The organism is Shewanella sp. KX20019 (assembly GCF_016757755.1).
Taxonomy (GTDB): Bacteria; Pseudomonadota; Gammaproteobacteria; order Enterobacterales; family Shewanellaceae; genus Shewanella.
On the sequence record NZ_CP068437.1, the window covers coordinates 980,415 to 1,211,100 of the forward strand.

The following is a 230,686-nucleotide window of genomic DNA, read 5'->3' on the forward strand; positions in this document are numbered from 1 at the left end:
CGGGCAGCATAATAATGAGTTTTCCGAGTTGCCAGCGTGACATTTGATAGCGGTTTGGCAGCTCTCTTAATAACTGTATTTCAACCTCTTTTTGTCGACTTTCCAGCTGGCCTATATCGCTCATGTGGCTAAGCATCCCTTCAGCGCTAATGTCGAGTAACATAAGGCTAGAGAAGTCTTTTTTCGCTTGGCTCAAATTATTAAAGTAGCGTTCTAGATCGCGGCTATCGCTAAATACGGTGCTCCGGTTAGGAGACATATTGCTTAGGTTGTTTGCATGAACCCGCGATTTAGCGCGCTCGAAGGTACAGACTATGTATTCAATATCGTCTGAACTATCTAGATGCCCCTTCAACGTTGCTAGCATACATGCGTTATTAGCTCGATTGTTTGATGAAAATATTTGACCTTGCCAAGTGCCTTTAATTATCAATTGCTGTGCTATTTGCGGCCATTGTTGTTTAAACTCCTCATTAAGCAGTTCGGTAATTTTAAGCTTGCGGCTATCTTCGACCTGCATAAGAACATTAAATGCATTATTAGATTTAATGACTGCGCCTTTAGCATCTGTGAGTACGGTCGCCATCGGATTATCATTGAGCAGCTGATTTAACTTTGCTTCCTCTTGGCTATGCTTTAACTCTCCGACATCCTCAAAAGTGACCAGGGTGTAGCTTTGACCATTATCCATATCGAATTCAAGTCGAAGTCTTACGTGTAGTCGAGTGTACTCAGAAGCGTCACTATCAAGCTCGCCTTGCCACTCTTTGTTAGCAATTAACTGCTCTGACAGCAGATTAAATTGGTCATCGTTCATATGCAATAAACGTTGCAAACTACGGTCGGACAGTTCATCAATTGGCAGAGAGAGCAGCTTAGCCGCCATAGGGTTTGCAGTAAGGACCCGTCCGATATCGTTGACTATGATGTAGCCTGAGTCGGTGTTAAATAGTCGATTGGCGAGATCAATACTGAAATCACGAGAGCGATGAACAATGCGGTAGGCGTGGGTTAGATAAATGACAATACACGCCAATAGGGTTAACAGGGTCGCGCCCCCCATAAGAATATTACGCCACTGTTCAAACTTTGCCGCTATGTCATCGTTCTTAACATAAGAGAGTAGGTAGTATTCTCGGCGAGTCTCATATTGGGTTGTCAACTCTACTTTAAGATAAACAAAGGTAGCATCATCACCATGGAATTGGCCGAAATTACTCATGGCCATCTTTCGCCAAAGTGCAGGGTAAGTTTGCTTAAGGCTGCCACCCATGGTTTCAGGTAGTCGAGGAATGGTTGGCGAGTCAAGCGCTCCAGAGTAGAGCAGGCCTTGGGTATCGAGCATCATCAACGGTGCTTGTTTGCTAGAATAGGCAGGCTTAATATTTTTCAACATACGTGACATTGAATTATAGGCAACCAAATAACCCTTCACGGTTTGGTCTGGATTTTCAAGCCAAGCCAGTTGATATAAGTAGGGCTCTAACTTGCCATTAATCGGGCTAAACTCGAGGGGAGATGTGTAGATCTCATTGCCGCCCATATTACGTGAACTACCCAGTAAAGACGGTGGCAGCGCGTGATGTCCAAACTCGTCATCTGTGGCAAATTTAATCTGCCCTTGGGGATCATAAAGCGCAATACCGATTAGCTCAGGGATATTATCAACAATGACATCCCAATGATCTTGTAGTTTAGCTTGGTTGGGTTCGCTCGGTAGTTCGATGTAACGCTTTAGCAGCTCTGAAGTGGCGAACATCTGCGTTCTAAATTGTTGAAAAGAGACTTTGTCAGCAATAAGTGTTCCGACTGATTGCAGTTCACTGTAGCGTTGTGTCGCCCAATCTGCTTGTAATCGTCTCTCGCCTAAGGTGATGATAATATTTGTAAAAACAATAACCGAAATTAATAATATGCCGATTTGACTCGCTGCAGCCAGAATTCGTTGTTGAGACCATTGGATCCCTTGGGCATTAATAAGGAGAGGTAGTTTTCGGCTTAACATTAATCGCAAATTCTGATGGTTATTATATACGCCATATTAACCCAATTTGACACTATAAGTAATTAATTCAAGGCTGTTGTTTTAGACTTAAATGGCCAGCATAAGCATAACTAAGCCGATAGTTAAAAAATACTATCGGCATAATGAACGGCTAAGTGCGCCACTAGCCGACAACATCTAACTCTCTTTGCTTAAATACAGCGCCAGCGGCTTCGACAAATTCACGGCAGGTATCAATGTTGACGTTGCTTAAACCATTAATGGCTGACACTTGAACATCGCTAATATAACCTGGTGCTTGCTGGATAAACTCGAGTAGCGCGGGATAGGCGCCTTTCAACTTAGGTTGGCAATGTACTTGGTAGCTGTCATCGGTATCGGCATTAAGTGATATTGACAGGCTATCCACGCATTCAGCCAGCTCTGGGAGTATGTTGCGCCGATGAAATAGGTTACCGAGCCCGTCAGTGTTGACCCTAACCTTGCCGCCTCGCGCTTTTATCTCTTTGGCGACGCTTAACAATGTTGGCAAATTAAGTGTTGGTTCTCCGTAACCACAAAAAACATATTCATCGAATGTCGAAGTATCGCCAAGCAGTGCGATAACCTCTTCAGCGCTAGGTTGGCGGTCGAGACCTAGTTGATATTGATGAACTTGCTTACTGCCATTGTGTTTGGGACAGAACTGACAACGTAAAGTACATCGACCTGTAATATTTAAATAGCGACTGTTACGGATATCATAAACAAGAGTGGGGTCAGTGGCGGTCATCTTCAATTGTAATTTAAAGTGTCGTGGCCAAATCTTAACTGATGGAGGCTTCCAATTCTGTCTACTGGATCGGATATTGTTCAGAACAATAGCGTCTATTTTTCAGCGATAATTCTGTTCCATACAGAATTTGGCATTGCCTCTGTCCATGGAGGTCAGATGTTTTCGTTGAGCTCACAGGGACCCCTTCTTATATAAAGAGTTGCGGCGAGCCTCAGCAGTGTCTGCGCATAAGGTCGTTCATTCACATCTGACCCATAGGGATATGGAAAATGTCATGATGATGTTGGGAACATCATCGACCATGTGATCACGACATTCGGACCACCTGTCCAGCACCGCAGGTCCTTGGAACCACAGATGCATAAAAAAGGAGACCGTTGGTCTCCTTTTAATACTTCAACAAGGTGTATCTAGTTTGTTCTCTGTACCGGCTCTACTTCTACTTCTACTTCTACTTCAGGGCTTGGTTGCCACCACCACTGATAGAATCGACGAGAGGTGCGTTTGATATCATCAAGGATGATGTAAAGCAAAGGCACTAAAATGAGCGTTACCACGGTGGAGAACAAAATACCGAATGCCAGAGAAGCTGCCATTGGGATAACGATTTGAGCCTGTAGACTCTTCTCTAACAAAATAGGCACTAAGCCTACAAATGTAGTGAGTGAGGTTAGGATAATGGCTCTGAATCGATAACAACCTGAATCGACAGCCGCTTGCACTATCGAATGGCCTTCAGCGCGCGCACGGTTAACGAAATCGACCAAGATCAATGAATCGTTTACGACGACACCCGCAAGGGCAACAATGCCACACAGGCTCAAAATGCTCATATTGAGACCCAAGACAAGGTGGCCAAATAGCGCACCGATCATACCGAACGGAATAACCGACATAATGATGAGTGGCTGGCTATAGGATTTTAGCGGTATGGCCATTAGTGCGTAGATAGTAAATAGAGCAAAGAAGAACCCTTGCATTAGGCTCACTAGCGCGCTTTGTTCATCAGCGCTGCCTCCATCCAGTGCTGTCGATATATTAGGGTATTTATCTGCCAACATAGGTAAGAAATCTTCTTGAATCTCTGCTACAACCTTTGAGGGTTCAACTTTGTTGGAATCCGCATTGGCAGTAACTGTTATCGCACGCCTGCTATCTACTCGGGTAATCGAAGAGTATGAATCGCCGAGCTCAATTTGTGCCACCGTTGCAAAAGGCACGGCAGCGCCTGTGGGCGTACGGATCAGCATATTCTCCAGATGACCCATTGTGCGGCGATGCTCAAGTGGGTAGCGAACCATCACCTTAACTTCTTCTTTATTACGTAAGATCCGTTGTGCTTCATAACCGTAGAAACCATATCTCACTTGTCGAGCCAGATCTGACAGTGTCAGTCCGAGCGCTTCAGCTTCTGGTTTGATCTTCAGCTTTATCTCTTGACTACCTGAGGAGAAGTTATCGGCAATGTCGTAGACACCTTCGTAGCTTCTGAGCTTTTGCTTAAGCTCGGCGGAAGCGAGTGACAGTTGCTCAAGGTTACTTGAGGTCAGTCTAAAAGAGATATCGCCACCGGTGTCATTAGTACTGGCATTAATATTAAGCTTCTTGACTGCAAGCAGTTCAGGTAGTTGTTCACGCCAAGCGGTAGCGATAGTTTCGCCATCAACAGTACGCTCTTCACCCTTGGTTAACTCGGCAAATATAAATGCAGATGTACGAGAGCTCATATTGATAAAGCTGTGCTTTACCACGGGGTAGCCGAGCTCGCCTTCCATGTCATCATTCATGCGGTAGAGTGCTTCCTCTACCTCTTGAACAACTTGCAGGGTATTTTCTTCTGAACTGCCTTCATCCATTTGCAGCTGAACTTGAATAAAGTCTGATGGAATATCAGGGAAGAATACCCAGCGGACCTGACCACTAATAACCAGTGCGATAGACAGGATTAGCACCCCAATAAAGATGGCAACCGTGTTATATCTATGCACAATGCAGTGCTGTAAAAAAGTGCGGTAATTGTGGTGAATAAAGTACTGCACCTTGTCGTTTAAAGCTGCTTTGAAGCGGCCCAACCTACCTAGTTGTGCGCGTGGCTTGGGTGGTTTCATATGTGCTAAATGGGCAGGCAAAATGAGTTTAGATTCCACCAGAGAGAAGGCTAGGCAAAGAACGACCACCATGCCGATAGACTTCCAAATAATACCCTGAGGACCCGACACCATCAACATCGGCATAAATGCAGCAATCGTCGTCAGTACGCCGAATGTCGCCGGCATGGCGACCTTCTTTGCCCCTCTAACGACATTCTCAAGCGAGTGACCATGCCGCTCTATTTCACTGTAGGCACTTTCGCCAATGACAATGGCATCGTCCACCACAATCCCTAGCACCAGAATAAACGCAAATAGGGTTAGCAAGTTAATCGACATCGAAAAAGGCTCCAATGGCATGACTAACATGGCTCCCAAGAAACAAACTGGTAGACCAACCATGACCCAGAACGCCAGCTTGATCTCTAAAAACAGCGCTAGGATCACAAATACTAACAAGGCACCATAAAACATGTTTGACAACATCATGTTCAAACGGCCTTTAAGGTAGTGAGTTAAGTCACCCCAGGTGTCGAGTTTTGCACCGCTCGGTAAAAATTCACGCTTCTGCTCTATGTACTCTTTGACCTGAGCTGAGATATCTAACGCGTTTTGATCGTCAACACTCAGAATCTCAATGATGGCAGCTGGCTGACCGTTAAAACGAGTATATTCAAGTCGCTCTTCAAAGCCATCATTGATGGTCGCCACTTGTGGCAGCATCACGCGGCTTCCATCTGCGCGGCTACTGACTACAATTTGTGAGAAGTCTTCACCGGTGTACGCTTGGCCTTTTGTACGTAATAGAATATCGCCATCTTTAGCGCGAATTGAACCACCAGGCAGATCGATTGATGAGTTCTGTACCGCTTGTGCGACTTGAGAGAAGGTCAGTCCGTACTCTCTGAGTTTATCTTCCGATAACTCAATGGCTATTTCGTAATCACGTACACCCGTAACTTGCGCACGTGTGACCGCTGGCAGTGCAGCAACTTCATCACGAATGGTCTTGGCAAGTTCTTTCATCTCTTCAAGAGATTGGTCGCCATAGACTGAGATCCAGATGACATTGTTTTCCGGCTTTATGCGGTAGATGTTGGGCTTTTCAATGTTGACGGGGAAGGTCGCAATAGCATCAATTCGTAGCTTGGCTTCATCGAGAATATCTTGTGGATCATAGTTATCCTCCACTTCAATCGTTACCGAGCCAACGCCTTCACTGGCAACCGAGGTCACTTTCTTTATGCCATTAATATCTTGGATCGCTTCCTCGATCTTGATATTAATTCCTTCCTCAATTTCCTGTGGTGCCGCGCCTGGATAAGCGACGGAGATATTGAGGTAGTTAAGCTCGAATGTAGGGAAGATCTCTTTGTTAATAATCACGGTGCTAAAAAGACCGCCAATCAACAAGATCCACATCAATAGATTGGCAGCGACATTGTTTTTAGCGAACCAAGCAATAATACCTTTTTCAGCAGCCATTATTGTTCACCTGTGCTAGCAAGTTTTTCTTGCGCTGCAGACTCATCAGCACTGTCTTTATTCGAGCTGTCCTCTTCGCCTAGTATTTTGACTAATTCACCATTTTCAACATTGCTAAGGTTGGTAACTGAAATGCGCTCACCGCTTGCTAAGCTATCTTTGATGTAGACATTTTCTAGATCCGTGCGCACCACGTTTACGGCTCTGATCTCAACGCTGTTATCTTCAGTTATTAGGATCACTTTGCCGTGGCGTACAAGGTAACGTGGTAGTTTTACAATGCCCTCTACAGTGCGGCCCTTAATGACTGCGGTGACAAAACTGCCGTATTTAAGCGGTAATTGTCCGGCAAGTTTGGTGCTTCGAAGGTAGGGATCTTTGACTTCAGCAACCAAGTAAACCATGCGATTTTCTGCATCGATAACGCCTTCACTGCGAATAATTTTACCGGTCCAGCTGACAACTTTACCGGCGAGATCAGCACTTAAAGTGACTTCTGTATCAGGATTATCAACCGATTCCAAATAGGCTAAATCACTGTTTGACAGTGGTAAGCGGATCTCTGCGACTCGAGTGTCGTAGAGTTCGCCTAAGTTTGTTCCTAAGGTAACATATTGGCCAAGATCTACATTTCGAGCCTTGATGATGCCATCAAAAGGAGCGCGAATAACGGTGCGCTCAAGATTTCGTTCGGCCCTAGCAAGTGCGGCTTGTTGAAACTTAACATTGGCTTGCTCTTGCTTTAACTGTGGTAGCCGCAGCCCTAACTCAGGTGGAATGCCGCCGTCGTATCCTTTCCAATCATTTTTAGCCACCTCGCCTTTAGCTCGCTCCTCTTCAAGTGCGGCTTTGGCCTGCGCTAATGAAGCTTGCGCCTGCATCAGGTCAGCTTCGTAGTCAGAAGGTTCAATCACCGCCAGTTGTTCGCCTTTTTTAACCACGCCACCGGCAACAAATTTACTGGAGATGTTAAGCATTCTCCCTTGAACTTCTGTGACCAATTGGGTTTTATATTTGGGACTAACAATGCCGTAAGAGGGTAGGTTTAGCGATACCGTTTGCTGCTGAACTTCCATCACATCAACAATTGGAATCGGCGCTTCATCCGCTTTTTGTTCCGGTGCTTCTTTGGTGCTGATAAGTACTTTTGCAGCCACAATAAAGAAAATGAGAATAAAGAGTGGGGAGACTCTTCTAAGTATTATTTTTATCATTATGATTTTTGCGCTTCCATGTAATGCGTTACCTAAGGGGTAAATTACCAGACTAAGCGCTCATACGATATTGTTTTTTGTAAATAAAATGTTTCATTTTATAGCGTTAAGGTAAACATGTGTCAATTTCTAAGCTGAGTTTGTTTTGCTGAAATTTTTAACGAGCTGAAATTACCGTTTATAGCAGGGGTTTTATATGGCCAGAAACAGAAAAGGACCACCTGAGGTGATCCTTTTAAAAGAGCAAGTAAGTGAGATTTACTTCTTTTTCTTCTTTTTGTTTTTCTTACTAAACGTTTTACCCGTATCTACGACTTTCTTCTTCCCTGGAGGCTTAGCCTCTTTGTTTTTAGGACGAAGATCTTTCACAAAACGACGTTTCAAAGGTTGATCGATATAGCGTTCAATCTTGCCAACAATACGAACGTCATGGGCTTCAACGAGTGATATTGCGGTGCCTTTTGCGCCAGCACGGCCAGTACGTCCGATACGGTGAACATAGGTGTCTGCTGAACGTGGCATATCAAAGTTGATAACGTGGGTGATGTCATCGACATCAATACCACGAGCTGCTACATCGGTGGCGAGGAGCACGTTAACTTCACCCTTAGTGAAACGCCCTAAGGCTTGGAAACGCGCTTTTTGCTCCATATCACCGCGCATAAAGCTGCAAGTGATACCGTGCTTTTGTAATAGTCCATCAAGGCTTGCTACTGCTTCACGTGTTTTTACAAACACGATAGTGCGCTGCACCTCTTCCTGTTTCAAAATCGCGCACAACATCGCGAATTTATGCTCTTTGTTGTCAGCGATATGAACCCACTGGTGGATTTTTGCTTTTTCGCTACGCGGCGCTTCAGCTTCAAGCTTGGCTGGATCAGTTAGCAACTGATGCGAAAAACGACCTACGTCGCTGCCTTCAAGTGTTGCTGAGAACAACATGGTTTGTTTACGGCCAACTGACTCGATTGCCAATGTTTCAACAGCAGCAGAGAAGCCCATATCAAGCATGCGGTCGGCTTCATCAATGACTAATACTTCGACTTCTTCGGCATTGAATAACCCCTTATCAAGGTATTCCATTAAGCGGCCTGGTGTGGCGACCAAAATGTCAACATTGCTTTTTAAGGCTTCTTCCTGTGCCGCGTAGGGAACGCCGCCAGTAATGATGCTGGTATCGAAATTTAAGCCTGTCCCTAAATGAGATGCATAGCGATGAATTTGACTGGCAAGCTCTCTTGTTGGCGTCAGGATTAATACCCGAGCTTGGCCACCGAATCGACGTGGAAAGTCGAGAAGGTGCTGCATCGCAGGCAGAAGGAAGCTCGCTGTTTTCCCTGTTCCTGTTGGCGCGCGAGCAAGAATATCTCTTTGCTCCATGGCAACTGGAATTGTTTGTTGTTGTATCGTAGTGGGCTTGTTGTGGCCCATTGCTTTTAGTGACTCTAACAAACGAGGGTCAAGCTGGAGATCTTCAAATAGCATGCGTTGGCATCTCAATAAATAATAGCCGAACATTATAAAGGTTTCGCGGGCGACTTGAAACGATTAGATCGCCGATCGCTACAGCTTTAAATAAAAACTTTTGGTTAATTGCACAAACTCATCGGTGTACTGACCGTTTACTTGGCGAATCGCTAAGGTTGGTACTGAATCAAGCTTTTGAAGCAACGGCATATTTGTGTCAGCTGTTTTGTTAAGCAATAACAATTGTCTATTGGGGACTTTTCCTTCAACGCTTGAGACTGCAACGGCGTACTTGCAGGCTAATGAGTGTTGTTTGAGTTGGCTAAGCAATTGAGCCGCTGCAGTGGTTGGCAAGATTAGACTTGCTTGGCCTGCAGGGCTGAGTAAAAAACATATTGCTCCTAACAGCTCATCAAAACTTAACCTGTCAGTATGACGCGCTGTTGCTCTTAATGAACTGCTCGACTGTGGGCCATTATCAAAATAGGGGGGGTTACAGATGATGTGATCAAAGCGCTGTTTTTCAGCTGTGGTGCAATATTGCTGAATTGAGCTGGTTAGCAGGGTAAAACTTGCTGACCAGGGGCTTTGATTGAAGTTGTACTGGCAATCGAGGGCAGCACTTTGATCTAGTTCGATAGCGGTTATCTTTGCTTGACTACGTTGCCTAGCCATTAAACTCAGCAAACCGCTACCGGCACCAATATCGAGTATGGTTTTGGCATCCGTTAATGGGGCCCATGCGCCCAGTAAGACACCGTCGGTGCTAACTGGCATGCCACAGCGGCTGTCGTCGATATGAAATTGTTTAAAGCTAAATGGCATGAAATTTACAGGATGCTGGTCAATGACATAATTGTACGCTAAATCGTCTTCGTCGGTAATAAGCACATTCCAGATAAAGACCTACTGTTTTTACAAATGATGAAGGTAAGTGTTTACTCGCTTTTAAGCGCTTGCTAGGCGGCAGTATAGATGTTTCTTGCTTAGCGGATAAATGGGGTGAATGTAAGTGATGAAGCGTAAGTGTTAATCAGCTGTTGTTATTCGTATCGAGTGTGGCGTTTATTCGGTGTCGATTCTTGTTAAATCGTTGTGAGTCTGATAATAGTATGCCCCTCTGAGCTAGGGTAAAGCCTAGTTTTAGGGACGGTAAACCAGTTTTGTAGCAATTTCAGTGTTCGCTTTATTCGCTGCTGTTCATAAACTCGCCAAGCTTCGGTCGTATTTACCACTGGGTTGTGTAAACCAAATATTACACATTAATAGTTGCCATCCTAAAGTGGTGCCGTAAAGGCGTGATGGCAGGAAATTGTTAACAATAGAAAATCAAGATGGGGCATAAAGTGCAAAATAATCAATTGAGTATTGCAGATACGTTAGGGTTAGGTTTCATGACCTTCGCGTTCTTTTTAGGGGCGGGTAACCTTATTTTCCCTCCGTTAGCTGGTTTTATGGCTGGCGAAAATATGGCATTAGCCATGGTAGGCTTTCTTGTGACTGCAGTAGGACTGCCTCTAATCACGCTGATTGCTGTTGCCAAAGCAAATGGTAAAATCATGGACTTGTTGCCTCCCATCGCAGCAACCATGCTAGCAGTGGCCATTTTTATCATTATTGGTCCTGCTTTTGCGGCACCAAGAACAGGTTTAGTTGCTTTTGAAGTTGGTTTTAAACCATTCTTAGAAAATGCCGAAGCGACCTTTATGATCGCTGGAATTACCCTTAATGTGGCGCAACTTATTTATACCTTAGTATTTTTCAGCATCGCCATGGTATTTGCACTTTACCCCGGCAAGCTGCTTGATAACGTCGGTAAGGTGTTAACCCCTATCCTGTTATTGTTGCTTGTCGGCTTAGCCGTTTCGGTTATCATTCTTCCTGGAAGCCCCGTTGCAGCCGCAGTTGGAGACTACCAAACTCACCCGTTAACTAAGGGCGTTTTGGAGGGGTATAACACTATGGATACCTTAGCGTCGCTGATATTTGGTATTTTAATTATCGATATTTTGCGTAAAAAAGGTGTCTCTGATGCTAAAGCACAGACAGGCTATCTAATTAAGGCTGCACTCATCGCTGCGAGTGGCTTAGCATTCGTCTATATCGCCTTATTCTATTTAGGTGCAACAGCCGGTGACTTAGCGACTGGTGCTGAGAATGGTGGCGTGATTTTAACTAATTATGTGACTCATGAGTTTGGCACAACAGGTTTAGTGTTATTGGCTACCGTTGTGACACTGGCTTGTATAACCACTGCCGTGGGACTCATTAGCGCCTGTAGCGAGTTTTTTAACGAGCTGTTGCCTAAAATCTCTTATCGCCGTTTTGTGGTTCTTTTGAGCGTTATTTGCGCGACGATAGCTAACGTCGGCCTGGCGCAGCTGATTAGCATTAGTATCCCAGTGCTTATGACTGTATACCCTGTCGCGATTGCGTTAGTGGCGGTCACCTTCTTAACAGAGCGTTTCTCTAAGCCTGAAGCCGCTCACCGAATTGTGCTTAGTGTTGCCCTTTTCTTCGGTATCATCGATGGCCTAAAAGCGGCTGGCGTAGATGTTAGTGTGTTTAACTTTATGCCATTGCACGCTGAAGGTATGGCTTGGTTATTACCCACTGCAATAACAATATTTGCTTGCTTGATGATGAAGAAAGAGCAAGCGGCAGTTGCAGTAAGCTAAATCAATAGCAGCTGTATGCATGCGTGAGATGGTATCTACACGCTTGATACCCTAAGATAACGGCGGTGGATCATTGATTCACCGCCGTTTTTATATCTGATTTAAGGAAGTAAGTTTAGGTGCCAGCAGATTACAAGCCCGATCCCGCAATCGATCTTTTTCTAGATCACTTATGGTCAATCAAAGGCTTAAGTGACAATACCTTGAATGCTTACCGTACCGATCTGCGTCACTTTGACCGCTATGTTCAGCTTAAAGCTGGCGATTTAATTAGTCGTGGTCAGCTGGATATTCGTGACTACTTAGCGGTTCGTTTCGATAAAGGCTTCGCCAAGAGCAGCAGTGCGCGGATGATGAGTAGCTTACGACGGTTTTATGGTTATTTACTGGTAAATAAACAGATTAGTAGTGATCCAATGGCGCTGCTCAAATCGCCCAAGCTTGCGCGCAAGCTGCCAGACTCTCTGAGTGAAGATGATATCGACCGCTTATTATCCGAACCTAATGAAGAGGATCCGCTAGAGTGCCGTGACAAAGCGATGCTTGAACTGTTGTACGCCACCGGACTGCGGGTATCTGAGCTCGTAGGTCTCACCATGGAGCAGATCAGTCTGCGCCAAGGGTTGGTGCGCATTGTGGGTAAAGGTGGTAAAGAGCGTTTAGTGCCCTTGGGTGAATTGGCAGTAACCGAAGTGGAAAGCTATCTAAAGTACGCCAGAGCTGAACTGCTTAAAGGTAAGCAAAGTGATGTATTGTTCCCATCTAAGAGGGCGCAACAGATGACGAGGCAAACTTTTTGGCATCGAATAAAACTATATGCATTAAGGGCCAACATCTCCACGGCTCTCTCGCCACATACCTTAAGGCATGCTTTTGCCACACACTTACTCAATCACGGTGCCGATCTTCGAGTTGTACAGTTACTCTTGGGTCATAGTGATCTATCAACTACGCAGATTTATACTCATGTAGCGACGGCTCGTTTAGCTAGCCTTCATAGTGAACATCATCCACGGGGATAGGGGGGAAGTCCTTTATAATGAAGGGTGAGGTTATAATGATGAAACTTTCTGTCTCGGAGATTTACCAATAACTTGATAAGTTTCACGTCTGTATGATTTCGTTACAGCAAAAAGTTTGCTTTCATTTGCTTGAGACTGTAACTTTTCAGCTCCAGACTAGGTCTAATCGTTATACCCTTAAATTGATTGTTACGTAGAATAGGATATCCAATGAAGTTCACCCGAGCATTTTCTTTGATCATTGCAATGGTAATTGCGCCTGCTGCCCTTGCCGGGTCTAACACCCAAAATGATGATACCGCAGCGTTAGAAAAGAAGCTGTCAGAAGCATTAAGTGTTGATGTTATGTCAATAAAAGAATCACCCATTTCTGGGTTATATGAAGCATTAACCAATCGCGGTGTGCTTTACATCAGTAAAGATGGAACCAAGATGTTCCATGGCACGCTTTACGATTTGGATAAAGGCATGAAAAACCTCACCGAAGCTGCAATGGCTGGTCCTCGTATCGACATGATGAAGCCTCTAGAAGAGAACATGCTGGTCTATAAAGCCAAAAATGAAAAGCACGTTGTGACCGTGTTTACTGATGTGAGCTGTGGCTATTGTCGTAAACTGCATAATCAAATGGATGAATATAATGATCTCGGTATCACCATTCGATACTTAGCATTCCCGCGTGCAGGTGTGCCATCAGCTAACGCCGATGAGATGGAAGCCGTTTGGTGTGCAGCTGATCCGCTAAAAGCGATGGGCGATGCTAAATCAGGTAAGCGTGTTAAAAACGCTAAATGTGATGCGAAAATTGCTGAGCAGTATAACCTGGGTCAAACATTCGGTATCAATGGAACTCCTGCGATTGTCCTTGAAGATGGCAGCCTAATTCCAGGTTACCAACCACCTAAAGATCTGTTAAGAACGCTGGAAGCTGTGCAGTAATCTTACGACAGCAGTGCTATGCAGTATCGTAGGGAAAAGGTGAGCTTAAGCTCACCTTTTTTGTGTTCATTTGAAAGCCTTCTTTAGCAGTCTTTGTTATTCTAGCCCAGTCCATTTTATTGAGGTAGTTAGCCCTGTGATCCATAAGATTATTCGCCGCGCAGCAGTAGACGATAGCCACTTGCCCGATACGTTTTCGCCGTTATTAAAGCAGATTTATGCCAGCCGTGGTGTGAGCAGTAATGAGTGTGAACTTAGCTTAGCCAAGCTACTCAGGCCTAATACGATGTTGGGAATAGAGCAAGCAGCACAGCTAGTTGCTGACGCAATAGCGGCACAGAAGTCGATACTCATTATGGGCGACTTTGATGCTGATGGTGCTACTTCTACTAGTGTCTGTATGCTGGCGCTTAAAATGATGGGCGCAAAAAATATCGATTATCTAATCCCGAATCGATTCGATTATGGCTATGGTTTAAGCCCTGAAATAGTTGCGGTCGCAGCACAGAAAAAAGCTGAAATGATCATTACCGTTGATAATGGTATCTCCTCTATTGAGGGCGTTAAAGCCGCGAAAGCCTTGGGAATGACAGTGGTGATCACCGATCACCACCTACCCGGCCACTCCTTGCCTGCAGCCGACGCCATCGTTAACCCAAATCAACATGGGTGCCAGTTCGCCAGTAAATCTATCGCCGGCGTTGGCGTGGCGTTTTACTTGATGTCGGCGCTTAGGGCTGAACTGCGACAGCGAGACTGGTACCAACAGCAAGGCATCAACGAACCCAATTTGGGCCATCTATTGGATATCGTCGCTTTGGGCACTGTGGCCGATGTCGTTTCTCTGGATGTTAATAATCGAATTCTAGTGGAAGCTGGATTGCAACGAGTAAAAGCGGGTCGTTGCCGCGCTGGGATCACCGCGCTGCTCGAGGTGGCTAAACGTACGCCATCACGTATTGTCGCATCTGATTTTGGTTTTGCAGTTGGCCCTAGATTGAATGCAGCTGGTCGCCTGGATGAGATGGCTCTGGGGGTCGAAACACTATTGTGCGAAGACATCATGCAGGCAAGACGAATGGCGTCAGAGCTTGATGGCCTAAATGCTGAGCGACGCGATCTAGAAACCGGTATGCAGCAAGAAGCGCTGAAGAGCCTTGAAAGTGTCGAGCTTAATGAGAGTGAACTGCCTTGGGGGATTGCTCTGTTTCAAGCGGATTGGCATCAGGGCGTTATTGGTATCTTAGCCTCGAGGATTAAAGATAAGTATCATCGCCCGGTTATCGCTTTTGCTGATGCTGGTGAGGGGGAGATAAAAGGCTCGGCCCGCTCCATTAAAGGCCTGCATATGCGTGATCTTTTAGAGTTGATTAATAGCCGTCATCCAGGACTCATCTTAAAGTTTGGTGGTCACGCAATGGCGGCAGGCTTATCGATTAAAGCGGGGCAGTTTGCACTGTTTGCTGATGCTTACGATAAAGCGATACGTGAGGTGTTGGCGCCGGAGTTACTAACCGGAGAGTTAGTGTCCGACGGTGAACTTGTCCCTGAGCAGTTTAAATTGGAGTTGGCAACAGAGTTGCGCAATGCTGGCCCTTGGGGGCAGTCATTCCCCGAGCCTTTGTTCGACGGACACTTTAGAATTATTCAGCAACGTATTGTCGGTGAGAAACATCTTAAGTTAGTTTTGGAGACTGAGTGTGGCCGGGTGATGCTTGATGCTATTGCGTTTAACGTCGATGTAAAGATCTGGCCCGATGCTAGTATTTCTCACGCTGAAATTGTCTATAAATTAGATGTGAACGAATTTAGAGGCAATCAAACGCTACAGCTTATGGTAGAGCAGATAGCGCCAAAGTAGTGTTTACCTTTGAATAAAGGTGAAACTAATCGCCTGCAGCGGGCATATGTGCATACACTGCCGTGACACGCTGCAAGTCCATCTGACCTCCATGGATGGTGGAAATGCCAAATTCTGTATGGAACGGAATTGGCCTTGGAAGCTCGGCCATTACATCTGATGTGAATGGATTCACAAATGCCGCAGTGACATGGACGTCATAGAGCGGCCATATCATGGACGGTCACGGCCGTATCTACACTGGATAATTGGTGTTTTAATTTATACCATCGTGGTAAGGCTCCTAGCACGGAAATGCCCCAAACTGTGCTGGCTGCAATGTCAGTTATTGCTTTTTCAAATCAAAATCAACGTCGTGGCGCTTCGCCCACACCCGAGCCAAAGGGGAAAGCGCTTGTCCCCTTTCGCGAATCCTCAGCGCCCCGGCGAAATTTAAAAAGCAAAATTTCCAACGGGGGAGATTGCTGTCTGCAAATTTGGCTACTTAAATTTAAATTCTGATGTTCACTGATGTGGAGGTTTATCTAATTTATAAGCTTTTATTGGTAACTCTAAAGCTGAGAGATTACGCTTTTCAAATTCAGTGTAGATGCCGCCGAGGCCTTTGATGGCATGGATGCCATCGTAGAGCTTACAGGGAGGTACTTGCAGCGCGCCTCAGTAGCGTCTGCACATACGCCTGCTGCAGGAAATTGGAACCACTATTGTCAAAAGCTAGCTCATTAGTGCCCCATTACGTGTTATCTCCAGTAATTTGCCCTATGCAGCACTGACCTCTTTGTAATACTTTTTCTCATCAGTCGGAAAGATCAGTGTATGTGCTTTTATACAGTATTATTGGTTTTGTGCGGTTAATCTCTAAATTTTGCGTAATCAGTTCACGGTTTGCTATTGAGTGAAAAGAGAAATAGGCGTAAATTCAATAAGATGTAAGTGTGCGTTCATGAAAAGTTCAGATAACCGGAAAGCAAAGTGTGCGACTCACTTTTCTCCCTAGGTGTATTGGATACAATCTTAAGCGTAAAGGTTTAATAAGCTGTTATTAATGATTTTTTTCAGGCTTTTTACTGTGCACGCTTTTTCAACATGGTTTGGCAAAACGCGCACGCCGTATATTAAAATGTTAAAGACGTCTGGGTAGCTTATTTTTGGCATTTGTAAAATCAGTTTTAGACCTATAAACAGATATTTCAAGTCGAAAAGGTGATTGGAAGCGGTCGTGTAAATATGCTAGCTTGACGCAACTCGTTTGCGCCGTTGAACGGGTTCAAAAGGACACAACGAGCACGTCAAGTAAGGATACTCCCTGAAGACAATAAGCTTCCCAGAGGGGCTTCAGTGGAACATCTATTTTTTAGGGATGAAATAAGTTGAACATAGCCTGCAGGCTTGCACTCCAGTCATCCTTAACAACTCGCTTCACGAGACCTGCGGCTCGTGAGCTAGATCGTTATAACTCACTATGAAATTACACATAATTTTATTTATTTTAGCAACATTGGGATGTTCTTTTGGTTCATACTTTTTTGGATATAAAGTTGGTGCCGAAGACGGGGCTAAGTATACAGTTCAGACGTTTGCCAGTGACTCAATATCTCAAATGAACAAACACACACTAATTTTGGAAGCTTTTAAGCAGGATCGGTTGGACTTAGCTAGGGAAGGTGTTGAGTTACTTGTCAAAAATGATAATGAACACAGGAAAAACATTGAGTCAATCGTAGCTAAGGAGTCATTTGACTTTTGCAAGTTATAACAAGCTGCTAAATCCAGATTCACCAAGGCTGTCATGCCATTTGCTGAGCAAATCGCCCGCCAGCACTAGGTTCACTTATTAGCAGGGCGTTAGGCTTCTCATATATAAGGTGACAGATGGAATTAATATGTAAGGTTCTGGCTTGGGATTGGGGTGAAATCATTAAAATTTCAACAGGTGCCGGGACATTAATTGTTGCTTGGGTCGCAATGTCTACTTGGAAAAAGCAACTTAAAGTGCAGAAAGTTACAGATCTACTTGATGACTTAACCGATTCGGTTCATGAATTCGTACAGCACATTAGCTTGCCGATTCAGAACCTTCAATATATTCGGATTGCAATCGATAGTATGGAATATGACATTGATCTAAATAAAAAGTTGGAATATCCACTGCTAGTTCGGTATATCGAAAAATCTGGGAGTGAAACAGCTCTGAAACTGAAAGATTATTTGACAGCGTGCGATCCTTCAGTGAATCGTATTCGTTCATTGATTGTTAAAGCACAGGTATTTCAAATCAAAAACTTTGACACGTGCTACAACGCATGCCAAATGCTGGTATGGCAACATGATCGACTGTGGGCTATTTATTCAATGCTGTGCAGTTCAGGTTTAAATTGGGAGCATCCCGATGTTGTTAAGCAGCTCGGTGAAATTGATAACATTACGCACAAAGAGCTTCAAGAAGCTTTAAATGAAAACCAAGTAGCCTTTTTGGAATTCGTTAAAGCAACTTACAGTGAACAGTACAAAGCCTAACAAGGCGCTAAACCTGACACTCAACGCTTGGCATTTTTGCTTCGCAAAAGTTTATGCCAAGGTCTCGTGCAGGTTAGCTTGGCGTTATACATCAAGGATAGTCCATGTCAGTGTTTGAGATACCTAGGTATAAAGAAAATCCAATTTATCTTTTTTTTGAGTCCTACATCTTAAATACATTAGGTTTTGTTAGCTCAGATAGATATAAACAAATTCAAGAAATGAACATCCAAAAAGTTTTTGATTCATCTCATTCTGATTGGCCTTTGGTTGTTGAAGAAGTATTAGATCTATCCGACACAATTCATATTGCTATTAAGCACTTGTGGCTGAAAAATAGGGAGTACTATTATGAGTCCGAAGAAGGGTATTTAGCTTTTGCTCAAGACTTCACTGACAACTACATGAAAGCTGAGTCTGAAATAGATATTTGGACTAAAGAAAGCTTAGCGTTTGCTATTACATACATAAACAGCAGTGGTGAATTTGATGTATAACAAGCGCCTAAACTCCGACAATGTTATGTTGTCATGGTTTTGGCAAACAACGCAAAAAGCCATGCCAACACATTGCGTGTTAGGCGGGCGTTAGGCAACCATGGAGTCTTCTATGTTACGTGTTTTATCAATCACAATTGCATTGTTTTTTGTTGGTGGTGTATATGCAGAAGCAACTAAAGCTGGAGACTACTATGTATCAGCAAACAGATTAAGTGTTCGGCTGGCACCAAGCACTTCTGGCAGTATTACAAACACTCTAAATAGAAAACAAAAAGTAGAAGTCTTTGAAGTAAAAAACGGCTGGGCGAGAGTGTCGAAATATTATAATGGTTCTGTAGAAGGAAAATCTGGGCAAGTAGCTCGTTGGGTATCTGCTAAATATTTATCTACTACTCGACCAACAGATAATTTTACAAGCAATACTAAATTAGAGAAAGCAATCAAGAACTCTGATAACTACTCATTGTATAGAAATAACTTTATTAAATTATCAGATAAATTAATAAAGCAAGGTAAGTGTAATTTAGCTGATTATACAGAAATGGGGGGCTGGGTTCGTTCAACTACTCACAAACCCAAGCCAATATACTTTACGTATTGCGGGGGCTTTTCAAAAAGCAATAAAGTTTATATTAATGCTAAAACTGGTCGAATCCTGAATTAAGGTGTTGCCTAACAAGTTGCTTAAACGGACTGTGCTCTTCCGCCAGTTTAGCCAACTGTTACACGCCGCTTAGCAAGGCGTTGGTATGACTCCCCACGTCAAGCAGAACATGACGATACCGGCCTAAATACTTAAGCCTTTATCTTTTCTTCTCATCCAAATTGGATTGAGCTAACACAGTCGATGAAGCAAGCAATTTCGTCGGTTGTCATGCTGATATCCGTGGATTACTTATCTTTCAATAAGCAGCGCCTACCTTACATAATCCGTCGTGACACCTGTCTTCAGTCTATGTTCGTGGTTCAATACAGAGTTAACCGTATTGCCATCCTAACGCCCTCGGTGATCGTGTCACATCCGATGCTTGACCCACTGTATTAGCTCAAAATCGTTCATCATGCAGGTACTCTCGACAACCGTAGTTTAGGGTTAACATTTGTCAGTACCACTTCTCGTGAAATAGCCCAAATATAAGCAATAATTTCTCTGGCTATGGCTGTCACGACTACGTTGTTATGTTTACCTTTGTACGTGAGTTTTTGGTATCGACGACAAAGCCTAAGCTGCGCTTGCCATGCAATATCAATGATTTCTTTCGGTAAACCTTCTTGTCTTATTTGCATCTCGGTTGAGATCTTAGCGGGGTAGCGATAGGACTGAGCCCCTTCGACTAATAGCCGCCTTGCTCGACCATTGCCGCATTTCGTTATCGCACCCACATGCCGCTTTCCACCACTTGAGTGTTCCGATGGAACTAGGCCTACATAACTCATTAGTTTTCGGGGATGATCAAAGCGAGTTAAGTCTCCCAACTCAGCAATGACACCTGCAGCAACCAGTAACCTCACTCCACGTAATGCTTGTATGGCTTTGATGACCGGATAGTAACGCCACTTTTTAACGTGATGCTCAAGTTCATTGTCTAGCCGTTTTAGCCTCGCGATCCGCTCTGAAATGGTTTGTAAGTATTCTTGCAAGACAATCTGTTGACTCGGGTGCGGCAATATCAGTTCAGTCAGCCAGCGTAAGTGCTTTAGCGACCAATTAGCAGTGCCTCTGTAGTTAATATTGTTTCTTAGCTGAAGCGCTTTAAGCTGGTATTTGGCGTCTTTTAAATCTTTCATCGCGGTCTCACGAGCACGAGATAAATCGCGGATAGCTTCATCTTCAGGCTCTGGAACATAAATCGCGGTAAGATCTTCCGACTTAAGCAGCTTTGCTAATTTAAGCGCATCACGTTTATCGGTTTTAATTTTCTCACCAGGCTTTTTGGGAATAAGTGAAGGGGCTATAACATAGCAACAGTGACCTAGGCTGGTAAGCAATCGGTAGATCCAGTAACCGCAGGGTCCTGCCTCATACACAAAGTGTAAGGTTGCTTCTGGATACTTAGATTGAAACTGCCTAGCCAGTTTAGTGATAGAGGCTTTCGCACTTGAAACTCGTCCAAAATGAACCGCTTGCGCTCCTCTTTGATCTTCAATATAAGCAACTTCTACAAATTCTTTATGTGTATCAAGGCCAATAAAAAGTATGTTATGTTTATTCATGCTGATCTCCGATTTAGTTTCTTTAACAAAACTATTATGGCTCTGGCTTTCAGCTAACCCACGATTGATTGGAGATCAGCATCTTTAGTGGGGAGTCATTATGTCTATCCGATTGCAATACTTTCCCTAATGCCAAAAGTCATTTTCAGAGCTTTAGCACTAACTCCCTTCTGTCCAGAAATGAGCTAGACGCTACTCTGAACTCGCTGGCAGACCATCTGCTGTGGAACGTGCAAGCTTCTGAAAAAGGGATTTTTCAGCAGAGCCTACATGGAGGTATTCACGGCGGCTTGCAAAGGAACATAGTGGATGAGCTGCTTTCCATTATAAGTAGATGTCTTAGGTAATGGCACTAGATCCCGGCTCAGAAGCCTTGCTGGGATGACTCCCAATTATTCCCAAGTTGTTCTACTAAACTAGCTCGTTTCTGTCCAAAAATGAGTTTCAATCTTTATTACCCAAAAACACAGAGTATTAAAAAAGCCAGTTGAATAAACAACTGGCTTAATAAAAACCGTCAACCTATTTTAGGACGAAACAAGTCCTGCAAGGCTGCTGGCTCATCGCTTAAGCAAATTACTCGCCTTGATCAACGCCTGCGCGGTTAATCAAGAACTGAGTTAGCAAAGGTACTGGACGGCCAGTTGAACCCTTATTCGCGCCACTATTCCAAGCGGTACCGGCAACATCTAAATGTGCCCAGTTATACTTCTTAGCAAAACGAGATAAGAAGCATGCGGCAGTAATTGAACCTGCAGGACGTCCACCCAAGTTTGTCATATCGGCAAATGGGCTCTCTAAGTGCTCTTGGTACTCATCCCATAACGGCATGCGCCACGCTCTGTCACCACTTTGCTCACCAGCATTAAGTAGCTCATGCGCTAATGGGTTATGACCAGAAAACAGACCTGACGCGTGCTTACCAAGTGCGATAACACATGCACCGGTTAAGGTTGCTGTGTCGACGACCAGTTCTGGATCAAATCGCTCGACGTAAGTTAATACATCACATAACACTAAGCGACCTTCAGCATCGGTATTTAATACTTCAACTGTTTGACCTGACATGGTTGTCAAAATATCACCAGGACGATAAGCATTACTTGAAGGCATGTTTTCACAGCCAGCCAGAATACCGATAACGTTGATAGGAAGCTGCATATCACACAAGGCTTTCATTGCACCAATAACACCAGCTGCGCCGCCCATGTCATACTTCATCTCATCCATGCCTTCGCCTGGTTTCAATGAAATACCACCGGAGTCGAAGGTTAACCCTTTACCGACCAGTACAATTGGCTTCTGGGTATTATCGACAGCGCCCTTGTATTCCATGATGGTCATAACGGATTCGTTATCACTACCACGGCCTACAGCTAGGTATGAATTCATTCCTAGCTTTTCCATCTGCTCTTCACCCACTGTTGTCACCGTTAGGTTTTCAGTGGTTTCTGCTATTTGGCGAGCCTGTGATGCAAGGTAAGCTGGGTTACAGATATTGGGTGGCATGTTTGCTACGTCGCGGCAAAGATGCATACCAGCTGAGACCGCCATACCATGTTCAATCGCGCGTTCACCTACGGCTAATTCGCGTCGAGTCGGTACGTTGAATACTAATTTTCGTAAAGGACGACGAGTCTCGCCTTTACGGGTTTTTAATGCGTCAAAGCTATAAAGACTGTTTTGAGTGCTTTCGACAGCTTCACGCACTTTCCAGTACGTATCGCGTCCCTTGACGTGCAGTTCAGTGAGAAAGCAAACAGCTTCCATTGAACCCGTTTCGTTCAAGGTATTGATGGTTTTAGTGATAATTTGCTTGTACTGGCGTTCGTCTAGCTCTCGCTCTTTACCACAACCGACCAAAAGAACACGTTCGCTAAGCACATTGGGCACATGATGTAGTAACAACATCTGGCCAGGCTTACCCTCTAAATCGCCACGACGAAGTAGATTGCTTATGTAGCCTTCACTAATTTTATCTAACTGTTCGGCGATACCGGACAAGCGTCTTGGCTCGTATACCCCTACGACGATACAAGCTGAGCGTTGTTTCTCTGGGCTACCGCTCTTTACGCTAAACTCCATGTGCTCTCCTAGATTCTTAAAGACAAATTTTATTATTTATTAGATAATGTCTGCTTGTGCCCAAAAAGGGCCTTAACATGGCGCACCCTAAATAGTTTTTTTCAGGTGTTTTCTCTAGTCATGTTATGTGATTGTTGGTTACAAAACTACTAAAAGTAGAAAGTTTACATGAAAGTTGTATTGATACCAGCATAATTCAAAGTTTAGAGACTGGATCCTCCCTGTGATTGTATTTAGATATCTGATTCGAGAAGTTTTAAAGGCGCAAATAGCAGTACTTTTGGTGCTGTTAGCTATTTTTATTAGCCAACATTTCGTGCGAGTACTCGCTGACGCCTCTGATGGCGAGTTTCCTGCTTCCCTAGTAATGACATTGCTAGGGCTCAATATGCCGTTCCTCATCGTTTTAGTGCTTCCTCTGAGTCTATTTTTGGGGATTTTGCTGGCTCATGGACGCATGTATTCAGAAAACGAGATGGTTATTTTGCATGGTGTTGGCATTAGTGAGTGGTATATCACACGTGTCACCCTACTGCTTGCAGTGACAAATATGATCTTCACTGGTTTCTTGTCGATATATGTCACTCCTTGGGCTGAAGAGCGGCAAAACCAGGTACTAGAGCACGCCCAGTCTGAAGCGGGTCTTGCAGCATTAACCCAAGGTCGTTTCCAAACCAGCCCTAATGGTCGCGCGGTATTATTTGTCGAGCGCATCGGTCGAGACAATAAGCTCGATAAGGTGTTTGTAGCACAGCTGCCGGACCCCGAGGATGAATCAGGCTTAGCCAACGTGGTGGTTGCACGTTCGGGGAAAGTGGTTGAAGACGCAACAGGTGGACAAAGATTACAGTTAGAAGATGGCGTGCAATACCAAGGAAGTCCTAAACGTGTTGACTACCAAGTGGTTGAGTTTGGTGGTTATCAGATGCAGATTAAAGAGCAGGAGGGCGGCGAGCGCAGACGTAAGTTGTCGGCTATGCCTATTGGTCAATTAATGGATATTGATTCGCCTGAAGCAACGGCTGAATTTCATTGGCGTTTAGCAATACCTTTAGCGATCCCATTGATGACTCTGATTGCAGTACCTATGGCGCGAGTAAATAACCGCCAAGGTAAATTTGCCAAGATGTTTCCCGCCATTTTACTCTATTTGGGCTATTTCGGCCTAATGGTTGCTGGCCGTAAGTCATTAGAAGACGGGGTGATCCCTGAATTCTTAGGGATGTGGTGGATCCATGCCTCGGCGCTGGCCATTGGCATGCTTTTGCTTGGAAAAGAGCGGCCCACAGGGGCTAAATTGTCTGGTGTGTTTAAACGCAAAAAGGTGTCAAACACATGAGGATCCTAGATCTCTATATCGCTAAAGTACTCATTAGTAGCTCTTCATTATCGTTGCTGATTTTGACTGGGCTCTCTGGCATTATTAAGTGGGTTGATCAGCTTCGACTCGTTGGCCGCGGTACCTATAGCATGATAGATGCGGGTATCTATGTACTGTTTTTGATCCCCCGCGACATCGAAATGTTTTTCCCTATGGCCGTGCTGCTAGGGGCATTGATCGGGATGGGGATGCTGGCATCAAACTCTGAATTGGTGGTCATGCAGTCATCTGGTTTGTCACGCTTGCAGATTGCCATGTCTGCCATGAAAACTGCTATTCCGTTGATGATTTTGGTGATGTTGCTGTCAGAATTTGTGGCGCCTGTAGCTGAGCGACGGGCGAAAGAAATTCAACGTACCGAGTTATCTGGCGGTAGTATAATCGAATCTAGCCGAGGCATTTGGGCTAAAGATGGTGACCTATTCGTTAATATTGGCGGTGTTATCGATACCAATCATTTACGTGATATTACCCTTTACGAATTTGCTGATACGACCAACCTGACCAGTACTGTACACGCCGAAACTGCGGAGTATAAAGATGAATATTGGCAGCTCTACCAGGTAAGACGAACATCGTTAAAGAACGATCAAGTGGTACTAACCAACCTTGCTGAAGATAAGTGGATCTCGTCGCTGACTCCGGAAAAGTTAAGCGTGGTGTCTGTTAAACCTGAGTCGTTATCAATTCAAGGTTTGGTGGACTATTTAGATTATCTAAAGAATAACAATCAAGCAGCTGCACGTTATGAACTGGCGTTATGGCGCAAGTTGATGCAGCCAGTAACGATAGCGGTGATGATGTTAGTGGCACTGTCTTTTGTCTTTGGTCCGTTAAGAACGGTGACCATGGGCGCAAGGGTATTACTAGGGGTTGTTGCTGGTTTTAGTTTCTATATTTGCAGCGAGGTATTTGGGCCGTTAAGCATTGTTTATGGCTTGCCTGCATTCATTAGCGCGGGTATGCCTGCGGTGATCTTTAGCGCCGGCGCCCTGTATTATATCCGCAAATAACGAAGTTAAACTTATTATGCTTTACTGATTGAACTGGTAATGAAAAAGCAATAAAAAAAGCCAATATAGCCTCTTTGATAAGCGCTATTATTGGCTTTTTTTGTTACTAGCAATTGGGTTTACTAGCCTTACACGCCTCGCCAGTTACGCATCTGGTTGGCTTCTTTCGATAGTTCAACCACTTCTGAACGTGTCATCATATCTTGTAGCGCGAGTTTATCGCCATTAATCAAGATCCATAAATTGCCAATGCCCAATAATGACCAAACGAGTCTAGCTGCGGCGGTAATCATGCTGAGATTTTGGCCATTAGGGTGTTGGATCTTAAGTCTCCATGCGCGCATACCGAGTGTTTGACCACCATAGCTCCAGAAGCTGATGTAGAACAAACCGACACACAGTGCGATCCAGAATTGATAGAGCCCTTTATACAAGGCATTGCTGTTTAGAAGTTCTGACACATGTTCTTGTCCTGCCATATCAATGAGACCGGTAGACACTAGTGCAGTGAAAACACCAAAACCTAAGGCTCCAGCTACCATGTAGACCGCTACAGCAAGGAGTAAATCGTAAGTTATTGCGCCGCAGCGCTTAACGAATCCCGCTCTTGGAAAGTTGGCGTGATCGCTATTGGGCATAGAAGTCGCTGTCATTTATATCACTTTATAGGTTGCTATCAGAAAAAGTATCCATCAGTTTAACGCGCTTTTGGATCATCTTTAATGTAATAGATATCGCTAAAACCAAATCTGGCAAACTCTTTGTTGCGAAAATCTCTCACCGCAGATGAGCCTTTTGATGTCATCTCAATTTGCTGTTCCATCATAAGGTATCGCGTTAAATCAACCCCTTCTTCAGCCGCTACCGCTTCGTATATGTCGTGAAATTTGTCATAGGCAAAGTTTATCTCTTTCGCTTTACCCTTGAACTTATAGGTGATTCTTGTTGCCATGATTATCTTCTCTATTGAAATTGGCTATATGATAACAAATCTAGGCTACAAGGTATAAATCATATAACAGGCGTCGCTTGGATAGCCGCTGAGATCTTTATCGATAGCGTGTGTGATGAAGCCTTGCTGTTGCCAGTAACTATCAGCCCCCAATACGGCTACGAGACTGATAGTGGCATAACCATGTTGTTGGGCAAACAGTTTTAACTTACTCAATACTAGGCGTCCAGCCCCTTTACCTTGTGCCTTAGCTGACAGCGCTATATCGTGTAGATACAGGGTGTTGGCCGCTTTGACTGCACCCACTTGCTGATCCAACGAAGGTGGGCTGTTGGCTATCCAAGGGTGCGCCAAGCAATAACCCACGACTTGATTGTTAAACTCAAGACCGAAACAAGATTGTGGTGACACTAGCCATTTGCTTTGCAAAACCGCTAACGATTCAGGCTCGATTTGAGGGTAACACTCCAGTTGGATCTCAAGGATGATTGGCCAATCAGCGATTTCTATACTGCGTAATTTCATTCTAGCCTCTTATTTTCACCAAAATAGTGGATTCTGAATACCACTATGCACTGAATCGTTGAATTAAATGTTGCTTAAAGTGCGCTGGATTGAGTGTTTCACCCGTCGCTTGAAGTGCGAGTTCGTCGGTTGTGAGTAAACTGCCCTTTGACCAAATATTGTCATTGAGCCAACCCATGACAGATGAAAGCTCTCCGTTGGCTATTAGAGTTTCAACTGAGCCCAACTGCTGCTCCATTGCCACTCTAAACTGCGCAGCGTACATCGCACCTAGCGTATAACTGGGGAAATACCCCATCTCGCCAACCGCCCAATGAATGTCCTGCATGCAACCATTCTTATAATCACCGTCGGTGTTGATCCCTAACAGCGATTGCATCTGTGCGGACCAAAAATCTGGCAGGTCACTAACGGCAAGCTGGTTACTGACTAAGGCCTTTTCAGCTTCAAATCGCAGTAAGATATGGCAAGGGTAGGTCACTTCATCTGCATCCACTCTGATGTTACCCGGAGTTACCCGAGAATAGATGTTGAGTAGCTGATCGTGACTGAGATTACAATCTAGTCGTTGCTTTAACTTAGGTTGCAGTAGCGCTAAAAATGCACTGCCCCGCCCGAGTTGCATCTCACAGAATAGGCTCTGGCTTTCATGAATCGCCATAGAACGCGCAAGCCCAGCGGGTTGTCCGCGCCAGTCAAGAGGCAGGCCCTGCTCGTATTTTGCATGTCCTGTTTCATGTACTACGCCCATTAATCCACTGGTAAAATCAGCTTCATCGTAACGTGTTGTCAGGCGAACATCGCTGGCAACACCACCGCAAAATGGGTGGCTGCTGGTGTCTAGTCTGCCGTGGTTAAAATCAAACCCAAGCAGTGTCATTACATCTCGACTAAATAGCGCTTGTGCATCACTCGCTGCATGGGGAATAGCATAACGAGCTTGGTGTTTCTGCTTGTCTTGCACCTGTTCAATTAGCCCTGGAAGCCAGCTTTTCAGACCACCAAATATTTGCTCTAGTCTGCCAGAGGTCATACCCGGTTCAAACTTATCTAACAGCGCATCATAGGGGGAGATATTCAGAGCCGCTGCGCGGATATCTGCTTCCTCTTTTGCTAGCGCTAACACACTTTCAAGATTGGGCTTAAAGCCTTGCCAGTCGTTTTGATTACGCTGCTCTCGCCAAGCTTGCTCACAGCGGTAAGCGGCTTTTGTTTTCGCTTCGACTAGGCTGCCCGGGACAATATTGGCTTGCTGGTACTGGTAACGGATCTCTCTTAGGTTGGCTTTTTGCTGCCAATTAAGCTCTTCTAATTCGGCTTCTGCAATGGTAGGCGCTAGCATGGTTGCCGTTTTTAGTGAATGGATATGCTTGGCAAGTTCTGCCATCGCGGCGCCTCTTACTTCCCCGCCACCGACAGGCATCATCGCTGCTTGATCCCAATCACCAAGGGCACCTAAATGCTCGAAATGACTAATGCTTTGGAAGTGTTCACAAAGACGTGCATAGTTCTTATTTGCAGGTTGATTCATAAAAGTCAGCTGATAGTGAGTAATGTCGCTATGCTAGCACGATAAGTATCTAAACCACTTTGAAATAGAGGAGCCATTGTGTGTTGGCATAGAAGGGGTTAGGGGGAGAGTAACTGCAATGAATGGTGTAGCTCAATGAACGGAATGTTTCAGGGCGAGCCAAAGTGAAAACATAGAGACACGATAGCTGTCTAGTAAGGCCATAGTTTGAATTTTTTCTCAGTCATAATTTATTTTGTTTAGCTATCGGCTAAAGTTTGCTATGCTCGAAAATACATAATATATTTAAAATTATGTAGTTAGCTACATTTTGGGCGTTGAAACCCTACACCGCAGAGGATCATGCGGACAAACTGTGTTCATGGAGGATTTAATGGTTTCATTTCTGTTAAACCAAGATAATTTACCTTACACCATTTCGCTGTGTATCGTATTTGTACTCGGAATGGTAGAAAGCTTATCGCTCGTCATTGGTGCCAGCTTTTTGGGCTTACTCGATGATTGGACGCCAAATGACAACAGCGCTGATGTTGCTGGCGTTACCGGACTTGTTGGTTGGCTTTGCATCAGTCGACTGCCACTACTCATTTGGTTTGTCCTAGCGCTATTGAGTTTTGCTATTGCAGGCTTTTCACTCAACTACTTCTCTCTCAGCTGGTTTGATAGCCTGCTGCCTCAAGCTATTTCTCTGCCATTATCGCTGTTGTTAATGGGCTTTAGCTGCCATTTTCTCGGAAGCAAACTAGCTGATATTCTGCCAAAGAATGAATCTTCTGCTGTATCAGTTGAAGATCTCAACGGCTGCGTTGGCATCTTGACGATCGGAAAAGCAGTGCTGGGCAACCCGAGTGAAGCATTGGTTAAGGATGATTATATGCAGAAACACTATGTGTTAGTGGAGCCAGATGAAGTTGGTGTCGAGTTTCTAACGGGTACCCAAGTGGTGTTACTGAAGCGAAAAGGGCGCGTTTGGAGTGCCGCAAAGCTTGATTCTTAATGAATATTTTTAACCTAATTAATGAAGGAATATTATAGATGGAACCAGTGCAAGAGATAGCCGCTAACTTTGGTGGTAGTTTTGTTTTGATTATTGCTGCCTCAGTTTTATTGGGAATGCTAGTGATAGGACTGATATTTGCCAAGTTGTACTGCCGAGCAACAAAAGAGATGGCATTTGTAAGGACTGGCTTCGGCGGAGAAAAAATAATTAAAGATGGCGGCGCGATTGTGTTGCCAGTGCTGCACGAAACCACTGTCGTGAACATGAATACCTTACGTATTGAGGTGGAAAAAACTCAAAAAGACGCTTTAATCACCCGAGATCGCATGCGTGTTGATGTTAAAGCTGACTTTTATTTACGTGTTGCTCCCAATGCTGAAGGGATCTCAATGGCGGCACAGACTCTTGGTACCAGAACGACGCGGGTCGAAGAGCTTAAAAAGTTAATGGAGAGTAAGTTTGTTGATGTACTGCGTGCCGTAGCTGCGGAGATGAGCATGACTGAAATGCACGAGCAGCGTGCAGACTTTGTGCAGCGAGTGCAAAATAATGTTGCTAATGACCTAGAGAAAAACGGTTTGGAACTTGAGTCTGTATCCCTCACCGGCTTTGACCAAACGGATCTACAATTCTTTAATGAAAATAATGCATTTGATGCGGAAGGTCGTGCTCGCTTAGCCAAAATAATTGAAGAGAAACGCAAAGAAACCAACGATATTGAGCAAGAAAACCGTATTAAAATCGAGCAGCGTAACCTCGAAGCAGAAAAGCAATCGCTTGAAATCGAAAAGACGGAAGAGGAAGCAAGGCTGGTTCAGCAGCAAGCACTTGAGTTTAAACGTGCTGAGCAAAAAGCTGAGATTTTAAAGCAGCAAGAGCAAAAAACACGTGAAGAGCGTGAGGCTGAGATTGCTAAAGAGCGTGCTATTGAAACAGCCCAAATTGAAAAAACTAAAGATATCGAAACCCGTGAAATTGAAAAACGTAAAGCCATTGAGCAATCACGTATTCAACAGCAACGCGATATTGAAGTTGCTGAGCAGGATAAGCAAATAGCGGTCGCGGCTAAGTCAGAAGAGGAATCCGCAGCACGTGCAAAAGCCGCTGACGCTGAAAAGCTCAAAGTTGAAAAAGAGGAAGCGGTTATTACGACCCGTCAGGTGGCGGAAGCTAATCGTCGTAAAGAGATTGAAGTCATCGATGCGCGTAAAGAGGCCGAGCGCGAAGCGGTGGGGGTTACTGTTGAAGCTGAAGCTGAAAAACGCGCCGCAGAAGACAGATCAAGTGCGATCCTAATTGAGGCAAAGGCTGCGGCAGACGCGAAAAAGTTAAGTGCTGAAGCTGACGAGAAAGTTTACGCTGTAGATGCAGCGGGTAAGCAAGCTTTGCATGAAGCTGAAAATGTATTGAGTGACGAACAGATTGCCTTGCAGCGCTCATTAGCGATTTTGGCGTCTCTCCCTGAGATAATTAAGGAGTCGGTTAAGCCACTCGAAAATATCGAAGGGATTAAAATTTTACAGGGCTATGGGGCAGGTAGCATGAGTACGTCTGGTACTGTGGATACCGCTGTAACTCAGCAAGGTGGGATCGCTGAGCAAGTTACTACCGCAGCACTAAACTATCGTGCCAATGGTCCAGTTGTCGATGCAATGTTGCAAGAACTCGGCCTAGTTGATGCTAAAACGGGGAGTTTGAGTGAGTTGTTGAAGGGCAATAATAACCTCACGGAACAGGCCTTAAACATCCCTAAAGTAGAAAAAGATGGCTTAGATGGCCATTCTCATAAACCGAGAACGGAAGCTGAACTTAACTAAGCTTTAGTGGTTTGTAAAAAAAGCGCCTATAGGCGCTTTTTTTATATCAGAGTTTGCTTTGTAGTATTGGGTTGTTACCCGATTAACAGTGCGACGAGTAGAGTGTTTCCTGAGGTCTAATTTTAGGAGTGAAGCATGGCTAGAATACTGATAATTGCCGGTGATTTTGTTGAAGATTATGAACTGATGGTGCCATTTCAAGCACTTCAAATGGTTAATCATGAAGTTGTTGTAGTGTGTCCTGGTAAACAGATAGGTGACACTATCAAAACGGCGATACATGACTTTGAAGGCGATCAAACCTACACCGAAAAACCTGGTCACTTGTTTAGTATTAATGGAGACTTTGAAACCACGCTAGCTTATGACTTTGATGCGCTATTGCTGCCAGGGGGGAGGGCACCAGAGTACTTGCGTTTGAATCCCAAAGTGATTGAATTAATACAATTATTTGTCGGTGAGAATAAGCCTGTTGCAGCAGTTTGCCATGGTGCGCAGCTGCTTAGCGCTGCAAAGGTTATTGAAGGTAAGAGAATATCGGCCTATCCAGCTTGTGCACCTGAAGTGACTCAAGCGGGCGCAGAGTATGTTGATATTGAAGTGACCGAAGCACTGACTGATGGGCAGTTTGTGACTGCACCTGCATGGCCTGCTCATCCAGCCTGGTTAGCGCAATTTAATGCACTGTTAAGCTAGTATCCATTTTAAATACGGATACAGCTTTAGACTAAAGTCTAAGATATTTACACTGTGGTTAGCTGCAAAATGTTGCTATTACTCGATTATTTAGCAGCTAACTATGTGTGAACTCTATTCTGGCGCTGAAGCCGAATTGTTTGAGCTGAAAACCCGCTCTATTAGAATCGATGGCGTGGTTACCAGCATTCGTCTTGAAGCTATATTTTGGCAACTTATCGAACAGATAGCCGAAGAGGATCAGCTTACCGTCGCAGTATTTCTTACTCGGATTTATCGAGAGGTTATTTTAAAACAAGCTAAGATCACTAACTTTGCCTCTTTGCTTAGAGTTGCTTGTACAACCTATCTTAATAATGGCAAGCGACTGGTTTTAGCGTCTAAAGCTGAAGTCGATTTTTATAGCGCTGTAGCTGAGTAATTTTCTCACCCCCCTCTTTTATCCCTCTTACTGTTTTACGTTTATTAAGCGGCTAATACTTTGGCAATAGGTGTATATTCAAAAACAATATGTTGAATTTTTAGTCATTAAAAACAGATTTCTGCCGCAGTTAATATAGTTATCTATAAATTAATCTACTGAAAGCTATTAATAAAATCAGAGTTTCGCTAGAACCCCTATTTGATTTCTATTCACAAAAAAACCAACTTGACAAAGTTTACTTTTGTTAATGGTTTGTTGCGGGCGATTGGTTGTGCTAGGTTTTAGTTCTCTGCTTAGTCGTTATTACTGCTAGGTAAGTAGTTTGTAGCTAAATAATCCAATAATTAATTGGGCCATTAAAGAGCCCTATGCAAACCTTTCGGAGCAACACTTTATGAAATTGACAAAAATTGCAGCGACCTTAATAGCACTCTCTGTTGGCATATCAGCGGCAGCAACAGCTGATGAGCGATATGTTATTCAAGTGGATAATAGCAAAAAGGGGGTTGTTAAAGCCTTAGCGAAGAAGATGGGCGGCGAGTTAAACTTAGATGGTAATGGGTTTATTGCGGCAACATTTTCTGGTAAAGATCTTGCTCAAGTGAAAGGTTTGCTCAATAACCCGCATATTAAGTTGGTCGAAGTGGATCAACGTCGATCACTAATGTCATTTAGTGATGATGTCGGTAACCCGATGACAGAGCAAATAACACCCTATGCAGTATACCAATCTAACGTGAATGACATTGCTTTTGATGCCAGCACAGGAGACATGAAGGTCTGTATTATTGATTCAGGCTTAGATGCTTCAAATGCTGATTTTGATTGGAATAGCATTACTGGCGACAACGATGGTGGTACCGGTAACTGGAATGACAATGGTGGTCCACACGGTACGCATGTGGCGGGTACTATTGGTGCGGCAGATAATGGCTTTGGAGTTGTTGGTATGGCGCCAGGTGTTCAGATGCACATTATCAAGGTTTTTAATGCCGACGGTTGGGGCTATTCATCCGATTTAGCCCATGCTGCAGACCTCTGTAGTACTGCCGGAGCCAATATTATTAGCATGAGCTTGGGTGGTGGTGGCTCAAACTCAACCGAATCTAACGCGTTCCAGTCTTTCACCGATGACGGTGGTCTAGTGGTGGCGGCTGCGGGTAATGATGGTAACAGTGTGCGCTCATACCCTGCAGGTTACCCATCGGTGATGATGGTGGGCGCCAATGATGCCAATAATGATATCGCTGATTTCTCACAATTCCCCACCTGTACTACTGGCCGAGGCAAGAAGCAGAAAACGGATACCAGCATCTGTGTCGAAATTGCAGCTGGCGGTGTTGATACCCTATCGACTTATCCAGCAGGCATGGCAACAGCTTCAAATATGAGTGTTGATGGTGTTGCATACTCAAGTTCAGCCATGGAGAACGCAGGTTCAGTATCAGGAAGTGTATTTTACATGGGTACTGCGGAAGCGACCAATGGCGGTGCTAACGGCATGGTGTGTATGATCGATCGCGGTGCTATCTCTTTCCACGATAAAGTACTTAACTGCGAAAACTCAGGTGGTATCGGCGCTATTATCATTAATAATGAAGCGGGCATGCTTTACGGCACATTAGGTGACACTAATGCGACCAACATACCTGCAGTAGGAGCAGCCTATGAAGATCGAGCCGCTCTAGTTGCAGCAAGCAGTGCTGATGTTGCAGTTGGAACCTCAGATTATGGATTTATGAGTGGTACCTCTATGGCTACACCCGCAGTGTCTGGTATTGCAGCGCGAGTATGGTCTAACTATACGCAGTGCACTGGCACGGAGATCCGCGCCGCATTAAATGCATCGGCGATAGACGGTGGTGTAAGTGGACATGATGTTTATTTTGGTCACGGTATTATTGATGCTGCAGCGGCTTATGATTATTTAGCGGATAATGGCTGCGCGGGTGGTGACAATGGTGGCGGAGATGCTCTAACGCTTACAGAGAGCCATTATAAGCGAAGGGGCGTCAAGTATGTCGATCTTAGCTTTAGTGGTGCAGCAGGTGGTACCGTTGATGTATATCGTGATGGAAACTTTGTCATAGCCGTTCCAAGCGGCGAGACTTACACTGATACTATTAACACTAAAGGTGGCGGAACATATGTCTACAAGGCATGTGATGAAGGTACGGATACTTGCAGCGCGGATGTTAGCGTGTCGTTCTAGACGACAATCGTAGTTAGAACACAAAAAGGCCTGCATTCGCAGGCCTTTTAATGGGGAAACGCAACCACTAACTCGTTAATGGCTGCAATATTGTCAGCGCAGGCTGCATATTTTTAGGCCAAATGCGATAAGACTTATGGTGCTTAATTAGAGAGGTCTTCTTGTTGCCAGGGCTTAACAGTAGACCATGTTTGTAGGCGATTTCAGCAAAGGCTTGTTCAGGTGCACGCACATAAAGGGTAATAGGCTTTATCAGCTCATCACCATCAATACGTTGGGTAAATTGCTCATCTGAGATAACAAGACTAGAGCGGCCATCGCTATTAAGCTTGAGCTTTTGTGTCACCTCTTGGTCGGTAATGATGACCCAGTCACTGCTATCTAGCTCTGTTAGCATCGCCTTTAAAGATAACGCTAAGCCTTGTTGTTTATCGGCAATAAAGCTGTACTGCTGGCTAATTTTTTGCAACAGGAGTTTGAGCTCGGCACCTGCTCCCATGCTACGAGCTTGGCGGATCCAAAAAGTAAGATCATCAGCGATCAGTTTTGAAAAGGTACGCTTTTTAAGGGCGCTGACCATCCAGCTGCATAAGAAATGGCTTTCACCTGCTGGGGTCTTTACGCTACTGCTGGTTTCAGCAGATGTTGCTAACGCGGCTAGGCCTGCGTCAGCAAACATGAGAATGGCTTGGTTATAACTGATATCGGACATGAGTTCTCCGCCGTGGAAGTGAGTATAGAGGACGGCGGAGGCATTATACCTAATGCGAATACAGTATTAAACGGCTATGCCATAGCATCGGCTTACTTTAGCGCCAGTTTAGCCGCTGTAACAATCAGTTCCGCTGCTGGACGAACTCTAAAGTTAGGGTTTACGTATTGGAAATGAACCAAGCCCTTAGCATCGCTGATATAAACCGCTGGCACGGGCAGCACTAAACGTTTTTCACCTTGTGGTGTTTGCCATAGGTCATTTTCAAGCTTCATTTTACTCAAATAGCGTTCGGTAACCTTGGCACTAGTAAAATAGGCTAAGCCAAACGCTTTACTGGTCGCTAAACTTGCATCAGACAACAGTGTGTATGTGAGCTCTTGCTTGGTCATTGATGCTTTAAGTTTCTCCGGTGTATCTGGAGAGATGCCAATTAACTGGTAACCCATCTCTAGCAACTGTGGCTCAATAGCCTGCAGTTGTCCCATTTGTGAATTACAAAAAGGGCACCAGCCGCCACGGTAGAAAAAGATAATGCTTGGTTTGCCAGCAGTAAGCTTTGCGATATCGACGTTAGTCCCATTGAGATCTTTAAGCGATGCAGAGGGGATGGTCTGGCCATTCATTAACGGCATCACGTTTAATTCATCAAGCGCGATAGGTTTAGCTAACAGCGGCAAACTCAGCAGCAGTATAGACAGAGCAGCGAAGGTCTTTTTTAACATTATTTTGGCCTTTGAATGTAGGGTTAACTAAGTGACTAACATTAGACCTATGAAAGGCCTAAAAACTTTCATTTATGTTGGTGAACGGCAAGGAATTTGAGCGTCAAACTTATTAAATTACGGCTTCATTTTTATAAAGGCAACGTCGTGGTGCTTGGCTCAGTCTCAGTTGCGTCTGCACATACGCTGACTGCAGGTCATTGGAACCACTTTCGCCAGAGGCTAACTCATTTGATGCCCCAAACCTCGTTAGGTTTATCAAGCTTCGCTTTCATTTTAATAAAAAGAAAAGTCGTGGCGCTTCGCCCACACCAGACCAAAAAGGGGAAAGCGCTTGCCCCCCTTTTGGATATCCCTCAGCGCCCCGGCGAAATTTAAAAAGCAAAATTTCCAACGGGGGAGATTAGACTCTGCACGTTTGGTTAATGTATTTAAGCCATGATGTTTACTAAGAGACAGTTATTTCTTAATGGAAGAATGAAAACTCAAATGCCAAGAGTTTGCGCTTTTATAACCCAGTGTAAGATGCGGCTGAGGCCTTCGGAAACAGGACGTTTTCGTTGAGCCCACAGGGATGTGTTCACGGCGAGTCTCAGTTGCGTCTGCACATATGCCGACAGCAGGTCATTGGAACCACTAGTGCGTCAAGCTTCGTTTGACCAAAGTCATGGCCGAGCTTCCAAGGACGGACTTGCAGCGTGTCACGGCAGTATCTGCACATACGCCGACCGCAGGTCATTGGAACCACAATTGTTGAAAGTTAACTAGATCTGATGCTCTAGCTCACTTTTATTGGTAAAATACAGGCCAAAGCAACAAAACACGATTAGCTACCGGCTACAGATTATTGAAGCAGATTTAAACATCGCGTACAAAAAAGACACCATTAGGTGCCTTTGTTGTTTATAAAATAATTTGATGTCCGTACTGCGATTATTTTATCTTCTTTATTTTTGCTGGTGAGGCATTCTTCACTTTAACACGGCGGCCTTGCATGTTTTTCTCACCAATCATCTGCGCACCTGCATTATCTACACGCTGTTGTTTCTTGGCAAAACTACGGCGAGTTTGCAGCTGCTTAATCAATAGGTCGCGGCTTCCGACTTCGTATCCTGGAATCGTAACGCGGCGAAGTTTTTGTCCAATTAGCTTTTCAATATCCGCTAAAGTACGTTCCTCTTCACGACTCACAAATGAGATAGCCACACCTGATTTACCTGCACGGCCTGTACGGCCAATACGGTGTACGTAATCTTCAGCCAAGAACGGCAGGTCATAGTTAACCACGTATTCTAGACCTTGAATATCCAGTCCGCGAGCGGCAACTTCGGTTGCCACTAATACGCGCATTTTACCCTCTTTAAATTCGCGTAAAGCACGGCGGCGGCTACCTTGGGCTTTTTCACCATGGACAACGGCTGTTGGAATACCATCAAGGTTCAGCTCTTTCTCTAGCTTATCTGCGGCGTCACGAGTCGCAGTAAAAACCAACACCTGTTGCCAATTTTTGGTACCGATTAGCTCTGACAAAAGCTCTCGTTTGCGACGTTGCTCTACCGGGTAAACCACTTGGCTAACAGTATCAGCGGTGGTGTTTTGCTTATCGGCAGTAATGATATTGGGTTTAACCATCATCTCGCTAGCAAGTTTTTTTACTGGCGCAGAAAAGGTCGCAGAGAACATCAAGTTTTGACGTTTGCTATTCACCGCTTGGAGAATTTTTTGGATATCAGCACTAAAGCCCATATCGAGCATACGGTCAGCTTCATCAAGTACTAAGAAATCGACATTCGATAAGCTTAAATTACACGCCGTGAGATGCTCAAGTAAGCGACCTGGGGTTGCGATAATGATGTCTACGCCGCGCTTAAGTTTACTTGCTTGGCTATCCATCTTAACGCCGCCATAGATGGTGGCGACGCTCACCTCTAAGTATTTAGCGTATTCATTGATATTGTCGGCAATCTGCGAAGCTAGTTCGCGGGTTGGCGTTAAGATAAGTGCACGGGTATTTGAGCGTTGAGTGTCACTTGGGTTATCAAGCATTTTTTGCAAGATAGGTAATGCAAACGCGGCAGTTTTGCCTGTGCCTGTTTGTGCACTGGCTAATACATCTTGGCCACGACGCACTGCTGGGATTGCTTGCTGCTGAATTGGTGTCATTTTTTGATAACCACATTCAGAGATGGCGCGCAAAATCTCGGGAGCAAAACTAAAAGATTCAAATCTCATGATGAGGGTCCTGTAATCAACAATTCAACCGCTAGCGTACAGCGCTAACTTCTTTGCCACCATTGAAATGGCGGTGGCGGAGTATAGCAAACTTTAGCTTAAAACCTGCACTTATTTATTAGGGGCTGTTGATCTTTCGAGCTTAGCTTTTGTTCGAGTTCAATGATTTTAGGGCAAGGCTTGAGCGATGATGCTTAGCTAGCTAAGTGAAAAGCTCGTAACGCAGCAATAAAAGCATTGAAACGAACCCGATGGGCCGCGCTTCTTGGCTATTTTTACTGTGTTGTAGGTTATTTGTGGAGAATGACTAAACTGCATAGCCTCCGCCTTGTCAAAATAGCCAATAAACTGCGGCAAAAACAACCATGAAAGATCAACAGCCCCTAGATTTTAAAACGAAAAAGCAGCGCCGAAGCACTGCTCTGTCGATAAGCGGCGAGTTTAAATTGCCGCAGTCACTTTATTCAGCCACATGAGTTCATCACCCTGCATGTGCGGGCTAAGTTTTTCGCGTACTAGCTGATGGTATTGGTTAAACCAATCGACTTCGGCGCTAGTTAGGAAGTTTTTATCAATAAGGCGAGCATCCATTGGGATGAAGGTCAGCGCTTCAAACTCAAGCATTTCACGCTCTGCATTGGTTAAAGATACTGAAGGCCTTACTGCAACCAAGTTTTCTAAACGGATACCGAATTCGTTAGCACGGTAATAACCGGGCTCGTTTGATAGCACCATACCAGCAAGTAAAGGCACAGAGGTTCTGTTTTTACCAATACCTTGCGGCCCTTCGTGCACACTCAAGTAATGGCCCACACCATGACCTGTGCCGTGATCAAAGTCGAAACCGTGTTGCCAAAGGTGTTGGCGTGCGAAAGAGTCCAATTGCTGCCCAGAGGTACCTTGTGGAAACTTGGCCTGGTCGATAGCAATATGCCCCTTAAGTACCAGTGTCACCATCTTTCTTTGCTCATCGGTAACATCTCCAATGGCAACTGTACGAGTGACATCAGTGGTGCCATCGAGATACTGAGCACCAGAATCGACTAGGTAAATACTGTTCATTTCCATCTGTGCTGGCGTGCCGTCGTTGTGGTTGTAATGGCACATTGCCGCGTTGGCACCAGTCGCAGAGATGGTATCGAAACTCGGCTCTTGATAAAGCGGGTCTTCAAGGCGGAAGCTTTCTAGCTTATCGGCTAACTGAGCCTCGTCATATAAGCGCTCTGCAAGCACCTCGGCATCTAGCCAAGCAAGAAAACGGCTGACGGCTACACCATCTCGAATGTGGCACGCTTTCATACCACTTAACTCGGTATCATTCTTTTGTGCTTTAGGTAGTGCAACAGGATCGGCCCCCGCAATAAGTTCTGCCCCCGCGTTTTTGGCCGTTATCTGCAACCACGCGTTGATGGTATCTGGGCTCGCTAGTACTTTAACACCTGACAGTTTAGCCAGTTCAGCTTCAAGAGCGGCTTCAGCTTTAAAGCTCACACCTGCTCCAACATGCTGTTCGATACCCGTTGGCAGTTTGCTGAGATCGGTAAATAGCAGCATATCGCCGTTTGCATGGAGTAACGCGGTACCTAGAACCACAGGCAGACGAGGTACATCTTTACCGCGAATGTTGAGTAACCAGCAGAATGAATCTAAGGCAGCGATGATGGCAACGTCAGCGCCTTCAGCTTTAACCGCCGCGCCAATAGTGGTGCGTTTTTCTATGCTACTGCGACCGGCACTTTTTTCACTAAACGCCATAATAGCTGCGTTTGAAGCGTGTGGTCTGTCACTCCAATTAAGATCAATAGGGTTGTCTTTTACGGCCACTAAGTCAATTTGTGCTTTATTCAGGGTCGCTAGGGTGCTGTTGAACCATGAAAGCGTATGCAGTCTGGCATCGAAACCTACATTGGACTTGGCATCAAGCTTTTCGGTAAGCCATTGTGCTTGGGGGGTATCGTGCAAACTCAGATATTCAAATAACTCGCCATCGACTTGTTGGCGAACCTGCACTGTGTAACGTCCATCAACAAAGATTGCCGCTGTGTCTTTTAAGACAATGATCATGCCTGCTGAGCCGGTAAAACCACTGGTCCACAGCATCCGTTCATTGTGAGCGGGAACATATTCACCCAGATACTCATCTGCACGAGGAATAATAAAAGCGTCTAGATTCGACTTCGCCATTTCGTGGCGAATAGCGCTCAAGCGGGTTGCAATAGTATTTGACATCATGGCTCCATAATTAAGCACTTGAGCGGCAATGGTTATGTGGCTAAAGGCTATTAAATGTGTAGTTATTTAGCGCGGAGGTTATCACAAATGAATAGGCTAAGGGCAGCAGCATTTAGCCATCTTGTTATCATCTTTTTTACCATTGTGTAGCAACCTCTGAGACTATTCATCAATATTCAGTGGTTTACCTAGGTGAGTTAGTGCTCAATTCGTGCCACTATGTTGCAACAAGTTCGTATTAACGCTGTCTCATTTCGATGGTGCTGTAAAAGGATAAATTGGGCTATGCCATTTAATGTATGGGTACTGACGCTTGCACAGGCATTTGCAATGAGTGCGACACCGATGATGATGTTGCTCGGCGGAATTATTGGTGTAGAGATAGCCCCGTCAGCCGAACTGGCGACATTGCCGATAGCGTCGATGGTTGTTGGGGTTGCGCTATCAGTGTTGCCTGTGTCTAAGTTGATGCAACGCTTTGGCCGAAAGCCGGTATTTATTTCTGGGGCATTGGTGGCGGCGACCTCTGGAATGTTGGCGGCTTACGCAACCTCCGAGCAAGATTTTGTGCTGTTTTGTTTAAGCGGCATGTTATTAGGAACCGCTGGCGCTGTGGTGCAGCAATATCGCTTTGCAGCGATGGAGTCTGTGTCTCCAGCATTAGCGGCAAAAGCGGCTTCGAGAGTGCTGCTCGGTGGTCTTGTCGCGGCAATTATAGGACCTGAGTTGGCGGTGCTTGGCGGGGTAATATCAGATCAGGCTTATGTCGGGGCTTTTTCATTTTTAACTATGGTGAGCCTGATAGCTGCCACTATTTTATGTTTCTATCGAGAGCCTAAGATAGATCGCAGTGTAAAGCGTGAGGTAACTAAAACCACTGGGCGTCCCCTTGGGGCTATATTGTCTCAACCTAGGATTTGGGTAGCAATTGCTGGTGCGACACTAGGTTACGCCATGATGAGTTTTGTCATGACGGCTACCCCGCTGCATATGCATCATATCGAACATCATTCATTAGCAGACACTAAGTGGGTCATTCAAAGCCACATTATTGCAATGTATCTTCCCTCATTGATTAGTGGAGTATTGGTAGCACGAATTGGGGTGTCGAAAATGATGTTATTAGGCTTACTCGCTTATGTCATCACCATTATTGCCGCGTTGCTTGGGCGTGATCTACTGAACTACTGGGCCGCTTTAGTATTGCTAGGCATTGGCTGGAACTTTCTGTTTGTAGCCGGTACAGCGCTATTGCCGCGTTGTTACAACCCTGATGAACGTTATAAAGTGCAAGCGTTTAACGACACCTTTATTTTTGGAGCACAGGCAATGGCGTCGCTAAGTGCTGGCTGGGTTATTCATGCTCTTGGCTGGGAGATTTTATTGATTATTTGCTTACCTGTGATCGCCGCGCAACTGCTATTAATTGCGTGGTGGAAGCTGTCTAAAAGCCGCATGTTACAGAAAGAACGGTTATAAGCTGGTATGACTAAAAGAGGTTGTCGCGCCTTTTCTGTCGGTAAGTATTTCTCAATAACTGTTAATTAGCGCTGGTATTTTGTATACTTTATTCTAGATGGTGTGCAGATATATTTAGATAAACGAGTCGGTTTTAAAGCGGCCTTAAATGTCGGTTAAAACGGCTCAGCTGCGTTATTAATGATGAGGTCTGTTTGAGCATGTCTCTGGCATTGCATAGGGCTCAAGTTTAACTTTTAAAAGTAAGGGTACATGAATGACAATAGGTGTAGGCGGTTCTACCGCAGAGCAAGAGTTAGCAAAACTCACAGATATGACCCAAGGCACTGCGCCAATTAGCCATGATGAATTTTCAGCTCGTATTGCTAATGCACAGTCGATAATGGCGGCAGAAGGTATTGCAGCAATCTATATCAATGCGGGTACTAACCTTTATTACTACACAGGTACGCGTTGGTATGCGAGCGAACGTATGGTTGGGGCGATAATTCCAGCAAGTGGCGCAGTTGAGTATATAGCTCCAGCATTCGAAGTTGATACGCTATTGGGCTACATGACCATCGAAGGCAAGGTCAACACTTGGCAAGAAGATGAAAGCCCTTATGCACTGTTTGGCGATGTACTCGCTAACATGGGAATTAACGCAGGTGATGTCGGTATTGATGAGTCTGCCGCTTTCTTTATTTTTGATGGTGTTCGTCAAGCGCATCCACAGTTTAACTACGTCAACGCAAAGCCTGTTACAGCGGGTTGTCGTATGATTAAGTCGGCGACTGAGCTTGGCCTGTTACAACGGGCTAAAGACATGACCTTAGAGGTCCATAAAGCCGTTGCACGTATCTTACATGAAGGCATTAGCACCACAGAAGTTGAAGCCTTTATTAATGCCGCCCACATTAAAGTTGGCATTCCAGCTGGTTCATATTTTTGTATCGTACTGTTCGGTGAAGACAGCGCTTATCCCCATGGGGTTAAATCGCCTAAGGCGTTAGATTTAGGCGATACAGTATTGATTGATACCGGTTGTCAGCTATATGGCTATAACTCTGATATCACTCGTACATATGTGTTTGGTGAGCCGAGTCCGCGTCAACGCGAGTTGTGGCAACATGAGCAAGATGCGCAAATTGCCGCTTTTGATGCCGCGCATATAGGGGCAACCTGTGCCAGTGTTGACCGCGCCGCAAGAGATACACTTGAGCAGGCGGGTTTTGGCCCTGGCTATAACGTGCCGGGTCTACCGCATCGTACAGGTCATGGCATTGGTCTCGATATCCATGAATGGCCTTATCTAGTACTAAACGACCAAACGCCATTAGCCGCTGGTATGTGTTTTAGTAACGAGCCTATGCTGTGTGTTCCAGGTGAGTTTGGTGTACGTCATGAAGACCATTTCTACATGACAGAGCAGGGGGCTGTTTGGTTTACTAAGCCTGCTCACTCAATCGACGACCCATTTGGATATGAAGCTTAATCGCAATGTGTTCTAGGTGAGTTTGGTGTCCGTCATGAAGCTCATTTCTACATGACGGAACAGGGTCAGAACACAGAGCAGCTTGGTTTACTAAGTCTGCTCACTCAATCGATGACCCATTTGGATATGAAGCTTAATCGTAATGTGTTCTAGGTGAGTTTGGTGTCCGTCATGAAGCTCATTTCTACATGACGGAACAGGGTCAGAACACAGAGCAGCTTGGTTTACTAAGCCTGCTCACTCAATTGATGACCCATTTGGATATGAAGCTTAATTGTGAACTTTTTAGCGCTTAATAAAAAAGCCCGAATGTTGGCACATTCGGGCTTTTGATTATCTGCATACAGCTGATAATTCAACTTAGTCGATACTGATTAGCTCGACATCAAAGATTAGTGTTGAGCCGCCACTGATTTTTCCAGCGCTGCGATTGCCATAAGCCAGTTCTGGCGGAATAAAGAAGCGTGTTTTCTCACCAACGACCATCAGCTGTACCCCTTCGGTCCAACCTTTAATTACGCGATTGAGTGGAAAGCCGATAGGCTCACCGCGCTCAACTGAGCTGTCAAATACGCTACCATCGATTAAAGTACCGTGGTAGTGAACCGTAACCGTATCGCTCGCCTTTGGGTGTACAGTGCCGTCGCCTGCTGCTAACACTTGATATTGCAGTCCTGAAGCGGTTGTCGACACGCCCTCTTTGAGCTTGTTTTCAGCAAGAAAGGCGTTACCCAGTGCAATATTTTCTTTTGCTGCTTTTTGGTTATTCATCGAGGTAAAGAAGTAAAAAATCACCCCAGCAATGACCACTACCGCTAATATCATTTTCATTTTAATTCACTTAGATAATTTGAGTTTAGTTTGCATTTGATTGCAATCATAACGAATTGATACTCACAGGTAAATCTATACCCATCCTACCTGAAGATGCAGGATTCTGTGGGAGTTTAATGAGCTTTAATCAAGGTCAGTTATTGCTCCTGCATAACAGACATTCACACCATCCTTGGTGCTTGCATTGATTGCCACTAATGGTCGCTCCCTTAGTAAAATCAACAACACAGAGTAAAGCCCATTAAAACCCATCAACGCCTCTGAAACGAGCACCTTTAAGTAGGATGGGTATATAGTTTAGAGCATGCGCTGGATCTGATGAAAATATTCACCTGCAAGAGGTGTAAATAGAATGATATAGCTAACGCCAATATTGAGTACTATGGTTATCCATAACAGCACTTTAAACGGAGTCTTAGCCGATTTATGTCTAAGAAGTTGCTGAGCAATAAGCGCTCCAGGCCAACCACCAAGCACTGCTAATAGATGTAAGCTAGACTCTTTTACGCGCCAACGTTGCAGCTTTGCTGCTCGTTTATCCAGTGCATAGGCAATAAAGGTTACACAAGAGATACTTAGCAGATAGATAAGAGCGGCGAGTGGCAGCCAATCAAACTGATAGAGCACTATCTCAGCGATAATTACAGCGCTAGCAAATTGACTGAGGGGCGTGAGCTTAGTCGAGCGCTTACGAGGCTTGGTTTTAGTCCGTGCATGCAGCCCTAAGATTTCAGCTTTTCTCGCTTGTGGCTTATCTTTGCTGTTTCCGGCATAACTGAAGCTAATAATATCGCCGTTTTTAGGGCGTTGAGCAGTCGAGTTAAAACTCGATATATGCACAAAGACATCACTATGGCTGCCTGCTTGAGTTATAAAACCAAAGCCTTTTGCATCATTCCACCGGTTAAGTACGCCTTTTTGCATCATTTATCTCGTCGGCCCTAGTTATCTATTTCAAGTTGTAGCGACTCTAAACCTCTAAAATACGCCTAAACTTTGCCCAAAGTCGGTCACCTTATATTCGCCCCGTGCTGGGAGGTCTGGATAGCTTATATTCTCTAAAATGCCAAATTCGATATTGCACTTTAAGCACTGCTTTAACACTTTTGTGGTTTCTATTCAGGTATATATTAATCGTTTTAAGGTTACCATAGAAAAGGAGATGTTCGTGTTTAATGGGTTATAGGTGTCAAATCAAGTAATTGTTCTAAATACTAGTTAGGAAAAATTAGCTTATAGTAATCACACTGATGTGGTTGATATTGCAGGGTGAGAGAATACTCTAATCGCCGTTTAAAACTGATAGCGCAGCTATTATCAGGCCAACCTACGTGGGTTGCTGGCGCTATGGCTGCTCGCAATTAAGCGTTATTTGAATCAAGGTGCAGGAGGAATTGATGTTAAATATGGATTTGAGTCAGAAAGTAGTAATTAAAACTCAAGAGCTACCCTGGTTAGACAGCCCCTCTCCGACGGTATTTCGTAAACCACTTGAACGTGCAGCAGCCGAAAGTGGACACACTACCAGCATCGTTAAATATCAAGCTGGCGCCAGCTTTAAGCGTCACTCTCACCCTTATGGCGAAGAAATTTTAGTGCTGGAGGGGACTTTCTCTGACGAAGAGGGTGATTACCCTGCTGGTACTTATATTCGCAACCCTCCAGGGAGCGCTCATACACCGTTTAGTCAAGATGGCTGCGTGCTTTTAGTTAAGTTAAACCAGTTTGATAAGCATGATTTAAAGGCTGTACGAGTGAACACTCATACTAATAGCTGGCAGCAAGGGATAGGTGGCTTAGAAGTTATGCCACTGCATGAGTTTGAACATGAACATGTGGCGCTAGTTAAATGGCCCGCAGGAGAGCATTTTCAAACACATCGTCATTTTGGCGGCGAGGAGATCTTCGTTATTAGCGGTGAGTTTAACGATGAACATGGCGCTTACCCACAGTACACTTGGCTGCGAAGCCCACACATGAGTGAGCACTTTCCTTTTGTTGAACAGGAAACCATTATCTTTGTAAAGACGGGGCACCTCTATCTTGCGGGTTAGCCTTTACTGACAGCACGGTTAACACTTCTCGTCGCTGCAGCACTCTTCTTGCAGAAATGCTATTAAACCGTCTAAACATTCAAATTGAGGGATGCAATGCAATACTCTTCCCTCTCTTTGCTGCTTCACCAGCCCGGCAGACATTAAGCTTGCAAGGTGGTGAGACAGGGTTGAATTTGGGATCTGCAAAGTCTCTTGAAGTTGCCCGACCGGGAGGCCAGCATGTCCCGCTTTTACAAGGCAACGAAACAGCGTCAGTCTCGTTGGGTGTCCAAGTTCTTTTAGTGCTTTAGCTGCTACATCGATATCCATAAACTCAACTCAGTTGATTAACACGGGGCACTTTTTTGAAATGCCTAACGTTTCGGTAATTGCCGAAATAATAGCAGCAAATGAACGACCAATGAAGAGTTATTTCATTGGCCGACTAATTATGAGGCTTATTTTCTCGCCGGTTTCTCGGAGATCCATAGTTTAATGGTGCCTTGCACCACAGCTACACCGTCAGTGTCGTAAGCATTGACGGCGACTAACATGTCACCTACGACCCATTGTTCAGGTGTTACTTCGGCCACACAGGTGATATCGCTACCGGCTTTAGCCGTGTAGTCAACGCTCATCCCCTTTGGGATCCAGCGTAGATGATCTGGAATTGAGGCTTCGGCCATGGTGCCCATTGCCATCTCGAGGCCATTACAGATCGCGATAACATGCACCGTTTTAATATGATTGTGAACCGCTTTACGTTTTTTTATCAGGCAAACGCATTTATTCACTTTTAATTCACTAATAAAAGGTTTTACTGTACCGAAGTAAGGCGCCATTCGGCAGACCATTAGTGAAAATATTTTGTTGCCGAAGGGTAGGCGAGTCACACGTTTAAACAGTGACATCACTTTTGTAGGCTTGGTATTTGTGGGCTTGTTATTAGCGGTTATAGTGCTCATCTTCTTCCTTGTGAACTTTAACTGGTCGGATGAGGTTAACATTGAATTAACATCAATTACTAGGGTCTACTCATTTCAGGCGAAAGATAAACTTCATTTCGTTTATATAGTATTGAGAAGTATAATTTTGGCAGAAAACTTTACAGAGTCGATTAAGGAATAAAGTGAACTATTTACAGACCTACCTTAAAGGGATGGCAATGGGTGCAGCGGATGTTGTCCCCGGCGTTTCAGGCGGCACTATCGCCTTTATTACAGGTATTTTGGACCAACTGCTCGACAGTATTAAAAAGATTAGACCCTCTTTGTTTAGTGTAATCAAAGAGCAAGGGATTAAAGCGGCCTTTATGCATATCAATGGCCCATTCTTAGTGTGTGTGTTTGGGGGGATTTTAACCAGTATTTTAACCTTGGCAAAGTTAATCACCTACTTATTGCATGCCCACCCAATCCCCGTGTGGTCATTCTTCTTTGGTTTGATCCTCATTTCGGTGATCCATATGCTGAAACAGGTAAAGGGTTTCACTTTAGGCCGCTTAGCGCTGTTTGTGATTGGCGTAGCTATCGCGTGGGGGATCACCATGTTGAATCCTATTGCGCTTGAAATGACCTATCTAAATGTATTTTTAGGCGGCTGCATCGCGATTACTGCGATGATTTTACCCGGGATCTCCGGTAGCTTTATTCTGCTATTACTCGGTTTATATACCTCGGTTATGGGGGCGGTTAAAGGTTTCGATATTGCGATTATGGCGACGTTTGCGGCAGGAGCTGCAACAGGCTTATTGAGCTTTAGCCATGTGTTGTCCCTACTGCTGCGTAAATATCACGATGCAACCTTGGTATTTTTAACTGGGTTAATGCTCGGTACGTTAGGCAAAATATGGCCTTGGAAAGAGGTGCTCAGCTTTAGAGAGAACTCTAAAGGAGAGATGGTACCACTGGATGAACGTATTCTATCACCGATGCAGTACGAACAGCTGACGGGGCAGGCTTCGTTGCTAGCTTACGCTGTTGTTGCCATGCTAGCCGGTATACTAGTGGTATGGGGTTTAGAGAAGTTTGCCAATAGAGGCCGAACCTAACTAGTCACTAGTTTCGCTAAACGCCAGCATTTTGCTGGCGTTTTTTGTTTGAGGGAGATGCAAAAGTCTGCATAAGCTACAGATTTTGAAGATAGCATAAAGGCGATATTTAAATTAAACAAAATGGTCTGGCGTCAATAACTCACAGAACAAGGCTAACTTTCTGTAAAAAACTCCTTTATGCTAAGCCACTAAACTATTTTTTATTAAAAGGGATTTTCATGAAAATTTTAGCTATTTTATCAGTGCTTTTTACCTTATCTGCATGTGGTTCAAGTGCCCGCTACTCTGTATCAGCGAGTTCAGATGAGGATATTATGGGCTCGAGACAGACGCCAATGATAAAGGATAATACGCCGATCATTAATGTTGAAAAGATCAAAAAAGCTGAAGACAAGTAATTGGCTGCTAAAACAAAATAACAGAGCGTAAATAACATTTACGCTCTGTTGTCTGATTAACTGAAGTTAAGAGGTTTTACGGCTATTATCGACCTGCTTTTTGTCATAGTACTCAAACGGGAACATATTTCTGATCCTTTGAGTGATGTCATCGCTGACATTCGCCGATATATGCAGCCTGACCCCACCAAGTTTTTCCGCTCTAACGGTACAGGTGAGTTTGTTGGATTTGGCTATGGCGCGGCACTCTTTTTCAAACTTTTCTGGGATCTTGCCTTTATGTGAATTAAGTCGCCCCTCTTTGAAGTGCATCTCAAATACAGTCAATCCCTTCTTACCGCTGAAAATTAATTTGTAGGCTAGAAAAACACCGATAGCAATAACAGCGATTTTAAGTAGCGTTGGAGTCATATTTATTCCTTTTGCTTTAGTCCGATAGTTAAATCGTGAGCCCTAGCCCTAAGATACTCTGGCTAGCGTTGTTTTTAAAGTGACTAGAGCACAGTTTGCCAAGATTTGTAACTTTCAATCAACAGGATATATTCTAGAGCGCCAAGGAGTTATGAGTAGCAAATATTTTTCAGTAAAGGGCGACAATATGAGCATTTCCAACGGATAAAGGTAGCTCGACCGATTACCGTTGGCGAAGTTATTTTAATGCCAAAGCTAGGGTAGCTGAAGCTCCTAAGCTGACCTCGCGAGTTAAGTGCGAAAACGTCAACTGCAGTTGACTTGCTGTCCCACAAAAAAAACCGCCAATTGGCGGTTTTTTTTGTGGCGGGAAACCAGGTCTGCAATAAACGGCTTAGAAAGCGTAACTTGCTGATGCTAGAACAGTACCGTCATTTCTCCAAGGCTCTGAAGAGTCGATAATATTGTCGCTACTCAAGTTAGTGTCTAACCATGCTAGAGATAAGCCAACACCGCCCAACTCTGTCGAGATGCCAATCGAGTAATCAGCATAGTCTTCGCCCCAATCATAGTCAGCACCGTCGCCATAGCTATAGCCTACGTGGGCATCAATGCTCCAGTTTTCAGCAATTTCATAAGAGTAGTTAAGCTCGGTGTAGTTAAGTGACACATCGGCATTAGCGTAGTCGTTGGTGTACCACTGTGCTAGATGAAAATCAGCAAAGTAAAGACCAACAGAAGCCTCTAAATACTGGCTACTTTCATCTTGTCCTGGGTAGGTGTAATAAGTCAAAGTAACATCGTACTCTACTGCTTCATCTTCGCCAAAAGCGCCTGCGTAACCAGCATAGATATCGATTTCGACATCTGCATCGTAGCTGTCATCATCTACGTTACTTGCCCATGCACCTAGAAAAAAGCCACTTTCCATGCTGAAATCGACACCGCCTTGCACTGCAAACTCACCGGCTGTTTGTGATACACCGCGAAAGCGGTAATCATTGGTGACGCTGATTTCGCCTGACACTTCAGCTTGAACCAAAGGTGCAATTAGCGCTGTTGATAAGGTAAGACCGACAACTAGGGCAATCCGTTTTTTATTGAATTTTTTATACACGGTAGTATCTCCATTTTACTATGTTGACTTAGATGCTGTGTTTTTATGTTTTAAGCATCTTTCGGTTTGCCAAACAGCAGCGTTCGCTACGACCTCATGGCTAAATAATGACTTTAAATTCCGTTACGGCTGATTGGAGTCAAAAATCACGTATACTTTGCGGCAGTTCTCAAGTACCTCCCAGGTACCTGTAAATCCTGCCGGGATGACAAATCTATCTCCAGTTTTTACGGTAGTTTGATTACCATCACTGTCAGTGATGACACTGGCTCCCGATAGAATTTCGCAATATTCATGTTCGCTATAGTTGACCTTCCAACTGCCAATATCACCTTGCCAAACACCGCTGTGGAATTGGTCGCAGTCACTAGAATAGTGATTCTGTAACTGCTGCTCAGGATCACCTTGCAATACTTTGTTAGCATCGAGTTTGTAGCGCTCAACAGCAGTATTGATTGCAGCAAAATCAATGATTGAATCGATTCCTATCGTCATTGGGCTATCCATTTTATCTTTATATTTAAACGGCAAAATGCGCAGTGTTAACTGCGCATCTAGCGGCTATTTCATTGTTGGCATGACAAACTCAGCTTTTGATTGCTTACTTGCCTGAGGCCAGCGGGCGGTGATTGCTTTGCGTTTGGTGTAAAAGCGCACTCCATCTGGACCATGCATATGCAATGGCCCAAATAGTGAGCGTTTCCAGCCGCCAAAACTGTGGAATGCCATCGGCACGGGAATGGGCACGTTTACGCCAACCATACCCACTTGGACGTGGTGGCAGAAATGGCGCGCAGCTTCACCGCTTTGGGTAAAGATGGCGGTGCCGTTACCAAACTCATGGTCGTTGATGAGTTGTAATGCTTCGGCGTAATCTTTAACGCGTACAATGGCAAGTACCGGCCCAAAAATCTCCTCTTTGTAGATCGTCATCTCAGGCGTGACATGGTCAAACAAGCAGCCACCTAAGAAGTAACCTTGTTCATGATCGGTAACGGTTAATTGGCGACCGTCGGCAAGTAGCTTGGCGCCTTCGTTGACGCCGGTTTCAACATAATGAGTGACTTTTTCTAAATGCTGCGCCGAGATCAGTGGCCCCATGTCCATCTCTGGGGTCACGCCGTTACCGACTTTTAGCGACTTGATTTGCGGTAGTAGCTTTTCAACTAAAGCATCACCAGAATCACCCACGGCAAGTACTACCGATATCGCCATGCAGCGCTCACCAGCACTGCCGTATGCAGCGCCCATTAGCGCACCAACAGCTTGATCTAAGTCAGCATCTGGCATCAGCACCATATGGTTTTTAGCGCCGCCTAGCGCCTGCACGCGTTTGCCATGTGCCGACGCAGTTGCGTAAATATATTCTGCAATCGGGGTTGAACCTACAAAGCTCACCGCATGGACATCTTTGTGGGTAAGTAGGGTATCTACCGCTTCCTTATCACCGTTAACAACGTTAAATACGCCATCAGGTAAGCCCGCTTCAGTGAGCAGTTCAGCCATACGCATAACCGAGCTTGGATCTTTTTCTGATGGCTTCATGATAAAGCTATTACCGCAGGCAATCGCGATAGGGAACATCCACATGGGCACCATCACTGGGAAGTTAAATGGAGCAATACCCGCCACGACGCCCAATGACTGGTTAAGGGTCCATGCATCTACGCCGCCGCCGACTTGCTCGGTGTGCTCGCCTTTTAGTAGATGTGGAATGCCACAAGCAAACTCGACCACTTCGAGGCCGCGGATAATTTCGCCTTTGGCATCATCAAGAACTTTGCCATGTTCGCGGGTGATTAGTTCCGCCATCTCGTCCATATTGGCTTCGACTAGTGCTTTGAATCTAAACAGTACCCGCGAGCGGTTTAGCGGCGTGACTTTAGACCAAGATTCATGGGCCTTTTTGGCGATTTCAATCGCGCTTGCAACATCAACAGCACTGGCTAAAGAAACGGCTGCGCGTTGCTCACCTGTAGCGGGTTCGAATATCGCTTGTGTACGTTGGCTAGGCGATGTGTGGCCGCCATTGATGTAATGGTTAATCGTGTGCATAACGCAAAATCCTAATTCAATTTCCCTGCTGGGAGCCAATGGTGTTAATGGGTATCAATGGATCTGCCTATCACATCTGTCGCTTAAACTTAACTGACAAAACGCAGTAGGCAGAAGGATTAACCAACAGCGGTAATCGCATCCGATAAGGTGTTAATAATGGTATCTATCTGTTGTTTATCGATAATTAAAGGCGGAGATATCGCAATAATATCGCCCGTTGCGCGCACTAATGTGCCGTTGGCAAAGCATTGCTCAAATATACCAAAGCCACGCTTGCCAGCCCCTTTGTCACTGGGAGAAAATTGAATACCGCCGACCAAGCCTGTGTTACGAATATCAATCACATTCGGTAAACCTTTTAAGCTATGCACAGCCTCTTCAAAGTAGCCTTCAAGTTCGCGGCTACGCTCAAACAGCTTTTCATTTTGGTAGATATTGAGGGTGGCTAAGGCTGCAGCTGCCGCGACAGGGTGACCGGAGTAGGTGTAACCATGAAACAGTTCAATAGCATTTTCAGGCCCCTGCATGCAGGTGTCGTAAATCTTGTCGTCAACCAATACCGCGCCCATAGGGATGGCACCATTATTAAGTGCCTTAGCGGTAGTGATCATATCGGGAGTCACTCCCCAACGTTGGCTGGCAAATGCGTCCCCCACACGGCCAAAACCGGTAATCACTTCATCGAAAATCAATAATATGCCGTACTTGTTAGTGATTTCACGTAGCTTTTGTAGATAGCCTTCTGGTGGCAAGATAACGCCAGCAGAGCCAGACATAGGTTCAACAATAACCGCCGCTATATTCTCGCTACCATGCAGGGCAACAAGCTGCTCAAGTGCTTCGGCCTTTTCTGCACCGGTTTTAGGCATGCCGCGACAAAACGCGTTCTGCTGCATATCTAATGTATGGGGAAGGTGATCAACACCTTGCAGTAGCTGTTGATTAAATGTCTTACGGTTATTACCAATACCGCCCACCGAAATACCACCAAAGCCGACGCCATGGTAGCCTAGCTCACGGCCGATAAAACGGGTTCGAGTCGCTTGACCATTGGCACGATGATAGGTGAGTGCGATTTTAAGTGCGCTATCGACAGACTCAGAACCTGAATTAGTAAAGAAAACTTTATTAAGACCTTCGGGGCTTATCTGCGCTAGGCGTTCAGCGAGTTCAAAGGCAAGTGGGTGACCCATCTGAAAAGAGGGAGCGAAGTCCATCTCGTGGATCTGTTTAGAAACAGCTTCAGAGATCTCTTTGCGTCCATGACCGGCATTGCAGCACCATAATCCTGCAGTACCATCTAATATGGGGCGACCAGCGGTGTCTCTATAGTACATGCCTTCGGCATGAGCCAACATTCTAGGATTAGACTTAAATTGTCTATTGGCCGTAAAAGGCATCCAGTAATTTGATAAAGACGGTGTTTCGCTGTGGTGGGGCGTCTGAGAATCTGCCATATCATCTACCTTGATTCAGTTTAATTATTGTTGTTTTTTTAGTAAGTGTTTCTTTTTTAATCGAGCGATTGATATTTGCTATGCTATGTCAGAAATAATGAACATGAAAGCTTTTTGTGCATTTATTTATAGCAAAAATGAACTTTTTGTAAAATATATTGAAATTTAGGGGCGGATAAGCGTAATCTTGCTCAACACCTTATTGCGGTCACTTGTTATTTATAGGCAAAAAGGCCGCATTTAAAGCGATTCTAATAATTAAATACAGCGTTAAGAGGTCATCATGAGCACACCAGAAAGTCGCAGTCAGTGGCAAGCACTCGCAGATACAATGTCTATTAATGGCGCAGCCTTTATTGCAGGCGAATATGTTGAGTCACAATCTAAAGCCACCTTTGACTGCATCAGCCCTATCGACGGAAAAGTACTCGTTAAAGTGGCAAGCTGCGATGAGGCTGACGCCAATATTGCCGTCAGCAATGCCAGAGAAACATTTGAAAGTGGTGTGTGGGCACATCTGCCTCCTGTCAAACGCAAGCAAGTCATGATTCGCTTCGCTGACCTGCTGGAAGAAAATGTTGATGAGTTAGCGCTGCTTGAAACCTTGGATATGGGTAAACCTATTCAATATTCCCGAGCGGTCGATGTTGCCGGTGCGGCTCGCGCGATTCGCTGGTCAGGTGAAGCGATAGATAAAATTTATGATGAGATAGCACCTACTGCACACAACGAGATTGGCATGATCACCCGTGAGCCAGTGGGTGTTGTTGCGGCTATTGTGCCGTGGAACTTTCCGTTATTAATGGCCTGTTGGAAACTTGGGCCGGCATTGGCAACGGGTAACAGCGTGGTACTAAAGCCATCAGAGAAGTCACCTTTAACCGCAATTCGTATGGCGCAATTGGCCATCGAAGCGGGCATCCCAAAGGGCGTGCTAAACGTACTGCCAGGTTTTGGTCACACTGTGGGTAAGGCGCTGGCACTGCATATGGATGTCGATACCTTGGTGTTTACCGGTTCAACCAAGATTGCCAAGCAGCTAATGGTCTACGCTGGCGAATCAAACATGAAGCGTGTTTGGTTAGAAGCGGGCGGTAAGAGCCCCAATATTGTCTTTAACGACGCGCCCGATCTAAAGAAGGCGGCCCAAGCAGCAGCTTGTGCGATAGCCTTTAACCAAGGCGAAGTGTGCACCGCGGGTTCTCGTTTGTTAGTGGAAGCGGGCGTAAAAGATGAGTTGATAGGTCTAATTGCAGAAGAGTTACAAAACTGGCAGCCTGGCCACCCACTGGATCCTAACACCACCTCTGGCGCCGTGGTTGATAAGCAGCAACTGGATAACGTATTAGGTTACATTCAATCAGGTAAAGATGAAGGGGCTGCGCTCAACTTTGGTGGACGCCAAGTGATGCAAGATTCTGGTGGCGTCTATATTGAGCCGACTATCTTCTCTGACGTTGATAACAAGATGACTATCGCTAAAGAGGAGATCTTTGGCCCGGTATTATCGGTGATCACCTTTGATGGTATGCAGCAAGCCATTGAGATTGCTAACGACAGCATCTACGGTTTAGCGGCAGGTGTTTGGACTGCCGATATCAGCAAGGCGCACAAAACAGCAAAAGCACTGCGTAGCGGTATGGTGTGGATTAACCATTATGATGGTGGCGATATGACCGCACCTTTCGGTGGCTATAAACAGTCGGGTAATGGCCGTGATAAATCACTGCATGCTTTTGACAAATACACTGAAATTAAAGCCACTTGGATTTCGCTGGATTAAATGGTTATTAGTTTTGCGATAGCTTTGAGATAGTTTTGCCACTTTTCCGCAAGCCAGCCATCATAATGGCTGGCTTTTCAATTGTTGGTGCTCATCACTGAGTATGCTGCAACATCAATGGAAAATATCTCGGTATACTTCAATATTTGTGTCTCTACCCAAGCTCGACGGTGGTCGTAATTTTTGCCTGTGTACTTGTCATCAGCGCACAGGAAGGCACGCCGAACTACGCGGCTACAGCAATGGTAATAAGGGTTCGTCTTGGCCTTGGCATACAACCTCCTTGTTAAATGCTCTTTCAAAGTTTGTCGGAGGTTGCTCTTGATGCCATTAACTATGGCTGGCACTATTTAGCTTATTTACTGTGCTAATTTGAACTATTAATGGCTGGCTATTGTTTTAGTGACACAGCCCACTATTCAAAAGATAAAACTAATGTAACATCTGTTCCATAAGAAAAATCTTATTTAACAGGACGTTCAAGGGGGACGTAACAGATGTTTATGATTGAGTTAAATGGTACCGGCTGGAGATATTGGCTGGTAACCGCTGCACTGCTTACCTACGGAGTTGTCGTTGATCCCATAGGTTTTGTGCTTGCCATAGCCCTTACCTTGGTTCATCTGCTTCACTTTGTCATTATGAAACGAAGTGTTACCGCATTTCCCATACAGGTTCGATTTTGGTATTTGTCGCTGCTGTTACTGGCGCAGGTCGAGGGGCTTGGGTGGATATATTGGATCCCGGCAATAGGCACCTGGGCTCAGGTACTCTTTGGCTACTGCGCCATGGCGCGCTTCGTTTCACTGCTCCCCTGGAACAGCTGTGAGCGTTTTTCGTTTTCCCTGGTCAGTCGAACAATTCTTGCCCGACCCGTAAAAGGAAGCATCAAACAAAATATTGTCGCTCAAAAATAATAGATGCTTAGAATAAATATGGACAGGCATAGTGAATGATGAAGCGGCTAGCCCATAGCATCTAAGCTATGGGCTAGCCGCTTAACGTGAAACCTGCAACTCTATGGCGTGACGATATTAAACACCCCTTTAGGCTTATCCAGTTTCGAGAAGAAACTGGCCAAATCAATTTTACTACCCTCGATCTCTAGATCGTCTGAGAACAGCAGATCGGATACCCCAGCGCTGCCGATAATCAGGTCGATAAACAACTCATGGCTGATGTTGAGAGTGGCGTTAGCCGAGGCTGACTTTGGGGCCAATTTGTGGTGTAACACGGCATTTTTAAGTGTGAGCACGTAATTTTTATCAAGGTCGGTGAAGTTGATATTAAGCTCAAAATTCTCGCCGAATGCCTCTGGGCCAATCACCCTAGATGCCATCGATTGCAGGAAGTTCTCGATTGGTGAACGCAGTAAGATCTGTTTCATTGACGCTAGGTCAATCCCCTTTTCTGGGCTGCCGTGGCGTAGCTCATAGGCGGCGCTAAGGTACACATCACGCCAAGGGGCTGATTCGGCTTGATAGCCGAGCTGATCATAGCTGCTCGCCAGCAACTCTTTGGCGCGGCTGTTGCCGTTATCAGTCACCACAAGGTGATTGATGAGTTCTGCCGCCCAGCGGTACTCTCCATTCGCTATGGCTATTTCAGTTTGCTTTATGACCTTGTCTGCACCGCCCATCAACTCGACATATTTCTGTGCAGAATCTACAGCTGGTAGTGGATCTAAATGAACCGGGTTGGCGTCATACCAGCCCAAATAGGCTTGATAAACGGCTTTAGCATTGTGTTTAGCGGTACCGTAATAACCGCGACTGGCAAAGGTGTTGGCCAATGTTGGGGGCATCTCAATGGCTTCTGCAATTTCTGCTGGCGTGAGTCCGGCATTCAGCATTCGCACCGATTGATCGTGGATGTATTTATAAGTATCACGTTGAGTTTCTAAAAAATGATTGATGGGCTCTTGCCCCCAAATTGGCCAGTGGTGGCTACCAAAATACACTTTGGTACCGCGCTGTGCGTTGAGGGCTTTATCAATCGAGCGACTCCATGTGAGTGCATCACGCACCTTGGCACCGCGCAGTGTATAGAGGTTATGCATATTCTTCGACACTAATTCTGCGCCGCAGTACGCCTGCTGCTCTGGCAAGTAAAAGGTAAACTCGGCAGGCGCTTCGGAGCCTGAGACGATTTGAAACTCAAAAGCAACACCATCAATCAGCTGAGTTTTATCTTGAGCAATAATCGTGGTCGGGCTTAAGATCCCGAACTGACCAAAAGCGGGCTCCTTACCTAAGCCTGAATCTATGTGTCCTCGTGGCGAGCGTGGTAACTGCTTGCCATACATGTACATGGCGCGTCGACTCATGGCGGTTCCAGCCATCACGTTTTCGCTGGTGGCCTCATGCATAAAACCAGCGGGGGCAATAATGTCTATGTTTTCTACAGAGTTGTTATCCAGCGGACTGTTATCTAGCGAAAAGTTTTCAAGTAAGCCCAACGCGCCGCCAAAATGATCCATATGACTGTGGGTAAATAGAATTGCGCTTATAGGCCGCTCTCCTAACTGCTGCTTGAGAAACTCAAATGCTGTTTTGGCGGTTTCTGCAGTGGTAAGCGGATCGACAACTATCCAGCCGGTTTTACCGGAAATCACCGTCATATTAGCGAGATCAAATCCACGCAGCTGGTAAACTCCAGTGGTGACTTCGAACAAACCATCGATATTATTCAGTGTTGCTTGTCGCCAAAGGCTGGGGTTAACGCTATCGGGTGCATCTCCCTTAATGAAGTCATAGCTGCTTCTGTCCCAGATTTTTTTACCTTGTTTATCAACAACAATTAACTCAGCCATTTTGGCGATAAAACCACGTTTGGCATCTTTAAAGTCTTGTTTGTCAGCAAACGGCAGCTCGGTTAACAGGGCATTATTGGCGTCGATAGTGTGCGTGCTTGCAGGGGTAAATCCATAGTCATCTGTAGCTTGATCTTGAGTCCCCGTCTGACTTGGTTGACAACCGAGTAGCAATATCGCGGCTAAGCTGCCAAAAAGTAACTGTTGCCCAGTCGATCTGAGCTTATAGGAGAGCGTGGCTAAGGTGTTCGTTGGCATCGGTGGCACTCACTGGTTAACTGTTAACAATTACCGATAAGTTATTACAAGTTGGTAACTGGTTAGTTATCATTTTTCGCCAATGATATTACTGGCTTCAAATTAGTGCTGCAACGCTGGCGGTAATCTGATGGACTGATCCCCTGCCAAGTATGGAAAAAACGACTGAAATTGCTCACGCTGCTATAACCGAGCGTATCTGATAAGATGCTGATTGGCATTTGCGTATTAGCGAGGTAATGGTGTGCTAGTTCTTGCCGTTTTAGCTTCAATAGTGCCCTAAATCCAGTACCTTCAAGCTGCAGGTAACGGCTTAAACTGCGCTCGCTGATATTGTACATTTGCGCAATTTTTAGTGCAGTGGGCTCTTCGTTCACCAATAATGCATGGATCCCTTGACTGGTTTTCTCCTGCCAATTTAGTGCCTGCATCTTATCCAAATATTGTCTTACAGCCTTTTCATTGTGTTGAGCTAATAACGGATCTTTACTGATCACTGTTTGCTCAAGCATGGTGCGATCCATCCACATGCAATTATCTGTTGCGGCGAGTACTACAGGGCAATCAAAGCAATCATTCCAAGGCTGTTGTGATTTTGGTGCGGGCCTAATCAACTCTACTTTTCGCACAAAATCGCTATGACCAATCATCTGTTTACCGTGCAACATCAAGCTTGAGAAAAAGGCATCGATGGCTAAATCACTAATCTCTACGCCATTGAGCGGGATAATCGTAAAGCCGAGCAACTGCGGCGTCCGCTGCAGGCTAATAACGGCAGAGTTACTGACCAGTGCAGAATAATCGGGAAGGGTTTCGAAGGCTTGCGCTAGGGTATCGCAGCTCATCATCAGTGCCCCTAAGGCGCGAAAATTGATTGGGTAAGCATATTGGCCGACCGTTAACCCAAAGGCCAATGAGCCAGATGCACGCTCTGCCGCTTGCCAAAGCTGGGTCATTTTATCAATGGCGACCCGGGAGTCGGGCTCTGCCTCCAATTGAGGCAGGCTCAATCCAACCTCACTAAATACGCTGCAGGCGTCAATATTATTCGCACTGAGTGCACGGGCGATAGCTAAAGACCAAGCGGCAATGGTACTGTATTTTGGAGTCGTCAAAGATACCTACTCAAATATGCTCAGTGAATGTGGCTTGCATGATACTACTTACTTGATGTTGTGGTCATTGTAGCGCCAAATTATAGGCAATGGATATGGCTGTTAATCGGCCTGTTATGTAGGCTGTTGTAACGACAGTTAATTGTAAGTGGGAGTATTAAATAGCTGTGGCAAATATAGAAATACAGGTGCTGAGGCCGCAAGATTGGCATAAATATAAAGGGTTACGACTGGCATCGTTACAAGACGCTCCAGATGCGTTCGGCTCAACCTATCAAAAAGAGGTTAATTTTGCTGAAGCTCAATGGCGTGTTCGCCTGGATGTAGAGCCGCAATCAAAATCCATATTGCCGCTAGTCGCAACAAGCGATGGTGTGGCTGTGGGGTTGGCCTTTGGAATGCGCCATAATCCGAATGATCAAACAATTCATGTGTATCAGATGTGGGTTGCTAAAAGTGCACGTGGTTATGGCATAGGTCAATTACTGCTGCAAAAAATAATTGATTGGGCTGTATCATTGGATGCCGACTTTGTGTCACTTGAAGTTACAGTGACCAATTTTGCCGCAGTGAAGCTATATCAGGCTATGGGTTTCAAAGCCGAACTAGCACTTGCGCCTTTGCGTGAGGGCTCCACAATAATGGTTCAGACCATGAGCTACAAAATATAATTCAAGTCTTAGTTATCAATTTACCCCATCAGATTTAAATGGCTATTGTGTGTGTTTTAAGTTCAGAGCCATTATTAATGCCCTGCATTGTTATTTCCAGCTTAGAGGGGAATTAGTACATTAGTTTTTTTCGTTGAAGCAAAATTGATTATGTTGCTAATATGCGGCCTGTAGATTTAAGTAACATAAAATCAACATTGCATAATGGATTATGAACATATGGATAAGTGGATAAAAATACTGGCATTGCTTCTTACTTTGCCCTTGCCCTGTATGGCTGCAACAAGCACTATACCCGTCGAAAGCTTTTCGAATCTCAGAATGATTGAATCGCCACAAGTCTCGCCAAATGGTAAATCCATTGTCGCCATTTACAATACTGAAAATGGTCCACTAGTGGTTCTGTCTGCATTTGGCTCAAAAGAAATAACTGGGTTAGCACAGCTCAAAAAAGCCAAAGATAGGGTCGACTTCGTAAGTTGGTCGGGCAATGAACATGTCATTATTGGCACCAGTTATCCCGATTATTACAACGGAATGTATTTTCGTGTATCAAGGCTTTATGGTATTAACGTTAAGAATAAAAAGGTAAGGGAACTGATTCATAAACGCATGAGCAAAGAAAGTTTTCATGTTGTGCAATCCTACCAGCTAACGTCAACGCTAAAACATGATGCCGAGCATATTCTTGTCAGTACTTATGATAAAAGAGACAAGGCATATAGCGTATTTAAAGTTGACCTTACTGACGGCAGCTTTGAAAAAGAGTTTGCGAATCGATATGAAGTAGGTGCTTGGTATCCCGATGCTGATGGCGTTATTCGCTTGGGTATTGGCGGTGAGAAAGAGAAAGGACTATTTCAAGAGAAAGGTCACTTTATTAGTACCTGGTATCGAACCAATGAAGATGAAATATTTACTTTATTGCACAAGAAAAAGATGGGTGAGGGAGCGACCTTTAGTGTTAAAGGGCTGACAGATGATGGTAGTAAGGCCTATGTCATGAGTGATAGAGAAACTGGCCGTCAAAGTTTGTGGCTTTACGATATCGCGAGTGGCAAATTTGAATCAAAGCTATTTGGTCACGAAAAATTCGATCTAAATGGAACGGTTAAAAATTCTGCAGGGAACATTGTTGGCGTTGCCTGGGATGATGATTTTGAAAGGCGTCATTATTTTGATGAGCAAGACAGCCAACATTTTGAAAGTATAAAATCGGCACTTAAGGGTTATGAGGTTTACATTGCCAGTGAAAGCAAGGATAAAACCAAGGTACTGGCTCATGCGATTAAAGATAACTCGCCAGGTAAGTACTTTTGGATAGATTTAAGCGCTAACAAGGGAGGCATGTGGTTTTCACAGTATCCTCATTTAGAAAAACAGCAGTTAGCGACCGTGCAAGCAATACAATATCCTGCAAGTGATGGTGTGATTATTCCTGCGTATTTGACACTGCCGCTTGGGTTGAAAGAGGGTGAGCGACCTGCATTAGTGGTACTGCCACATGGTGGCCCACATAGTAGAAGTACACGTTATTTCAACCCGTTAGTACAGTTGATAGTGAGTCGCGGTTATGCTGTGCTGCAGATGAATTTTAGGGGCTCAAAAGGGTTCGGTACTCAGTTTGAAACTGCTGGTTACTATCAGTGGGGCAAGCTAATGCAGCAAGATGTGATGGATGGGGTTGCTTGGCTCGACACACAAAACATAGTGTCAAAGGATGCCTGTATCGTTGGCGCAAGCTATGGTGGCTATGTGGCGCTAACGGCAGCGTTTCAAGACAGTAAGCGCTTTAAATGCGTGGCCAGTATTGCCGGGATTAGCGATCTAAAAGAGCTAGTTGAAGATGAAGAGCGTCAATCTACATATGTGGATAATATTGTAGAATTTGATGATGATGCTGCGGTCGATGCACTTGATGAAGTTTCTGCAATCGCCAATATCAGTAAAATCAAAGCACCAATACTGCTGATCCATGGCACCCGCGATACGCGTGTCGGTTATAGCCAATCGAAAGATTTCTATAATAAAGCGAAAAGTAAGCTGGATATTAATTATATAGAGTTTGAAAATGGGACACACTTTTTAGATAACCCAGATAATCGCAAGGTTGCCTATGATGAATTAAGCAAATTCTTGAACAAGCACCTTTAAGGAAGAGCAATTATGTTGGTAGATGTGTTTAGGGTATTGGTGATAAGAGTCTATTGGTAGTTGATCGTCAGGGAATTAGCCTATTCCTCTAGTAGTATGGCTGTGTGATGAACTCTCTCGTCAAGCCTAAGGAGATATCCTTGGGCTTTTTTGTACCTTGGCTGAACTCATCGATAATCATCTGCATATTGGCAATCGTTATTTACAATAGTTGTTTAGCGGGGGAGCTTTGCTGCAAGATAAATTTTAATCAATATTTCCGATAGTCGTTAATTTTTTATGAGTTGATTGGGCAATAGTATCGAGAATGAAAATTAATATAGAGGTTATTCATAGCGAAGATAAGGCCGTGTTTGATGCTTTGGTGACAGGCGTTCGTCAGCATAGATATGACAACATGGGCGATGAGGAAACCATACCATTGTCAGTTGTGGCGCGTGGTGAGGCGGGTGAGCTGATTGGGGGAGTATCCGGGCGCACTATCTACAATAACTTCTTAATTGAAGTGGTGTGGGTCGAAAAATCTGCTCGAGGTACAGGGCTTGGTCGTCGACTCATGTTGCGGGCGGAAGAGGAAGCTAAGAAAAGAGGCTGCCTAGCAGCTCAACTTGATACTTTGTCTTTTCAAGCACCGATGTTCTATCGGAAGCTGGGCTTTGAAAGTGTCGGGGTTGTACCAGGATTCCCTGGTAGCCCTGAGCGCTACTTTATGCTGAAGAAGTATTAGGCTACGAGTCACTAATTTAGGCTGTCTTCCTTGTCTATTAACGTCCTGCTCAGTCATCCTACTTTGGCCTAACAGCTAGAACAGCTTTTATTTCTCGCTTGAAAGTCTATAACGTTGCCATATTTATCGATGGAAAATTCGCAACATTCGTCAAATAAACTGTGGAGCTGTGTTCGGCTCTTTTGTACTCTCGACTTGAGCGTAGAGTACTTGATGTCATGGATTGCAGCGTACTCTTTTTGAGACATGCCATCGATTTCTATGGCGGTTAGCATGGCTGCATCATCTTCAGGTAAACGGCTAATAAAGGGGACGATGCAGGAGGAAAGCTGCTGTTGGACCTCCTCTTCAGGCTTGTTATACCAAAGGTCATTCTCGGTTAAATCCCTACCCTTAGCGCGTTGACGGTAGAAATCAATGATGCTGTTATTGGCAATTTGAAACAACCACGATTTTATTTTTTTACTGTCGTGAACGCTGCTCAAGCTATTGTAGGTCTTGATTAAAACCTCTTGTAGCAGGTCGTCAACGTCATCGGGGTTCGACACGTTACGGTGTAAAAAGGCCTTCAGGCTCGCTTGATATTCAGACCATATTTTTTCTACATCCATCGCTTTCAACTCTTACCTTTGTTTACGGACTTAATCAATAATAGCACTGTGTTATTTAGACTTATGCTTAAGCATAAATTTGATTAACGATGAGTAAGACGAATAGGGGCCAAAAAAGACGAAATTTATCTTAGTAATTTTATACAGAGGGCTGGAGGAGGCTTTAGAGAGTGCAACTAAATACGCAAAATATAAAAAGCGGACCATGTCCGCTTCTTATAGCAAAACTTATAATGGTTAAAAGATGTCTCTAAATCGATGGTAAAGCATCCCCATGGCGAGTAGTGGCGAGCGAAGGTACGGTCCACCGGGGAATGTCATATGTGGGATTTGGGCAAAAATATCAAAACGCTCTGCTTGGGTGCTGATGGCTTCGGCAATTAGTTTGGCTGCCATATGGGTTGCATTAACCCCGTGTCCAGCATAAGCCTGGGCATAGAAGACATTCTTCGCATCTGGCAAACGGCCGATTTGCGGTAGACGATTGGCACCAATGCCTATCATGCCGCCCCATTCGTAATCGATGCGCACCCCCTTTAGCTGCGGGAATACCTTTTCAAGGTTAGGTCTGAGCGCCGCTTCAATATCTTTAGGATCTTTACCTGAATATGTACACAAACCTCCAAACAGTAAACGGTTATCTTCCGATAAGTGGTAGTAGTCAAGATCGACTCTGAGATCGGCAAATGCCATATTCTTTGGAATAATGCTGTCACACTGCTCTTGGGTGAGTGGCTCGGTAGCAAGAATATAAGTGCCTGCAGGTAGCACTTTTCCGCCGATATCACTTTCAAGCTTGTGACCAAGATAGGCGTTGCCAGCAAGGACTAGATATCGGCAGTTTACTTCGCCATGAGCGGTGATCACTTTGGGTTTATCACCCTTAACTATTTTTTCTGCGGCGCTATATTCATACATTTTCACCCCTAAGCTGCGGGCGACTTTGGCTTCGCCCAAGGCTAAGTTAAGCGGGTGTAGGTGACCACTTGCCATGTCGACCAACGCGCCTTGATAAAAGTCGGAACCGACGACTTCGCCAACTTGAGATCTGTCGAGCAGGGTCATATTGTGGCCATAGCCAATCTTATTGAGGTGCTCTAAATCCTCTTCAAGCTCTTGCATATGCTTTGGCCTTATTGCCAAGTCGCAATAGCCCATCTGTAGGTTGCAGTCGATGTTATGCTCTTTTACCCGCTGCCTAACGATATCAACGGCTTCAAATCCCATCTGCTCGATGGCATTAACGCCTTCGCGGCCAATAATATTTTCAAACTGTTCTATATTATGACCAATTCCTCTAATGAGTTCCCCGCCGTTACGCCCTGAAGCGCCCCAGCCGATCCTTTTAGCTTCTAACAAGGCAACCGAGAAGCCTTTTTGAGCCAATTCTATTGCGGTATTGAGGCCACTAAAGCCGCCACCCACCACACATACGTCCACATCTAACACCTCCTCTAATCGAGGTGATTGGTGTAACTCTTTTGCTGTTGCAAAGTAGTATGAAGCTGGATATTGCTCGCTGTGCACCGGGCTTTTAGTTGACATCTTTACTCCAAATTGGTGTTTTTATTGTAAATTGGACTTGTGACCGTATACTCAAGATGATTATGGATAAATTATTTACAGATGTTCGTTATTTTTAACACGCTTTCCTGTAGAATACAAACTCGCACGACTGTATGAACAATGTTTGCTTTAATTTGCCAGTGTTGTTTTGGAGCCGAATCGGTGCGTTTTATTGTTCTGCATGTTGTTGGAGGCATAGAACGACAACTTCAATGAGGGGAAAGAGTTTGGATATTGGAGCAAACCTTAAAACGATTAGAAAATTAAAGGGCTTATCGCAGCGTGAGCTTGCTAAGCGTGCTGGCGTGACAAACAGTACCATCTCAATGATTGAGAAAAATAGTGTCAGCCCGTCTGTCAGCTCATTGAAAAAGGTCCTATCAGGCTTACCATTGTCATTGGTGGAATTTTTTTCAATAGAAGATGAGACTGTAAGTGAGCAAAAGGTGGTTTATCGTAGCGATGAACTGCTGGACATCGGCGATGGTGTTTTAGACTTTAAATTGATTGGACGAGATTTTCCTAACCGCGCAATGTCTGTCATGAGCGAGACCTATCCACCTGGTGCTGACACCGGTATAGAGATGCTCAAACATGAAGGTGAAGAAGCGGCCATGGTGATTGAGGGCAAGCTTGAATTGACTGTCGGCGAAGAGGTATTCGAGCTTTGCGAAGGTGACAGCTATTATTTTAACAGCGAGTTACCGCATCGTTTTCGCAATCCTTTTGACGCACCTTGCCGCATTGTGAGTGCTACGACTCCAGCAAACTTCTAATACTTCGTTCTATGTGATACAGCCTTAGTCGCCAGATAAGTTATCTAGTGACTAAGGCTTTTTTGTGGCCACTCTCCTCAGTTCGCGTACTTCTCGTCGTCAAGCTTGATTGTCTTGCTACCATTTGTGTAAATAATATAAAGCATTGATTCGACTTTAGTGTGAGCTCTGTCAACAACATCAAACATGCCTAAAGTGCTCAAGTAATGTTGCAATAACTTATTGATGAGTACTGTAAATATCGACAAGTAACCATAAGTCATTGTTTCTAATTGGCTTGGCTTTTTGTTTTTTGATTATTTACAATCCTTTCAGTTAACCTCTTGCCTAGTTTCAAAATTAAGTGTAGTGTGTGAAAAAACGAACATTCGGGTAGTATCTGTTCATTATTAGATATTTCGTAAATCAAGATAAAAACTATTATAAAAACCATTGAAAAAACTCTTAATACGAAGGATTGAAGGTGTTATATGTCGGAAGTTGGGCTCGCAGTAGTCGGTGTGACGGCATGCAATCAACAGTTGGGATTGCATCCATTTAACATAGTTGGTGAAAAATACTTATTAGCCATTGCTGATGCCACTCAATCATGGCCATTGATTATTCCTGCACTAGGGCATTGCCCTGCAGAAATCGTGTTATCGCGATTAGATGGCATTCTATTTACTGGTTCCCCCTCTAATATTGAACCTCATCATTTCGATGGTCCTGCAAGTGAAGCGGGAAGCCATCATGATCCCAAACGGGATGCTACCACTCTGCCGTTAATTCATGCGGCAATTCAAGCAGGGGTTCCGGTGCTAGGTATATGTCGTGGTTTTCAAGAGATGAATGTCGCATTTGGTGGCAGCTTGCATCAAAAACTGCATGAAGTTGGTGGTTTTATTGAACATCGCGAAGATAAAACTGCGCCTGTAGAGGAGCAATACGGTATCTCCCATGAGGTCAAGATAGAACCTGGGGGATTGCTTCACGATGCATGGGGCCGCAGCTCCGCAGAGGTGAACTCTGTGCACACTCAAGGTGTTGATCGCCTGGGTGTTGGGTTGTGGCCAGAAGCATATGCAGAGGATGGATTAATAGAAGCGTTTTCAGTTAAAGGCGCGAAAAATTTTGCATTAGGCGTTCAATGGCATCCGGAGTGGAAAGCGTTAGATAGTGCTTTTTATACCGCAATATTTAAAGCCTTTAGTCAGGCATGTCAGCGCCGTGCAGTCAGCAGAGTAAAATAATAATGAAAAAATTAATTAGCTATTTAAAAGACGAAAAAATCACTGAAGTAGAATGTGTTGTAGGTGATATGACCGGTATTGCCAGAGGCAAGATTGCGCCTGTCGGCAAGTTTATTGATGAAAAGGGTATGCGATTGCCTGAGAGCGTACTTTTGCAGACTGTGACCGGTGATTATGTTGAAGATACGGCGTATGACGCTTTATTGGATGCTGCCGATATCGATTTTGTTTGTGTCCCTGACGAAAATGCGGTGTTCAAACTGCCCTGGACTATCGAAGCCACTGCACAGGTTATTCATGATACGTACGACAAAATGGGTAATCCTATTGAACTGTCTCCACGTAACCTGCTGAAAAAAGTGCTTAAGCTATATGAAGATAAGGGCTGGAAGCCGGTTGTAGCACCTGAGATGGAGTTCTATCTTACCCGAATTAATGAAGATCCAGATCAAGCTCTGATCCCACCTATTGGTCGTTCTGGTCGCCAAGAATCTGGACGCCAGTCTTTCTCAATTGATGCCGCGAATGAGTATGACCCACTATTTGAAGATATGTATGACTGGTGCGAGATCCAAGGGTTAGATATCGACACCTTGATCCACGAGGAGGGCACCGCTCAAATGGAGATTAACTTCTCTCATGGTGATGCGCTGTCTCTAGCTGATCAAGTATTTGTCTTTAAGCGTACCTTGCGCGAAGCCGCACTGAAGCACAAGGTCTGCGCCACCTTTATGGCAAAACCGATCACTAACGAGCCTGGTAGCGCGATGCATCTGCATCAGAGCATAGTTGATATTAAATCAGGCAAGAACATCTTCACTAATGAAGATGGCACTAAAGGGCCGCTTTTCTATAGCTATATAGGTGGACTGCAAAAGTTTATCCCTGAGCTACTGCCGCTATTTGCACCTAATGTGAACTCATTCCGCCGTTTTCTACCGGGGACTTCTGCACCAGTTAACTTGGAATGGGGCGAGGAGAATCGTACTTGTGGTCTGCGTATTCCAGAATCTTCACCGCAAAATTTACGTGTTGAAAACCGGATCGCCGGTGCTGATGCCAACAGTTATTTGTCGATAGCAGCCAGTCTGTTATGTGGCTATATGGGCATGGTTGAAGACGTTAAACCTTTGACTCCCGTTCAAGGACGAGCCAATGAAACCCGTAGTGGAATTTCGTTGCCGTTAACGCTTGAAGAAGCCTTGGCTGTGATGGCTGAAAGTTCCGCTTGTCGTGAGTATTTAGGTGAAACCTTTACCAATGGTTATATCGCGGTGAAGCAAGCTGATTTAGAAAACTATCGGCAAGTGATTAGTTCTTGGGAGCGTAAATTCCTACTACTTACAGTCTAGATTGATTGTTACCTGTTGTTGATTTTGGGGATTGGCAACAGGTTACCTTTGAAGTGTTCTACATCGAAGGACTAAATGGATTCATATAGGTAACGTTTATTGTTATTTATTTGAAAACAGTAATGCAGTACCACACTGCTGATGCGGTTTTGAAGATGTAGCATTGGTTAATAAAGAATGACAAATTTTGTGACCAACAGATAGATATCCTTCTATTTGACACTCGCTACAATGGAGAAGTAAATGAGCGCTTTAAAAATGCTGAAAACAACTTCGATAATACTCAGTTTGAGTCTTGCTTCAAATATCGCACAGTCAGAAGAGATCTTGAAAGTTTATAATTGGAACGATTATATCGCCAAGGATACTTTGCAGAACTTTTATGAAGAGACTGGTATTCGCGTTATTTATGACGTCTTTGACAATATGGAAGTGGTAGAAGCTAAGTTACTTTCAGGGCATTCTGGATACGATATTATTGTGCCATCTAATGATTTTTTGACTAAGCATATTAAAATAAATGCTTTTATGCCATTAGATAAAACTCAATTGCCAAATATTAAAAATTTAAATCCAGCGTTAATGAAACAGCTTGAGAAAGCCGATCCCGGTAATAAGTATGCAGTGCCATATTTATGGGGCACGACAGGGATGGGTTATAACATTGATAAGGTCAAGAAAGTGTTAGGTGAAGAACCTCCTTTTGACTCACTGGAACTGATGTTTAATCCAAAATATGCTGAAAAAATATCTAGCTGTGGTTTTTCAATGATGGATTCGGCAGACGAAATGATGTCGCAAGCTTTGACTTATTTAAAGCTTGATCCAAATAGTCAGAATCCAGCTGATTATACCGCAGCTGCAGAGGCTATTGCTAAGGTTCGCCCTTATATTACTTACTTCCACTCGTCTCGTTATATTTCCGACCTTGCTAATGGAGACACTTGTGTAGCATTTGGTTTCTCTGGTGATGTGTTTCAAGCAGCGGCTAGAGCGGAAGAAGCTGGTAATGGCCAAAATATTGGATACTCAATTGCTAAAGAGGGGGCCAACCTTTGGTTTGATATGTTAGCAATTCCATCAGATGCTAAAAATGTAGCGAATGCTCATAAATTTATTAATTATCTGATGCGCCCAGAGGTTATTGCTGAAATCACTAATTATGTGGCTTACGCGAACCCTAATGATAAAGCACAGACGATGGTTGATGCCGTCATTATGAATAACCCTGGGATTTATCCGAGCCAAGAAGTAATCGATAATTTATATATACGTAAAACACGTCCAATGAAGGTTCAGCGCAAAATGACTAGAGCTTGGACTAAAGCTAAGTCAGGGATCTGATTGAAATAAACTGCATAGGCTATTTAAAGCCTATGTAGTTTTTACTTTCAGAACATTACCGATGCAGTTTATAGAAGTAGTATTGGTTAATAATAAAAACTACAGCCGATATAACGGCAATACCAAACGAACAGCAGAAGCTTAACTTATGCTGTTACGCTAAAGGAGAACATATGAAACTTTTTAAGAAAGTAACCACTCTAGCCCTCGTCACTGCAAGTGTTTTGGCCAGCAGTACCATTTATGCAGAGGAGGTCGTTCGCGTTTATAATTGGTCAGATTATATTGCCGAAGATACGTTAGAGAATTTCCATAAAGAAACTGGCATTCGAGTCGTCTACGATGTGTTTGACAGTAATGAAGTGGTTGAAGCAAAGTTGCTATCAGGGCGCTCGGGTTACGATATCGTTGTGCCATCAAATAGTTTTTTAGCTAAGCAGATTAAAGCTGGCGCATTTCAAAAGCTTGATTCGAACCAACTCACTAATCATAAAAATTTAAGCCCGGAGTTAATGACCCAGCTTGAGTCTGCCGACCCCGGCAATCAATACTCTGTACCTTATCTTTGGGGCACCAACGGCATCGGCTACAATGCCGATAAAGTGAAGGCGGCGTTAGGTGAAGATGCACCGGTTGATTCATTAGAGCTTATCTTTAATCCCAAGTACGCTGAGAAGTTGTCGAAGTGTGGTATCTCTCTATTAGATAGCGCAGATGAGATGATCCCTATGGCGCTTATCTATTTAGGACTCGACCCGAACAGCACTAAAGCGGATGATTTTAAGAAGGCCGGTGAAGTTTTAGGTAAAGTGCGTCCCTATATTACGTACTTCCACTCTTCACGCTATATCACTGACTTAGCGAATGGTGACATCTGTGTCGCGTTTGGTTATTCAGGCGATATTTTCCAAGCGGCAGCACGCGCCGAAGAAGCGGAAAATGGCCATGTTATTGAGTACTCAATTCCGCAAGAGGGCTCAAACTTATGGTTTGATATGTTAGCCATTCCTTCGGATGCCGCTAACGTGAAAAATGCCCACACCTTTATTAACTACCTGCTTCGTCCAGAAGTGATTGCGCCTATTAGTAACTACGTTGCTTATGCTAATCCTAACGTTCCTGCATTGCCGTTGGTTGATGAAGAGGTGCGTACTAATACCTCTATCTACCCAACAAAAGAGGTGTTAGATCGCCTTTATGTCGGTGATGTTCGTCCAATGAAATCACAACGTGCATTGACACGTGTGTGGACAAAAGTGAAATCGGGTTATTAGTCAAAATTTGGGCAAGGTATTTACCTTGCCTTTTTGATCAACAGCAAAAATAGACACAATTTTAAAAGATAAGCCTTGGACCTTAAGGCTTATCTGTTGGAGAAGTAATATGACTAGTACCTTGGGCGTCACCAATAAACCGATTACAAAGACGCAAGGCGAAGTGCTACTTCAGATCGACCGAGTCAGCAAACTATTTGATGAAGTGCGCGCAGTAGATGATGTGTCACTGAGTATTAAAAAAGGCGAGATTTTTGCACTGCTGGGTGGTTCGGGGTCGGGTAAATCAACCTTGCTGCGCATGCTCGCAGGTTTTGAAAAACCGTCTGAAGGACGTATTTTCCTTGATGGCGAAGACATTACCGATATGCCGCCACATGAACGACCAATCAATATGATGTTTCAGTCTTACGCACTCTTTCCACATATGTCAGTGGCACAAAATATTGCCTTTGGACTGAAGCAAGACAAGTTGCCAAAAGCAGAGATAGAAGCGCGAGTGCAGGAGATGCTGAAGCTGGTACATATGGAAGATTATGCCAAGCGCAAGCCTAACCAACTGTCGGGCGGACAACGTCAGCGCGTAGCGTTGGCGCGCTCACTCGCTAAACGGCCTAAGTTGCTGCTGCTCGATGAGCCTATGGGCGCACTCGACAAGAAGTTGCGTACTCAGATGCAACTCGAGGTGGTGGATATTCTTGAATCAGTGGGGGTGACGTGCGTAATGGTGACCCACGATCAAGAGGAAGCGATGACAATGGCGGCGCGAATTTCGATCATGAATGATGGTTGGATCGCACAAACCGGATCACCAACCGATATCTATGAAAGCCCTAGTAGCCGTATGGTTGCAGAGTTTATTGGTAGCGTTAACCTGTTTGAAGGCCAGATCGTTGAAGATCAAGCCGATCACCTGATGATTGAAAGCCAGGGTTTGGCACAAAAAATATATATTGCTCATGGTGTTTCGACCAGCGTCGATGATAAAACAGTTTGGGTTGCAGTACGTCCTGAAAAGACGCGTATTACTCGCGAGCAACCTCAAGGTGAGCATAACTGGTCCAGTGGTGTAGTTGAAGATATTGCCTATTTAGGCGGTATTTCGGTGTATTACATCCGCCTGCCGAACAAGCAGTTAATTCAAACCATCATGACTAACCGTGAACGTCGTTCAGATCCTCCTACGTGGGAAGAAGCGGTTTTCATTAGTTGGGAGGCCACCAGCGGAGTGGTCCTTAGATCATAAGGAATCGATCATGAAAAAGCCGTTAAAATTTCGATTACCCAAAGGCCAATGCTGGACCATAGGTGTCCCCTATTTTTGGCTGTTATTGTTTTTTGCACTGCCTTTCGCCATTGTACTTAAGATTAGTTTCTCAACTCCAATGATTGCGATCCCCCCCTACGAGCCGCTATTTGAATACGCTGAAGAGTCACTCAATATTATGCTTAATTTGGGCAACTATTTGCTCATTCTCGACGACTCACTGTATTACAACGCCTATTTAGGTTCCCTGAAGATGGCAACCATCTCCACCATTGGTTGTTTGCTTATCGGTTACCCGATGGCCTACGCCATTGCTAGGGCACCCAAAAGTAGCCAAATGCTGTTAGTACTATTGGTGATGCTGCCGACGTGGACTTCGTTTCTTATCCGGGTTTACGCGTGGATGGGGATCTTGAGCAACAATGGTGTTATCAATAATATATTGATGTGGACCGGACTTATCTCTGAGCCGCTGCAGATATTAAACACCAATACTGCGGTGTATATCGGCATTATCTATACCTATCTGCCATTTATGATCTTGCCGCTGTATGCGACCTTGTCTCAACTTGATATGAGCTTATTGGAAGCGGCATCGGATCTTGGTTCTCGCAGCTTAAACACCTTTTGGAAAGTTACACTGCCTTTATCTAAGGGCGGCGTTATCGCTGGCTCTATGTTGGTGTTTATTCCTGTTGTTGGGGAGTTTGTTATTCCTGAACTACTGGGTGGGCCCGATTCCTTAATGATAGGTAAAGTGTTGTGGCAGGAGTTCTTTAATAACCGCGATTGGCCAGTAGCCTCAGCGCTAGCGATTGTGATGTTAGGGTTATTGATTATACCAATCACACTATTTCATCGTTATCAGGCACGCGAGATGGAGAAAGAAGCATGAAGAAGTTAAGTTTCTCTACCGTAATGCTGTGGGCTGGGATGTTTTTTCTCTATGCCCCGATGTTTATTCTGGTTTTCTACTCGTTTAACGAATCCAAATTGGTCACAGTTTGGGGCGGTTTTTCAACTAAATGGTATGGCGAGCTGTTTCGCGATCAACAGATCCTTGATGCGGTAGGCACCAGTTTACAGGTGGCCTTTTATGCCTCCACGATGGCGGTGATCCTTGGCACTATGGCGGCATTTGTGATGACACGTTTTGCCCGTGGTTGGGGCAAGTTGACTCTGTCGAATATGATCACTGCACCACTGGTGATGCCAGAAGTTATCACTGGTTTGTCACTGCTATTGCTGTTTGTGCATATGGCCGACTTTTTAGGCTGGCCAGCGGAGCGCGGTATGCTCACTATTTGGATCGCACATTCGACATTCTGCGCGGCATATGTCGCTGTGGTGGTGTCTTCTAGGCTGCGTGAAATTGACCGTTCAATTGAAGAAGCGGCTCAGGATTTGGGAGCAACGCCATTTAAGACGTTTTTCCAGATAACGGTACCTATGATCTCCCCGGCGATAATTGCAGGCTGGTTGTTATCGTTCAGCTTATCGCTTGATGATTTGGTTATCGCCAGCTTTGCCTCTGGCCCTGGCGCCACAACATTACCTATGGTGGTGTTCTCATCGGTAAGAATGGGGGTATCACCAAAGATAAATGCCTTAGCGACCCTGATTATCTTGTTGGTATCGTTAATTGCATTTGTCTCTTGGTACTTTGCTCGAAGAGCCGAAGCCAAGCAGCGTGCAAGCTCAGCTTAGCTTTTCAGGTATGGCAATGTGGGGCTGAGCTCTGCATTGTCGACCATAAACAATCAGCAAGAAAAGTTGAAGGCGATGAGCTGTTAAGCAGCTCGTTTATCGAGATTGTAAGATTCGCTTTTTTAAAGCGTAAAGGACAGAAGTTATGTCAATAATAAATAACCAAAGGCAGGCGGAAACCATGAGCAGTACTCCACACGCAGATTCATATTACGCGGCATCAGCCAACGACAAAACTGAGCGCGGTCAACTACAAGACAACATCGACACTGATATTTGTATTATCGGTGCCGGTTATACTGGCCTGTCGACCGCATTGCACCTTTTAGAGATGGGTTACAGCGTTACCGTACTCGAAGCTGCGCGCATTGGTTGGGGCGCATCGGGCCGCAATGGTGGTCAGATCGTCAATAGCTTTAGTCGCGATATCGACTCTATTGAAAAGACAGTTGGCACAGATGCTGGCAAGCTATTTGGTGAGATGGCATTTGAAGGTGCGCGGATAATTAAAGAGCGTATTAGCCAATATAACATTCAGTGTGACCTGCAAGATGGCGGTGTGTTTGCCGCGCTTAACGACAAGCAGATGGGGCACCTGCAAGCGCAAAAAGTGCTGTGGGAAAAGCATGGTCATATGAACCATCTCGAGCTTTTGGATAAAAATGATATTCGCAAAGTCGTCGGTACTGAAGCTTATGTCGGTGGGCTGCTGGATAATAGTGGTGGTCACATTCATCCACTAAATTTGGCGCTTGGCGAAGCTAAAGCAGTAGAGTCTTTAGGCGGTAAGATCTATGAAGATTCGGCGGTGATTAAGGTCGATGAAGGCGAAAGCCCTGTGGTGCATACGGCGCATGGTAGCGTTAAGTCTAAATTCGTGGTGGTAGCAGGTAATGCCTATCTCGGCGGTTTAATACCAAAACTGCAAGCCAAGGCGATGCCGTGTGGCACACAGGTGATCACCACTGAACCGCTAAGTGATGAACTAGCAAAGAGCTTACTGCCGCAGAATTACTGTGTTGAAGACTGTAACTATCTATTGGATTACTTCCGTTTGTCGGGTGACAATCGCCTTATCTACGGTGGTGGTGTGGTTTATGGAGCTCGCGATCCGGCTGATATAAAGTCGATTATCACCCCGAAAATGCTGAAAACCTTTCCGCAACTGAAAGATGTTAGAATCGACTATGCATGGACAGGTAACTTCTTGCTGACGCTGTCTCGTTTACCGCAAGTTGGCCGTATTGGTAGCAATATCTATTACTCCCAAGGTTGCAGTGGTCATGGGGTAACCTACACCCATTTGGCGGGTAAGATCTTAGCCGAAGCGATTAACGGCCAAGCGACTCGATTTGACGCATTTGCAGATTTGCCTCACTATCCATTCCCGGGTGGCCATAAGCTTCAAGTTCCCTTTAGTGCAATTGGTGCCTGGTATTACACCATGCGCGATAAGTTAGGTGTTTAAACCTAGGTATTTCGGCTAAGGCGATACATACGGAAAGGCGCTTCGTGGTTGATGTCTCGCCTTTAGCCTAAAGCACGAAAGCATCGTGAATAGTCTATATCTTGAAGTAAAAAAGCCTGCATTGCAGGCTTTCTTATTATCTCAGAGAGGTTACAATATTTCTTCTATAGCTCAATGGTCTCTTTGAGTGACTCCATAGTCAGTGCGTAATGGCGCATATCTAATTGAGGGTCTTTGCTCACCATCGGGGATAGAGTTTCGAGCATTTTTTCATAGCAAAGTGAAGGGCACATTGTTTGCCATTTTAGTCCCTGCATAATCCAGCATAGTGCATCAAACGTAGGTCTTAAGTCACAATCATAGCCAAACTGTCTTAAAAACCTGTTTTGTCCCATCGCAACAGCCCCTCTTTCCACCTCATTTAGTAAGAATATGCACTTAAGAATATCTTCCTTGCTTGACAGTAGTTCGCCTTCAGCAATAGCTTGCTTCCACACACTCTGTGCTTGCTCTTTTACTTCAATGAAAAGTACCTGTAAATTGCCGACGAATTCAGGACTTGCAAGCTTGTAGATATGAGGGTTTACGCCTACAAAATTGACACAAAGATCATCTTTACCCGCCGCCCAACACTTCATTGGGTCAAATGCTATTGAGTATATTATTTTCTCTTGGTTAGACAGTGAATCTGAATTAATTATGTGATTAACATTGTCTGAAACATCATTGATGTGCTGGATATAAAGTGAGACAACAATATCCTCTTTGCACTTAAAGTAATTATACAAAGTTTTCTTTGAACAGCCTGCTCGGCTGGCAATTGTCGCCATTTTAAAAGAGCACATACCCTGCTCTTTTATTACCTCTGAAGATACTTTTAAAATATCAATTATAACCTGTGGTGGATTCAGCAAATAGTTGTTCATACGAGGTATCTTCTTTAATCACTCTCCTTTTATAGTGTCACTATCATCATTATTTAGCGCTCTGATTTTAGGTATAAAATCAGAATCTGTGACAAGTATTAAAATAATTTAATGTTTGGGATTGGCCTAACAAATTGCTGCCAATTTGTGAAATTGTGCCTTTAAAACGTAAACCTTTAGTTTCCTATAAGATGATTTTTGCTCACGGAACACAACTCAGCACCTCGTTAACATAATCATCAGAAACCAACCTGATAATTATTGAGGCAACATGAAAGCATCTCTTACTACATTGGCAGCAGCATTGTTCATGACATTCACTGCATCTGCAGCAAACGTAATTGATATCGATACCCCGGCGCTGGATAACACGGTTCAAAAAGTTTACTCAGTCTATTGCCCATTCTGCTACAAGTACGAAAAAGCAGTTACCCCTAACCTAATCAAGAACCTACCTAGCGGCACTGAGTTTCAAGGGGTCTGCCTAGAAAACAAGGGAGAGCTTGGCACTGAATCTTGCGAAGTTCTCGCCGCCGCAGACACCATCAGCCACGAAAAGTACCAAGCGGCAAAGTTAGCTATGTACGCTGCTGTACACGACAAAAAACTAAAAAATGTTAAAGGAGCTGGTGCGGTCAAGGGAGAGTTAGCGGCAATTGGTCTTGCGGCAGCGGGCATGTCACAGGCGGATTTTGATAAGGCACTTAGCTCCAAAGCCGCGCAAGAAAAGCTGGCATACGATCGCACTATCGCGCTAACGATCGCCAAGGTAAAAGGTATTCCGGCCATTGTCATCGGCGGCAATAAGTTAGTCGATACGTCCACCGTATCTTCTCTGCCAGATCTTGATCAAACCATCAAGAATAACCTTTAGGAGCTGAGCATGATTACCAACTTTAAACAGTGGCTAGGTCAGTTGCGACAGCAGCCTTTACTAACGTTAGAGGCGACACAAGAGCAAAGAACCGTTTGGGCAGTTATGGCATTCGCCTGTGTGTTTTTACTAGGCTCGGCCATGGGCTATTTCCAGTGGTTTTTAGAGATGGCGCCATGCGAAAACTGTGTCTATATCCGTTTTAGCCAGTTCTGCATATTGATCGCTGGCGTCATTATGCTGATTAACCCAAAGAACATGGTGCTTAAGATTATCGGCTTAGTGTTGGCCTGGTACGGCATCATTTATGGGCTGGACAAGGCCATTATTCTTTCGGGTCAACACGTGGCATCACATGCTGCCGACACTGGTTTAGATCTCTTCCAATCTGGTCAAGGTGCAAATGCTTGCTCCTTAGAGCCCAAGTTCCCATTAGGTTTACCGCTACACGAGTGGCTTCCCTATGAGTTCGCACCAAGTGGGATCTGTGGTGAGGATGACTGGTCGCTGTTTGGCCTGAATATGGCTCAGTACTGCATTATCAGCTACTGCGTGTTCATTGCTTGCGCACTGCCACTGACCATTGCATTTATCAGCAAAACGTTGAAAAGGGGTAAGTAATGAAACTGTTCATTGCGGTTGCAATCTTTACAGCACTACTTGTCGGCTGTACCTCAGCTCCAAGAGCGGTAGAGGTCATCACCTATCAGGACGGCAGCATTGTTTGCAAAACCATTACTGATGAAGCAACAGAGTATATCGATATTAAAACTGCTTCAGAGTGTTCTATCAAAGACTTATAGCCAAAAAAATGACAAGTAATAGATCAGGGTGATAAAGATGAAGATGAAGAAAACCGCACTAATGATGGGCTTGCTGGGGGGGATGATTGTGCCTGCTGCCAGTGCCAGTATGCTCGCCATCGAGACCGGCATTATGGACTGGAGCGATAGCACCGAGGCCTATTTTGGTGAGGGCAAAAGTGAGAATGAATTTGTCACCATCAAGGGCGCAACAGGCAGTGCTTTTGGCGATGTTTATGCGCACATTAAGTTAGAAGACTTTACTGATTCGGACATGATTGGTTCGGAAATAAATATCATCGGCCAAATCAATATTGGCGACAGTGATTTCAATTGGTACGGACAAGTGTTTAGCAAGCAGAAGCCAGTTTGGTCTGAGACTAACAGCTTACTTGGCTTTAGCCATGACAAGACATGGGATAACGGTTGGTACACCCAAGTTGCAGTGGCTGGTCATATTGTTACCTCTGACTACAACCATTTCAGCAAGCCTGATGGCGATAAGTTTGACGCTAACGGCTTTAACGGCGGCTATGCCTATTTGGCGCTAAATAAGAGCTTTAGCGCGTTAAGTCAGGACTTTACATTTGGTTGGTGGCAAGAGCATTACTTTGGCCGCGGCGATGACTACCTAGTGGTGTCTGGTGATGTGGAAGATCACGGATTTAATGGTCAAGCCACTCTTCGCTGGCATGTAGCAGGCGGTTTATCGGCCGCAATTCAATACCGTTACGCGCAAAATAATCTTGGTAAAGAGGGTTGGCAAAACGCCATTTTCTACTCAATGCAATACAACTTCTAATCAAAATATTTAAAGAAATCAAAACAATTATATTCTGGAGTTTTAGATGAAAAAGACAATTTTAGCGACATCATTAGCCATTGGCTTAATCGGTTTAAGTGGCGCAGCAGTTGCTGGTGGTGACTGGGCTGATAAATACCTAACCACGGTAAAGACTCAAGGTCAGATAGGTATCGTTAAAGTAAACCCTTACGATTTTGCGCCATTAACGGCGATTATTGACCTCAACGGTTTTGACATCTCTAATGTAGAAGTCCGTGTCGAGCCAAAAGCTGGCGGTGTGCCTATCGAATACCCAGTAGATGATGTTGCGGTGACGACTCATAATGGTATCCCTGTATTTGGTCTTTATGCTGACTATCAAAATACGGTAAGTGTTAAATATGTTAAGAACGGGGAAAAGGTTTCCGAGAAATATAAAATCAATACTGGACCGGTGAAAAAACTATTGTTTGATGGTCAGACCCGTACTTTCCCAGAGGTTAAGCCTGTTAAAGTTGACCATGAATTTAAAGATAGACTTTACATGGTCAACCACTTAGGTGCTGATGACAAAACCGAAGGCTGGGATAACTACCCTGTGGTGTTTGTTGCCGATACCACCGGTGAAGTTCGCTGGTTTATGGATTGGGATAAGGTCTACGATCAGGAGACAACAAAAGGCATCGCGATGGGTTTCCATTTAGCCGATAACGGCGAGCTTTATTGGGGACAAGATCATTACTATGCTCGATATGACATGCTTGGTCGTAAGGTATTTAAGCGTGAGATGCCACGGGGCTTTACCGGCTTTTCACATGCGATGCTAGAGATGCCAAACGGCCATTATCTATTGCGAGTGGCCAAAGAGAAGTATCTGCGTGAAGACGGTAAGCGTATTGATACCGTCCGCGACCATGTTATTGAAGTTGATCAAACAGGTAACGTTGTACACGTGTGGGACTTCAACAAAATATTTAATAATATGCGTGACGATCTACTCGTTGGCCTTGATAGCGGCGCGGTATGCCTCAATGTTGATGAAAATCATGCTGGCGAGACCATGGATATTGAACCTGATGCTCCGTATGGCGATCTGCCAGGCGTTGCAGCCGGACGTAACTGGGCCCACATCAACTCGATTGAATACGATGCAAAAGATGACACTGTTATTGTCTCTATGCGTCATCAAGGAACAGCTAAAGTTGGTCGTGATGGTGATGTTAAATGGATCCTTGCCGCGAACAAAGGCTGGGGAGATCTTAGTGATAAAGTGTTAACCCCTGTCGACGCTAAAGGTAAGAAGTTAGATTGTGATGAAAATGGCCGTTGTAGTGACTCTGATTTTGATTTCCCTTGGACTCAGCACACCTCCTGGTTAACTTCGCGTGGCACATTAGTTTCATTCGATAATGGTGATGGCCGTTACTTTGAACAACCTGCTATCCCAACAATGAAGTACTCTCGTGGTGTCGAGTATAAGATCAACGAAGACAATATGACGGTTGAGCAGACTTTTGAATATGGCAAAGAGCGTGGCTATGAGTGGTATTCAGCCATCACTTCAAATATTGAATGGCGTGAAAAGAGTGAAACCTTCTTTATGTATTCTGCAGCAGCTGGATTGTTCAGCGGTGAGCCAGGTAAACACTTTATTAATGAAGTGACTGAAGATGGCAAGGTAAAAGTAGAGCTAACAATTAACTCTATGGCGAAGACTGAGCCCTCTTATCGAGCGCTAATCGTTGAGCCTAAGAAGTTATTTAACCAGTAGGATTGCTGATACAAGGCCGCTAAAGTAGCGGCCTAAGCAGTATGTCGACTAGTAAAACGGGTGCACTGTGAGGCAGTTCATCTTAAAGTTAATATTTGCTATGGGCACGCTTAGTTAAGGTTTGCTATTTGAAAAGCGCTTTTGGAGCCTATTAATGCTAACACCTAAACCTATCACCAGCAGTTCAACCACGCCGATGCCGATTAAGATATAAAATAACGCGGGAACATGCTTAATAAAATCCATCATCAACTCTCTTTTTGTTGGTGAGATACATCCTGTTACTTATAACCACTATCCCATAGTTGTCATACTCGCTTTTTGATGCTGATCACAAGTTATATTGCTTTTGTGAGTGAGCAGGGCTTTTCTTTGCGTGGTAAGCTGAAATTCGGCTAAGAGGCTTTGCATCAGCCACAACAAGCAGCATGAGTGTAAAACGCTTTGAAATAATCTAACTTGATAATGCCACGCGGCGCTGCTAGCTTTTAAGGCAGTATTTTATGCTGAATGAAGATTTGCTGTTTGGGTCTATAAGCCTAATTAATCTTGCCAATATAATTGAGGTTAGAGGATTAATATGAGTTGTCTAAAAACAGTAGTATTACTTTGTGGCATTATTTTTTCTGCTATGTCAGTTGCAGGTGACGGACATGATGCAGGTCCTTCAAGTGGTGCTAAAGATATGCCTGGTGCTAAAGGGGTATTTGCATTCAAGCCAAGTGATTGGACGGAAGGGGAAAAGACCTGGTGGAAAGACAGTGATGGCGTTGCTCCCGGTGTCGCTGGTTGCCATATCGGAACCGATGAAGAAGGCACTCCCAACGGTAGAATGTTTGGCGAAGCTTGTATGGACAATGGCTTACTTGTCGAGTCAAATCCAGGTAAAGGCGTAGTCCACTCCCATACTAATGACACGGGTCATCCAGATAAATTTGACTGTAATGTCTGGTGTGTCGCTACAGGTAATAGTAGCGGTATGTGTACCATTGCTGCTGCAGCCCCTTGTGAACAATCGGCGAAGTGCGTTTGTAAATAGCGTTTTATTATTCCATTTAAAAAGCGAACCCTTCAGTAGCAATATGAACGGGTTCGCTTTGTTATTAAGCCACTAAAGAGGTAGCTTTAGCCGACTTCCTATCCTGCCAACCTCGGCTTATAAGTTGAACTCTCCACGCAGTGTTAGTGCAAATTGTCTCGCTGCGCCTAGACTTGGCGTACGAGTAAAGTTAGTGGTGATGTACTCCTCATCAAACAAATTTTTACCTTGTAAGTAGATGCCAATATCTTGCCATTCATAACCCAGTTGCATATTGACCAAGGTTCGGCTGTCATTTTGCAAGTCAAACTCAGCATCCCCCTCTTTTAGACCTTCTCTGTAAGGATTGACACGGTTTGGAGAACCGCTGGCATAATTGGCATTTAAGTTGGCAAAAATACCATTGTCAGCGGTGTAGGTCGCCCCGATATTTCCGCTCCATTCAGGTGCAGTAAACTGCCTACCTGATAGATCGTTTACAATCGGTGTTGTTTCGGTTGGAATACTGATAACAAAATCGGTAAATTCACTCTTAGCTTGACCAAGTGAGGCATAGAGCGCCAATTCGTCTGAGGCTTGATAACTCAATTCAAGTTCGAAGCCTTTCACGTTTGACTGACCGGCATTGACGGTTTCAGTGTCGTAACGGTTTGGCGATAGTTGTACTGTCACTTGCTGATCTTGCCAGTCAACATAGAACAGGTTGGCGTTGGCAACAAGATCGCCATCTAACCATGTCGAACGAAATGAGAACTCATAGTTATAGGTAAACTCTGGATCATACTCGTATACATTTGCTCGGGCGGTGTTGATACCAACACCGCCTGAACGGTAGCCTTTCTGGAACGATAAGCTGGTGATCAAATCTTCTGACCAGTTATAACTTACGCCAATTTTAGGCAATATGGTGTTGAAGTCAGTCTCAATTTGAGGTGTTGTTTGTGAAGCATTACTGGCGAGATCGGTAAACATCTTATTGATGCCTGCAATAAGCGGTGATATCGCTTCGTAAGGGGTGCCAATATAACTGGCAGGATCTGGCATCTTGTCTTTATTTAAGATGACATATTGCGCGCTATTCTGTGTTTCTTGGTTTTCTCGGTCAAAACGAATACCGGCAAAAATATCCCATTTATCGGTTACATTCCACACACCGTCAGCGAACAATGCATAACTTGAAATCGTTTGCTGTGATGATGAAAGGGCACTGGTGTGGGCTGGATCAAGCTCAGCATATTGTCCAACAACTAAATCGGCGATAGGTTCGCTTAAGCCATATCTTGCCTGCAATATATCACTGGTTAGTCCGAGGCGGTTTAGCTTTAAGTTATTTAAGCCATTGGTATGATCATCGACTTCGGTTTTAAAGAAGTAGCCCCCGATAACACCGCTTAAGCTATCGTATTCAAAAGTAAGCCTTAGCTCTTGGCTAAGAGAATCTGTGGCATTTTTGTAGTAACTTACGCTACCGGTATCTTCTGGAAATGCAGCTCCTGATATCGCAAGGAAGTCGGAATCCCATTGGTAGTCAGTATCGATACCAGACCATGTAGTGTAAGAGGAGAGATTCCAAATATCACTGAGGTCATACTGCAGCTCTAGCACGACCATATCCGCGCGAGTGGCTTCGTTGCGCTCGTCATTGTTAAAGGTGTGGCGATTGCTAAAGGGATCTTCACCCTCGGCTATCTCAACGGCTGTGTTGCCGAAGGTACTATCGGCATACGTATAACCTAGCTGAGCAGAAAACTCAGGTAAAGCCGATGGTTGATAGAGTAACTTGAGTCTGTAAGTTGCGTCATCGTGAAAATCAGAGCTTTCATTGCGAGTAAGGTTTTCATTGTAGCCATCGATCTCTTTTTTTTCGCCGCTAAAACGAAATGCCAATTCATCTTCAATTAGTCCGCCGCCAATGGCTACGCCAATCTCCTTTTGGCCATTTTCACCCACCGTTAATTGGTATTTTCCCTCCCACTCTTGAGTGGGCGTTTGGGTGGTCATGATCACTGCACCTGCTAGCGCATTACGACCTTGCAGCGTGGACTGCGGGCCTCTTAACACTTCAACTTGCTTAGCATCCCAAGTTGAGAATGCACCACCATAGATCATGCGTTCTGGTAGCGGCGCGCCATCAACATATACGCTCGCTAAAAAACTGTTACCACCACCAGAGACATTGAACCCGTCGATACCACGAATACTAAAACTGCGATTTTCTGAAGTATGTGTATTGGCTGTGTTGATCATTACTTCACGGAAACTATTAATGTTTTCCTGCTCAAGCTGTTTCTCAGTCAATACCGCAACACTGGTGGTGGTTTCTTGAACACTGCGGGCTATTTTCTGCCCGGTTACCATGATCCTTTCAATGTTACTGGTATCGGCTTTATCAGCTTCTTCGGCGGAAACCGACAAGCAAGCAAACGCAGTTGGAACGATTACGCCTAAGCGTATTGCACTAGTAATAAAGTTTAATTTAGCTGAAAACATGTCATACGACCCAAATGATAATAGTTGCTATTTGTATTGGACGGCATGCTATCACAACCTACTTGTAATTCGATAACGTATTTACGATAATAAATACAAATCGTTATCATTTGTATTTAATTGCGGGTTGTTTACATGGTATTTCTCGGGGTATTTTTTTTATGGGTAGGGTGCTTGATTAGCTATTTATCATCTAATAAACAGAAGCTTAAAAATAATAGCTTAGGCAAGATCCCTGCTTGGTTATTGTTTTCTGTTTGTCTAATGTTGGCCACATATTGCTTTACATACAGCTATGGATTGGTGGTCTCAATGTTAAATACGGTAATGCTAGTGATGACAATGTGGTTGTTATTGGTGATTTTTTCATCTCATATTAATCGGCGGCTAGTACTAGTTGCAACATTAGGTATGAGTTTATTTACCAGTGTTGTTTTAATAGGAATTAAATAATCATGTGGCCTAAATCAATAACGGCATTTTTCGGCGGCTTAGCACTTTCTGTCAGCATTATGTTGAGTCTCTATCTGTTACTCCCCCTCGCAATCGACATCAAGTTGCTCATTGGCTTGATTGCTGGGTTCCTTATTTGGGTCGGTGCTATGGTTTATTACTATAGCTATAACAGTGCTAAAGCCAGCAGCATTGCTTGCATTAAGTTACTGCTGCTCAGTGCCGCGGTTAACACCTTTCTTTTTTTGACGAAGTAATCAAATGAATACTCAAACGCTAAATAGCCAAACTGCAAATACGCAGCCGAAAAAGGTGATTAAAAATTTAACTGAATCACATAGTTGGATTGGGGTCATAATCTCGCCACTGTTGTTTCTTATCTTTTGGGCGGGTGCGGTGACGCTTTTTTATGAAGAGGTGAAGCAATGGGCTGTAGCGCCGCAATTTCCAGTATCGATACAGCAGCAAAAAATGCCGTTGCAACAAATAGTCGAGGCGAAACTAAAGCTGTATCCCTTTGATTATCAAGAGCATATGATGGTGCAGATGCCATCGCATTATGATCCCTATTATAAAGTTTATCTCGACCTTATTCGGGAAGAGGGCAAAGAGGATGAACATGGCGAAGTGGCTTCGCTGCTGGTTGATAGTCAATCTGGTGAAACCATCGCCAATAAAGAGGATTTTTTCTTAGGTGACTTCCTCTATCAACTGCACTACAACCTCAACTTACCAGCGGGTACCTATATCGTTGGTATCATCAGTTTGTTTTTCTTCTTCGCCCTCATTTCGGGTATTTTTATCCATGCAAAAAAACTGTTTCGTCACTTTTTTCAGTATCGAACAGATAAGAATCGCAGAGACAAACTACTTGATTTGCACAATGTTGTTGGCGTAATGACTCTGCCATTCACACTGATGTATGCCTTAAGTGGGTTAGTGTTTAACTTGGCCATTGTGTATCAAATTGCTTTTGTGGTTTTTATCTATCAAGGCGACCAGAACACCTTGTTTAAAGATGCTGGTTTTACTCTGTTTGATGAGCCTCGCATTGAGCAGCCATTGGATATGACAGCTGCTTATAAAATTATTGAAGAGACGAGAAAGAGAGATGACTTTGCAGTGAGTAATGTCATTTTTTATAACTACGGTGATGAGGCGGCTATTATTCAAATACGCGGCGATAATCTATCTCATTTTTCACAAAATGATGAGTTCTTCTATCGCGTTAAAACTGGCGAGTTACTGAATAAAACCGACATTACTAACTACAACGTATTTCGCAAAGGGCGGGAGATTATTGCGACGTTGCATTTTGGCGATTTTGCTGGTGTTGATGTGCGGATTCTCTACTTCATACTGTCGTTAGCTATCTGCGCGATGATTGTTGCAGGAAACATGTTGTGGCTTGATAAACGCAGCCTGCAGCAGAATGTATCGGCTCGTAGTATCAGCTTTATAAGAGGCTTGTCGGTGGGGGGCTGTGCTGGCTTAGTCTTGGCTACAGCGGTGGCATTTTTGGCGGAAAGGATCATTCCTGCATCAATAGCCATCCGTGCAGATCTCATGGTTTATGCCTTTGTCATTAGTTTGCTGGCAACGATGCTATTAGCTTATAGAGTCGACAATAAAAAGCGTTATATTCGGCAAGTCATTTTTGCCACCGTTGCGGTACTCATCATTACCTTAGTTGCGGATTGGTTGATGTTTAGTGAGCAAATAATACAGCTATGGCAAACCGGTTTTAGAAGTGTTGTTGGCGTTGAAGTGGGCATCTTATTGTTTATTGCCGTCGGTGTTTTTTGCATTAAAAAACTATCAGTTCACAGCGAGGCCAACGTAGAGGAAGTAACAGTCGACCCCATTCTAGAGTAACCTAAGGGAGCCGCTGGTTACAGCTACTGTAACCAGCAACAGCTAAAGCCCTCAGGTTAAGCGTCTATGGCTATAATTACGCGGCTTACAAAAGCCGCTCTGTAGCTAGCTGGTTCTAAGATGCTTTTTATCGGTTTTTTGAAATGCTTTATAGCAATTAAAGTAAATTTTATTCCACGGAATATTTTTATTTGTGTTTTTCAAAAAGTGGTGTAAATTACGCCGCCTTATCTAGTTCAACTTGTATTGATAGATAGATGTCATAGTCTGATTCTGGTGATTTAAGCCGAATTATTGTGTTGTTTATTTTGAGTACTCTACACCTCCCCAAGCCAGTCCTGGCCCAAGATCTTTAGAGCATTCCGTTTTATTAAGAGATCCATTTGAAAATTTTATTTTTGATGTACCCATGGGAAAACATCGAGCCTGAAACCGATACTACTATTCGGTTGATCCATGAGTGCGTTGCGCGCGGCCATACTGTTGCGCTAGCGACTACCAGCAATTTAACCATGCGCGACAGTGAAGCGAGTGCGTTTTGCCGTGTGTTTAGCAAGGAACAGCCGGTACCTAACAATATCGTTTCATTTTATAAAAAAGCGCAGTTTAACACCCTGCGTTTACCGTTAGCGGGTTTTGACAGCATTATTATGCGTGCCAATCCACCGCTTGACACTATCGCACTCAATTTCCTTGATTCAGTGCGTGATGATGTTTTTATCATGAACGATATTGATGGTCTGCGAATTGCTAACAACAAGCTGTATACCGCATCGTTTGACGATCCAACCAACCAGTTCATTCCGGTGACTCATGTGTCAAAAACACCTGAGTATTTAGAGGAGGTGCTGCGAGAGTCAAAGACCGACAAGATGATTATGAAGCCACTCGATGGCTATGGCGGCCAAGGCGTTATCTTGGTGGAGAAGGCGGCGCAAAAGAGTTTTCACTCGTTGCTCGAGTTCTACATTAACAGCGGTAAGGGCGGAAATTACGTTATTTTGCAAGAGTATGTCGAAGGTGCTGAGCAAGGTGATGTGCGTATTCTAATGCTAAATGGCGAACCCATTGGTGCCATGAAACGTATTCCGGCTTCCGGTGAAGTGCGTTCAAACATTCATGCTGGTGGCAGTGTGGTCAAGCATACGCTGACCAAGAAAGAGAAAGCCCTTTGTAAGCATATTGGCCCTAAGCTGGTGCGTGATGGCTTGTTCTTTGTCGGCATTGATGTGATTAACGAAAAGTTGATTGAAGTTAACGTGCAAAGCCCTGGTGGCATCATGCGGATTAACAAGTTGAACAACGTTAAGTTGCAAAAGAAGGTTATTGATTTTGTTGAGAGTGTGGTTAATGCCAAAGAGGCGTTAAACATCAGAAAAACGGCGTTTAGAAAGGCTATTGACGATGCTCATATTAACTGAAAAAGAGTGTATTGCTTTAATCAACAAAGGCGAGTGCTTTCAAGCTGAGGTCGATGGTGGCTCATTCATCGTGAAGATTGATGAGTACTCACCCGTGGTGTGCACGGCTATCCACAATGGCCACCGCCTGCGAGAGGATCTGAAAAAGAGCTTCTTACTCACTAAGCCTGAACGCTTTTATGAGGAGGACCCATACACAGATGAGCTACTGTCATCTTTTCCCATCGTAATGATTGGCAACGACTCACGCTTTGAATATGACTTAAATCGCCCCAAAGCATTGTCGACCTATTTTAAAACGGCGTGGGACAAGCAAGTTTGGCAAAAGCCGCTAACGCCAAAGCAGCGCAGCGAAAGCCATGCTAAACATCAGTCTTTTTATAATGTACTTGAGGCACTAATAACGAGGTTAGAGCAGCAGTTTAAAAACAGTATTGTGTTTGATATGCACTCCTATAACCATCAACGCATAGAGGCTGATACACCTACGTTCAATATTGGCACTAGTCAGATTGATATTGAGCGCTGGGGGGCGACTTGTCATCACTTCGAAAAGCAGCTTAATAAGATTGAACTGCCGAACTTAGTGGTACGCGCTGCCACTGATGAGGTGTTCCAAGGCCGTGGTTACTTGATTGCGCATATTAATGCTCACTTTGACAACACCTTGGTATTGCCTGTCGAAGTCAAAAAAGTGTTTATGGATGAAACCACGGGTGAGCTGTATCCACTGGTTTTAGAGGAGCTTAAAGCTGGGGTTAAGCAAGCTATATCGGAAACCGCAGCGTATTTTATGCGCCGCTTTGGTAAGCGGAAATCGGTGCGAAATGTTGATCTGTTGTCGTCGACGTTAGCGCCGGAGATCTTGTCGCTTGATAAGAGCTTATTTAAGTTGGCCAATAACGTCGCGACACTGAAATATATTAATCCGATTAATATCGCTAGCGAGCGCAAAAAGTTTTTGGCTCGTAAAGGTGCTGTTGCACCTGAGTTTAACTACAAACAGCTGAATTTGAATCCGTACCAGTTTAGGGAGCAGCTGTATAGGTTACCGGTCGAAAACGTTATGGATGCCGATATTCAGCAGCTATATCGCCATGTGATTGATAACTTAGCGACTAAGATTGACCTACTTTGCTCTATTGGCACTGACGATTTTGTTTATAACTCGCTGAAATATTATGGCCAGCCAGATAGAGACGATATTGCCAATGCAGAGTTCTTATTACGCGCGCCAGCGATTGTGGGCGATGATGAGCAGCCGATATTTGATGCTGACCATGCGGTTAAGTCATTTCAAAAGCAGGCTGATGAGTGGGGGCTTAAGTGCAAAGTAGAGAAAACATCGCGCATCGTCGCCAAAGCGATGGTGAACAATGAAAAGGGCACTCTGTTAATTAATAAAGATGCCATGTTCAGCGCTAAAGAGTTAATCGCATTTGCATACCATGAGCTTGGCGTGCATATGTTGACCACGATTAACGCTAGGCGTCAGCCGCTACGGGTACTGTCTCTTGGTTTAGTGGGTAATACCCACACCCAAGAAGGCGTGGCGATTTACAGCGAGTATTGCTCTGGAAACTTAACCTTGAATCGGTTGAAGACCCTAGCGATGCGAGTGATAGCGGTAAATTTAATGCTGTCGCAACGTGATTTTTCAATGACGTTTCAGACACTCATGCGTGAATATGGCCAAACCACAGAGCAGGCATTTACCTTAACCACCCGCGTCTATCGTGGTGGTGGCTTTACTAAAGACTTCCTCTATTTAAAAGGCTTTAGAGATATAGTTAATTTGAGTAAAACCATGCCATTGGATAACTTACTGGTGGGTAAAGCGGGTTTACTCGACCTAGCCATTATCAGTGAAATGGTAGAGCGCAACATGCTTGAAAAACCAGTAGCGCTATTTGGGCTGCAACATACAGTGACGCCCGATACTGCAGTGATCGATTACCTAGTATCAGCGATTCGATAATTGCCATTTTTGTATCGCTAGCCATTAGCATGGCTAGCTTGGAAATGGACAGAAATGAGATAGCTTAGCAGAACAACTTGGGAATCATCCCGGCAAGGCTTCTGAGCCGGGATCTAGTGCCATTACCTAAAACATCTACTTATAATGGAAAGCAGCCCATCCACTATGTTCCTTTGCAAGCCGCCGTGAATACCTCCATGTAGGCTCTGCTGAAAAATCCCTTTTTCAGAAGCTTGCACGTTCCACTGCAGATGGTCTGCCAGCGAGTTCAGAGTAGCGTCTAGCTCATTTCTGGACAGAAATGAGATAGCTTAGTAGAACAACTTGGGAATAATTGGGAGTAATCCCGGCAAGGCTTCTGAGCCGGGATCTAGTGCCATTACCTAAAACATCTACTTATAATGGAAAGCAGCTCATCCACTATGTTCCTTTGCAAGCCGCCGTGAATACCTCCATGTAGGCTCTGCTGAAAAATCCCTTTTTCAGAAGCTTGCACGTTCCACAGCAGATGGTCTGCCAGCGAGTTCAGAGTAGCTTCTAGCTCATTTCTGGGCAGAAGGGAGTTAGTGCAAAAGCTCTGAAAATGACTTTTGGCATTAGGGAAAGTATTGCAATCGGATAACGCCCAATTAATGGGCTAAAAATAGTGGGCTAAAATGGAGCGAAGCGAACAGTCCGCTGTTTTTAGTCCTATTAAATTGCTTGTTATGTTTTTTGTACTCTGAAGTCTAACTTATCCGGCCGTGATATTAACCAAAAACTAATTACAGTTACCTGAGCAACACTAAAAAATAAAGCAATTTGCATCATATGGGGCTTAAGTAACGGAAATACTTCTGGAAAAATAGGATAAATTACAAAATATGATATAGGCAATAATGAAATAAGACTGCCAATAAAAACATAATGAATTAACTTTGTAAATTTATACTTATTAAGAATCAGATGAGTAGGAAGCCCAGCAAAAAAAGTAACTATATATGAAATTAAAGCGGTAAATAAAAACAACCAAACTCCTTCACTTAGCTTATTTGCACCACCTGAAAAAACACTAAAAATTAGAAAAACAAAACTATTAACAAGTGGAGCTATTATAAACGCAAGTAATCTTCTTTGATTGAATTTCATACTTGCTCAGTACTCCATAAATGAGAAAAACATAGACATAATGACTCCCCACTAAAGATGCTGATCTCCAATCAATCGTGGGTTAGCTGAAAGCCAGAGCCATAATAGTTTTGTTAAAGAAACTAAATCGGAGATCAGCATGAATAAACATAACATACTTTTTATTGGCCTTGATACACATAAAGAATTTGTAGAAGTTGCTTATATTGAAGATCAAAGAGGAGCGCAAGCGGTTCATTTTGGACGAGTTTCAAGTGCGAAAGCCTCTATCACTAAGCTGGCTAGGCAGTTTCAATCTAAGTATCCAGAAGCAACCTTACACTTTGTGTATGAGGCAGGACCCTGCGGTTACTGGATCTACCGATTGCTTACCAGCCTAGGTCACTGTTGCTATGTTATAGCCCCTTCACTTATTCCCAAAAAGCCTGGTGAGAAAATTAAAACCGATAAACGTGATGCGCTTAAATTAGCAAAGCTGCTTAAGTCGGAAGATCTTACCGCGATTTATGTTCCAGAGCCTGAAGATGAAGCTATCCGCGATTTATCTCGTGCTCGTGAGACCGCGATGAAAGATTTAAAAGACGCCAAATACCAGCTTAAAGCGCTTCAGCTAAGAAACAATATTAACTACAGAGGCACTGCTAATTGGTCGCTAAAGCACTTACGCTGGCTGACTGAACTGATATTGCCGCACCCGAGTCAACAGATTGTCTTGCAAGAATACTTACAAACCATTTCAGAGCGGATCGCGAGGCTAAAACGGCTAGACAATGAACTTGAACATCACGTTAAAAAGTGGCGTTACTATCCGGTCGTCAAAGCCATACAAGCATTACGTGGAGTGAGGTTATTAGTTGCAGCAGGGGTCATTGCTGAGTTAGGCGATCTAACTCGCTTTGATCATCCTAGAAAGTTAATGAGCTATGTTGGCTTAGTGCCTTCAGAGCACTCGAGTGGCGGCAAGCGGCATGTGGGTGCGATAACGAAATGCGGCAATGGTCGAGCAAGGCGGTTATTAGTCGAAGGGGCTCACTCCTATCGCTACCCCGCTAAGATCTCAACCGAGATGCAAATAAGACAAGAAGGTTTACCGAAAGATATTGTTGATATCGCATGGCAAGCGCAGTTAAGGCTATGTCGTCGATATCAAAAACTCATGCACAAGGGCAAACATAACAACGTAGTCGTGACAGCCATTGCCAGAGAAATGATTGCTTATATTTGGGCTATTTCACGAGAAGTGGTACTGACAAAAGTTAACCCCAAACTACGGTTATCGAGAGTACCTGCATGATAAACGATTTTGAGCTAATACAGTGGGTCAAGCATCGGATGTGACACGATCACCGAGGGCGTTAGGATGGCAATGCGGTTAGCTCCGTATTGAACCACGAACATAGACTGAAGACAGGTGTCACGACGGATTATGTAAGGTAGGCGCTGCTTATTGAAAGATAAGTAATCCACGGATATCAGCATGACAACCGACGAAATTACTTGCTTCATCGACTGTGTTAGCTCAATCCCAATTTGGATGAGAAGAAAAGATAAAGGCTTAAGTATTTAGGCCGGTATCGTCATGTTCTGCTTGACGTGGGGAGTCATACCAACGCCCTAATAATGGGCTAAAAATTGTTTGCTAAAATGTGTAGCGAAGCGAAACCGAGCAAACTGTTTTTAGTCCCGCTTGATTGGCTTGTTATATTGCCGTGTAAACTGCTCATATTCAAGTGCCTGTAAATCCATGACATTCTCTACAATATAGCTTTTTGAACCGTAAGTGATTTCAACTTGCATAATACGCTTAGAATGTTTTTCTAATACTAAGTCTAAACGTTTCCATGGTGCTACTTCAAAGTTTCTAATTTGCGCAGGAAATGAAGTTATACGTTCACCTGACTCACTCAGGGTTACAATAATTTCTGTTAACTTTTGACCATCGTTTGATTGGTGTGGATACACCAAAACAATCCAATTATCTTGTTCTCCAGAAACAAGCCTATTTATACCAAAGTTGCTAGCCTCCTTATTCGTTAATACTTGAGTAGACATTGATACTGAAGTAGCAAAAGCTAGAAAAGGAATCATGATTAGAACTAGCAGATAGCGCATAACTCTCCGGCAATATAACGCCGCGCACAGCGGCTTGCGAACTTGGCGGTTTTTGTGCTGCGCAGCTGCACAAAAAGTGACAGGTTTGACAGTCCGTTGCTGCGCCTTGTTAAATGCCTATACGCTAATTGACCCATTTACCCAGCCTTGAATTAGTTGACCGATGCTAGATGCCACCTTTTGGTAAGCAGATTCGCTTGGATAAAATGCCCAAATATCTGGGAAATTTGCTCTATAACAAAACTCAATGCCATCTGTACCAGCATGCCCAATTACAAGATGCTGGAATTCTGGATTAACAGTTGCCATTGATAGAGGCAGTATCAGTTGTAAGTAACTATCCTCATGAAAATACCCGCCTTCGAATTCAGAAAGATATTCGTTACAACCAAAACTCTCTGATAGGCATTTCTTAGAAATCACTCGAATTCCTTCCGGCATTTAACGCCCAAATAACGGGCTAAAAATAGTGGGCTAAAATGGAGCGAAGCGAAAAGCGCGCTGTTTTTAGTCCTTGTTGATTTGCTTGTTATGTACCGATTTCGCACAACACTTTGATTACATTAACATGTTCGTTACCAACAAGACCAACATCTTGGTGAAACCTAATTCCTGAGCGTTTAACTTCTGCAGCATCCAATGCTGATTTTGAATGCTTAGGGTCATTATTTATTAGCGCAATTGATGCGTGCCATTTGAATTTGTCTAACGAAAACATTAGACGGCTCTTATATTTATTAAGCACCGAAAGTACATTGGAATACTCACTCTCTATTGCTTGAGTCGCAACAATATATGGGTAATCGACATAAACTGTTGTCTGGTGATTTGGAAATTCATCTTCTCGTTTAAGTACAGCTCGATAAGCTTTCATTGAGTTATCTATTTCACCGATAGCCATAAAAGCTCGAGCTTGCGCAGAGTAAGCGCGAACATCTTCATATTTATCTGTTCGTGTTTCAAAATATTTATTTATTAAGCGTAAGGATATTAAAGGGTATGAATTTGCTAAATATGAAGATTGAATAACAAGATATTGATCTCGTTGAGTACGAGCACGTTTTAACTTCGCGTAAAACAGCGTTTCTATTTCATCATTCCATTCATTATTTCTATACCAATCATCAGATGACATAGCTTTCCTTAGGTACATAACGCCCTTGTTAACAGGCTAAAAATAGTTGGTTAAAATAAGCGACGCAGGAGCAAAAACCAACTGTTTTTTGTGATCTTCACCCGATAAAATAGACACCGTCCATTTTCAAAATAATCTCTGCTCAAATTCAACAGGTGTTTTATATCCTAAGCTCGAATGTAGGCGCTGTCTATTGTAGAAATAGTTTAAATAACCTTTGAGCTTAGAATGTAATTTAGTGCTCGTTGCAAATGTGTTCCCTCTGATCACATCCGCTTTCAATGAATGAAAAAAAGACTCAACCTCAGCATTGTCTGTACAACAACCAGGCCTGTTCATGCTGGCTATAATGTTGTGACACGCTAAATACTGCTGAACCACATGAGCTCTGTACTCTGCCCCTCTATCGGTGTGAAAAAGGACAGTCTCACTGGGTTTACGCTTTTTTATTGCGAGTTTCAAGGCCTTTAAAGTCAACTCAGTTGTTTTGTTCTCCCCAAATGCCCAGCCTATTACTCGGCGGGAAAACAAGTCGATGACAACAGCTAAATAATGCCACCGAGCCCCTACTTTTAAGTACGTAATATCTCCAGACCATTGCTGGTTCATATCTGTTGCTTTGGCCATATCTTTACGCCTATTTTCAATGGCTTTGTAGAAGAACTTTACTTTCGCTGGTTTACTGTAAGTCTTTAATGCTCGAGCCCTTAGGCCATTCTCTCGCATCAATCTAGCGACTCGCTTTTCACTGGTAATAACGCCTTCTTTTATAAGAGCATGAAATACACGGGGGCTACCATACGTTTGGTGATTGGCATTAAATACTTGCTCAATCTTTATCAGCAAATTAGCATCAGAAACTGCTCGTGAAGATATAGGGCGATGACACCAAGCATAATAACCACTACGTGAGACTTTTAGCCATGAACATAGGTATTTGACGCCTAGTGTTTTTCCGAACTTTTGGATGAATCCAAATCGTTCTGATGTACTTCCGCCAGATACCGTTGCCACTTTTTTAGCAATTCATTTTCCTGCTTAAGTCGCTCGTTTTCTTTCTTTAACTTCTGGAGAGTGTTCAGCTCACTTTTAGTAGGTAGCTTGCTCATAATTTCGTTGTTACTTTGATAGCGAGAGGCTTTAGAAAACTTACCTTCTTTATACTCTTTACGCCAACGACTCAGCATTAACGGGTGAATATCAAGAGCCAGAGCAACATCCTTAGACATGACATCGTCTCTTAAGCTTAGCTGGACTGCTTTGATTTTGAATTTTACAGGGTAAAACCAAGTCTTTCTTGGTTGGGTATATCTAGGCATTTTAGCCTCCTCAAAGTGATGAAGAGGTGTCTACTAAACTGGGGGAAGAGCATTGTCCTAGTTGAACAGCTTGTTATACGGTAAGGGGAACTACCCTTACCAAGTACTCGGCTTTCAACAGACTGATTATGCACAGAAAAGCATAGTAAAAGCAAAAAACTCACCCAACACTACCAAAGGCACTTTAACTCTAAAGCGTTTACCTGCAAGCAAAAGCACTTACGTTAAACGCTTTAGAGTTTAAGTGCTAATAATAAGCGTAGAACACGTCAAGTTTTTGGTTAGATTTTATGGTGTTTACCACGTGCTTTCTTATGCTGTAGAAAGACGGACTTTTGCCGCCTTTAAATCAAATACTACCTCAAAGAGCGCTTTACGTTACTTACCGTATAACATTTGTATATACGGCTTGCGCGTTTTGCCAAGCCATGTTGAGAAAGCGTGCACAGTAAAAAGTCTGAAAAGTTCATTAATAACAGATTATTAAACATTTACGCTTAAGATTGTATCCAATACACCTAGGGAGAAAAGTGAGTCGCACACTTTGCTTTCCGGTTATCTGAACTTTTCATGAACGCACACTTACATCTTACTGAATTTACGCCTCTTTTTCTTTTCACTCAATAGCAAACCGTGAACTGATTTGGCAAAATTTGGAGATTAACCGCACAAAACCGATACTACTGTATAAAAGTACAAGCATTGGTTAACTAAAAGGTTTTCGCTAGACGGAACCCATACCTTTCCGACTGATGAGAAAAAGTATTACAAAGAGGCCAGTGTTGCATAGGACAAATTACTGGAGATAACACGTAATGGGGCATTTCCGGGTTAAGCATCAAACCGCAAGGGGATAAATTGAAACACCTGTTACCTTGTGTAGATTCGGCTGAAGCCGTCGAAAACATGGATGTTTTCGTTGAGCTTACACGGACGTACTTGAAGCGTGCTTCAGCGGTGTCTGCACAGACCTCGCTGGAGGCGATTAATAGCCATGAGACCACAAGTTCAAATAGGTTGCTTGGCAACACCAATCAAAAATGTAATCAGTCTTCATTCGAAGGCCAACTAACTTTGGGGCATAAGTGCTTTAGCTGCTGCCCAAAGCGGTTCCAATTGCTTGCTGCTGGACAGGATGTCCGAATGTTCTGATCATATATCAACCTAGAACCTCTAATACTCAATCCTAGAGCCCGGAACCTAAGTCCGATACAAAACTTTAGTAACGTAATAATTGCCAGCAACTTGGTTGGCTGATCTATGTCCGATACAAAACCTTAGTAACGTAATAATTGCCAGCAACTTGGTTGGCTGATCTAAGTCCGATACAAAACTTTAGTAACGTAATCATTGCCAGCAACTTGGTTGGCTGTTCTAAGTCCGATACAAAACCTTAGTAACGTAATAATTGCCAGCAACTTGGTTGGCTGTTCTAAGTCCGATACAAAACCTTAGTAACGTAATAATTGCCAGCAACTTGGTTGGCTGATCTATGTCCGATACAAAATCTTAGTAACGTAATCATTGCCAGCAACTTGGTTGGCTGATCTAAGTCCGATACAAAACTTTAGTAACGTAATAATTGCCAGCAACTTGGTTGGCTGATCTAAGTCCGATACAAAATCTTAATCACATGCCAACCGAATTTAGTTTTCACTAAATGTGGGGTGATCAATTCGCCGCTAAAGCAGACTTTATCGAACTGTGGCACCATCTGACCTCTTTTAAACTCGCCTAAACTACCGCCTTTTTTACCTGACGGACAGCTAGAATGCTTCTTGGCCAGCACGTCGAATTTAACGCCTTTGTTCAATTGCTTGATAATATCTTCAGCAAGCTCTTTATGCTTAACCAAAATGTGCAGTGCAGCTGCAGTTTTTGCCATGTTTAGGCCTATGTCATGATGAAACTAATAGGGTGATTATAACGTTTAATCTAAAGGCTAAGCTAGGGCGGGTGATAAGTTGATATGTAATTGGTATAAGCACGGCGAGATCGCTTTATAATGAACATTGAATTAACTGAGTCTGTTAAAAAGTAGAGTTTATTTGTGTTAAAAAGCCGAAATTATAACCGCATTGGTCCTGATTACCGTTTTGACGAGCAAGTCAGTTTTGTTGATGTCAAAGAGGTGTTTGGCTTAGGCCATATCCGCTTAGGTAAGTGGGTTGAAAATGCTGAGCGCGATAAAGCGGCAAACCTGATTTTTGACTCTCTTGCAGACTTGGCTTTTATCTTAAAGCTGCCGCCAAAAGCGCTGGGGCTTAGACAGACACTCAATTTGGCATTTGGTAGTGGTGGGCAAAAAGGAGTGCAGGCGCATTATGCGCCAGATAGATGCGAATTGGCATTGGCCAAGAATGCTGGAGCTGGAGCGCTTGCCCATGAGTTTTGGCATGCATTTGATCACTACATCGCCCCAAAATCATTTCATACATCACCGAAGAGAATCTCTTTTGCCAGTCATAGTTGGATAGCTGATGTTAAGCCGATTACTCATCCGCTTAATTTGCGGCTAGAGCGCGTATTTGAAGTGAGTATGCTCAGTGAAAATGGTGAAGATGGGCATGAGTATGTTAGCCGTGCGATTGCCCTTGATAAGCAACATGGAACCCAATACTTTTCTAAACCGACCGAATTAATGGCGCGCGCTTTTGAGTCCTGTATCGAGTCCCATGACGGTATTCGTAACCCGTATCTGGTGGATGAGACATTAAAGTCAGCACTTTTTGACGCGGGTGGCTACCCAACAATTGAGCATCGGCAGCAGATCTTCCAAGCCTTAATTGCCTATTTTGAACCTCTGGGTGAGGCACTGGGGAAAGAGTAACATTGAAGTATGGGAGGCGCTAAAGACCGCAGTAGCCTTTAGCTGAAATGCCGTTAAAACGTGACGATGTATCTGTTATCAGCCGTTCTGTTCAACGCTATGGCTTGCTCTAGGTCGGTAGCGCTAGTGTAGCGGGCTATTTTATCTGCTACTTTTGTTGAACCTTGCGCCAATGCAAAATCATGAAATTGTTGGCCATTACAAACTAAATTTGGAAAGACATTTTTTTTATTGATTCTGTTTTCTTTTACAGTGCGATTAAACTTATATAAGTTATCTTGTGTTGCCGCTTTACAGACTGCAATAAGACTGTTTTCGATAGTCGGATGCATGGCTGCCGTTGCAGAAAACACTAATGAGGATAAGTAAATCCCTGTCAGTACGATTCCCGTCTTCATGTTTCTCTCCTGAAATTTAAGTGATCTAATGAAGCAAACTAAAGGTGTGTGGTTTGCAATCTCGGGATTAAAACCGATACTAAGGAGTGAGGCTGTACGCCAATAGTATTAAGCTGTCTTTAGCTGAGTATGTTTCACTGATGTTGTCTCGGAGTATGACTTTTGACTGAACATAAAAAAGCCCGCTATCAGCGGGCTTTCATATTAACTCTTCTGAGGTTAGAGCGTTTTTACTTTCCAGTTGACCTCTTCACCAGCAAAGAAAGGTACGATTGGATTACCGTTAGGCAGAATGATCTCTGACGGTACAGTCCAGGTTTCTTTTACCAGCGTCACTGTACTGGTGTTTCGCGGCAGACCGTAAAAGTCTGGGCCATGGATACTGGCAAAGCCTTCTAACTTATCGAGTACACCTAGGTCGTCAAATACCTGTGCGTATAGTTCCAATGCACTCCAAGCGCTATAACAACCAGCACAACCACATGCTGATTCTTTGCGGTGCTTTTCGTGTGGCGCGGAGTCAGTACCCAAGAAGAACTTACTAGAACCAGTAGCAACCACTGCGCGTAGCGCCTCTTGGTGTGTGCTGCGTTTCAGAACCGGTAGACAGAAGTTATGTGGGCGGACGCCGCCGACCAGCAGATCATTACGGTTAAGCAATAAATGCTGCGGGGTAATGGTGGCTGCAACGTTATCAGCCGCAGACATAACAAACTCAGCAGCCTCTTTAGTGGTGATATGTTCAAACACCACTTTCAGGCTTGGAAAGGCATCAACAATACGTGATAAGTAGCGCTCAATGAAGAGTGCTTCACGGTCGAAAATATCGATATGCGATTCGGTCACTTCACCATGAACCAGCAGTAGTAAACCATGCTTGGCCATCGCTTCAAAAATCGGGAATAGTGAATCTAATGCTTTTACCGCTGCATCTGAGTTGGTCGTCGCTCCTGCTGGATAAAGCTTTGCAGCAACAATACCCGCAGCTTTGGCATCGATGATGTCTTGCTCTGTCGTATTGTTGGTCAGGAAAATCGTCATTAACGGTTCAAAGTTAGAACCTGCTGGGCGAGCAGCCAAAATACGCTCTCGATATGCAGTGGCAAGTTTTGCATCTGTGATCGGAGGTAAAAGATTTGGCATCACGATAGCGCGATTAAATAACCTTGCTGTTGCTGGTACCGTTTCTTGCAACATGTCTCCATCACGGAAATGAAGGTGCCAATCGTCTGGTGTCAGTAGGGTAAGCTGCGTCATGTAGAGTTCCTAAGCGTTTACGACAATATATTAGGTGTTTTCTTATATGCTATTTTTGCGAGCTATATTGTGCCTGAAATAGTGATCGCATAATAGCTGAACCTGTAAAGATAGCCATAGGGCCTTGTATGTTGTCGCCACTTTACGTGCTGAATTTGTTTAACTGCCAGTGTGTTCTCTGCAGCATCTCCAGTTGGCAGATTTCTTCCAAATTTGCAGGTAGAATATAAACATATAAGGCAGATAAGCCTTAAGCTCATAATACGCTGGCACTTAAAGGGACATTGTATGGACAGAGAAAAGGGATTTACGCTGATAGAGTTGGTGGTTGTCATCATTATTTTGGGCATTCTTGCTGTTATTGCTGCGCCAAAATTTATAAATTTTTCTCGTGATGCCAAAATCAGTGCGTTGGAGGGGATTGGCGCCGCGATTGTATTTGCCGCGGATGAAACCTATTTAAAAGCCCAAATTGAAGGCGCCGCACAAGCACGTAGTTCAGCCAGCAATCCACCTTACGTTGAGATCCCTGCGGGTATCTTTGAGCTAAAGTACGGCTACCCTGAAGCGTGGCCCGAGAGCGGCTTAGGTATCTTAGATATGGTTGAGCTTGATGACGCCATTAATGTTTGTTTTGGAAATGGTTGTGATAGTTCAAGCAACTCTAGCAGGGTGCAAATAGGCTACGACTTAGTGCTGGGGCAGTCGCTTCCTAGTGACAGCGAGGCCTGTTTTTTTCGTTATAGTGAGCCAGGAGGTACGGGGGGGAACTCAGCGACTCGTTACACACTTACCTATTTTACCGATGGCTGTTAGGTTGTCGCTTCTCCTTTAATTAAGAGCTCCAGCCGAATGCGCCTTGATAAATTTTTGTGTAAAAGTACAGAGTTAACCCGTGCAGCAGCCACTGAGTGTATTGAGCTTGGCACGGTGAGTGTGAATGATCAGGTCATTACCGAAGCCAGATTCCAAGTGCATGAAAACAACAGCGTTGTGTGGAAGGGTGAGCGGTTAGTCGCGCGGCCATCGCGCTATATTATGCTGCACAAGCCACTCAATACCTTGAGCTCAAATGTCGATGGTGATTACCCCAGCCTGTTTCATTGCATCGATATAGATAGAGCAGAAGATCTGCATATTGTTGGTCGATTAGATGCAGATACCTCAGGATTAGTGCTGCTGACCGATGACGGTCGTTGGTCATTTGAGATCATTAGACCTGAAAAACAATGCCCAAAAACCTACAGGGTAACTTTACGCGACCCTATTGACGATAATGTTGCTGTAAAATTTTTAGCCGGTGTTCAACTGCAAAACGAATCACAACTTACTGCGCCAGCTCAGCTTAACATCGTGACTAAAACCGAAGTTCTGCTGACAATCACCGAAGGTCGCTATCACCAAGTTAAGCGCATGTTTGCAGCTGTGGGCAACCGAGTCAATGGCCTGCATCGAGAACAAATAGGGAGTTTAAAGTTGGATGTAGAACTAGGGCTGTGGCGCTACCTTACCCCTAAGGAAGTGGCCGATTTTCTTTAATACCCTTTAACGTTATAGTAAGCCTAGGCGCTATTGATGAATTGGTATTAATTTGAAACAACCTGTAAAAACACCTCTTTGGAAAGCTTTTTGGCTATAGCCATCATGTTGTTGCTGTGATTTTTGCTATTCTCTTTGGCTTGACGCTTCACGCACTCTTGAGTCGCTTTTTTCTGTAGGCATAAGCTTATTCCACCCAGTGCAGTACATCACGAATAATCGACCAGCGAGGCTGTTTTTCAACGGCGCCTTGACCCAACATCCAATAGTTATAGATCTCATCTTGATGGCCGTCGACCTTGCGTAGACGCTGCCAGTTATTGACATAATTGAGCAAGGATTGATTTGTCTGGGCTACAGCGTAGGCAACCGGGTAACGTGACTTACTCTCGAGCAGAGCAATGCCGTAACCGGGGAAGAATAGCGTCCAAGCAGAGCCTGCTTGAGCGCTAATGACTACCGCATCATACTTGTCTTTTTTCTGTCTGAAGAAGTCTTTATAACCGTCTATTTTTACAAAATTAATATTTGGTGCTTGCAAACGGGCATCCTCAATGACGTCACTATGTTCTACATAAGCAATCGTGACAGCGCTCATTTGCAATATTTTTTCTGTGCTTTTAAAGCTATTAACTAAATGATCTTTGGTCGCTAGCGCTAAGTTTAATTCGAGCACGGGATCTGCATAACTGAGTGCATCCATCTGCTCGATATCCATCGCTAAACCAGACATGGCAATATCGAAAAAACCAGCATCTAAAGCTTGAGCCAGTTTGTTTTTCTTGAATGGAATAAACTCAACTTTAACATTGAGATCTTCGGCGAGCTTTGTTGCCATCGCAGTATCGAAACCGACAAGATGACCTGCATTGTTGTAGTAACTAAAGGGGACATTGCTAGGAATATAGCCGACTCGTAGTATGCCTCGGCTGCGTATTTTTTGAATGCCGGCAACTGCTGAACGCGGGGTGGTACCTATCACAGGAAACTGCTTACTGACTTTGGTCGGCACTTTATCAGCCACCTGCATATTGGCAATTACACCGCTGGTGGTCTCGGGGCTATGGATAAACAGCCCCATGCCAACGCGACAGACTACCAAGGTTAAAACAAGGCTGATGCCTATCCCGAACCCCATTTTTAGCAATTGAGGCGGGCGTACCTTAAGGCTTTTTTCAAACAATGCCGCTGTAAGCAGTGTTAGTACAAACAGGTTCATTACTGCCGCTATAGAGTTAAACTTACCGGTGATAAAGCCTGACATTACAAATAACTGAAATAGATCAGATGGCAATTGGACCAAATCCAGCATAAAGGGAATAGCGACATAAACACTGCCAAATAGCGACAGCAAACCACTTATTGAAAGTGATGGAATGCTGCTGATATCAACGGGTGTTCCATTAAACCAACCGGCAAACAGCACGAATAGTATGACGGTTAGCTTACCGATATTGGGGAAGGTGAACGCTATCGGCACCAAAATCTCTATTAAGGTGGCGCCATCTTCACTCAGTTTATCGTGCTCACGCATGATCTGCTTACACTCTTCTACAATCACTGGGATAACAATAAAGATGTTACCGGTGGCAAATGCAGTCACCAAGCTCGCTTTCGAGATCCGCAGCGCTTGCGCAAAAGTGATAGGGGTTAAAGAGGCAACAATCCACGGCAGTATCCAAAATGTCAGCAGCAAGCAGAGTACAAAGTAGCTGATCAGATACACCTGCATACTGGCAAATTCGTCAACACCCATGGTGCCAGCTGCTGAGGCTGACATGGCAAAAATACCAATCGGGAGGACTTTGACTAAGCCTTGAGTGATGCGAGAAAATATCTCTGAACTGGTGTGCATAAAGGCCAAGATTTGCTGTTTGTTCTCACCTTGCATACCAATTAGTGCCAGCCCCATGGCAATACTGAAAACCACCATCGCGGGCACATAGCCTGCTGCCATCGACTCGAACGGATTTGCGGGGATATAGAGTTTGAAATAGTTGATAGGTGTCACGGGCTCAATACTGCTGGTACTGAAGAAAGACGCTGACTCAACCACAGGAAATGAGAGCGGCATTAGCGCCACTGTGAGTAACCCTAAGCCCCAGAGCAGTAGCATGATGAGTCCTGCACGGCTGAAAATAAGCTTGGCGGTGCTCTTTTGCAGTTTACCAATACCACCCACGAGGGAGACTACGATATAAGGAAGAACGGTCATCTGCATCAGCAATATTACACTGGTGCCTATGGTGTCCATCCAGCCAACGGATTCACCAAAGAATAGCCCAACAGCGAAACCCACAAACATGGCCACTAACATCTGTGTCGAGCTGCTCACTGTGAGAATTTTTTTTAGCACTGGTTCCGTCCAATTATTATTCTAGTTCTATATTAGTGAAAACTCAGTCCAGCTAATGCAGGCAAGAGATAAGTCGTGTTCATTATAGATAGCGTTAACTTTAAAGTAAGTGTTTTAAAGTTTTCTTATAAATATTAATAAATTGATTTGCTAGCGACTTCAAGGTTTTTGAACTAACAACATTCATCGCTGCTTGGTTTTAGCGGCGTGGTTCATTCGGTGCAGATGCTCTGTGAGGAGCAGCTAAATAGCAGTGAATTATTGGTGGCTGACACAGCACCTATCATAACCAAAGCCAGCGTCAGCCTCGAATTAGTCGACCAATATCTCGCAAATTGAGTAATAGTTGCTAGGCTTTATGCGTGATTATGTTGGTATCTCTCAAGCGTTAATACGCTCAATTTTATTTACTCTAGCTGTAATGTTGACGTGATTGCGACTCACTCATTGAAAGGATTATAGAGATGAAAAAAATTCTATTAAAGACACTCAAATACAGTTGTATTTTGATGCTGGCCTTATTGAACTCAGCCAATGCTGCCCATCATAAGCCTGACTCACTTGCGGATGTTTGGGTAATGGTGCCTAAAGCAGGTCAAGAGGTAGCCTTTGAAGCAGCGTTTAGCAAACATGTTAAATACCGCGCCAGTAAAGGTGACACTCGATCTTGGAAGGTATATCGCCCTGCGATAGGTACAGGCATGGGGCGTTATATTATTCGCTACTGCTGCACGAAATGGAAAGATGTTGATGGCTATTTACAATGGCAGACCGATAACAAAATACTGGATGATTGGTATGCAAACGTAGCGCAACATGTTGGTCATTATGAGCACTTTTATAGTCGTATCGATATGAAAAACAGCCATTGGCCAGATGACACTAAAGAGTTTAAATATTTTGCCGTGACAAATTATAAAGCGAAAATGGGTAGTGTTAAATCGATAGCTGAGGGTAAGAAGCTACTAAGTGATAACGCCAAAGCGATGAAGTGGCCTTACTTTTGGTCATGGGCTGACTCTATTGGCGGTAAAGGTGGACTTAGCTTAGTGATCCCTTATAAAAATTACGCTGAGATGACGCCTCCTGACAAGTCATTCTCCCAAGCGTTAGCAACCCATATGGGGGATGACGCTAAAGCGGGAGCTGCATTAAAAGCCTGGTCTGAGAATTTTCATTCGACGACTTATACAGTATATCGGTTGGTGGAAGAGCTATCGATGCCTGACAAATAATGGCCCAGATAAGATAGTTAGTAAATAAAGCCGCTGATGCGGCTTTATTTTTGTAACTGTAACTGTAACTGGGCTAAAGGCTGGCTCTAGCCCAAACGCTCGGCGGCGAGATCGATAAAGGCTCTTACCTTTGGCGACAGGTGTTTTCTACTGGGGTAGATCACAAACACATCAATGTCGACGGCTGGAAAGTTATCAAACAGCACTTCTAATTGATTGTTTTGCAACTCTGCTTGCATATAGAAGCTGGGTAGCCTTGCTACGCCATGACCTTCTAGTACCAGTGCAATTTGCATCTGGCCATTATTACAGAGGATCTTGGGGCGCACATCAACAAAGAAGGCCTTGCCCTCATTATCAACATAGTCCCAGCGGCTAGGTATTTTCAGGTTGGAATAACAGATCCCATTGTGATTAGCCAATTCACGTGGATGGTAAGGTTTGCCATGACGTGAAATATACTCTTTTGAGGCCACGGTATAAGCTTTGCTGCTATAAAGCTTACGACAAATAAGGCTAGATTCATCAAGCTGTGACGATGCTCGAATAGCAAGGTCGTAACCATCGGCAATGACATCAGTACGCTTATCGCTTAAATCTAGCTCTAAGCTCACGTTAGGGTAGCGCTGTAGGTATTCAGAAATAATAGGTTTAAGATGATTTTGCGCAAAGCCAACAGGGCAGCTTAGTTTTAATACTCCTCTAGGGCTGACATCATGTTGAGTGATTAAGCCTACTGCCAGTTCCGCATCGCTGATTAATTGCTGACACTGTTGATAATACGCCTCTCCCTCGGGGGTTAAGCCGATAGAGCGAGTGGTTCGGTTGAGTAGCCTAACGCCGAGGCGAGCCTCGAGTTTATTAACCTCTTTACTTATATAGGACGTTGAATGACCCATGGCTTCGGCCGCTGCTGAGAAGCCACCACTCTTAACGACTTGAGCGAATACCACAACACCATCAAATAGCTTATTAATAGTCATATGGAAATAGTTTCTATCTTTTTAGGTTATTAATTACATTTGAATTCTAATATACACTTGTCTCTATCGGGTTGTCGCTCAAAACTTAGTCTTTCACTAATTATTATGTCGGCAATTTAAACCAACATCTGCTGCAGGCTTAACTGCAGAGTTAACAAAATAGAGAGTCAGAATATGAAACTATTAGCCTTTGCAGCCAGTAACAGCACTAAGTCAATCAACAAGCAGCTTGCCACGTATGCAGCCTCTCTAGTCGACGGTGCTGACGTTGAAATATTGGATATTAATGATTACGAAATGCCGATCTTTAGCCAAGATAGAGAGGAGCTTTTGGGCCAGCCAGCGCTAGCACAGCAGTTTTTTGCTAAGTTAGGTGAAGCCGATGCGATTATTATCTCTTTTGCTGAACATAACGGTTCATATACTGCGGCATATAAAAATTTGTTTGACTGGACCTCGCGTATCGACATGAAGGTGTTTCAGAATACCCCTATGGTATTGCTTGCGACCTCGCCAGGACCTGGCGGGGCAGCGACTGTACTGGCAGCAGCCTCTGGCTCGGCGCCGTATTTTGCTGCCGATGTGAAAGGGTCGCTTTCTATCCCAAGCTTTTTCGATAACTTTGATATGGAAAAGCAGGAGCTGCGAAACCCACAGCTAAAAACAGCATTAGTGGCTGCATTAGCTGGGCTTACAGACGATATGCTTGTAGATGTCGGTTAAAGTTAAAGGAGTTAAATAAAGCCTGATTTGCACGTCAGGCTTTTTGTCATGGCTCTAGTTATGAATGCACCGTGCTGCAATGTTTTTCTGAATGCTCTTTGATAAATAAAAAACCTTAGTGTCACATTACAATGTGACGAATCGCTCAGTATTGGTCTTATTGAGATGTTAAAAGGGTTGTTGCAATTCATATATTGGCGTTTGGTTACTGATGAGTTGTATCGAAAGTACCCTATGGCAAAGGGTTTGCGTTTCTATATCAATCGTTAGCAGAAGGACAGATTAATGTTGAAACAAGTCAGTCGGCTTGATTATTTCACTTTGCAGGTATTTATCGGTTTAGTTGAGCTAAAAAATGGCAGTGCTGTCGCCGAAAAGCTAACAACGACCCAATCAAAGGTGAGTCGTGCGCTAACAACCTTGCGAGACGTCTTGGGAGATGAGCTGTTTATAAGGCAGAAATACGGCTTTGAACCGAATCAGGTCGCCTTGAAAATTACCCCCATGGTACAAACAATATTGCAGCAGTTTGATAAGATTATCGACACGACATTAGTTAAGAAAGAGACAGCCTATGAGTTGACGTTTGCGGCAAATGAACATTGGTCATTAATGGTGCTTAATTGTATTCAGCAATCCTGTCGCTGTGTGGGTGGTGGGGTTTATGTCAATGTGCAGCCCTGGTCTGAAACCGTCAGTCAACGCTTATGCCAAGGCAAAATAGATTGCTCTATTTCTATTGAGCCCGTTAACCACGCAATGGTGAATGACAGCAAGATTGGCGATATAACTCACTTCTTTATTGTTGCCAAAACAGGTCACCCAATCCTTAAGTCTTCGCAACCTCTTACCGATCTCTTAGGCTATAAAATTGCGCTGGTAAACTCTAACCTGCAAGGCCATCAGATGCACCGTATTGAGGAGTATGCGCAAGCTAAGGATATCGATATTAAAGTTGCGCTTAAGTGCCCGAGTGTTCGTATGGTTGTTGATCATGTCAGCATGACGGATGACGTGGGGGTTTTGGTATCAGCTATGTCTTACTATTATTTTGAAAACAGGAAGGATGTTGATTTTATCGATATTTCTGATGAGTGGCGAAGTACACCTGAATTAACCAGTGACAGTTACTATCTACACAGCCATCAAAGTGTACTTCCTTCGATGGTTAACTGTTTAAGAAATTTATTAGGTGACAAATTAGTGGAGATGCAAAATCATTACGATAACATCTCCACCTCAATTAGCCCTCCAGAACCTATCACAACATGTTGTACTCATAAATCGTGTACCGCACTTGAGTGCGATCCAGACTGTCAGCAGCGAGCGTGTATCGAGGCGAGTGAATGCACTGCCTAACCTCCTATTCCTGAATAACTTGCCAGAATAGAAAGCTATTCTGGCTAAGTCATATTAATGCATGCTATGGGCTACTATTTGGCTAAGAGCCTGGGCTAGGCGATTAAAATTGTCTGAGTGACTGCCTTTCGCTCTCACGAGATATAATGTTGGACGAGACTGCGATAAATAGAGTCGATTGGTTTCCATCTCTGATAAACAGCAAACGTGTAGCCCTGGTAGTAAGTTACTTTGCTCATATATTTTACTGTAAGGCAGCAGCGCAAGGCTCTCGCTATCTGCCAGTAGTGGGTATAAATCATGGAAACCAGTACTGACTTTAACGTTATCGATATCAGCAAGTTGACAGTGGATATGATGCTGCTGGCAGTAGAATATAAAGGGATCAACTGAGGTAGGCGTTGCTAGGTTATAAGCAGTAACGTAGGGGTAGCTAGCTATGGTATCGATATCTAATTCTTGTTTTAAAATGGGATGATGTAGATCGCATACGAGATAGATATGGTTAAGCTTTTGCAAGGGGACGATATCCAAGGCATCAGCATAAAACTGTAATAACTGCTGATTTGATTCCGTGAGTATGGCGATATCAGTGACGCCATTTTTGATATCATTACAAACATTAATCGATTGAGTGTGCAGCTTATAGCTTATCGGTAGATCTGACTGATTGATCGCATTACTCAACTGTTGTGGAAGGTGTTGTATTAGCATATCACTGGCATAGATATTAATTTCACTACTGCTCAAGTTATTGGTACGCGCGGATAGTTGCTGCAGGTGTTCGGAGCACTGCAGTAGCTCTTTTGCGATGGGATAGAGCTGTTGGGTAAATTCATTAGGGATTAAACCATGCTTCTTTCGAATAAAAAGCGGGTTATTAAATATGGCTCTAGCATTTTGTAAGCAGCGGCTTACTTTTGGTGCTGGTATATTCATCTTTTTTGCAACAAAAGTTGCAGAATGCTCTTCGTATAAATTAACCAGTATGTTAATGCTGAGCATGTCTAGATTATCAAGAGTTATATTTTTCATGTTTAATACCCCTGCAAGCTCTAATCTTTAAAATAACAATATATTAAATATTGCTTGTGGTAAAACAATAATTGAAGTAAATATGTTAAACTTTCTCAAACCCTATATTTATATTTCTTAATAACTAATTGCTATGCTTGTTGTTGTGTAAGTCACTGTTGTTACGGTTTTTTATTTTCACTGTCATAAATGTGGTTTATAGGTTTCTATATTTTGATAATCTAATATCTACTTTCTGATTATCTGTAATTGTTAACGTCGGTAATTGATATTGTGACTCAGTTTTAAATTGTACAAATTGATTTTTATATCTGTTGCTAAGTATTGTTTGACGGAGTAATAATTATATCGAAGGTTAAATAAATAAAGTAAAACCATTGGAGGTTTATCATGAACGCCACCGTAATATTTAGTTATGCTTTTATGTACTTCGTTTTATTCCTGATTGTTCCTCTTGTCATTGTGACTTTTGTGATGACCTGCATTAAGTTTTTTAAATCAAGTGAAGTAGAGATGGTTGGGGCTGAGATTAGCATTAAACCACACCTACTCGATAAAGAGTCTATGCACTTTTTAAAAAGTCTTAAAGTGATTGCAAGCACGCGTTACGATGTCCTCTATGGTGCGTCACTAGTCAATGTGGTTGACATTGACGATTCGGTTAGGAATCACGAAGAGGTTCAAGATTTTATGGAGCATTGTCACCTTGATTATGTTGTTGTCGATAATGAATCCTCTTCAGTAAAGTTAGTGATTAGCAACCCTGATGAAAGCTCGCCTGAACAACTTAAGTTTGTCGAGAAGTGTTTGGACTATATTGGTGTGCAATTCATCAAGTTAGATAAGAATAAGCGCTGCGATGAAGCGTTAATAAAGACCGCTCTCGCCGCATAACATAGTCCAACTGAATCCAGCCTAGCGCCAAATATGTAGTTTGGCGCTCACTCTCCTAAACTCTTTTGTATTCACCTGTCGGTGTAAGGTTTTGTGATGTCGATTACTAACCGTTACGGCGTTGTTTTGCTCTATATTGTTTGGTTTGTTTTACTGTGGGTGAGCTTTCCAAGTAACTCTTTTGCCAAAGAGACAAAGGCAATAGCCGATAGTTCTTGTTTAAAGTGCCATAAACGTAATGGTCAAATGTTGGGGTTGCATGCCAACGAAGGGTTGGCACTAACCTGTGAAGATTGCCATGGTGAAAAAGGTAAGCACCCTCGAAAAGGTTCTGCAATTATTACATTTGGCACTAAAAGTGGCACCCCTATCAAAATACAAGCAGAGCAATGCTTAGCTTGTCATGATCATCAACTACTCGCAGTCGCTAACTGGACTCACAATGTGCATGCCAAAGGTGTTTCTTGCGGCCAATGTCATCAGTTACATCCTGAGATGGACCCGGCATTACAACTGCTAGGCCCGGAGCTGAGCCAGTCATGCGCTAAATGTCATCGAACTGATATATAAGGAGATGTACTGTGGACAATTCAAAGAGACGTTTTCTTAAAGGTTGTGGTGGTGTTATTGCGGGAATGTCGGTTTATACGGTGACCCAGACCCCACAGGCTAATACCACCGAGCAGGCCAGTGAGCTCAAGTATGCCATGGTGCATGATGAAAACCTTTGTATAGGGTGTAACGCTTGTGAAGATGCTTGCCGTCAGGTGAACCATGTTCCCGACGGCGTGACTCGGGTCAACATTGAGCGCAGTGGACCCTTTGGTGAATATCCCAATCAAAGTTATCGCTTTAGTAGGCACTCTTGCCAACACTGCGAAGCGGCGCCTTGTGTCAAAGTATGCCCGACAGGTGCGGCTTATATTGATGAAGAAACGGGTATTGTTGCAGTTAATGAAGATCGCTGTGTAGGCTGCCAATACTGTATTGCAGCTTGTCCATATCAAATACGCTTTATCAACCCTGAGACCAGAGTGGCCGATAAATGCGATTTCTGTCAACAAACTCAATTAAGTGAAGGTTTGTTGCCCGCTTGCGTGTTGGCATGCCCTACAAATGCACTGGTGTTTGGAAACTTAAAAGATCCAGCTTCTGCATTAGTGAAAACACTCAAATCTAAACCCACTTATCGAGATAAAGTAGATTTAGGGACTCGACCAAAGCTATTCCATGTGCGAACGATTGATGGGGAGATAGTGTTATGAGTGCATTTCATTTTGATGGATTAGTTTGGCATTGGCCGATTGCTATTTACCTGTTTTTAGCAGGCCTATCGGCAGGGGCGGTATTTTTTGCCATTATGCTTAAGCACTTTAAGTTAGCTGATAAAGCCTATTTATCGCCTTTTGTGCAGGCCGCAGCTGTTATTGCTCCTATAGCAGTATGTGCTGGTTTAGGGATCTTGGTTATTGACCTGACTAAGCCATTAGCGTTCTGGAAAATCTTGGTGTTCTATAACACCTCATCAGTGATGTCGATGGGAGTGCTGGTGCTACTGGTATATCAAGTGATGCTATTCGCCTGGCTTGGTAGCGTGTTTAGTACCCCCATACAGCAGTGGTTAAAACAGCGATTGCCATTGTTAAACAAACTATTGGCACTGTTGGCTCGGCATGAAGATGTGATTACCGGTGTGCTAGTCATCTTGTCGCTATCACTTGGTGCTTATACGGGGTTCTTACTGTCGGCACTGATTGGTTTTCCGTTGTTGAATAACCCCGTGTTACCCCTGTTATTTCTCATTTCAGGTTTGTCCTCTGGTGCTGCGGCGACGTTACTTGGCGGCGTATTAATGCGTGGTAATCCCAACGGCGTAGAGGTGCGGTTCATTCATCGCATCGAGATCCCAATGATCTTAGTTGAGATCGCGTTATTGTTTACCTTTTTTGCTGGGCTTATCTTATCTGGCGGTCAAAGCCAGGTTGCCGCCTTGAATGCTATTGGAGAGGGCTTTTGGGGTTGGATTTTCTGGGCCGGGGTAGTAGGAGTTGGATTAACCCTACCATTGGCGTTTAATTTGTGGATGAAAGTGTCGTCGGACAGGAAATTTGCCTATGTTGCTGTGACGGCAAGCTTCAGTTTGATAGGGGTGTTGTTACTGCGAAACTTCATTCTCTACACTGGGCAGATGACAGCTGTCTAGTTAAAACATGATAACAATGTAAGACTAGAAAATTGAGGTTAAAATATAGCGATAAAAAAGGCTGTTCACTTCATGTGAGCAGCCTTAATCTATACCTATCCTACCTGAAGATGCTCGTTTCAGAGGCGTTGTGCCAGTTCAATTCTAGGCGCATTAACATAGAAATGGTTATTCCCTTTTAGGCTAGTGCAACAACGAAGTGGGCTTGCACAACGCCTTCTGCGATGGGTTTTAATGGGCTTTACTCTGTGTTATTGATTTTACTAAGGGAACGACCATTAGTGGTAATCAATGCCTTGATTAAAGCCCATTAAATTCCCACTGAATCCTGCATCTTCAGTTAGGATGGGTATATGTACTATAAAAGCTTAATCAGTAACAAATTTAGTTATTGTTGATTTTGCATTATAAGATACTCATTTGCTTTGGCTAAACTGCCAAAGGAAGCAATAAGATTGCTTTGACCTTTTTCTTGGATTTCAGGGTTTTCAGATTGGGTCATCATCCATATCCATGTTTGGATGAGTGGTAAAGGTGGATATTTTTGATTGGATGAATCCAACATTTTTGCATCCTTTGATAGTTGACTTGAATCGAGCATTTTTGACGCCCTTGATTCCGTTCACTCTTAAAATTGCATAAAAGAGAGTAGCAAATTCTTTACTCTGGAGTAACAGGATCTGCACTGTTTTATGCAAGGCTATGAGAAAATATGCGGAGAAATACCTTATGCGACCAAAGATATCACCTGCATAGTGCTAAAGTAGTACTTTTTGTCTGTATGTTTCAAGGGTAATTTTACATTTTTTTTACAGGTGTGGCAGAGCTTATCGCTTTTCTGTCGGGATGAAACCGTGTTAAACCTCACCTGTTTTGGCCTTTTTTAATTTTTGGAAGTGATCATGCGCCCCTCTCTATATTTCGACGGTCCTATTGGTAAGCTCAACTGGCATGTCATCAAACTGCTATTGCCATACTTGCTTGAATTTAAGCAACGGGTCGGCTTAGCCTTGTTGTGTTTAGTGGTGGCAAAAGCGGCGAGTGTTAGTTTGCCCTTTGTTCTTAAAGCATTAGTCGATGGCCTGACATTAAAAAACGGAGAGTTATTAGCAGTACCGATTGGGCTAGTTGTTGCTTATGGTTGTCTGCGGCTACTCAACACCATTATCTCGGAGGTTCGAGATACGCTGTTTGGGCGGGTCACTGAACGTGCCATTCGACGATTGGGTATAGCGGTGTTTGAACACCTACATCGACTCGATATGGCATTTCATTTAGAAAGGCGCACCGGTGGCCTGTCACGAGACATTGAACGAGGTACCAGCGGTGTTAGTTTTTTAATGCGCTTTATGGTGTTTAATATCGTGCCAACATTATTGGAAATAGTGCTGGTGGTAGGCATTCTTTTCTACAACTATGGTATTGGCTATGCGGCCGTCACGCTATTGTCGGTCATCGCCTATGGTGCCTATTCTGTAGTGGCAACAGAGTGGCGTACTGGCTATGTTAGAGATGCGGCTAAAGCGGATTCGGTTTCTAGTACGCGCGCCGTCGATAGCTTATTGAATTATGAAACTGTGAAATATTTTAATAATGAGCAATATGAAGCTAATCGCTATGATAGTGCACTGGCAGACTGGGAAGAGGCGAAACGAAAGAATCGTTTGTCGTTATTTGCGCTGAACGCAGGGCAGGCTTGTATCATCTCTATTGCGATGACATTAATGCTGGCAATGGCGGCAACTGATGTGGCGCAAGGTGCAATGAGCATTGGTGACTTTGTACTGATTAATGCCTTTATGATGCAGCTCTTTATACCGCTTAATTTTTTAGGGTTTGTTTACCGAGAGATCCGCGGTGCATTTGCGAATATTGAGCGCATGTTTAGCTTACTAGATAAAGAGCCAATGATTGAAGACATCGATAATGCTAACACTGAGAAATTGACTCAGGGAGTGGTTTCATTTGAGCATGTCAGTTTTAGTTACGATAGTCGTAATATTCTCGATGATGTTAGCTTTACAATAAAGTCAGGGCAAAAAGTCGCGATAGTGGGCGATAGCGGCGCGGGTAAGTCGACCATAGTTAAGCTGTTGTTTAGGTTTTATGATGTGGCTTCTGGTTGTATTCGCATTGATGGGCAAGATATTCGTCAATTAAGCCAAGATACTTTGCGGCAAGCCATTGCAATTGTGCCGCAAGACACCGTGTTGTTTAATGATACTTTAATTGAAAACGTACGCTATGGTCGCCCATCAGCGACTGAGGAAGAGATTGCTGCTGCAATTAAAATGGCGCACTTAAGTGATTTTATTAGCAGTTTACCTGAAGGTGGCGAAACTCGTGTGGGTGAACGAGGTTTGAAACTATCGGGTGGTGAAAAACAGCGTGTCGCGATAGCGAGGGCGATTTTGAAGCGTTCACCTATCTTAGTGTTTGATGAAGCGACCTCTTCATTGGATAGCCACTCAGAACAAGCTATTTTAACGGCATTGAAAGAGGTGGCTAAAGGCCATACTAGCTTGGTGATAGCACACCGGCTATCAACCGTTGTGGATGCTGACCAAATATTGGTGTTGAGCAAAGGTCGAGTGGTTGAAACGGGGACTCATAGCAGTCTATTACAAGCGGGTGGCTTGTATTCCAAACTGTGGCGAATTCAACAAGAGTAACTGCACGTTATGACGATATTTATGTGAGTGTTTACAGTGTAATTGATTTGGTATCGATGACGTCATTGCTATAGGAAGTGATTTTAAGCAAAGGCTGTATACAATTCAGCCTAGGTTCAGACTTGTATGACTATAATATAACATCATGATTACGCAGAGAAGGTCACTATGAAGAACATACCTCTACTTGTACATATCGAAGGGCAAGACAGCAAGGTTAACACTGACTGGCTTGCCATTATGGCGACGCTCAAAAAGCGTGGTCTAGAAAAAGATGAGCTTGAAGTGGTTTATTTTGAGTTGTGTGCCGGTATGCGAGTCACTACTCGGGGATTGAGTCTAGCAAAAGCGAGTCCTGTAGATCCTCTTAAAGGACTGCTATATGAGCCGAAATTCTCTGCTCGTGACTATGCTGGAATGCTAACAGCCTAATAGTTGAGTTTACCAATTTTCCAGCCATCACAAAGTAAATTCTTTGGAGACGGTGTTTTCGTCGGTTGTAAGCTGATGATCTTGCCCTCTCTAAAGCAGACATACTCACCTTCAATAACTGTCATTCGTTGACAGTTATTACAACTTATCGATAATCCCTTGTTTGCTGAGGGCGCATCTTTGTCATCCATTGCTCTGCCCCATAGGTAAAAGATTATTATTTAGTTTCGCGCTACACAGAATTACATCCTACCTGAGCTAATACTTATTTACTAAATATTCTGTAGCTCAGAGTTACATCCTACCTGAGCTAATACTTATTTACTAAATATTCTGCAACCCCAGCTTAATTAACCTGAGGCTGGGTATGCTTTTAGCAACTTTGTTCAGAGTGGATTATCGCTCAAGCTCATTGACCAAAGCGAGATATCTCAATCTCAACCTCTGCGGATTGGTTAATTGTTAATTGGTAGAGCCCGCCATAACTTGATTCACCCAAGGCTTCAATTTGAGGCCCTCCTAAGGCTTTTATAATCAATGGTACGGTATTGGAATGACCTGCAATAACGCTATTGCCGCTCACGCTATCAACCAGTGCCACAATTTCAGCAATATGGGTTTCAATGCCGTCTTTGGTGCTGGCAATACTGACCTCAATATTTTGAATTGCGGCGAGTGGTTTCAGCGTCAACTGAGTTCTTTGGTAGTTACTGGCAATGGCTTGCGAGACGGTTAGTGCCGATAGGGCTTCAGCAAGAGCTTGCGCCTGCTGGTAACCGATTTTGCTAAGCACTGGATCACGTGTGCCGTCATCGAGTTTCTCAGCATGTCGAACCACGATGATAGTTTTGCTCTCGCTACTATCAATACTATTTTTTTCAGCCGCCGAGGCACTATTGTTAAAGGTAAGTGCTAGTACAATAAAGATGATAATAGACTTCAATAGGGTTGGCATTAGGGCATCCTTGGGTGTTCTTCTTCGGGTTAACTCGGTGAAAAGCCGACGCTAATGCGTCTTAAAGTTAACTGTCCTTAACTAGATATTGAGATTAGATTAATCTTTCTGAATATGAAATAAAAGCTTATGCTGAAACCACTACTCACTTTTGGGGCAAGCTATGTGGATTGAAGGTAAAGTCATTGAGCGGAATGACTGGAGTGACAAATTATTCTCATTAAAGATCAAAGTTGATATCGGAAATTTTATTGCTGGGCAATTTATTAAGTTGAGCCGAGTTGTTAATGATAAGCGCATAGGCCGCGCTTATTCATTGGTTAATCCACCAGGGACAGACTACATTGAGGTTCTCGCCGTTGCTGTTGATGACGGGCTGTTATCTCCTAACCTGCAAGCGTTGGCTAGCGGCGATGTCATTGATGTTGCAACAAAAGCAACCGGCTTTATGACTCTTGATGAGTTACCTAAAGATGACCATAAAGGTAAGCACTTATGGTTTCTCGCGACGGGCACTGCTGTGGGTCCTTTTATTTCGATGATGGCAACAGCTGAGCCATGGAGAAACTATCAGAAAGTCGTCTTAGTCTATGGTGTTCGAGAGGCGCAGGATTTAGCCTACCTAGAACAACTTAGAGCATTCGAAATTCAATATCCTTCACAGTTTGAGTTAGTACTGTTAGTGACAAGGGAGCCTGTCGATGGTGCGTTAAGCTGCCGGATCCCTGATGGTCTTTTAAATGGTGAGATAGAAGCGTTAGCGGGGATCAATATTTCAGCCAAGGAATCTCAAGTGATGATTTGTGGCAATCCAGGCATGATCACCGATGCACAGCAGGTGCTAAAAGATAGAGGGCTAGCCAAGAACTTACGCCGAGCACCTGGGCAAATAACGGTCGAAAAATATTGGTAAGGAAACCGTGATGAAACTGTATTACTCTGACGCTTCACCCTACGCCCGTTGTGTGCGTGTTTTTATTTGTTACCACAACATAAAAGGGGTCGAACAAATTATTGTTAACCCTTTTGATAACTCTCCAGAACTGCTTAGAGTTAACCCATTAGCCAAGATCCCCTGTTTACAGCTTAATGACGGTTCAGCGTTGTTTGATAGCGAAGTGATTATGCGTTACTTAGATACTGAATTTGGTCAGTCTCGCTTATTTGGCACTATGGTTAATAACTGGTCGCAGCAGTGTCACTTTTCATTACTGAAAGGCATTTTTGAAAGCGCTGTCTCGCTTAGGCAAGAGCAACTCCGAGAAGCTGAGGGGTTGCGATCTGCATTTTGGACATCGCGTTTTGAGCAAGCTTTATTAAGAGGCTTAAAAGAGGTCGAAACAATAGCAATCATTCGTTCACCAGAATTAACGGCGCTACAAATCATGTTAGTGTGCCTATTGGAGTACATTGATTTTAGGCATCCAGATCTGCCTTGGAGAAACGTAACCTCTGCACTCAGCCTTTGGTTAAAAGAAGCGCAACTCGCTAATGTTTTTGTCGCTACCCGCCCTGCGTAATCACCTTGTGTTGGTAACACTAGTAAATAGATGTTAATTAAGGGTTTGCTAAGGTAGCGAGTAGGATTTTTTGTTGTCAAAAGTATCACTAAAGCTTGCTGTTGCAGCCCTGATTGATTACCCTACTTGCAATTGAGAATTATTATCACCGTTGTGGTAATTAAAGGTATATTGATAAAGGAGTAGAGTAATGAGAATGATCAACAGTCTATTGATAGTTGGGCTTTTATGTAGTGCAACTGTGGTTAGCGCCGCTGAAAAATTGACAATCTACTCTTACCGACAAGCTTTTCTTATTGACCCTATTTTGACTGACTTTACCAAACAAACGGGTATTGAAGTTGATGTGGTTTTTTCCAAGAAGGGCATTGCAGAGCGCATGATGCGAGAGGGACGTTTATCTAAAGCCGATATCGTGCTCACATCTGATTTCTATCGTTTAATGGAGTTGGTTGAAAAAGACCTCGTTATTCCGGCAAGCAGCGATACGTTAGAGAAAAATATTCCACAAAAATACCGTTCACCAGACGATATGTGGTTCGCATTAACCATGCGTGTCCGTAACGTTTATAGCTCAAAAGAAAGACTGGGTAAGTTAGACATTAACTATGAAGATCTCGCCGACCCTAAATATCTCGGTAAAATTTGTACCCGCAGTGGCAAGCATCCTTACAATGTTTCTTTAGTCGCATCGATGATTGCGCACCATGGCGAGCAAGAAGCAAAAACATGGCTACAAGGCTTAAAAGCCAATCTTGCTCGTAAGCCTCAAGGTAATGACAGAGCTCAAGTTAAAGCGGTGAGTGAAGGCTTGTGTGACATCGCCATTGGCAACAGCTATTACTTAGGAAAAATGCTACAGGACCCTAAGCAAAAGCCATGGGCGGATGCGGTAGAGATTAATTTCCCTAACCAAAATAACCGTGGTTCACACATTAACGTATCAGGTATGGCGCTGGCTAAGCACACAAAGAATAGTGATGCCGCAATTCAGTTGATGGAGTTTTTATCAAGTGATGCAGCGCAGCAGACCTATGCTGATGTGAACATGGAATACCCGGTTAAAGCTGACGTTAGCCCCTCTAAATTAGTAGCCTCATGGGGAAAGTTTAAGGCGGACGATTTACCTATCTATAAGCTTGCCGAGTACCATAGCGCCGCAATTAAGCTACTGGATGAAGTGAAGTTTGATCTTTAAAGCAAGCTAGGTTTTAAGGTTGGGCTAACGCAATCGCGGTATAGTATAGTAACGCGAATGCTTCGTGGTTGTATTATAAAAACCTATCTTTCATGATAGGTTTTTATATTTCTGTTTTTCATGACTCTTAGGTCTCTGACATCATGATATTAGGCTTAGCTAGACGCTGGTCTGTAGCAAGCTACACATTGGCACTGCTGATTGTTATGCCGCTTATCGCACTTATTCTGCAATCACTGATGCCAGATGAAGCTGTTTTTGGTCATCTCATCGATACTGTTTTACCGACCTATATAAGCAACAGTTTACTGCTGATGTTTTGGGTGGTAATAGGCGCTCTTTTCCTCGCAATACCTGCCGCTTGGCTGGTGGCCAAATGTCGCTTCCCTGGGCGAAACATATTTCAATGGGCATTGCTGTTGCCGCTGGCCATGCCTGCCTACGTTGTCGCTTATGTATACACGGATCTGTTTGATTATGCAGGCCCGGTGCAAAGGAGTTTACGCGGTCTGTTTGGTTGGCAAACTCCCCATGATTACTACTTTCCCGAAGTACGCTCTTTAGGCGGCGCAGCAATCATGCTGTCGTTGGTGCTTTTTCCGTATATTTATCTGCTAGCTCGGACTGCATTTATGGAGCAATCAGTCAGCTTAGGGCACGCTGCGCGAGTTATGGGCTGCACTCCTTGGAAAAGTTTCTGGCGGCTGAGCTTACCCATGGCTAGACCTGCTTTGGCGGTTGGGGCCACGCTGGTTGCTATGGAAACCGCGGCTGACTTTGCTACTGTTAGCTATTTTGCGGTCCCCACATTAACGACGGCCGTTTATGATACTTGGTTTGAATATGGCAGCTTAACCGCAGCCGCTAAGATCTCGACCATTATGTTGTTTGTGGTCTTTGCTATGGTTGGTTTTGAGCGATTCGCGCGGCGAAAACAACAGCTTTTTCAAAAGCAATCAACCCCTGGAGAGCTAGATAGTTACTCATTGAGTGGTGTAAGGGCGTTTGCGGCAACAGCTTATTGTTTTGGCTTATTGACGCTAGCATTTTTGCTGCCATTCGTTATATTGCTGCAGTACGCTTGGGCCTATTTTGCCGAGAGTTGGAATGCCAAATTTTTTGAGTACAGTTTTAACAGTTTATGGATATCACTGTTGGTCAGCGTCATCTGTGTGTGTATCGGCATCCTGCTAATGTTTGTTAGAAGAGCTAGCCCTAGGCGAGCAGATATGTTGCCTTCAAGGTTTGCGTCAACTGGATATGCTTTACCTGGTACCGTGTTAGCCATTGGTATTTTAGTCCCCTTTACACTGCTTGATTTTGCGATTAACGATGTCGCCGAATATTTTGGCTTTGCAGGGCCGGGTTTAATATTAACTGGCAGCACCTTCATTCTTATTTGTGCTTTTTGCATTCGTTTTGCTGCTATTGCCATTGGTAGTATTGAAACTAGCTATAAACGTATTTCACCCTCTTTAGATATGGCGAGTGTTACCTTAGGTTTAACCCCAAAATCCTTGCTCACAAGGGTTCATATTCCTTTACTACGGAAAGGGATTTTTGCCGGGTTATTATTGGTCTTTATTGAGTGTATGAAAGAGTTACCTGCGGCTTTGCTACTCAGGCCGATTGGCTTTGAAAATTTGGCCACTTATGTATTTCAGTTTGTCTCAGATGAGCAGCTAGAACACGGCGCTTTGGCCGCGATTGTTATTGTGTTGGTGGGTTTAGTCCCGTTGATATACCTCAACCGTTCTTTGGAGCAAGAAAAGTAATATGGCAACGTTACAAGTAAGCAATGTCCATAGCCGTTACCATAAGCAGCTTGTGCTTAAAGGTGTCGATTTAACGGTAGAGAAAGGCGAAATAGTGGCCTTGCTGGGACCAAGTGGTTGCGGTAAAACGACCTTGTTACGGGCGATAGCGGGACTACAGAATATTACTGAAGGTGAGATCGTAATCAACGGTAATACAGTGGTGTCTGACAAGGAGTTTATCGCTAGCGAGAAGCGTGGCATCGGGATGATCTTTCAGGATTATGCTTTGTTTCCTCATCTTACCGTGGCAGAAAATATACTCTTTGGTGTGAAAATAGCGAGTAAAGAGCAGAGGCTGGCAAGGCTAGAAAAGATGCTGTCTCTGGTCAAGCTAGATGGATTAGCAGAGCGTTACCCACACGAACTCTCCGGTGGCCAGCAGCAAAGGGTATCTATCGCTCGATCGCTGGCCTATGAACCAGAAGTGCTGCTACTCGATGAGCCCTTTTCAAATATTGATGCCAAGGTTCGTCGTGAGATGATGCTTGAGATCCGCAACATTCTAAAGCAACATAATATTAGCGCCGTGTTTGTGACTCACAGTAAAGACGAAGCGTTTGTTTTCGCCGATAAGCTTGCGTTGTTTAACCAGGGTAAAATAGTGCAATGTGGTGACGCTGAGGGGCTATATTTACGGCCACAAGATAAATATGTGGCTGACTTTTTAGGGGCGAGCAATTATTTACCCGCTAGAGTTATTGCGGAAAAAACTGTGTCTACCCCTATTGGTGATATCGCTAGTGATCGTCCGCTTAACACGGCGTTGTATGGGGAAGTTGAACTTTTACTACGGCCACAACACCTGCAGATCGCTAAGAGTGAGCAGGGCATAGGTACCGTTATAGAGCGACGTTTTCTTGGCAATGTCTGCCAGTATTTGGTCCAATGCGATGAAATGACACTTGATGTTCATAGTGAAAATTTAGCTATCGAGATAGGTGAAAAAGTGACGATTAGCGCAACACCCCATAATTTAATTTTACTGTAACGGATAGTAGAACTACTGCATTAACCGACATATTTAAACTACTGACAATAAGCTGACCATTAATTCATTGTTTTATGGTCGTTTATTGACTACTTTAGTAAGCTTGGATTTAGAGCGTTTAACATATCATTGATTAAACGTTATCACAGCTTACTCGTGCTTATTACATGCGGCCAAACCGATGTGGCACAAGCATAGCGCTTCGCAAGTAGGTTAAATATAAGTCTTTATTCTGGTTAATGTGCGTCAGGTATAATTATTAAATGCTAAAGTTGTAGATAATATTGCCGAAGATTAATGATGAATAAGGGTTACATATAAAAATGGATAATCAGGTTATGCCTCGTGAACAGCTGGGAGTTTGTGCTGAAGGGAATTTGCACAGTGTCTATTTAATGTTTAATGCTAATGAGGGTATCGATTCGCAAATGCGACCATGCGTCGCCAATGTGGCCCAATACGTTCACGACCTTGCAGACCAATTCGCTGATAGCGCATTTAATGGATTTGTTGCTATTGGAGCAAATTATTGGGACACGCTTTACCCTGCTGCTCGGCCACAGCAACTAAAGCCGTTTCCGGCGATGAACCAAGAGAGCAGAGATGCACCTGCTATCGAGTATGATCTATTTGTGCACCTACGTTGTGATCGCTTTGATATTCTCCATTTGGTGGCCAATGAAGTGTGTCAGATGTTTGATGGACTTGTAGAGCTGGTCGATGAAGAGCGTGGCTTCCGTTTTATGGACAGCCGTGATCTAACTGGCTTTGTTGACGGCACTGAAAACCCTAAAGGACGCAGTCGTCAAAGTGTGGCACTGGTTGGCGATGAAGATAGCGAGTTCAAAAATGGCAGCTATCTTCATGTACAAAAGTTTGCTCATAATTTGAGCAAGTGGAATAGGCTGCCAGAAAAAAAACAGGAAGATATTATTGGCCGCACCAAAGTTGAAAATATTGAATATGAATCTGCAGATAAACCGTTAACTAGCCATATTAAGCGAGTTAACCTTAAAGATGCTGATGGCAATTCGATGGAAATACTACGGCAAAGCATGCCTTACGGCTCGGTTAAAGAGCAAGGGCTGATGTTTATTTCTACCTGTAGTAATTCGGTCAATTTTGAGAAAATGCTCGAGAGCATGATCTATGGCGACAAAGAGGGTAATCATGATCATCTTATGCACTTTACCCAAGCGCTAACCGGATCATCATTTTTTGCACCTTCACTAGATTTTCTAGAACGCTCTGCCAGCCGCTAGCAACTTAAAGTCATTTTGCTTTTTAGAAAAAACGCACAATTAGGTGCGTTTTTTCTATCGGGCATTTTTAGTGGCTATTTGCCTGTATCAGGATCCCAGTAGTTGGTTGGCCTTTTGGCATAGATCTCGTCAATGGCTCTAACTAACACTTTATTATTTTCAGGGTAGACAACAACATCGTGTCGATCCCTATTTCCCACGACCAAGAAAAGAAACTCTTTATCTGTGTCGTTTCTCAGTGTGTGTGCTATTGCTGTGGCCGCATTGAAACAGATGTAATCACCTTTTACAAAAGGGTGTTCTTCACCATCAATGAGTAGTGTGGCTTCCCCTTCAAGAGCGTATAGGTGTTCCTCTTCCTTGGTATGATAATGAGCTACAGTTGAAAATTTACTTGGGGCCAGTCTCTCCATGGTGACACCAATCTTTTCACCACCGGCAGCATCTCCAATATGTCTTTGCTGACTGGTATATTTTTCCGAATGCTGCCAAGACTCCCAGCAAACATCGTCGACTTTAATTATTTTTGTAGTCATTATATGTCCTTAACCCGAAGGTACTGCGTTTGTAATGCACAATCTCGCATGAATCTGACTGTGATTCAATATGGAACTCTTAAATAATGGGCGAAAAATAGCCACTGAAAAGTCTATTCTAAAAAATGAATAATAGCGGGCTGTTAACGAATTCGTTAATACGGCTTTATGCCGTTAAGCTGGCCATTCCAAATTCATTTGCTTATATGCGATTGAGGGGGGGCAATGCACTTAAGGCTTGGGTTCGTAGTCTTTGCCAAGGGTTATTGACATTCTTATCGAACAGTTTTGCGCAAGTCTATTAGAAGGGAAAGCGCTACACTAATATTCTTCTAATAAGACTCACACAAAGTCTCCAAGCGAGTATTTTCACATCATCTGCAGCTAGAGCAAGACTTAATCAGTGTAATTGAACAACGATTTAACCGTCTCTAATGTATCTTCAACCGTGTCAACATTGGATGGGCTGATAAAAATGGTGTCATCGCCCGCTATCGTACCGAGAATACCTTCAGGCTTGCCTATTGAATCGAGTAATCTGGCAATTAACTGTGCTGCACCGGGGCTAGTGCGAACCACAATCATTGATTGGTTATGATCCACGTCTAATACCAGATTCTTGAGTGGACTACCTGCGGTAGGAACACCAAGTTCTGCGGGTAAGCAATAAACCATCTGCTGTTTAGCATTTCGGGTTCGAACAGCGCCAAATTTACTTAGCATACGTGAGACTTTTGATTGGTTAATATTGCTAAAGCCCTCAGCTTGAAGTGCTGTCACAATTTCACTCTGGGAGCCAAAACGCTCCTCTTTTAAGATTAACTTAAAGGTTCTAACTAAATCATCCTGATTCTTGCTTGTTTGCATATTTTATTATTCTTTATTCAAAAAATTCCGTTCCATGATGATTATATTCGGCTTTTATGTCAAATTTCATTCGTTTTGCTGAATAATAATTCATGTTAAATTGATTTTCTGATTTAAAAAGCGCTGAGTAGAGCATAAATTCTAATTTTTTTTATGCTGATCTTTAACAAGCTCCTTTTGCGTAAAGCCAGCTTGGCTGGGCTTTAGTGCGACTGCAAGCTGCAATATAAATTTAGAATGAAACAAACACGACTAAGGGATAATTGAATTTTAGTTGTGAATCCAGTACTGTTGCGCCATTAGAAAAGCGGATCTAAATCACAAAAATCCGAGAATTGACGGAGATAACTATGAAAGTTGCTGTACTTGGAGCTGCTGGCGGTATTGGCCAGGCGCTTGCCCTACTATTAAAAACTCAATTACCTGCGGGTTCTAAATTGTCGCTTTATGATATTGCACCTGTAACACCGGGTGTTGCCGTTGATTTAAGCCACATCCCAACAGCGGTTGAAGTAAAAGGATTTGCGGGAGCAGATCCATCAGCAGCGTTAGATGGTGCTGATGTCGTTCTTATTTCTGCTGGTGTTGCACGTAAGCCAGGTATGGATCGTTCTGATCTATTCAACATTAACGCTGGGATCGTCAGAAACCTCGTTGAAAAATGTGCAGCGACTTGCCCTACTGCGCTTATCGGTATTATCACTAACCCAGTGAATACTACCGTTGCTATTGCCGCAGAAGTATTAAAGAAGGCCGGTGTTTATGATAAGAATCGTTTGTTCGGTATCACGACGCTTGATGTTATCCGTTCTGAAACTTTTGTTGCTGAAGCAAAAGGCTTAAACGTTGCTGACGTTAAAGTGAATGTTATCGGTGGCCACAGTGGCGTGACGATTCTTCCACTTCTTTCACAGGTTAAAGGCGTAAGCTTTACTGATGAAGAAGTAGCAGCCCTAACAACGCGTATCCAGAACGCAGGTACTGAAGTTGTTGAAGCTAAAGCGGGTGGTGGTAGTGCGACACTTTCTATGGGACAAGCAGCTTGCCGTTTCGGTCTTTCTCTCGTTCGTGGTCTGCAAGGCGAAGCAAATGTTGTTGAATGTGCTTACATCGATGGCGGCAGTGAACATGCTGAGTTCTTCGCGCAACCTATTGTTCTTGGCAAGAATGGCGTTGAGGAAGTATTAGCATATGGTGACGTTAGCACATTTGAAGCTAACGCTCGCGATGCAATGCTTGATACGCTGAAAGCTGATATCACACTAGGTATCGAATTTGTTAAGTAAGCTTAACGCTTAAAAGCCTAGCAGCTTAACGAAAAACGGAGCCTATCGGCTCCGTTTTTATTGGATCTATCAATCTAGTTATTGCGTTGTACGGCTATCTTAGCCAGCGAAATGAGTGCAGTTTTATATTCTGACTCTGGCAATATGGCTAATGCGGCAATGGCCTTATTAGACTCTTCCTGCGCTCGCTGCTCAGTATATTCAAGTGCACCACAACGCTTTAGTGCGCTTAAAATCACTTCAATATGCTCAGTACCATCACCCTTCTCTATCGCGTCTCTAATGAGTGCTTTCTCAGTATCGTTGCCTTTGGCCATAGCAAAGATTAACGGTAAGGTGGGCTTGCCTTCGGCTAAATCATCACCAATGTTCTTACCAAGCTCTTCAGTTTCAGCAGTGTAATCAAGTAGGTCATCAGTTAATTGAAAGGCGGTACCCAAAAACTTACCGTATTCTGCAAGGGCGGTTTGGATCTCTTTGGGGCTATCTGCTAACAAACCTGCCAAGCGTGTCGCAGCTTCAAACAATTTTGCTGTCTTACAATAGATGACACGCATGTAGCTTTCTTCTGTGGTGTCAGGGTCGTTGCAATTCATTAGTTGCAGGACTTCACCTTCGGCAAGTACGTTGGTCGCGTCAGCGAGGATCTCAAGGACTTCTAAGCTTTTAAGCTCTGTCATCATTTGGAATGAACGGGTATAAAGAAAGTCACCCACTAATACACTGGCACTATTGCCAAACAATGCATTTGCCGTTTCTCTGCCGCGTCGCAGCATAGATTCATCAACCACATCATCATGTAATAGCGAAGCGGTATGTATAAACTCGATGATCGCAGCCAACTTTAGATGAGAATCACCTTTATAGTCGATCGCCCGAGCCGCTAAAATTGACAATAATGGTCTTAAGCGCTTACCGCCACCGTTAATAATGTAAAAGCCTAATTGATTAATTAGGGCGACATCTGACTCTAGTTGCTTATAGATCAGTTGGTTGACAGCTTGCATATCACTATCAGCCAATTGACGAATGGCGTTTAAATCCATAAATAGACTCTGATTTGGTTGGCTGCCTGACAATATGCAGCTCATTTAAGACGTTAATGTTATAATAGAAAGATTCTACCTAAATTTACGCCGCAAGACAGTAGTTGTCGCCGATAGTGAGAGTTATTTGGGTCTTTTTTTATTCTTACTCAATTAGCACTTGTCAGATACGGGTTCTTAGCGTAAACTCCGCGACCATTGTCATTAAAGCTTTTATAGCACCCCTGCATCAATCTATAATGTTTGAGCGGCGTGTTAGAATATCGGAGTAAAATAGCTATGTACGCTGTTTTTCAAAGTGGCGGCAAGCAACATCGCGTTGAAGCCGGTCATACAGTTCGTTTAGAAAAATTAGAAGTCGCTACAGGCGATACTATCGAGTTCGACCAAGTTCTTTTGGTTGCAGATGGTGAGACTGTACACGTAGGTGCACCTTTAGTTGAAGGTGGTAAGGTTGTTGCTGAAGTAGTTAGCCACGGCCGTGCGGAGAAGGTAACTATTGTTAAGTTCCGTCGTCGTAAGCACCACGATAAGAAGATGGGCCATCGTCAATGGTTCACCGAAGTTAAAATTACAGCTATTAGCGCTTAATTAGGAGTCTAACTCATGGCACATAAAAAAGCTGGCGGTTCTACTCGTAACGGCCGCGATTCAGAAAGTAAACGTCTTGGTGTAAAGCGCTTTGGCGGCGAATCAGTTCTAGCTGGTAACATCATCGTTCGTCAACGTGGTACTAAATTCCACGCTGGTGTTAATGTTGGTATCGGTCGTGACCACACTTTATTCGCACTTACCGCTGGTAAAGTGAAGTTTGAAGTTAAAGGTCCACAGAACCGCAAGTTCATCAGCATTGAAGATTAATCTTTAGCTTTACGCTAAGATTGATACTAAGCCCCGCCATTGGTGGGGCTTTGTTTTTTTTAATATTAAGTAAATTGTTTTTTGGCGACTAGAATCGTTAAGAGTATAATTCTTTCATTCTGTGGTGCCAGGAGTTGGTATGAAGTTTGTCGATGAAGCGATTATCCGTGTTGAAGCGGGCAATGGTGGCAGTGGTTGCGTTAGTTTTAGACGTGAAAAATATGTTCCTGATGGTGGTCCAGATGGCGGTGATGGTGGCGACGGCGGCAGTGTTTATCTGCAGGCTGACGAAAACCTTAACACGCTAATTACCTATCAGTTTGAACGCTTTCATAATGCTGAGCGCGGTAAGAACGGTCGTGGTCGAGACAGTACCGGTCATGGCGGCGCAGATCTCGTGCTTAAAGTGCCTGTCGGTACCCGAGCAATAGATGCTGAGACAGAAGAAGCTCTTGGTGATTTAACCACACACGGCCAAAAAATGCTTGTGGCCAAAGGTGGTTTCCATGGTCTAGGTAATACTCGCTTCAAAAGCAGTACTAACCGTGCACCTAGGCAGAAAACACTCGGTACTGATGGCGATGTGCGCAGCTTGAGGCTTGAGCTGATGTTGCTTGCAGATGTTGGTCTGCTTGGTATGCCGAATGCCGGTAAGTCGACGTTTATTCGCTCAGTATCGAAAGCAAAACCAAAAGTAGCGGATTATCCGTTTACTACGTTGGTGCCTAACCTTGGTGTCGTTAACCCAAGACCTGGCCAAAGCTTTGTGATTGCGGATATTCCCGGTCTAATCGAAGGTGCAGCAGATGGTGCTGGTCTTGGTGTTCAGTTCTTGAAGCACTTAGAACGTTGCCGTGTACTGCTACACATTTTAGATGTTGAGCCTATTGATGGTAGCAGCCCGGTAGAATCTGCACGTGCTATCGTTGCTGAGCTAGAGAAACATTCGCCTAAGCTTGCAGGCAAGCCACGCTGGTTAGTGATTAACAAGGCCGATTTGATGCTCGAAGACGAGCTGCAACAAAAAATCGACAAGATTGTTAAAGACCTTGAGTGGGATGGCGAAGTATTTACTATTTCAGCTTATAACCGCGAAGGAACTGCTGAATTAGCACTTAAGCTTCTGGACTTCATTGCATCGTTGCCTCCTGAAGAGGAAGTTGATGTTGAAGCCGAAGTTGAGTTCAAGTGGGATAATTACCATCAAAATGCTAATGAGTCAGTCAATGAGAATTACGAAGGTGATTCTGATGACGACGATTTCGACGATGATGATTATGATGTTGAGGTTATCTATCAACGATAGGTAGTTTCAACAGAGGATGTTGAGAATTGTACGCTGACACGCAAAATGATATTACACGTCAAGTCGTTAGGGTTGCTCAACTTCTCCTCGCTTATGGCGCTGACTCTGAACTTGTTGAAGAGATTAGTCAGCGCTTAGGCTTTGCCCTTGGTTTAGCCAGTGTCGAAATATCAATTTCCTCCAACAGCCTCGTTTTAACTAGCCTTGTTCATGGGCGCTGCATTACAACAACCAGACGAACGCGTGAACATGGGATTAATATGACCATAGTGTGCGAACTTCAACGTATCTGTCTGTTGACGGAAAAGGGCATATACGGCCTGCATGAAGTGCGTAAACGTGTTGCTCGCATCGAGCCTAAGACCTACCCTGCAAAATATGTGGTTCCGATGATAGGCTTATCTTGTGCCAGCTTTTGCCATCTATTCGGTGGTGATATTGCAGCTTGTATGATTACTTTTTTAGCCTCTGCTATCGGCATGTTCGTGCGACTCTCCATCGCCAAACGCCATTTTAACTTACTACTTAATTTCAGCGTGACAGCCTTTGTCACCACCATCGTGGCGCAAACAGGCTTTCAGTTTGACCTCACTGACACCCCTAAATTACCTATGGCAGCTAGTGTACTGATGCTGGTGCCGGGGTTTCCGATGATTAACTCAATATCTGATATGGTAAAGGGGCACTTAAATGTCGGTATATCACGCTGGGGGCATGCTACTCTGCTGACGCTTTCATCTGTGATTGGGATTACGATGGCGATGCAAATGGGTGGATTGTTTTTATGATATCGCTTATTTTGGCCATGCTAAACGATGCTATCTTTTCAGCTATTCCTGCGGTTGGGTTTGCTATGGTGTTTAATGTACCGCGTCGTTTCTTGCCTTATTGTGCATTAGCGGGAGCCATGGGCCATGGTAGTCGCACCCTGTGGTTAAGTTTCGGTTTGCCAATTGAATGGGCTACATTCTTGGCTGCTGCACTTGTGGGCATAGTGACAATTGGCTTTGCTAAACGTCACCTCGCGCCACCTTTGATGTATGCGGTTGCTGCTATAATCCCGATGATCCCTGGTTCGTATGCGTTTAATACTGTAATAGCATTGGTTCAGTTAACGGCACAGTCTCATGTTAGTCCAGAGCTCATATCAGAAGTTATCAGTAATGGTCTAAAAACTGTATTTATCCTCGGCGCACTTTCTGTTGGCCTCGCTATGCCTAGCTTACTTTATTTTCGCTCGCGTCCAGTCATCTAACAAAATTAAAAAGGAACTGTTTTGAAAATAGCTATGATTGCCGCTATGGCGAATAACCGCGTTATTGGTAAAGACAACAAAATGCCATGGCATCTGCCTGAAGATCTGCGCCATTTTAAGGCCGTTACTTTAGGTAAGCCGGTAGTAATGGGACGAAAGACCTATGAATCAATTGGCCGCCCACTGCCGGGGCGGCATAATATTGTGATTAGCCGTCAAGCTGACCTTGTTATAGAGGGTGTAACAACAGTCACTAGTTTTGAAGATGCCAAGCTTGCCGCTGGCGACTGTGAAGAGCTAATTATAATGGGAGGAGGGCAGCTTTATGCTAGTCTGCTAGCCGTAGCAGATATTTTATATTTGACTGAAATTTCATTAGAAGTCGCAGGTGACACCTATTTCCCCCAGTGGGATGATGGTTCTTGGCTAGAAATGTCACGTGATGTAGCAATAAGTGATAAGCAATTGGAATATTCCTTTATCAAAATGGGTAGAAAATGTTAAGTTAGACGGGTTGTTTAGTACCCTGTAACGATGATAAATAAGGCATTCATATTAATAAGTGCTTTTTTAATAATAAATAAAAACTAAAAGAATAAGGAGTGTCTGATGCGCTTGCTATCCATGAGCATCGCTGCACTGATTGTGGCATCTTCAATATCAATATCGACCCCAACATTAGCCAATCAAGATCAATTAGCTGCAAATATTTGTAACTATGTAGCCAGTGATGACAAAAACCGTTTACGTAAAAAGCTAAAGGAAAGTCGGGTTAAATTACGTAATATATATGATGGTGTTTCTTGCAATGGTGATAGTTTACTAAGGTTTGCCATGAAGAGTGGAGCCAATGCAGTAGGTACCTTTGTTGCTAAGAGGCTTCCAGCATCTCATCTAGGTAAAACAGAAAGTGATGGTGTAACCATTGCCGCGTGGGCTGAAAATAATGGCCATTCGGCAAGTGAAATTACGATAGCGATTAATGACCGTTTAGCTGGCGGTTAATTCTACTTCAGAATTTACTATCGAATTTTAAATAACCGGGTTTTCCCGGTTTTTTTATAGCTGGCATCTAGCACTAATAGCAGCGTAAATCGTAGTTAAGTATGTTTCTCTATCTTGGATGATTGCGCTTACTGTAACCCAGCATTCTTAAAGGTTAGTTGGGCTAGTAAGGTATTCCATCAGTACATGACTTAAAAGTCGAGCACTACGCTACAAAAAAGAGGACTGGGATACAGTCCTCTTTTTTCATCGTTAAGCTATTACCTTAAATCTATGCCTAAACTCGAAACTCTTTTACCGAGGCTTGAAGCTCTTCAGCAAGCTGTGCTACTTGATGGCTAGACTGTGCGGTTTGATCTGCGCCAGTTGAGGTCTCTTCTGAGATTGCAGCGATGTGCTCAAGCTTCTCTGAAACTTGCTGGCTTACCAAGTTTTGCTCTTGTGCTGCGTGTGCAATATGGGTACCTGAGTCGTGGGCACGATGCACTGCATCACTAATACTTTCAAGAGCATTATTTGCTTGCTCTGTTTTTTCAACGCAGGAGTTAGCTTGTGAACGACCTAGCTCCATCACAGCAACAGCCTCTTGAGTTCCTTGCTGCAGCACTTCAATCATCTGCTGGATCTCTTGTGTTGAATCTTGGGTTCTAGACGCTAGACTACGCACTTCATCTGCGACGACGGCGAAGCCTCGACCCTGCTCTCCGGCTCTTGCAGCTTCAATGGCGGCATTGAGCGCGAGTAAGTTGGTTTGTTCTGCAATTGCTCTAATCACATCTAATATTGAGCCTATGGACGCGCTATCGGCATGAACTTTATTAATCACCACTCCTGCTTTTGATACTTCGTCAGCTAATGCAAGTATGGTGCGTTTGTTCTCATCAGCAATAAGACGCATATGTCGGCTTTCATCATCAGCGGCTTTGATCTGGCTTAGGGCTTCATCTGCGCTCGCTGTCACTTGCTGCGCACTAGAGCTTAGCTGGGTGGTTGCAGTAGCGACCTGATCCACCTGACTCTTCTGCTCTTGGATACCTACCGTTGTTTGGGCGGTAATGGCTGAAGTTTCTTCTGCTGCCGCAGCAAGCTGGTCTGAGCGGTTAAGTATCCCTTGAATTAGTGCACGTAAGCTGTCGACGAGTTTGTTGCAGTTAGCTGACAACTTAGCAAATTCATCATGCCCTGTATCATCAAGCTTATGAGTTAAGTCGCCAGATGCCAGAACATTTAGGGCGTGATTAATTTTATCCAATGAACGGGTAAGAGGTCGCACAACAGCGATACTGACCACAATGGCCACCACAATGGCAATGAGTACCAAGATCAGTGTTTGTATGCTGGCATTATCGATATCTTTTATTGCGCTTTCACTGACCTCTTTGGAGATAGACTCAATTGTCGAGGTGAGGCTTGCCATATGCTTATTGACGTTATTGGCGTCTTTCTCGACAGACTTTAGTAGAAGAGACGCTTTGTTATTCAGTTCAATCTCTTTAGCTTTTAAGTCAATTAACGAGTTACTGCCATTAATCAGTGCAAATACTTTTGCAGATTCAAGATTAATTTCATTAATGAGTTCCGCTTCAACAACACCATCCCAATGGTTAGTGACATATTGCAGTCTGTTTTTGGTGTCACTGACGATATAGTCGAGTTCTTTAGATATGGTAACGAATTTTGATCTATCTGTGGTGCCGATTAAGTCAAAGCTGGTACTCACAATACTGCTTAAGCTGGAATCTAGTGTCGCTGCTGTGGCCGCGATCTCCTGCTCGACGAGATCTTCACTTAGCTCCAAATCGATAAGATCAAGTAAAAGTGATGCACTATCATCTACCGCCATTTCAGCGTCATCATATTTACTTTTAATCGTGGCTTGAGTTAGTAATGCATTTTCATGGGCAGTGATCATGCTTTCACTTTCACTTTCAAACTTACTATAAGCACCTTTTAGCTTTCTGATGACTTGGCTGAAATCACTTCTGTCACTGACTAAACTGGTAAGCTGGCTAAGTTCTTTGGTGAAGGTTTTACTGGCTGATGTAAATTGAGATTTAATCGCAGGAATAGTTTTGCTATCAGGGCTATGGTAGGCCACTAAAACTTGTTTCTCTTGCTGGGAGAGAGTCTTAGATAGAAGGTTACTCGACTCTAAAGCAGGAAGACTAAGCTCTTGTAATAATGTTGTACTGGTTTTTAGCTTACTATTGGTAAACCATGATGCAGCGCCTAATACGACGAGCAGGAAGGTGACAACTGTGAACCCTCCAATCACTCTAGTGGCAACATTTAATTTCATAGAAGCTCCGTTTATTATTATATTATTCCAGATGACGACATTACATTGGAAGGCACACTGTTATGTTATATCGACCGAGTGCGCGCTTAGTTTAACTCTTTTTTAACTTAGTTTGAGTTATTTTTTGGTCCGACTCTAGGTGCCATAGTGTTAGGTGTTCTCCCCAACAGCAGCCAGTATCGAGCGCCTGTAGTGCTGGCGAGTTAACTTTACCCATAATGGCAGCCCAATGGCCAAAGACCAGAGTGTGTTCGGCGCGAAGTGGGGCATTATGGCTGAACCAAGGCGACAGCTGCGGGTTGTCACATTGCTCAATCGGTAATTTGCAATCAAAGTCTAAACGACCGTCGGGATATAAATAACGCATGCGTGTCAGCGCATTAATGGTATAGATTTTTCTCTCAAGTTCAGTTAAATCATCACGCCAGTTATCAACTGAATCGGTATACATTTTTGCAATTAAAGCGCTTAAGTAATCGGGTTGCTGCAGTGCATTAGCGACAATATCCGCTTGATGCCTTAGTGTGTCCAGATCCCACTGTGGCGGAATGCCCGCATGGGTCATTAGAATATTCTGCTCAGGATATTCTTGATAAAGTGGCTGAAGACGCAACCAATCAATGAGGATTCCAATATCGGCAGAGGTTAACAGCTCGGTTAAATGGTCTTTAGGGTTAACGCGTTTTAACTTTCCGTGGACTGCAAGTAAGTGTAGATCGTGGTTGCCGAGTACCACCTTGGCGGAGCCTTCCAATGATTTAAAATACTGTAGCGTTTGCAGCGAACCGTCTCCACGGGCTATTAAGTCTCCGACGGCCCAGAGACAATCTGTTGAAGGGTTAAATGCTACTTTACCCAGTACTAATTCCAGCTCTTCAAAACAGCCTTGAATGTCCCCTACAAAATAATTCGCCATGTAACGATATAACCTTTAATGAAGCAAGCCTGGAACGGCAAGACTGAATGCTGATATAGGCGCTTTAAACTCTTCACCATCGCTTTTTTGCATGGTGTAGCTACCTTCCATTACGCCAAATGGGGTTTCTAAAACGGTACCGCTTGTGTATTGGTACGCAGTGTTTGGCTTTATTGTTGGGGTTTCACCAACGACGCCGGCGCCTTGGACTTCGCTCTTACGTCCATTGGCATCAGTGATGCACCAATGGCGGCTTTTCAGAGTGACATCTTGGTCGCCCAGATTAATAATGGTAATGGTATAACTGAATAGAAACTTCTCTTCATCTGGGGTTGACTGGGCTTCAATATATTCCGTTTTAACTTCAACTTTTACGGTTGTCGTACTTTGGGTCATGTTTAGCCTTAAGTATGAAAAATCAATAACTGGTTAACATTATAGTAATGGCACTGGTACTGAATAGATAGAAAATGTGCTCTAATTCGAATAAAAAAAAGGGCAAATAAATGCCCTTTTTTAGGTTTTGAAACCAACTTGATGCCTTAAGCTTGCTTGTCGATGAACAAGTTTGCCATGGCAACGTATTGCTCAACACTTATTTGCTCTGGTCGTAATGTAGCGTCGATATTAAGCTGCGAGAACTCATCATCACTAATCATGTGCTTGAGGTTATTCCTCAATGTCTTACGACGCATATTAAATGCAGTTGTTGTCAAATGCCTTAACATGTCCACATCTTTACAGGGAAAAGGTTTAGTTTTATAAGGCACTAAACGCACAACAGCCGAGTCTACTTTTGGAGGCGGAGTAAAACACCCTGGCGGCACTTCCAACACTGGCATGACTTGGCAATGATATTGTGCCATCACCGTCAGGCGGCCATAGGCTTTAGTCCCTGGGCTTGCTGACAATCTTAATACCACTTCTTTTTGTAGCATGAAGTGCATATTTTCGATGTATTGTGCAAATTCAAACAGATGAAACATCAGTGGAGTAGAGATGTTATAAGGCAGATTACCAAATACTTTCATCTGCATATCTTCACGTACTAACTGTTTAAAATCAAAGTTAAGCGCATCACCCTGGTGGATCTCAAGCTTATCTTTTAGGGTTGGATGTTTTTTTAAACGCTCAACTAGATCTTTATCTAACTCGACGACCGTTAATTTGTCGATACCGCTAGCAACGGGCTCAGTAAGCGCGGCTAAGCCGGGACCGATTTCGACCATAACGTGGTTGTTATCTGGCGAAATGGCTCCGACGATTCGATTAATCACGTTCTGATCGGTTAAGAAGTTTTGGCCGAAGCGTTTTCTAGCCGTATGGCCTAAATGTACTTTATTACTCATGGGTCAACTTTTTCACTAATTCTTTGCAGCCAAATCAATGGCTCTATTCAATGCACAGACAAAACTACCAATATCAGCAGAACCAGTGCCTGCAAGTTCTAAGGCCGTACCGTGGTCGACCGATGTTCTTATGTAGGGTAATCCTAGAGTAATATTGACTGAACTGCCAAAACCTCTAGCTTTTAGTACTGGAAGGCCTTGATCGTGGTACATCGCGAGTACCACGTCAGCATCTTCTAAGTATTTGGGTTGGAACAATGTATCAGCAGGCAGTGGACCAACGATATCCATACCTAACGCTCTTAATTCCTCAAGAGCAGGTATGATGGTATCGATCTCTTCTCTACCTAAATGCCCATCTTCGCCCGCATGGGGGTTTAGGCCACAGACATAGATCTTAGGTGCTGGGATAGCAAATTTTTCCACAAGATCTTTGTGGAGAATTTTTACTATCTGATGCAATCGGTCTCGAGTGATTGCCTTTGCTACATACGCCAGTGGAATATGTGTCGTGACTAGTGCGACCTGTAATCCAGGAGCTGCAAGCATCATGACGACATCTTGGCAATTTGCCTGATTAGCAAAAAACTCAGTATGGCCACTGAATGGGATCCCTGCTTGGTTAATAATCCCTTTATGCACGGGACCTGTCACCACAGCATCAAATTCACCCACCATGTTCTTCTCACCGGCAAAACGTAGTGTATCGACAACATAGTGACTGTTTTGCTCGTCGAGTTTGCCACATACCGCTTCGCTCTCCAAAGTAAAAGGAACAATGGTGAGCGTACCCGCTTCTTGAGCTTTAGCTGGTTGGTTTGGCTGGTAAGGTCGCAGTTGAACTGATAACCCTAACTTTTTGGCTCGAGTTTGTAATAATTGCGGATCAGCACAAACAACTAGCTCAGCAGGCCAAGCCTGCTGAGCTAGTTGTATTACTAAATCGGGGCCTATACCCGCCGGTTCACCCGGCGTGATAGCGATTCGTTTAGTCGACAATATGATTAACCTCGATTCGGTTCCGGCTCGAAAATATCGATAAATGCCTCAGCGCGCATTTCATCTAACCAGTTCTGTAATTCTTCGTTAAATTTACGACGATATATCAACTGATGAGCTCGGTTAGTATTAAATTTATCGGTTGCATCGGTCGTGCGCTTTCCTTCAAGCTGAACAATGTGCCAGCCGTGAGTTGAGCGGAATGGTTCACTTATCTCACCCTCTTCGAGGGTGTTCAATGTTTGTTTAAATGCAGGCACCCAGATATTAGGATCTGCCCACCCCAAATCACCGCCTTTCACTGCAGAACCAGGATCTTCTGAATATTGGCGTGCCAAATCTTCAAACTTAGCTTCACCAGAGCGGATCTGCGCTAAGAATCTATCCATCATACTTTTGGCTCGCTCTTCTGACAGAATAGGAGATGGCTTTAATAGTATGTGGCGTGATTTAACCTCTTCAACTTCTTGAGTTTGTAAGCCTCGTGCATCCATGATTTTAAGGATGTGCAGACCCGCGCCACTTTTGATTGGACCGATAACATCACCAACCTTTGCATCGCTAACTACTTCAGCGAAAAGTGTTGGCATCTCATTGATGTTCATATAGTCCCAAATACCCCCTTCAAGCGCTTTTGGACCCGCAGAGGCAGCAATGGCGATGCTTCTAAAGTCATCACCATCGTTTAGGCGTTTTAATACGATGTCGGCTCTTTTGCTTGAGGTTTCAAGCTGAGCACTGGTCGCATCGCTTGGGACGTCGATCAAAATGTGGCCAATCTGGAATTCAACATCTTTCAAGCCTTGCTCATTTATCAAGTTGACCAGGTTGTTGATCTCTTGCGGCGAAACTTGGATGCGGCGTTGAACTTGAATTCGTTGGATTTCACCAAGAGTGACTTCTTCACGCAGCTGTTCGCGATATTGCGCAAAAGAGGTACCATCAAGTTCGATCTGCGTTTTCATTTGCTCGACGGTTATATTTTGTTCTTTGGCAATATTCTCAATGGTTTGATCTAACTGAAGATCACCAATGTTCAAGCCAATGCGATCGGCCATCTGCATCTGTAAACGCGTTAAAATAAGACGTTCAATAACCTGTGTTCGAAGTGCATTATCTGATGGTAGTTTTTGCCCAGCGGTAGCAGCGTTAGCTTTAATAGTCTTGACCATTCCAGCCACTTCACTTTCTAAAATGATACCTTCATTTATTTGCACCGTGACTCGGTCTAATGGTTCAACCGCAGCGTGAGCAACTTGGCTCACTGCTAATGTTAGTAAAGCAAAAATCAATCGATTACAGCGTTTCATCCACAAAAATCCTTGGCATTTATGAGTGTCATTTACGCTATTTTCATAGCGTGTTAATGATTCTTTTGTCCTGCTTTGACTGCTTGTCTTCAGCTAGGTTCAGCATTTTAGTTAATTTTGTTAATTTAGTTCTTTAAATAAAGCGGTTTTCGATAGTTAAATAGACCGTCATCAAGCATATCAGATACCCCTAAAGGCCCTGAACCGCCTAAACCTTTTATCACAAAATTCAGGTAAACGCCGCTTTCAAATAGTTCTCGAGTATCATTGACTGGGTTGTCTTCGTCAATGTAATTGGTCTTAATGCGGTAATGATAACTCAAACGTAGTGCCCAGCAACATGATTCATATTGAAATCCTGTATAGGTTTCGACGCTACGGCTTTCATTGAGGTCATAATACCAGTTCCCAACGAGGTACAAGCTGTCATTAATTGGCCATGCACCTCTAAAACCTACTTGTTTAATATCAACGGATTCATTGGTATTAGTATTGAGCAGATCAGGAACGTATCGATAACTTGCTTGCAGCAGCTTATTCTTGCCTGGTCGGTAATCAACGGTGAGCTCGCTCTTCTTATTTTCGCTCTCTTTAGCATCGTATTGAATCGATCCACTTAAGAACCAGTCAGCATAAAGCTGGGTACTTAACTCTGCTGCAAGCGCCGAGTTAGAGGTGTTCTCTTGGACAAAGGTATCCGAACTGCCATTAACGTCATTAAGGCCAACACGGCTGTCTTCCAAGTACATTATTTGTCCCAAGCTAAACTTGAATATTTCCTTATTCTGCTCATCAAATAACTTGGTGGTTAAACCTAAAGTGAACTGATTGGCGTCCGCTATGCGATCTAAGCCTGAAAAGCGGCGATCACGAAACAGTCCGTTATAGTCGTCTTGTAACTGAGCGGTATCGTAAATACCGATGTTAGATTGATCTTCATAGCCAACATAAAGATATTGGAATTGTGGTTCCAATGTTTGACGGTAGTTAGTATCGAAGTAATCGGTAAAACGCTCAAAATTGATCTGACCGTGAATTCGCACTTGCGGCAAGGTTCTATTGACCTTGTCATCAAGAGTTGAGCTAGATTGATTCGAGTTGTCCTCTTGCCAGTAGTTGGTTTGCAGCAGTTTGACTTCACTGGTCAATGAGCCTGCTGGTCCATGAATTGGATAAGAGATACTGGGTTCAATATGTAAACGTGTAGCGGTAGAGTATTCATTGTCTTGATGTGAGAAGTTGGTGACTTCGCTCATCAAGTTAACATCAAAGCCATTCCAATATTCAGGTGCTCGGTAGTTAAAGGTGAACTGAGGCATCACCTGGTAAGGTTTCTCCTCCTCTCCAAGTACTTTGATGTCTTGAACGCGACCACTAATGTCCCAGTTTTCTTCAAAATAACTAATTTCACCAATACGGGTTAACTGGTTATCGGTAGCACGCTGCACATCTGAATTTAGGTCGTTGAAATAGTTGTTGTCTGACACGTCGGTATAGTTTGCCAATACGCGCCAGTTTTTGTCGATAGCACCACTATGTTCCCAATGGTAAAGGTAACGGTTAGGGCTATTTGTTAACTTGTCATCGTCGGGCAAGAATTCAAAGTTCAACTGACCTTGTTGTTTGTCGCCCGCGAGATATCTAAATTCGGTTTTAGTGTATAAACCACGAGCAGACATATAGTTGGGGGTAAACGTTAGATCAAACTCTGGAGCGATATTCCAATAGTAGGGTGTAGCAACTTCAACGCCGTTAGTGGTGCTGGTACTAAAGGAGGGGAATAAAAATCCAGATTTACGTTTATCCGAGACTGGAATGGTCATGTAGGGGATATACATTACGGGAAGTCCGCCAATGATGAGTTTGGCATCCCAAATCTCTCCCCACTCCTCTTTACTATCAATTTTTATTCTATCGGCTTCCAACAACCATGATGGTGAATCAGGTGGGCAGGTAGTAAAATTGGTTTTTGACAGCAGTAAGTTGTTATCTTTGGTTATCTCTAATTCATTGGCGTCACCATGGATCTGTTGGCCATGAAGCCAATATTTGGCGCCGAGTAAGGTCGCGCTATTACTGCGCATTTTTGCCACGAGAGAATCGGCTGTAACGGTAAAGAGTTCATCTTGAAATACCAAATTACCGTTGGCGGCTAATTCTTCAGCCTCCTGGTCAAGTATCGCTTCATCAGCGGAGATGTTTCTTCCCCCTTGATTGAAGCTAACATCACCATTGAATTTGGCTTGTTTGCCCATTTGCGCTTCAGAGCGGTCTGAAGTAATGGAGATACGTTCAAGGTCTGCAGGATTATCTAAATCATACAGCGGGACATAAGGCTTAACTGGAGGCTCAATAATACACTGCGAACTTTCAACAGTTGCAGTATCGGCGTCATTTGCCAAGACTAATTGGGGAAGCAGGCTCAAGGCCAGAAAATAACGGATCTGCATCTTAGGTCAATTAATTATGATTTCTTAGTCTGGACTATTGAAGAGGAGAAAAGTTGCACCCTTTCTTGGGCAACTCAGCCAAATAATTTGTTTCAATCGCTTAGCTGTTTCCATTTTGTCGTTATAATAAAGCAATTTCTTCTTAAGAGCCATGAGGTGCCCTTGTCAGATCCCAGATTTCTTCAGTTAAATGCATGGCTAAACCAGTATTTTAGCGCAAACGTGTCACCTGAACTCATTTCGGGGGACGCCAGTTTTAGGCGATACTTTCGCGTTACCCTTGACTCAGTTTCCTATATTGTAGTTGATTCACCACCAAAACTGGTGCCAATAACGCCGTTTGTACAAATTGCAGAAAGTTATTCAAGATGCGACATCCCTGTACCGAAAGTGTTCAGTGGCGATGCTGAACAGGGGTTTATGCTGCTAAGTGATCTCGGTGATGTGCAGTTGTTATCGGTATTGAACCCAAGCAATCTAAAGCACTATTATCAACAAGCACTATTGCTGTTAAACAATATCGCTAAAGTCACCGCGACGGAACATGCAGCGTTGCCCATTTATGACGATGAGTTTGTGTTACGGGAGTTAAACATATTTAGCCAATGGCTCGCCGTTCATCATCTTGGATTATCGATTGATGAAGTGCGTGTTCAGACCGATAAGGTCTTTCAAATCCTGACCGATAACGTCAAGCAGCAGCCTCAAGTGGGTATGCATCGGGATTACCATAGCCGTAATATCATGTTACAAGACAACGAATTGAAGGTGATCGACTTTCAAGACGCAGTTATTGGTCCAGTGACTTATGATGCGGTTTCATTATTAAGAGACTGTTATATTCGTTGGCCTGAAGAGCAAGTCAACGAGCTCATGCTTATCCACTATGAGCAAGCGATAGCAGCGCAGCTACTGCCAGTAGACGTTAGCTTTGCCCGGTATCAACGCTGGTTTGATTTAATGGGATTACAACGCCATATAAAAGCCGCCGGCATTTTTGCTAGATTGAACTACCGTGACGGCAAGCCCGCTTATATGGCTGATATTCCGTTAACATTGGAATATATTCGAGATATAGCGAGGCGTTATCCAGAGCTGAGTGTGTTTAGCCAATGGATTGCAAGCGTGGTCATTCCTGCTGTTAGGGGCAAAAAATGAAAGCGATGATTTTAGCTGCTGGACGTGGGGAGAGACTGCGTCCGTTAACCGATAGTCTGCCAAAGCCTTTGGTTGAGGTCGCCAGTAAACCACTGATTGTATACCACTTGGAAAAGCTAGCGCTGGCTGGCTTTACAGAGGTAATTATCAACCATGCGTGGCTCGGTCATAAACTGGTATCTGCATTAGGTGACGGTGCTAGGTGGGGGCTGAAGATCCTCTACAGTGAAGAAACACAAGCACTAGAGACCGGCGGTGGCATTAAGAAAGCATTAACATTACTCGGTGATGAACCATTTTTTGTGATTAATGGTGACATCTTTATTGATGCTCTGCCTAAAATGGAGTGCTTGGCTGCGGGACAACTTGCTCATTTGTGGTTAGTCGACAATCCGACTCAACATCCTAATGGCGACTTCGCGCTATTGGATGGCAAGATATCGATGGTTGGCGATAATAAACTTACGTTCTCGGGAATGGGTATTTATCACCCGAATATGTTTACGCAAATCTCGGTTCAGAGGTTTGCGCTCGCGCCCTTGCTTCGTGATGCAATGAAGAATGGGCAAGTAACAGGTGATTATTTTGGCAAGTATTGGTGTGATGTAGGCACTGTAGCGCGTTTGGCACAAATTGAAGCACGTGAAACACAAAAGGGTAAGTAATGCGAATTTGGGGTAAAGTTTTCGGTTTTATTATCGGGTTTATGTTTGGCCGTATCGGTGGTGGAATTTTCGGACTGTGGCTTGGGCATATGTTTGATCGTCGCCAGAGCTTGCGAGCTGGGATCGGCAATAGCAGTAAGCGACAGGCGCTATTTTTTAATACTACTTTTGCTGTTATGGGCCATGTGGCGAAAGCATCAGGGCAAGTGACTGAAGTTGATATTCGTATTGCCAACGCACTAATGGATCAAATGCGTTTAAGTGGTGAAGCAAGAGCCGACGCTCAAGCAGCCTTTATAGAGGGTAAGGAAAGCGACTTTGATATCCATGCTTGCCTTAAGACCTTCAGGTTGATCTCTATGGGGCGCAAAGAGCTATTACAGATGTTCTTAGAGATCCAAATTCAAACGGCGTTATCTGATGCCACGTTAGATCCTAAAGAGCACTCAATTCTATCGACGATTGCTAAAGAGTTAGGTTTTAGCCAGAAGCAGTTGGACGATTTACTTGCACGTTGGCAGGCTGAGTTTAACTTTCACCGCAATGGTGGCAGTGGCAATCATACTTCCGTTGAAGATGCTTATGATGTTTTGGGCATGGAAGAGTCAATGTCTGACCAAGAGATTAAAAGAGCCTATCGTAAGCTAATGAACGAGCATCATCCCGACAAGTTAGTCGCTAAAGGTTTGCCACCTGAAATGATGCAGCTGGCGAAAACAAAAGCTCAAGATATTCAAGCTGCTTATGATAGGGTTAAGGGTGATAGAGGTATGCGCTAACCTTGCATAATAATGAAAAACGAGAAGGATCTGTTATGAAAAAAAGCCTAGCACTAATATTGACCGCATTTTGCTCTTTATCTGCAGCGGCTGAAGTCTATGTCGCCCCCTTTGGAGGCTACAGTTTCGGTGCGAGTGACTTCGATATTTACAGCACCCAAGGTGAAGACAGTGGCACGGTAAAAGTGTCCGAGTCTGAAAACTATGGGGTGATGCTCGGCTTTACCACTAAAGATCCAGGCAATGTTTACCTGCTTTATAGTCATCAATCGACTGACTTACGTGCAAGTGGTAATTTCAGCCAAGATGTCATCACTAAAATGGATGTCGACTACTTTCATATTGGCGGCAGCTTGTATTTCCCGATGCAAGACATTAAGCCCTATGTAACCACAAGTCTCGGTTTAACTCAGATGAGACCAAGCGGAGGTTATTCTAATGAAACCCGCTTTTCCGTGGCATTAGGCGCTGGTATAGAGTACCAAGCGACCAGTGCATTTTCGTTGTTTGCCGAAGTGAAAGGCTATGCGACCTTTGTCAATGCAGACAATGAGCTATTTTGCAGCGGTCAGGGTTGTATCTGGAATATTCAAACAGACATCATGTGGCAAGGCCAAGCGAATATTGGTGCCAGCCTTAAGTTCTAAGGCTAACAGCCTCAATGGGTTTATAGCCGAAATACAGTACGAGAATAGCAGATGCAAATAGTTGTTTTAGATGGATATACGCTTAATCCAGGCGATCTTAGTTGGCAACCACTGGCTGTAATGGGTGAGCTGAGTTGTTTTGAGCGCACTGCGTCACAAGATATTCTTGCCCGCAGTAAAAATGCCGAAGTGTTGCTAACCAATAAGACCCTGCTTGATGCCGAGATCCTAAAGCAACTGCCTAAGCTTAAATATATCGGTGTATTGGCAACTGGGACCAATGTCGTTGATATCAAGGCTGCAACGGATCTTGGTATAGTTGTCACCAATGTGCCGGGTTATGGACCTGATGCTGTTGCACAAATGGTATTTGCACATATCTTACATGCGACTCAGCAGGTCGCTCGCCACTCAGACGCTGTCATGCAAGGGCTTTGGTCTGAGAGTGAAGATTTCTGTTTTACCTTATCGCCGCTGCAGTCACTAAAAGGTAAAATATTAGGCTTAGTAGGTTTTGGTGATATTGGCCAAGCGGTTGCTAAAATCGCCTTGGCATTTGGCATGCGAGTGATAGTAAATACTCGCAACGCTAAGGTCGAACTTCCTAATGGCTGCACTTGGGCAACTTTGGATAATTTGTTTAGTGACTCCGATATCGTTTCCCTGCATTGCCCTTTAACGGCAAGTACCGATAAGCTCATTAATCGCAGCGTTTTAAAGCAGATGAAATCGACAGCAATGTTAGTTAATACTGCTCGTGGCGGCTTGGTAGATGAATTAGCGCTGGCTCAAGCATTAGCACAAGGTGAAATTGCTTTTTGTGGTGTAGATGTATTGTCGAATGAACCGCCGCAAAAGAACAACCCTCTGCTAAAGGCGCCGAATATTAGCATCTCTCCACACAATGCATGGGCTACTATCGAGGCTAGGCAAAACCTGTTAAACATAGCGGTTAATAATCTGAGTGCCTTTTTAAAAGGATCAGCTGTAAACACGGTGCTGGATTCAAGTCATTAGCGACTGTTACCGTCAAAACATTAAAGCCCTTTATGTTGTGCTACATAAAGGGCTTTTTGTTAAAGAGCTTTCTATTAAAAAGCTTACCGCTAGGGAACTTTTAGCTAAAAAATGACCTTCACTTTATTGGCTGAGGAGAGAGCTTTCTCCACTGCCAACTCAATTGTTGTGTCTCTGGCTAATGTCACGCCCAAGCGTCTCGAGCCATCAATCTCCGGTTTGCCAAACAGTCTAAGTTGAGTATCTGGCTCAATCAAAGCTTCGGCGATACCTGAAAACTGAATGTTACTTGAGTGACCTTCTGCCAGAATCACCGCCGATGCGCTGGGCCCATGTTGTACAATATTACTGATGGGTAAGCCCAAGATTGCCCGTACGTGCAGTGCGAACTCAGATAAGTCTTGGCTTATCATGGTGACCATTCCGGTATCATGTGGCCGTGGTGACACTTCAGAGAAATACACTTCATCACCCTTTATAAACAGCTCGACACCAAACAAGCCGAAACCGCCTAATGCTTGCACCACCTTTTTGCCAATTGCTTGGGCTTTAGCTGTTACTACTGCAGACATCATCTGTGGTTGCCATGACTCACGGTAGTCACCGTCTTCTTGGCGATGACCAATCGCATCACAGAAATGAATACCATTAACTGCGCTTATTGTTAGTAGAGTGATCTCATAATCAAAGGCGATAAAGCCTTCAACAATCACTCGACCACCACCGGCTCTTCCGCCTTCTTGAGCATAATGCCAAGCGGCATCGATTTGTGACTCGTTGCGAATAACACTTTGCCCTTTACCTGACGAACTCATGACGGGTTTTACCACACAAGGTAAACCAATAGTCGTGATGGCTTGCTTGAATTCAAATTCGGTATCGCAAAAGAAGTATGGAGAGGTGGGAATGGCCAATGTTTCTGCAGCGAGACAGCGAATACCCTCTCTATCCATGGTTAACTGGGTCGCTTTGGCGGTTGGGATAATGTTGACCCCTTTCGCTTCTAGCTCTACCAGTGCTTGAGTGGCAATCGCTTCAAGCTCAGGGATCACTAGGTCTGGCTTTTCAAGTTTAATGACCTGCTCGAGTGCGCTTGCATCAAGCATGTTGATGACGTGACTGCGATGAGCTATCTGCATTGCTGGTGCATTGGAGTAGCGGTCTACTGCAATCACTTCAACACCATAGCGCTGCAGTTCAATAGCGACCTCCTTGCCTAATTCACCCGATCCAAGCAGCATCGCGCGTTTTGCGCCCGCACTTAACGCTGTACCTATCATAGTTTATACCTTTATGAGTCGTGTAGGGGCTTACTCTCAAGCCAAGTAACACAAGTGGCTGAGGTAAGGTTTATTATATTTTTAGTCTACCCTGAGCTTAATCCTTCTAATGTAAAATGGGTCATAAATGCGTAGAAGATCACGTATTTATATAGAAGTAGCCTAGGCTAATATGAAGTTTAAAATCAAAAAACATGGCTTTGTAGTGATTTTGTTGCCAATATGTTTTTACGACTGTGGGGTAGTTATCTATCTCAGGTAACACACTAAAAAGGAGTGGGTTGTGTTTTTAGATTACTTTGCATTAGGAATTATTTTTTTCGTTGCGATTTTCATTTTTTACGGGGTGATCGCGATTCATGACATCCCTTATGAAATTGCCAAGGACCGCAATCACCCTCAGCAAGACGCTATCCATGTTGCAGGTTGGGTTAGCCTTTTCACCTTGCACGCTATTTGGCCATTTTTATGGATTTGGGCCACGCTATACCGCGAGGACCGTGGCTGGGGATTCAATCAAGTAGTAGAGAAAGAGCTACTGTTAGAAAGCGAGGTAAAAAGTTTGATTGAAACCGTAAGAAAACTAGAACAAAGATTAGCTGTAGTTGAAGGAGATGACGCGACAGTCGAGCAAGTCGAGCCTGTAGTGGCTGATACTAGCGGATCACTAGAGGGGAAAGTGTAATATGGACTTACTACTCGTTCTAACCTATACCGCTATCTGTATCGCTATCTTTAAAATATTTAAGATCCCATTGACAAAGTGGACGGTACCTACAGCGATTTTGGGTGGCATTTTTATTGTTGGTGCATTGATTTTATTAATGAACTACAACCATCCTTACACGCCTTTTGCTAAAGAGATATTCGTTACAACGCCGATCAACCCGCTAGTGCGAGGCGTGGTTGTTTCTGTGGACGTTGAACCAAACACACCGATCAAAAAAGGCGATGTGTTATTTAAGCTCGATCCCACAAGATATGCAGCCATTGTAAAGCAAAAACGCGCCGCATTAGTGGCGGCTGAACTTGAAGTGCCACAACTGGAAGCGTCTTGGGAAACGGCTAAAGCAGCAGTGTTAAGAGCAACGGCCGATAAAGATAGAACCAAGTCAGCTTATGCTCGTTATGAAAAAGGACGTAAAAGAGGTGGTGCAAACTCACCTTTTACAGAGCTAGAGCTTGATAATAAGCGCCAACTCTATTTAGCATCAGAAGCACAGTTGACCGCTGCCAATGCCGAAGAGTTAAGGGTACGACTGGCGTTTGAATCCAATGTCGATGGTGTTAATACCAAAGTTGCTGGGATCCAAGGTGAGCTTGAAAAAGCACAATTTGACCTAGAGCAAACCGTTGTTAGAGCACCTGCGGATGGAATGGTGACGCAATTGGCATTGCGTCCTGGCATTGTAGCCGTGCCCATGCCGCTGCGGTCTCTACTGAGCTTCATTCCTGATGATGACCGTATTTTTGCAGGGTCATTTTGGCAAAACTCATTACTCAGGCTTAAGGAAGGCGATGATGCTGAAGTCATTTTAGACGGTGCTCCTGGTGTGGTCTTTAAGGGGAAAGTCGCGAAGATCATCCCCGCTATGGCTGAAGGTGAGATCCAGTCTGGTGGTCGTCTTGTTACATCTAACCTTATGATGGTTCGTGGCCGGGCTATCGTTGTTATTGAACTGGAAGATCAGGATGAAATTATTCAACGTTTCCCAGCCGGTGTTTCTGGTCACATCGCTATTTATACTGAACATTTTGCTCATGTGGCGATAATGCGAAAGGTATTGCTAAGAATGCAGGGCTGGCTGAACTACCTGTTCCATTAATGACATATAGCTTGATAACATTATGCAGTAGATTAAAGGGACCCTAGAGGTCCCTTTATTATTGCTATCAGACAAATCTGTTTGCAATTGATGCTTTGCGCTTATTCAATAGAGTTTGTAAGCTGACATCCTTAATATCGTACTTAAAATAACAATAAATACTGCTTACAGTATTAAAGGATGAACTATGTTCCCTCAAGCTAGCATTGTCAAAATGCTCAAACAGGCGGTAAGAGCCTCATTTATGCTGTCATCATCGGTATTTTTTTTTAGCGCAACCGCTGCTGAGACAAAACCGATTACAGCACCGATTGAACCTGAAATCGTGGTGACTGAACACAGGGCGAGAATTAACGACCAAAAAATTAACTATCAGGCAATTGCTGGAGAGACCATTTTAGAAGACAGTAAAGGCCTGCCACTTGCGAGTATCTTCTCAATTAGTTATCTGCGCACAGATGTTAAAGATGCCACTAAGCGCCCGGTGACCTTTGTGTTTAACGGCGGTCCAGGTTCGGCTTCATTGTGGTTGCATATGGGCATTTTTGGCCCTAAGCGCGTCGTGGTGCCGGGTGACGCTATCGATGACGGCGCCGCGCCATATCCCTTGGTTGAGAATGAATACTCAATGCTTGATGAATCAGACCTAGTGTTCATTGACCCCGTGGGTACTGGTTTTAGCCGTGCATTGGGCGATAATAAAGCAGCAGACTTTTGGGGCGTAACCGAAGATGCAAAATCAATAGCTGAGTTTATGCGCCGTTGGTTAATTGAGCACGGTCGCTGGAATTCACCCAAGTATCTGGCGGGTGAAAGTTACGGTACCACCCGAGCAGCAGCACTAGTTGATGAGCTACAAGGCGGCTGGACTGATATCTCTATTAATGGGGTGATGTTGATTTCATCGATTCTTGATTTTAGCCATGCACGCTACCAGCCAGGTAACAATCAGCCCTATATCGGTTTTTTACCGACCATGGCAGCCACTGCGTTTTATCACAATAAAGTAAGTGCTGTTGATAAAGCGATAGGGCTAGAGGCCTTTATCGATGCCGCTCGTCAGTTTGCGTTAAAAGATTATGCTTTGGCATTGCTGCAGGGCAATCGACTCGATAGTGAAACTTACCAAGATATACGTCAACAGCTAGCACGCTTTACGGGGCTGAGTGAGAACTACTTGGACAGAGTTAATTTACGTGTCAGTGCCAGCCGTTACAGCAAGCAACTACTGCGAGAGCAAGATCTGACCGTTGGACGTTTGGATAGTCGATATAAGGGAGTTGACTACGACAGTGGTGGCGAGCGAACTGATAATGACCCGTCAGGCTATGGTATTGATGGGGCATATACTGCCGCTATTCACGATTATATCTATAAAGACTTAGGTATCAAGATGACGCGTCCATTCAATGTCTTGTCTTATGAAGTTAATCGTGGCTGGAATTGGAATGTCAGCGGCAAGCAGATGCATTATGTCAATGTCGCCCCAATGCTAGGTCGGGCTCAGCGTGAAAACAAAGACTTAAGGATATTGGTTGCTAACGGTTATTTTGATTTTGCGACACCGTTTTTTGCCACTGAAAATACCTTTGCTGATAACGGTATCGACAATAGCCGCGTCTCAATGCATTATTACGCCGCGGGACATATGATGTATATTGAGCCTGGTTCTCTAGCGCAGCTAGCCCAAGATATTCGTCAGTTTTATCATCCTAAGAAACAGTAGAATAGACGCGATATCATCGGTAACGAGATGAGTGCTCTTAAGAGAAGTAACAGTCATAATAGGTAAAGGATTCAATGAGCTTTAGTACATGGTTAGGTTTGCTAGCGATCTGTTGTTTGGGAGCTATGTCTCCAGGGCCTAGCTTAGCGATGGTGGTTAGGCACACGCTTGGCGGTGGGAGAACGAAGGGGATTATCTGCGCATGGGCTCACTCGATCGGCATTGGCGTGTATGCGTTGGTTACTTTGCTGGGCCTTGCCGTAATACTGAAAAAAGCGCCAATGGTATTTAATGCTATTGCCATCATAGGTGCGTTGTATTTGGCTTATATGGGCGTACAAGCACTGCGTTCTAAAGGGGGCATGTCTGACAAACTCGCTGCAGGTAAATCGAGTGATGCGTTAACGGCGGCGAGGGATGGTTTAGCGATTTCGTTATTTAATCCTAAGATTATGCTGTTCTTTTTAGCACTATTTAGTCAGTTTGTCGCTGTGGCTGATAATGTGGCCGCCAAGGGACTGATTGTATTAACGCCTCTGATTGTTGATGGGCTTTGGTATACCTTGATTGCGTTAGTCTTATCACATTCAGCTGTGTTGCCAAAGCTTCGTGAAAAAGCGGCATTAATTGATAAGCTGTCTGGCATCGTATTGATTTTACTCGCCATGAGGGTAATCGTGACCTTGTAAAAAAATACTTTAGTTACAATAAAGCCATCAGAAATGATGGCTTTATTGTTCACACTCTTTGGGCGTTAAACGCCACCTCGAATTACCTTATGCTGGTTCTTCAGTCTTAGACTGAGCTGCCTGCTTAATATGATCTTCAAGATTGTCTTTCAACATTTCTTTGTATTCGTTGCTAAACCATTCTAATGCATTATCCTTCTCTGCAGCTAGATCGGCAGATTTTAGCGATGCTTCAAATGCATTGAAACGAGCTGCAGCGAAACGCATTCCAGTGCCAACTTTTCCTACATCTTTCTCTTTTGCTGAAATTTCGTTGGCCAATGCAATGAATTGATCGGCTATTTCAAAAATGGTGGTTTCTTTTTTAGCTTCTGACATTGTGCTTATGCTCTTAATGATTGAGATCTTAGGCACTGATTCTATCGCAAATTAACACTTAAGGGAGCATTGTTATTAACTATTGGGATCTGAATCGGTAATAACGCTGCCATCGCGAGAATCATAGTAGATAGACATCGTCTGTTCAGGAAGGAGGTAAAAGAAACATTGATCAGGCCCTTGGTAAGCGGCTCGATAGACCGCATTTGCGCTATTTGCTGAGTTAGAAACAATAGGGGCATCTTCTAATACGGTACGCCAAACAGACATGCAGTCGTTGCTGTTGTTTAACCGCGGACTAGATTCAAAGGGTGGGTAGTTTTGTGCGGGAAACCCCCAAAGGTTAATATCCAACTGTCCTGAAGCACCACCAGCAAAAACCTGTAAGTTGTCGGCTGGACCAGAATGTCCTGCAGCGGCCCACTTAACATTCGCTAATGTGATGCCCCCTTTAAACGCGCCAGCAGTCGCTTGATGTGTTGCTATCTCTGCGTCTTGTCTAAAGTTAATAAACTTAGCCATTGCGATCACTGCAATGATGCCTAAGATGATGATAACGACAAGGAGCTCAATCAGCGTAAAGCCACGGTAGTGTATTTTTTCTGTCACGAATAGATCCATTATTCAGTTGTTTCCCCGAGCCAATATTAGCTTATGTTAACTGCTAGGATCTGAGTCTACGGTCACTGAACCTAAATTAGAATCGTACTGAATAGAGAGATTAGTATTGTCTCTATAGTAGTATGTACAAATGTTGGTTGCGCTGTATGTTGCCTTATAATGGCTTTCATCTGTGTTGGCACTATCAGATACGCTTGGCTCATCACCTTGATATAATACCTCCCATACTGAGATACAGTCTTCAACATTATCAAGTTGAGGCGACGCTTCATTACCCTGAGAATAGTGCTGTGCTGGCCAGCCGTTAGCGTTAAAGTCAACCTCACCTTCTTGGCTTGTACCGAACACTGGTAAGTCTTCAACGGGACCACTGCCGACTTTTACAGCCCACACGGCGCGTGCTAGATCAAGCCCTGACTTGAATGCACCGCCAGTGGCCTTAACCGTTGATACCTGTGCATCTTCAGATATATTGACAAATTTTGGCACTGCAGCCACTGCTAATATACCCAGAATAATAATGACCACAACAAGTTCGATTAAAGTGAAACCAGATTGGGGTTTGGAAGCTGACAGATGCAACATTGAATTGGCCGTCCTGGGCGAAATGTGAGCGGGCATTTTAACACTTGAAACACGTAATACCAATAAGTTAACTATGAATTTAAGTTTTGATGGTCGTGACATAACTTCGGCAGATTTTTCATTACTATGCTCCTTCTACCTAGTCATAAATGATTTAACAGATTGCACGCGCTAATGTGAACTCTTACTATAAATAAAACATTTTACTGAGCATCAGCAATGGCTATTGATTTAAGCTGGAAAGCCTTTATTCAACAACAGCAGCAACAAGACTACTTTACCGCACTACAAGCCTTCGTTGAGGCTGAGAGAGCCGCAGGTAAAGTGATTTTCCCGCCTAAAGAACAGGTACTTTCAGCATTCGAATATACGCCGCTAAGTGAGGTTAGAGTGGTACTGATAGGGCAAGATCCCTACCATGGGCCAGATCAGGCGCATGGGTTATGTTTCTCAGTGCAAAAAGGGGTAAAAGTGCCCCCCTCTTTGGCGAACATGTATAAAGAGTTGGCTAGTGATATTGAGGGTTTTACTATTCCTGAACATGGCAACTTATTAACGTGGGCCCAGCAAGGGGTGTTAATGCTCAATACAGTGCTTACCGTCGAGCAAGGAAAAGCCCACTCTCATGCTAAGTCGGGCTGGGAAATATTTACTCAGAATGTGTTGCTGCATCTTAATGAGCAGCCGCAACCGATCATCTTTGTGTTGTGGGGGGCTCATGCCAAAAAGAAAGGCAAAGTCATAACTGCCGAGCATCACCAGATTGTATCCGGCCCTCATCCTTCACCATTATCTGCCTATCGAGGCTTTTTCGGTTGTAAGCATTTCTCTCATGTAAACCAGCTGCTTAAGCAGCGAGGCAGCGCCACTATTGATTGGCAGGTTTAGCTTTATGAGTGGAGGTAGAGCAAGGGGGATTACAAACGGAGTTGTGCTCACTTTCACTAAAATGTAAGCCTTAAAATGAGTACTCTTGCGACGGGGTGATGATAAATGGCAGTGGCACATCCCAATGTTCGCTTGGGAGCTTGCTGACTTGCTGACAATCATGAGCATAGCCAATGGGGAAAGGTTTGCCGATGGTTTTCCAGTTCGCTAATGTTCTATCGTAATAGCCTCCGCCCATCCCCATTCTATTGCCTTCGATGTCAAAGGCGACAAGTGGAGTGATCACTACATCTAATTGCTGCGGTAATATCATTTGGCTGACATTTAAACTTGGTTCCCAAATGCCTAAGCAATTTCTCTCGAGAACTGTATTTTGGTTATAGCGTAGAAAGATAAGATTACCAGCGGTAAAGGGGTGCAGTCTGGGCAAATACACGTGTACGCCGTGCTGCCAAAGCATCTTTATTAAAGCTTGCGTATCCAGCTCACCATCGTTTGTTAGGTAAAGAGCGACCTTTCTAGCATTAAGCTGTTTGAGTTTTTGCAGGGCTTTGACCGCGGCGGTATTCGCGTCAACAGACTGTTGCTCATCGCTTAAACCTCGGCGAGCAGCACGTACCGCTTGTCGAATGATTTTTGGCGAGCTGGCTTCAACAATATCGGTGATACTTGGCTGCGGCATAGGGGGACTTATCTATTCATCATCTATGCAGTCTATCGGCTGCTTGTTGGCATCGCAATTATGATTTTAACTATCGAGTCAATGAAAATGACTGATAACACATTGAGCAGGGGAGGATGGTCGTTTTATGCTTTTAAAATGGTGGTAATCATAAAAAAAGCCACAATAGCAAATAATGTATTGTGGCTAGATTAGACTCACAACATAGCGCTTAACAGCTATGGTAATGTGTTGCTAATTTATTTGATGGTTGTAACACCTTCAGGCGTTCCAACTAACAGTACATCGGCGCCGCGCATGGCGAATAAGCCATTAGTCACAACGCCCACGATAGCATTAATGTTCTCTTCAAGCTCTTTTGGGTTCACGATCTTCATATTGTAGACATCTAAGATAATGTTACCGTTATCAGTGACTACGCCTTCACGGTAAACGGGATCACCACCAAGTTTAACGAGTTGGCGTGCCACATATGAGCGCGCCATTGGGATCACCTCAACAGGAAGAGGGAATTCACCTAAGATATCAACTTGCTTAGTATTATCGACAATACAGATGAATTTTTCAGCGACTGCAGCGACGATTTTCTCGCGAGTTAACGCAGCACCACCGCCTTTAATCATATCCATATGGCCGTTGATTTCATCAGCGCCGTCAACATATACAGATAGGTCGTCGACACTATTAAGATCATATACTGGAATGCCAAGTGCTTTCATCTTCTCAGTAGAAGCTTCAGAACTCGATACCGCGCCCTCGATCTCAGCTTTCATTGTTGCAAGTGCGTCAATAAAGTGATTTACAGTAGAACCTGTTCCGACACCAACAATGCTATCTTTCTCTACATATTGAAGTGCTGCCCAACCGGCGGCTTTTTTCATTTCATCTTGAGTCATAACGACATCCTTTTTTAAAGGCGAAGGTTAAAAATATTGGCGCTAGTATACGCTTTAAACCGTTAAGATGGGGTTGAAATTTGCTTCTATCCCCATCTTACCTGAAGATGCAGAATTCAATGGGAGTGTAATGGGCTTTAATCACAGGTTCATTGCTCCAGGCTGAACCTAAGCACCTACATCCATGTAGGCGAGGCATCGTTTGCCGCTAATGGTCTTTCCCTTAGTAAAATCGTGTATAAAGTGACAAGGTTGCTATATCGTGATTAGCTTGCCTTTATGGATAAAAAGTTAGCTTAAGCCGTCGCTAAGGTGAGTTAACATCGCCAAGCAGTATGGTGAAGCCTTATCTAAGATGGATTTTTAGCGCAAAGAGCATAATTAAAGGGAGTATGTATGGCAGGGGCAAGTTTATTAACCTTGTTGGATGATATCGCCACTATTTTGGATGATGTTGCCGTAATGAGTAAGGTGGCTGCGCGTAAAACTGCGGGGGTATTGGGCGATGATCTAGCCTTAAATGCCCAGCAAGTTAGCGGAGTTTCTGCGGATAGAGAGCTACCAGTAGTATGGGCGGTCGCGGTTGGATCATTTAAGAATAAGTGCATCTTAGTACCTGCAGCCATGCTGATCAGTGCCTTTGTCCCTTGGGCAGTGATACCGTTACTAATGCTCGGTGGATTGTTCTTATGTTTTGAAGGTTTTGAGAAAATTTACCATGGCTATCAAGCTAATAAACAACCTCAAATCGTGAGCGAACAACCGCAAGAGGTGATTGCTGATCTCAAAGAGTATGAAAAGGCAAAAGTTAAAGGTGCAATTAGAACCGACTTTGTGCTTTCAGCTGAGATTATTGCCATCACTCTAGGAATTGTCGCTGAGAAAAGTTTAACGACTCAATTTTTCACCTTGAGTTTTATCGCTATTGTGATGACCATAGGTGTCTATGGTTTAGTGGCGGGTATCGTCAAAATTGATGATGCGGGCTTGTACTTAAGTCAGCGCCAGGGGGAGACCATAGCGGCTCGATTTAAGCGCCGTTTGGGATATATGTTATTGAGTTTTGCCCCTTACCTAATGAAAACCCTGTCTGTAGTGGGAACCATTGCCATGTTTATGGTCGGTGGCGGTATATTAACTCACGGGTTGCACTGGGTGAGCGTGCAAATAAGTCATGCGGCGACTTGGGTTGAGGGCTTGTCTGTTGTCGGTCCGGTATTATCCTTTATCACGCCAAGCATTTTAAATTCAATTTTTGGCGTGGTTGCGGGTGCTATCGCCGTTCTGTTGATGCAACTACTCCTCAAGTTAAGAGCTGACAAGGCCGTTAGTCACTAGCGCCATACTTTAAGGAATGATCTCGTTGAAATCAAACATTGAACAAGTAGAGCTCACGCCTTTAACGGTAAAGGTCGCCAGCTTTAATCTGTTTAACTACCTAGAGCCGCCACTTGCCTACTATGATTTTGAAAACATCTACAGTGGTGAACAATGGGCAAAGAAACAGCATTGGCTGAATGAGTTTTTGACTGAACATCAACCGGACATCATAGGTTTTCAAGAGGTATTTTCAGCACAAGCACTGGCCGAACAAGCTCGCAGCGCTGGATTAAGTCACTTCGCGGTAGTGGATGAGCCTAGTGTTGTTGATGATTTTATCTGTCGGGATCCGGTAGTCGCAATCGCCTCTAAGTTTGCTTTCGAAGAGGTGGTTTCAATCGCAGTTGATAAACCTTATGCAGAAGCACTCGGGCTTGCAAGTAACTTTAACTACAGCCGTAAACCACTGCGAGTGACTGTGGTGCTGCCTGATATCGGTCATTGTGATATCTACGTGGTGCATTTCAAATCTAAGCGGCCATCAATGGACGAGCTGCCACCGCCTACCACTGCAGTTGCACTAAGTGCCAATTATGGCGAGTTATTGGGGCGTAATGTTCTGGGGCAGTGGGCGTCAAGCATTCAAAGAGGCAGTGAAGCGGCATTACTATTTCACAGCATGATGCAGCGTCGTGTAAAAACGCAAAATGCGATGATATTAATGGGCGACTTTAATGATGAACTGAACAGTCAGCCGCTCTCTTTTTTAACCGCTAAAGAGTTGAGGTTTGAAAAAAATGGTTTGGGTGAGCTTGCAAGCTACCCACTTACAGACGCCTACCAACTGTATTGTCAAAATGTATCTGCGGCTAACGATACAGCAACTTCAGATGAGGAGGTGATTAGCTCCCAGAGGCAAGCGACACACTATTATGGCGGCCAAGGTAATGTACTTGATTACATTTTACTGTCACAAGACTTCAACCCCGCTTTTCACACCAGCACCGCAGAGGTGAGACATTATCATACTGAAGACCGCCATCTAATTAATCCTCAGTTTGATCGTGATAGCCACAGTACTGATCACGCTCCTATAGTGTGCACTATCTGTTCACGCCGCTAATCTCACGGCAAAACGAGTGAATTTATAGTGCCGGCCACTTCTTGTCTGGTTATTGATTTGCTGTGACCCTCTTACTGACTTCATCTCTCTAACCCACTGCTACTTTGTAAAGCGGCTGAGGCTGCTAACAACCTACTGGATGGTAATACTACAGGTTGTATATTGTATAATATTTATTGGTATGTTGTATGCTTTGTGGTATTTTTTGGTTCAAATACGCTGTTTTAGCGATAAAGCATCACCAATAAGAACAAATATTATCAATAAGGAGTTTGATTATGTCTCTTAGATTATCTGGATTGACTATTTCGCTGTGCTTAGCTTTGACGGCTTGTGGCGGAGGGGGAGATGACGCACCGGCGCCGGTTACTCCGCCAACACCCGTTGTCCCAGATCCAGTCGTACCTGATCCTGTAGCTCCTGAAGGCGGACTAATCACCCTTAACTCATCGATTGAGCATATTTCGATAACTGAACCACTAGCGTTTCATGTGGATGTCACGGAAGCTGCACCGACCTTGATAGTTGGTTTAATGGCGTCAGTGGATGGCAATAATATTGGCGATCCTGATCTGTATGTAAGAGCCGGTGAAGAAGCAACGGCAGGTGAAACAGGTGAGTTCGATTGTGTTTCATATTATGGTAAAAATGAATATGAATACTGCATTATCGATAATGTTGAGCCTGGGAGGTACCATATTCTAGTCGATGCGAGCGCTTCGAATGCAGCTGTTGATGCCACGCTTTATACCAGCACCACTTTGTTTAACAGCAGCCAGCGATGCGAAGAGGTTGATGTACAGGTGCGAGGACAAGATTTAACTGCTGCACAATCGGATGAGGTGTGTGTCGCTTTGAAGGACACTAAAGACCGTTTTGATGCCACCTTGAGCGCGGCTATCTCGCCCGCATTTGGTGATAGTGTTGCAGGTGATAGAAATGAGGTTGCTAATGTTAATATTTTTTCAAGTAAAAGAAACCATGAACTCTGGATGATGCACCTTTTTTATAACGACAATGATTCAGGTATTTATTTGGAATTTGAATCAACAGGTTGGTCTCATCGCTCAGATGTGTTTACCTTTAATGCCCTCGAATGGAATGGCGGTAGATATACCATTCGCTCACTTAAGCATGAGTACACCCATGCATTAGATGCTCGATTTAACAAACAAGGAGAATATAATGAATCTAAAGACTTTAAATGGTGGGGTGAAGGCTTAGCTGAGTATATAGGTGTTCATTATAACAACCCGTACCAAAATATGATCACCGCTAACGAGTCGAGTAAATACAGTTTAGAGCAGATCTTTAATGGCGATGAACCCTACAGTTGGGGCCAGTTGGCCGTTACATTTTTATTAGAACAAAAACCGACAATAGTGACGCAAATCCTGACGCATATGCGTGCAGGTGATTGGAATGAGTTAGCCACACTGCTCACACAAGTCGCAATTGATAACCAAGCTGAATTCGAGACTTGGTATGCAGGCCAGCTGCGAGCTGATTATGTTGCTAGCGCGACGCCAATGACTGTAGGTGAATATACCCAACTCAGTGGCCGTAGTGGCCGTTTGTATTCTGTTGATGTACCAGCTGGAACAGACTCTATTACCGTCACTACCTCCGGCGGATCGGCTGATATCGATTTGTGGGTGAACCAAGGTGCTGCTTATCATCCTAGTGATTCTGGCTCTGCTACAAAAGAGTCCGTCACAGGGGGCAGTAATGAAGAGTCAGTGACTATTGCTACGCCGACTGCTGGTAAGTATTACATCGTCGCAGGAGATAGCTTTGCTGGTGCAGATATCGTTGATGTTTATCTGTCGGTATGTTCTGGTGCTGATTGTACTGTTGCATTGCCAGATCCAATGGAAATAATCGCTGAGGTTGAGCCCTATATGCCCTATTGGCCAGCCAAAGGCAGCATTGGCAACTGTAATTTGCTGGAGAAATACACCACATCGACCAAAAATGCTGAAGATTTAACGGTAGCAAATAACACTGATACTGAAGTTGAATTGTATTGGGTCAGTAAAACTTCAGGTACCAAGTACGATGATAAGTATGCCTCATTAACAAAAGGCGAGTCATATTCAGAGGCATTTTGGAAGTTAGGTGATCGGTTATTGATCACCGATACAGCGGGTAAATGCTTAGGTGTTGCTCTGCTGAACGACACCAACAATGCTTTTGTCATTGAAGGCGCACTTGTAGGTGGTGAATAGTTAAAAATGCTTACCTTGTAGGCGAATGCTCACCTATTTAGGTGGGCTTCTTTATTCAGCGTGATACCGTTTTTTTTAAACTACCTGGAAGCATAAATTCCACATAAACATCATCTTATCAATACTATAGCATGTATCAAACACAGGCATTTCCTCTTTAAGTTTACCGTTTCATTTGAAACAGCAATCATGAAGACACATTCATAATTCACATTAACAAATGCTTTACCAAAATGTCACATATGTGTAATAGTGGCGGTTTACCATCTCGACTCATTAGACCTCGTACCACTAAAATAGAGCAATATTAAGGGAATAATAATAATGAAACGACCTTTTTCACGAAGAGATTTTTTAGCCATGTCTGCCAAGGGTGTTGGCGCTGCAGTAGTTTCATATGGCCTCATGGGCTGTAGCAGTGACGATGACGAAAATGTGATTACAGCTGAGTTCTTACACGGTGTCGCCAGCGGAGATCCAAGCCATGATGCCGTTATTTTATGGAGCCGTGTGACACCTCAGTCTGCTGGAGACATTAAGGTGACTTGGGAAGTCGCCACCGATAGTGCATTTAGTCAGGTGATTACTAACGGTGAAATGATCACCAATAGTGATAGAGACTACACCGTAAAAATCGATGCCACGGGGCTTGAGGCCGGAAGCCAATATTATTATCGTTTCAAGGCAGGCAAAAATATGTCAGCGATAGGTATGGCTAAAACCTTGCCACAGGGCGCGCTGGCGCAAGCAAAGTTTGCCGTGTTGTCTTGTGCCAACTTCCCAGCGGGTTATTTTAATGTCTATGAGATGGCGTCGAGAATGGATGACTTGGATGCGGTTATTCATCTAGGTGATTATATTTATGAATACGCTCGCGGTGAGTATGCCAGTGAGCGTGCTGCAGAGCTCGGACGCGAGGTATTACCAGAAGGTGAGCTATTTAGCTTATCCGACTACCGTACTCGTTATGGCCAATATCGTAGTGATTTGAGTCTGCAAAAGCTGCATGCCAAAGCGGCCTTTATTACGGTTTGGGATGATCATGAAGTTGCTAATGATAGCTGGCGTGAAGGCGCTGAAAACCATAATGATAACGAAGGTGATTTTGATGCTCGTAAGGAAGGGGCATTACAAGCCTACTTTGAATGGCTACCAATTCGTCCTTGGAGAGAAGGCAATCATGAAGAGATCTATCGCAGCTTTCAATTTGGTGATCTTGTCGACCTACATATGTTAGATACCCGACTACTGGGCCGAGATAAACCACTCGAATACCCAGACTATATAGATCCTGCTACCGGTGGGCTCGACAGTGCACGTTTTATGGCGGATGTTACCGATACCAATAGAACCGTGCTTGGGCAGGAACAGCAAACGTGGTTGCAATCAACGCTGCTAACCTCAACTGCAAAGTGGCAAGTACTTGGCCAACAGGTGTTAATGGGACAGATGATGTTACCGGCGGCGATTGCAACTCAACAATTGTCTATACCAGAGTTTGGACAATTAGCCGCGCTGGCAGGGTTTGCTGCAAGAGCACAAGCTGGCGATCCGACGTTAACCGCAGATGAGCTTAAATATCTGCAGTTTTATGGCCACAAGTTAACGCCTGAGGCGATGGCACTGCTACAACTACCATCTATTCCGTACAATTTAGATGCATGGGATGGCTATGCCTATGAGCGTGAAGTGATACTCGCGACGGCAAAGTCGTTGGCGAAGAACCTCGTTGTGATCGCTGGTGATACTCATAATGCATGGGCTAATGAGCTTAAAGATGCTGCAGGTGATGCGGTCGGGGTTGAGTTTGCGACCAGCTCGGTATCATCACCAGGACTTGAATATTACTTAGGCATTGATGCTAAGGATATTCCGGCGACAGAAGAGGCTATCCTCGGCTTGGTTGATAACTTAAAGTATGCCAACTTGATGAATCGAGGCTTACTCACATTAACCTTCACTCACGAAGAGGTACGCAGTGATTGGCGTTATGTCGATACCATAGTTACTCGCGGTTTTGTCGAAGACACTGAGCGTAATCACTCTATGGTCACCAAAGCTGGAGTCGCAAGTTTAGTCGCAGTCTAATGCTCTCTTAGTGAGCTTTTAATCAGGCTTTAGCCAACGGCTACCCATAGGTAGCCGTTTTTGTGTGTGTGGGTATATTCACTAAATATCGTTTCATTCTTCATGGTTTAAATAACCTGCTAGGCTGCTGAAATTTTTATGATTAGACGAGCCCATTGCTGCTTATATAAAGTGATATTTTGAGCTGGATACTTGTAACTGTTATTTAATTTGGTTGCGATAAACCACAACTTTGCTGCTTTTTTACAGCATTAGTGCTGTTTTTAGTATAAAATTCGCCTCCAAAATCGGGTGGGTGCCTACACTTTAAACAGTTGAGCTGCGAGATCGCTAGCAAGGTCCTATTTCAGAGTTTGGAATAGCTGCCATCAACTGCATTTTGAGACCCAAAATAAGATAACTATACCAAGATGGGGACAGTCAGATGTCAGAGAAATGCTTTATTACGGCGCAAGAATTACTAGAGGATTCTTTTCGTTTAGCGGCACAGGTTTATGAAAGTGGCTTTCGTCCGCAGTTTATTGTGGGCATTTGGCGTGGTGGCGCACCAATCGGTATCGCCGTGCAGGAGTATTTTGACTTCAAAAAAGTAGAAACTGACCATATCGCAGTACGTACTTCCTCTTACTATGGCATTAATCAACAAAGTAAGCAGATTAAAGTACATGGTTTGCACTATATTGTTGAAAATGCCAATGCGGGTGACGGTTTGTTGATTGTTGATGACGTCTTTGATTCTGGCCGCAGTGTCCATGCGCTTAAAGACAAATTAAGTGAATTGATGCGTTTTAATATGCCAAAAGATGTGCGTATTGCTTGTCCTTATTACAAACCTAAAAACACGACCGTGCCATTAAAACCTGATTACTATATTCATGAATCTGAAGAGTGGTTAGTGTTCCCCCATGAAGTCTCAGGCCTTTCTATTGAAGAGCTCGCAGAAGGAAAGGGCGATTTAAAGAACATCAAACATTTGTTTGTATAAGTCTCTAACGACTTAATAAATTTAGCCACACAACCAATTCAGTCGGATGATTGCGTAGGTTAAATGTCAAAGCCACCGCAGAGGTGGCTTTTTTATGGATAGCCCATTGTGCTGCTATCGACTCATATTTGATTTTATCAGTAAGCATTTTTGCTGCTGCTGAATCGCTTCTTTTAGTGCCCGTGTCGTACTGTCAGACAATTGTTTGTTGTTAGCCTGCAAGTTTTGTAATGCACTGACGTTGCCATAGCTGCAATCTGTAGGGATTAAGTATTTAGCGTAACTGCGCATAAATACCGGGCCTTTATCTTTGTCGAGTAACGCGAGTGTTGTTAGTCGCTGCTCCGCGGTTACTGCGCTCAGGGACTTTTGCTCACTGGGGTAAAGGTTCGCCATTATGGTGCGTTGTTTGGAGAACGGCAGATTCGTTTGCTGCTGAATGCGGGTTAACCACTGACGTTTCTTCAATGCGTCAGGGCGAGATACTTCGGCGGCAAGTGCAGATTTCTGACCAGCATCGCTCGTGTCGGTCTCACGCTCTTTACGTAGCCAATACATGGCACTTGGATGATCATAGCGATTTAAGTGATTGATCATGGCCCAACGAAGATCTTGATCCAACACTAAACCTTTAATACTCGCTTTATCGTTAAGCATCGCATCGATGTTATTCAGAGCATCTTGGCTGCGTGCAAAGGCGATGTAGTTGTTAAACCAACGTCGCTGAAAGTCACGATCATTGCTATTTATCATCACCTTTCTAAGGCTCATCTGCTCAATGGCTCTAATGGCTTTTTTTGCATAACGCTGGTTGATGGGATCCATCTTGTCAAGATAAACACGTGTTTTAGATAAGCTTGCAAGTACTTGACCTACAATGGTGTAATCAGTCTCGCCTGGTAAATTAACCAGCACAGTGCCGATATAATCGTTCAGTGAAAGGTTGCCCTCTTCAACGCTATCCCACAAACTTTGCCACAACATGGAGCGTAATAGCGGATCTTTTACCAAGCGCAAACTTTGCTTTGCTGTCTTAAATGAAACCGGATCTAAATTCACTTTTACAAAGCCCCAGTCTTGATAATTGGGGTAGACGAGATCGGGGCAATGCATCCCCACAAGACTGGTGACATTGGTGGTGCTGCCGCTATAAGTCACTGGCATACTGATATTGTGATGCAGTCGATTACGGCCTTTAGTAAACAGACCTATTTGAACATGCTGTTCACGCAAGGTCGGTAGCACATCACTCGCAGCAGACTGCTTAAGGATAAATTGTGTAATACGACCGCTTTCACAACTAAAGCTGGCTTGAATACTGTTAACGCCAGCTTCATAAAGCCACTGCTGACTCCAGGTGGTGAGATTTCTATTGGCAGCCTTTCCTAGGCTTTTAATAAAGTCGTTGAGCTCAGCATTTTGATAACTGTATTGAGTCAGATAATTCTGTACTCCAGTTTGAAACGCTTTTTCTCCTAAAAGGTGGTTAAGTTGGTTTAGGGTCGACGCGCCTTTCGAATAGGTTATTGCGTCGATATTATCGAAGGCATTCTGTGTCGTGGCGACGGGGACCTCAATAGGGTGAGTACTGGCTTGGCTATCTAAGTGATAAGCACTTTGCTTATTATTGGCATAAAAGGTTCGCCAGGCATGGGTAAACTCCGTGGCTTCTGCGGTAGCAAGTGTGCCCATAAATGAGGCAAAACTTTCATTTAGCCACAAACCATTCCACCATTTCATCGTCACCAGATTACCAAACCACTGATGTGCCATCTCATGCATAATCACGCCCGCTAGGCGCTGTTTTTGGGTGGCGGTCATATCGCTATTAAATAGGAAGCGACTTTCACTGAAGGTGATAGCGGCTGCATTTTCCATGGCACCATAAAGAAAATCTGGCACCAGCAATTGATCATACTTTTTAAACGGGTAGGGGATGCCAAAATAGTCGTCGAAAAATGTAAGCCCTTGCTGAGTACACGTAAACCAGTCTTGTGGTGTGACTTGGTCTGCAACAGATTGCCGCGCAAATAGGCGCAGTGGATATTGGCCACTATTATCGGTCCACTGGTGATAGGGGCCGGCATGCATCGAGAAGTTATAGGGACTCAACTTAGGCGATTGCGGAAACTGCCATTGACGAGTATCGCCGTGCGGTGTTGTGGATGTTTCTCGCATCGCACTGATAACTGTCCACTCTTTTGGGGCGGTAACCGATAGGGTAAAGGTCGCTTTGAGATCCGGCTGGTCAAAAACAGCGAACATCTGCTGAGCGGCAGCGGGTTCAAAATGTGAATAAAGGTAGACCTTGTCGTCAACCGGATCGATAAAACGATGTAGTCCTTCACCGTTGGTGCTATGGGCACGAGTGAACTGCACTTCAACCGTGTTTCTACCACTCACTAACAAGCCAGGATTAAGGGTTATAAAGCTGTGGTTATAGTTTGGGTAAACCTTTTTGCCATTAATACTAAAGTGGTTGATCGTTGCTTGATTGAGATCGAGTGTCAGCGCTTTGCTGGTATCGCTAAGGTTAAAATCGACCTTTGTAGTGGCTGAGAACCGCGTACCCCCCGTTAAGGTAAAGTCTAACTCGTAATGTACGTCTGAGATCCTAGCTGAGCGCATTGCCGCTGACTGTTGGCTAATGTAGGGGGAGGCATCTCGTGATGACAGGGGCTCACGAGGCGTTGAATTACAGGCCGCAAGTACAACTGAGATTATAATAACTAAAGCAGTATGAAGCAGGTTCAAAACAGCATCCTTTTAATAAGCGATTTAGTGCTAGTAGAGAGAGCTCGATACCGTACCCTATTTCAGCGTGGTGCAGAAGTTAAAATAAGCTTTCTTGGATCAATAAAAAAGCCAGCGAGATGCTGGCTTTATTAATGGTGCGCTGCTAGTAGGACATTACAGGCCTAGGAAAGACTTCGACTTAACTTTGCGGATCTCTTTTTCATCAGACCATTCAATAAGGCCTGTTTCCAAATCCATCAAACGCATTGTCATCTTGTAGTAAACGTCTTTAGTGCTGCCATCTTCTTTAACGATGCTCGATAGGTTGCCATAAAGCATGTACTGTGCGCCAATTTGACGGCCGAAGCTAATCGCAGTTGATGGATCAACCATACCTGAATTGTTTTGATAATCCAGTTGCTTACGGACAGAGTCTACTTTAGTCATGTCGATAAAACGGAACTTGCCTGAGCGTAATAATTTATTACTAATTGAGTCGGTTACCGATTCTGTATCGATATGCTCAGATGTTTTGTTCTTCACTTTATCGACAAACATAATAGGACGATCGTTAGCGGTAAGCGCGACAACCGGTGGGAAAGTTAGCATGCTATCGACCATCTTAGCCGCAATTGCCTGCAGATCGGTTGAGCCAAAGTTCTCATTGACGGTTTCCACTTCAGTGGCATCACCATATTCAACTTTCGATTGGCACGCTGACAAGCCGATGGCTGCCGCGAGAATAAAAATAACTTTTAAATGTTTCATAGTGAGTTCCATACAAGTGATTGCTAAATGATTATTGAATAAAAACGGGTGTAATTGCCAGTATCAATGACCCAAATAAGTGTGGTTCGGCCACTTTTTACCTCAATCGAGTTTGGTGCTGCATTATCGAGCTTAACGGAGTAGTTACCAGCCTTTACATAAGTGCGGGCAATTTGGGCTTGTTGTGGCAAGGTTAGCCAGCTACGTCTGTCGGCTTGCTCTGTAATGACGTTAAATATCTGCATTGCAATGGCTGCATAATCGGTTTGATTGTTGCGGCGTTTACTGTCACTTTCCACGCTTTGTGCCATCTCTGATTTCGCGTATATCCGCGCAGCTTGCCTCACAAGTGCGGCGGGGAGATCTTCTTTAAGCGCGGTAATCGCTAATGCATCAATGTTGGCTATGGGCGCCGTAACTAACACTGTGCCGAGTCCTTGTATGCGTCCGTCTCTCACAGTTTGATTGGTTGGTAAGTATGTCGCCAGTGACGCTGTTTGCCAGTTACCATGAATGGTAAAAGGCACGGTTAGACTTTTCTTTTCAGGTACAAAGCCACGCTCTAGCATAACGATAACTTGGCCCTCTTCCTTCTGCGGCAATATGGCGTCGCCCCAACGTTTTTTAAATTCGTCATACTGTGGCATCGATAATTGCTTGGCCAGTCTGACTAAATCCTTCTGTAAGTATGGGTTATTTGGCGATATTTGCGCTGCTTTGCGATAGTCGATATAAGCATCATTAGGTTCACCCAAAATTTCATGCAGCATACCAGTGGTGTAGTAGCTATAGGCATTTAAAAATGAGCTGGTGGTACTTCCGGCGGCTTTACCGAGTTTACTGACTTCGGCGTCAATGGTGCCGTTTGCCATCGCTTGCACAGACTTATTAGACTTTTGATAGCGCGCTTGCTCTGAACTTTGTAGTTCATTACTGCGACGTACTTCCACTAACGCACCTTCCGCATCACCACTGAAAAGATAGTTAAGTGCTTGATATTGATGGAGCATAACTCGCTCGTAACCAGGGCCGCGGTAGGGGATTACGTTGTCATTGATGAACAGGCTCGTGGCTGTAGCTCCAGCATCGCTTAAGCTGAGCTTAGCTTTATCGTCAAACACCCGATAGGCATTGGCAGCTTGTTGATAGAAGATTTTACTGCCATCGAAATCCCCCGCTATCTGTGCCGAACGACCAGCTTCCTGAGCGTAGAGCAGGCCATCAGCACTACTCACTTCAGATGCTACAATTTTGGCCGCTTGTTGCGGCGTTGCAGAATTGAGCTGCGCTTTTAGCGGCGCAATCTGAGAAGGGTAGTTAATGAATACGCTGTTGAATGCACATCCACTTAAACTTAGCATCATGGACGCCAGCAATAAGATACTTCTCATGCTAACGTCTCGGTAATGTGTGCTAATTGCATTGGCTTCCTTGTTAGCTCAGGGGAGTGGATAGAGCACTAAAATGCATTATAAATGATAAAAATAATTTGCGATGAGAATTTATATAAACTTACAAATTCCATTGATACAAGTGTATTTTAAACATATCAAATCTGAACGTAACATGAATGCATAACGATTATTACAGTATAAGTTTAAGATTATTAATCTAGTTGCTGTTGTTAGCCACTGGCAGCTAAAAGTGCGGCGGTGGTGTTTCGTCCGCTTGGGATGCCATATTGCTCGGTTCTGCTGACTGCAGTTTATTGAGCAATAAACGTATCTGCTCCTGTTGTATTGCCACCACCTCATTAAGCTTGATGACTTGCTGGTTTAGCTCCTCGATCGTACTGTCTTGGAACGCCATCTTCATCTCTAACTCTTCAACTCTGTATTCTATATTATCCACGTTTACCTCTGATGGATTGGCAAATGCTCATTGCAGCTACCTTTGATTATCGCTCGAGTATACAACGGCTCGGTATATTTGGGGATAGGCGCTTTAACGACTTATCTAACAATATCGGCTATTAGCTCAATTCTTATGACACAGTAAGGGTTAAACGTAAAAAAGAGCGTTAATTAACCGCAGTTATGGCAAGGCAATGAACTTGTTTAACTCAATGTTGTCTTTTAAATGAATCTTTGTTTGTCCAAGTGCCATAGTCGTTCAGGCTAATGACAGGCAATGTAGGTAATATATTAATCTGTATTGAAAAAGAGCGTTGAATCACGGTGGCGTTGCTTTTATCTAATCAGATTGGAATAACCTATTTAACTAGTATAAAGTGGTTCGCCTAATAAAAGTAAAGGTTATAGTAACCACGTGTAGATGCTGAGGAAGCTTTAAATGAAATCTATTTATAAATATTCACTAGTGGCTTTGGCCGTTGTTGGTCTTAGTGCTTGTAATCAAGAGCAAGAAGCAGTTGCCGCTCCTGTTGAATTGAAAACTGAAGCGCAAAAAGAAGCCTACAGCGTTGGCGCGTCAATTGGTACTTATATGGCTGGCCATATCAAGGAGCAAGAGGAACTCGGTTTTGCTGTAGACAGAGACCTAATTGTGACTGGTTTCAGCGAAGGCTTGAACAGCGAGCTAAAGCTTACTCAAGAAGAGATGCAAACAGTATTGCAAACTCTTGACGAGAAGCTTAACGAAAAGCGTCAAACAAAGGCGGCTGCACTTGCAGAGAAGAGTTTGGCTGATAGCGCTGCATACCTTGAAACAAACAAAGCTAAAGACGGTGTTGTAACGACAGAGTCTGGCTTGCAGTACGAAGTGTTAACTGAAGGTACTGGTGAGAAGCCTGTTGCGGCTGATACTGTTAAAGTTCATTATGTTGGTACACTAACTGATGGTACTGAATTTGACAGTTCAGTTGCTCGTGGCGAGCCAGCTACGTTCCCACTTAACCGCGTTATTCCTGGTTGGACTGAAGGCGTACAGCTAATGTCTGTAGGTGCTAAGTTTAAGTTTGTTATCCCAGCAGAACTTGCTTACGGCGATCGTGACACAGCAACTATCCCTGCTAACTCTACGTTAGTATTTGAAGTTGAGTTGTTAGATATTCAAAAAGCGGATGCTCCAGCTGCAGAAGAAGCAAGTGCTGCACACGCACATTAATTCTGAATAATATTTGCAACAAAAAAGGACGCTTAGCGTCCTTTTTTAATGTCTGAAATTCAATGGCGGTTATGGTTTTTTCTGCGGTGGGAATTGTGCCAATATTTTACTGACGGTGAGATTGGTCTCCTGCGCCTTTTCTTCGCCGCCGTCATCAAAAGAAAACGTGTCACTGCCGCGCCAAATCAACTTCTGTGTTTGCGGGTCGACAATATCAATTTGAATAGTCTGGATTTTAGCGCTATCGCTACCGACAGGAACATCAACACTGGTACCGATTGATGCGCCACTAGAACTACCCCATGATCCCGCCCCTAGTCCAATAGAAAAGCCTGAATCCTTTGGCTTATCATCCACTCTAAAGCCATAAGTCACGATAAAGTCAGCGGCTTCATCTTGCTGGATAAACCCTTGCGTGGTCAGCGAGGCAGCAATAGATTGCTGAATTCTTGCTGCACTGAGCGGATCGGTCGTTTGCACCGGCTCTACTTGTAAAAAGGTCTTTAACTGAGAGAAGTCGTAATTAAGATCGTAATCATTCTTAGGGGTCGAACTGCATCCCGATAGGGTGAGTAGCGGTAGTGATAGAATGCAGGTTAATAAGGTTTGTTTCATTATGTTCATTATCTAGCCTCTCTAATTTTAGGCATTAGCCCTATTATGCTGTTTGGTTACGAGCCACTTCAGTGTTACCAGTTCATTTAGTATGCTTCCTTATGACATTTTTTGATAGGCAGTCTAGCGAATGCAATTGGTTTATACCAATTGCATTAAGTATCTGTTCATTCAGTGGGAATTCAAAGCGATGAAGGCAAGCCGGGAACTTGAAGCTAATAGTTATTCTATATCAAGAGTTTTCGGCGTAGCATGCAGCGCTTTGAAACCCACCCTACGGGAAGCGCTCACGCATTCCACTTCTGCTTTGCATTGGCTCATAAGGGAATAACCATTCTGTCGTCAATGCGCCTTGAATTGAAAAGCTTGAGCGCTTCTGAATTGATTAAATACCTAATGCAATTGGTATTACTCTTTCCATAGTATATGTTTAGAGTATGGAGCAATTAGAGTTTTTTGAGATCCCCAGTCCATGCATTGGTGTTTGCCAAAGTGATGCGAGGGGATATTGCAAAGGGTGTTTACGTAATCGAGACGAACGTTTCAAGTGGCTCGAGTTTTCTGATGCGCAAAAATTTGATGTTATCAGGCTTTGTAAACAACGTAAGCGTCGTCGCCAACTAGCGATGCTAAAGGCACGAAAAACTCAGTTGTTAGAGGAGAGAGCGAGAGCAAATCCTAGTTTAGATTTTAACGAGCAAGCTGTTGAACCTGCTGATGTGAGTGATTTTAAATTAGACTAAACTCGTTAAAATTGCTGCCGTAGTCAATTATGGCTTAGGCCAAGTTAAGGTGAATTGAGTAAAACCTGGGTGGCTTTCTAACGATACATCACCTTGATGACGTTCCATAATTCGCTTGATGATTGCCAAGCCTAAACCATGGCCTTTATTGCCATTATAGCGGGTATCACTGCGGTAAAATGGTTCAAAAATCTTCAGCTGATCTTGCGCTAATATCCCTTCACCATCATCGGTCACACTCAGTAATACCTGCTTGCCTTGAGTGCTAATTTCGACGGTGATCTTCTTTACACTGAAACGTTGAGCATTGGTGACTAAGTTCTGTACTGCCCGTTCAATTAACGAGGGTTCGGCCTTCAGTTGCACTGTTTGCTGATGCTCAACTAACTCAATAGGCGTTGAGTGCAGTGACTGTAAACGTTTAATGGTCTGCTTTGTTAAGCAGTTTAAGTCGCAGAGCTCAAATTGCAGCCCTTCTCGTTGCGTTTCTAAACTGGCATAGGTCAAGAGCTCTTGTAGTAAGTTTTCCATCTCCTTTATATCGAGTTGCATCTCATCGAGAAATGCTTGCCGGCGTTGCTCATCAGACTCTGGCAAACAATATTGTGGGATCAACGCGAGTGCAAACTTAAGTCTTGCTAGCGGGGTTCGTATCTCATGGGAGACTGCATTTGAAAGGTGTTTTTGATTGTCGATGAGTGCGCTAATGTGTGCTGCCATATCATTAAAAGTGGTCGCTAATGGCAATACTTGTGAGCCTTTAGGGAGCTGAATTCGGGTATTCCACTTCGCTTGGCCAAACTCTTTTGTTGCGTTTCGCAGGGTTTTTAAATCTTTAGACAGTGGCCATACCCAAATTAGCGCAACGAAAGCTAATGATAGGTAAAAGAAGACATTATAAAGACCACGCAGGCTTGCGTCTGGATCGAGTTCTATGGGGCCTGCCATTAAGATTTGTTCGCCGACGGCAATGAATTGCAGTTCATGATTTAGATCATATGGCGTGGCAATAACGGCGTCACTATGGACTATCTGCTCCTCTGAAAAGGCCACCTGATCAGCATCGAGCAGTGTTAACGGAAAGTCAGGATTACGACTGATGCTGTCGAGCATCTCTTGTCGCTCTTGCGCGGGCAGTTTGGTTAGCACCTGCGCCAAAGCCACTAAAGGTGCATCGAGTGCACCCTCTTGATCGACATTCTTTTTCCAAAGACTGTCGAGCGTCCAACCTATACCGAGAAAGCCAAGGCTTAATAGTAAATATAAGCTTAAAAATAGACGCTTCATTTTTGACTAGTTTGAAGGTTAGTTATTCCATGCTTCTGGTGCGAATAGATATCCCTGTCCCCAAACTGTTTTAATCCTAAAAGGTGTTTCAATATTGTCACCCAGTTTCTTTCTCAGGCGTGAAATACGCACATCAATTTTTCTATCTTTACCGTCAAAGTCAATATTAAGTAAATATTGATAAATATATTGGCGGCTCATGACTTGCCCTGCCTGAGAGGCAAGTAACCACAACAATTCAAACTCATGGCTAGTGAGATCAATCTCTATCTCACCCAAACGAATAGCTTGAGTGTGAGGATCGATACTTAACTTACCAAAGCTTAGGCAGTGGGATTCTACTTGTGGTGGCTTTGCCTGGCGGCGCAGTAAGTTATTAATTCTTGCCACTAATAGCGCGGGTTCGACCGGTTTAACCACGTAATCATCGGCGCCAAGCTCTAAGCCCTTAATTTGATCTTCATTTGAGCCTAATGCGCTCATTAATAAGATTGGCCCAGCAAAGTAGTCTGGTAGCTTCTCGCACAAGGTAAGACCGTCCATGCCTGGTAACATAATATCCAACAAAATGATGTCAGGTTTATAGTTGATCAAGCGGGTTAATACGGTATCTCCGCGACGCTCGACTTCGACGTGCATGCCATGCGATTTTAAGTAATCTACAATCAAGTTGGCCAGTCGAATGTCATCTTCTACGAGTAGGACTCTATGCGTAGATTGAGAGTTGGTCATTAGAATAAACTCCATGGGTTGCGGTAGCGACGCCTGACTTGAGGCGAAGAAGCTTGAGTAACTTTCAATTTTACACCTGCGAGTGTCTCGTGGGTATCTTTGTCTATCATGACAAACTGAATATCTTTGTCTGTACTGATATTGATAGCTAAAGAGTTAATACTTGGTGAGCTATTGCACCATTTTTTTAGTTCTTTGTAATCTGAAAGGATGCATATTGAGCGCTCTTGCAACAACTCCCACTTTAGCACAACCTCAGTGTTACAGGTTTCTTCATCTTCACTGGTGATACAAATTTTGGGTGATAGGCTAAGGCTTGCTGTAAGCTGTTCAATATCTTCAGCGACAGCATAGCCACTCAAAAATGAGCAAAAAAGCAGACATAATAATGTTTTCTTAGTTATCGATAACACTGGCGTTAAAACCTATATGCTGCGCCTACAAAATAGGTAGTTGTGTAATCGGTATTGAGCAGGGGGCTATCGACAATTTCATCGGCAATATCGGTATAACGCGCAACGAGCAAAAGATTCCAATTTTCAGTTAGCACATATTGTCCTGTGAATTCGATACTTTGATTCAAAGCTGACTCCGCTTGGTACTTCTCGCTCCAATAGGGGCTCTCACTTGGTCTAATACCATAGTAATAGTCAACGACTTGTTCGCTTTTCCAGTCTAACACAGCTGCGAACTCAAAATTCCAACTATCAAGTGGGATATTATACAACCATCTCAACTGTGCTTCGGTTCCGTTGTGTACATTAAAAAGATCATGTGTAACAGAGGCTTTGACTATACCAAACCTTGTGTAAAGAAATGCTTCTACTCCGCCAAGATAGGTAAAGTTTCGATTTTTCAGTGCATCGGTATCGATCTCTGGCTCTGCAGGGCTCTCCATGATTGATATACCTGTCGGGGCCGTTGCTCGCTCAACGCTGTTACCACTGAGATGGAAAATGTTAGACGGATCCCAGCGATAGAAAAAAGCACGATCAGTACTAAAAGTGCTGACTAAGTTGACTGTGTAATTTTCGCCTTCAGTGACGGTGTAACCAATATTGCCGTTATCAAAAAACCAACGGTCACCATAGTAGGCAATAGTCGGCACTGCATAGAGAGGGATATCATCAAAATCTTTAAGTGGGTTCGATTTAACGCCATAGCCAAGTGCAATACCAATATCCCAACGACCGATTTCGATGCAGTCGGTATTATTGTCGCAAGTATGGTCATTGCTTGCATGTGCGGAGGTTGCAAAAAAGCTAATGGTGAGGATTAGCGCCAACAAATAATGCATAGAGTGATATCGACTTATGATTACAAAATTAACAAAAGAGAATACAGAGTATCACTAATCGTGAGTAGCATCATGGGGGGGATTGGATTTGTAGCAAAGTGATACAGGTCACAAATTAGTCTATTTGAATTATTGGCTCGAACTTAGTGTCATCATTGGATAGATACTCCAGCATTAAATAGCACTTGAGCTCTACGCTTAACTCATTGAATAGTATAATGTTTTTTGCCTTAATAAATGTAAATGCTGAAGGTATGTCTTAATGTTCCCTCATTAATAGAGGTTGCTCTCCCAGTCTAGATAAGTCGCATTAATGATTAGTAATAGTTGCAGAACAAATTAAATTTTACATTTTGTTTAACGACTTCGACATTGTCACGTTCTCGGCTGAACGATGTTAGCGGCTCGTTCAGCCTACTGTGATGCGGCTAACCATCTTATATGCGGCAGTTTAATATTGCGCCATTTTACCACTGACGAACTTAATAGCCTCTTCATCCAAGCTACGCTTAGACAGGTAACTAACGGTTTTTGCTTGTTTGATTAAAAAGCCCTGTTTTGTTTCTGAGATAGACACAATATCTTGCCAAAGAATGCTCCCTTTGACATAGAAAGAGTCATTGCAGATCCCTTGTTCATCAATGGTGAGCGTAACTTCATTGCTGGCCGCTTTGCTCATCATTTGGCGCATAAGCCACCAAGGCTTTTTGTAGCGAATGTTCAATGCTTCTAACACGCCTAAGCCGATTAAGAACCAAGAGGCATAGGCATTAATTGCTGTCAGCAATAGCAAGATCCCAATTAGCGTAAAGATGATGGACTTTCGATAAGCACGTATTGAAGTATCGATAACAACTGACTCATCGAAGCACTCGCTAAAGTGACTTTTATCTAGCGTGTATTGGGTGGTGTAGCTGTATTCAGATTTCATTGTGGCTCTTCATTTGAATGCTTAGGTTATGCTCAAGGTACTTATTATACGTAAGTTTGCAGATAGTTGATTAACTCAGGCTTAATCAAGCTATTTTGCAGCAAAGTGTGTTGATGATAAAGGGATTAAAAGACATTAATCAACACCATTGTTTGATAAGGGCATTCAATATATAGCCGATTTTTATAGCGTTAACGGTGGCAGGCTTAACAGGTGCAGAGTAATTAATGGTGTATAGGCTTAATAGCTAATATGTCACACTTCAATTGGTCAATAATCACCGATGAGGTGTGGCCCTTTAACTCGCTCATGAAGCCATGATGTTCGCCTGCGCCAATGACTAGCAGGTTAGCATTACATTTGTGGGCAATTTCGGGAATAACATGGTCCGGTAGTCCTTGCTCAAGGTGGAGGTGGTCATCATCCAGTTGGTATGGTTTCGCCGAGTCTAAGAGGTGATTCCAGTGTAGGCTCCTTTGCTCCGCGTCAGTGAACAATGTCTGGTCTCGATTGACCGACATACTCCAATTTTCCAATTGATAGCAGTTTAGCAGGTGGATGTCATTTTCCAGCAAGCTGGCTAATTGCTGAGTATCATCTAACAGATTTTGATTTAACTCTTTATGAGCAATATTTGATTCAGCCGTTTCTAGTGCGGTTAAAATATGCCCTTGTCGTTGCCAACCTTTATTGCCAACAATTAAAATGGGTAGTTGACTCTGTCGCAGTAGGTGCGACTCACAACTGGGCAAAAATTCGCTAATGATACTATTGTGGTGCTGATTATTGATGACGACCAGATCGTAATCACCACTGTTTGTTTCATCGAGTACTGCCACATGTTCTTTGACATTTTTGATCACTTTTACTTCTATGTTGACACCTAAATGCTGGTATTTACTCAGTAGTTTATTGACAAATAACATTGGGTCCATTGCATTGTTTGGGATCAAACCTAAGCGACTGAGAACGTTATTGTAAGGTCTATCAACCTTCAAAGCGGTGACTTTTGCTTTGGTTTTACAGGCGAGTTGTAGCGCTTTGTTTAGGGCAAACTGTGCAGGCGAATGGTTGTCTACTAGTGCTAACGTATGGTGGTAAGAGATCATAGTGAATTACTCCGTTTACCTTCACTCCACTCTGAACAACTGTAGACGAAAACCCCATGAACACACCGTTTTATTAATAACGAATAGCGCTTAAAGTCCGTTTTTACAGTGCTATTCAATATACTCAATATTAACTAATTGATTTGTTTCAGATGCCAGATGGCATCCGTTGTAAAATTCACATACTTTCAAGAGTAAGCCCGAGTTAACACTATTAACTTTCATGTTAACAATCTTTAACATGACATGATTTTGATGATTCGTTAATCTCATTTTACGATCTGTAAGTTGTGATTTTAGCCGTAGTTTTAAAAGGTGTTCGCTAAAAGTAACCGCTAACTCGCTAAGGAGAGGCTATGTTTGTATTTGCAATGGAGTTGGTATTTTGGCTGCTTTGGGATTTTGTGCTGTCATCTGTATTTTGCCTCACTGGCGCATTGCTGATCCGTATCTTTAGTTTTGGGAAAACCCGCTATCCGTTGACACCCCTTAGCTATTTCCGTCGCCGTAAGTACCAAGAGAAAGACCCATTCAATATGACCTTTATCGTCGGTTTCTCATTCTACCTGTTGTTTTTTATACTGGCTATTTGGCTGGGATAATCGTGATTGTTGAGGTATTTTTCTAGTGACTCAAGGCTCAAACAGCTGTTTACATTTCATCCGATCAACAGTAGCTTAGCGAGAAATAACACTAACATTGCCGCATCATATGACAATAAGAAAAACGATTCTGATCACAGGTGCAAGTTCAGGGCTTGGCCGTGGAATGGCATTCGAGTTCGCCAAGATGGGGCGAGACCTCGCATTATGTGCGCGGCGAATGGATAGACTAGAGACATTAAAACAAGAGTTAGAACAGCTTAGCCCCAGTATTCGTGTCTCCATTAAATCGTTAGATGTCACTGAGCATCAGCAAGTTTTCGATGTGTTCGATGAGTTTAAAGCAGAGTTTGGCGCCATTGACCGAATTATTATAAATGTAGGCATGGGCAAGGGGGCCTCTATAGGGACAGGGAATTTTGAGGCAAACAAGCAAACTGCAGAAACTAATTTGATAGGTTTACTCGCTCAATCTGAAGCAGCAATGCTAATTTTTAGAAAGCAAAATTCGGGTCACCTAGTCACTATATCATCGGTTAGTGCAGTGCGTGGTTTCAGGCGAGCGATGACAGTATACGCGGCAACAAAGGCGGCAGTGACCTCTCTGAGTGAAGGGATCCGTCTTGATGTAATGCACACTCCTATCAGTGTTAGCTGTATTCACCCCGGTTTTATTCGCAGTGAAATTAATGACCATGTCGAAAAAGTCCCATTTATTGTCGACACAGATGTAGGTTGCCGCGCCATGGTCAAAGCTATTGAAGCTGAAAAAGCCAATAGTTTTGTCCCCAGTTGGCCGTGGTCCTTATTACATTGGGTATTGAGATTCGCCCCTGATTCATGGATTAGAAAAATGAGTTGATCAGGCTCATCTATATGATTCATGACTTGCTCTTCAGTAACGGTTACGCTCACTGGGAATATCGCTAAGGTACTGTACAAATTCAACTTCGTAACCGTTCGGGTCAATGTAATAAACGTTGCGTCGGTAAGGATCTTCCGCGCCCGCTTTATCGATGGGATGCCCTATCGCTGCTAAGCGCTCTATTATGCCGTTTAAGTCATCGACGACAAAAGCAAAGTGAGCGAGGCCGACTTGGTGACCACTCAGATCGCGATTATTACCAACGCCGTCATCGTTAAACGTCAGGTATTGGTAGTCATCACCAAAATGGATCCAGTTGCGATCAACACCATACCATTGACTCACTCCGCCACCGCGGGTTTTCCAGTGGGGGAAAATCGCTTGGTAAAAAGCCAGCGTGGTCGGTATGTCCTTTACCACTAAATTTAAATGTTCTAAATGCATCATGGGTTGCTCCTTGCTTGGTTAACTGCTTGTTGGGTTAATTCGTTAATAGTAAATAAGCTGTATGTTTTACATGCCGTAACTGTACTCTTGCTGCTTAGGGTAGGGCATAGCTTCATGATTGCTTCGTATCGTCGTCAATGCATCGCTGTACTGCGACAACATATGCAAGCAGTAACTTATGCGCTCACGTAAATGCTGGTCGCGCTCATTTTCTGGCTGTTGTTGGTTTAGTACCTCTGCAACATTGCGAATAATAAGGTGATCGGGTGTTGCCACGAGTTTATTGTTCTTTAAGGCATTCATCCTTAGCTCTGCAATTGGATAAGCGCCGCTAATCCCACTAACAACCGACACTAATAACGCCGGCTTATGGGCAGTTTCTTGGTTATCGCACATCAATAAAAAATTTTTAATCAAGGGTGAAGCCATGCCGCCCCACTCTGGTGTTATCAATACTAGCGCATCTGCACGTTTAATCTGTTGAGCGATAAAAGGCCAGCGACTCCCGTCGACATTTTTGCTCTCGGGATCGCCGTCCCAAAAAGGCAGTTGATACTGGCAAAGCTCAATGTGTTTTACATTATGAGTCGCTAGCATCTGCTGCATTAAGTATTGAGCAACTTTTGCAGTTTGCGAATCCTTGCGTTGGCTTCCACTGACAATGACTAACTCCATTTAAGTAAACCTTTTTGTTTATTAAGTGTTATGTAAAGTAATGCCTTTACATAATAAAGTAAAGAAAAAAGTTTACATAAGAACGAATTCAGTAATAATGTGCAGTAAGTGCTAGAGAGGTGTATACCCGGTCTACCTGAAAGTGCAGGATTCAGTGGGAGTTTAATGGGGTTTAATCAAAGCATTGATTGCAAGGAATGGTCACTCCCTTGGTAAAATCAATAATGTAGAGTAAATCCCATTAAAACCCATCGCAGAAGGCGTTGTGCAAGCCCACTTCGTTGTTGCACTAACTTAAAAGGGAATAACCATTTCTATATTAATGCGCCTAGAATTGAACTCACACACCGCCTCTGAAACGAGCACTTTCAAGTAGAATGGGTATATATGAAAACCAGCGATAAAATATTGCAGATGTTAAAGACCCAAGGCGAGCTGACTGCTAAGGTCATTGCGACTGAGCTTGAATTAACCACCATGGGGGTGCGTCAGCACCTACAAAGCCTCGAAGAGAGTAGCGATGTTATTTTTGAAGATAGAAAAGCGACTCGCGGTAGACCGACGCGTTATTGGTCACTAACCCCTAAAAGTAATAGCCACTTCTCAGATCGGCATGAAGAACTAACAGTACAACTGATTGATTCTGTGAAAACTATTTTTGGTGATCAAGGCCTGGAGCAGCTGATCACCCATCGTGAACAGGCATCTTTTAAGCAGTATCAAGCAGCCTTCACCGATGCTAATGATCTACCGGCTAAGCTCGCGGTGTTGGCTAAACTGCGAACGGAAGAGGGCTATATGGCCACTGTTGACATGAGCGACAATGTTTATTGGCTGTTGGAAAACCACTGTCCAATATGTGCCGCTGCTTCCTCCTGTCTGAATTTTTGTCGCTCTGAACTGCAGCTGTTTCAGTCGCTGCTGAAAGAGGATGCCAATGTGAGCCGTGAAGAGCATATTATTGAAGGTGCTCGTCGTTGCGCTTATAAGATTGTGCCGGTTGACGGTTGACGGTTGACGGTTGACAGATGACAGATGACGGATGACGGATGACAGATGACAGATGACAGATGACAGATGACAGATGACAGATGATAGATGATAGGTAGCGGGAGAAAAAGTGGAATCTAAACGAGCGCGGTTAGATCGGTTTATTAGTGCCAAAACCAACATCAATCGTAAGCATGTGAGACTGCTGCTGGCGCAGGGGCTTGTTGAAGTTGATGGCCAAGTGGCGCGAGATATTGATCAGATCATCGATGAGTTCTCACATATCTGTTGTGAGGGAAAAGTGTTGCAAGCCAATACTGCAAGCTATGTGATGCTGCATAAGCCTGTGGGTGTGGTTAGTGCCACCATTGATGACAAGCATAAGACGGTGATCGACCTACTCAGCCGCGCCGATAAACAGCAGCTACATATTGTCGGTCGTTTAGATCTCAATACCTCTGGCTTATTGCTGTTAACTAACGACGGGCGCTGGTCGAAGCGGTTAATGTCTCCGGAGCATAAAGTGGCAAAACTATATCGGGTGACGCTAAAGAACCCTATCGATGCCTCATACATAAAAGCGTTCTTCGATGGCATGTATTTTGAGTTTGAAGATATCACCACCGCCCCCGTCAAACTGGAGATTGTTGATAGTCACACGGCATTAGTCACCTTGATGGAGGGGCGCTATCATCAAATAAAACGCATGTTCGGCCGTTTTCGTAATCCAGTCATTGGCTTGCACCGTATTTCCGTCGGCACTATTGTGCTCGATCCTCAATTAGCGCTAGGGCAAAGTCGCGATTTAACCGCTATAGAAATAGCTAGCTAGCTTTGATTATCTCCTAGCTGTGATAACTCATAACTCATAATTCCAATTTAAGCTAAAGGCCAAGATTTAAGTAGATTTAGCTTGCATCGCTTCGTCAGGCTTAAGTAATCCTCTTTTTATTTTATCTTGGGTGGCTTTGACCGCTATTACGCACTAAAAGATTAGTGTTTTATGGTGGTTGGCTGGTTGTGATGCAGTGCTAATATTTCTGTATTGGCTATTGGTTAACCGCGTGGGTCACGCTTTAATATTGACCAATATGCTATACCTATAATTAAGTATTCAACTGGTCTACTAATAATAATGCTTAATGAATCTTTGAAGAAAATAACTGAGTTAGATGTTTTTTGCCTAGTGGTATTTAAAACACTTTACGAGAATGGTCAGGCCAATACCACCGCAAAAGAGCTGCAAGTATCGGCACCGAAAATTAGCCGTTGCCTTACCGCGCTGAGAATGGCTTTTAACGATGAACTATTTTATCGCCGTCAGCATGGGCTTAAGCCCACCCCTTTGGCTGAACAGTTATATGAACCAGTTTGCCGCTTTTATCAGTCGATAGCTCATATTGAACAGGTAACATCCAAGGTGGCCGACCCTACGCTATTACCCACCTTAGATATCGCCGTGACCCAAAATATAATGATTAGCTTCGCGGTAGCGATAAGCCAGCATCTAGACAAAGACGCGATAGGTAATATTCGTCTGCATTGCTGGGATCCATCATCGACTGAATTGATCCACAATGGTGAGTTAGATCTTGGCATCTCTTTTGACACCTCACATAGTGTCGATCTGAATAGTGAGCTCATAGGTTCACTTGATGCTGTTTACCTTGCTGGACGCAGAGAGCATCCCATCTGGCAAAAACTGCCCGATATCACCTTGGAACATATTGCTTATCATCCATTTTTATACCTCGAAAGTAAGGGGTTTAACGATAGGATCGACCCCTTAGAACTCTACTGTCGTAATGCTAGGATCCCACTGGAGAACATCGACAAGGTAAGCACCAGAGAGGAGTGGGTTTGTCATCTGCTGACGATGGGGAGCTTGGCTTTTACACCTGCGATAGAGGCTGATATCAGCAATGAAATTTCAGCGCTAAGGACAGAAGTTTTACCCTGTGAACAGGTACAGCTATTACATGGGCAAATGATGGCGCCACAATATTATCTAATTGAAAAAAATGAAAAAAATAGGCGGTACACCCCAGCTAGAAAGGCGCTATTACTGGAAACAATCGCTGAGCTGTTAGTCGCTAAGTAGCCGCTCTGTTTAGCTTTATTCCAATAATCGATATTGCCAATTACATTTGTTGTAATTTCATTGGCTGCATCTCTAAATTGTTGTCACATCATTCATACAAATAAGTTTCGTATATTTGAGTTTGTTTTATATTTAACTCACTGCGTACGCAGAATTAAAATACCTATAAAGGGATATGATGATGAGAACACATAAGAAGTCTTTATTGGCGGCGGCATTAATTGCTGCTATTGGTTTAGCCGGTTGTAGTGATGGTGATGATGGTCAAGATGGCGCACCAGGTGCTCCAGGAACACCTGGTACGCCAGGTGAACCTGGTGGCTCACCAGTAGTAGAAACATCTGAAGTAACCAATGTTGAATTTATTTCGCATATGGTTGAAGAAGGTAAGGTTACGATTGAGTTTGAAATCACTAACGAAGACGGTAATTTAGTTAACGGTTTATCGGATGCGTCTGTTTACCTAGCTATGAATACCGAAAGAGGTATTCAGCGCTCTCGTGATGGTGAAGTGGGTGGCAAAGTCACAGTAGGTGGTGATGAGCCTACCGAAGGCGCTACATTAACGATGCTTGATGACGGTCATTATGAGCTCGTTGCGCCAATTGCATCAGTTCAAGCTGACTCAGAAGTATTAACCCGTTTACAAGTGGGTGATGGCGAAACGATTGCTGACTCTCCATATATTATTGTGAACAAGCCTGAAAATATTCATACCTCAACGACTGAAACCTGTTATTCATGTCACGTGGATTATGCTACTTCAGATATTAAGCATGCGAAATTTGTTGCATTAAACACTGCTGGCGAAGTCGATTTCGTTGGAAGTTGCATGGTGTGTCATAACAATGTTGCCCGTGGTCAAGATGAGACTGGCGAGTATGACGAAACAGGTGGCTATGCTAAAAATACCATGCAAAAGCTGGGTCATATTAATCACCAGAAATTTGAAAAAGACTTCACTCCAACTAACTGTTATAGCTGCCACGCAGAGCCTGTGATCAATACTAGCATTGCTGGCAATGGTTGTAGTGACTGTCACACATCAGATGCTTCTGCTGCAGCGATTGTTCAGGCAACAGGTGATTTTGATGCACGTGAGTTCCATGCTAAATCATCATTAATAGGTTTAGTTGAACGTGAAGAGACGCGCGCTTCCCATACAACCACGACAAGCGCTCCATATTGGGATGCTGATGCCTCATGGGAGGATACAACGACGGGTGCAGTGTGTACCGATTTGAAACTGTATGAAGTTCTGGATGGGGTGGAAACACAGCTTAACATAGGTGAGATGTATGCCGTGCATACTCTGACTTACGCAGGAGCTTATATTCATGGTTATGATAGTGAGAAAAATACTGTCGTAGGCCGTGCAATAAGTAGAGGTTCTGAGCAGTACATCGAACGTGCAGACGGTACTCGATCTATCTGTTTCCCTGGACTAGTAGCTGGCTTTGAAAGCTCAAACTTGAATGCGAGTACCCGAGTTACATTCGGTTTAGGTGAGGAAGATAGTACTCTTGCTGGATATACTGGTGTCTCTATTACAGGTTATTCCGAAGTTGTCTCCACCGATTACTATGATATTGACCTCTCGACCACAGTCCCTAACTTTAGCAGCGAAGGGACGTATGATCGTCGTCATGCCGTAACGGCTGACAGCTGTACCACTTGTCACAATAACGGGACTAATTACCATAAAAATGGTGGCTATAGTGATGGTGGTAAAGCCTGTGTAGCTTGTCATAACAATGGCCAAGATCGTAATGCGAAAAGCTCTGCACCAGGCTTTGGCCCTATGGTCCACAGCATGCACTGGGGTATTGGTAATGCGCTTTCAGGTGCTAAAGTCGACGAAGAGACAGGTGAAAACCTAGTTAACTCAGCAGCTAGCTTGAATGCTGATAACTGCGTATCTTGTCACGCTGATGGTGTCAGTTTAGCGGATGTACCTAATCAATATATGCTTTCAAGAGCTTATAACGAAGGTACTACTGGCGTGATGACTAGCCCTATCACGGCTAACTGTTTTGCTTGCCATAATTCAGACCAAGCACTGAATCATATGGAGCAAAATGGTGGTGAGCTAAACATTCCGAACAATGTTGATTGGTTTACCGAAGGGACTTCTGAGTCTTGTGCAACCTGTCATGATACTGGTAAGTCGTTCGGTATCGATATGTTCCATAATTTTGACCGAGTGCAGTAAGCTCTGCTTTAAGAGGTAGGGCTTTGGGTGACCTTAGGGTGTACTTTTAAGGGAACCCAATTCAATTACCGCTTTTGAATAAGCTTGAGTTGTAAATGGGGATGGAAAATGGCTACCCTGCAGGCCGTCAATTCCATCCCCAATTTTATATCACTCGCTTTTTCGTCTGCGAACCATCCTTTTCGGTGGATCTTCCCGCAGAGTCTTGTGCAATCTGTCACGCCAAAGGCAAAATCTATGGTATCGACATTATTCAAAGCTCACTAACTTAAAATTATAAAAGTTTCACCCGCTATGAGATCCCTGCTTCTCATAGTCTTTGAACCTCTTGGGAGCCTTCGGGCTCCCTTTTTTTGCACTATTTTGAGGATTGTTTCGGCGCGGAACATAGCTTCAGAAAAACGCTTTGTGGTTATGACTACCGCTGCTGTTTTGAGCGTGTTCTAGATCTAGGCGTTGCAAGAGTCAGCGCTGCAGTTATTTTTAATCAAAATTAGCCAATGTTCTAGTTTGTGAGCCAGTGCAATTATTCAGCTGTAAAACGTTGTCGTTTTAGTCATTGCTAAAGTGATAATCATGGTTAGGTGTGATCGTGATCGACTAATGTTGAAAAGTGGGATCTTGCTGTGGTTTGGCGTAAGAGTTTGCCTTTGTTTGATTATGTTTATCTTAAGTTACTGATAATAACTTAAATTAGTGTTTTTTTGCTCAATTCATTATCGACTGTTTTACCTACTACGCATTTGCTTGCTGTGACAGCATTGACTAAAATCCGCGGCGCTAAGATTAACCATTGTTAATCTAGTGCGGTTGAGTGCAACCGCTACACATATTATTGCTTATTGATCACTTCCTGTAGGGGAACTCAATGTCTACACAGCTTACAAACACTCTCGCAAATCCAGCTCCACTTGGCTTAATGGGATTCGGTATGACTACCGTTTTGCTTAACATCCACAACGCGGGCTTTTTCCCGATAGATTCAATGATCCTCGCGATGGGCATCTTTTATGGCGGTATCGGTCAAGTATTAGTAGGCATGATGTGTTTCAAGCGTGGCGACACTTTTGGTACCACGGCATTTACCTCTTATGGCTTGTTTTGGTTAACCTTGGTTGGGCTTATAGTGATGCCTAAAATGGGGTTAGCAGCCAGTCCAGCTGGGTTTATGGGGTGGTACTTATCGCTGTGGGGGATCTTCACTGGCTTTATGTTCATCGGTTCAATGCGCTATCCGCTGGCGAAGCAGATTGTATTTGGTTCACTGACGGTACTGTTCTTCCTGTTGGCAGCAAGAGATTTTACTGGTAGCGAACTTATTGGCACTATTGCTGGTTTTGAAGGTATTTTCTGTGGTTTGAGCGCTATCTATTTCGCCATGGCTCAAGTGCTTAACGCTGAATATGGCCGGGTAATTTTACCGGTAGGTAAGGTTAGGTTTGCCGCAAGTATGCCTAAAGCTGCCGACACTACAGCATCATTAAAAGCTGCATAAGCGTTAATGTTACAAGCGGCATAACCTATCGCTTTAGATAAAAAAAGCTGACATTGATGTCAGCTTTTTTTCGGTTCTAATTTATCATGTTACGTAAACGTTTAGCGTTGCTGGAGCTTATATAGCCACTTACCATAAAGGTAGATACCTACTGCAGAGATAGTACCGATGGCCGCGATAATGTACCAAGCCATACCTATATCATGGGTGTTATAAAGTAATGTTGTTAACGCTTGAGCTGGTTCACCCGTATAGGCGACTAAGGTCGTGAAGGCTTCACCCTGAGGAATTGCACTTATCTCGTTGGCACTCATACCACGTTCAGCCAATAGCTCTAGTGAGAACACCTCTTTAGATGCATACATTTCATACAATTTAGGGCCGAAGAAACCTTCTAGAGTCCAACCTATCCCTTGTGGCAGCATCACAAAGCCAAGGTACATGGCTTTTTTGCCCTCTGGGGCAATGTTGCCCATAAACTCACCTTTCTTTGGGCTGATCATCATCTCGCCGAAAGAGAACATCGCAATTGCCAGCACCATCATCCATGCCGCGTTTGTGGCACCGATTATGATGAAGGCAAAAATACTCAGTAAACAACCACCGAGCATTGCGGAGGTAATACGGTATTTTGCGGTTAAGGCGGCTACCAAGAAACAGGTAGTCATGATCATACCCGCGTTAAGGTTGAGCATACCTTCAGGCATCACCTTGGTTCCGGTATTGTCGAGTCCGAGCCAGAACTGGAAGATCCCGTTTGAGGTGCCTTCAGCGCCAAATAGTGAGGTCACAATCACACTGGTATCGACCCACTCGGCGATATGAATAGGTAGCACGTCAAATAGCGAATTAAACAGGAACCAAAATCCGGCAAACACTAACATGTAGTAGATCACGACCGGCTTTTTCAGCTCCTGCAATGCATCTCTCCATAGTGGGATCTGCTTAATTTCGCCTGACTTGATTTTACGGTTGCGCTCCATTCGCTCCTCTTTTCCTGGCTCTTTATAGGCGAGTAGGAATAGGAAGTTAAGCGAGATGATTGCTGCGCAAGCGTAAAACACATAGTCCCAAGACAGTTGGCGCATATGTACAGCAACGAGTGGGCCAAGAAAACCACCAATATTGACCACTTGGTAGAAAATACCCCAAGCCATAGAGGTGCTTTGCCTACCGGTAGACAGCACTAAAGTGCCTTGAATGCCGGGCTTAAAAACTCCGGTACCACTGGCGAGTAATATCGCGCCGAATAGGAATCCCCAAAAACTTGGGAATAGCGCCATCACGATATAACCTGAGATCTTGATTATAGTAGAGGCAAAAATGGTTTCTTTATAACCGACACGATCCGAGATCCCGCCGGTAAAGACAGGAATAAAAGTTTGCATCAGTGCCCAAAGGCCAATAATGGTACCGTAGTCACTTAAGGTGATCCCTAGGCCACCTTCAGACACTGGCGCTTTGGCGTACAAGCCCGCACTAGCTTTAACTCCATAATAAGCAATACGCTCGACCAGCTCCATGCCGCCGACTATCCAGAATATATAGCTTAAGCTGGCAATCGAGGCCCACATTCCCAGCTGTTTGACTTCCCGTAGGTCGTTATCTGCGTAAGCATCTTTTGACTCGCTCATAACTTTCCTCTAATTGTTTTAATTATTTATATTTATTATTGCTTTCGTTTTTAAGAAGCATATTTATGTTGGTTTTGGGTGGATTGAACGTAAGAATCTTTGCCAAAACGCTGCAAGCTTGTGATTGCAGTCGACACTTTACCTAATTTGATGACAAACACCAATGCGTTAATGGCTGTTTGAGAGGAACTCATGATATTGAGGCTGAGGTGAGGAGGGTTGAGTTGGAGTCAAGATTATTTATGCGGTCTTTGATAATGATGCATCTGGTAGTAGGTTTTATCTAGACTGGTTAAACCTAGTTAACGATATATGCAAACATTGGCGCCATAATCACCATGGCAATACCGGTGAAAATCATGGTTAAGCTGGCGATGACTCCCTCTTGTCTACCTATCTCACTGGCTTTAGCTGCGCCTGCACCATGAGCCGTAGCACCAAGGGCGACGCCTTTTGCTACCGAGCTGCGGATCTTGGCGACCTTAAACAGAGGTTCGCAGATCAACATCCCCATCACACCAGTAATCAGCACTAGCATTGCGGTAAGCTCAGGTACGCCGCCAAAGGCGGTGGTGGCTTCGATGGCAAAAGGCGTTGAAACCGAACGTACCATCAAACTGTTTGATAGCTCGGCGGGGAGGGTGGCAAAGTAGCCAACCAACCAAGAGGAGCCAATACCCAGTAGTAAGCCAACCAACACGCCAACACTCAAGGTGATGGGATATTGCTTTATCAATGCGCGTTCGTGATAAATGGGCACCGCAAAGGCGATGGTTGCCGGAGCTAATAGCGCAGCTAACCAATGGGTGTATTTGAAATAGTCAGCCAGTGGAATGTTTAAAGTCACTACTACAAACAGAATGATCAGTGGTGCGATAACAATGGGTGCAAACCAGACCTTTTGCTGACGACGATAAAGCGCCTTGCTGCTGTAGTAACCTATTAAGGTGAGTGCTAAACAAAAGCCACCCCATAGTGAAAGGATCATTAGTTTGCCCCTTGAGCTAATAGCAGTTTTAATCGGTGTTTACGCTCTAATTTAAACAATCTATCAACCGTAAAGGCGGTACCAAGTAAAACGAAAGTACTGGCGACTAACATTGAAGCTATCAACACCATTCCAAAGTGTTCTAGTAGCGCTTGATACTTGATCACCGCGACCACTGGCGGAATAAAAAACAGTAGCAGATCACCAATTAACCAAGCCGCTCCAATACTTACGGTTTGCTCTGGCACCCATTTTAGCGATAACAGCATTAGCAATAACCCCAAGCCAATGACGCTGCCTGGTACTGGCGAGTTAATATCCTGAGCGAGAACTTGACAACCCCAAGCAAAAGCGCAAAACAACAGTACCTGTATAAAGCGTTGCAAACAGAGCTGAATTTTGGAGCTAACCTTGGCATGCATCTTTAATCTTATTGAATTTTGCTTAGCAGCCATGTTGATTCCTAATACGGGCTTACTTTGATAACGCTAGTTTACGCTTGCTTATTTAATAGAAAAAATGAATATTATGTATAGACTCTATAGCTAATGGTTATTTAAATGGATCTAAAAGCGCTGCACTACTTTGTTGAGGTGGTTAATGCGGGTGGTTTTTCCAAAGCCAGTAAAACCGTATTTTTGACACAACCTGCACTATCCAAGGCAATTAGGTTGCTAGAAGAGGAGTTGCAAATGGTGTTGTTAGAGCGAGGCAAGCGTGGCACGCAAGTTAAGCTTACCGCTGCAGGCAAGGTGGTTTATCGCCATGCAGAACAGCTTATCAATGGTCGCCAACGAATGCTGGCCGAGCTCGATGGTTTACGTAATCTTACTGGTGGCACACTAAGATTAGGGTTAGCACCACTTGGCAGTGCCGAGCTATTTGCACCGGCAATAGCCAAATTTAGACAACACTACCCCAAAATCGAGATGCAGTTGCTGGTTCGCGGCGGTATTGAGCAGACCGCGGCACTCAAAAAAGATGACATTGAGCTAGCAACAGGGATTATTGATTTTGACGATGAGTTCGATGGCCTGAGAATTCGTAATGAGCCGATGGTGGTGGTTGTGCCAAAGAGCCACCCGTTGGCGTTACAAAAGCAGCTGCAGCTTAACGATCTGCGCGACCAAGCCCAAGTGATGTTCGAGCGTGAATATACACTTTACGAACTGGTTTTGAGTGCTTGTGAAAAAGTTGGTTTTGCTCCGGCTGAAATTACCCGAGTCAGCCATGCCGATTTTGGTATCGCGCTGGTGGCAGCGGGAACAGGGGTGATGCTGCTGCCACAGATTATCGCTGAGCGTTATCGAGTGGATGCGGTGGTTAATGTGCCGCTCGAGAGTCGCGAGCTGCGCTGGGAGTTATCGCTGTTTTGGCGCAAGCAGCAGACGCTCTCATTTGCTGCAAAAGCGATGATAGAGCTCGTTAAGCAGCAGTTAATTGAAGACAATAAAAAAGCCTAAAAGAAGGCTTTTTACACTTTGTTTGCGATAGCTGAGCACCATGATAAAAAGGTGGATGATGCTATTTGGTAACAACCCATAACGCGTGGAGTACGCCTGGAATAAAGAACAGTAAACACAAAATGATATTGATAACTAAGTCTTTGCCGACGCCACTCTTAAGAAAAACAGCCACCGGCGGCAATAAAATAGCAATAATGATCAGTAATAACTTGTTGGTATCCATAGAGTCTGTCCCTTTTAAGTAAAATAATAGGTTGTTATTGACGACCAGCTACTGGCCAGGATGACTGTTGCTTTAGACTGTAAATATAAACTTAATCTAAAATAGTGATTTTGTAAACGTAATGGCAAATGGGAAGAGAAACTAAGAGAGTGAAAGTATTCGGCTCAATCGATTATCAGCAATTGCTTTGTGTGAGCCTTTTGACGGATGAAGCTATTTTAAATTGTTGTCATTTAGTGTAACAATAAGGAGCACTTTGTATTTTGTATGCAGTTATTCAATATGAAATAGATGTTTTATGAGCAATTAGTGAAACTGGACTTTATTAGTAGGATAAATGGATTTATGCAAACTTACTCATTTAATCAAGAGAGTAGTACTCAGGTATTGCCCTGTCTATCTCCGCTTCCGCCAGAAGTAATAGGAGATAAAAGTGGCAATTTTATTGAAAGATTCAGTTTCATTTTAGCCGGAAGTTATCACCAGCCGTTAAACCATATTGATGTAGCTAAAAGTCTGTCTATGAGCCATAGGCATCTACATCGAAAGTTACGTGTAGCTTTTGGTATGAACTTTAGCCAAATTTTATGTCGGTTTAGACTCAATAAAGCGCTGGCATTATTTGAGCAGGAGTTACAAATTGCGCAGATTTGCGAAAAGGTAGGCTTCTCTTCTAGCTCTTACTTCACAAAATGCTTTAGGCGAGAGTTTGGGGTTTCACCAAAACAATATCAACTGCAGCTTAACGCTGCGATTTATCCTACAGAGTTAAATCTACTGTCTAAGGCCTCATAAGCTCGATGCTTGAGAGCGTTACATAAATGTCCATTTAGTTGCTATTTTCGTCTTCGCAGTGCGATTTTTGGTCGATTTTGTCTTACCGCAATGTTGCGAATAGCACCTAAGATAGAGCTAGCTGAAAGGCGAGCAAATAGCTGCATGATAGGGCTATTGCTAAGGGAATTACTCAATCAGTTATTAACTCGATTACTGAGTAAAATTATTAAATTTATTAAATGGAATTTTTCAAATGAATAATAAGTTAAAAGTCGCGATATTAGCACTAAGTTTTGGCGTTGGCATCGGGGCAATGTCTACCTCGGCAGTCGCATTCCCGAGCTGTAGTTCGTTGGAGAGAATGTGCGAAGATGGAAATCGTTGGGCTTGTTCTCAGCTTGACACTCCGTACTGCCCTGGTTCTGGACCACGTTAAATAGCATTGTGAAGGCAATTAGTCAGTGGTCTATTGACTAGAAATCATTTAATAGATTACTGAGTGATTTATTAAGTAGATTAAATATATTAAGTAGAATAAATGGAATTTTCTAAATGAAAAATAAGTTAAAAGTCGCCATATTGGCACTAAGTTTTGGCGTTGGCATGGGGGGATTAATCTCGACTTCGGTGCAGGCTGGCCCCAGTTGCCAACTATTGAAGAAGTGGTGTGGCAATAGCGAGGATCCTGGAGTACCACAGACACCAAGTCAAACTAGAGCTTGTGCTGAATATTTTACTTATTGCGATCGTCAGCCATAGTATGAGTGACTAGTCGTAATGGTTTAAATGAAAAGTTAGAGTTATTTAGATTCAAAATGGCATCTTGTACTAAGGTGCCACTTTTTATGATTGAATGACGTAAACCCTCACATCGAGTTGCAACGACTTTAAAATGAAAAGGGCAAAATATGAGTAGCGGATGGTTAACTAAAATTAAAAATGTTGCCAGTTATGCTCTGATTATCGCTGTAGGGTTAGGGCTGGGGTTAGGCGCTAAGCAAGGTTGGCAGTGGTATAATCAAGTGCCTGCATATGTGGATATCAATACCCAAGCGCATTTTGAGAAAACGAATAATAAGGTGGTAATTTATACTACTCAATGGTGCCCTTATTGTAAGAAGGCGAAAGAGTATTTAACTGAGAACAATATCGCTTTTACTGAGAGAGATATAGAGCAGGGTGATGCGGCTACCGACGAACTGTACTCCTCTATTGACTTGGCTGGTGTGCCAAAAATCGTTATTGGTAATCGAATTATTAACGGTTTTAACCAATCATTATTGGCCACTGAACTGACTAAACATAATCTACTCTAGCATCATGTTAAAATATACTGGCTGAAAAGAAATAAAAAAGGCAACCGCAAGGTTGCCTTATTCTTTATCAGGTTTTTTAAGTTAGAAGGCTTAACCTTCTAGCTTAGCGAGCTCAGCTTTCTGTTCAGTAAGCTTTTCAATATCGCGTTGATATTCAGCTTGCTTAGCACGCTCTTTCTCAATTACGGCAGCAGGCGCTTTGGCGACAAAACCTTGGTTCGATAACTTACCTTCGATGCGCTTAAACTCACCAGCGGCTTTTTCAAGTAACTTGTCGATACGGGCCACTTCTTTAGCCACATCGATAAGGCCCGCCATTGGGATAAGTAGCTCCATGTTACCTACCAGTTGAGTGGTCGACATTGGCGCTGTTTCACCGTCCGCAAGAATCGTCATAGACTCAAGCTTAGCTAGGGTCTTGAAGAAGGTTTGGTTGGCTTCAATACGTGCCTTATCTTGCTCACTCACGCCGCGAAGTAACGCGTTAAGTGGTTTAGATGGCGCGATGTTCAGCTCGGCGCGAATGTTTCGTACCGCAGTGATGACTTGCTTAACCCACTCGAGATCTTCCATTGCAGTAGCATCAACTTTATCAGCTTGATACTCAGGGAACGACGCTAGCATTAAGGTCTCACCTTCAACACCCGCTAGCGGCTTAACGCGCTGCCAGATAGTTTCCGTCAGGTAAGGCATCATCGGGTGCATAAGACGTTGCATCTGCTCAAGCACGTTCACTAACGTGTGGCGTGTACCACGTAGCTGAGCGTCAGTGCCGTTTTGCATTACCGGCTTAGTCAGTTCTAAGTACCAATCACAGAACTGGTTCCAAGTGAATTCGTAAATAGTGTTAGCGGCTAAGTCGAAACGGTAGTTAGCCATGTGCTCGTCATAGGTTTTAACGGTTTCATTGAACAGGCCGATAATCCAGCGATCAGCCAGAGACAGCTCCATTGCGCCAGGCTTGCCATCAAGCAAAATTTGGCCACAATCTAACGCTTCGCCGATAGCATCATCGCTAGCATCTTCATTCTGCACTTCAGTGTTCATCAGTACATAGCGTGATGCGTTCCAGATCTTGTTACAGAAACTGCGGTAACCATCAAGACGCTTCATATCCCAGTTGATGTCACGGCCAGTTGATGCCATTGACGCTAGGGTAAAGCGCAGTGCGTCTGTGCCGTGTGGCTCAATACCGTCACTAAACTCTTTACGGGTGCTCTTTTCAATCTTAGCGGCCATCTTAGGCTGCATCATGTTGCCAGTGCGCTTTTGCACTAATGATTCAAGATCGATACCGTCAATCATATCTAAAGGATCGAGTACGTTACCCTTAGACTTAGACATCTTGTTGCCGACTTCATCACGAATAAGGCCTGTTACATACACAGTCTTAAACGGTACTTGTGGTTTACCGTTTTCATCCTTGATGAAATGCATGGTCATCATGATCATGCGGGCAACCCAGAAGAAGATGATGTCAAAACCAGTGACGAGTACATCTGTTGGGTGGAAAGCTTTAAGCTCGGCTGTATCTTTAGGCCAGCCCAATGTAGAGAAGGTCCACAATGCAGAGCTAAACCAAGTATCCAGTACATCGTTGTCTTGGCGCAGCGCTACAGTATCATCAAGCTTGTGCTTAGCACGTACTTCAGCTTCATCACGGCCAACGTAAACTTTACCTGCTTCGTCATACCAAGCTGGAATGCGGTGTCCCCACCAAAGCTGACGTGAAATACACCAGTCGTTAATGTCACGCATCCACGAGTTGTACATGTTCTCGTATTGCTGTGGCACAAACTTAATGTCGCCGTTATCAACCGCTTCCATGGCTGTTTTAGCCATAGGTGCAACCGATACATACCATTGATCAGTAAGTAGCGGCTCAATAACCACGCCAGAGCGATCGCCATAAGGCACTTTCAATCCATGTGGATCGATTTTACCTAGCAGACCTAAGGTTTCAAGCTCAGCAACAACCGCTTTACGTGCTTCAAAACGGTCAAGACCGGCATAGCTAGCTGGTAGCGTATTGTCTAACTCGGTGTTAGCAGTACCGTCAGTGTTAACAATTTCAGCAGATGAACGGATAGCCGCGTCAAATGTCAAAATGTTATACATAGGCAGTTCGTGACGCTTACCGACTTCGTAATCGTTAAAGTCATGTGCAGGGGTGATTTTCACACAACCGGTACCGAACTCCATATCAACGTAATCGTCAGCAACGATAGGGATAAGACGGTTAACAATCGGTAGGTGAATAAACTTACCTATTAATGACTGGTAACGTTCATCATCTGGATGAACAGCTACTGCGCTATCGCCTAGCATGGTCTCGGGACGCGTGGTCGCGATCTCTAAGTAATCTTTGCCATCGCTGGTTAATGCGCCTTCGGCAAGCGGGTAGCGGAAATGCCACATGCTGCCCTGTTTTTCTTTGTTCTCAACTTCCAAATCTGAGATAGCGGTATGCAGCTCTGGATCCCAGTTGACCAAACGCTTACCACGGTAAATCATGTCATCTTCAAAAAGGCGTACAAACACCTCTTGTACCGCTTCAGACATGCCATCGTCCATAGTGAAACGCTCACGATCCCAATCAACTGACGCGCCAAGACGACGTAGTTGTTTAGTGATGGTGCCACCAGACTCTTTTTTCCAATCCCAAATGCGATCGATAAAGTTTTCGCGACCTAAATCGTGACGACTCAAACCCTCTTCAGCAGCAACTTTACGCTCAACCAACATCTGCGTTGCAATACCAGCGTGGTCAGTTCCGACCTGCCAAAGGGTGTTTTTCCCTTTCATACGTTGGTAACGGGTCAAGGTATCCATAATGGTATCTTGGAAAGCGTGGCCCATATGCAAGCTACCCGTCACGTTTGGTGGCGGGATCATGATGCAATAGTTGCCTTGAGACTCGTCGCCGTGTGGCTTGAAGTAACCTTTCTCTTCCCAGTTTTGGTAAAGAGACTGTTCGATAGACTGCGGGTTATATGTTTTTTCCATGGGAGCGTGCTTATCTCAAACTAAAATTAATTGGTTATATTGCTCAAGTCTTGGGTCGTTAATGCAATCCCAAGAGTGCGATATTGCCGATAGCGATCGCGTGCGATCGCCTTATGGCTGTCGTCGTTGGCAACGAAGTCGATAATCTGAGCAAAGTTTACCGCAAATTGCGGCACTTGGTCTGCAAGATTAATCAGAACATGACGATTTTTGTTGGCTCCAAGCCTATCAAAGCCTATTTCAACTGGAGCGCCGCCGGTCGGGCCTTCACCTTTAAGGTTATGGGGCACGAAAAATTGCGGCTCAAACTGCCATAAAAGTTCATCAATGGCGTAAGCCTGTTCTTGGTCAGCGCAATGAATGTAGACCCATTGTTGGTTTACAAAAGCCTGATGCGCCAATTCACACGCAAACATAGCGACCTGCTCCAACGCTGAAAGTTGAGCGTTGCGCTGGGCGTTATTGCTGTTAGGCATCAGATAAAACAGAGTCTGTGACATTGTTTATTCTTAGGGTCTAATTCTTAGGACCTAATTAACAGGATCTAAGTTACTTGGCTTTTGGACTGACGAAAGAGGAGATTTTACACTAAAAGTAGACTAGAGATCAGCCCCTTTTTAAAGGGACTGAAATTTTTAGTGTGAGCATTTTTATTAAGGTATAGCTGAAGTCCAATTTAGGAGTCATGTTTCAAAGACGATTAAAGCGTCTATAGCAAGAAACTGTATTTGTAACTTCTAAATATCCAGTTTTTCTTTCTTAGGTTTGAGTACTTTGGAAACTTTTAGTCTTGGCTTCTTTTTATGGGGGGTAATAGTCGGCAAGTTAAACCTTCTACGCTCGTTGTTCACTAAAACATCAGGCATGTTATCTTCACAATAATGAGCAAACTGTTCTAAGTAAATACGTGAGTATGCGCCACCTTCTATAGTAAGCGGTTCATCTAAATCAAGTCTTTTGTGTTTAACCCATGCTTCTAAAGAGTACCAAGTTGATAGATACATAGGCCCCCAAATATTCATAAAGTGATTTCTTGAGATCAAATTATGTAAGGCCATATACCCTATACGTTGAAGCTTTACACTGACCTCTTGTGCTGCTGCTAATTCCTCTTTATTCCAGCTACAGTCGTAGTGTTTTATGTGCTCTCCGGGGCAGCTACAATATGGGCGACTTTTATGTGCATTCGTTAGAATGAGGATTGCAGGTTTTAACAGATCCATTTCAGCCATTGCCCAGCGAAGAATATCAGCATCTCTGGATAGTGAAGACTCTTTGATATTGTTAGAACCTTGCTTCAGACCGTAGAGTAGCAACCCGGTCAGAATAACCATCAAAATATTAGTTAAACCTGAAACACCATTCCAGTCGAAGGTCGTTAGTTGAATCTTAAATTCGTCAAACATAAGCCATTGCTATAAATGAAAAAAATAAAAGTAACATAGGTGAAGGATTATTCAAGTTGAAAGTCTTAGATAGGGGATTTAGTTCTGGCTTGAATTGCTCCACCAAACATTGATTGTAAAGCACGACCACCAGTGTTTTTGTGGCTACTCGACTGTACTCGACTGTACTCGACTGTACTCGACTGTACTCGACTGTACTCGACTGTACTCGACTGTACTCGACTGTACTCGACTGTACTCGACTGTACTCGACTGTACTCGACTGTACTCGACTGTACTCGACTGTACTCGACTGTACTCGACTGTACTCGACTGTACTCGACTGTACTCGACTGTACTCGACTGTACTCGACTGTACTCGGTTTCTATCGTCTTAGCTTTTCCGATCTATTCACCGTCTCAGCATTTCCCGGCTCTAAATCGTCTTAGCTCCAAACCACAGGCACAAAAAAGCCACCACTTTTCAGTGATGGCTTGCTGCTTGTTTACAATAAACAAAATTAAATTGCTCCCCGCATCTTTTCATAAAGAGTCCCGCAACAGCGGTATTCTGGGGAGAATCGTATAGGCACAAAAAAGCCACCACTTTTCAGTGATGGCTTGCTGCTTGTTTACAATAAACAAAATTAAATTGCTCCCCGCATCTTTTCATAAAGAGTCCCGCAACAGCGGTATTCTGGGGAGCTCACATTGTTGAACCTCAAACCCTAGATACAAAAAAGCCACTCTTAAAAAGAGTGGCTTTCAGTAAAATTAAATTGCTCCCGTATCTTTTCATAAAGAGTCCCGCTACAGCGGTATTCTGGGGAGAATCGTATAGGCACAAAAAAGCCACCACTTTTCAGTGATGGCTTGCTGCTTGTTTACAATAAACAAAATTAAATTGCTCCCCAGAATACCGTCGCCGACGTAGACCTTTGAACCGTAAGTTCAAGGCGGGTAAACGAATACCTCCTAAGGCTTCTCGATACGAGCCGAGCTTGCACAATGTCAGTAAAACGTTCACCCTGGGTTTGTAGATATCGGCACAGGGACATTGCCAGCTAACGCGTATCCCAGGGAGCAAAACTTGTATTCGTAAGCAGGTCAATTAACCTTAAAACGGCTTACGACAATAATTCTTTAAAACGTCAATTCGAACCTGAATTCAAACTCGTTCAACGTCTGTTACGGCAGATTATACCCTGTTTTAATCGTCTTTCGAAGAACGTTCTACTAATGCATTCTCTAAAGTCGACTGCAGCAAACCGATTTTTTCATCCATCTGCTTATTATAATCTTGATTCTTCTGCTGTTCTTCTAACAGCTCATAACCGGTATTTAATGCCGCCATAATGGCAATTTCTTCACGGCTAATGTTATTTGTACGTGCTTTTAACGACAATAACTGCTTTTCGAGATTGTGAGCCACGTGCCTAAGTGCTGTCTCTTGTCCGTCTGGACAAGCGATAGAGTAGGTGCGCCCCATAAGGGTAATTTCAATCGCCTTGTTACCCATCCCTAAAGGAATCCTTTAACCGTGTACTTGAGCGGACTATATCGGTCTAAAAAGCAAAGTGCAACACGATCTCCACCTAAACAGAGATAGTTTAGATTAATTGTTGTTTAGATAACCATTAGCGTACAAACATGAAGCGCTTTGGGCGTTTGGGCTAATTGCGTTGTTACTTAAGTTACCGTTAGATATCTTCACTTTTTACCCATCGATAGCAATTGTAATCGCAGTAAACATTGTTGATTGCTGCTTTTGTGGTTGCTCTCGCAAACTTTTAGCCACTTTATGGTGGCAACTCTTGGTCGAATCAGTCAGTTCTGCTAGCATGAAGCCAGTAAATTTTGTGACTGGAAACGACTTTATGGCGACCCTCCCAACGCTCCGCATAGATAACTTACTTGCGGCACTCAACGAAGCTGAAATTGGTCAGCACCCTGTCGAAGTTCACGGCGCATTAGTTGGCTTGATCTGTGGCGGTGTCGAACAATCATCTAAAGGCTGGACTCTGCCGTTATTAGAGCTGATGAATGACGGCCAAGCACTGCCGCCAAAATTGCAGGCATTGGTTGAAGAGCTATACCAAGACGCGGTAACGCGCCTGTCCGATACTGACTTTGGTTTTAGCCCAATGCTGCCTGAAGAGGAGGAGTCACTGCCAAAGCGCGTCGAAGCGCTATCGTTATGGGTACAGAGCTTCCTTACTGGGATTGCGATTATTCAGCCGAAATTGAATAAAGCATCAACAGAGGTGCGCGAAGTGATCCAAGACCTGTCTGAGATCGCCCAAGTGGAGTTTGATGTTGCCGAAGACGATGAGTCAGAAGCGGCCCTTATCGAACTGATGGAGTTCACTCGCATGGCCGCATTGCTATGTTACTCCGAGTTTGGTCCAGCTATCGAAGACGACACGCCAATAGATCTTGGTGTGTTGCACTAACCATCCGTTGCTTAACCGCCATCGCACTTGTGTCATGGCGGTTTACTCTCTAATAAACCAGAGTAAGTAACGGCAATAAAACAGTTATCGGGTTAATCATTCCATGACTAATACAACAGCGGTTGAACAGGTCGATATAGCGATTGTCGGCGGCGCTATGGTCGGCGCGACCTTAGCACTTGGGCTGGCACACATCGCCCTGCAAGCTAAGCGTCCGCTTAAAATTGCCTTGATTGAAGCGCATCGTCCCAATAACGACCATCCTGGCTTCGACGCTCGCTCAATTGCCATCTCCCATGGTTCTATCTTCGAGTTAAAAAAACTGCAGATATGGCCACACATTGCCGCGCTTGCTAGCGAAATTAACCATATTCATATCTCAGAGCGTGGCAACTTCGGTATGACCGAGCTTAGTCGCGACGACTTTCAGCTACCTTATTTAGGCCAGGTGGTCGAGCTCGAAGCTGTCGGCCAGCAGCTGTTCAGTCAGCTTGCAAAAAGCGACATCCAGTTATACTGCCCTGCAAGTTTGCATGAGGTTGAGGCACAAACCGAACAGCAACTGTTGACCTTAGACACTGGCCAGCAGATAGCCGCTAAACTCTTGGTCGCCGCCGACGGTCTAAACTCAAAAGTGCGTCAGGCATTTAAGCAGCCATTAGAGCAGGTCGATTTTCAACAAACCGCAATCATTACTAATATTCAAACTGAGCAGCCACATCAAGGTTGGGCGTTTGAGCGCTTCACTAAAACAGGGCCGTTAGCGCTGCTGCCGATGGCGAACCGTCATGGCGACAATCGGCTTTCGATGGTGTGGGCGTTGTCACCGCAAGAAGCCGAGCAACTGCTTAAGGCGCCAAAAGCGGAGTTTATCAAAAAGCTGCAAAGCGCATTTGGTTACCGAGCTGGGCGCTTTATGGATATAGGCGAGCGCTTTAGTTATCCGTTAATGCTGTCCTATATGCCACGGCCTATCTATCACCGCACGGTGTTTTTAGGTAACGCTGCGCAAACGTTGCACCCTATCGCCGGCCAAGGTTTTAACTTGGGGCTACGCGACGTGGTCAGTTTACTAGAGGTGATAAAGCAATCACTCAGCCATAGCGACTGCGCAGTGGATGTTGGTCTCAGCCAAGTGACCCATGATTATTTAGCCCGCCGTAATGCCGACAGAGACAGCACCATGACCTATATTGAGTTATTAGTGCGCGGCTTCTCCAATGATTATTGGCCATTAGTGCTAGGCCGCAACCTAGGTTTGCGTTTGTTATCGTGGTTTCCGCCGCTGAAAGCGCCCGTGGCACGTAAAGCCATGGGCTGGGCAAAAAGTTGAGTCAAACAAGCTAAATCAAACAAACTGAGCCAAGTAAGCTGATTTAGTCAGCACCGTTGATATTCTATTTTGTTAAATGAGTAAGGGATGAAAATGTTAAGCACAAAAACTTATGATGTCGCGGTTGTTGGCGGTGGAATGGTAGGGTTAGCTACCGCCATTGGCTTGGCAATGAAAGGCGTTAACGTCGTAGTGATTGATGCAGGGCAAACTCATGCCGTCTCTGGCGCACCTAAACTCAGAGTGAGCGCCATTAACAAGGCGAGTCAGCAGTTACTCACTAATTTGGGCGCATGGCCTTATCTAGCAGCAAGTCGCATCAGCCCATATCAAAAAATGCAGGTGTGGGACAAAGATAGTCTCGGTAAAATTGACTTCGATGCACATTCTCTTAGCGAAACCCATCTAGGCGCCATCATCGAAAACGACTCTATCGCCTTTGCATTAGCGGAGCGCGCGAGTGAATTTGAAGAGCTAACCTATATCGAAAACCAACGCCTTGAGCGCATCGCCTTTGGCGAGCGAGAGGCATGGCTAACCTTAGATAATGGCGAAAATATCAGTGCGGCATTAGTGGTTGCCGCCGATGGTGCTAATTCCTGGGTGCGGGAACAGTGCAAAATCCCGATGACTTTCTGGGACTACAATCACCACGCCATCGTCGCCACTATTCGCACCGAACTGCCCCATAGGGACACCGCCAGACAAGTATTCGATAGCGAAGGGCCGCTGGCTTTCCTACCTTTATATGAGAAAGATCTTTGCTCAATCGTGTGGTCAGTGTCGCCCGATAAAGCCGAAGCGCTGCTAGCGCTGGACAAACAGCTGTTCGAGCGTGCACTCACAGCCGCATTCGATGGCCGTTTAGGCATGTGTTCGCTCGAGAGTGATCGCCAGGCATTTCCGCTACGTATGCGTTATGCGCGCCACTTTGCCCGCCATCGTTTAGTGTTGGCTGGTGATGCTGCCCATACGATTCATCCATTAGCTGGGCAGGGGGTTAACTTGGGTTTCTTAGATGCCGCCAGCATCATAGAGACAGTCAGCGAGCTAAAGGAGCAGGGCAAAGACATTGGTGATTACCAAAACCTGCGTAGCCTTGAGCGCTGGCGCAAAGCCGAAGCACTAGAGATGATCAGTGCAATGGAGGGCTTTAAAAGGCTATTTGAGGGCACTAACCCCATCAAGAAAGCGATCCGCGATCTTGGCTTGAATCTGGTGGATAATTTTGCGCCATTGAAAACACTGTTTATTCAGCAGGCGCTAGGCAAGAAAAAAAGCCTGCCTAAGCTGTGTCAAAGCGAACAAGATTAACATTTAACTGTTTTAGCTAAAGGTGAATAAGCCTTTTATTTCATGCACTTGTTATTTGACCCTTGAAAAGCAGCATTTTAGTGTAAAAAAATTACATGTGTAACATGAGAAAAACTAATGGCTAAACTGTTCGGATTAGAAAATTCTTTTGTATACAAAAGCAATACTCAAGGTATAATTTCGCCGCATTTTAATACGACCCAATTGATCTGGTGACAAGCACCCTACACCAGTTGCAGACTCGAATACCCCAAAGAAGGGATAGAAATGGCTAACAAAACTGTACTTTTTAACAAGCACCTAGAATCAAATGGCAAGATGGTAGATTTCCACGGTTGGGATATGCCACTTAACTACGGTTCACAAATCGAAGAGCACCACGCAGTGCGTCAAGACGCGGGTATGTTCGACGTATCACACATGACTGTGGTCGATGTGATTGGTGACGACGCTTGTGCCTTCTTACGTAAGTTGCTAGCCAATGACGTAGCCAAGCTAAAAGTACCAGGCAAAGCCCTGTACGGCGGCATGCTTGATCACAACGGCGGCGTTATCGACGACCTAATCACCTATTACCTTTCTGATACTGAGTATCGCATCGTGGTTAACTCTGCGACTCGCGAAAAAGACTTAGCTTGGATTGCCGAGCAGGTTAAAGGTTTCAGCGTTGAAGTGACCGAGCGTCCAGAGCTGGCAATGATTGCCGTTCAAGGCCCTAACGCCAAAGCAAAAGCCGCGACTGTATTTAACGACGCGCAAAACGCTGCGATTGAAGGCATGAAGCCATTCTTTGGCGTGCAAGCTGACTCACTCTTTATTGCCACTACCGGTTATACCGGCGAAACAGGTTACGAAGTTATCGTTCCTGAAGCTGAAGCCGAAGCATTATGGCAAGCATTTTTAGACGCAGGCGTTAAGCCATGCGGACTCGGCGCACGTGACACCCTTCGTCTTGAAGCGGGCATGAACCTATATGGCCTCGATATGGACGAAAGTGTTAACCCACTGGCAGCCAACATGGGCTGGACTGTGGCATGGGCACCAGAAGATCGCGATTTCAACGGTCGTAAGGCCCTCGAAGCGATTAAAGCGCAAGGCGCAGACAAGTTAGTCGGTCTTGTGATGGATGCTAAAGGCGTGATCCGTCACGGCATGTCAGTGTTCTTTACAGACAGTGACGGTGTTGAGCAACAAGGCACTATTACTAGTGGCACCTTCTCGCCAACGCTAGGTTACTCAATCGCCATGGCGCGCGTACCGCGTAGCATTGGTGATGTTGCAGAAGTAGAGATGCGTAAGAAGCGCGTCCCTGTTAAAGTGATTGCACCGTCGTTTGTACGTAACGGCAAACAAAATTTTTAATTGATTTAGCGACTATTGGCTAAGTTGATGGACTTGGCCAGTAGGGTAAAATTGCAGTTCAGGTCACTTTAAAAATTATTTTTCATTAGCGTTTAGCTTAGCGGTGAATATAATGAAGAGTTGTAGCCTTATCCTATTGAAGACTATCGAAATGATATCAATCGGATTAATGGCAAAAATGTGCTTAAAACTGCTGCGCAAACGCGCAATAAACTGATATAAGCCCTATAGGCAGATCAGTAAACGTCTTATTAAAATACAGAATTAGAACTATCGAATAAGGATTAAGACCAATGAGCAATATCCCAGCTGAACTTAAATATGCTTCTTCTCACGAATGGATCCGCAAAGAGGAAGACGGTAGCTACACAGTAGGTATCAGTGAGCACGCTCAAGAGCTATTGGGTGACATGGTGTTTATTGAGCTGCCAGACGTTGGCGACGAGCTAAACTCAGGTGAAGACTGTGCCGTCGCTGAATCAGTAAAAGCCGCTTCAGACATCTACTCACCACTAACAGGTGAAGTTATTGCCGTTAACGAAGCGCTAGAAGATTCACCAGAGCTGGTTAACAGTGACGCATTTGGTGACGGTTGGTTCTTCCGCGTTATGCCAACTGACCTCGCTGAGCTAGAAAATTTGCTTGATGCCGAAGGATATCAAGCGGTTATCGACGACGAATAAGTCGCGATAATCAACAAAGCCCCACTCTGCTAAAGATTGGGGCTTTGTTCGTTATATAGCCCTTGGTCTAAATTCTGATATAAGTCCATGGTATAAGCCCAAGGTATAACCAGCTTAATAACGAAAACAAAAATAGATACCATACCAATGCTATTCGCCCAATGAGCAAGCTTGTTCAGCGTGTTAATCGCCTTGGTATAAGACAACGAGACCGGTAAGTCCGCCCCCTACAGGCAGGATGCTGGCAAAAAATGGAACTAGGTTACTCATGACCAAAGAAACCCTTACGCAGTTAGAGCAGCACGAATTATTTCTTCGTCGTCATATCGGCCCAGGTGCCGATCAGCAACAAGAGATGCTGAATTTTGTGGGTGCTGAATCGTTAGAAGACTTGACCGGACAAATTGTTCCAGAGTCTATCCTTCTTAATCGTGACCTCGCCGTTGGCGATTCATGTGGTGAAGCCGAAGGCATGGCTTATATTCGCCAAATCGCGGATAAAAACAAAGTCTTCAAAAGCTACATAGGTATGGGTTACTACGGTACTGAAGTCCCGAGCGTTGTTCAGCGTAACGTGCTTGAAAATCCAGGTTGGTACACGGCATATACGCCATATCAACCAGAGATTGCTCAAGGTCGTCTTGAAGCTATCCTTAACTTCCAGCAGCTATCAATGGACCTTACCGGCCTTGATCTAGCCTCTTCATCACTGCTTGATGAAGCCACTGCGGCCGCCGAAGCAATGGCGATGGCTAAGCGTGTTTCTAAAGCGAAAAAAGCCAACATCTACTTTGTGGCTGATGACGTATTCCCACAAACAATCGACGTGATAAAGACTCGCGCTGAATGTTTTGGTTTTGAAGTGGTTGTCGGCCCAGCACAGGACGCCGTTAACTACGACCTCTTTGGTGCGCAGTTCCAGTACACCAACCGTTATGGTCAAATTGTTGATCACAGCGAACTGTTTGCACAGTTACATGCAAAGAAGGCTATTGTTTCAGTCGCGGCCGACATCATGTCACTGGTTATCCTTAAGTCTCCAGGTTCTATGGGCGCCGATGTGGTATTTGGTAACTCACAGCGCTTTGGTGTTCCAATGGGCTTTGGTGGTCCACACGCGGCATTCTTCGTCACACGTGATGCACACAAGCGCTCACTACCAGGCCGTATTATCGGTGTATCACAAGATACTCGCGGTAACCGTGCCCTGCGTATGGCAATGCAAACGCGCGAGCAACATATTCGCCGCGAAAAAGCTAACTCAAATATCTGTACCGCACAGGTATTACTGGCCAACATGGCGTCGTTCTACGCAGTATTCCACGGCCCACAGGGTCTTAAGGTGATTGCCGATCGCATCCACCGCCTAACCAACATTCTTGCTGCAGGCCTAACCGCTAACGGCGTTGAACTGCTTAACAGCACTTGGTTCGACACCTTATCCCTTAAAGGGCTAGACGTTGCCGCAGTGACTGCACGCTCAGAAGCGGCAGGTCTTAACTTGCGCATCGACAGCGATGGCGTGCTGGGCGTGAGCTTGGCGGAAACAACGACACGCAGTGACGTTGCAGAGCTATTTGAGGTTATCTTGGGCGCAGATCATGGTCTAGATGTCGCTAAGCTTGACGATGACATTCTTGCTAACGGCAGCAGCTCAATTCCTGCAGAGCTAGTACGCTGTGATGCTATCCTGACGCACCCAACCTTTAATCGCTACCAGAGCGAAACCGAGATGATGCGTTACATCAAGCGGTTAGAGAACAAAGATCTGGCATTGAACCACTCAATGATCTCACTCGGTTCATGCACCATGAAGCTAAACGCAGCCACCGAGATGATGCCTATCTCTTGGCCTGAATTTGGTAACATGCACCCATTCTGCCCGCAAAACCAAGCGCTGGGTTATGCACAGCTGCTTGAAGAGCTTTCAACTTGGTTAGTGGATATTACCGGTTACGATGCGGTATCCCTGCAGCCTAACTCGGGTGCACAAGGTGAGTACGCCGGTCTGCTAGCGATAAAGCAGTACCATGAGTCACGCGGTGATGCACACCGAAACATCTGCCTTATCCCACAATCGGCTCACGGTACTAACCCTGCTTCAGCGCAACTCGCTGGCATGAAAATCGTGGTTACTGCCTGTGATAAAGCCGGTAACATCGACATGGACGACCTGCGCACTAAAGCGGCAGAAGTGGCTGACAACCTATCGTGCATCATGGTGACCTACCCATCGACTCACGGTGTGTATGAAGAAACCATTGCGGAAATTTGTGACGTTATCCATGAGTTCGGCGGTCAGGTTTACCTTGATGGCGCCAACATGAACGCACAGGTTGGCCTTACATCACCAGGCTTTATCGGTGCTGACGTATCACACCTTAACCTACACAAAACCTTCGCGATCCCACATGGCGGCGGCGGACCAGGTATGGGCCCAATCGGTGTTAAAAAGCACCTTGCGCCATTCCTATCGGGTCATACTGTGGTTAAGCATGGTCTAGAATCTGACAACAATGGTGCCGTATCTGCTGCGCCATACGGTAGCGCTGGTATCCTGCCTATCACTTGGATGTACATCAAGTTATTAGGTAAGAAGGGTCTACGTCAATCGACTCAAGTAGCACTGCTTAACGCTAACTACATGATGAAGAAGCTGTCTGAGCATTATCCTGTGCTTTATACCGGCCGAAATGATCGTGTTGCCCATGAGTGCATCATCGACTTGCGCCCACTTAAAGAGTCATCGGGTGTGACTGAGATGGATATCGCCAAGCGTCTTAACGATTACGGCTTCCACGCGCCAACCATGAGTTTCCCAGTTGCGGGCACCTTAATGATTGAGCCAACAGAGTCAGAATCTAAGGTAGAGCTAGATAGATTCATCGAAGCGATGATCTCTATTCGCGGCGAAGTCGCTAAAGTAGAAGCAGGCGAGTGGCCAGCGGACAACAACCCGCTACACAACGCGCCGCATACACTAGCCGACATCATGGATAGCGAGTTTGATTCACGTCCATATAGCCGCGAAGAGGCCGTGTTCCCAACGGCAGCGGTTAAGCTAAACAAGTTCTGGCCTACGGTTAACCGTATTGATGACGTGTTTGGTGATCGAAACCTTATGTGTGCTTGTGTACCAATCTCTGACTACGAATAATTGCTGCTTGGGCTCGCTACTGCTGCGTTGAACCTCGGCTCCAGTGCTCATTGACTGGAGTCAACTCCGCGCTAGAGCCTTCGGTCCGCCTTGCATTGGCATCGCCAGCGACGCAATTATGATGAAACGCACCCTAGTGGTGCGTTTTTTATTGGGCGGGATTGTGGAACTTGGAGACGTTTTCGCACATCTCGAAATAAGGAGTTTGACAATAGTCAACTCCGCGGCGAAAACCATCGGCTTCCTTGTCTTATCATCGGCAGTAACGCCATTATGGCTTTGTTGGTTGGGATTAAGTTTACTCTGACCCCATTTATTACGCCCACTTAAAGAGTCATCGGGTGTGACTGAGATGGATATCGCCAAGCGTCTTAACGATTACGGCTTCCACGCGCCAACCATGAGTTTCCCAGTTGCGGGCACCTTAATGATTGAGCCTACGGAATCTGAGTCTAAGGTAGAGCTAGATAGATTCATCGAAGCGATGATCTCTATTCGCGGCGAAGTCGCTAAAGTAGAAGCAGGCGAGTGGCCAGCGGACAACAACCCGCTACACAACGCGCCGCATACACTAGCCGACATTATGGATAGCGAGTTTGATTCACGTCCATATAGCCGCGAAGAGGCCGTGTTCCCAACGGCAGCGGTCAAGCTGAATAAGTTCTGGCCAACGGTTAATCGTATTGATGACGTGTTTGGTGATCGAAACCTTATGTGTGCTTGTGTACCAATCTCTGACTACGAATAATAATGGCTACTTGTGATGAGTGTTAATTAAGTTTGTGACTATATTAATGAAGTTTGTGACCGTAATTAAGATTGTGACTGGCTAGATAGCGAAACGCTCATAACGACATTAAAAAGCGAACCTAAATGGTTCGCTTTTTTTTGAGCTCTGTTTTACTTTTTCTCGGCTGCTAAGGGGAGCGCCGAGTTAGTCTAACGTTCGTTAGCTTAACTCTTTGGAGGGGGAACTCGAAAATGCCCCATAATCAGTTTCACTGATAAAAGTGGTAAATAGCACAATTAAAGCTTCAGGCTTATAAAAGCTAATGTGGGAGACAAGATGCAAGACCAGCCCACAAATTATCATATATGCCGCAGCCTAGAGACTTTTATTCCTGCTTGAACATTGCACTTTATGCAATGATAGAGGTTCTTTGTTTCACTCAGGCAAAGAAACAGAGAATCAGTTCTTTTTATGTTATAACTCATTATTGATACACTGCTTTACTGTTAGTCTTGAGTGATTAAAGTACTGGCAGCTTGTTCTTATTAAGACCGATCTTATTCGGAATTCAGCCTAATATACTGTTATGCCAATGAGGAGTGTTACAACTTGACCACTAGAATAACTCCTAGAATGATTGATCTAACTTATGAAGCATTATTAAAGTCATTCTGGAGGAAAAATGCGCTTAGTAAATTTCTTCGAGCTTCGCACGTATCTGAAAATTTTATTTCTTCGTGGGCGCAAGATGAATCAAAACGTAATTTATTAGATCGTATGTTTCAAGGGTTACAGGCGAGCGATAGGGGGAAATCTTTAATTTTCCAAATGGCACGAAGCTTATCTGAACAAACAACTTTTCCTGACTTACGTAATTGGGAAGATTCACAACATAAAATACAAGAAGCAACTAAATCTGTTAATGACCTGAAGAAGTACTTGAAACAGCAAGATACTAAAGCTGAAAGTGAGAAAGAGAAAAAAGAAAGCCGAGAAAAGACAAGAAAAGAAAGAGAAGCGGTGCAACGTGCTCAAACAGATATTAGTAAACTGCAAAGTGAAATGGATGCAATGCACTCTAAAGTCGGTACTCAAGCAGGCGGTTATGAATTTGAAGAATGGTTTTATAAACTATTAGATTTCAGCGAAATACAAAATAGAAAACCTTATAAAACTAATGGACGACAAATTGATGGTTCTTTAACAATTGAAGGAACTACATATTTGGTAGAGCTTAAGTTTACAAAGGGACAATCTGGAGCTCCTGATATTGACTCACTAAAGGCTAAAGTGAATAAAATGGCAGACAACACCATGGGAATAATGGTTTCAATCTCAGGCTATAGTAGTGTTGCAATTAGTGATGCATCTGGCAGTAAAACTACATTACTTGTACTCGATGCTAGTCATTTATATTTATTTCTATCTGGTGCAATGAGCTTCATAGAAATCATTACACGAATTAGGAGGCATGCATCCCAAACAGGAGAAGCATACTTAGCTACTAGCCAATTTGGTGGTCGCTAAAATTGGCATGGTAAGGGGTTTAAATGGAACTAAAACAGTGGGTTACGTTTCGCTTTGCTACACATTTTAATCCACTGTTTTAGTCCGCTTAATGCGGCGTTATACAAAATGGAGAGTCATGCAATATAAAAGTAGAAGTGTTACTGGAGATGCAGGAGAATATTTCTTTGCATATAAATTAACATCTATGTTTTCTTGGGTAGTTAGGCTCCTTGACGTTGATTTAGGGGTGGATGCTGAAGTAGAAGTCGTAGAGCAAGAAAAAAGTGAATTTAGATTAATTAAAGTTCAAATTAAATCTTCTACAAACATAACAGGAAACACGCATAGTATCAGTGTTTCAGAAGAGCATATTTCGTATTGGAAGAATAGTAATTTACCTGTAATTGTTTGCCTTGTTGATTTAACAACCGAGAAAATATATTGGCGAAAAATTGAATCAGAAGGCGATTACTCCACAAGTGGCGTCAGTTGTAAAGTGCAATTTGACTTAACAAAGCATGAGTTAACAGCATCAACAAAAGAAGCTCTGATTGATATAGCTATACCAAATGAGGTCAAAGAGTATGAACGTTTGAAAGATCTTTTGAATATTGAGCTTAACAAACTTCCATGCCCTGTTAGGCATTATTCTGGTCATTGTGGTGAAGAGTTAAGCACTTTATATGATGCAATAGCGATTGCTCGGCCTCTGCTCGATAAACTAAGAAATCTGATATTTATCCACCCAAATATTGGTAATAACGGTGTGAACTCTAGAACAGAAAATATTCAACTGTTCTTAAATCAAAGTTCAAATTACTGTGATTTATGCAATAGGGAAGAAAACGGTTACGATTAGATTTTGTATGGCAATGTAATTAAACCGGACCAAAACAGTGGGTTACATTCCGCTCCGCTCCAGATTTTAACCCGCTATTTTAGTCCGCTTATAAACCAAACATAGACACCCATCATTAATTGCATGTTTTAGTGCTTCTCACTAAGCTTTAGTCATTGCTTAAGTAAGAGGTTGTTATGCCCCGTCCCAGAAGTACGTTGATTAGCTTAGAAGACACTCCCTATTATCACTGTTGTAGCCGTGTCGTTCGGCGCGCGTTTTTATGTGGAGACGATAAGTATACCGGCAAGAATTACGACCATCGTCGCGGGTGGGTTGAAGCGCAAATATTGAAATTAACTGAAGTGTTTGCGATTGATGTTGCGGCGTATGCCGTGATGAGTAATCACTTGCACGTAGTGCTCTATGTTGACCTGGATACTGTAAATAACTGGTCAGATAAAGAGGTGGTTGAACAGTGGCACAAGTTATTCAATGGTACTGATTTAACGCAAAAATTTGTTAAGGGAGAGGTGATTGAAGAGTGTATGGTCGGGGCATTAAAACACTTAATAGCGACTTACCGTTCACGTTTGAGTGATGTTAGCTGGTTTATGCGTTGTCTTAATGAACCGATTGCTCGGCAGGCTAATTTTGAAGATAACTGCACAGGGCATTTCTGGGAAGGGCGCTTCAAAAGTCAAGCATTGCTGGATGATGCCGCAGTGCTGGCCTGTATGGCCTATGTAGAGCTTAATCCTATTCGCGCTGAGATGGCTAAAACGCCTGAAAAATCAGACTACACCAGTCTCCAACTGAGAGTGAATGCCGCTCTGAAAGGGAAGCAACCAGCCAAGCTCTTACCTTTTATCGGTAATGAAAAGAAGTATCAACCAAAAGGTATCAATTTTTCGCTTAAAGATTACTTGATACTTGTCGATGAAACGGGGAGGATTATTCGTGATGACAAACGAGGTTCTATCTCCTCCAATGCAGAGAAGATATTGAGTAGACTGAATATTCCTAGCGATAACTGGCTGAAAATAGCTACTGATTTTGGTAAGTTGTTTCATGGTCCAGTCGGGTCATTACAAGAACTGACCCATTACTGTGAGCATCTAGAAAAGCGACGACGGCACTTTGCGAGTAGCTGCCAGTACTTCTCGGCAAGTTGAATCTATAGAGCCACAAACCTTTCAGTTTTTGAGTCACTCTAAGGTAGACTCACTGTGATTAAAATCTTCGAATTTGCTGCGAAACACACCTTTCTATCGTATTACCCTGCCTAAATAATGCTTTTAGAAGTCACTTTGCTGGCTTTCACCAACTTAGATGCTCGTCATGGGAATATAGCTATATAGTGCTGATTAATAATGGGTGGCTTTAGGTTTTTCTTTTCCTTGAGGGTGAATGGCAAGATAAACACAGTGGGGTGTACATAGCTCTGAGGCTTTTCCTAGGGCGTTGACTTGATAACTCGACCATTGATATTCACTAGGGTCATCGACCATATTAGCTCTTACTGGATTAAGTTCGATATAACGATAGAGCTGGATTAAGTAGACTTCTGTTTGTACTAGGCAAGACTTATAGCGCCCCTCCCATAGTGTTCCTGAGCGTTTATAGGTGTAATTGAAATACCTTACATACTGTCTCCCAAGGGATTGCATCATTTGACTAAATAGCACCAGTTTTCAGTGGAGTGCAAAGTAAGTGAACGTGGTTTGTCATAAATACCCAAGCATGAATTTCTACCTGAAACTTCTTGGCGTAGTCCTTTAGCCATCCCGTATAGGCAATAAAGTCTTGTTGTGAAGCAAAGCAGGCTTGGCGATTGTTGCCGCGTTGAATGATATGTTGAGGTACACCTATAGGGTTGGCTCTAGGCTTTCTAGGCATGTGCAAGTTCCTTTTGCAAAGCTCATTTATAGCAGAGTATAGGTCAGTTATTTAATTTTACTCTGACCCCAAATTTTGCAAAAGACAATAAAAAAGACAGCTAATGCTGTCTTTTTTAGTTTTATCATTGCTGATAAAAATCTTATATAAAACTAATCTTCAAGAAAAACCGTTAGCTCCATATAGTTGGTTTGATAATCAAGTACACTGATTTCATCATCTGTCATGCGATTTCTGTCGGCTAATAACTTACGCCATTCATTTAATGTTTTAACTGAGTCGTATCCTCTGATACCAATTCGTAAGTTAGGTAAACTAAGTGAGTCAAACTTTGCATCTAAAGCTGTAGGCAGTTTTAGATCTGGCATGCTACCTGATGCCCCGCCCCAAATAGCCCACTCGGCATGACCATCATCGGTAACCCCCGACAGAGTCATATGAGTCAATGCAACATCACCAACACCTGTAAAATCATATTGATAAGGGGCTTGTCCAGTAGATATTTCCGCTAATAATGCGTTAACAGAATCAACGAAGCCGTTTGCTGGATCCCAGAGCATAACCGGAGAAGTGGCGCCTTCGGATGTAACAAGGTGTCGCGCTGAACTATAACTTTCAGCGAGCTTATTACCCACGTACTCTTGACCATATATCGCCGGCCAAACATAACTTTTATTAGTTAATGTCGGATAAACAAATACCAAATCATTTGAGCTATAATTACGCCAACCATCAAACGATAAAGCATATAAGTACCTTGCGTTATTAGGGTTAACGTAATCAACGGCTACACCTTCGTGAGTAAAGTCGCTCAAGCCCAATGTATATTGTGTTTGATTGCTTAAATCAATACTGCCAGCGAGACTGCTCTGACCATCAGCAGCAACTAATTGCACATCGATTGGACCTGTACCATCACACCATTCTATTTCGGGATTACTAGCCAATGGCATTAATTCGAAGCTACTGCCTCCCAGGTACAACATACTGTCAGGGGCATCGGCTATAAGCGACTGCACTGGAAACTCGACTTGTTTACAGTTACAACCTTCTTCGTTGTTATCATCCCTAAAATAGGTAACACCTAAATCACCGGCCTCAACATCAACAGTAGAGATAACCTTGAGTTCAGGCTGGTCTTTATAATAGATCTGATTTTCCGCGGTTAAGGTGAGATGTTTTGCGTTACTCGGCCAGTCAGCAGTGAGCGCTCCAGCGCTATCTGTTACATACTCTGCAATAATGTCACCGGTATTATTGTGCACAAATACGTTAACATCAGGCTTAGGTTTTTTGATTCCACATTGATTACTAACCACTGTATTTAAGGTGATTTGTGGCGCATTGCCGCCGGATGAACCACCATTGTCTGTAGAGCCTGATGAGTCATCTCCGCTGCCACAAGCAGTTAAAACCAATGCGAATATTGCAGTCAACGTCCATTTTTTTGCCGTCATGTCTTCTTCCTGAATATGTTGAGATACACTAAATAGTCACTTATTTAGCTTTGTAAAATACGTTCCTTTAACGATAAGTGGAGCTTGTTAAAATTAAGGTGATTGTGGTAAAGACTCAGATATAAGAACACTTATAAATGATTAAAGTTATATAGAGCCTCTACGGCAATGGCGCTAATTTAGGTCCGAAATCAGTAAAAATCAAACCAAGACCACTGTTAAAAGCATGTAAAGAAACGTGGTCGCAACCGTACAGTTTTACAGCAAAAAAGTCTATATGCTTATATACAAAAAAACCGATTTATAATGAGTAAATCAGTAGGGTAGAGTAATTTTTTCAGCTTAGAAGGGAAACCAATCATAGTCACCCATCATTAATGGCATGAATATCGACCTCCAACTATGCTTTGAAAGCTCATTTAGCAAGGAGGTTGCATGCCAAAGCCGAGACGAACTCTCATTAGTATTAAGCTCTTTATTTGGCGAGAAAATTCCTATTAGTACTGTTGAGCGGCGTGATTAGTAATGGGTGGCTTTAGTCATTTGTTTTATTGGCATCGATCACTTGCTATAGTGATTAATAGTTGTTAATTTGTACGAAATCATTTTTATCACAGGCTATACAGTCTGTTAATAGATTAATGCTTAGTAAACTCGTAAGGGTGAAACGCAGGGCTGGCCGCCTTTCTATTTGATACAAACCATACGGTTGTATTGTGATATTCAATTGGGGTTTCCTCCCTAAAGGGGAGCCTGTTCGCATACAGAACGCCACTGACTTGCATGCGGCATCAATTAAGTATTGGATACAATTATGCCTGTTAAACACGTTCAAAGAACTGCTCCTGCGAATAACTACTACAGAAATACCTCTTTCGAAACTCTAGCTGTCAGCTGGCTAACTTATGATGGTTGGGAAGTTTTCACGCCTATCATTGATCATGACATGAAAACAGATTTACTGATTAGCGATGGTGACAATTTTTATCGAATTCAAATCAAAACTGTTGAAACTAATGATGAAAGTTTTCAAGTAGAGAATAGATGGGGTGATGCAAAAATCGACTTCGTTATCTATTTTTCTAAATCTGCAAATTGGGGGTATATCATGAAACCTTTCATGCAGAAAAAAAAGTCACTGAAAGCTAAGGGGCATATCAAGTTTCACCAGCACGCTAAACCATTTATCAAAGCATTTAGTGCGATCTAGAATAAGTGGGGAGCCCTCAGACTCTGATCTCCAATTTTGGATCTTTGAGGAAGAGTAAAGTATAAGTACTCTTATGAACTTTGGCGCATCCCTAATGGTCTCGGTGGTTACTACATGAATAGAAGCGGTACATACAGTACTATTCCATACTCATTTATATAGGTTTATTAGAATGCTGTTTAAAAAGCTATATTTCCTTTTACTATCTTTACTGTTGATGGCATGTAGCCCCCACTACAACGAACAGGACATTACTAATTCAGAAATGCTTCAGGAACTAGAGCCGTTAAAAGTAGTACTCGCGAAATATAACATCGTTGAGTTATCTTACTTTTCTGACGAGGTACTTGTATTAAATGGCATTGTATTAAATCCAATAAAAAGTACATTTGGCTTAAGTCCTGATAGTGGTTTTATGGAGACTTATACTGAAAAAGCAACTAAAAAAAGCTATACGAAGTGGAAGCAACTTTTAGCGAAAACTCAGCCGTTGACTAATGTAACCCAAGAACAATTTCATCAAATCATGGCTGATATGGCACAAATTGGTGTAACAGATATGTTCAACGATAAGCAATTTAACATCATCCGTATTCAATGGGGTAATTCTATTATGTGGGGAATTAATGGGCTAATCATTGGCGATGCTAAAAATGCAGCTGCTTTTCAAAAACATTTTAAATATGATGTTTTCAAGCAAGTCTCTGATGGAGTTTATTTTTTTCAGCTGCTTTAGTTTAGGTATTAATTTACTCCAATCATAGACCCCCATCATTAATGGCATATTTTGAAAGCAACCACAAAAAAGCGCAGCTTGTGCTGCGCTTTAGTTTCAATATGGGTAATTTTAAGCGTTATTAACGCTTCAGAGAGAACATCTGTTTAAGCTGGGCTTTTTCTGCATCAGAAAGCATAGTCTCGTGGGCGACCTGCATACTAGTTGGGCAGGCTTGCTCATTGTCTAAAACCTTATCGAACACCTGAAAATGGCTACCTGTTACTGTCTGATATTGGCAAATTAGCAAGTTCTCATCAGTGTTAGATTGCACCAAATTTGCTGTTACTGCAGTATTTACGGAAGCATGAACGCTGCTAATTGAGATAAACAGGGTCAGAGCGATTGTGGATACCGTTTTCACTGCTGTTGCTAACATCTTAGTTAATTGCTTCATCTGTCGCCTCTGCTTAATCATCCTAATTCGATTACTAATATAACTACAGAATGCTGTACCGCAACTTAACCATTTATCGGCGTTTTTACTGGCTGACGGTTGCATCAGGGATCATTAGCTAGCAAAATCTACGTTATAAGCAGAATGACTCATGACCCCTACTTACGACAGACGCAAAGGCTAAGACACATATGCATCAAGAATTTCCGATTACGATTGTGGCCGATGGCAGGTTTTCTAACTCGCTTAAGCCGTTGTTGAGCCAGCTGGAGATGTGGATCAATTTTCAGGCGCTTAAGGCGGATTGGTACGGTAATGAAGACTGTATCTTGTCTTTTGATTTTACCTTGGTCAGAACATTAGAAGACAAAGCACAACAGCTGACTTCTACAAGCGGTGAGAGCACAGATAGTTGGATTGTAGAGTCTGGTTACGCTTATCGCTTTGAAAGCAGCACTTTGAAGACTAGCGCCTTTATTGCTGTTGCTGATTTGCTTGAGGCTGGTACTGGTATTGAACCAGCGATAAAAGCAAGACTGGTCAGTGTAGCCAATGCTATTGGGGTACAGCAGGGGTTGTTGGGGTTGGAGTAGGAAGTCTGCTTTAATCTGTTTATACTTGTAAATCAAGTGGTTGACGGGTTGACGGGTTGACGGGTTGACGGGTTGACGGTTTGACGGTTTGGCGGCCATTATTGAATCTAACTGATTTGGTGTTTTTGGATATGCGTGTTCGTCACAATTTAGAATAACATGGCCACCTAGTGTTAAATTTAGGGTTATATACACAGCTAAATTTTACTCTGAGCTTGACGGATCTAGTGCTATGACAAACAAGCAATCAAAGGTTATTTGGCCGATATCAATATTTGACATGTCCACCATTCCAGAAAGTCGCACAGTTCCAGTCTGACCTTGAAAGCGACCAGTACCTTCCAAAATAGCATTTTCGTTGCTTGCGGCTCCCGTTATGTGAGTTATGGATTGGCCATCTGGAGTCACTATAGCCTTTGTGACGGGCTGAACGGTTGTGTTTCCTCTGGTGACAAGTGTACCTTGGGGGAAATTGAAGTATGTAGTCCCAACCAATGCAAGTCCGTCGCCAACGCTGGCAATCATCGACAAACAGTCGACAGCTGTACCAATCAAATGACCATTTTCGCCATTGAGTAGATTGACTTTGAAACAAGTAGCGTCATCTTCAATACCATCACCGTCAATATCAGGTACCTTAAGTAGCTCCCCGTTCCCAGTACCAACCAAGTTTAGGACCATTACATTCCCTCCACCTTGATTTTCTCCTATAGCATCTAATGGAACACTTATAAAAATAAATGAAACCAGTGCAATTATAATTTTTGTATTCATCGTTGTATCCTTAATGGGATAGATTACATGTGCGATAAAAGCAGCATAATTCGTGCCCTATTTTAATTAACTGGTTTTATTAGTTTTACTTTTTTGTAATTCTCCCCCCGGAAAGGGTGAACACATAATCTGTTCAATGTGAACACTTATGGAGTTAAGCACGAGAGGCCTGATTAAGAAAAAATCAATCAAAGCCATCCCATCGTTGATGGCGGTACTGGTATTGAACAAGCGATAAAAGCAAGACTGGTCAGTGTAACCAATGCTGTTGGGGTACAGCAGGGGTTGTTGGCTTTGGCATAAATAGAGTCAGATTCTGACCCTATTAAAAAAACGGCTTACATATCGCTATGCAAGCCGCTTGAATTCACTGCTTTAGGTCACAAGAAAGTTAAACTGAATGCCTAACCAATAAACCCGAGAAACAGGTAGGACGCCAGTAGTACGGCTACCCACAGCACCATATTTCCAGATGGGTATGAGCCTGACAATAAGCCGCCTAAGCCTTTATGCTTGCTGGCAATAAAGCTCTGGCATTGGCTTAACTTGCCGCGAACCGCGTTGCGCATTGCACCGTCTGCCTGCCAAATAACTGCAAACACTTTGGCAAGCACATTGGGTATGGCGCGTCTGTAGATCCAATCTACATCTAAGTTGGTCGAGCGCAGCTCTGGCGGGTACATGTTTCTCAAGTTCAACCACACAAAGGCTAAGGCTGAGAACAGTAGCAGCTGAGTTTGGGCTAACACGTGGGTCGCATCATAAGGGTTGTAACCCGTATCATATGGCAGCAGCGAGTATAGCGCCGCAGGGTAGATACCGATGGCGACACACAAGCTCGCAGCGATAAACATGGCGAACAACATATTGCGCGGTGGATCGCTGGCACGTAGTCCTGAGTCGTGGGCGAAGAAGGCGAAGTAGGGGATCTTGATCCCTGCATGATGGAACACGCCTGCTGAGGCGAACAGCAGCATCAACCAGATCCAGTCAAAACCGTTTTCAAGCGCCGCTGACATCACCATAGATTTACTGACAAAGCCACTGAACAGCGGGAAGGCTGAGATAGAAGCCGCACCGACAATACAGAGTATGGTGGTCTTGGGCATGGTCTTATACAGGCCGCCCAGATCTGAGCCGTTTATTCTGCCGGTCATATGCAGGACCGCGCCCATGCTCATAAACAGCAAGCCTTTGAAGATCACATCGTTAAAAGCATGTGCAATGGCGCCGTTGATTGCCAGTGCGGTACCGATCCCGATACCCACCACCATAAAGCCCACTTGGTTTATCAAACTATAGGCCAACACTCTGCGAAGATCATTTTCAATTACTGCAAAGAAGATGGGGAAGCAGGTCATGGCTGCGCCAATGTATACCAGCAACTCAGTGCCAGGGTAGGCGCGTGCTAAGGCATAAACAGCCACCTTAGTGGTAAATGCACTAAGGAGCACAGTGCCGGTTGGCGTGGCTTCAGGATAGGCGTCGGTGAGCCAGGTATGGGCAAACGGGAAAGCACATTTAATACCAAAGGCGATAAAGATCAGCCAGCCAGCGATACTATCTAGGCCAATATACTCAAAAGATAGCGAGCCTGTTTCAGAAGCATAAAATAGCGCCCCTACCAGCAAGATCACGCCCGATAGCACTTGAATGATCAGGTAGCGCATACCGGCGTGATAAGCGCGGGACGTTCTACGCGCCCAGATTAAGAATACCGAGGTAAATGCCAGTAGCTCCCAGAATACAAATAGCGTCAGCAGATCACCGGCAAATACTGCGCCTAGCGCACTACCTGCATAGAGCATGGCGGCAACTTGCTGTACGGTATCTTTAACATGCAGCGAGTAGATGATGGAGATGAAGGCGGCGATATGAAATACATAGCCAAACATCAAGCTCAGTTTATCAGCGCGATAGGGCACTAATTCATAATCTAAAAACGTCAGCTGCAGATGAATGCCCTCAGGCACAGTCCACAGGTGCATTGCGCTAATGACAGGAATGGCCACCATTATCGCACCGCGTAATTTGCCACTGGTCATTGCAGCAATAAGCCCGCCTATAAAGAACAGGGTGAAGGGCGGTAACTCAAGCATCCACATTGTGATCACCTATTTTTTTGTTTTCAGTCTGATTGTTGGCACCCTGGTGGGCGTTTTCATCAGTCGCTTTTTCTAAACTGTTTTCATCATCATAATAATCCTCTGAGCGCATCAGAAAGGTACGCATCCAGCGAGCGATGACCACCAAGACCACACAGCCGATAAAGCCATAGATGGGGTAGAAGGCAGGCAGGTTTTCCCAGCTATGATAAACATGGCGGTTGATGACAAAATCAAGCACCACGACGAGCACACAGCAGGCATAGAAAATATTCATAACCCACTTGGTATTTTTGGGGTTATCAAAGAAGTACTGCTTATTATCTTTCTCTTTCTCTTTCTCTTTCTCTTTCTTATTAATGTCCATGGCTAACTCCAGGTACAGTTAAGATGGTTTTGGCCAACTCATAGAGGGGCTGTGGATAGATGAACAAGATAAGGCAACCTAAAGTGGTGACAGCTATCGCAACCAAAGAGATTAGCGGTGCTTCCTTGACCCCAGCCTTTGCCGCTGGATGTCCCTTGCCAGGGAAAAACGCATGGTATGGGATAGGCAATAGGTAGGCGATATTGAGCAGTGAACTCACCATCAATACCATCATGATGACCCAATAACCTGTTTCCATGGTGCCCATCAACAGAAACCACTTACTCCAAGTACCGCCAGCTGGTGGTACGCCAATAATACTCAGGCTGGCGATAAAAAAGGCCGCCATGGTGATAGGCATAGTAAAGCCCAGACCGCGCATTTCGCTTATCTTAGATTTATGAGTGGCGACCAGAATGGCGCCGGCACAGAAGAACAGAGTGATCTTACCAAACGCATGAGTCGCAATGTGCATCGAGCTGCCGATAACACCAGATGTGGTGGCCAGCAACGCACCTATGGTGATATAGCCCAGCTGGCTGATTGTCGAGTAGGCAAGGCGCGCTTTTAAGTTGTCCTGACGCATGGCTACTATTGAGGCGAGCAGCACAGATGCAGCCGCTAGGTAGAGCAGGAACTCGGTTGTCGGCAGGGTGGGCAGTAACTCGATACCAAAGATAAACACACAGACCTTTAATATGGTGAACACGCCAGCCTTAACAACCGCTACGGCATGCAGCAGCGCGCTCACTGGTGTCGGCGCGACCATGGCAGCGGGTAGCCAGCGATGGAACGGCATGATGGCCGCTTTACCAATACCAAAAACAAACAGCACCAGTATTGCGCCCGCTAGGCTGGTATCGACGTTGTCGCCGAAGATGCCGCCTGGGGTGAAGTCCAAGGTGCCAGCCACAAACCAAGTTAAGATAATCGCCAGTAGGAAAAAGGCGATAGAGGTGCCGAGTAAAATTCCTAAATAGACCCGTCCTCCCTGCTTGGCTTTTTCTGTGCCAGCGTGGGTCACTAATGGATAAGTGGATAGGGTCAACACTTCGTAGAAGATAAATAGCGTGAACAGGTTGGCCGAAAAGGCCAGCCCCATCACTGCACTTATCGCTAAGGCAAAGCAGAGATAAAAGCGAGTTTGGTTATCCTCGCCGTGACCACGCATATAGCCGATGGCGTAAAGGGTGGTGATGAGCCAAAGAAAGCTGGCAATGAGGGCAAACAGCATCCCTAATGGCTCAACGACAAAGCTGACTTCAAGGCCTGGTAGCAACTGCCACCAAAACACCTCGATAGAGGCACCAGCACTGAGGCCTTGATAGAGGTTTATTACACAAAAGAGCACCGCAAGACTGAAGCTTATGGTGACAGCCTCACGAAGGTTGGGATGCTTTCCCGTTGCCAAGATCGCCAAGGTGGCGAGCAGTGGCAAGATGATGGTTAGCTGTAGCAACAGCTCCAAAGATAGATTCATGGGTTAATTCCAAACAAGCTTTGAGAAGCCGCCTGTGCCACCTGCACACTAAGGCGGGTATCGATACCAAAATAGATATTGGCCAGTACCAGTGCCCAAATTGGGGCAAGGAAGGTCCAAGGGGCTTCCTGCACCGCTTCACGACCCGGTAGAGGAGGCTTAAAGTAGGCTATCTCAACGATACGCCATATATAAAGCACAGCCAATAGTGAGCCCAGTAGTACCAATACTGCCACTGGCCACATGCCCTCTTCAATGGCGGCAACAAGCAGGTACCACTTGCTGACAAAGCCAACGGTTAACGGCACGCCAATCAAACTCAAACCAGCGACAACAATAGCTGCCATAGTGAGGGGCATCTGCCTGCCTAGCCCTTGGAACTGGCTAAGTTGTACGCTGCCGATGCGGTACATCACCGCGCCGAGGGCTAAAAATAGCGCGCTCTTCATCAGGGCGTGATTAAACAGGTGCAGCAGGGTGGCCATCAGGCCTGTGGTCGTGTTGATGGCATAACCAATGATCATGTAGCCAACTTGAGCGATACTCGAATAGGCGAAGATATGTTTAACATTGGTTTTATATATCGCTGCCGTTGAGGCTGCGAAAACCCCGACCAGACCAAGGATGATAAATATGTTCTGCAGTGGCAAGGTAGTGAAGGAAAACTCGATGCCAAATACCGTATAGGTGAAGCGGATCAGTAGGTAAACCGCAACTTTAGTCGCCGTGGCAGCGAGAAAAGCTGTCACTATTGAAGGCGCATAGGCGTAGGCATTAGGTAACCACAGGTGCAGTGGGAACAGTGCCAGTTTTAGACAGACGCCGACAATCAAAAAGGCAAACGCGGCAAATACGGTGCGGGTTTGGTTAACCTCTGCAAGCCGAGTGGCGAGATCGGCCATATTCAGCGTTCCCGTCATCTGGTACAGCAAGCCGATGCCGATCAAAATAAAGGTCGCACCTATGGTGCCCATGATCAGATATTGATAAGCGGCCCAAAGGGCGCGTCTATCTTTGCCAAGTGCAATCAGCGCATAGGCCGATAGTGAGGAGATCTCCAAAAATACGAATACATTGAACACATCGCCAGTGGATACGATGCCGAACATGCCCGTTATTGACAGTAGATACAGGCTATAAAAGAGTGTGTGGCGATCTTCAGGCAGCTCTTTTTGGATACTGGTATGGGCTGCAAATAGCACGACCGTACCGACAGAAGAGATGATCAGCAGCAGAAGAGCGTTGAGCTCATCGATACGATATTCGATACCCCAAGGGGCATCCCAGCCACCGAGTTGATAGATAATGGTGCCTGAACTCATCACCTGTTGTAGTAAAAACATGCTATTGAGGCAGGTAAAAGCGCAAACGAATAGGGCAAATAGCCATACCAGTTTAGAGCGGTTTAGGAACCAGCATAAAGGCGCTGCCATCAGCGGCACAATAACTTGTAAAATAGGCAGATGGGCTAGCACGATGTTTTATCCTCAGTGAGCTGATCTTGAATTTGAATCTCATCCTCCTCGATAGAGCCATAGGACTCTTTGATTCTTACGACCAGTGCAAGGCCGAGCGCCGTGGTGGCAATACCAACCACAATCGCGGTAAGAATAAGCACATGGGGCAGGGGATTAGAGTAGCGAGCCACACCTTCAGCCAAGATGGGTGCGCTACCGCTATCGACATTACCCATACTGATGTAAAAGATAAAAACCGAGGTTTGGAAAATCGTTAAGCCAACCAATTTTTTGATCAGGTTGCCATGGGCGATAACGATATAGAAACCTATCATCATCAGCAGTACCACGATCCAGTAGTTATAGAGTCCTAGTACCATTATTCCCCCTCGCTTTTGTTTAGTTCTGTAGCGTGCTGTTGTGCTTCTCTGCGACCGGCAAAGTTGAAAAAGATAATGATCATCACCGCGGCAACGGTGCAGCCAACCCCAAGTTCGATCAGCAAAATACCTAAGTGCTGACCAGCAATAGGGTCGTCAGCGAGTACGTTGTAATCTAAGAAGTTACCGCCGTTAATGAGTGAAACCACACCAACGCTGGCATAGAGCAATAAGCCGATAGCTGCTACCAGTTGGATAATCGTCTGATTAAAGACACGCCTTGCGGTATCTAGGCCATATAACATGGCATAGAGAATAATTGCTGCGGCAAAAATCACACCTGCCTGAAACCCGCCTCCGGGGCCAAAGTCACCGTGAAATTGCACATAGAGTGCAAATAAAAGGATAAAGGGAATGAGTATTTTGCTAACAATGCGCAGCACCATATGCTGCTCATGCATCTCATCTTTTTTGATCTTTTCTCGGCTTTCATCTAATTGATGAGACTTGCGACGTCGGGGCAGTGACAGCAGTGATAACACACCAATACCAGCAGTAAAGATAACGGCAACCTCACCTAAGGTGTCAAAGGCACGGTAGCTCGCCAGTACTGAGGTGACAATGTTAGGTACACCGACCTCCTGCATAGAATCATTAATATAGCGAGGAGCGACATGCTGATGAACGGGGGCATCGAAGCTGCCAAAATAGGGCATATCTAAGGTGCCGTAGATCAGCATGCCACCTGTGATAAAGACAACCAGTAAGGCCAGTAGCGGTTTATGACGCTTTGGCGCCTCGCGGCGTCCAGTCATGGTGATGGCTGCCAGCATGAGTAAACCTGAAATACCAGCGCCGACAGCGGCCTCTGTAAAGGCCACATCCACGGCATCTAATACCACAAAGAAGCTTGCTGATAGTAAGCCGTAGATCCCGGTCAACATCACCACGGCCAACAGATCTTTTGTCCGTACAATGGCGATAGCGATCACGACGAGAAAGCTTAATAGAACGACATTAACTAAAGTTTCGATGGCTTGTCCCCTCCCTTGTTAATTGACTCATCAAGCACTGGTTGCACGTTGTTACGTAGTGCTGCTTTGGCCAGAGCATGACTTGCAGTAGGGTTGATAAGTAGGGTGAACAGTAAGATCATCATCAGCTTAAGCAGCACTAGACCTTCAGGGTTTTGTAACATCAGGCCAATGAGTATTAGCCCCGCACCTAAGGTGTCGGTGACACCTACCGCGTGCATGCGAGTAAAGAAATCTGGGAAGCGCAAGATGCCAACGCCGCCGGATAGACATAGAAAACAGCCGAGCAGCAAACATAAGCCACTAGCGATCTCGAGTATGAGATTCATTGTTTATCCTCTTTAGTTGATGGTTGCTGTCGAAGCGCGTGCTTGAACTCAACAGAGTCAGAAAAGCGCAGTACGCCGATAACACTGATAAAGTTGATCAGGGCGTATACCAGGGCGATATCGAGAAACTCAGGGCGTCCCATCAAAAAGCCCAGTATCGAGATCAGCAGCACCGTTTTAGTGCCAAACATATTAAATGCGAGGATTCGATCGTATAGCGTTGGCCCCACGACACAGCGAATGATCGCGAGGAGCATGACAACAAGAATGGCGATTGTGGCTGCAGTTAACATCTGTTTTCCAATTCAGTTACTCGGCGATCCATCTCGCCGGCTTTTAAGGTATCGATATTGTCTTTAATCAATGCGTGGATGGTCATGCGATCGCCGACTAGGTCCACTGTTACTGTTCCCGGCGTTAAGGTGATGGAGTTGGCGTAGATAACCTTGCCGAGATCGGTGCGTTGACTGGCATCTATCGTGACAAGCGTTGGGGAGATGCTGCTATTGCCGAGCCAGATGTGTTTGACTACAGAGATATTGGCAACAATGACCTCTTTGGTTAGCCATAGCAGATAGCTAGGCATTTTCAGTGAAAGGTGAACTGGCTGAGACTCATGATCGATCACATCCATCCGGTGTGCGATATAGAGCACCAGCAGGATAGAAGCGGCACCCAGTGATAGCAGCAGTGCGTTGCTGTAGTTTGAGTTAATCCACCAAAAGAGAGACAGGCTTAAACAGAGGCAGAGTGTGTGGCTCGGCAGATGCTTCGTTGTGTCATCTAACGTTTTTTTGTCTAAAATTTTGTTATTTTTCATGATCACTTTTACCGTTACCAATAAGTTCATTGGATTGGGGGTCAACACATGGCAGCGCTAGTAAGTTTTATCTATGACTTACAGTGGTTATGGACATGAAGATTCCACTTCAAGTGCATCGAAAATTTGCGTGTGTAGTACCTGCATCGATTCGATTGGATATGACAGATGTCCAACGAGGCGCTGTGCCAAGTGCTCAATATTTTCGTTTTGAGGTAGGCATAATTGGATAGGTTGCTCCTTCGATGTCCGCTTTCCAACTCGTGTTCGATAGGCTCTATCTAGAAAAACTCCCGAAGTTTCACGCAATATGTAATCTGATTTTGTGGTTAAGGAACCCGCCAGAAACCCCTGAATATAGTGAACACAGGAGTCGGCAGAGCGCTCCTCTGAGGCATTCTCAAGTGACATGCAAGAGTCAAGTACCACTAGCTCCTCATTTGTAGGAGCAGTTGTTGCTGCAAATACTGGAAAGGAAAAGGTCAATGCTAATGTTAATAGCGCTAATAACTGGCTGGTCTTCATTTAAGCTCCTTGTTTATATGTTTACTTATTCGATTGTAAGTAATTCAAGAGTCATAAATTAGTAGCAAGTAGAAGTGGTTATATATTACTGGCAGGGTAATGTCTTAATGTTTTCGCCAGGTGAACTCTTGAGTGTCCAGCTGTTTATTTCACCAGCTTTTGACCTGTTGATATTACAGTTGCCACTAGGTTATAAAGTCTTAACCTATAAAGTTAATTAGTCACTCTTACTTATAATTTATATTTGCATTGTTATGCATAGTTACTCATTGACCTTGATAGTTAAGAGCAAATTGATAGTTTGTGTAAACTCGATTATTGTTGTTTTATTCATCGAGAATTACGAAGTGTTACTGCAAGCTATTGTATTGGTGTGATTTATTTTTTGTTGTTTATGGCTGGTTGATGTTGGTACTGGAATGGTTAAGTTTTGATTTATGTTAAGTTAAGCTAGTTTATGGTTATTCTTAAGTTTATTTTAAGCTTTGGTGTTGGCTTGAATTATAAGCTGGTTGGTATTTTATTTAGTCTAGTTCTGATAGTTGTTTAAAATAGTTAGGCGTTACTGACGGTATTTCTGACTAACTATATAGCGTTAAAGTTGTTACCTTATTAGTTTTCCTGTGTTCAACAGCTGATTTTACTTATTGTAATCTAATACGACTAAGCTGCTAAAAATGGTTCTGCTCTACTTTCTAATAAGGCATGTGCTTTTTATAATCTATGCCGTGATAAATGTAGGGCGTTGTCAGCCCCAACTGAATATTGTGAGTATTAATAACCTAAACGGTGACAAGGTGTCAGTAGTTGCTAAGGCTGGTTGTGTAGGTAAAGCTAAGCCATCTCAGGGTCTGGATCACCGGACCCCAACTTGGCTATTAATTAAATCGGTTTGGCAAAAAGGGGGCTAACTCAACACTCGGTGTACTACCTGTGATGAGCTCGCTCACCAGCTTTCCTGTTATCGGCCCTAGACTCAGTCCCATCATCGCGTGTCCTGTTGCTATTGTGAGGTTATCAATATTAGGTGCCGGGCCTATAATGGGCAATCCGTCAGGGGAACAGGGGCGAAATCCGCTCCAAAATTGGCTGCGATCTATCGCTCTGCTGTCGAAAGCTGGGAGGTATTGGCTAGCAGAGCGCAATAAACCTGTAATGCGATTTGAGCTTAGCCCTCTTGACTCCAGTGCTGCGAGAACACCAAGCTCCATGGTTCCTCCAAATCGAATCTCATCATTAAAGGGGCTAACAGCCACTTTTGCTTCGCTTAAGATAAATGGAGTACGACATGAAAATGGCGCATTGCCTGCCGCGGATGTGTTGTCCAATGTAATGCTAATGCCTTTCCCTGATTGTACAGGAAGTTCAAAGTTCAAGCCTTTAGCTAACTTTTGACACCAGGCACCATTAGCAAGGACAACATTTCCGGCATTAACTTTTCCTTTCGTTGTGTGAATGCTACTGATAGTGCGTGGCGCTTTAGCGTCGGTTTCAAAACTTATCACTTCTGTTTGCTCCATGAATTCAACCCCTTGCTTTGTTAAGAACGATTTCATCGAGGAGATAAATTCAAAGGGCGATATATGGGCATCTTCGGGGTAGTGAGCGGCGCCGACCACGTCAAAGTCAATGTTAGGTTCTAATCTTTTCAGTGCTTCTTTATCAAGAATTTCAGCATTCAGCCCAAGAGTATTCGCTTGCGCCACGGTGACGGCCTCTTCATCTAACCCTGATTGGGTTTTATAGAGCATAAGCAAGCCTTTTTGATGAAATTGAAACTCAATATCACCACTCTTAGACAGCATTTGATAAAGTTCTAGAGACTTTAAGTTAATATCTAAGAGTACTTGTTGAGTTTGCTGCGTATGTTCTTTGGTGCACTTTTTGGCAAATGATAATAGCCATTTTAGAAAATCAGCATTCAGGCTTGGACGCACAAAGAAGGGGCTTTGTGGATTAAGCATCCATTTCAGCCCTTTTTTAATCATCCCGGGGGCCGCTAAAGGGATGAAGTGACTGGGTGTAATATAACCAGCATTACCATAGGAGCAGGCTTTTCCTATCTCATCCTTCTCTATAACTACGACCTTCATACCAGCTTTATGTAGGTAGTAGGCACTACAGATCCCAATTATCCCGCCACCGACAATGGCGACATTTTTTCTATTTATAGAAGTTAGCGACAAAATAATCCCTCAATTTGTATCCTAGTGCAGACAATTACCCTAACTCTTGGGTGAATTGGATATCACTAAGTATCAGTTTCTTAAGAATGTATTTAATAAAGCAGCTATGCGGTTTGTTCTAAATCAACTCAATGCAGGAAAGTGAGTCAACATGAATTATTCTATCGATGCCGGTGGAGGGATAACACAATAGCAAGGCTATTAAATTCCCACTGAATTCTGAATCCTCTGGGAGGGTATATGTATTTAATTCAGAGCGTCCTAGGGCTCAAAATGTCGCTGAATGTTCTTCGAGCAGAGTGCTTTTAGCATGTTAAACGCCACATACTTTTAACGCGTTACAGCGCTGCGCAATAGTCACTTTGCTATGCAATCTCTCTGTTGAATATAAGGTCTTGCTTATGTGTTGGTAACATTTTATTTACATCTCGGTTGGTTTTATTGTTAAGTAAAATCAATGCGTTACCGCTTTCTTGGTTGTTCTGTACACTGTTGCTGTATGAAAAAGCAGCTAAGATGCTACCGCTTTGTTGCTATTTGGTATATTGTATGCGCAATGAGTTCATTAAGGAAGTTGGCTCATAAATAACAGGCGAGCTCAGTTGTTGGAGTATGGATTACGTCTGAAATAATCCATTTAAAAGGAATTAACAATGAAACCAAATCACCTCATGGTGGCGCTAGGGTTATTTAGTGCATCATCGCTGGCTCAGCCTGTGATATCCATGGACTCGGAGATAGCCTCTCCCATTAGCATGATCTCTGCACAAGCTGTATCGAAGCAACCGATGGGCGCCATGGGCGTTGTTGGCCCAGCGGGTACCGAAGGCTGTGAGTCCTTTATTGGTCTAAGTGGTTGGGGGCTTGTCGATAAGCTTGTCACTTCTGATCCTCAATGTGTCAGTCCGCTATATAATTTGCGTGGTAGCGATGCTACGGCGTTGTTCAGTGAAAGTAATATACGCACGGCGTTAGCTGGCGTTAGAGATCGTGCGTTACGTTATACAGGTGTTGATACTGACGGTATTGAATCGCTGATTTACTATATTCGTGCAGCGCGTTATGTGCAGTTTTACAGTCCTGACGACGTTCCAACATATTCGAGCGGCGTGGAGTCTGACACCAAGGTTGCACTGAATAATCTATTCAATAACAGTGCGGCCTGGACCGCTAGTGATGAGAATGCGGGTGTACTAAAAGAAGCGTTGATCCTGGTTGATTCCTCGGGCTTAGGTGCCTATTTTAACTGGACGACCAAAAAGGTGCTGGCGGAATACGACAGCAGTTGGCAAGCTTCTTGGGGCATGAATGCGGCGGCCAATGCGATTTTTACGACTCTGTTTCGAGGCCAATGGGATGATGATCTTCAGGCACTTTTTGCAAGTGATCCGTCGATCATGGATGATCTGAACAACTTCCAGTCCCGCAATCGTCACCTGTTAGGTACTGACGCCCAATATGTGTTGGTGAACGCGGTACGTGAGATGTCTCGTTTCTACTACATTGATGCGCTATTTTCTAAGACAACTTCGGTAGTAAAATCAGTATTAACAAGTACTTCTAAGGACGATTCTACAGATGTGCTGTGGTTAGCGGCGGCTGAAATGGCTGACTATTACGATAGAGCTAACTGTAATGCTTACGATATCTGCGGCTTTAAGTATGCACTTGAGCAAGACACGTTACCTTTTAACTATAAATGCTCCGCTAGTCTGAAGCTTAGAGCTCAGTCGATGTATAACGATCAAGCTGCTTGGGCTTGCGACGTGTTAGGTGGGCAGGAAGATTACTTCCATGGCAAGCTACAGACCGGTAATCAGCCCGTAGCGAATGATAACAACAGTGATCTTGAATTGGTGATTTTTGACAGTTCTAACGATTACCAATCATACGCGGGTACGTTCTTCGGTATCGCTACCAACAATGGTGGTATGTATCTGGAAGGCTCACCAGCAGGACAGAAGAATCAAGCGCGATTTATTGCCTATGAGGCCGAGTGGCGTCAGCCAGATTTCCATATCTGGAACCTACAACATGAGTACGTGCACTACCTCGACGGTCGCTTTAATCTCTATGGTGATTTTGGCCGTAGTATCTCCGCTAATACTATTTGGTGGATTGAGGGCTTGGCGGAGTACATCTCCTATCGTGATGCCAATAGCAATGCTATCGAGATGGGTGAAACTCAGGAGTTTGCCTTATCAACGATATTGAAGAATAACTATGATTCAGGTCAGGATAGAATCTACCGCTGGGGCTACCTTGCAGTGCGCTTTATGTTCGAAAAACATCATGATGACGTAAGCCAAATCTTAACCTTATTACGAGATAATAAGTACGAAGAATACCAAGTCTTGATGGATAGCATTGGTACTCGTTATGACAACGAGTGGCGTGGTTGGTTAACCAGTGGTCTCAGTATTGATAATGACGGCATTGTCGATAAAGGGCCTGCTGATGTAGATGCTCTTGCCAGCGGTACCGCGGGTAATTGGGCTGGTACTCCATCGACTATTAGTACCGATTTCTCGGTATGTGTGCCGACTGACGAAGCTAATCGTCATGATTCAAATAGCTCGTCTCTGACTTTGGATACGCCTATAGAGTGTGTCGACTCTAAACAGGGACGTGCTAGCTTCGCTTTCGCAAATCCTGATAATGGCAGTGGTTCTCTATGGATCCGTACGCGCGGCGGTTGGGGAGATGCTGACATCTACTACAATTCAGGCGGGTGGGCTAGCGGTGAGGAGAACGAAGGTTTTGCCATCGGCAACGGCAACTATGAAGTGATTGAAGTGCAGCTTAATCCAGATGAGTATTGGCACTATATTACACTCTCTGGTGATTTTGGTGGGGTAGACTTTATTGCCAGTACCACTGAGATTACTGTTGAAACCGATCCTGGAACACCGGACCCAGTTGACCCAGTTGATCCTGTCGATCCAATTGACCCTCCGATTGATCCGGTAGATCCAGTAGTGCCTCATTGCGGTGCTGCAACGACAAACTATGGTCAGGTCGACTATGGCCAGAGTGAATGTATCAGTGGTGGTCGTAATAGCTTCTATGTTTATGTCGAAGAGGATAACACCAGCTTGACCATATCTCTTGCTGGTGGAGACGGCAATGCAGACCTTTACTACAACTCAAGTACGTGGGCAGGTGTAGACAGTGCCGAGCTTGCTTCGGTTTCGGCGGATAACAGTGAGTCGATCACCGTTGTTGCTCATCGAGGCTGGCGTTACTTTACAGTGGACAGCGGTAGTGAATTCAGTGGCGTAACATTGACAGTGGTTAATGATGCCTCTACAACGCCGGTGGAGCCAGTTGATCCAGTGGGACAAATCGCCAATCAGTGTGCAAGCACTGGCGCTGTGTCGTATTCTAAGATAGCCGATGGTATACCACTTTGTGCGACAGACGGTCGTAACGAATACTATATCTACATCGATCAAGGCACACAAAGCTTGAGCATTCGCAGCGAT

Annotated in this window: 212 protein-coding genes, 1 other RNA gene and 3 pseudogenes (2 of these 216 only partly in view); 115 read left to right on the forward strand and 101 right to left on the reverse strand. The window is 44.0% G+C overall.

The features are described from left to right. The 6 genes from JK628_RS04255 to JK628_RS04280 form a co-directional block, all read right to left on the reverse strand. Positions 1-2,005, reverse strand: partial view of a PAS domain-containing protein gene (locus JK628_RS04255; protein WP_202288034.1) — the 5' portion only. 215 nt of this gene lie to the left of the window's left edge; the window shows 2,005 of its 2,220 coding nt (coding positions 1-2,005); it begins with the start codon at positions 2,003-2,005; its stop codon lies beyond the left edge, outside the window. 163 nt (positions 2,006-2,168) lie between these two features. Next, entirely contained in the window at positions 2,169-2,777 is a 609-nt protein-coding gene (locus tag JK628_RS04260; RefSeq protein WP_202288035.1) for a TatD family nuclease-associated radical SAM protein, read from the reverse strand. A 413-nt stretch (positions 2,778-3,190) separates the two neighbouring features. Beyond that, a complete protein-coding gene (locus JK628_RS04265) occupies positions 3,191-6,355 on the reverse strand; it encodes an efflux RND transporter permease subunit (protein ID WP_202288036.1) in 3,165 nt (1,054 codons plus the stop codon). Continuing rightward, a complete protein-coding gene (locus JK628_RS04270; protein ID WP_202288037.1) occupies positions 6,355-7,569 on the reverse strand; it encodes an efflux RND transporter periplasmic adaptor subunit in 1,215 nt (404 codons plus the stop codon). Before JK628_RS04270 ends, JK628_RS04265 begins: the two co-directional genes overlap by 1 nt. A gap of 258 nt (positions 7,570-7,827) precedes the next feature. After that, positions 7,828-9,054 (reverse strand): ATP-dependent RNA helicase SrmB, encoded by a 1,227-nt coding sequence (srmB, locus tag JK628_RS04275; RefSeq protein ID WP_202288038.1) that lies wholly within the window; start codon positions 9,052-9,054, stop codon positions 7,828-7,830. A gap of 78 nt (positions 9,055-9,132) precedes the next feature. Beyond that, positions 9,133-9,861 (reverse strand): tRNA1(Val) (adenine(37)-N6)-methyltransferase, encoded by a 729-nt coding sequence (locus JK628_RS04280; protein ID WP_202289708.1) that lies wholly within the window; start codon positions 9,859-9,861, stop codon positions 9,133-9,135. A gap of 509 nt (positions 9,862-10,370) precedes the next feature. On the opposite strand from JK628_RS04280, the gene brnQ reads away from it, so the two are divergent. The 8 genes from brnQ to JK628_RS04320 all read left to right on the forward strand — a co-directional run bounded on the left by brnQ (position 10,371) and on the right by JK628_RS04320 (position 19,217). Beyond that, positions 10,371-11,714 carry a branched-chain amino acid transport system II carrier protein gene (gene brnQ / locus JK628_RS04285; protein ID WP_202288039.1) on the forward strand — a complete coding sequence of 448 codons (1,344 nt, stop codon included), beginning with the start codon at positions 10,371-10,373 and terminating at the stop codon, positions 11,712-11,714. A 119-nt stretch (positions 11,715-11,833) separates the two neighbouring features. Further along, positions 11,834-12,736 carry a site-specific tyrosine recombinase XerD gene (xerD, locus tag JK628_RS04290; RefSeq protein WP_202288040.1) on the forward strand — a complete coding sequence of 301 codons (903 nt, stop codon included), beginning with the start codon at positions 11,834-11,836 and terminating at the stop codon, positions 12,734-12,736. 210 nt (positions 12,737-12,946) lie between these two features. Further along, positions 12,947-13,675 (forward strand): bifunctional protein-disulfide isomerase/oxidoreductase DsbC, encoded by a 729-nt coding sequence (gene dsbC / locus JK628_RS04295; protein WP_202288041.1) that lies wholly within the window; start codon positions 12,947-12,949, stop codon positions 13,673-13,675. Positions 13,676-13,811: 136 nt separating this feature from the next. Next, the gene (recJ, locus tag JK628_RS04300) at positions 13,812-15,536 is read left to right on the forward strand and encodes a single-stranded-DNA-specific exonuclease RecJ (protein WP_202288042.1); all 1,725 of its coding nucleotides are present in this window, start codon (positions 13,812-13,814) and stop codon (positions 15,534-15,536) included. Positions 15,537-16,998: 1,462 nt separating this feature from the next. Further along, positions 16,999-17,292, forward strand: coding sequence for a hypothetical protein (locus JK628_RS04305; RefSeq protein WP_202288043.1), 294 nt, complete (start codon positions 16,999-17,001; stop codon positions 17,290-17,292). Between the two features lie 116 nt (positions 17,293-17,408). Beyond that, positions 17,409-18,053, forward strand: coding sequence for a hypothetical protein (locus tag JK628_RS04310; RefSeq protein WP_202288044.1), 645 nt, complete (start codon positions 17,409-17,411; stop codon positions 18,051-18,053). Between the two features lie 104 nt (positions 18,054-18,157). Further along, a complete protein-coding gene (locus JK628_RS04315; RefSeq protein ID WP_202288045.1) occupies positions 18,158-18,550 on the forward strand; it encodes a hypothetical protein in 393 nt (130 codons plus the stop codon). Between the two features lie 112 nt (positions 18,551-18,662). After that, a complete protein-coding gene (locus JK628_RS04320) occupies positions 18,663-19,217 on the forward strand; it encodes an SH3 domain-containing protein (protein ID WP_202288046.1) in 555 nt (184 codons plus the stop codon). 395 nt (positions 19,218-19,612) lie between these two features. Here the strand turns inward: JK628_RS04320 and JK628_RS04325 are convergent, their stop codons facing one another. Both JK628_RS04325 and pepA read right to left on the reverse strand, forming a co-directional pair. Next, complete coding sequence (locus JK628_RS04325) at positions 19,613-20,767, reverse strand: IS110 family transposase (RefSeq protein ID WP_202288047.1); 1,155 nt, start codon at positions 20,765-20,767, stop codon at positions 19,613-19,615. Between the two features lie 576 nt (positions 20,768-21,343). Beyond that, on the reverse strand, positions 21,344-22,852 hold the full coding sequence (gene pepA, locus JK628_RS04330; RefSeq protein WP_202288048.1) for a leucyl aminopeptidase: 1,509 nt from the start codon (positions 22,850-22,852) through the stop codon (positions 21,344-21,346). Positions 22,853-23,075: 223 nt separating this feature from the next. On the opposite strand from pepA, the gene lptF reads away from it, so the two are divergent. Together lptF and lptG are read left to right on the forward strand one after the other, a co-directional pair. Next, complete coding sequence (gene lptF / locus JK628_RS04335) at positions 23,076-24,191, forward strand: LPS export ABC transporter permease LptF (RefSeq protein WP_202288049.1); 1,116 nt, start codon at positions 23,076-23,078, stop codon at positions 24,189-24,191. Further along, positions 24,188-25,246, forward strand: a complete 1,059-nt coding sequence (lptG, locus tag JK628_RS04340) for an LPS export ABC transporter permease LptG (protein WP_202288050.1) — start codon at positions 24,188-24,190, stop codon at positions 25,244-25,246. Before lptF ends, lptG begins: the two co-directional genes overlap by 4 nt. 128 nt (positions 25,247-25,374) lie before the next feature. On the opposite strand, the gene JK628_RS04345 is transcribed toward lptG, so the two are convergent. The 4 genes from JK628_RS04345 to JK628_RS04360 are packed head-to-tail and all read right to left on the reverse strand — an operon-like array spanning position 25,375 to position 28,254. Further along, positions 25,375-25,884 (reverse strand): RDD family protein, encoded by a 510-nt coding sequence (locus JK628_RS04345; protein ID WP_202289709.1) that lies wholly within the window; start codon positions 25,882-25,884, stop codon positions 25,375-25,377. 59 nt (positions 25,885-25,943) lie between these two features. Then, the gene (locus JK628_RS04350) at positions 25,944-26,198 is read right to left on the reverse strand and encodes a DUF2960 domain-containing protein (RefSeq protein WP_202288051.1); all 255 of its coding nucleotides are present in this window, start codon (positions 26,196-26,198) and stop codon (positions 25,944-25,946) included. A gap of 45 nt (positions 26,199-26,243) precedes the next feature. Continuing rightward, the gene (locus tag JK628_RS04355) at positions 26,244-26,723 is read right to left on the reverse strand and encodes a GNAT family N-acetyltransferase (RefSeq protein WP_202288052.1); all 480 of its coding nucleotides are present in this window, start codon (positions 26,721-26,723) and stop codon (positions 26,244-26,246) included. Positions 26,724-26,766: 43 nt separating this feature from the next. Next, positions 26,767-28,254 (reverse strand): carboxypeptidase M32, encoded by a 1,488-nt coding sequence (locus tag JK628_RS04360; protein WP_202288053.1) that lies wholly within the window; start codon positions 28,252-28,254, stop codon positions 26,767-26,769. 373 nt (positions 28,255-28,627) lie between these two features. Here JK628_RS04360 and JK628_RS04365 point away from each other — a divergent pair, with 373 nt between their 5' ends. The 5 genes from JK628_RS04365 (at position 28,628) to JK628_RS04385 (ending at position 34,403) form a co-directional block, all read left to right on the forward strand. Further along, on the forward strand, positions 28,628-29,251 hold the full coding sequence (locus JK628_RS04365) for an OB-fold-containig protein (RefSeq protein WP_202288054.1): 624 nt from the start codon (positions 28,628-28,630) through the stop codon (positions 29,249-29,251). Between the two features lie 38 nt (positions 29,252-29,289). Further along, on the forward strand, positions 29,290-31,071 hold the full coding sequence (locus JK628_RS04370) for a flotillin family protein (RefSeq protein WP_202288055.1): 1,782 nt from the start codon (positions 29,290-29,292) through the stop codon (positions 31,069-31,071). Between the two features lie 135 nt (positions 31,072-31,206). Next, on the forward strand, positions 31,207-31,767 hold the full coding sequence (locus tag JK628_RS04375; RefSeq protein ID WP_202288056.1) for a DJ-1/PfpI family protein: 561 nt from the start codon (positions 31,207-31,209) through the stop codon (positions 31,765-31,767). A gap of 103 nt (positions 31,768-31,870) precedes the next feature. Next, positions 31,871-32,188, forward strand: coding sequence for a ribbon-helix-helix domain-containing protein (locus JK628_RS04380; protein ID WP_202288057.1), 318 nt, complete (start codon positions 31,871-31,873; stop codon positions 32,186-32,188). Between the two features lie 397 nt (positions 32,189-32,585). After that, the gene (locus tag JK628_RS04385; RefSeq protein WP_202288058.1) at positions 32,586-34,403 is read left to right on the forward strand and encodes a S8 family serine peptidase; all 1,818 of its coding nucleotides are present in this window, start codon (positions 32,586-32,588) and stop codon (positions 34,401-34,403) included. Between the two features lie 67 nt (positions 34,404-34,470). Here JK628_RS04385 and JK628_RS04390 read toward each other — a convergent pair whose 3' ends face one another. The 4 genes from JK628_RS04390 to JK628_RS04405 form a co-directional block, all read right to left on the reverse strand. Further along, the gene (locus JK628_RS04390; protein WP_202288059.1) at positions 34,471-35,115 is read right to left on the reverse strand and encodes a DUF2913 family protein; all 645 of its coding nucleotides are present in this window, start codon (positions 35,113-35,115) and stop codon (positions 34,471-34,473) included. A 92-nt stretch (positions 35,116-35,207) separates the two neighbouring features. Beyond that, positions 35,208-35,840, reverse strand: a complete 633-nt coding sequence (locus JK628_RS04395) for a peroxiredoxin-like family protein (RefSeq protein ID WP_202288060.1) — start codon at positions 35,838-35,840, stop codon at positions 35,208-35,210. A gap of 933 nt (positions 35,841-36,773) precedes the next feature. Further along, the gene (locus tag JK628_RS04400) at positions 36,774-38,072 is read right to left on the reverse strand and encodes a DEAD/DEAH box helicase (protein WP_202288061.1); all 1,299 of its coding nucleotides are present in this window, start codon (positions 38,070-38,072) and stop codon (positions 36,774-36,776) included. A gap of 441 nt (positions 38,073-38,513) precedes the next feature. Then, complete coding sequence (locus tag JK628_RS04405; protein ID WP_202288062.1) at positions 38,514-40,301, reverse strand: aminopeptidase P family protein; 1,788 nt, start codon at positions 40,299-40,301, stop codon at positions 38,514-38,516. 288 nt (positions 40,302-40,589) lie between these two features. On the opposite strand from JK628_RS04405, the gene JK628_RS04410 reads away from it, so the two are divergent. After that, complete coding sequence (locus JK628_RS04410) at positions 40,590-41,783, forward strand: MFS transporter (protein WP_202288063.1); 1,194 nt, start codon at positions 40,590-40,592, stop codon at positions 41,781-41,783. A gap of 256 nt (positions 41,784-42,039) precedes the next feature. Then, a complete protein-coding gene (locus JK628_RS04415) occupies positions 42,040-43,257 on the forward strand; it encodes a M24 family metallopeptidase (protein ID WP_202288064.1) in 1,218 nt (405 codons plus the stop codon). Between the two features lie 360 nt (positions 43,258-43,617). On the opposite strand, the gene JK628_RS04420 is transcribed toward JK628_RS04415, so the two are convergent. The 3 genes from JK628_RS04420 to JK628_RS04430 form a co-directional block, all read right to left on the reverse strand. Then, complete coding sequence (locus tag JK628_RS04420; protein ID WP_202288065.1) at positions 43,618-44,088, reverse strand: FKBP-type peptidyl-prolyl cis-trans isomerase; 471 nt, start codon at positions 44,086-44,088, stop codon at positions 43,618-43,620. 300 nt (positions 44,089-44,388) lie between these two features. After that, a complete protein-coding gene (locus tag JK628_RS04425) occupies positions 44,389-45,018 on the reverse strand; it encodes a cold shock and DUF1294 domain-containing protein (RefSeq protein WP_202288066.1) in 630 nt (209 codons plus the stop codon). A gap of 51 nt (positions 45,019-45,069) precedes the next feature. Then, on the reverse strand, positions 45,070-45,195 hold the full coding sequence (locus JK628_RS04430; protein WP_443019989.1) for a hypothetical protein: 126 nt from the start codon (positions 45,193-45,195) through the stop codon (positions 45,070-45,072). A gap of 293 nt (positions 45,196-45,488) precedes the next feature. Between JK628_RS04430 and JK628_RS04435 the strand changes: the two genes are divergently transcribed. Continuing rightward, positions 45,489-46,145, forward strand: a complete 657-nt coding sequence (locus tag JK628_RS04435) for a cupin domain-containing protein (protein WP_202288067.1) — start codon at positions 45,489-45,491, stop codon at positions 46,143-46,145. An 18-nt stretch (positions 46,146-46,163) separates the two neighbouring features. Here JK628_RS04435 and JK628_RS04440 read toward each other — a convergent pair whose 3' ends face one another. Both JK628_RS04440 and JK628_RS04445 read right to left on the reverse strand, forming a co-directional pair. After that, a complete protein-coding gene (locus JK628_RS04440) occupies positions 46,164-46,457 on the reverse strand; it encodes an ArsR/SmtB family transcription factor (protein ID WP_202288068.1) in 294 nt (97 codons plus the stop codon). A 128-nt stretch (positions 46,458-46,585) separates the two neighbouring features. Beyond that, on the reverse strand, positions 46,586-47,092 hold the full coding sequence (locus JK628_RS04445; protein WP_202288069.1) for a hotdog fold domain-containing protein: 507 nt from the start codon (positions 47,090-47,092) through the stop codon (positions 46,586-46,588). 164 nt (positions 47,093-47,256) lie between these two features. On the opposite strand from JK628_RS04445, the gene JK628_RS04450 reads away from it, so the two are divergent. Continuing rightward, positions 47,257-48,177 (forward strand): DUF368 domain-containing protein, encoded by a 921-nt coding sequence (locus JK628_RS04450; RefSeq protein WP_202288070.1) that lies wholly within the window; start codon positions 47,257-47,259, stop codon positions 48,175-48,177. Positions 48,178-48,398: 221 nt separating this feature from the next. After that, a complete protein-coding gene (locus JK628_RS04455) occupies positions 48,399-48,578 on the forward strand; it encodes a hypothetical protein (RefSeq protein ID WP_202288071.1) in 180 nt (59 codons plus the stop codon). Positions 48,579-48,644: 66 nt separating this feature from the next. Here JK628_RS04455 and JK628_RS04460 read toward each other — a convergent pair whose 3' ends face one another. The 5 genes from JK628_RS04460 to JK628_RS04480 form a co-directional block, all read right to left on the reverse strand. Further along, the gene (locus JK628_RS04460) at positions 48,645-48,989 is read right to left on the reverse strand and encodes a DUF3634 family protein (RefSeq protein ID WP_202288072.1); all 345 of its coding nucleotides are present in this window, start codon (positions 48,987-48,989) and stop codon (positions 48,645-48,647) included. Positions 48,990-49,383: 394 nt separating this feature from the next. Next, on the reverse strand, positions 49,384-50,106 hold the full coding sequence (locus JK628_RS04465) for a TorF family putative porin (RefSeq protein WP_202288073.1): 723 nt from the start codon (positions 50,104-50,106) through the stop codon (positions 49,384-49,386). 123 nt (positions 50,107-50,229) lie between these two features. Beyond that, positions 50,230-50,601, reverse strand: a complete 372-nt coding sequence (locus JK628_RS04470) for a cupin domain-containing protein (RefSeq protein ID WP_202288074.1) — start codon at positions 50,599-50,601, stop codon at positions 50,230-50,232. A 66-nt stretch (positions 50,602-50,667) separates the two neighbouring features. Beyond that, positions 50,668-52,161, reverse strand: coding sequence for a CoA-acylating methylmalonate-semialdehyde dehydrogenase (locus JK628_RS04475; protein WP_202288075.1), 1,494 nt, complete (start codon positions 52,159-52,161; stop codon positions 50,668-50,670). A 119-nt stretch (positions 52,162-52,280) separates the two neighbouring features. Continuing rightward, positions 52,281-53,621, reverse strand: coding sequence for an aspartate aminotransferase family protein (locus JK628_RS04480; protein ID WP_202288076.1), 1,341 nt, complete (start codon positions 53,619-53,621; stop codon positions 52,281-52,283). Between the two features lie 283 nt (positions 53,622-53,904). Here JK628_RS04480 and JK628_RS04485 point away from each other — a divergent pair, with 283 nt between their 5' ends. Continuing rightward, positions 53,905-55,404, forward strand: coding sequence for an aldehyde dehydrogenase (locus JK628_RS04485; RefSeq protein ID WP_202288077.1), 1,500 nt, complete (start codon positions 53,905-53,907; stop codon positions 55,402-55,404). A gap of 83 nt (positions 55,405-55,487) precedes the next feature. Here the strand turns inward: JK628_RS04485 and JK628_RS23255 are convergent. After that, positions 55,488-55,682: pseudogene (locus tag JK628_RS23255) on the reverse strand (hypothetical protein); the annotation flags it as partial. A gap of 219 nt (positions 55,683-55,901) precedes the next feature. Between JK628_RS23255 and JK628_RS04490 the strand changes: the two are divergent. Beyond that, positions 55,902-56,321, forward strand: a complete 420-nt coding sequence (locus JK628_RS04490) for a hypothetical protein (protein WP_202288078.1) — start codon at positions 55,902-55,904, stop codon at positions 56,319-56,321. 101 nt (positions 56,322-56,422) lie between these two features. Here JK628_RS04490 and JK628_RS04495 read toward each other — a convergent pair whose 3' ends face one another. Continuing rightward, on the reverse strand, positions 56,423-58,474 hold the full coding sequence (locus JK628_RS04495; RefSeq protein ID WP_202288079.1) for an alkyl/aryl-sulfatase: 2,052 nt from the start codon (positions 58,472-58,474) through the stop codon (positions 56,423-56,425). Between the two features lie 62 nt (positions 58,475-58,536). Next, entirely contained in the window at positions 58,537-59,589 is a 1,053-nt protein-coding gene (locus JK628_RS04500) for an AraC family transcriptional regulator (protein ID WP_202288080.1), read from the reverse strand. A gap of 167 nt (positions 59,590-59,756) precedes the next feature. Between JK628_RS04500 and JK628_RS04505 the strand changes: the two genes are divergently transcribed. From JK628_RS04505 to JK628_RS04515, 3 genes are all read left to right on the forward strand, one after another. Beyond that, positions 59,757-60,260, forward strand: a complete 504-nt coding sequence (locus JK628_RS04505; protein ID WP_202288081.1) for a GNAT family N-acetyltransferase — start codon at positions 59,757-59,759, stop codon at positions 60,258-60,260. A 219-nt stretch (positions 60,261-60,479) separates the two neighbouring features. After that, complete coding sequence (locus JK628_RS04510; protein ID WP_202288082.1) at positions 60,480-62,414, forward strand: alpha/beta hydrolase family protein; 1,935 nt, start codon at positions 60,480-60,482, stop codon at positions 62,412-62,414. 313 nt (positions 62,415-62,727) lie between these two features. Continuing rightward, a complete protein-coding gene (locus tag JK628_RS04515; protein ID WP_202289711.1) occupies positions 62,728-63,141 on the forward strand; it encodes a GNAT family N-acetyltransferase in 414 nt (137 codons plus the stop codon). 68 nt (positions 63,142-63,209) lie between these two features. On the opposite strand, the gene sigZ is transcribed toward JK628_RS04515, so the two are convergent. Together sigZ and JK628_RS04525 are read right to left on the reverse strand one after the other, a co-directional pair. Next, positions 63,210-63,752: an RNA polymerase sigma factor SigZ gene (gene sigZ, locus JK628_RS04520; protein ID WP_202288083.1), complete on the reverse strand. Its 543-nt coding sequence runs from the start codon at positions 63,750-63,752 to the stop codon at positions 63,210-63,212. Between the two features lie 237 nt (positions 63,753-63,989). Beyond that, the gene (locus tag JK628_RS04525; protein ID WP_202288084.1) at positions 63,990-65,297 is read right to left on the reverse strand and encodes an NAD(P)/FAD-dependent oxidoreductase; all 1,308 of its coding nucleotides are present in this window, start codon (positions 65,295-65,297) and stop codon (positions 63,990-63,992) included. Positions 65,298-65,545: 248 nt separating this feature from the next. On the opposite strand from JK628_RS04525, the gene JK628_RS04530 reads away from it, so the two are divergent. The 9 genes from JK628_RS04530 (at position 65,546) to JK628_RS04570 (ending at position 75,738) form a co-directional block, all read left to right on the forward strand. After that, entirely contained in the window at positions 65,546-66,094 is a 549-nt protein-coding gene (locus tag JK628_RS04530; protein ID WP_202288085.1) for a cupin domain-containing protein, read from the forward strand. 470 nt (positions 66,095-66,564) lie between these two features. Further along, positions 66,565-67,326 carry a gamma-glutamyl-gamma-aminobutyrate hydrolase family protein gene (locus JK628_RS04535; protein ID WP_202288086.1) on the forward strand — a complete coding sequence of 254 codons (762 nt, stop codon included), beginning with the start codon at positions 66,565-66,567 and terminating at the stop codon, positions 67,324-67,326. A 2-nt stretch (positions 67,327-67,328) separates the two neighbouring features. Beyond that, entirely contained in the window at positions 67,329-68,678 is a 1,350-nt protein-coding gene (locus JK628_RS04540; RefSeq protein ID WP_202288087.1) for a glutamine synthetase family protein, read from the forward strand. Between the two features lie 243 nt (positions 68,679-68,921). Continuing rightward, a complete protein-coding gene (locus tag JK628_RS04545; RefSeq protein ID WP_202288088.1) occupies positions 68,922-70,022 on the forward strand; it encodes a polyamine ABC transporter substrate-binding protein in 1,101 nt (366 codons plus the stop codon). Between the two features lie 173 nt (positions 70,023-70,195). Next, the gene (locus JK628_RS04550) at positions 70,196-71,296 is read left to right on the forward strand and encodes a polyamine ABC transporter substrate-binding protein (RefSeq protein ID WP_202288089.1); all 1,101 of its coding nucleotides are present in this window, start codon (positions 70,196-70,198) and stop codon (positions 71,294-71,296) included. Positions 71,297-71,405: 109 nt separating this feature from the next. Next, positions 71,406-72,542 (forward strand): polyamine ABC transporter ATP-binding protein, encoded by a 1,137-nt coding sequence (potA, locus tag JK628_RS04555; protein ID WP_202288090.1) that lies wholly within the window; start codon positions 71,406-71,408, stop codon positions 72,540-72,542. Positions 72,543-72,552: 10 nt separating this feature from the next. Next, entirely contained in the window at positions 72,553-73,458 is a 906-nt protein-coding gene (locus tag JK628_RS04560; RefSeq protein ID WP_202288091.1) for an ABC transporter permease subunit, read from the forward strand. Beyond that, a complete protein-coding gene (locus tag JK628_RS04565) occupies positions 73,455-74,270 on the forward strand; it encodes an ABC transporter permease subunit (protein ID WP_202288092.1) in 816 nt (271 codons plus the stop codon). The genes JK628_RS04560 and JK628_RS04565 overlap by 4 nt, the downstream gene beginning before the upstream one ends. A gap of 181 nt (positions 74,271-74,451) precedes the next feature. Then, positions 74,452-75,738, forward strand: a complete 1,287-nt coding sequence (locus JK628_RS04570; protein ID WP_202289712.1) for an NAD(P)/FAD-dependent oxidoreductase — start codon at positions 74,452-74,454, stop codon at positions 75,736-75,738. A gap of 164 nt (positions 75,739-75,902) precedes the next feature. On the opposite strand, the gene JK628_RS04575 is transcribed toward JK628_RS04570, so the two are convergent. Beyond that, positions 75,903-76,664 carry a TetR/AcrR family transcriptional regulator gene (locus JK628_RS04575; RefSeq protein ID WP_202288093.1) on the reverse strand — a complete coding sequence of 254 codons (762 nt, stop codon included), beginning with the start codon at positions 76,662-76,664 and terminating at the stop codon, positions 75,903-75,905. 271 nt (positions 76,665-76,935) lie between these two features. Between JK628_RS04575 and JK628_RS04580 the strand changes: the two genes are divergently transcribed. The 5 genes from JK628_RS04580 to JK628_RS04600 are packed head-to-tail and all read left to right on the forward strand — an operon-like array spanning position 76,936 to position 80,896. Further along, positions 76,936-77,538: a thioredoxin domain-containing protein gene (locus JK628_RS04580; protein ID WP_202288094.1), complete on the forward strand. Its 603-nt coding sequence runs from the start codon at positions 76,936-76,938 to the stop codon at positions 77,536-77,538. 9 nt (positions 77,539-77,547) lie between these two features. After that, the gene (locus JK628_RS04585) at positions 77,548-78,159 is read left to right on the forward strand and encodes a disulfide bond formation protein B (RefSeq protein WP_202288095.1); all 612 of its coding nucleotides are present in this window, start codon (positions 77,548-77,550) and stop codon (positions 78,157-78,159) included. Further along, complete coding sequence (locus JK628_RS04590; protein ID WP_202288096.1) at positions 78,159-78,341, forward strand: hypothetical protein; 183 nt, start codon at positions 78,159-78,161, stop codon at positions 78,339-78,341. Before JK628_RS04585 ends, JK628_RS04590 begins: the two co-directional genes overlap by 1 nt. A gap of 37 nt (positions 78,342-78,378) precedes the next feature. Beyond that, a complete protein-coding gene (locus JK628_RS04595) occupies positions 78,379-79,143 on the forward strand; it encodes a hypothetical protein (RefSeq protein WP_237524139.1) in 765 nt (254 codons plus the stop codon). Between the two features lie 46 nt (positions 79,144-79,189). Then, positions 79,190-80,896, forward strand: coding sequence for an aryl-sulfate sulfotransferase (locus JK628_RS04600; protein ID WP_202288097.1), 1,707 nt, complete (start codon positions 79,190-79,192; stop codon positions 80,894-80,896). 114 nt (positions 80,897-81,010) lie between these two features. Here JK628_RS04600 and JK628_RS23435 read toward each other — a convergent pair whose 3' ends face one another. Next, on the reverse strand, positions 81,011-81,145 hold the full coding sequence (locus JK628_RS23435; RefSeq protein ID WP_272931644.1) for a hypothetical protein: 135 nt from the start codon (positions 81,143-81,145) through the stop codon (positions 81,011-81,013). 331 nt (positions 81,146-81,476) lie between these two features. Here JK628_RS23435 and JK628_RS04605 point away from each other — a divergent pair, with 331 nt between their 5' ends. After that, the gene (locus tag JK628_RS04605; protein WP_237524140.1) at positions 81,477-81,935 is read left to right on the forward strand and encodes a hypothetical protein; all 459 of its coding nucleotides are present in this window, start codon (positions 81,477-81,479) and stop codon (positions 81,933-81,935) included. 117 nt (positions 81,936-82,052) lie between these two features. On the opposite strand, the gene JK628_RS04610 is transcribed toward JK628_RS04605, so the two are convergent. Then, positions 82,053-84,425, reverse strand: a complete 2,373-nt coding sequence (locus JK628_RS04610; protein WP_202288098.1) for a TonB-dependent receptor — start codon at positions 84,423-84,425, stop codon at positions 82,053-82,055. Between the two features lie 455 nt (positions 84,426-84,880). On the opposite strand from JK628_RS04610, the gene JK628_RS04615 reads away from it, so the two are divergent. The 4 genes from JK628_RS04615 (at position 84,881) to JK628_RS04630 (ending at position 90,152) form a co-directional block, all read left to right on the forward strand. After that, positions 84,881-85,135: a hypothetical protein gene (locus tag JK628_RS04615; protein ID WP_202288099.1), complete on the forward strand. Its 255-nt coding sequence runs from the start codon at positions 84,881-84,883 to the stop codon at positions 85,133-85,135. 4 nt (positions 85,136-85,139) lie between these two features. Further along, entirely contained in the window at positions 85,140-86,753 is a 1,614-nt protein-coding gene (locus JK628_RS04620) for a PepSY-associated TM helix domain-containing protein (protein WP_202288100.1), read from the forward strand. A gap of 383 nt (positions 86,754-87,136) precedes the next feature. After that, positions 87,137-88,174, forward strand: coding sequence for a glutathione synthase (gene gshB / locus JK628_RS04625; protein WP_202288102.1), 1,038 nt, complete (start codon positions 87,137-87,139; stop codon positions 88,172-88,174). Next, positions 88,158-90,152 (forward strand): flavohemoglobin expression-modulating QEGLA motif protein, encoded by a 1,995-nt coding sequence (locus tag JK628_RS04630; RefSeq protein WP_202288104.1) that lies wholly within the window; start codon positions 88,158-88,160, stop codon positions 90,150-90,152. Before gshB ends, JK628_RS04630 begins: the two co-directional genes overlap by 17 nt. A gap of 705 nt (positions 90,153-90,857) precedes the next feature. On the opposite strand, the gene JK628_RS04635 is transcribed toward JK628_RS04630, so the two are convergent. Further along, the gene (locus tag JK628_RS04635; protein WP_202288105.1) at positions 90,858-91,280 is read right to left on the reverse strand and encodes a hypothetical protein; all 423 of its coding nucleotides are present in this window, start codon (positions 91,278-91,280) and stop codon (positions 90,858-90,860) included. A gap of 139 nt (positions 91,281-91,419) precedes the next feature. Between JK628_RS04635 and JK628_RS04640 the strand changes: the two genes are divergently transcribed. Beyond that, positions 91,420-92,574: an IS110 family transposase gene (locus JK628_RS04640; protein WP_202288107.1), complete on the forward strand. Its 1,155-nt coding sequence runs from the start codon at positions 91,420-91,422 to the stop codon at positions 92,572-92,574. Positions 92,575-92,957: 383 nt separating this feature from the next. On the opposite strand, the gene JK628_RS04645 is transcribed toward JK628_RS04640, so the two are convergent. From JK628_RS04645 to ppiC, 5 genes are all read right to left on the reverse strand, one after another. Then, complete coding sequence (locus JK628_RS04645) at positions 92,958-93,392, reverse strand: hypothetical protein (RefSeq protein WP_202288109.1); 435 nt, start codon at positions 93,390-93,392, stop codon at positions 92,958-92,960. Between the two features lie 117 nt (positions 93,393-93,509). Further along, complete coding sequence (locus JK628_RS04650) at positions 93,510-93,833, reverse strand: hypothetical protein (RefSeq protein ID WP_202288111.1); 324 nt, start codon at positions 93,831-93,833, stop codon at positions 93,510-93,512. A gap of 88 nt (positions 93,834-93,921) precedes the next feature. After that, positions 93,922-94,527, reverse strand: coding sequence for a hypothetical protein (locus JK628_RS04655; RefSeq protein ID WP_202288113.1), 606 nt, complete (start codon positions 94,525-94,527; stop codon positions 93,922-93,924). Between the two features lie 126 nt (positions 94,528-94,653). Then, positions 94,654-95,846 (reverse strand): IS3 family transposase gene (locus JK628_RS04660; protein WP_202285272.1). Its coding sequence is split into 2 segments (ribosomal slippage): positions 94,654-95,538 and positions 95,541-95,846, totalling 1,191 coding nucleotides; the frame shifts between segments, so codons are not numbered across the junction. A 1,606-nt stretch (positions 95,847-97,452) separates the two neighbouring features. Then, positions 97,453-97,731: a peptidylprolyl isomerase PpiC gene (gene ppiC / locus JK628_RS04665; RefSeq protein WP_202288115.1), complete on the reverse strand. Its 279-nt coding sequence runs from the start codon at positions 97,729-97,731 to the stop codon at positions 97,453-97,455. Positions 97,732-97,896: 165 nt separating this feature from the next. On the opposite strand from ppiC, the gene JK628_RS04670 reads away from it, so the two are divergent. Continuing rightward, the gene (locus JK628_RS04670; RefSeq protein ID WP_202288117.1) at positions 97,897-98,676 is read left to right on the forward strand and encodes a CLCA_X family protein; all 780 of its coding nucleotides are present in this window, start codon (positions 97,897-97,899) and stop codon (positions 98,674-98,676) included. A 53-nt stretch (positions 98,677-98,729) separates the two neighbouring features. Here the strand turns inward: JK628_RS04670 and JK628_RS04675 are convergent, their stop codons facing one another. Continuing rightward, the gene (locus JK628_RS04675; RefSeq protein ID WP_202288119.1) at positions 98,730-99,074 is read right to left on the reverse strand and encodes a DUF3718 domain-containing protein; all 345 of its coding nucleotides are present in this window, start codon (positions 99,072-99,074) and stop codon (positions 98,730-98,732) included. 219 nt (positions 99,075-99,293) lie between these two features. Then, a complete protein-coding gene (gene pyrC / locus JK628_RS04680; protein ID WP_202288121.1) occupies positions 99,294-100,331 on the reverse strand; it encodes a dihydroorotase in 1,038 nt (345 codons plus the stop codon). Positions 100,332-100,619: 288 nt separating this feature from the next. Between pyrC and JK628_RS23440 the strand changes: the two genes are divergently transcribed. Continuing rightward, a complete protein-coding gene (locus JK628_RS23440; protein ID WP_272931645.1) occupies positions 100,620-101,147 on the forward strand; it encodes a type II secretion system protein in 528 nt (175 codons plus the stop codon). Between the two features lie 36 nt (positions 101,148-101,183). After that, positions 101,184-101,870: a pseudouridine synthase gene (locus JK628_RS04690; protein ID WP_202288123.1), complete on the forward strand. Its 687-nt coding sequence runs from the start codon at positions 101,184-101,186 to the stop codon at positions 101,868-101,870. A gap of 187 nt (positions 101,871-102,057) precedes the next feature. Here the strand turns inward: JK628_RS04690 and JK628_RS04695 are convergent, their stop codons facing one another. Continuing rightward, a complete protein-coding gene (locus JK628_RS04695) occupies positions 102,058-104,226 on the reverse strand; it encodes a cation:dicarboxylate symporter family transporter (RefSeq protein ID WP_202288125.1) in 2,169 nt (722 codons plus the stop codon). Between the two features lie 464 nt (positions 104,227-104,690). On the opposite strand from JK628_RS04695, the gene JK628_RS04700 reads away from it, so the two are divergent. Continuing rightward, on the forward strand, positions 104,691-105,461 hold the full coding sequence (locus tag JK628_RS04700) for a hypothetical protein (RefSeq protein ID WP_202288127.1): 771 nt from the start codon (positions 104,691-104,693) through the stop codon (positions 105,459-105,461). Positions 105,462-105,547: 86 nt separating this feature from the next. On the opposite strand, the gene JK628_RS04705 is transcribed toward JK628_RS04700, so the two are convergent. Beyond that, positions 105,548-106,444 (reverse strand): LysR family transcriptional regulator, encoded by an 897-nt coding sequence (locus tag JK628_RS04705; protein ID WP_202288129.1) that lies wholly within the window; start codon positions 106,442-106,444, stop codon positions 105,548-105,550. 174 nt (positions 106,445-106,618) lie between these two features. Here JK628_RS04705 and JK628_RS04710 point away from each other — a divergent pair, with 174 nt between their 5' ends. Both JK628_RS04710 and JK628_RS04715 read left to right on the forward strand, forming a co-directional pair. Then, positions 106,619-107,167, forward strand: a complete 549-nt coding sequence (locus JK628_RS04710; RefSeq protein ID WP_202288131.1) for an NADPH-dependent FMN reductase — start codon at positions 106,619-106,621, stop codon at positions 107,165-107,167. 285 nt (positions 107,168-107,452) lie between these two features. Continuing rightward, positions 107,453-108,526 (forward strand): LysR family transcriptional regulator, encoded by a 1,074-nt coding sequence (locus JK628_RS04715; RefSeq protein WP_202288133.1) that lies wholly within the window; start codon positions 107,453-107,455, stop codon positions 108,524-108,526. A 54-nt stretch (positions 108,527-108,580) separates the two neighbouring features. Here the strand turns inward: JK628_RS04715 and JK628_RS04720 are convergent, their stop codons facing one another. Then, positions 108,581-109,561, reverse strand: a complete 981-nt coding sequence (locus JK628_RS04720) for a LysR family transcriptional regulator (RefSeq protein ID WP_202288135.1) — start codon at positions 109,559-109,561, stop codon at positions 108,581-108,583. Positions 109,562-109,951: 390 nt separating this feature from the next. Between JK628_RS04720 and JK628_RS04725 the strand changes: the two genes are divergently transcribed. From JK628_RS04725 to nrfD, 4 genes are all read left to right on the forward strand, one after another. After that, complete coding sequence (locus JK628_RS04725) at positions 109,952-110,455, forward strand: DUF2726 domain-containing protein (protein ID WP_202288136.1); 504 nt, start codon at positions 109,952-109,954, stop codon at positions 110,453-110,455. A gap of 96 nt (positions 110,456-110,551) precedes the next feature. Beyond that, a complete protein-coding gene (locus JK628_RS04730) occupies positions 110,552-111,025 on the forward strand; it encodes a cytochrome c3 family protein (protein ID WP_202288137.1) in 474 nt (157 codons plus the stop codon). An 11-nt stretch (positions 111,026-111,036) separates the two neighbouring features. Next, positions 111,037-111,720, forward strand: a complete 684-nt coding sequence (locus JK628_RS04735) for a 4Fe-4S dicluster domain-containing protein (RefSeq protein WP_202288138.1) — start codon at positions 111,037-111,039, stop codon at positions 111,718-111,720. Further along, complete coding sequence (gene nrfD, locus JK628_RS04740) at positions 111,717-112,658, forward strand: cytochrome c nitrite reductase subunit NrfD (RefSeq protein WP_202288139.1); 942 nt, start codon at positions 111,717-111,719, stop codon at positions 112,656-112,658. Before JK628_RS04735 ends, nrfD begins: the two co-directional genes overlap by 4 nt. Before the next feature lie 388 nt (positions 112,659-113,046). Here the strand turns inward: nrfD and JK628_RS04745 are convergent, their stop codons facing one another. Then, a complete protein-coding gene (locus JK628_RS04745) occupies positions 113,047-113,259 on the reverse strand; it encodes a hypothetical protein (RefSeq protein ID WP_237524250.1) in 213 nt (70 codons plus the stop codon). Between the two features lie 301 nt (positions 113,260-113,560). Between JK628_RS04745 and JK628_RS04750 the strand changes: the two genes are divergently transcribed. Both JK628_RS04750 and JK628_RS04755 read left to right on the forward strand, forming a co-directional pair. Continuing rightward, on the forward strand, positions 113,561-115,330 hold the full coding sequence (locus tag JK628_RS04750; protein ID WP_202288141.1) for an ABCB family ABC transporter ATP-binding protein/permease: 1,770 nt from the start codon (positions 113,561-113,563) through the stop codon (positions 115,328-115,330). Positions 115,331-115,498: 168 nt separating this feature from the next. Next, positions 115,499-115,762, forward strand: coding sequence for a hypothetical protein (locus JK628_RS04755; RefSeq protein ID WP_202288142.1), 264 nt, complete (start codon positions 115,499-115,501; stop codon positions 115,760-115,762). Here JK628_RS04755 and JK628_RS04760 read toward each other — a convergent pair. Together JK628_RS04760 and JK628_RS04765 are read right to left on the reverse strand one after the other, a co-directional pair. Next, entirely contained in the window at positions 115,759-115,953 is a 195-nt protein-coding gene (locus JK628_RS04760) for a hypothetical protein (RefSeq protein WP_202288143.1), read from the reverse strand. The two genes, JK628_RS04755 and JK628_RS04760, sit on opposite strands and share 4 nt — an antisense overlap. Before the next feature lie 218 nt (positions 115,954-116,171). After that, a complete protein-coding gene (locus JK628_RS04765) occupies positions 116,172-116,717 on the reverse strand; it encodes a SixA phosphatase family protein (protein WP_202288145.1) in 546 nt (181 codons plus the stop codon). Positions 116,718-116,880: 163 nt separating this feature from the next. On the opposite strand from JK628_RS04765, the gene JK628_RS04770 reads away from it, so the two are divergent. The 6 genes from JK628_RS04770 (at position 116,881) to JK628_RS04795 (ending at position 123,502) form a co-directional block, all read left to right on the forward strand. Further along, positions 116,881-117,630 (forward strand): ferredoxin--NADP reductase, encoded by a 750-nt coding sequence (locus JK628_RS04770; protein WP_202288147.1) that lies wholly within the window; start codon positions 116,881-116,883, stop codon positions 117,628-117,630. Between the two features lie 10 nt (positions 117,631-117,640). Continuing rightward, on the forward strand, positions 117,641-118,237 hold the full coding sequence (locus JK628_RS04775) for a glutathione S-transferase (RefSeq protein WP_202288149.1): 597 nt from the start codon (positions 117,641-117,643) through the stop codon (positions 118,235-118,237). Between the two features lie 190 nt (positions 118,238-118,427). Continuing rightward, positions 118,428-119,435: a Fe(3+) ABC transporter substrate-binding protein gene (locus JK628_RS04780; protein WP_202288151.1), complete on the forward strand. Its 1,008-nt coding sequence runs from the start codon at positions 118,428-118,430 to the stop codon at positions 119,433-119,435. A gap of 143 nt (positions 119,436-119,578) precedes the next feature. After that, positions 119,579-121,210, forward strand: a complete 1,632-nt coding sequence (locus JK628_RS04785; protein WP_202288153.1) for an ABC transporter permease — start codon at positions 119,579-119,581, stop codon at positions 121,208-121,210. Position 121,211: 1 nt separating this feature from the next. Continuing rightward, positions 121,212-122,240, forward strand: a complete 1,029-nt coding sequence (locus JK628_RS04790) for an ABC transporter ATP-binding protein (protein ID WP_202288155.1) — start codon at positions 121,212-121,214, stop codon at positions 122,238-122,240. Between the two features lie 323 nt (positions 122,241-122,563). Beyond that, positions 122,564-123,502, forward strand: coding sequence for a Dyp-type peroxidase (locus JK628_RS04795; RefSeq protein WP_202288157.1), 939 nt, complete (start codon positions 122,564-122,566; stop codon positions 123,500-123,502). A gap of 74 nt (positions 123,503-123,576) precedes the next feature. Here the strand turns inward: JK628_RS04795 and JK628_RS04800 are convergent, their stop codons facing one another. Both JK628_RS04800 and argR read right to left on the reverse strand, forming a co-directional pair. Then, a complete protein-coding gene (locus tag JK628_RS04800) occupies positions 123,577-124,038 on the reverse strand; it encodes a cupin domain-containing protein (protein WP_237524141.1) in 462 nt (153 codons plus the stop codon). Between the two features lie 396 nt (positions 124,039-124,434). Continuing rightward, on the reverse strand, positions 124,435-124,905 hold the full coding sequence (gene argR, locus JK628_RS04805) for a transcriptional regulator ArgR (RefSeq protein WP_202288158.1): 471 nt from the start codon (positions 124,903-124,905) through the stop codon (positions 124,435-124,437). Between the two features lie 350 nt (positions 124,906-125,255). On the opposite strand from argR, the gene mdh reads away from it, so the two are divergent. Further along, complete coding sequence (gene mdh, locus JK628_RS04810) at positions 125,256-126,191, forward strand: malate dehydrogenase (RefSeq protein ID WP_202288159.1); 936 nt, start codon at positions 125,256-125,258, stop codon at positions 126,189-126,191. Positions 126,192-126,265: 74 nt separating this feature from the next. Here the strand turns inward: mdh and ispB are convergent, their stop codons facing one another. Continuing rightward, on the reverse strand, positions 126,266-127,237 hold the full coding sequence (gene ispB / locus JK628_RS04815) for an octaprenyl diphosphate synthase (protein WP_202288160.1): 972 nt from the start codon (positions 127,235-127,237) through the stop codon (positions 126,266-126,268). A 279-nt stretch (positions 127,238-127,516) separates the two neighbouring features. Here ispB and rplU point away from each other — a divergent pair, with 279 nt between their 5' ends. The 7 genes from rplU to JK628_RS04850 all read left to right on the forward strand — a co-directional run bounded on the left by rplU (position 127,517) and on the right by JK628_RS04850 (position 131,664). Further along, positions 127,517-127,828, forward strand: coding sequence for a 50S ribosomal protein L21 (rplU, locus tag JK628_RS04820; RefSeq protein WP_202288161.1), 312 nt, complete (start codon positions 127,517-127,519; stop codon positions 127,826-127,828). Positions 127,829-127,843: 15 nt separating this feature from the next. Continuing rightward, complete coding sequence (gene rpmA, locus JK628_RS04825; protein WP_202288162.1) at positions 127,844-128,098, forward strand: 50S ribosomal protein L27; 255 nt, start codon at positions 127,844-127,846, stop codon at positions 128,096-128,098. Between the two features lie 139 nt (positions 128,099-128,237). Next, positions 128,238-129,404 (forward strand): Obg family GTPase CgtA, encoded by a 1,167-nt coding sequence (gene cgtA / locus JK628_RS04830; RefSeq protein WP_202288165.1) that lies wholly within the window; start codon positions 128,238-128,240, stop codon positions 129,402-129,404. A gap of 26 nt (positions 129,405-129,430) precedes the next feature. Next, complete coding sequence (locus JK628_RS04835; RefSeq protein ID WP_202288167.1) at positions 129,431-130,192, forward strand: threonine/serine exporter family protein; 762 nt, start codon at positions 129,431-129,433, stop codon at positions 130,190-130,192. Next, positions 130,189-130,659: a threonine/serine exporter family protein gene (locus tag JK628_RS04840; protein WP_202288169.1), complete on the forward strand. Its 471-nt coding sequence runs from the start codon at positions 130,189-130,191 to the stop codon at positions 130,657-130,659. The genes JK628_RS04835 and JK628_RS04840 overlap by 4 nt, the downstream gene beginning before the upstream one ends. A 21-nt stretch (positions 130,660-130,680) precedes the next feature. Beyond that, positions 130,681-131,163: a type 3 dihydrofolate reductase gene (gene folA, locus JK628_RS04845; RefSeq protein WP_202288171.1), complete on the forward strand. Its 483-nt coding sequence runs from the start codon at positions 130,681-130,683 to the stop codon at positions 131,161-131,163. Positions 131,164-131,268: 105 nt separating this feature from the next. Then, a complete protein-coding gene (locus JK628_RS04850) occupies positions 131,269-131,664 on the forward strand; it encodes a DUF3718 domain-containing protein (RefSeq protein WP_202288173.1) in 396 nt (131 codons plus the stop codon). Between the two features lie 277 nt (positions 131,665-131,941). Here JK628_RS04850 and JK628_RS04855 read toward each other — a convergent pair whose 3' ends face one another. The 7 genes from JK628_RS04855 to lptD form a co-directional block, all read right to left on the reverse strand. Further along, entirely contained in the window at positions 131,942-133,963 is a 2,022-nt protein-coding gene (locus JK628_RS04855; protein WP_202288175.1) for a methyl-accepting chemotaxis protein, read from the reverse strand. 91 nt (positions 133,964-134,054) lie between these two features. Then, positions 134,055-134,879, reverse strand: coding sequence for a symmetrical bis(5'-nucleosyl)-tetraphosphatase (locus JK628_RS04860; RefSeq protein ID WP_202288176.1), 825 nt, complete (start codon positions 134,877-134,879; stop codon positions 134,055-134,057). 15 nt (positions 134,880-134,894) lie between these two features. Continuing rightward, the gene (gene apaG / locus JK628_RS04865) at positions 134,895-135,275 is read right to left on the reverse strand and encodes a Co2+/Mg2+ efflux protein ApaG (RefSeq protein ID WP_202288177.1); all 381 of its coding nucleotides are present in this window, start codon (positions 135,273-135,275) and stop codon (positions 134,895-134,897) included. A gap of 146 nt (positions 135,276-135,421) precedes the next feature. Beyond that, complete coding sequence (rsmA, locus tag JK628_RS04870) at positions 135,422-136,228, reverse strand: 16S rRNA (adenine(1518)-N(6)/adenine(1519)-N(6))-dimethyltransferase RsmA (RefSeq protein WP_202288178.1); 807 nt, start codon at positions 136,226-136,228, stop codon at positions 135,422-135,424. Positions 136,229-136,243: 15 nt separating this feature from the next. Continuing rightward, positions 136,244-137,227, reverse strand: a complete 984-nt coding sequence (gene pdxA, locus JK628_RS04875; RefSeq protein ID WP_202288179.1) for a 4-hydroxythreonine-4-phosphate dehydrogenase PdxA — start codon at positions 137,225-137,227, stop codon at positions 136,244-136,246. Positions 137,228-137,232: 5 nt separating this feature from the next. Then, complete coding sequence (gene surA / locus JK628_RS04880; protein ID WP_202288180.1) at positions 137,233-138,537, reverse strand: peptidylprolyl isomerase SurA; 1,305 nt, start codon at positions 138,535-138,537, stop codon at positions 137,233-137,235. Between the two features lie 125 nt (positions 138,538-138,662). Further along, positions 138,663-140,987 carry an LPS assembly protein LptD gene (lptD, locus tag JK628_RS04885; RefSeq protein WP_202288181.1) on the reverse strand — a complete coding sequence of 775 codons (2,325 nt, stop codon included), beginning with the start codon at positions 140,985-140,987 and terminating at the stop codon, positions 138,663-138,665. 156 nt (positions 140,988-141,143) lie between these two features. On the opposite strand from lptD, the gene JK628_RS04890 reads away from it, so the two are divergent. From JK628_RS04890 to JK628_RS04910, 5 genes are read left to right on the forward strand one after another with little or no spacing between them, the layout of a single operon-like run. Beyond that, a complete protein-coding gene (locus tag JK628_RS04890; protein ID WP_202288182.1) occupies positions 141,144-142,145 on the forward strand; it encodes an aminoglycoside phosphotransferase family protein in 1,002 nt (333 codons plus the stop codon). Next, positions 142,142-142,810 carry an N-acetylmuramate alpha-1-phosphate uridylyltransferase MurU gene (gene murU, locus JK628_RS04895; protein ID WP_202288183.1) on the forward strand — a complete coding sequence of 223 codons (669 nt, stop codon included), beginning with the start codon at positions 142,142-142,144 and terminating at the stop codon, positions 142,808-142,810. The genes JK628_RS04890 and murU overlap by 4 nt, the downstream gene beginning before the upstream one ends. Then, positions 142,810-143,589 (forward strand): co-chaperone DjlA, encoded by a 780-nt coding sequence (djlA, locus tag JK628_RS04900; protein WP_202288185.1) that lies wholly within the window; start codon positions 142,810-142,812, stop codon positions 143,587-143,589. Before murU ends, djlA begins: the two co-directional genes overlap by 1 nt. A 35-nt stretch (positions 143,590-143,624) precedes the next feature. Then, the gene (locus tag JK628_RS04905) at positions 143,625-144,236 is read left to right on the forward strand and encodes an outer membrane beta-barrel protein (protein WP_202288187.1); all 612 of its coding nucleotides are present in this window, start codon (positions 143,625-143,627) and stop codon (positions 144,234-144,236) included. Positions 144,237-144,287: 51 nt separating this feature from the next. Further along, on the forward strand, positions 144,288-145,253 hold the full coding sequence (locus JK628_RS04910) for a D-2-hydroxyacid dehydrogenase (protein ID WP_202288189.1): 966 nt from the start codon (positions 144,288-144,290) through the stop codon (positions 145,251-145,253). A 104-nt stretch (positions 145,254-145,357) separates the two neighbouring features. Here JK628_RS04910 and purT read toward each other — a convergent pair whose 3' ends face one another. After that, on the reverse strand, positions 145,358-146,533 hold the full coding sequence (gene purT, locus JK628_RS04915; RefSeq protein WP_202288190.1) for a formate-dependent phosphoribosylglycinamide formyltransferase: 1,176 nt from the start codon (positions 146,531-146,533) through the stop codon (positions 145,358-145,360). Positions 146,534-146,816: 283 nt separating this feature from the next. On the opposite strand from purT, the gene JK628_RS04920 reads away from it, so the two are divergent. The 4 genes from JK628_RS04920 to JK628_RS04935 all read left to right on the forward strand — a co-directional run bounded on the left by JK628_RS04920 (position 146,817) and on the right by JK628_RS04935 (position 150,774). Then, complete coding sequence (locus tag JK628_RS04920) at positions 146,817-147,218, forward strand: DUF3302 domain-containing protein (protein ID WP_202288191.1); 402 nt, start codon at positions 146,817-146,819, stop codon at positions 147,216-147,218. 1 nt (position 147,219) lies between these two features. After that, positions 147,220-148,359, forward strand: a complete 1,140-nt coding sequence (locus tag JK628_RS04925) for an HlyD family secretion protein (protein WP_202288192.1) — start codon at positions 147,220-147,222, stop codon at positions 148,357-148,359. A 187-nt stretch (positions 148,360-148,546) separates the two neighbouring features. Then, positions 148,547-150,085 (forward strand): S10 family peptidase, encoded by a 1,539-nt coding sequence (locus JK628_RS04930; RefSeq protein WP_202288193.1) that lies wholly within the window; start codon positions 148,547-148,549, stop codon positions 150,083-150,085. 74 nt (positions 150,086-150,159) lie between these two features. After that, the gene (locus JK628_RS04935; protein ID WP_202288194.1) at positions 150,160-150,774 is read left to right on the forward strand and encodes a LysE family translocator; all 615 of its coding nucleotides are present in this window, start codon (positions 150,160-150,162) and stop codon (positions 150,772-150,774) included. A gap of 87 nt (positions 150,775-150,861) precedes the next feature. Here JK628_RS04935 and JK628_RS04940 read toward each other — a convergent pair whose 3' ends face one another. The 3 genes from JK628_RS04940 to JK628_RS04950 form a co-directional block, all read right to left on the reverse strand. Beyond that, on the reverse strand, positions 150,862-151,152 hold the full coding sequence (locus tag JK628_RS04940; RefSeq protein ID WP_202288195.1) for a DUF3144 domain-containing protein: 291 nt from the start codon (positions 151,150-151,152) through the stop codon (positions 150,862-150,864). Positions 151,153-151,227: 75 nt separating this feature from the next. Beyond that, the gene (locus tag JK628_RS04945; RefSeq protein WP_237524142.1) at positions 151,228-151,761 is read right to left on the reverse strand and encodes a prepilin-type N-terminal cleavage/methylation domain-containing protein; all 534 of its coding nucleotides are present in this window, start codon (positions 151,759-151,761) and stop codon (positions 151,228-151,230) included. A 48-nt stretch (positions 151,762-151,809) separates the two neighbouring features. Continuing rightward, positions 151,810-152,358, reverse strand: coding sequence for a type II secretion system protein (locus tag JK628_RS04950; RefSeq protein ID WP_202288197.1), 549 nt, complete (start codon positions 152,356-152,358; stop codon positions 151,810-151,812). Positions 152,359-152,577: 219 nt separating this feature from the next. Between JK628_RS04950 and ung the strand changes: the two genes are divergently transcribed. Beyond that, a complete protein-coding gene (ung, locus tag JK628_RS04955; RefSeq protein ID WP_202288198.1) occupies positions 152,578-153,246 on the forward strand; it encodes a uracil-DNA glycosylase in 669 nt (222 codons plus the stop codon). Positions 153,247-153,316: 70 nt separating this feature from the next. Here ung and JK628_RS04960 read toward each other — a convergent pair whose 3' ends face one another. Together JK628_RS04960 and rpiA are read right to left on the reverse strand one after the other, a co-directional pair. Further along, complete coding sequence (locus JK628_RS04960; RefSeq protein WP_202288200.1) at positions 153,317-153,928, reverse strand: 5-formyltetrahydrofolate cyclo-ligase; 612 nt, start codon at positions 153,926-153,928, stop codon at positions 153,317-153,319. 239 nt (positions 153,929-154,167) lie between these two features. Next, on the reverse strand, positions 154,168-154,824 hold the full coding sequence (rpiA, locus tag JK628_RS04965; RefSeq protein ID WP_202288202.1) for a ribose-5-phosphate isomerase RpiA: 657 nt from the start codon (positions 154,822-154,824) through the stop codon (positions 154,168-154,170). Positions 154,825-155,220: 396 nt separating this feature from the next. On the opposite strand from rpiA, the gene JK628_RS04970 reads away from it, so the two are divergent. The 5 genes from JK628_RS04970 (at position 155,221) to JK628_RS04990 (ending at position 162,568) form a co-directional block, all read left to right on the forward strand. Continuing rightward, complete coding sequence (locus tag JK628_RS04970; protein WP_202288204.1) at positions 155,221-156,162, forward strand: DUF808 domain-containing protein; 942 nt, start codon at positions 155,221-155,223, stop codon at positions 156,160-156,162. A 16-nt stretch (positions 156,163-156,178) separates the two neighbouring features. Continuing rightward, a complete protein-coding gene (locus tag JK628_RS04975; RefSeq protein WP_202288206.1) occupies positions 156,179-157,267 on the forward strand; it encodes an endonuclease/exonuclease/phosphatase family protein in 1,089 nt (362 codons plus the stop codon). A gap of 278 nt (positions 157,268-157,545) precedes the next feature. Beyond that, positions 157,546-159,495, forward strand: coding sequence for a collagenase (locus JK628_RS04980; protein WP_202288207.1), 1,950 nt, complete (start codon positions 157,546-157,548; stop codon positions 159,493-159,495). Positions 159,496-159,819: 324 nt separating this feature from the next. Further along, positions 159,820-161,583: an alkaline phosphatase D family protein gene (locus JK628_RS04985; RefSeq protein ID WP_202288208.1), complete on the forward strand. Its 1,764-nt coding sequence runs from the start codon at positions 159,820-159,822 to the stop codon at positions 161,581-161,583. Between the two features lie 424 nt (positions 161,584-162,007). Then, positions 162,008-162,568: a phosphoribosyltransferase gene (locus JK628_RS04990; RefSeq protein WP_202288209.1), complete on the forward strand. Its 561-nt coding sequence runs from the start codon at positions 162,008-162,010 to the stop codon at positions 162,566-162,568. Between the two features lie 114 nt (positions 162,569-162,682). Here the strand turns inward: JK628_RS04990 and pepN are convergent, their stop codons facing one another. From pepN to JK628_RS05010, 4 genes are all read right to left on the reverse strand, one after another. Continuing rightward, entirely contained in the window at positions 162,683-165,322 is a 2,640-nt protein-coding gene (pepN, locus tag JK628_RS04995) for an aminopeptidase N (protein ID WP_202288210.1), read from the reverse strand. 156 nt (positions 165,323-165,478) lie between these two features. Then, entirely contained in the window at positions 165,479-166,072 is a 594-nt protein-coding gene (gene lpoB / locus JK628_RS05000) for a penicillin-binding protein activator LpoB (protein ID WP_202288211.1), read from the reverse strand. A 23-nt stretch (positions 166,073-166,095) separates the two neighbouring features. Beyond that, positions 166,096-167,463, reverse strand: coding sequence for a COG3014 family protein (locus JK628_RS05005; RefSeq protein ID WP_202288212.1), 1,368 nt, complete (start codon positions 167,461-167,463; stop codon positions 166,096-166,098). A 247-nt stretch (positions 167,464-167,710) separates the two neighbouring features. Further along, the gene (locus tag JK628_RS05010; protein ID WP_202288213.1) at positions 167,711-167,923 is read right to left on the reverse strand and encodes a SlyX family protein; all 213 of its coding nucleotides are present in this window, start codon (positions 167,921-167,923) and stop codon (positions 167,711-167,713) included. 441 nt (positions 167,924-168,364) lie between these two features. Between JK628_RS05010 and fkpA the strand changes: the two genes are divergently transcribed. Further along, entirely contained in the window at positions 168,365-169,138 is a 774-nt protein-coding gene (fkpA, locus tag JK628_RS05015; RefSeq protein ID WP_202288214.1) for an FKBP-type peptidyl-prolyl cis-trans isomerase, read from the forward strand. Between the two features lie 69 nt (positions 169,139-169,207). Here the strand turns inward: fkpA and JK628_RS05020 are convergent, their stop codons facing one another. After that, a complete protein-coding gene (locus tag JK628_RS05020) occupies positions 169,208-169,762 on the reverse strand; it encodes a DUF4136 domain-containing protein (RefSeq protein ID WP_202288216.1) in 555 nt (184 codons plus the stop codon). A 428-nt stretch (positions 169,763-170,190) separates the two neighbouring features. On the opposite strand from JK628_RS05020, the gene JK628_RS05025 reads away from it, so the two are divergent. Beyond that, complete coding sequence (locus JK628_RS05025; RefSeq protein ID WP_202288217.1) at positions 170,191-170,496, forward strand: DUF1289 domain-containing protein; 306 nt, start codon at positions 170,191-170,193, stop codon at positions 170,494-170,496. 27 nt (positions 170,497-170,523) lie between these two features. Here the strand turns inward: JK628_RS05025 and JK628_RS05030 are convergent, their stop codons facing one another. From JK628_RS05030 to JK628_RS05055, 6 genes are all read right to left on the reverse strand, one after another. Next, positions 170,524-171,783 carry an ATP-binding protein gene (locus tag JK628_RS05030; protein WP_202288218.1) on the reverse strand — a complete coding sequence of 420 codons (1,260 nt, stop codon included), beginning with the start codon at positions 171,781-171,783 and terminating at the stop codon, positions 170,524-170,526. 18 nt (positions 171,784-171,801) lie between these two features. Then, entirely contained in the window at positions 171,802-172,515 is a 714-nt protein-coding gene (locus tag JK628_RS05035) for a response regulator (RefSeq protein WP_202288219.1), read from the reverse strand. After that, the gene (locus tag JK628_RS05040; RefSeq protein ID WP_237524144.1) at positions 172,515-172,928 is read right to left on the reverse strand and encodes a DUF3019 domain-containing protein; all 414 of its coding nucleotides are present in this window, start codon (positions 172,926-172,928) and stop codon (positions 172,515-172,517) included. Before JK628_RS05040 ends, JK628_RS05035 begins: the two co-directional genes overlap by 1 nt. Before the next feature lie 5 nt (positions 172,929-172,933). After that, the gene (locus JK628_RS05045) at positions 172,934-173,812 is read right to left on the reverse strand and encodes a MipA/OmpV family protein (protein ID WP_202288220.1); all 879 of its coding nucleotides are present in this window, start codon (positions 173,810-173,812) and stop codon (positions 172,934-172,936) included. Between the two features lie 451 nt (positions 173,813-174,263). Further along, a complete protein-coding gene (locus JK628_RS05050) occupies positions 174,264-174,743 on the reverse strand; it encodes a YcxB family protein (RefSeq protein WP_202288221.1) in 480 nt (159 codons plus the stop codon). Between the two features lie 224 nt (positions 174,744-174,967). Then, positions 174,968-175,852, reverse strand: a complete 885-nt coding sequence (locus JK628_RS05055) for a universal stress protein (protein WP_202288222.1) — start codon at positions 175,850-175,852, stop codon at positions 174,968-174,970. A 356-nt stretch (positions 175,853-176,208) separates the two neighbouring features. Here JK628_RS05055 and JK628_RS05060 point away from each other — a divergent pair, with 356 nt between their 5' ends. Then, a complete protein-coding gene (locus tag JK628_RS05060; RefSeq protein ID WP_202288223.1) occupies positions 176,209-176,454 on the forward strand; it encodes a hypothetical protein in 246 nt (81 codons plus the stop codon). Positions 176,455-176,563: 109 nt separating this feature from the next. Next, on the forward strand, positions 176,564-177,316 hold the full coding sequence (locus JK628_RS05065; RefSeq protein ID WP_202288225.1) for an SDR family oxidoreductase: 753 nt from the start codon (positions 176,564-176,566) through the stop codon (positions 177,314-177,316). Positions 177,317-177,349: 33 nt separating this feature from the next. Here JK628_RS05065 and JK628_RS05070 read toward each other — a convergent pair whose 3' ends face one another. Together JK628_RS05070 and JK628_RS05075 are read right to left on the reverse strand one after the other, a co-directional pair. Next, a complete protein-coding gene (locus tag JK628_RS05070) occupies positions 177,350-177,766 on the reverse strand; it encodes a VOC family protein (protein WP_202288227.1) in 417 nt (138 codons plus the stop codon). A gap of 66 nt (positions 177,767-177,832) precedes the next feature. Further along, positions 177,833-178,441, reverse strand: coding sequence for an NAD(P)H-dependent oxidoreductase (locus tag JK628_RS05075; protein ID WP_202288229.1), 609 nt, complete (start codon positions 178,439-178,441; stop codon positions 177,833-177,835). Positions 178,442-178,828: 387 nt separating this feature from the next. On the opposite strand from JK628_RS05075, the gene JK628_RS05080 reads away from it, so the two are divergent. The 5 genes from JK628_RS05080 to JK628_RS05100 all read left to right on the forward strand — a co-directional run bounded on the left by JK628_RS05080 (position 178,829) and on the right by JK628_RS05100 (position 185,239). Next, positions 178,829-179,452, forward strand: a complete 624-nt coding sequence (locus tag JK628_RS05080; RefSeq protein ID WP_202288231.1) for a helix-turn-helix transcriptional regulator — start codon at positions 178,829-178,831, stop codon at positions 179,450-179,452. A 109-nt stretch (positions 179,453-179,561) separates the two neighbouring features. Continuing rightward, positions 179,562-180,263: a pseudouridine synthase gene (locus JK628_RS05085; RefSeq protein ID WP_202288233.1), complete on the forward strand. Its 702-nt coding sequence runs from the start codon at positions 179,562-179,564 to the stop codon at positions 180,261-180,263. Between the two features lie 318 nt (positions 180,264-180,581). Continuing rightward, positions 180,582-181,532, forward strand: coding sequence for a LysR family transcriptional regulator (locus JK628_RS05090; protein WP_237524145.1), 951 nt, complete (start codon positions 180,582-180,584; stop codon positions 181,530-181,532). A gap of 181 nt (positions 181,533-181,713) precedes the next feature. Next, positions 181,714-183,744, forward strand: a complete 2,031-nt coding sequence (locus JK628_RS05095; protein ID WP_202288237.1) for a multiheme c-type cytochrome — start codon at positions 181,714-181,716, stop codon at positions 183,742-183,744. Positions 183,745-184,612: 868 nt separating this feature from the next. Beyond that, positions 184,613-185,239 carry an acetate uptake transporter gene (locus JK628_RS05100; RefSeq protein WP_202288238.1) on the forward strand — a complete coding sequence of 209 codons (627 nt, stop codon included), beginning with the start codon at positions 184,613-184,615 and terminating at the stop codon, positions 185,237-185,239. A 101-nt stretch (positions 185,240-185,340) separates the two neighbouring features. Here JK628_RS05100 and JK628_RS05105 read toward each other — a convergent pair whose 3' ends face one another. The 3 genes from JK628_RS05105 to JK628_RS05115 form a co-directional block, all read right to left on the reverse strand. Further along, entirely contained in the window at positions 185,341-186,873 is a 1,533-nt protein-coding gene (locus JK628_RS05105) for an MFS transporter (RefSeq protein ID WP_202288240.1), read from the reverse strand. 298 nt (positions 186,874-187,171) lie between these two features. Beyond that, positions 187,172-187,861: an LrgB family protein gene (locus JK628_RS05110; RefSeq protein WP_202288242.1), complete on the reverse strand. Its 690-nt coding sequence runs from the start codon at positions 187,859-187,861 to the stop codon at positions 187,172-187,174. Then, positions 187,861-188,283 (reverse strand): CidA/LrgA family protein, encoded by a 423-nt coding sequence (locus tag JK628_RS05115; RefSeq protein WP_202289716.1) that lies wholly within the window; start codon positions 188,281-188,283, stop codon positions 187,861-187,863. Before JK628_RS05115 ends, JK628_RS05110 begins: the two co-directional genes overlap by 1 nt. A gap of 138 nt (positions 188,284-188,421) precedes the next feature. Here JK628_RS05115 and JK628_RS05120 point away from each other — a divergent pair, with 138 nt between their 5' ends. Beyond that, entirely contained in the window at positions 188,422-189,324 is a 903-nt protein-coding gene (locus JK628_RS05120) for a LysR family transcriptional regulator (protein WP_202288244.1), read from the forward strand. 61 nt (positions 189,325-189,385) lie between these two features. Here the strand turns inward: JK628_RS05120 and JK628_RS05125 are convergent, their stop codons facing one another. Then, positions 189,386-189,550 carry a YqaE/Pmp3 family membrane protein gene (locus JK628_RS05125; protein ID WP_202288246.1) on the reverse strand — a complete coding sequence of 55 codons (165 nt, stop codon included), beginning with the start codon at positions 189,548-189,550 and terminating at the stop codon, positions 189,386-189,388. Between the two features lie 309 nt (positions 189,551-189,859). Here JK628_RS05125 and JK628_RS05130 point away from each other — a divergent pair, with 309 nt between their 5' ends. The 4 genes from JK628_RS05130 (at position 189,860) to JK628_RS05145 (ending at position 191,643) form a co-directional block, all read left to right on the forward strand. After that, entirely contained in the window at positions 189,860-190,345 is a 486-nt protein-coding gene (locus JK628_RS05130; RefSeq protein WP_202288248.1) for a helix-turn-helix transcriptional regulator, read from the forward strand. Between the two features lie 235 nt (positions 190,346-190,580). Beyond that, positions 190,581-190,763, forward strand: a complete 183-nt coding sequence (locus JK628_RS05135) for a hypothetical protein (RefSeq protein WP_202288250.1) — start codon at positions 190,581-190,583, stop codon at positions 190,761-190,763. Positions 190,764-190,879: 116 nt separating this feature from the next. Next, positions 190,880-191,086: a hypothetical protein gene (locus JK628_RS05140; protein WP_202288252.1), complete on the forward strand. Its 207-nt coding sequence runs from the start codon at positions 190,880-190,882 to the stop codon at positions 191,084-191,086. 149 nt (positions 191,087-191,235) lie between these two features. Beyond that, on the forward strand, positions 191,236-191,643 hold the full coding sequence (locus tag JK628_RS05145; protein WP_202288253.1) for a glutaredoxin family protein: 408 nt from the start codon (positions 191,236-191,238) through the stop codon (positions 191,641-191,643). A 90-nt stretch (positions 191,644-191,733) separates the two neighbouring features. On the opposite strand, the gene JK628_RS05150 is transcribed toward JK628_RS05145, so the two are convergent. The 3 genes from JK628_RS05150 to JK628_RS05160 form a co-directional block, all read right to left on the reverse strand. Continuing rightward, positions 191,734-194,649, reverse strand: a complete 2,916-nt coding sequence (locus JK628_RS05150) for a valine--tRNA ligase (protein ID WP_202288255.1) — start codon at positions 194,647-194,649, stop codon at positions 191,734-191,736. Positions 194,650-194,675: 26 nt separating this feature from the next. Then, on the reverse strand, positions 194,676-195,149 hold the full coding sequence (locus JK628_RS05155; protein ID WP_202288257.1) for a DNA polymerase III subunit chi: 474 nt from the start codon (positions 195,147-195,149) through the stop codon (positions 194,676-194,678). A 237-nt stretch (positions 195,150-195,386) separates the two neighbouring features. Then, entirely contained in the window at positions 195,387-196,055 is a 669-nt protein-coding gene (locus tag JK628_RS05160; protein ID WP_202288259.1) for a hypothetical protein, read from the reverse strand. Positions 196,056-196,187: 132 nt separating this feature from the next. Between JK628_RS05160 and JK628_RS05165 the strand changes: the two genes are divergently transcribed. Further along, positions 196,188-196,484, forward strand: coding sequence for a hypothetical protein (locus tag JK628_RS05165; protein ID WP_202288261.1), 297 nt, complete (start codon positions 196,188-196,190; stop codon positions 196,482-196,484). Between the two features lie 454 nt (positions 196,485-196,938). On the opposite strand, the gene ssrS is transcribed toward JK628_RS05165, so the two are convergent. Continuing rightward, positions 196,939-197,120: non-coding RNA, 6S RNA (ssrS, locus tag JK628_RS05170), on the reverse strand. A 124-nt stretch (positions 197,121-197,244) separates the two neighbouring features. Continuing rightward, positions 197,245-197,553, reverse strand: a complete 309-nt coding sequence (locus JK628_RS05175; protein WP_202288263.1) for a cell division protein ZapA — start codon at positions 197,551-197,553, stop codon at positions 197,245-197,247. Between the two features lie 358 nt (positions 197,554-197,911). Here JK628_RS05175 and JK628_RS05180 point away from each other — a divergent pair, with 358 nt between their 5' ends. The 10 genes and pseudogenes from JK628_RS05180 (at position 197,912) to JK628_RS05225 (ending at position 210,588) form a co-directional block, all read left to right on the forward strand. Then, a complete protein-coding gene (locus JK628_RS05180; RefSeq protein WP_202288264.1) occupies positions 197,912-198,487 on the forward strand; it encodes a UPF0149 family protein in 576 nt (191 codons plus the stop codon). 103 nt (positions 198,488-198,590) lie between these two features. Further along, positions 198,591-199,820, forward strand: coding sequence for a 2-octaprenyl-6-methoxyphenyl hydroxylase (gene ubiH, locus JK628_RS05185; RefSeq protein ID WP_202288266.1), 1,230 nt, complete (start codon positions 198,591-198,593; stop codon positions 199,818-199,820). A 93-nt stretch (positions 199,821-199,913) separates the two neighbouring features. Continuing rightward, entirely contained in the window at positions 199,914-201,134 is a 1,221-nt protein-coding gene (locus tag JK628_RS05190) for an FAD-dependent monooxygenase (RefSeq protein ID WP_202288268.1), read from the forward strand. A 267-nt stretch (positions 201,135-201,401) separates the two neighbouring features. Beyond that, a complete protein-coding gene (gcvT, locus tag JK628_RS05195) occupies positions 201,402-202,496 on the forward strand; it encodes a glycine cleavage system aminomethyltransferase GcvT (protein WP_202288270.1) in 1,095 nt (364 codons plus the stop codon). 293 nt (positions 202,497-202,789) lie between these two features. Beyond that, positions 202,790-203,179, forward strand: coding sequence for a glycine cleavage system protein GcvH (gcvH, locus tag JK628_RS05200; protein WP_202288271.1), 390 nt, complete (start codon positions 202,790-202,792; stop codon positions 203,177-203,179). Positions 203,180-203,447: 268 nt separating this feature from the next. Continuing rightward, complete coding sequence (gene gcvP / locus JK628_RS05205) at positions 203,448-206,336, forward strand: aminomethyl-transferring glycine dehydrogenase (RefSeq protein ID WP_202288272.1); 2,889 nt, start codon at positions 203,448-203,450, stop codon at positions 206,334-206,336. A 316-nt stretch (positions 206,337-206,652) separates the two neighbouring features. Beyond that, positions 206,653-207,084 (forward strand): annotated as a pseudogene (locus JK628_RS05210) (glycine dehydrogenase (aminomethyl-transferring)); the annotation flags it as partial. A gap of 591 nt (positions 207,085-207,675) precedes the next feature. Beyond that, positions 207,676-208,593, forward strand: a complete 918-nt coding sequence (locus JK628_RS05215) for a hypothetical protein (RefSeq protein WP_202288273.1) — start codon at positions 207,676-207,678, stop codon at positions 208,591-208,593. A 118-nt stretch (positions 208,594-208,711) separates the two neighbouring features. Beyond that, on the forward strand, positions 208,712-209,434 hold the full coding sequence (locus JK628_RS05220; RefSeq protein WP_202288274.1) for a DUF4365 domain-containing protein: 723 nt from the start codon (positions 208,712-208,714) through the stop codon (positions 209,432-209,434). A 176-nt stretch (positions 209,435-209,610) separates the two neighbouring features. Next, positions 209,611-210,588: a transposase gene (locus JK628_RS05225; RefSeq protein WP_202288275.1), complete on the forward strand. Its 978-nt coding sequence runs from the start codon at positions 209,611-209,613 to the stop codon at positions 210,586-210,588. Positions 210,589-210,822: 234 nt separating this feature from the next. Here the strand turns inward: JK628_RS05225 and JK628_RS23260 are convergent. Both JK628_RS23260 and JK628_RS05240 read right to left on the reverse strand, forming a co-directional pair. Continuing rightward, positions 210,823-211,312: pseudogene (locus JK628_RS23260) on the reverse strand (transposase); the annotation flags it as partial. A 152-nt stretch (positions 211,313-211,464) separates the two neighbouring features. Then, positions 211,465-212,769 (reverse strand): hypothetical protein, encoded by a 1,305-nt coding sequence (locus JK628_RS05240; RefSeq protein ID WP_202288278.1) that lies wholly within the window; start codon positions 212,767-212,769, stop codon positions 211,465-211,467. 814 nt (positions 212,770-213,583) lie between these two features. Between JK628_RS05240 and JK628_RS05245 the strand changes: the two genes are divergently transcribed. Then, positions 213,584-213,979, forward strand: a complete 396-nt coding sequence (locus tag JK628_RS05245; protein ID WP_202288280.1) for a hypothetical protein — start codon at positions 213,584-213,586, stop codon at positions 213,977-213,979. A 172-nt stretch (positions 213,980-214,151) separates the two neighbouring features. Further along, on the forward strand, positions 214,152-214,715 hold the full coding sequence (locus JK628_RS05250) for a hypothetical protein (protein ID WP_202288281.1): 564 nt from the start codon (positions 214,152-214,154) through the stop codon (positions 214,713-214,715). A 121-nt stretch (positions 214,716-214,836) separates the two neighbouring features. Here JK628_RS05250 and JK628_RS05255 read toward each other — a convergent pair whose 3' ends face one another. After that, positions 214,837-215,151, reverse strand: coding sequence for a hypothetical protein (locus tag JK628_RS05255; protein WP_237524147.1), 315 nt, complete (start codon positions 215,149-215,151; stop codon positions 214,837-214,839). A 191-nt stretch (positions 215,152-215,342) separates the two neighbouring features. On the opposite strand from JK628_RS05255, the gene JK628_RS05260 reads away from it, so the two are divergent. Then, entirely contained in the window at positions 215,343-215,744 is a 402-nt protein-coding gene (locus JK628_RS05260) for a hypothetical protein (RefSeq protein WP_202288282.1), read from the forward strand. 204 nt (positions 215,745-215,948) lie between these two features. On the opposite strand, the gene JK628_RS05265 is transcribed toward JK628_RS05260, so the two are convergent. From JK628_RS05265 to JK628_RS05320, 12 genes are all read right to left on the reverse strand, one after another. Next, positions 215,949-216,425: a hypothetical protein gene (locus tag JK628_RS05265; protein ID WP_237524148.1), complete on the reverse strand. Its 477-nt coding sequence runs from the start codon at positions 216,423-216,425 to the stop codon at positions 215,949-215,951. 497 nt (positions 216,426-216,922) lie between these two features. Next, entirely contained in the window at positions 216,923-218,623 is a 1,701-nt protein-coding gene (locus JK628_RS05270; RefSeq protein ID WP_202288284.1) for a Na(+)/H(+) antiporter subunit D, read from the reverse strand. Continuing rightward, a complete protein-coding gene (locus tag JK628_RS05275) occupies positions 218,610-218,990 on the reverse strand; it encodes a hypothetical protein (RefSeq protein WP_202288285.1) in 381 nt (126 codons plus the stop codon). The genes JK628_RS05270 and JK628_RS05275 overlap by 14 nt, the downstream gene beginning before the upstream one ends. Then, positions 218,980-220,470 carry a monovalent cation/H+ antiporter subunit D family protein gene (locus JK628_RS05280; RefSeq protein ID WP_202288286.1) on the reverse strand — a complete coding sequence of 497 codons (1,491 nt, stop codon included), beginning with the start codon at positions 220,468-220,470 and terminating at the stop codon, positions 218,980-218,982. The genes JK628_RS05275 and JK628_RS05280 overlap by 11 nt, the downstream gene beginning before the upstream one ends. After that, positions 220,467-221,945, reverse strand: a complete 1,479-nt coding sequence (locus JK628_RS05285) for a monovalent cation/H+ antiporter subunit D family protein (RefSeq protein ID WP_202288287.1) — start codon at positions 221,943-221,945, stop codon at positions 220,467-220,469. Before JK628_RS05285 ends, JK628_RS05280 begins: the two co-directional genes overlap by 4 nt. Then, positions 221,939-222,307: a cation:proton antiporter subunit C gene (locus JK628_RS05290; RefSeq protein ID WP_012143999.1), complete on the reverse strand. Its 369-nt coding sequence runs from the start codon at positions 222,305-222,307 to the stop codon at positions 221,939-221,941. The genes JK628_RS05285 and JK628_RS05290 overlap by 7 nt, the downstream gene beginning before the upstream one ends. Then, positions 222,307-223,299 (reverse strand): Na(+)/H(+) antiporter subunit B, encoded by a 993-nt coding sequence (locus JK628_RS05295; protein ID WP_237524149.1) that lies wholly within the window; start codon positions 223,297-223,299, stop codon positions 222,307-222,309. Before JK628_RS05295 ends, JK628_RS05290 begins: the two co-directional genes overlap by 1 nt. Before the next feature lie 29 nt (positions 223,300-223,328). After that, positions 223,329-223,670, reverse strand: coding sequence for a monovalent cation/H(+) antiporter subunit G (gene mnhG, locus JK628_RS05300; protein ID WP_202288288.1), 342 nt, complete (start codon positions 223,668-223,670; stop codon positions 223,329-223,331). After that, the gene (locus JK628_RS05305) at positions 223,667-223,963 is read right to left on the reverse strand and encodes a monovalent cation/H+ antiporter complex subunit F (protein ID WP_202288290.1); all 297 of its coding nucleotides are present in this window, start codon (positions 223,961-223,963) and stop codon (positions 223,667-223,669) included. Before JK628_RS05305 ends, mnhG begins: the two co-directional genes overlap by 4 nt. Continuing rightward, complete coding sequence (locus tag JK628_RS05310; protein ID WP_202288292.1) at positions 223,957-224,490, reverse strand: Na+/H+ antiporter subunit E; 534 nt, start codon at positions 224,488-224,490, stop codon at positions 223,957-223,959. Before JK628_RS05310 ends, JK628_RS05305 begins: the two co-directional genes overlap by 7 nt. Positions 224,491-224,577: 87 nt before the next feature. Then, complete coding sequence (locus tag JK628_RS05315) at positions 224,578-225,015, reverse strand: hypothetical protein (protein ID WP_202288294.1); 438 nt, start codon at positions 225,013-225,015, stop codon at positions 224,578-224,580. 878 nt (positions 225,016-225,893) lie between these two features. Next, positions 225,894-227,201: an NAD(P)/FAD-dependent oxidoreductase gene (locus JK628_RS05320; RefSeq protein WP_237524150.1), complete on the reverse strand. Its 1,308-nt coding sequence runs from the start codon at positions 227,199-227,201 to the stop codon at positions 225,894-225,896. A gap of 653 nt (positions 227,202-227,854) precedes the next feature. Here JK628_RS05320 and JK628_RS05325 point away from each other — a divergent pair. Further along, positions 227,855-230,686, forward strand: partial view of a M9 family metallopeptidase gene (locus tag JK628_RS05325; protein ID WP_202288295.1) — the 5' portion only. 195 nt of this gene lie beyond the right edge of the window; the window shows 2,832 of its 3,027 coding nt (coding positions 1-2,832); its start codon is at positions 227,855-227,857; its stop codon lies off the right edge, out of view.

What these genes read in the sequence shown, in the direction of transcription:
- JK628_RS04470 (WP_202288074.1), bottom strand. Translation starts at nt 50,601, where the DNA reads ATGACGATAGGAATCGATTCAATCATTGATTTTGCTGCAATCAATACT.
- JK628_RS05315 (WP_202288294.1), bottom strand. Translation starts at nt 225,015, where the DNA reads ATGAAGACCAGCCAGTTATTAGCGCTATTAACATTAGCATTGACCTTT.
- purT (WP_202288190.1), bottom strand. Translation starts at nt 146,533, where the DNA reads ATGATAGGTACAGCGTTAAGTGCGGGCGCAAAACGCGCGATGCTGCTT.
- JK628_RS05145 (WP_202288253.1), top strand. Translation starts at nt 191,236, where the DNA reads ATGAGTAGCGGATGGTTAACTAAAATTAAAAATGTTGCCAGTTATGCT.
- JK628_RS04385 (WP_202288058.1), top strand. Translation starts at nt 32,586, where the DNA reads ATGAAATTGACAAAAATTGCAGCGACCTTAATAGCACTCTCTGTTGGC.
- JK628_RS05125 (WP_202288246.1), bottom strand. Translation starts at nt 189,550, where the DNA reads ATGGATACCAACAAGTTATTACTGATCATTATTGCTATTTTATTGCCG.
- JK628_RS05045 (WP_202288220.1), bottom strand. Translation starts at nt 173,812, where the DNA reads ATGCATTATTTGTTGGCGCTAATCCTCACCATTAGCTTTTTTGCAACC.
- JK628_RS04765 (WP_202288145.1), bottom strand. Translation starts at nt 116,717, where the DNA reads ATGCCAACCCTATTGAAGTCTATTATCATCTTTATTGTACTAGCACTT.
- surA (WP_202288180.1), bottom strand. Translation starts at nt 138,537, where the DNA reads ATGAAACGCTGTAATCGATTGATTTTTGCTTTACTAACATTAGCAGTG.
- JK628_RS05100 (WP_202288238.1), top strand. Translation starts at nt 184,613, where the DNA reads ATGTCTACACAGCTTACAAACACTCTCGCAAATCCAGCTCCACTTGGC.
- brnQ (WP_202288039.1), top strand. Translation starts at nt 10,371, where the DNA reads ATGGGGCATAAAGTGCAAAATAATCAATTGAGTATTGCAGATACGTTA.
- pyrC (WP_202288121.1), bottom strand. Translation starts at nt 100,331, where the DNA reads ATGACGCAGCTTACCCTACTGACACCAGACGATTGGCACCTTCATTTC.
- JK628_RS04570 (WP_202289712.1), top strand. Translation starts at nt 74,452, where the DNA reads ATGAGCAGTACTCCACACGCAGATTCATATTACGCGGCATCAGCCAAC.
- JK628_RS04705 (WP_202288129.1), bottom strand. Translation starts at nt 106,444, where the DNA reads ATGACTATTAATAAGCTATTTGATGGTGTTGTGGTATTCGCTCAAGTC.
- JK628_RS04930 (WP_202288193.1), top strand. Translation starts at nt 148,547, where the DNA reads ATGTTCCCTCAAGCTAGCATTGTCAAAATGCTCAAACAGGCGGTAAGA.
- cgtA (WP_202288165.1), top strand. Translation starts at nt 128,238, where the DNA reads ATGAAGTTTGTCGATGAAGCGATTATCCGTGTTGAAGCGGGCAATGGT.
- JK628_RS05310 (WP_202288292.1), bottom strand. Translation starts at nt 224,490, where the DNA reads ATGAAAAATAACAAAATTTTAGACAAAAAAACGTTAGATGACACAACG.
- JK628_RS05140 (WP_202288252.1), top strand. Translation starts at nt 190,880, where the DNA reads ATGAAAAATAAGTTAAAAGTCGCCATATTGGCACTAAGTTTTGGCGTT.
- JK628_RS05260 (WP_202288282.1), top strand. Translation starts at nt 215,343, where the DNA reads ATGCATCAAGAATTTCCGATTACGATTGTGGCCGATGGCAGGTTTTCT.
- JK628_RS04315 (WP_202288045.1), top strand. Translation starts at nt 18,158, where the DNA reads ATGTCAGTGTTTGAGATACCTAGGTATAAAGAAAATCCAATTTATCTT.
- JK628_RS04690 (WP_202288123.1), top strand. Translation starts at nt 101,184, where the DNA reads ATGCGCCTTGATAAATTTTTGTGTAAAAGTACAGAGTTAACCCGTGCA.
- JK628_RS04950 (WP_202288197.1), bottom strand. Translation starts at nt 152,358, where the DNA reads ATGTTGCATCTGTCAGCTTCCAAACCCCAATCTGGTTTCACTTTAATC.
- JK628_RS04575 (WP_202288093.1), bottom strand. Translation starts at nt 76,664, where the DNA reads ATGAACAACTATTTGCTGAATCCACCACAGGTTATAATTGATATTTTA.
- JK628_RS04925 (WP_202288192.1), top strand. Translation starts at nt 147,220, where the DNA reads ATGGACTTACTACTCGTTCTAACCTATACCGCTATCTGTATCGCTATC.
- JK628_RS04675 (WP_202288119.1), bottom strand. Translation starts at nt 99,074, where the DNA reads ATGAAGACGGGAATCGTACTGACAGGGATTTACTTATCCTCATTAGTG.
- JK628_RS04535 (WP_202288086.1), top strand. Translation starts at nt 66,565, where the DNA reads ATGTCGGAAGTTGGGCTCGCAGTAGTCGGTGTGACGGCATGCAATCAA.
- JK628_RS05175 (WP_202288263.1), bottom strand. Translation starts at nt 197,553, where the DNA reads ATGGGTAACAAGGCGATTGAAATTACCCTTATGGGGCGCACCTACTCT.
- JK628_RS05025 (WP_202288217.1), top strand. Translation starts at nt 170,191, where the DNA reads ATGGAGCAATTAGAGTTTTTTGAGATCCCCAGTCCATGCATTGGTGTT.
- JK628_RS04760 (WP_202288143.1), bottom strand. Translation starts at nt 115,953, where the DNA reads ATGGATGACAAAGATGCGCCCTCAGCAAACAAGGGATTATCGATAAGT.
- JK628_RS05070 (WP_202288227.1), bottom strand. Translation starts at nt 177,766, where the DNA reads ATGATGCATTTAGAACATTTAAATTTAGTGGTAAAGGACATACCGACC.
- JK628_RS04435 (WP_202288067.1), top strand. Translation starts at nt 45,489, where the DNA reads ATGTTAAATATGGATTTGAGTCAGAAAGTAGTAATTAAAACTCAAGAG.
- JK628_RS04600 (WP_202288097.1), top strand. Translation starts at nt 79,190, where the DNA reads ATGAAAAAGACAATTTTAGCGACATCATTAGCCATTGGCTTAATCGGT.
- JK628_RS05245 (WP_202288280.1), top strand. Translation starts at nt 213,584, where the DNA reads ATGCCTGTTAAACACGTTCAAAGAACTGCTCCTGCGAATAACTACTAC.
- JK628_RS05220 (WP_202288274.1), top strand. Translation starts at nt 208,712, where the DNA reads ATGCAATATAAAAGTAGAAGTGTTACTGGAGATGCAGGAGAATATTTC.
- mdh (WP_202288159.1), top strand. Translation starts at nt 125,256, where the DNA reads ATGAAAGTTGCTGTACTTGGAGCTGCTGGCGGTATTGGCCAGGCGCTT.
- pepA (WP_202288048.1), bottom strand. Translation starts at nt 22,852, where the DNA reads ATGGAGTTTAGCGTAAAGAGCGGTAGCCCAGAGAAACAACGCTCAGCT.
- JK628_RS04460 (WP_202288072.1), bottom strand. Translation starts at nt 48,989, where the DNA reads ATGACTCCAACGCTACTTAAAATCGCTGTTATTGCTATCGGTGTTTTT.
- gcvH (WP_202288271.1), top strand. Translation starts at nt 202,790, where the DNA reads ATGAGCAATATCCCAGCTGAACTTAAATATGCTTCTTCTCACGAATGG.
- ung (WP_202288198.1), top strand. Translation starts at nt 152,578, where the DNA reads ATGGCTATTGATTTAAGCTGGAAAGCCTTTATTCAACAACAGCAGCAA.
- JK628_RS04910 (WP_202288189.1), top strand. Translation starts at nt 144,288, where the DNA reads ATGCAAATAGTTGTTTTAGATGGATATACGCTTAATCCAGGCGATCTT.
- JK628_RS04595 (WP_237524139.1), top strand. Translation starts at nt 78,379, where the DNA reads ATGAAGATGAAGAAAACCGCACTAATGATGGGCTTGCTGGGGGGGATG.
- JK628_RS04365 (WP_202288054.1), top strand. Translation starts at nt 28,628, where the DNA reads ATGGTTTCATTTCTGTTAAACCAAGATAATTTACCTTACACCATTTCG.
- JK628_RS04850 (WP_202288173.1), top strand. Translation starts at nt 131,269, where the DNA reads ATGCGCTTGCTATCCATGAGCATCGCTGCACTGATTGTGGCATCTTCA.
- JK628_RS05095 (WP_202288237.1), top strand. Translation starts at nt 181,714, where the DNA reads ATGAGAACACATAAGAAGTCTTTATTGGCGGCGGCATTAATTGCTGCT.
- JK628_RS04270 (WP_202288037.1), bottom strand. Translation starts at nt 7,569, where the DNA reads ATGATAAAAATAATACTTAGAAGAGTCTCCCCACTCTTTATTCTCATT.
- JK628_RS04405 (WP_202288062.1), bottom strand. Translation starts at nt 40,301, where the DNA reads ATGTCAAATACTATTGCAACCCGCTTGAGCGCTATTCGCCACGAAATG.
- argR (WP_202288158.1), bottom strand. Translation starts at nt 124,905, where the DNA reads ATGCAAACAAGCAAGAATCAGGATGATTTAGTTAGAACCTTTAAGTTA.
- JK628_RS04655 (WP_202288113.1), bottom strand. Translation starts at nt 94,527, where the DNA reads ATGTCATCTGATGATTGGTATAGAAATAATGAATGGAATGATGAAATA.
- mnhG (WP_202288288.1), bottom strand. Translation starts at nt 223,670, where the DNA reads ATGAATCTCATACTCGAGATCGCTAGTGGCTTATGTTTGCTGCTCGGC.
- srmB (WP_202288038.1), bottom strand. Translation starts at nt 9,054, where the DNA reads ATGCTATTTGAAGATCTCCAGCTTGACCCTCGTTTGTTAGAGTCACTA.
- JK628_RS04840 (WP_202288169.1), top strand. Translation starts at nt 130,189, where the DNA reads ATGATATCGCTTATTTTGGCCATGCTAAACGATGCTATCTTTTCAGCT.
- JK628_RS04985 (WP_202288208.1), top strand. Translation starts at nt 159,820, where the DNA reads ATGAAACGACCTTTTTCACGAAGAGATTTTTTAGCCATGTCTGCCAAG.
- JK628_RS04610 (WP_202288098.1), bottom strand. Translation starts at nt 84,425, where the DNA reads ATGTTTTCAGCTAAATTAAACTTTATTACTAGTGCAATACGCTTAGGC.
- JK628_RS04755 (WP_202288142.1), top strand. Translation starts at nt 115,499, where the DNA reads ATGAAGAACATACCTCTACTTGTACATATCGAAGGGCAAGACAGCAAG.
- JK628_RS04440 (WP_202288068.1), bottom strand. Translation starts at nt 46,457, where the DNA reads ATGGATATCGATGTAGCAGCTAAAGCACTAAAAGAACTTGGACACCCA.
- JK628_RS04720 (WP_202288135.1), bottom strand. Translation starts at nt 109,561, where the DNA reads ATGAAAAATATAACTCTTGATAATCTAGACATGCTCAGCATTAACATA.
- ispB (WP_202288160.1), bottom strand. Translation starts at nt 127,237, where the DNA reads ATGGATTTAAACGCCATTCGTCAATTGGCTGATAGTGATATGCAAGCT.
- JK628_RS04310 (WP_202288044.1), top strand. Translation starts at nt 17,409, where the DNA reads ATGGAATTAATATGTAAGGTTCTGGCTTGGGATTGGGGTGAAATCATT.
- sigZ (WP_202288083.1), bottom strand. Translation starts at nt 63,752, where the DNA reads ATGGATGTAGAAAAAATATGGTCTGAATATCAAGCGAGCCTGAAGGCC.
- JK628_RS04370 (WP_202288055.1), top strand. Translation starts at nt 29,290, where the DNA reads ATGGAACCAGTGCAAGAGATAGCCGCTAACTTTGGTGGTAGTTTTGTT.
- JK628_RS05050 (WP_202288221.1), bottom strand. Translation starts at nt 174,743, where the DNA reads ATGAAATCTGAATACAGCTACACCACCCAATACACGCTAGATAAAAGT.
- JK628_RS04495 (WP_202288079.1), bottom strand. Translation starts at nt 58,474, where the DNA reads ATGCCAACGAACACCTTAGCCACGCTCTCCTATAAGCTCAGATCGACT.
- JK628_RS04860 (WP_202288176.1), bottom strand. Translation starts at nt 134,879, where the DNA reads ATGGCGAATTATTTTGTAGGGGACATTCAAGGCTGTTTTGAAGAGCTG.
- JK628_RS05150 (WP_202288255.1), bottom strand. Translation starts at nt 194,649, where the DNA reads ATGGAAAAAACATATAACCCGCAGTCTATCGAACAGTCTCTTTACCAA.
- JK628_RS04445 (WP_202288069.1), bottom strand. Translation starts at nt 47,092, where the DNA reads ATGAGCACTATAACCGCTAATAACAAGCCCACAAATACCAAGCCTACA.
- apaG (WP_202288177.1), bottom strand. Translation starts at nt 135,275, where the DNA reads ATGACCCAAAGTACGACAACCGTAAAAGTTGAAGTTAAAACGGAATAT.
- JK628_RS05275 (WP_202288285.1), bottom strand. Translation starts at nt 218,990, where the DNA reads ATGGACATTAATAAGAAAGAGAAAGAGAAAGAGAAAGAGAAAGATAAT.
- JK628_RS04605 (WP_237524140.1), top strand. Translation starts at nt 81,477, where the DNA reads ATGAGTTGTCTAAAAACAGTAGTATTACTTTGTGGCATTATTTTTTCT.
- djlA (WP_202288185.1), top strand. Translation starts at nt 142,810, where the DNA reads ATGCGAATTTGGGGTAAAGTTTTCGGTTTTATTATCGGGTTTATGTTT.
- JK628_RS04325 (WP_202288047.1), bottom strand. Translation starts at nt 20,767, where the DNA reads ATGAATAAACATAACATACTTTTTATTGGCCTTGATACACATAAAGAA.
- JK628_RS04260 (WP_202288035.1), bottom strand. Translation starts at nt 2,777, where the DNA reads ATGACCGCCACTGACCCCACTCTTGTTTATGATATCCGTAACAGTCGC.
- dsbC (WP_202288041.1), top strand. Translation starts at nt 12,947, where the DNA reads ATGAAGTTCACCCGAGCATTTTCTTTGATCATTGCAATGGTAATTGCG.
- JK628_RS04590 (WP_202288096.1), top strand. Translation starts at nt 78,159, where the DNA reads ATGAAACTGTTCATTGCGGTTGCAATCTTTACAGCACTACTTGTCGGC.
- JK628_RS04970 (WP_202288204.1), top strand. Translation starts at nt 155,221, where the DNA reads ATGGCAGGGGCAAGTTTATTAACCTTGTTGGATGATATCGCCACTATT.
- JK628_RS05065 (WP_202288225.1), top strand. Translation starts at nt 176,564, where the DNA reads ATGACAATAAGAAAAACGATTCTGATCACAGGTGCAAGTTCAGGGCTT.
- JK628_RS05120 (WP_202288244.1), top strand. Translation starts at nt 188,422, where the DNA reads ATGGATCTAAAAGCGCTGCACTACTTTGTTGAGGTGGTTAATGCGGGT.
- JK628_RS05115 (WP_202289716.1), bottom strand. Translation starts at nt 188,283, where the DNA reads ATGCATGCCAAGGTTAGCTCCAAAATTCAGCTCTGTTTGCAACGCTTT.
- JK628_RS04730 (WP_202288137.1), top strand. Translation starts at nt 110,552, where the DNA reads ATGTCGATTACTAACCGTTACGGCGTTGTTTTGCTCTATATTGTTTGG.
- JK628_RS04280 (WP_202289708.1), bottom strand. Translation starts at nt 9,861, where the DNA reads ATGCCATTTAGCTTTAAACAATTTCATATCGACGACAGCCGCTGTGGC.
- JK628_RS04265 (WP_202288036.1), bottom strand. Translation starts at nt 6,355, where the DNA reads ATGGCTGCTGAAAAAGGTATTATTGCTTGGTTCGCTAAAAACAATGTC.
- ubiH (WP_202288266.1), top strand. Translation starts at nt 198,591, where the DNA reads ATGACTAATACAACAGCGGTTGAACAGGTCGATATAGCGATTGTCGGC.
- JK628_RS05280 (WP_202288286.1), bottom strand. Translation starts at nt 220,470, where the DNA reads ATGAATCTATCTTTGGAGCTGTTGCTACAGCTAACCATCATCTTGCCA.
- JK628_RS04980 (WP_202288207.1), top strand. Translation starts at nt 157,546, where the DNA reads ATGTCTCTTAGATTATCTGGATTGACTATTTCGCTGTGCTTAGCTTTG.
- JK628_RS05055 (WP_202288222.1), bottom strand. Translation starts at nt 175,852, where the DNA reads ATGATCTCTTACCACCATACGTTAGCACTAGTAGACAACCATTCGCCT.
- JK628_RS05225 (WP_202288275.1), top strand. Translation starts at nt 209,611, where the DNA reads ATGCCCCGTCCCAGAAGTACGTTGATTAGCTTAGAAGACACTCCCTAT.
- ppiC (WP_202288115.1), bottom strand. Translation starts at nt 97,731, where the DNA reads ATGGCAAAAACTGCAGCTGCACTGCACATTTTGGTTAAGCATAAAGAG.
- JK628_RS04700 (WP_202288127.1), top strand. Translation starts at nt 104,691, where the DNA reads ATGAAAAAAATTCTATTAAAGACACTCAAATACAGTTGTATTTTGATG.
- JK628_RS04545 (WP_202288088.1), top strand. Translation starts at nt 68,922, where the DNA reads ATGAGCGCTTTAAAAATGCTGAAAACAACTTCGATAATACTCAGTTTG.
- JK628_RS04635 (WP_202288105.1), bottom strand. Translation starts at nt 91,280, where the DNA reads ATGAAATTCAATCAAAGAAGATTACTTGCGTTTATAATAGCTCCACTT.
- JK628_RS05240 (WP_202288278.1), bottom strand. Translation starts at nt 212,769, where the DNA reads ATGACGGCAAAAAAATGGACGTTGACTGCAATATTCGCATTGGTTTTA.
- JK628_RS04855 (WP_202288175.1), bottom strand. Translation starts at nt 133,963, where the DNA reads ATGAAATTAAATGTTGCCACTAGAGTGATTGGAGGGTTCACAGTTGTC.
- JK628_RS05180 (WP_202288264.1), top strand. Translation starts at nt 197,912, where the DNA reads ATGGCGACCCTCCCAACGCTCCGCATAGATAACTTACTTGCGGCACTC.
- JK628_RS04745 (WP_237524250.1), bottom strand. Translation starts at nt 113,259, where the DNA reads ATGCTCGATTCAAGTCAACTATCAAAGGATGCAAAAATGTTGGATTCA.
- JK628_RS04380 (WP_202288057.1), top strand. Translation starts at nt 31,871, where the DNA reads ATGTGTGAACTCTATTCTGGCGCTGAAGCCGAATTGTTTGAGCTGAAA.
- JK628_RS05190 (WP_202288268.1), top strand. Translation starts at nt 199,914, where the DNA reads ATGTTAAGCACAAAAACTTATGATGTCGCGGTTGTTGGCGGTGGAATG.
- JK628_RS04400 (WP_202288061.1), bottom strand. Translation starts at nt 38,072, where the DNA reads ATGAGATTTGAATCTTTTAGTTTTGCTCCCGAGATTTTGCGCGCCATC.
- JK628_RS04415 (WP_202288064.1), top strand. Translation starts at nt 42,040, where the DNA reads ATGACAATAGGTGTAGGCGGTTCTACCGCAGAGCAAGAGTTAGCAAAA.
- lpoB (WP_202288211.1), bottom strand. Translation starts at nt 166,072, where the DNA reads ATGAAACATTTAAAAGTTATTTTTATTCTCGCGGCAGCCATCGGCTTG.
- JK628_RS04480 (WP_202288076.1), bottom strand. Translation starts at nt 53,621, where the DNA reads ATGGCAGATTCTCAGACGCCCCACCACAGCGAAACACCGTCTTTATCA.
- gcvT (WP_202288270.1), top strand. Translation starts at nt 201,402, where the DNA reads ATGGCTAACAAAACTGTACTTTTTAACAAGCACCTAGAATCAAATGGC.
- JK628_RS04710 (WP_202288131.1), top strand. Translation starts at nt 106,619, where the DNA reads ATGAAACTATTAGCCTTTGCAGCCAGTAACAGCACTAAGTCAATCAAC.
- JK628_RS04510 (WP_202288082.1), top strand. Translation starts at nt 60,480, where the DNA reads ATGGATAAGTGGATAAAAATACTGGCATTGCTTCTTACTTTGCCCTTG.
- JK628_RS04905 (WP_202288187.1), top strand. Translation starts at nt 143,625, where the DNA reads ATGAAAAAAAGCCTAGCACTAATATTGACCGCATTTTGCTCTTTATCT.
- JK628_RS04475 (WP_202288075.1), bottom strand. Translation starts at nt 52,161, where the DNA reads ATGCACACGATTAACCATTACATCAATGGCGGCCACACATCGCCTAGC.
- JK628_RS04935 (WP_202288194.1), top strand. Translation starts at nt 150,160, where the DNA reads ATGAGCTTTAGTACATGGTTAGGTTTGCTAGCGATCTGTTGTTTGGGA.
- JK628_RS04800 (WP_237524141.1), bottom strand. Translation starts at nt 124,038, where the DNA reads ATGACTACAAAAATAATTAAAGTCGACGATGTTTGCTGGGAGTCTTGG.
- JK628_RS04410 (WP_202288063.1), top strand. Translation starts at nt 40,590, where the DNA reads ATGCCATTTAATGTATGGGTACTGACGCTTGCACAGGCATTTGCAATG.
- JK628_RS05255 (WP_237524147.1), bottom strand. Translation starts at nt 215,151, where the DNA reads ATGAAGCAATTAACTAAGATGTTAGCAACAGCAGTGAAAACGGTATCC.
- JK628_RS05110 (WP_202288242.1), bottom strand. Translation starts at nt 187,861, where the DNA reads ATGATCCTTTCACTATGGGGTGGCTTTTGTTTAGCACTCACCTTAATA.
- JK628_RS05290 (WP_012143999.1), bottom strand. Translation starts at nt 222,307, where the DNA reads ATGGTACTAGGACTCTATAACTACTGGATCGTGGTACTGCTGATGATG.
- JK628_RS04775 (WP_202288149.1), top strand. Translation starts at nt 117,641, where the DNA reads ATGAAACTGTATTACTCTGACGCTTCACCCTACGCCCGTTGTGTGCGT.
- JK628_RS04560 (WP_202288091.1), top strand. Translation starts at nt 72,553, where the DNA reads ATGAAAAAGCCGTTAAAATTTCGATTACCCAAAGGCCAATGCTGGACC.
- JK628_RS04780 (WP_202288151.1), top strand. Translation starts at nt 118,428, where the DNA reads ATGAGAATGATCAACAGTCTATTGATAGTTGGGCTTTTATGTAGTGCA.
- lptG (WP_202288050.1), top strand. Translation starts at nt 24,188, where the DNA reads ATGAGGATCCTAGATCTCTATATCGCTAAAGTACTCATTAGTAGCTCT.
- JK628_RS04975 (WP_202288206.1), top strand. Translation starts at nt 156,179, where the DNA reads ATGATCTCGTTGAAATCAAACATTGAACAAGTAGAGCTCACGCCTTTA.
- JK628_RS05020 (WP_202288216.1), bottom strand. Translation starts at nt 169,762, where the DNA reads ATGAACATAATGAAACAAACCTTATTAACCTGCATTCTATCACTACCG.
- JK628_RS04750 (WP_202288141.1), top strand. Translation starts at nt 113,561, where the DNA reads ATGCGCCCCTCTCTATATTTCGACGGTCCTATTGGTAAGCTCAACTGG.
- rpmA (WP_202288162.1), top strand. Translation starts at nt 127,844, where the DNA reads ATGGCACATAAAAAAGCTGGCGGTTCTACTCGTAACGGCCGCGATTCA.
- JK628_RS04785 (WP_202288153.1), top strand. Translation starts at nt 119,579, where the DNA reads ATGATATTAGGCTTAGCTAGACGCTGGTCTGTAGCAAGCTACACATTG.
- JK628_RS04345 (WP_202289709.1), bottom strand. Translation starts at nt 25,884, where the DNA reads ATGCCCAATAGCGATCACGCCAACTTTCCAAGAGCGGGATTCGTTAAG.
- JK628_RS04940 (WP_202288195.1), bottom strand. Translation starts at nt 151,152, where the DNA reads ATGTCAGAAGCTAAAAAAGAAACCACCATTTTTGAAATAGCCGATCAA.
- JK628_RS04725 (WP_202288136.1), top strand. Translation starts at nt 109,952, where the DNA reads ATGAACGCCACCGTAATATTTAGTTATGCTTTTATGTACTTCGTTTTA.
- nrfD (WP_202288139.1), top strand. Translation starts at nt 111,717, where the DNA reads ATGAGTGCATTTCATTTTGATGGATTAGTTTGGCATTGGCCGATTGCT.
- JK628_RS04630 (WP_202288104.1), top strand. Translation starts at nt 88,158, where the DNA reads ATGCTCATATTAACTGAAAAAGAGTGTATTGCTTTAATCAACAAAGGC.
- JK628_RS04390 (WP_202288059.1), bottom strand. Translation starts at nt 35,115, where the DNA reads ATGTCCGATATCAGTTATAACCAAGCCATTCTCATGTTTGCTGACGCA.
- JK628_RS04580 (WP_202288094.1), top strand. Translation starts at nt 76,936, where the DNA reads ATGAAAGCATCTCTTACTACATTGGCAGCAGCATTGTTCATGACATTC.
- murU (WP_202288183.1), top strand. Translation starts at nt 142,142, where the DNA reads ATGAAAGCGATGATTTTAGCTGCTGGACGTGGGGAGAGACTGCGTCCG.
- JK628_RS04770 (WP_202288147.1), top strand. Translation starts at nt 116,881, where the DNA reads ATGTGGATTGAAGGTAAAGTCATTGAGCGGAATGACTGGAGTGACAAA.
- JK628_RS05305 (WP_202288290.1), bottom strand. Translation starts at nt 223,963, where the DNA reads ATGTTAACTGCAGCCACAATCGCCATTCTTGTTGTCATGCTCCTCGCG.
- JK628_RS23435 (WP_272931644.1), bottom strand. Translation starts at nt 81,145, where the DNA reads ATGATGGATTTTATTAAGCATGTTCCCGCGTTATTTTATATCTTAATC.
- JK628_RS04420 (WP_202288065.1), bottom strand. Translation starts at nt 44,088, where the DNA reads ATGAAAATGATATTAGCGGTAGTGGTCATTGCTGGGGTGATTTTTTAC.
- rplU (WP_202288161.1), top strand. Translation starts at nt 127,517, where the DNA reads ATGTACGCTGTTTTTCAAAGTGGCGGCAAGCAACATCGCGTTGAAGCC.
- JK628_RS04550 (WP_202288089.1), top strand. Translation starts at nt 70,196, where the DNA reads ATGAAACTTTTTAAGAAAGTAACCACTCTAGCCCTCGTCACTGCAAGT.
- JK628_RS04425 (WP_202288066.1), bottom strand. Translation starts at nt 45,018, where the DNA reads ATGATGCAAAAAGGCGTACTTAACCGGTGGAATGATGCAAAAGGCTTT.
- JK628_RS04645 (WP_202288109.1), bottom strand. Translation starts at nt 93,392, where the DNA reads ATGCGCTATCTGCTAGTTCTAATCATGATTCCTTTTCTAGCTTTTGCT.
- JK628_RS04715 (WP_202288133.1), top strand. Translation starts at nt 107,453, where the DNA reads ATGTTGAAACAAGTCAGTCGGCTTGATTATTTCACTTTGCAGGTATTT.
- JK628_RS04620 (WP_202288100.1), top strand. Translation starts at nt 85,140, where the DNA reads ATGAATACTCAAACGCTAAATAGCCAAACTGCAAATACGCAGCCGAAA.
- potA (WP_202288090.1), top strand. Translation starts at nt 71,406, where the DNA reads ATGACTAGTACCTTGGGCGTCACCAATAAACCGATTACAAAGACGCAA.
- fkpA (WP_202288214.1), top strand. Translation starts at nt 168,365, where the DNA reads ATGAAATCTATTTATAAATATTCACTAGTGGCTTTGGCCGTTGTTGGT.
- JK628_RS05080 (WP_202288231.1), top strand. Translation starts at nt 178,829, where the DNA reads ATGAAAACCAGCGATAAAATATTGCAGATGTTAAAGACCCAAGGCGAG.
- JK628_RS05250 (WP_202288281.1), top strand. Translation starts at nt 214,152, where the DNA reads ATGCTGTTTAAAAAGCTATATTTCCTTTTACTATCTTTACTGTTGATG.
- JK628_RS04355 (WP_202288052.1), bottom strand. Translation starts at nt 26,723, where the DNA reads ATGAAATTACGCAGTATAGAAATCGCTGATTGGCCAATCATCCTTGAG.
- JK628_RS04960 (WP_202288200.1), bottom strand. Translation starts at nt 153,928, where the DNA reads ATGCCGCAGCCAAGTATCACCGATATTGTTGAAGCCAGCTCGCCAAAA.
- gcvP (WP_202288272.1), top strand. Translation starts at nt 203,448, where the DNA reads ATGACCAAAGAAACCCTTACGCAGTTAGAGCAGCACGAATTATTTCTT.
- JK628_RS04640 (WP_202288107.1), top strand. Translation starts at nt 91,420, where the DNA reads ATGAATAAACATAACATACTTTTTATTGGCCTTGATACACATAAAGAA.
- JK628_RS05075 (WP_202288229.1), bottom strand. Translation starts at nt 178,441, where the DNA reads ATGGAGTTAGTCATTGTCAGTGGAAGCCAACGCAAGGATTCGCAAACT.
- JK628_RS05030 (WP_202288218.1), bottom strand. Translation starts at nt 171,783, where the DNA reads ATGAAGCGTCTATTTTTAAGCTTATATTTACTATTAAGCCTTGGCTTT.
- rsmA (WP_202288178.1), bottom strand. Translation starts at nt 136,228, where the DNA reads ATGAGTAATAAAGTACATTTAGGCCATACGGCTAGAAAACGCTTCGGC.
- JK628_RS05160 (WP_202288259.1), bottom strand. Translation starts at nt 196,055, where the DNA reads ATGTTTGACGAATTTAAGATTCAACTAACGACCTTCGACTGGAATGGT.
- JK628_RS05035 (WP_202288219.1), bottom strand. Translation starts at nt 172,515, where the DNA reads ATGACCAACTCTCAATCTACGCATAGAGTCCTACTCGTAGAAGATGAC.
- JK628_RS04375 (WP_202288056.1), top strand. Translation starts at nt 31,207, where the DNA reads ATGGCTAGAATACTGATAATTGCCGGTGATTTTGTTGAAGATTATGAA.
- JK628_RS04305 (WP_202288043.1), top strand. Translation starts at nt 16,999, where the DNA reads ATGAAATTACACATAATTTTATTTATTTTAGCAACATTGGGATGTTCT.
- JK628_RS04490 (WP_202288078.1), top strand. Translation starts at nt 55,902, where the DNA reads ATGTTTATGATTGAGTTAAATGGTACCGGCTGGAGATATTGGCTGGTA.
- JK628_RS04360 (WP_202288053.1), bottom strand. Translation starts at nt 28,254, where the DNA reads ATGAATCAACCTGCAAATAAGAACTATGCACGTCTTTGTGAACACTTC.
- JK628_RS04455 (WP_202288071.1), top strand. Translation starts at nt 48,399, where the DNA reads ATGAAAATTTTAGCTATTTTATCAGTGCTTTTTACCTTATCTGCATGT.
- JK628_RS04485 (WP_202288077.1), top strand. Translation starts at nt 53,905, where the DNA reads ATGAGCACACCAGAAAGTCGCAGTCAGTGGCAAGCACTCGCAGATACA.
- JK628_RS04395 (WP_202288060.1), bottom strand. Translation starts at nt 35,840, where the DNA reads ATGTTAAAAAAGACCTTCGCTGCTCTGTCTATACTGCTGCTGAGTTTG.
- JK628_RS04790 (WP_202288155.1), top strand. Translation starts at nt 121,212, where the DNA reads ATGGCAACGTTACAAGTAAGCAATGTCCATAGCCGTTACCATAAGCAG.
- JK628_RS05105 (WP_202288240.1), bottom strand. Translation starts at nt 186,873, where the DNA reads ATGAGCGAGTCAAAAGATGCTTACGCAGATAACGACCTACGGGAAGTC.
- JK628_RS04565 (WP_202288092.1), top strand. Translation starts at nt 73,455, where the DNA reads ATGAAGAAGTTAAGTTTCTCTACCGTAATGCTGTGGGCTGGGATGTTT.
- JK628_RS04585 (WP_202288095.1), top strand. Translation starts at nt 77,548, where the DNA reads ATGATTACCAACTTTAAACAGTGGCTAGGTCAGTTGCGACAGCAGCCT.
- JK628_RS04540 (WP_202288087.1), top strand. Translation starts at nt 67,329, where the DNA reads ATGAAAAAATTAATTAGCTATTTAAAAGACGAAAAAATCACTGAAGTA.
- JK628_RS05060 (WP_202288223.1), top strand. Translation starts at nt 176,209, where the DNA reads ATGTTTGTATTTGCAATGGAGTTGGTATTTTGGCTGCTTTGGGATTTT.
- JK628_RS04615 (WP_202288099.1), top strand. Translation starts at nt 84,881, where the DNA reads ATGTGGCCTAAATCAATAACGGCATTTTTCGGCGGCTTAGCACTTTCT.
- JK628_RS23440 (WP_272931645.1), top strand. Translation starts at nt 100,620, where the DNA reads ATGGACAGAGAAAAGGGATTTACGCTGATAGAGTTGGTGGTTGTCATC.
- rpiA (WP_202288202.1), bottom strand. Translation starts at nt 154,824, where the DNA reads ATGACTCAAGATGAAATGAAAAAAGCCGCCGGTTGGGCAGCACTTCAA.
- JK628_RS05265 (WP_237524148.1), bottom strand. Translation starts at nt 216,425, where the DNA reads ATGGTCCTAAACTTGGTTGGTACTGGGAACGGGGAGCTACTTAAGGTA.
- JK628_RS04990 (WP_202288209.1), top strand. Translation starts at nt 162,008, where the DNA reads ATGTCAGAGAAATGCTTTATTACGGCGCAAGAATTACTAGAGGATTCT.
- JK628_RS04650 (WP_202288111.1), bottom strand. Translation starts at nt 93,833, where the DNA reads ATGCCGGAAGGAATTCGAGTGATTTCTAAGAAATGCCTATCAGAGAGT.
- JK628_RS05155 (WP_202288257.1), bottom strand. Translation starts at nt 195,149, where the DNA reads ATGTCACAGACTCTGTTTTATCTGATGCCTAACAGCAATAACGCCCAG.
- JK628_RS04350 (WP_202288051.1), bottom strand. Translation starts at nt 26,198, where the DNA reads ATGGCAACAAGAATCACCTATAAGTTCAAGGGTAAAGCGAAAGAGATA.
- JK628_RS04795 (WP_202288157.1), top strand. Translation starts at nt 122,564, where the DNA reads ATGGATAATCAGGTTATGCCTCGTGAACAGCTGGGAGTTTGTGCTGAA.
- JK628_RS05005 (WP_202288212.1), bottom strand. Translation starts at nt 167,463, where the DNA reads ATGAGAAGTATCTTATTGCTGGCGTCCATGATGCTAAGTTTAAGTGGA.
- JK628_RS05270 (WP_202288284.1), bottom strand. Translation starts at nt 218,623, where the DNA reads ATGTGGATGCTTGAGTTACCGCCCTTCACCCTGTTCTTTATAGGCGGG.
- JK628_RS04320 (WP_202288046.1), top strand. Translation starts at nt 18,663, where the DNA reads ATGTTACGTGTTTTATCAATCACAATTGCATTGTTTTTTGTTGGTGGT.
- lptD (WP_202288181.1), bottom strand. Translation starts at nt 140,987, where the DNA reads ATGCAGATCCGTTATTTTCTGGCCTTGAGCCTGCTTCCCCAATTAGTC.
- JK628_RS05135 (WP_202288250.1), top strand. Translation starts at nt 190,581, where the DNA reads ATGAATAATAAGTTAAAAGTCGCGATATTAGCACTAAGTTTTGGCGTT.
- JK628_RS04525 (WP_202288084.1), bottom strand. Translation starts at nt 65,297, where the DNA reads ATGTCAACTAAAAGCCCGGTGCACAGCGAGCAATATCCAGCTTCATAC.